Consider the following 223,398-nt stretch of genomic DNA (forward strand, 5'->3'; position numbering starts at 1 on the left):
CGTCGTCGAGCGCCTTCAGCGCCGTGCTGATGCCGCCGATCAGTCCCCCGCCGCCGATGGGGACGATGACCGTGTCGGCGTCCGGCACCTGTTCGTTGATCTCCAGGCCGAGCGTCCCCTGTCCGGCGACGATGGCCGGGTCGTCGTACGCGTGGACGAACAGGTTCCCCGGCTCCTCGCCCATCGCCCGGGCGTGGGACATCGCCTCGCCGAAGTTCGCGCCGTGGAGTTCGACCGTCGCCCCGTAGCTCCGGGTCGCGTCCACCTTCGCCTGCGGCGCGTTCTCCGGCATCACGATGGTCGAGTCGAGCCCCACCGTCGTCGCCGCCAGCGCCACCCCCTGAGCGTGGTTCCCCGCGCTCGCCGCGACGACGTGCTTGTCGCTCCCCGACTCGGCCTCCCCCTTCAGTTTGTTGTACGCCCCCCGCGTCTTGAACGACCCCGTCCGCTGGAGGTGTTCCATCTTCAGGTGGACGTCCGCGCCCGACATCTCGGAGAGCGAGCGGTTCGTCTCGATCGGCGTCTGTCTGACGATGGCGGGGTCGTCGAACCGTTCCCGAGCGGCCTCGATGTCCGCGAGTGTGACTGTCATGCCATAGCCTGCGTCGACGGGCTGAATAAGTGCCGTGCTTGGTGCAAACGGGTGTTTAAGATGGGGTAGGAACGATCAGTCGACCAGCAACCGGCTCGGACTGCGAAGCAGGTCCATCACCCGGTTGGTGAACCGGGCGGCCACCGCGCCGTCGACGACGCGGTGATCGACGGAGAGCGAGAGCGGGAGGGTGTACCGTGGGACCACCTCGCCGTCGACGACGCGGGGGCGCTCCGCGACCCGGCCGAGCGCCAGAATCGCCACCTCGGGGTAGTTGACGATGGGCGTGGCGTACTCCCCGCCGATGACCCCGACGTTCGTGATGGTGAAGGTACCGCCCTGCATCTCCTCGCGGCCGATCGACCGGTCGCGCGCCCGTTCGACCTTCGTCGCCGTCTCGGCCGCGAGGTCGAGGAGTCCCTTCCCGTCGACGTCCTCGACGACGGGAACCATGAGGCCCGCGTCCGTCGCCGTCGCGATGCCGAGGTTGTACTCGTCGTGACAGACGATCTCCTCGGCCGCCTCGTCGAGCGAGGCGTTGACCCGCGGGAACTCGCGGAGCGCCCGCGTCACCGCGCGCATGACGAAGGGGAGGTAGGTCAGGGTGACGCCCTCGGCCTCGGCGTAGGCTTCGAGTTCGGCTTTCGTCTCTACCAGCCGCGTCACGTCCACCTCGTCGGTGTGGGTGGCGTGGGGTGCCGTATACTTCGAGCGCTCCATCTGCTCGCCGATCGAGCGCCTGATGCCGCGGTACGGGATCCGGTCGCCCGGCTCCGGACCTCCCTCGGCCGCCGTTTCGTCGTCCCCCGTCGCCTCGCCGACCCCCACGCTCGCCGTCGTCTCTGCCGTCCCTTCGGTGGCCGCCACCTCGGCTGCGTCCGCCGATTCGGCCGTGTCCGTCGCCTCCCCTACCCGCGCCGCGTACTCGCGGACCATCGCGGCCGTGACGAACGGGACGCCGTCGCGCTCCCGGTCCGTCGGCACCGTATCGAGGTCGACGCCGAGTTCGTCCGCCAGCCCACGGGTCGCCGGCGCCGCGAGGGTCCGGTCGCGGGCCGTCCGGTCCCGCTCTCGTTGCCGTTCGACCGCCTCGCTCGCCGTCTCGACCGCTCGAGCCGACTCCCGTCGGGTGCGTCCCTCGGTCTCCAGCTCGCCCGCCGCCGACAGCACGACCGTCGCGTCGGGGTCGAGCGACCGCGGTTCGGGCCGCCCGGTGGCCGTCGGCTCGCCCGCCTCGTCGTCGGCCGCCGCCCGCACGTCCGCGTCGGTGACGCGCCCGCCCGGTCCGGACCCCTCGACCCGCGCGACGTCGACACCGAGTTCGCGCGCCAGCCGACGGGTGCTCGGGGCGGCGAAGGCGCGGCGGGCACCGGTGTCGTCGGTCGCCGCGGCGGCCGCGTCGCCCTCGCTCGCCTCGTCGTCGGCCGTCTCGCCGTCGTCGACCTCGACCGAGACGATGCCCGTTCCGACCGGCACCATCTCGCCCTCCGCGACGTGCAGTTCCGTCACCGACCCCGCGTACGGCGACGGGAGGTCGACGACCGCCTTGTCCGTCTCCACCTCGGCGAGCGGCTGGTCCTCTTCGATGGTCTCGTCCGGCTCGACGAGCCACCGGAGGAGTTCGCCCTCCGCGACCCCCTCGCCGACGTCCGGGAGGCGGAACGTCTCGACGGTCATGGGAACGCGACGACCTCCCGGATCCCCTCCTCGATGCGCGTCGGCGACGGGAGGTAGTAATCCTCCAGGGCGTACAGCGGGACGGGTGCGTCGAAGCCCGCGATCCGCTCGATCGGCGCCTCCTGGTAGAGCAGCGCCTCCTCCTGGAGGATGGCCGTGAGTTCGCCGCCCAACCCCCCGGTCTTGGGCGCCTCGTGGACCACCGCCGCCCGCCCCGTCTTCTCGAAGGACTCGACGACGGTGTCACGGTCCAGCGGCGAGAGCGTCCGCAGATCGACCACCTCGCAGTCGATCCCCTCGTCGGCCAGCGTCTCGGCCGCCTCCATCGTCGGCCGGGTCATCGCCCCCCAGGTGTAGACGGACACGTCGCTTCCCTCGCGCCGGACCGCGGCCTCGCCCAGCGGGACCGTATGTTCGCCGGCCGGCACCTCCTCGCGAAACGCCCGGTAGATCAGCTTGGGTTCGAGGAAGATCACCGGGTCGGGGTCACGGATCGCCGACGCCAGCAGCCCCTTGGTGTCGGCCGGCGTCGACGGCACCACGACCTTCAGCCCGGCCTCGTGGACGAAGAAGGCCTCCTTCGACTCCGAGTGGTGTTCCGGCGCGCGGATCCCGCCGCCGTACGGCGCCCGGACGACCATCGGGCAGGTGAACCGCCCGCGACTCCGGGAGCGGATGCGGGCCGCGTGGCTGACGATCTGGTCGAACGCGGGGTAGATGAACCCCATGAACTGGATCTCTGGCACCGGTCGGAGGCCGTAGGCCGCCATCCCGATCGAGGTGCCGACGATGCCCGACTCCGCCAGCGGCGTGTCGATCACCCGATCCCCGCCGAACGTCTCGTAGAGTCCCTCGGTCGCGCGGAAGACGCCGCCGTTCCTGCCGACGTCCTCCCCGAGGACGATCACGTCCTCGTCCCGTTGCATCTCGGTTTCGAGCCCGTCCCGTACCGCCTGTACCAGGGTCAGGTTCCGTGTCTCCGTGCTCATATTCGGGCGTTGGTCCGTCGTGTCCGTGGTCGGTTCGAATCCCCGCGCCGTCCGCGCCGTCGATCCGTCCACCCACCGCCGCCGGCCGTCGCGGGGTACTCCTCCATGGCGGCCCCTCGCTCCCGCGGGTCTTATGCGTTCGCCCCGTCAGGTCGCCGCGTGTGCCTCGCGGCGCGCCTCGTCGACGCTCCGGCCGTCACGGAGGACGGCGTCGACGAACAGCTCCCCGGCGCGGTACGACGACCGCACCATCGGTCCGCTGGCACAGTAGAGGAAGCCGAGTTCCTCCTCCGCGACCCGGCGCCACGTCTCGAAGGCGTCCGGGTGGACGTACTCGTAGACGTCGAGGTGCGAGCGCGAGGGTTGGAGGTACTGGCCGAGCGTCACCACGTCCACCCCCGCCTCGCGGCAGTCCGCGAGCGTGCGGTAGACCTCGTGGTCGTACTCGCCGACCCCGAGCATCAGGCTCGTCTTCGTGTACACGTCCGCGACGTCGGCGACGTGTTCGAGCACCGACAGCGACTGCTCGTAGCCCGCCCGGCGGTCCCGGACCGGCCACTGCAGGCGCTCGACCGTCTCGACGTTGTGGGCGATCACGTCCGGCCTGGCGTCGACGATCCGGTCGACGAGGCTCCGATCGCCCCGGAAATCCGGGATCAGCACCTCGACGAGGATCCCCGGATCGCGCTCCTTGATCGCCTCGATGGTCCGCGCGAAGTGGCCGGCGCCCTGGTCCGGCAGGTCGTCACGGTCCACGCTCGTCAGGACGACGTAGTCCAGACCGATCTCGGCGACGGCGTCGGCAACCTTCGACGGCTCCTCGGGGTCCAGCGGCTCCATCCCGCCCGTCTCGACGTCACAGAAGTTACAGCCCCGCGAACACCGGTCGCCCATCAACATGAACGTGGCCGTGCCGGGGCCGTTCCGCCCGCTCCAGCACTCGCCCAGGTTCGGGCAGTTCGCCTCCTCGCATACGGTGTGGAGGTCCCGGTCCCGGAGCGTCTCCTTGATCTCCGTGAACCGCTGGCCCGACGGCGGCCGCTGCTTCAGCCAGTCGGGCTTGCGCCTGCGTGCCATGTTCGCCCTTCGGCCCGCCGGGCAAAAACGTGTGGGCTCCCCGCCCGACGGTTTCCGTGATCGATACGTCTATATCGGTCGTTCGTGAACCGGTGCCCGATGAGCGACCGGCGGGCGGCCATCGTCGAGGGCTCCGTACCCCGAACGCTCGTCTCGCTCGCCGTCCCGCTGGTCGCCCAGAACGTCGTCCGCGTCGCCCAGCAGGTGATCGACACCTTCTGGCTCGGCCGGATCGGCGAGACGGCCGTCGCCGCCGTCGGCCTCACCATCCCCGTCCTCGGCCTGCTCTTTGCCCTCCTGGTGACTCCCTTCGTCGGCACCCAGATCCTCGTCTCCCAGCGGGTCGGCGCCGAGGACGACGAGGGCGCGCTTCGGCTGGTCGTCCACGGCGTCGCCCTCGCCCTCGCGCTCGGCGCCCTCGTCGGCGGCGGCGTCGCCACCCTGTCCCGGCCGCTCGTCGCGCTGGTCGGAGCCGGCCCGGACGTGGCGCCCGCCGCCGCCCTCTACCTCGGCGTCGTCGCCCTCGGCCTCCCGCTCGCCGGCGCCAGCGACGCCCTCGAAGCCGGGTTCGTCGGCCGCGGCGACTCCCGGGCCTCGCTCTACATCAACGTCGCCACCGTCGCCGTCAACGTCGTCCTCGACCCGCTGTTCATCTTCGGCGGCGGCCCGGTCCCGGGTATGGGGATCCGCGGGGCCGCGCTGGCGACGGTCGCCGGCTACGCCGCCGGCCTCGCCCTCGCCGTCGCCCTCGCCGTCGGGCCGCGGATGGGCCTCTCTCGCCGTCACCTCTCCCCTGCCCGGGCCGACCTGCGCGCGCTCCTCTCGGTCGGCGGTCCGATCACGGGTCGGCGGGTGGTCAGCCAGAGCGTCCGCGTCGTACTGGTCGGCGTCGTCGCCGTCGCCGGCGGCGCCGCCGGCCTCGCGGCCTACACCGTCGGCGCGCGGGTGGCGAGCGTCGCCGTCCTCCCCTCGCGCGGCCTCGCGCAGGCCGCCCAGAGCATGGTGGGACAGAACGTGGGCGCGGACCGCCCCGACCGCGCCGTCCGCACGGCCCGCGTCGGCGTCGGCGTCGCCGTCGCCGCCCTCGCCCTCCTCGGGGTCGTCCAGTGGCTCGTCCCCGGCCCCGTCGCTCGCCTGTTCGTCCCCGACATCTCCGGCGACGGCCTCGCGCTGACGGTCCAGTACCTCCGGATCCTCGCCTACGGCTACCCCGCCATCGGGGCCGTCGACCTCCTGCTCTCCGGGTTCAACGGCGCGGGCCGCACCCGGACGAGTTTCGTCGCCGACCTGCTGAAATACTGGGCGGTGCGCCTGCCGGTCGCGGCGCTCGCCCTACCCGCCACCGCCTCGGCGTCCGTCTTCGGCGTCGCCGTCGCGCCCGGCCTCGACCTGGGGATGCCCGCCGTCTTCTGGGCGGTCACGGGGTCGAACGTCGCCGCGGCCGTCGGCGTCGGCGCCTACTACGTCCACGCGGTGCGAGGGGGACTGTTCGACGGCGGTGACGACGGCGGGCGCGAGGATGGCGACGACGACGCCGCGACGCCCACGGACTGACCACGAAACGCCTTTGCCCACACGGCCCCCGGACACGGACATGACCCGCCACGGCCGCCCGACCGACGCCCGACCGGGGGTGCCGACCGCGTGAAGGTTGCCGACGCCGTTCCGGAGTTCGCCGACGCCTTCGACTTCGAGGAGTTCAACCGGATGCAACGGGAGGCGTTGCCCGTCCTCGTCGATAGCGACCACAACGTGGTCGCGTCGGCGCCGACGGCCAGCGGCAAGACGGCGCTCGCGGAACTCGCCATCTGCAAGACGCTGAGCGAGGGCGGGACCGCCCTCTTTATCGCCCCGATGCGCGCGCTCACCAACGAGAAGGAGAGCGAGTGGGAGCGCTTCGAGGACCTGGGCTACTCGGTGTACGTCGTCACGGGGGAGCGCGACCTGAACCCACGCCGGGCGCGCCACGCCGACGTGCTCGTGATGACCCCGGAGAAGGTGGATTCGGCCACCCGCAAACACGGCTCCCGGCGCTACGACTTCGTCACCGACGTGGACTGCTCGATCATCGACGAGGTCCACCTCCTCGATTCGGAGCGTCGCGGGGGCGTCCTGGAGGTGACCGTCTCCCGCCTGCGACGGCTCTGTGACCCCCGCTTCGTCGCGCTCTCGGCGACGATGCCCAACGTCGGCGACGTGGCCGACTGGCTGGACGCCCCGCCCGAGGCCACCTTCGCCTTCGGCGACGACTACCGCCCGGTCGACCTCCAGACCGGCGTGAAGACCTACACGCACGGCGAGAACAGCTTCGCCGACAAGTACCGCCGGCTCTACCGCGCGCTCGACCTGGCCGAACCGCACGTCCGCGAGGACGGACAGGCGCTCGTGTTCGTCGCCTCGCGACAGGACGCCGTCAGCGCCGCGGCCAAGACCCGCGACGAACTCGCCGAGCGGGACGTCCCCGTCGGCTCTCGCGGGGATTACGACTTCCACCAGGCCGCCGAGGAACTGGGCGACGACGACCTCCGAAAGGCCGTCCTCGACGGCGTCGCCTTCCACCACGCCGGCCTCTCGAAGGCCGACCGCGACCGGGTCGAATCCTGGTTCCGGGAGGGGAAGATCGCGATCCTCTTTTCGACCTCCACCCTCGCCTGGGGCGTCAACCTCCCCGCGCGCTGTGTCATCGTCCGCGACACCAAGTACCACGATCCGCTGGAGGGCGAGGTCGACATCAGCCCGCTCGACCTCCTCCAGATGCTCGGGCGGGCCGGTCGTCCGGGGTACGACGACGTGGGCTACGGCTGGGTCGTCTGTGACCGTTCCGACGCCGATCGCTATCGGCGCCTCCTGCGCGAGGGTACCGAGATCGAATCCCACCTCGCCGCGGATCTCGACGCCCACCTCAACGCCGAGATCGCGATGGGGACCGTCGACGACCTCGACGACGTGCTCTCGTGGCTCGAAACGACGTACTACTACGTCCGGGCGTCCTCGGAGCCGGCCGCCTACGACTTCGACGGTCTCCGCGACCGGGTGCGCGGGACGCTCGAATCGCTCGTCGACCGCGGATTCGTCGCTATGGGCGAGGACCTCGCCATCGATCCGACGCCGCTCGGCCGCCTCGCCTCGAAGTACTACCTCCGGCTCTCGACCGCCGCGGCCTTCCACGATCTGGCCGAGCGCGACCGGATCGACGCCGACGCCGTCCTCGAAACCGTCGCCGCGGCCGCCGAGTTCGACTCCGTCTCGGCCCGACAGTCGGAGGCCGACGCCGTCGACGCGGTGCTCGGGAGCGAGGCGTCGAAGCCGCCTCGGGGAGGCGGCGAAGCCGCCGACACGGACCACCTGGACGACGGCGGCCGGAAGGTCCTCGCCATCCTCCGTGCGAGCACCAGCGACTCCGTGCCAGCCGACCTGCGGAGCGACGCGTGGATCATCCGCCGGAACGCGCTCCGCCTGCTCGCGGCGCTCCGGGAGTTCCTCGACCGCTTTGCCGGCCCCCGGGCGGCCAACCTCGCCCGACGGCTGGAGGCCCGGATCGAACACGGCGTCAGCCGCGACGCCGTCTCGCTCACCGCCGTGGACGGCGTCGGCGCCGGCCGGGCGAGCACGCTCGCGACCGGCGGCCACTCCCGCCCCGCCGACCTGGTCGCCGCCGGCGCGGACGAACTCACGGCCGCGGGGCTCTCCGAGGGCGTCGCCGAACGGATCGTCGACGCGGCCGCCGACCTTCCCGACGTCTCGGTGTCGTGGGCGGACCTCCCCGACGCCGTCGCCGCCGGCGACAGCGAGATGTGCGAGGTGCGGGTGCGCAACGACGGCGGCGGCGCCCGCGTCGGCGTCCGCGTCACCGTCAACGGCGTCGAGATGCACGAGAAGACGGCTTACCTCTCGGACGTGACGACCGTGCCGGTCGGGGTGTTCGGGGCGGACGCGGACGAACTCGACTTCCGGGTCGAGGTGTCGTTCCCGGAGTTGCCGATACGGCCGTTCGTGGACGGGCAGACGGTACGGGTGGTGTAGTCGCCGCGTTCGGGGCGGACGCCGACGAGCTCGACTCCCGAGTCGAGGTGTCGTTCCCGGCCGATACGGCCGTTCGTGGCTGAGCGGCGGGGGTGTCTCACTCGGCTTTCGGTAGTTCGACGACGAACGCCGCGCCGCCGGCGTCGCTGTCTTCGACGTCGACCGCTCCTCCGTAGCCCTCGACGAGCGTGTCGACCAGATACAGGCCGATGCCGGTTCCCTGGCTGTCGAGGCCCTTCTCCCCCTTGCCGAAGATCGTCTCCCGCTGGGCTTCGGGGATACCCGGCCCGTTGTCCGCGACCCGAACGACGACGGTGGCGTCGCGCTCCGTCACCGAGAGGTTCACCTTCGGCGTCTCCGCGTCGTTGTGCTGGATCGCGTTCTTCAGGAGGTTCCTGAAGACGGAGGTCAGCATGTCGTTCGCCTCGACCGTGGTCCGTGGGATGCTCGTCTCGGTGCTGACGACTGCCCGCGAGTACGTCGATCGCACCTCGTCGAGTTCGTTCCGGAGGACGGCTCGAAGATCGACGGGTCGTGACGCCTCGCCGGTCGAGAGCATCACGTCGGCCATCTCGCGGGCGACCCTCGTGAGTCCGATCGCGTGATCGGCGGTCTCCTGGACCGTCTCGAAGTGGGCGTCCGTCGCCGCGTCGTCACACTCGTCGGCGAGCATCTCCACGTAGCCCGTTATCACCTGGAGGTCGTTGCGAATGTCGTGACGAAGTACCCGGTTGAGGACGTCGAGGTTGTCGCGTTGCTCCTCCAACCGACGCTCGTACTCCTTTCGGGCGGTCACGTCCCGAACCAGCGCGTGCAGCACCGGCTGGCCCTCGTACTCGAATCGGCTGAGCTTCACTTCCGACGGGAACTCCGTCCCGTCGCTGCGCTGGTGTGTCCACTCGAAGAACGCTTCCCCCTCCTCGAAGGCCGTCTCGACGTGCTCAAGCGCCGCCGCTTTCGAGCCCCGCCCGTTCGGTTGTCGTGGGGGAGAGAGAGCCCAGGGCGTGTACTCCCGGAACTCCTCGACTGAGTCGACACCGAACAGTTCGAGGGCCCGTTCGTTACAGTCGAGGTAGCCGTCGCGGTCGAACACCATGAGCGCGTCGCGCGTGTCCTCGAAGAGGCTCCGATATTTCTGCTCCCGCTCCCTGAGCTTCCGCTCCCGATCCTTGCGCTCGGTGATGTCCCGGGCGACGGCGACGAACTTTCGGACGCCGCCGTCGTCGTCGGTGATCGGCGCGACCGTCTGATTGAGGACGATCCGCTCGTCGTCCGCCCGCTCGTCGATCATCTCCGCTTCCCACTGCTCTCCCGAGCGGATCGTCTCCCAGAACTCCTCGTAGAACTCGTCGTCGTACTCCCCCGATTTGAGGATGCGCGGCGTCGCCCCGACGGCCGCTTCCGCGCCGTATCCGGTGATCCGTTCGAAGGCCGGGTTGACGTACTCGATCCGTCCCTCGGCGTCGGTGATGTAGATGGCGTGAGCGCTCCGTTCGACGGCCGCTTTGAACTGCTGTAGCTCGCGCTCCCGACGCTTGCGTTCCGTGATGTCGACGAGATACCCGAGAAGGTGCGTGGTTTCGTTCTCGTTTTCGACCGCTCTGGTGTACTCCTTCACCCATCGAACGTCACCCGACGCCGTGATCACCCGATACGGGTTTAGGGTGATGCTGTCGACCGCCTCGGAATCGAGGTCGTTCGCCTCTCGAACGACCCGTGCCCGGTCGTCCTCGTGGACGATGTCGATGTACCTGCTATCCCTCGACCGGAGTTCCTCCGGCGTGTATCCGAGCACCTCCTCGACGTTCTCCGAGACGTACTCGATGGGCCAGCCTGCCGCGTCTTCCCATTTGAAGACGACCGCTGGGCCCTCTTTGAACATGTCCCGCTCCTCCTCGAGCGCCAGCTCGGCACGCTTCCGGTCGTCGATATCTTGGTGTATCCCCACGGCCCGTGTCGGGGTTCCGTCCGCGGCGCGTTCGACGACCGTTCCGATCGTTCGCACCCACTTCCAGTCCCCCGACTTCGTCTTTAGCCGGTGATCACACCAGTAGTACGGCGTCCGATCCGAGATGTGCGCGGCGAGCGCCTCGTCGTGTCGCTTCCTGTCCTCCGGATGCACCACCCGTTCCCAGCCACGCATTCGGTCACCCATCTCGGCTTGCGTATAACCGAGCATCTCCGTCAAAAGTTCGTCACGTGACACTTCGTCGGTCCGCATGTCCCAGTCCCAGATCCCCAGGTTCGCCCCTTCGAGTGCCAACTCCATGCGCCGTTTGGTGGTGACGAGTTCCGACTCGCGCTCCTTGCGCTCGGTGATGTCACGGCCGGTCACGAGGATGCCGTCGATCACGTCGTCGTCGATCCGGTTCTGCAGGGCCGCCTCGATCCAACGCCACGAGCCGTCGGCCCGTTGGAGTCGGCAGTCGACCCTCCGGGATGTGTCCGGCTCGGTTCGCACCGTTTCGAGCGCGTCCGTGAGGGTGTCCCGGTCGTCCGGGTGTACGTACGCCGTTCCAGCGTCGCCGATCAGGTCCGCTGGCGCGTATCCCAGCACCCGCCGTACCGCGGCGTTCACGTACGTCACGGTCGCGTCGGCGTCGACGACGGCGACGATGTCGTTCGACTCCGCGATGAGTCTTCGACACCGTTCGAAGTCCCCCGAACCCGTCATTTGCGGACGCTACACAATCCGCAACAATATAGTACGGGGATGGAACGTACGCACACTGACGCCTCCCGACCGAGCCGCATCGGCTCCGCGGCCCTACGCTAAGACGTCGAGAGCGACGAACGCCGCCCGCAACGCCTCGGCGTCGGCCGCCTCGTGGTCGGCCAGTTCCGCCGCTTCGGGATCACTGCCGTAGGCGACCGTGAGAATCCCGGCTCGCGTCGCGGCCCGGACGCCGTTGGGCGAGTCTTCGACGGCCACACAGCCGTCGGGGTCGGCGCCCACCCGATCCGCTGCGACGGTGTACACGTCCGGAGCCGGCTTCCCCGGGCCGTCGACGTCTTCGGTGCTCAGCAGCACGTCAACGTCGAGGTCGAATCGCTCGGCGACACGTTCGATCCACGCCCGCGGACTGGAGGAGACGATGGCGAGTCGGAGCCCTCGCGCCCGCAGGTCGGCGAGCAACTCCCGGAGCCCGGGCATCAGTTCGGCCCGCTGGTAGAGGTCGGCCGCCGCCGACTCGTAGAGCTCCAGAAACTCCTCGCGGCTCACGGCCATCTCGTAGTTGTCGGACAGGTAGTCGTACGTCTCGCGGTAGTTGATGCCCCTGATCTCCGCCTGATCGGGGTCGCCGTCGGCCACCGCCGCCGGCAGGATCACGTCCCGCTCGCGGGCGCGCCAGAACCCCTCGGTGTCTACGGACTGTTGTAAGTCAGTTCCGGCGGTCGCCGATTACGGGAGCGGCGACCGCCGGTACACAGTTACAACAGTCCGTATCGACGATCACCCCGTCCATATCGAAGAGGACCGCGTCCATACCTGCCGACCGCTCCCCATCGCCGAAAGGGCTTCGTCCGAGGCTTTTCACCCGATGCCGGCGCCACCGCGCCCCGTGACCGACGCCATCCGCGCCTTCGCCGGCGACTGTACCGTCGAGACCGACGACCGGATCCACCGGGGCCGCGTGCTCGTCCTCGTCAAACCCGACCGGACCGTCCTCGTCCACGACGCCGACGGCTACCAGCCGGTCGCGTGGCTCACCCGCGCCGACGCCGTCACCGTCGAGTCCGACGGCCCGGGGTTCGGCCTCACCGCCCACCTGGACGACCGGACGCTTCGGGTGACCGCCGACCGGATCCGGCGGTCGGTCTACCCCGTCACCGAGGCGGGGGTACCCGTGGGGACGAGCCCCGACTCCGGCGGACCGCTGGTCCGAACCGGGGGCGCCGTCGTCGACGTCGTCGACGACACCCGCTACCCGCTCGTCGCCGGCGCGAGCGTCGTCGACGGAACCTGCCCGGACTGTGGCCTGCCGCGCATGCGTGTCGACCGCGGCGCCACCTTCGAGGTGTGTATCGACCGCGACTGCGAACCGCTCGACGACGCGGTCCGCGAGCGGTTCGACCGGGCGTGGACCTGCCCGGACTGCGGCGACGACCTGCGGATCATCCGCCGCCGGGGACGGCTACTCGCGGGGTGTGACGCCTACCCCGACTGCGAGACGGCGTTCACGGTCCCGGCCGGCGTCGTCGTCGACGACTGCCCGTGTGGCCTGCCCGTCTTCGAGACGGCGACGGGACGCCGGTGTCTCGACGGCACCTGCGACCGGCGCTCGGAGTGAGCGGTCACCGCAGGCCCTTTACCCCCACCGCGCCCCCATCCGGGTATGCAGGGGACCTTCGAGGACGGCGTCGTCCGCGTCGGCGGCGACGCCAGACAGCGGTTCTACGACGCCCGCGGCTACGGGCGGCCGCTCTCGGGCAACCGGATCGAACTCGCGCCCGTCGAAGCCGCCCACCTCCTCTTTCGGGGCGACCTCGACGCCGTCGTCGACGGCGACGACCGCCTCGACTTCCGGTCCTTCCTCGTCGCCACCGACGCCGCCCTCGCCTTCGTCGTGTACAAGGACCTGCGCGACCGGGGGTTCTACCTCTCGCCCGCCCGCGACGGCTGGGTCGATCACCCGGATGGCGCCGACTTCGTCGTCTTCCCCCGCGGGAGCGGCCCCGAGGACGACGCCGTCGCGTACCGGCTTCGCGTCGCCGGCGAGCGCGAGTCCATCCCCGCCGCCAGCCTCGGCGACGTGACCCTCGCCGTCGTCGACGAGGAGGGAGAGCTCACGTATCTGGAGACGGCGCGGCCGGACGCGGCCGGCGAGGCGGACGGCGGCGAGCGGTACGACCCGCCGACCGGCCTCGACGCCGCCCTCCTCGCCGACCGGGCGGTGGTGTGGGAGCCGCCCGAGGCGCTCCACGACCGGGGGTTCTACGGCCAGCGACTCCTCGGACGGAACGCCGAGACGGGACCCCTCCAGCTGTCGCTCGTGGAGGCGGCGTACCTCGCTCGCCGCGGCACCCTCGACCTGGCCGAACCCCACGTCGTCGAGCGCGGCCGGGCCGTCGAGGGCGAGCGGTTCGACCGCCGGCTCCGCGCCTACGCGGCGCTCCGGGCGGCGGGGAGCGTCCCGAAGAGCGGGTTCAAGTTCGGCGCCGACTTCCGCACCTACGACGCCTTCACCACCGTCGAGGAGATGGACCACTCGGCGCGTTTGATCCGCGTCGTCGCGCCCGATCACACCTTCCTGCCCCGCGACCTCTCGCTCGACGTCCGGCTCGCCGGTGGGGTCCGGAAGCGAATGGTTTTTGCGCTGACCGACGTGAACGAGGGGATAGACTGGCTCTCCGTCGCCCGACTCACGCCCTAACATGACACGAGACAACCCGGAGAACACGGCGGACTCGACTCAGGCGACCGACGGCGGGAGCGACACCGCAAGCGGCGCGGACGACGTGGCGCTCGACCCCTGGGGCTCCTCCACCGTCTCCGACTACCGCAAGCTGTTCGAGGAGTTCGGCATCGAGGCCTTCGACGAGGTGCTCGGCGAGGTGCCCGAACCCCACTACCTGATGCGCCGGGGCGTCATCTTCGGCCATCGCGACTACCGCCCCGTGGCCCGGGCGCTCCGCGAGGGCGAGGACGCGGCCGTCCTCTCGGGCTTCATGCCCACCGGCGACCCCCACATCGGCCACAAACTCGTCTTCGACGAGATCATCTGGCACCAGGAGCGGGGTGCCGACGCCTACGGCCTGATCGCCGACCTCGAGGCCCACAGCGCCCGCGGCCTCTCGTGGGACGAGATCGACGAACACGCCCGCGACTACCTGCTCTCCCTGCTCGCGCTCGGCTTCGACCCCGAGGAGGGCGAACTCTACCGGCAGTCGACCAACCGCGAGGTGCAGGACCTCGCGTTCGAACTCGGATCGAACGCTCGCTTCGCGGAGTTCGAGGGCATCTACGGCTTCGACGGCGAGACCTCCGTCTCCCACATGCAGTCGGTGGTCACGCAGATGGCGGACATCCTCTACCCCCAGTTGGAGGAGCCGAAGCCGACGGTCATCCCCGTCGGGCCGGACCAGGACCCACACATGCGCCTCGCGCGGGACGTGGCCGCCCGGATGCGCTACTTCAAGGTGACCGAGGCGTACGCCTCCTTCGAGGCCGACGCCGGCGAGCGCGACCACCTGGCGGCGGCGTACGCCGCTCTGTCCGACGATTCGGACGCCCCCGTGCGCTGTGTGGACGCCGCCGACTGGCTCGACGCCGAGATGGCGCCCGACGCCGACCGCGACGCCGCCATCGAGAAACTCCGGGAGGCCGGCAAGGAACCGCTCCGCCCCCGCGTTCGCTTCCTCGACCGCAACGCCACCGACGCGGCCTTCGACGCCCTGATCGAGGCGGTGCCGGGCGAGAAGCGCCGCTACGACGAACACGTCGACGCCTTCGACATGGACCGCGCGGCCGCCGAGGAACTGGCCCGCGAGGTGGAGGTCGACCACGGCGGCTTCGGTTTCCTGCCGCCCTCATCCATCTACCACCGGTTCATGACCGGGCTGACCGGCGGGAAGATGTCGTCGTCGGTACCCGCCTCCCACATCTCCCTGCTCGACGACCCCGAGGACGGCTACGACAAGGTGAAGGCGGCGACGACGGGCGGCCGGGAGACGGCCGAAAAGCAGCGCGAACTCGGCGGCGAGGCCGACGAGTGTCCCGTCTACGAACTGTACGCCTACCTGCTCGCGGGCGACGACGACGAGTTCGCGACCGAGGTGTACGAGGAGTGTGTCGGCGGCGAGCGGCTTTGTGGCGGCTGCAAGGAGCAGGCCGCCGAACTCATGCGCGAGTTCCTCGAAGACCACCAGGAGAAACGCGCGGAGGTTGCGGACCTGCTCGACGACCTGGATATCGACCTCGACGCCGACCGTCGCGGCGTGCCCGGCGACGGCCACTGACCGGCGCCCCGGCTTGCAGAACGCTTTTGCCCCACGGCCCGAATCGAACGGGTATGGCGACCGAACCCGCCACGACCGACACGCTCGCCCGCGAAGCGACCGCGTCCGGGTTCGGCTTCTTTTTCGCCCTCTGAGACGGTGGCCGGCGGACTCCGCCCGCGGCGGGCGGACGAAATCGGCCCGCTCGGCGGGCAACGCTTCGGAACCCCTAACTGACCGGCTCGGATGCACGTGAACAAGAATGCGACTCCCGGACTCACAGGTCGCGGTGTTGGAAGCCGCGAGCGCGACGGAGGAACTGACGATCGAACGGTTGAGCGAGGAGACGGGGCTGAAACCGGAGACGGTGACCGGCGCCGCCTTCGACCTCGAGGATGCGGGACTGGTCGCGGTGTCGACCGCCGAAACCGTCTCCCACGAGGTGTCCGACGAGGGCGAGACGTACGCCGAGGCCGGCCTCCCCGAGGTCCGCCTCTACCGCGCCGCGCTCTCGGCCGGGGCCGACGACGCCGCCGTCTCGCTCGGCGAGGTCATCGGCGCGGCGGACCTCGACGGCCCCGAGGTGGACATCGCCCTCGCCAACTACGCCCGCAAGGGGTACGGCGACGTCGACTCGGGCGAGATCACGGCCGACCCGGACGCCGACCCTGACGCCGACCCGGAGGCGACGGCGCTCGCGTCGCTCGTCGATGGCGAGGAGCCACGCTCCTCGGGAAGCCGGCCGCAGGCCGGCGAGTCGGTCGAGGCGTCCGATGCGCTCGATCAACTCGTCCGGCGCGGACTCGTCGACCGGCGGGAGCGGGCCGTCCGCTCGGTCGTCCTCACCGACGAGGGCGTGACCGCGCTGATGGAGGGCGTCGAGGCGGCCGAGACGGTCGACCGCCTCACCCCCGAGATGCTCGCCTCCGGCGAGTGGCGCGACGCCGAGTTCGCCGACTACAACGTCGAGGCCGACGCCCCCGCGGAGCGTGGCGGCAAGGTCCACATCCTCCGACAGACCGCCGAGCGCGTGAAGGACACCCTCGTCGGGATGGGCTTCCGGGAGATGGACGGTCCCCACGCCGACGCGGAGTTCTGGATCAACGACTGTCTGTTCATGCCACAGGACCACCCGGCGCGCACCCACTGGGACCAGTTCGCGCTCGACGTGCCGCCGATGCGGGACATCCCCGAGGACCTGCTGGATCGCGTCCGCTCGGCCCACCTCGAGGGCGTCGGCGACGACGGGCAGGGGTACCACTCCCCGTGGACCGAGGAGGTCGCCCGCGAGGTCGACCTCCGGGGTCACACCACCTCGCTGTCCATGCGCTATCTCTCGGGCAACGAGATCGGCGACCTCGAACCTCCGGAGCGCTTCTTCAGCGTCGAGAAGGTGTATCGCAACGACACGCTCGATCCGACCCACCTGCTCGAGTTCTTCCAGATCGAGGGCTGGGTGATGGCCGAGGACCTCTCGGTGCGGGACCTGATGGGCACCTTCGAGGAGTTCTACCAGCAGTTCGGGATCACCGACCTGCAGTTCAAGCCACATTACAACCCCTACACCGAGCCGTCCTTCGAACTGTTCGGCACCCACCCCGAGACCGGGGAGCTCATCGAGATCGGCAACAGCGGGATGTTCCGCGAGGAGGTCCTCCGGCCTCTCGGCGTCGAGTGTGACGTGATGGCCTGGGGACTGGCGCTCGAACGACTCCTGATGCTCATGTACGGCTTCGACGACATCCGCGACGTCCACGGGACGCTCTGTGACCTCGACCTCCTGCGGAACACGGAGGTGTTGCACTGATGCCGGTCGTCGACGTCGACCCCGACGAACTCCGGCAGCTGACGGGTCACGACGAGAAGAGCGACGAGGCGCTCAAGGAGGACCTGTTCGCCCTCGGACTGGAGTTCGAGGGCGAGACGGAGGACGGAAAGCTCCAACTGGAGTTCGGCCCCGACCGCCTCGACCGCCTCTCCGTCGAGGGGGTCGCCCGCTCGCTGCGCTACCAGTACGGCGACGACCGCGGCGTCTACGTCCCGAACACGAACGACCCCGACTGGACGATCGTCGTAGACGACTCGACGCCCGACGAGCGCCCCTACGTCACGGGCGCGGTGATCCGCGGCGTCGACCTGGACGACGACGCCCTCGACTCCCTGATCCAGCTCCAGGAGAAGCTCCACGCGACGATGGGTCGCAAGCGCGCCAAGGGCGCCATCGGCATCCACGACCTGACGATGCTGAAAGGCGCGGCCCACGGCGAAGACGGCGGCAACTCCATCACCTACCGCGGGGTCGCCCCCGATGGCGACCGGTTCGTCCCCCTCGATTCCGACCGGGAGATGACCCCGGCCGACGTCCTCGAGGACCACCCCACCGGCGAGACCTACGCCTCGCTGGTCGAGGAGTACGACCGCTATCCGGCGATCTACGACGATATCGGCCTGTTCTCGTTCCCGCCGGTGATCAACGGCCGCCGGACCGAGGTGTCCACCGACTCCCGCGAGCTGTTCGTCGAGCTCACGGGGACCGACCAGTGGACCATCGACCGGATGTGCAACGTCATCTGCTACGCGCTCGACGCGCGCGGTGCGACCGTCGAGGAGGTCGAGGTCGAGTACGCCGACGGCCGGCTGGTCCGCCCGGACTTCGAGGTGGACGAAAAGACCGTCGCCCACGAGCGCATCGAGGGGATGCTCGGCGTCGACCTCTCGGTCGAGGAGACGGTCGACCTGTTCGAGCGCTCGGGGCTCGGCGCCGAGCCGTCGGACGCCGACGCGGGCGTCACCTACGAGGTGTCGATCCCGCCGTACCGCACGGACGTCCTCCACCCGCTCGACCTGATCGACGACGTGGGGCGGGCCTACGGGTTCAACGACCTCGATCCCACCTATCCCGACGTCGCGACCGTCGGCGGTCGACACGAGCGCTCGGTCCACGAGGCTGCGGTCCGCACCTCGCTCGTCGGCCTGGGCTTCGAGGACCTGCTCAACTTCCATATGATCTCCGAGGCCGAGAACTACGACCGGATGGGCGTCGACTCCGGGACCGACGTCGTCGGCGGGGGCGAGCCGGTCACCATCACCGAGCCGTACAGCGAGGACTACACGATGCTCCGGACGTGGGCGCTCCCCTCCCTACTGATGGTCCTCGAGAACAACACCCACCGGGCCTACCCGCAGGACCTCGCGGAGGTCGGGCTGGCCGCCGTCGCCGACGACGGCGAGAACACCGGCGTCGCCGAGCGTCGTACCGTCGCGGGCGTGGTGGCCCGCAACGACGCCACCTACGAGGACGCCAAGGCGCGGCTGGCGGCGCTGTGTCACGACTTCGACGCCGACCTGTCGACCCCCGCGACGACCCATCCGACGTTCATCGACGGCCGCGCGGCCGAGGTAGTGATCGACGGCGAGACCGTCGGCGTGATCGGCGAGGTACACCCGCGCGTGCTCGTCGAACACGACTTGGAGTTGCCCGTGGCGGCCTTCGAGTTCCGGCTGGACGCGCTGGCGTAGCTCAATACCGTTCGATATCGACGCCGAGGCGTTCGAGCTCCGCGACGTTTCGCGCGGGACCCGGCTCGCCGACCACGCCGACGATGACGTCGCCGTCGGTGTTCGTCGACGCCGGGGGTGTCCATCCCGTCGAGCCGGCCTAACCGAGGCGTTTAACATCGGTCACTCCGGTAGCGTCACGCGAGCAATGCCGAGCGGAGAATACGACCCGGAGACGGTCGAACGACAGTGGCAGGAGCGGTGGGTCGAGGAGGATCTCTACGCCTACGATGGCGAGGGGGCAGTAGATCCGGACACCGTCTTCTCCATCGACTCGCCGCCGCCGACGGTCTCCGGGAGCCTCCACTGGGGCCACGTCTACGGCTTCACCCTGCAGGACTTCGTCGCCCGGTACAACCGGATGCAGGGCAACGACGTGTTCTTCCCGTTCGGCTACGACGACAACGGCATCGCCTCCGAACGCCTCGCCGAGGGCGAACTCGAGGTGCAACACCAGGAGTACGACCGCGACGTCTTCCAGGAGATGTGTCGCGGCGTCTGTGCGAAATACGAGGCGGACTTCACGGAGAAGATGCAGGCGCTCGGCATCTCCATCGACTGGACCGAGACCTACCAGACCATCGAGCCGCGGGTCCAACGTATCTCCCAGCTCTCCTTCATCGACCTCTACGAGCAGGGTCGGGAGTACCGCCAGCGGGCCCCCGCCATCTGGTGTCCGGACTGCGAGACGGCCATCTCGCAGGTCGAGATGGAGGACTCCGAACAGGATTCCCACTTCCACGACATCGCGTTCGAGGTGGCGGGGCGCGACGAGACTTTCACCATCTCCACGACCCGGCCCGAACTCCTGCCGGCCTGCGTGGCGGTCTTCGTCCACCCCGACGACGACGAGAACCAGTATCTCGTCGGCGAGGAGGCCGAGATTCCACTCTTCGGGCAGACCGTTCCGATCATCGCGGACGAACGCGTCGACATGGAGACGGGATCGGGGGTCGTGATGTGCTGTACGTTCGGCGATCAGAACGACATCGAGTGGTACCAGGCCCACGACCTCGACCTGCGGATCGCCATCGACGAGTCGGGAACGATGACCGACGTGGCCGGGACGTACGAAGGTCTCTCGGCCGACGAGGCCCGCGAGGCCATCGTCGCCGACCTCGACGACGCCGGGGCGCTCCTGGACCGCTGGCCCATCTCCCACGTCGTCAACGTCCACGAGCGCTGCGGGACGGAAGTCGAATTCCTCGTCACCGAGCAGTGGTACGTCAAACTGCTCGACAAGACCGAGGAGTACCTCGAAGCCGGGCGGTCGATGGACTGGTTCCCCGAGAAGATGTTCACACGGTACAAAAACTGGATCGAGGGGCTCCAGTGGGACTGGGCCATCTCCCGCCAGCGGTCGTCGGGCATCCCGTTCCCGGTGTGGTACTGTGAGGCCTGCGACACCGAGGTGATGGCCGACCGCGAGCAGTTGCCGGTCGATCCCCTCTCGGACGACCCACCGGTCGACGACTGTCCGGAGTGTGGCTGTGAGACGTTCGTCCCCGAGGACGACGTCTTCGACACGTGGGCTACCTCCTCGCTGACGCCGCTGATCAACGCCGGCTGGGAGTGGAACGACGAGGCGGGCGAGATGGAGATCGAGCGCCCCGAACTCTATCCGATGGACGTGCGCCCGCAGGGTCACGACATCATCTCCTTCTGGCTGTTCCACACCGTCGTGAAGTGTTACGAACACACCGGCGAGGTACCCTTCGAGAGCGTCATGATCAACGGGATGGTGCTCGACGAGAACAGGGAGAAGATGTCGAAATCGAAGGGCAACGTCGTCGCGCCCGACGAGGTGCTGGAGGAGTTCCCGGTCGACGCTGCCCGCTACTGGGCCGCCGGGAGCGCCGTCGGCGACGACCTGCCGTACAAGGAGAAGGGACTGCGTGCGGGCGAGCGCCTCATGCGCAAGCTCTGGAACGCGTCGAAACTCGTCGATGACCTCACCCCCGAGAAGCGACTCGGGCGGCCGGACCTCCGCGAGATCGATCGCTGGATGCTCGCGGAACTCGACGACCGGATCGAGACCGTCACCGAGCATTTCGAGCGTCGGGAGTTCTCGAAGGCCCGGGACAGCCTCCGCTCGTTCTTCTGGCACACGTTCTGTGACGACTACCTCGAGATCGCTAAACAGCGCCTGCACGACGGCGACGATCCCTCGGCGGCGTACACGCTCCAGGTCGCCCACCGGCGGTTCTGTAAGCTGTTCGCCCCGATCCTCGCACACGTCACCGAGGAGCTGTGGCGCGACATGTACAGCGAGGGCAGCGTCCACACGGCCGACTGGCCCGAACCGCTGGGCGTGGAGGCCGACCTCGCGGCCGGGGAGCGGGCGATGTCTGTCGTCGCCGCCCTGCGGAAGTACAAGACCGACCACCAGCTGTCGATGAACGCCGACGTGGACGCGGTGCGGGTCTACGGCGACGTGGCGGCCTTCGCCGAGGACATCCGACGGGTCATGCACGTCGACGAACTGGAGTCCGTCGCCGAGGACCCGCCGGTCGAGTCGGTCGTGACCGGCGTCGACCTCGATTACTCCCTGGTCGGTCCCGAGTTCGGGAACCGCGTCTCGGACATCGAGGCGGCCATCGCCGACGGCGACTACGAGGTCGTCGACGGCCACCTGCACGCCGCGGACGTCGAACTCGACCCCGAAATGTTCGAACTCGAAGCGGAACGGCGGTACACCGGCGACGGCGAGATGGTCGAGGCGGGCGAGACGGTCGTCATCGTCCGGAACTGATCACAGGTCGGCGCCGACGGCCGCCTCGACGGAGTCGAAGCCGTCCCGTTCCAACAGGTCGCACAGTCCGCGATTGATATCGTGAGCGAGGCTCGGCCCCTCGTAGACCAGTCCCGTGTACAACTGAACGACGCTCGCGCCCGCACGGATCTTCCGGTACGCGCCTTCGGCGTCGGTGATCCCGCCGACGCCGACGACCGGGACGTCGGTCCGCTCGGCGATGAACCCGACCATCCCGGTCGCGCGCTCCTCGATGGGCTTGCCCGAGAGGCCGCCCCGTTCCGCCCGGTTCGGGTTCTGCAGGCCGTCCGGACGGTCGACGGTGGTGTTGGTCGCGACCACTCCGTCCAGGTCCAGGTCGTCGACGACTGCCAGCGCCTCGTCGATGGCCGGGCCCGCCAGATCCGGGGAGAGTTTCACCAACAGCGGTGCGGCGCCGGCGTCGACGAGGCCGCCGAGGATGCGCTCCAACGACTCGCGGTGCTGGAGTTCGCGCAGGCCGGGGGTGTTCGGACTGGAGACGTTCACGACGAAGTAGTCGCCTGCGTCGGCGACCCGGTCGTAGGTGTAGCGGTAGTCGTCGGCCGCGTCGGCCAGGGGCGTCGACTTCGACTTGCCGATGTTGATCCCGACGGGGGCGTCGGGCAGGTCGGCGGTCGCGAGTCGCGCGCCGATCCGGTCGGCGCCCTCGTTGTTGAACCCCATCCGATTGATCAGTGCGCCGTCCTCGGGGAGCCGAAAGAGCCGCGGTCGGGCGTTGCCCGGTTGCCGTTCGGCCGTGACGCCGCCGACCTCGACGTGGCCGAACCCGAGCGCCGTCAGGATCGACGGCAGTTCGGCGTTCTTGTCGAAGCCGGCGGCGACCCCGACCGGGTTGTCGAAGTCGAGTCCGAACGCCTCGGTCCGCAGGCGGTCGTCGTCGACGACGTACCGTCCCCGGAGGCGGTCCTCGACGCTCGTTCCCTGGGCGGCGTGGAGCAGTCGGTGCGTGGCCCGGTGTGCCGTCTCCGCGGGCAGCGCGAACAGGAGCGGCTTACACAGGTCGTAGGCCCTCATCGCCCCGTCCTTCCGTTGCCGTCGATGTCGGTCATCGGTTCAGAAATCGTGTTCCACGTCGTCCGGATCGGCCTTCTGGATGATGATCTTCCCATCACGAACCCGAACGAACACTTCGTCGCCGATGTCCATCCCGGCCACGGCGAGTTCGTCTTCGTGTAGATTGACGTGGACGTTGTGGTACTCGCCGTTCTCGTCCTTGGCGCCGCTTGGACTGAGCTTCTTTTTCCGGACCATCGGGGGTGTCTAGCCCCCTTTCGCCACAGGACACACATAAGTGTTGTCTACCGGCCGACGGTGACAGCCGGAGCGGATTCGTGGGCAGTTCGGCCGAATAGTAGCCGCCGAAACCCGTCAGGGCACCCGATTTGCCGGTATATTTATGTTGTGTCATGTGTTCGATTCCCATAGAGGTCCAAAATCATGGTACGAGAGGACGGTAAGCGGAACTTCGTGATGCGCGAGGAGGGTGAGGAGGACAGCGTGTTCTCCGGGAACATGCCCCGGCAGGCGGCACTGAAGGCAGCACGTCGCCTCGAACCGGCGGATTCGGAGGAGAAAGCCGAGGCGGAGGCCGAGGAGATCCGACTCCGGGAGAAGGGGACCGACAAGGTCCACATCTTCGAGGCGTGGGCCTGGGAACAGGAGGCGCCGGACGACAAACCCGACTGGATGGGCGAGGAGATCACGAAGGGGAACGTCTCGAAGAAGGGTATCGAACACCTCGAGGAGTGACGCCGACCACGCCGGCGAGCGGGGGCGACGAGTGCCGACAGGGCTTTGTTCGCTCGCCGATCACGTCCCTGCGCGCGGCCGCTCCCCGGCGGGACCACCCGTACGCGCGGGGGATGACCGACCGGTCTCCAGCCGCGCGACATTCTACGTCCTCTCGACGACCACGTTCGTGACACGGTGCCGTGTAATCGACTGACGATGCGGCTCCACTTCGACGGCCTTATTTATACCACCCGCCTCCACAGTAGTACGCACGTCGTCGGCGCCGATTCGACGTTCGGACCCGATCCGAACGATCCGAAATCGGCGGCCGGCGGCGGAACGCTTCCGACGCCCTTAAGTGTATGAGGGGGTTCGGTTGTGATGCGAAGGGCGAGGGCGACGGTGCCCTCGGCCTCACTCGGACCGGTCAGACCGACCGGGCGATTCCCGGGCCCGATCAACGGGCTTATGTGGGTCGCCCTCCTCGGTTCAGGTCCGAACGAAACATGAGGATTCCACCCCTGCGGTCCGCCGTAAGCCGGAATCTGATGTGAGCCTTGGTGGTTCGGTGTCACCCGGTCGATTCGGTGACCCGAACCACGGACCTCAGTGGTCTACACGACGCGGAAACATTACGTTTCCCGCCACCCCTCACTCGCAAGAGTGAGCCCATTCCGGTTGATCCTGCCGGAGGCCATTGCTATCGGGGTCCGATTTAGCCATGCTAGTCGTACGAGTTTACACTCGTGGCGAATAGCTCCGTAACACGTGGCCAAACCACCCTACAGAGAACCATAACCTCGGGAAACTGAGGCTAATAGTTCATACCCGTCCCACGCTGGAATGCCGGGACGCGCAAACGTTCCGACGCTGTAGGACGTGGCTGCGGCCGATTAGGTTGACGGTGGGGTAACGGCCCACCGTGCCGATAATCGGTACGGGTTGTGAGAGCAAGAACCCGGAGACGGAATCTGAGACAAGATTCCGGGCCCTACGGGGCGCAGCAGGCGCGAAACCTTTACACTGCACGCGAGTGCGATAAGGGGACCCCGAGTGCGAGGGCATACAGTCCTCGCTTTTCAGTACCGTAGGGAGGTACTGGAATAAGAGCTGGGCAAGACCGGTGCCAGCCGCCGCGGTAATACCGGCAGCTCGAGTGATGGCCGATCTTATTGGGCCTAAAGCGTTCGTAGCCGGCCACGCAAGTCCATCGGGAAATCCGCCAGCCCAACTGGCGGGCGTCCGGTGGAAACTGTGTGGCTTGGGACCGGAAGACCCGAAGGGTACGTCTTGGGTAGGAGTGAAATCCCGTAATCCTGGACGGACCGCCGATGGCGAAAGCACTTCGGGAAGACGGATCCGACGGTGAGGGACGAAAGCCAGGGTCTCGAACCGGATTAGATACCCGGGTAGTCCTGGCCGTAAACGATGTCTGCTAGGTGTGACTCCCGCTACGAGCGGGTGTTGTGCCGTAGGGAAGCCGCTAAGCAGACCGCCTGGGAAGTACGTCCGCAAGGATGAAACTTAAAGGAATTGGCGGGGGAGCACTACAACCGGAGGAGCCTGCGGTTTAATTGGACTCAACGCCGGACATCTCACCAGCATCGACAACAGCAATGACGATCAGGTTGATGACCTTGTCAGAGCTGTTGAGAGGAGGTGCATGGCCGCCGTCAGCTCGTACCGTGAGGCGTCCTGTTAAGTCAGGCAACGAGCGAGACCCGCACTCCTAATTGCCAGCACCGGGTTCGCCCGGGTGGGTACATTAGGAGGACTGCCGTGGCCAACACGGAGGAAGGAACGGGCAACGGTAGGTCAGTATGCCCCGAATGTGCTGGGCTACACGCGGGCTACAATGGCCGAGACAATGGGTTCCAACCTCGAAAGAGGACGGTAATCTCCTAAACTCGGTCGTAGTTCGGATTGAGGGCTGAAACCCGCCCTCATGAAGCTGGATTCGGTAGTAATCGCGTGTCAGCAGCGCGCGGTGAATACGTCCCTGCTCCTTGCACACACCGCCCGTCAAAGCACCCGAGTGGGGTCCGGATGAGGCCGAGTTCCTCGGTCGAATCTGGGCTCCGCAAGGGGGCTTAAGTCGTAACAAGGTAGCCGTAGGGGAATCTGCGGCTGGATCACCTCCTACTGATCGGGACCATCCCTCCGGGATGGCCCACCACGTCCACTGCCGTCCACGGTTCGGCCACCGGGCCGACCGGGCGCCGTAGAACCACCAAGGCTCACACGTCTCGTCTCGCGTCTCCTCCACGGAGACCGGGCCCGTAGCTCAGCGGTAGAGCACCTCCTTTGCAAGGAGGACGCCCTGGGTTCGAATCCCAGCGGGTCCATGCCGACTCACCCGACGCCCGAATCGCACGCCTTAAGTGCACGACGGCGCTCGGTTGAGTCACGCAAGACCGATGCACCATCCCGCGAAAGCGCGGATGGGAAGGGTCGAACGCGCTCGCATCCACGAGAGCGTAATGAGACCGTATGTACGTGCGATCCAGGCGTCCACTGGACCCGACAGTCAAACCGGGTCACTAGTGTGACAAACCATCAATCTGGCTACTGTGCCAGCTGGTGAATGGCTCGGCTCGAGAGCCGACGACGGACGTGCCAAGCTGCGATAAGCCTCGGGGACCCGCATGGAGGGAAAGAACCGAGGATTTCCGAATGGGAATCCCCTCGCAATTGCTTCGCGCAATGGGGAACGCTCCGAATTGAAACATCTCAGTAGGAGCAGGAACAGAACGCAAACCGCGATCCCGTCAGTAACCGCGAGTGAACGCGGGCCAGTCCAAACCGAATCTCTTACGAGACATGTGGTGTCGGGCTGATCTTCAACATCCGACCCAACCCGAGAAGTCTCCTGAAACGGAGCGCGATACAGGGTGACAGCCCCGTATCGGGCTGCAGTACGATGGGAATCAGTCCCAGAGTAGCGGGGATTGGATATTCCTCGTGAACGTCCCAGGCATCAACTGGGAAGACTAAACACTCCTCGAGACCGATAGCGAACAAGTAGCGTGAGCGAACGCTGAAAAGTATCCCGAGAAGGGAACTGAAATAGAGCCTGAACTCAGCTGGCGATCGAGCGACGGGGCATACAAGGTCCTTCGACAAACGAACACGGGGCGACCCGTTAGTAGGACTCGAAGGAAGCCGATGTTCCGTCGTGCGTTTTGAAAAACGAACCAGGGAGTGCATTTGCTTGGCGAGCCTAACTCGACCATCGAGGAAGGCACAGGGAAACCGATACGGCCGCAGTCTTACGACCAGGGCCACCGTGTTCAAGCGCGGGGAGTCAAGCGGATGCGACCCGAAACCGGGTGATCTACGCGTGGGCAGGGTGAAGCGTACCGAAAGGCACGTGGAGGCCCGTTAGGGGTGGTGTCCTACAATACCCTCCCGTGACCTATGCGTAGGGGTGAAAGGCCCATCGAACCCGGCAACAGCTGGTTCCAGCCGAAACATGTCGAAGCATGACCTCACCTGAGGTAGTCCGCGAGGTAGAGCGACCGATTGGATGACCCGCCTCCGAGAGGAGTCGGCCATCCTGTCGAACTCCGAACTTGCGGACGCCACAGACGGTGGGAGTCCGGTGTGCGGGGTAAGCCTGTGCACCGTAAGGGAGACAACCCAGCGGTAGGTTAAGGTCCCCAAGTGTGGATTAAGTGCGATCGAAGGTGGTCCCGAGCCCTAGACAGCCGGGAGGTGAGCTTAGAAGCAGCTACCCTCTAAGAAAAGCGTAACAGCTTACCGGCCGAGGTTCGGGGCGCCCAAAATGATCGGGGCTCAAATCCACCACCGAGACCTACCCGTGTCCGTCACAGGACAATCGCGTAGGCTGGCACTCCGCTCGGGCGGAAGCACGGGAGAGATTTCGTGTGGACCGAGTGGTGACGATAATCCTGGTCACAGTAGCAGCGATAGTCGGGTGTGACACCCGACGGCCTTACGAGCAAGGGTTCCTCGGCACTGCTAATCAGCCGAGGGTTAGTCGATCCTAAGTCTCGCCGTAACTCGACCGAGACAACAGGGAAGCTGGTTAATATTCCAGCACCGCCACACATTGAAAGTCGACGCTTTGGGGACAACCGAGCCGGGCTTTCGCCCGGTCGAATCGAGTACATCCGTGGAAGCCGTAATGGCAGGAAGCGGACGACCCTCGAGACAGCGCAAGTCGGTCGTACCTAGAGCCCGTGAAAAGACGAGTGTGGTGATCGTACCGAGATCCGACACAGGTGCTCTGCCGGCAAAAGGCAAGGCCCGTCGGGAGCAACCGGCGTTAGGGAATTCGGCAAGTTAGTCCCGTACGTTCGCAATAAGGGATGCCTGCTCTGGAGAAGAGCAGGTCGCAGTGACTCGGGCGCTCCGACTGTCTAGTAACAACATAGGTGACCGCAAATCCGCAAGGACTCGTACGGTCACTGAATCCTGCCCAGTGCGGGTATCTGAACACCGAGTACAATCGGACGAAGGACCCGTCAACGGCGGGGGTAACTATGACCCTCTTAAGGTAGCGTAGTACCTTGCCGCTTCAGTAGCGGCTTGCATGAATGGATCAACGAGAGCGCCACTGTCCCAACGCTGGGCCCGGTGAACTGTACGTTCCAGTGCGGAGTCTGGAGACCCCCAAGGGGAAGCGAAGACCCTATAGAGCTTTACTGCAGGCTGTCGCTGAGACGTGGTCGCTACTGTGCAGCATAGGTAGGAGGCATTACACAGGTACCCGCGCTAGCGGGCCACCGAGCCAGCATTGAAATACTACCCGGTAGTGACTGCGACTCTCACTCCTGGCGGAGGACACCGGTAGCCGGGCAGTTTGACTGGGGCGGTACGCGCTCGAAAAGATATCGAGCGCGCCCGATGGTCTCCTCATCCGGGTCGGAAACCCGGAAGAGAGCGCAAGAGCACAAGGAGGCCTGACAGTGATCTTCCCAACGAGGATCGCTGACGCGAAAGCGTGGTCTAGCGAACCCACGAGGTTCATTTATGGGACCCGTGGATGACAGAAAAGCTACCTTAGGGATAACAGAGTCGTCACTCGCAAGAGCACATATCGACCGAGTGGCTTGCTACCTCGATGTCGGTTCCCTCCATCCTGCCCGTGCAGAAGCGGGCAAGGGTGAGGTTGTTCGCCTATTAAAGGAGGTCGTGAGCTGGGTTTAGACCGTCGTGAGACAGGTCGGCTGCTATCTATTGGGGGTGTTGAAGGTACCTGACGGGAACAGGCGTATAGTACGAGAGGAACTCCGCCTGGGTGCCACTGGTGTACCGGTTGTCTGAAAAGGCAGTTGCCGGGCAGCCACGCACCACGGGGTAAGAGCTGAACGCATCTAAGCTCGAAACCCACCTGGAAAAGAGGTACCACCGAGGACACTCGTAGAAGACGAGTTAGATAGACTCGGGGTGTACGCGTCAAGGCAACGAGACGTTCAGCCCGCGAGCACTAACAGTCCGAGCCACATTCATTGGATTTCGCACTGTGACCCGATTCGATTTGACTGTCGGGTCCAGGCGCTAACTGGATCGCACGTACGTACGGTTGGACCCTACCGGCATTGGCATCGCGACGGTTCGATTCCGTCGGTCGGCATGAAGGCGGCCAGAGCGGCGGGGAAACACCCGTACCCATCCCGAACACGGACGTTAAGCCCGCCTGCGTATCGGGCAGTACTGGAGTGGGCGACCCTCTGGGAGTGCCGATTCGCCGCCTCACCACTCATACTCACGTTGGCGAGCGACGGCACTGTCGCTCGCCGTCTTTCATACGTCGACCAGCGACCGCCACGCACGGCCGGTCGCTCCGTTCCGGACACATCACGCGACCGGCGACCGCTAGGCTTAAGCGCCGGACACCGATACTACCGACTGCGCCAAGGTGGCAGAGTCCGGCCTAACGCAGCGGCCTGCAGAGCCGCCCATCGCCGGTTCAAATCCGGCCCTTGGCTCTCACACGATCCCCTAAAGCCCAAGACGACTACGTCTTGGCGACTCCTCTTATTCCGAGGCGTTATGTACGATTATCGAGAGGAGTTTTCCAGGACGGGATCGACTACTCCGAATCGTCGTCGGACTCGTCGCTCGCTTCGAGGATCTCCGCCGCTACATCCGTTACGTGCTGCTGGTGGGCAACCGACGTCTGGACGCTTTGGGCTGCATCGAGCTGGTCGTTGACGACTGCGTTCTGCTGTGGTCCCCACGTCTCAGGGGGGTTCGGACTCGATGTATTCGGCTCAGCGCTTGACACCTTCGATGCGCTGCTCACGGTTGCGTTCGTGCTTCGCATCGAGGCGCTCATGCGCGTTTGAGTCCGATACCCCGGATTCGATGCCTACGAGGGGATAACGCGATGGCTACCAGCCCGACGCAGCCGAACAAAAACTGTTAACCATCCGATTGACTATCTTGGACCGATGCAGACGGAATCCGACCTCGTCGCTGCGGTCAGAGCCGATTTCTTCCGGCTGCTAACTGCTTGGCGTGAGCTTCTGTTCTCGATGCACTCGGCCAACCACCCGGTTCGAAATCAGTGGCGGCCCCGCACGACACAGGGTCGCCTCGCGTTCTGGATCTGGAGTGTACTGGGATCCGTGCTGATCGTCGGCGTGTATCCCTTCGCAGTCGTTGGGTTTTGGATTCGATACGTGACTCGACGGCTCAATCGCGTCGCGACAGGGCTGGGATTGCTCGCTATCGTCGCTGTCGCGGCCGTCGCCTGGAGTGCGCTGACGGCGCTGGCGTGGGGGAGTTTTCCGGCCGCCGGATTCAAGGCTGTGCTCACGGCAAGCGCGGTCGCAACGGTCTCGGCCGGGCTCGCGTGGGGAACCGCCCGCGCCGGTAGTCGGCGGGTGACGCTTCTCGCGGCGTATCCGTTCGCCGTCGCAGCGATCTTTCTCCCGCCCGTGACGGCTGCACTCTTTTCGCCCACGCTGGGTGCGATCATCTTGCCGAGCAGTACGTCGTTGGCCGAGTGGATCCTCGACAATATCCTAGTGGTCGGTGATCTCAGTGCCGTCATTCGACAGCAGTTCGACTTATCGGGCATCGCGTTCGTGGGGATGTGGTCCGGGCTTGCCGTCCCGATCGGGTGGGGACTGGGCCTTCTCGTCACGTTCGCGAACGCAGTCCGACCCCGCGACGATGGGGGGTGACGGTGGTCGGCCGTCGACGGGCCGGGCGATCAGGTCGACTCTTCGGGTGCCCGAAGTTCGTCAGTATCGCGGTCGTATTCGACCGCCTGTTGCTGTATCGCGTCGATCCTGGGCACCTCGGTGACGTTTGCGAGTAACACGACGGCCGCGACGGTCGACGAGTCGGGTCGTGGGTCGTCGCCGGCGAGTACCTCGACCGTGTCCGTCTCCTCCTCGAGCCACTGGCGGGCGCTTTCGAAGCCTCGTCGGGAGAGTTCGTCCGGGGGACCGGACAGCACGACGAGCACCCGCTCGGCGCTCGACACCTCACACGGCAGCGTCAGCTGTGAGTTGAGCGATTGCCGGACGAGGCTCTGGGTCTTTCCCGCGTCGGTCCGCTCGTCCGTCGTCTCGTTCTCTCGGCTCCCGACGAGGATCGACCGGAGCCACGACAGAAACCCGCCGCCGTCCTCGAGTTCGGTTGCGGCATAGCCGATCGATGCGACTCCCCCCGGCGAGAGCGTACGGATGATGTCGCTGGAGTCCAAGGTGTTCGCCCCGATCGACGAGGGATCGGCGTCGTCCCTGGCGAACAGCTTCAGGACTCGGGACGCCAGTTCGCGGTTCGCAGGCTCGTACGGATCTTCGGCGGCCTCGGCCTCGGTGCCGACCCATCGGTCGTTGTCGAATAGGAGGGTGCTGTCGGCCGCCGGTACGATCGACCGGAGCGAGCGAGCGGCGTTCAACGCCGCCTCGCCGCCGTCGTTCGCCCCCGGCAGGACGCCGAGGACGTACACCGGTTTGTCGTACATCTCCTGTAGCCGCTCGACGAGTACGGCGCCGGCGCCGCTTCCGGTGCCCCCGCCGAGGCTCGTCACGACCAGCATCCCGTCCAGTTTGCGCATGGTGATCGAGTCGAGGGCACGGTGTATCTCGGGAAAGTCGGTACGGGCAATCTCGACTGCCAGGTCCTGGTCGCCGTCGACGCCGTCCTCGACCTCGCGGTGTGTGTCGCCGATCGTCACGTGTTGTTCCTGCGGGATGTGATCGAACTCGTCGCCGACCGTTCGCGAGATATCGACGGTCATCAGGTTCCCGTAACACAGTTGTCGGTCGCCCTCGGCCTCGATACTGCGGATGGTATCGACGAGACGGCTCCCGGTACCGCCGATGCCGACCAGCGCGAGTTTCATCGCTGCCCTCGTTGCGGGGCCGGAGCGGGTGCGGTTCGAGACACGGTTCAGACGACGGGGTCGAGGTCGTCGTTCTCGTCGGTGATCAGGTCGTTGATCTTTTCCTCGCGGGCCGCCTGCTGTTCGGCGATCTGTTCCTGCGCGTCGACGGCCTGGTTCTGAAGCGTCTCGATCCGGGAGGCACCCGAGACGTTCGAGAGGAGTACGGCTGCCGCGAGCTGTGATGACTTCTCCCGTGGATCGTCGCCGACGAGTACTTCGACCGTTTCGGCTTCCTGTTCGAGCCACTGGCGGGCACTCTCGATCCCCTTTCGGGAGAATTCCTCTGGCGGTCCGGAAAGGACGACGAGCACCCGCTCGGCGCTCGACACCTCACACGGTAGCGTCAGCCGCGAGTTGGTCGCCCGGCGGACGAGGGACTTGATCTTCGTCGCCTGGCTGGCGTCGTCGAGGGGGTCGTCGTCGGCACCGCCGCCGCCCCACCTGTCGAGCAGGCCTTCGGGCTGTGCGTCGACCGCCGTGGCGGCGTAGCCGATCGAGGACACCCCGTCGGTGGCGAGCGTTCGGATGATGTCACTCGAGTCCATCGCGTTCTCCGCGACGTCCGTGTCGTCGGTCTCACCGGCTGCCAGCAGCGTCACGATCCGGGCTGCCAGCTCGCGGTTCATCTCCTCGTATCCCTCTTCGATCGTCTGGTCGCGGGCGCGCCAGGCGTCGTTGTCGAAGCCGATGAAGTTGTCCACCTTGTTGACGAACGACTGGAGGGAGCGGGCGGCGTTCAGCGCCGGGCGTCCACCCTCGTACTCGCCGGGGAGGATACCGAGGGCGTACACCGGTTCGTCGTACATATCTTGGAGGGCGTCGATGACGACCGGACCGCCGCCGCTCCCCGTACCACCACCGAGGCCTGCGGCGACGAGGATCGCATCGACGTTGTGGATCTCGATGTCGTCGAAGGCACGACGTATCTCGTCGATATCCGCCGACATGACTTCGGCACCGATCTCCACGTCTCCACCTACTCCGTGGCCCTTCGATTTCTGGTTCGTATCGCCGACCAGGACGCGCTGCTCTTCGGGGATGTATTCGGGCTTCGCGAGGTCCGTTCGGGCGGTGTTGATGGCATGGACGTGGCGACAGAGGTTCCGGTTGGTCTCGGATTCGAACTCGACCATCCGATCCACGACCTTGCTTCCGGCGTTGCCGACACCGATTGTAGCGAGTTTCATAACCGTCGGTCGTGTTGACTGTACGGAGGGGTATAGTTAATTTGGTTCGACAGCCGCTGCGCTCGGCGTTTCCGTTCGATCCACCGCACCGTCCGTGGGGAGACGGCTCCGGACGCGGTACGGACTCCGGTTTCAGGCCCGGTTCTCGGTGAGGGCGCGTTCGATACCCCGTTCGATCGCTGCGTCCTCGTCGGTACCGTCCTCGACGGCGGCCTCGTAGCCCGCGGTGAAGGAGTCCATCACGTCTTTCGCCAGTTCGCGGACGTCGGTTTCGGAGGGCTGGACGTTGTCGACGGCGGTCGAGTCGTCCCGTTCCTCGTCGACGATCCACACCTCGAAGGTGCCGTTCCGGTCCGGCGTGGGCTGGAACTTTACCTCGACTTCGACGGTCCGGTTCTCGTACTCCCGTCGGCCGGTCTTCAGCCAGCCTTCGGGTACTGCTCGGCTCATGGTCGCTACTGGGACCGTAACCGGGATAAGCGTATCCGTGCCACAGGGATCGATCGTCTCGATCTACCGGTGGCCGTAGGCGACCGACGACGTCAGTCGTCGGCGGGTGTCCGGGCGTCGGCCTGTGCGTGCCAGAGGGCGGCGTAGTCCCCCTCGTCCGCCAGGAGGTCCGCGTGGCTCCCCGACTCGACGATCTCGCCGTCCTCGAGGACGACGATCCGATCGGCGTCGCGGATCGTCGAGAGGCGGTGGGCGATGACGAAGGCGGTGCGGTCCTCGACGAGGCGGTCGAGGCTCTCCTGGATGCGCTCCTCGGTTTCGGTGTCGACGTCGCTGGTCGCCTCGTCGAAGACGATGATGGCGGGGTCGTTGACCAGGGCCCGCGCGATGGCGAGGCGCTGGCGCTGCCCGCCGGAGAGTTTGACGCCGCGTTCCCCGACGAGCGTGTCGTAGCCCGCGGGGAGGTCGGTGACGAAGTCGTGGGCTTCGGCGGCTTTCGCGGCCTCGATCACCCGATCCCGGGCGGCGTCGTCGGCGTCCCGTTCGGCGGCCAGCGCCGCACGGTCCCCGTAGGCGATGTTCTCGGCGACGGTGCCCGAGAAGAGGTAGGGGTTCTGTTCGACGAGCGCGATCTCGTCCCGCAGGGCGTCGAGGTCGTACTCGCGGACGTCGACGCCGTCGATCCGGACGGCACCCGAGTCGACGTCGTGGAACCGCGGCAGGAGCTTCACCAGCGTCGACTTGCCCGCGCCGGTGGTGCCCGCCAGCCCGACGGTCGCGCCCGCGGGGACGGAAAGCGAGACGTCCCGGAGCACCGGCGCCCGGTCGCCGTAGCCGAAGGTCACGTCCTCGAAGGTCACGTCGCCGTCCACGTCGTCGGGGCGGTACGGATCGGGGGGCGAGGTGACCGTCGGCTCCCGCCCGAGGAGGCCGAACACCCGTTCGGCGCTCGATTTCGCGAGCTGGTACTTGTTCGCGGACTTCCCGACGCGACGCATCGGCGAGTAGAGCCGCCGGAGGTAGAGAAAGAAGAGGGCGAAGCTCCCGGCGGTGAGCGCCCCCTCGGCCCCGTTGATGTTGTCGAGGCCGCCGACGTAGAGCACGAGGACGAACACGACGCCGGTGAGCAGGCGGAGGCCGGCGAAGAAGGCCCGCCTGATCCGCAGGGCGCCGACCTTCTCGTCGTGGTAGTCCTGGCTCCGCTCGGCGACCCGGTCGCGCTCGAACCCGTAGCGGTTGAAGCTCTTGATCACCGCGGCGCCGCCGAGGTTGTTCTCCAGGCGGGTGTTGAGGCGGGCGACCGACTCCCGGATGGACTTGTAGCGTGGCTCGATCCAGGTGAGGAAGCGACCGCTCGCGAGGCCGATGATGGGGACGGGCGCGAGCGCGATGGCGGCGAGTTTCGGCGAGTAGTGCCAGAGGACGACCGCGATGCCGCCGACGGTGGCCACGACGCGGATCACCTGCCGGAACTCGGTGTTGAGGAACTTCTCCAGTCGGTTGACGTCGCTGTTGAGCACCGACATCATCGCGCCGGTCTGGTGGTCGACGAAGAAGTCCATCGAGAGGCGCTGGAGGTGGTCGTAGGTGTCGTTGCGGAGGTCGCGTTGGATCTTCTGGGCCGAGGACTGGAGGAGGTACCGGGAGGCAAAGCGGGTGACCGACCGGAGAAGGTAGGCGAGCGCCGCGATGAGCACCAGCCGTTCGAGGAGCGCGACCCGGGCCGCACGCCCCACGATGGGCTCGGCCGGAAGCAGGCCGACCGTGGCCAGCAGCCCGGGGTCCGCAGGGCCGTTGATGACCCGATCGATGGCGGTGGCGACGAGGATCGGCGGGACCAGACGGGCGAAACGGGTACAGAAGGCGGCGAGGACGCCGAGGGTCAGACGCGGCCAGTAGGCTCGGGCGTAGGCCAGCAGGTTCACCATCGGGTGTCCGTCGAGCGTCTCGCTGACGTCCTCGAACCCCCCGTGTTCGTCGGCCATCGACGCGCGATACTCGACGGACGGTCAAGTACTGTGGGATTCCGGGTCGGCTCGCCGCAGTTCGACACGGAAGACGGCCCCCTCGGGGTCGTTGTCCTCGATCCGGACCGACCCGCCGTACGTGTCGACGAGGTTGTCGACGAGATAGAGGCCGAGGCCGCTTCCCGGGCTCTCCAGTCCCTTCTCGCCGCGGCCGAAGACCTCCCGCTTGCGCTCGTCGGGCACCCCGGGGCCGTTGTCGGCGATGCGGACGACGGCCGTCTCCGCGGTCACCTCGGCGCCGACCTCGATCTCGATCGTCGCCTTGTCGTTGTGGAAGACGGCGTTGTCGAGGAGGTTGCCGAAGACCGACGCGAGGATCGGGGTGGCCCACACGTCCACCGTGGGCAGGTCGTCGTCGCCGCGGATCGTGACCGACTGCGACCGGTAGTCGAAGTTCGAGCGCACGCGGTCGACCTCCGTCCGGAGCACCGGCGCCAGGGGGATGGCTTCGAGCTCCGGGTCGGCCGTCCCCAGGATGTCGACGAGGTCCCCCACTGCCTCGGTGAGTTCCTTGGTGTGGGTGGCGGCGGTCATGATCCGCTCGAAGGCGTCCTCGTCCGCCGGGTCGATCCGCTTGGCGAGTTCACCGCCCCACCCCAGCGCGACCGACATGTCGTTTCGGATGTCGTGGCGGACGATCTGGTTGAGGAGCGCGAGTCGGTCGCGCTCGGTTTCGAGGTCCCGCTCGGCCCGCTTGCGGTCGGTCACGTCCTGCTGGAAGCCGACGTAGTGTGCGAGTTCGCCCGCGTGGTCGTACAGGGGTGCGATGGTGACCTGGTTCCAGAACTCCTCGTCGTTCCGACGGTAGTTGCGCACTTCGACGGTGACGGGGTCCTGGTCCTCGACCGCCTGTCGCATCCGTGCGACCGTCTCCGGATCGGTGTCTGGGCCCTGGAGGAACCGACAGTTTCGCCCGAGGACCTCCTCGACGGGGTAGCCCGTGATCCGTTCGAAGGCGGCGTTGGCGTAGATGACCGGGTTGTCGGGGTCTTCGGGATCGGAGATGGTGATGCCGACGGGGGCCTCGTCCATCGCCCGCTCCTTGAGCTGGGAACTGATCCGCTCGCCCGTTCCCCCCTCCGTCCCCTCCCGTTCCCGGTCCGCGTGGTGCAGGACGACGAACCGGTCGCCGTCGTGAGTCACCGGCGCGAGGGTGATCCGGAGCGCGTCGCCGTCGGCGTCCGCCCGGTACGCGAGTTCGGTCCCGGCGTGGTCGTCGTCGTCGAGGAGCGACCGGACCCGCGTCGCGACCGTCGAGGCCTGATCGTTCCCCGAACGGGCGAGCGTTTCGAGGTACGTCCGTCCCTCGTCCCCGTCGCGGGGGACCAGCGGGTGGTCGCGCTCCGCGGCGAACGCGCGCCACGCGGCGTTGGTCTCGACGATCCGTCCCGTCCCGTCCAGCACCGCGATCCGAGCGGGGAGCGCGTCGAGCACCTCGCGGGTCAATCCCGAATCCATGCTATCGACGTCACGTTCCCCCCCTCTGAGGCCACCGTATTAGAACTGTTCGCTCCGACCGCCGGTTGCGGGCCGCCTTGCCCCGAACGTGCGGGTTTTCCCGCGCCGTCCCGTCCTGACGGACATGACAGAGACGATGCGAGCGGCCGTCGTCCCCGAGGCCGGTGCCGACTTCGAAGTGGTCGACCGAGCGGTGCCGGAACCGGCGCCGACGGAGGTCCGTATCGCCGTCGACGCCTGTGGGATCTGCCACAGCGACGCCTTCGTCGTCGAGGGGACGTTCCCCGGCGTGAGCTACCCGCGGGTCCCGGGCCACGAGGTGGTCGGCCACGTCGACGCCGTCGGCGAGGAGGTTACCGCCTGGAGCGAGGGCGACCGCGTCGGCGCCGGGTGGCACGGCGGCCACTGTTTCACCTGCGATCCCTGCCGTCGCGGCGACTTCCTCCAGTGTGAGAACGCCGAGATCACGGGTCTGACCTTCGACGGCGGCTACGCGGAGTACGCGACCGTCCCGGGGGAGGCGCTGGCGGCCGTCCCCGAGGACCTGTCGGCCGTCGACGCCGCGCCGCTCCTGTGTGCGGGCGTCACCACGTACAACGCGCTCCGGAACAGCGACGCCCGCCCCGGCGACGTCGTCGCCGTCGTCGGCGTCGGCGGCCTCGGTCACCTCGGCGTCCAGTACGCCCACGCCGCCGGCTTCGAGACGGTCGCGATCTCCCGTAGTCCCGAGAAACGCGACCTGGCGCTCGACCTCGGCGCGGACCACTTCGTGAACGCGGCCGACCGCGACCCCGCCGAGGCGCTCCAGGAACTCGGCGGCGCCCGGGTCGTCCTCTCGACGGCCCCCTCCGCGGACGCCATCGAGTCGGTGCTCGGCGGCATCGGCACCGACGGCGAGGTCGTGGTCGTCGGCATCCCCGGCGAACCCGTCCCGACCGACGTCCAGCATCTGGTCGCGACCCGCGGTGCCGTCTCCGGGTGGGGCTCCGGACACGCCCGCGACTCCCAGGACACCCTCGAGTTCAGTTCCCTCCGGGAGATCACGCCCGTCGTCGAGACGTTCGCCCTCGAGGACGTGACCGACGCCTACGACCGGATGATGGAGAACGACGCCCGGTTCCGCGCGGTGCTCGACCTCTAACCGGCGCCGGCCGGGGGCACGCCAGTATCATTCTGGATAATCGATCCCCCAATTATATGCGACCGAACGTCCCTCTGGACGCTAGCGACGGCGAGACCCATGAGCACACCCAAACAATCGGAGCGACACGTGGCTGAGTTCCCCCTGTCGTTCGACGCGATAATCGGCCGGATCGGCGCACCTATCTTCATTCTCGACGCCGATCACGAGGTCGTTCTCTGGAATCGGGGGATGGTGGAGTTGACGGGGAGTACCGAGGCCGACGCGCGGGCGGCGGACTCGGTCGGCGAGGCGTGGTACCAGGACGGCCGTCGGGCCAAGACCCTCGCGGACAAGGTACTGGATGCCCCCCGCGACGCCCACCGGGAGTTCGACGTCGAGCGGATCGACGACGGCGACCACCCCGAATATCAGGACCGGAGCACGTTCACCGACACGCGCGGCGACACCCGACACATCACGTTCAGCGCGTCGCCGCTGTACGACGATGGCGAACTCGTGGGCGTGGTCGAACTCGTCAAGGACCGCACCGAGGAGGTACGCCGCCGGCAGCGAATCGAGGACCTCGTCGAAGAGGTCACCTCGGCCATGCACGCGATCCAGGACGGCGACCTGAGCGCCCGCGCCGAGTTCACCGCCGACGAGTACATCGACGAGGAACTGTTGACGGTCGTCGACTCGCTGAACGAGATGGGTGCGACCCTCGACGGCCTCGTGGCGGACGTGGACGACCAGACGCGGGAACTGCGGGAGATCACCCAGGAGGTCGCCGACAGCGCCACCCGGATGGAAGGGATCGCCGAGGAACAGGCCGACCGCACCGAGGAGGTCGCCGACGAGGTGTCGAACCTCAGCGCCACCGTCGAGGAGGTGGCCTCGACGGCCGACTCCGTCGCCGACACCAGTCGACAGGCCCGGGACCACGCCGAGTCGGGCCGGGAAGTCAGCCGGGAGGTCCGCGACGTGATGTCGTCGGTCCGGTCGTCGAGTCGGGAGGTTCGCACCGACGTCGACGAACTCAGCGGCACCGTCGACGAGATCGACGAGGTGATCGAAGTGATCAACGACATCGCGGATCAGACGAACCTGTTGGCACTCAACGCCAACATCGAGGCGGCCCGCGCCGACCACGACAGCGACGGGTTCGCGGTCGTCGCCAACGAGATCAAGTCGCTCGCCCAGGAGGCCCAGGACCAGGCGGGGGAGATCGAGTCGATGATCGTCGAGGTCCAGCGACGGACCGAGGGGACCGTCGACAGCCTCGAAGCGACCGAGTCGGAGATCGACGACGGGGTCGCGGAGGTCGAGTCGAGCATGGCGAAACTCGACGAGATCGTCGAGGCGGTCGGCGAGGCCGTCGCCGGTATCCAGGAGGTGTCGACGGCAACGGACGAGCAGGCCGCCAGCGCCGAGGAGATCGCCGCCATGGTGGACGAGGCCCGCGACCGCGCCGATCAGGTCGCCGAGGAGGTCGCCGAGGTGGCTCGCGCCGCCGAGCGCCAGACCGAGAAGGTCGCCGAAATCGAACGCAGCGTCGGCCAGTTGCGCGGCGACGACCACTAGCCTGCGGCCGATCTCCGACAAAATCCGCCGTCACCGAAACGCCGTAGTGACCACCGTTCCTACCGGCGCGGCGACTATGGACCGACGTGCAACACTCGGTATGTCGTTCGCCGAACTGGTCATGGCACGGGTCGGGCAGGGAGTCGGCGCGCTGTGTTTCCTCTTTCTCCTGCCGATCCTACCGTTCCTCGCCGTCGCGGCTCTCGCCTCGTCGCTGGTCCGGTCCGACCCCGACCACCCCGAGCCCTCCTACCGCCCCGACTGGGCGGAGTGAGGCCGGAGCGTCGACACCCGCGCGTTCTCCTTCAGGTAGAGGCCGCCGTCGCTCACCGAGAGCGGCATCCGCGGGAGCGACGTGACGACCCGCGTCGGGTGGGAAGCGCCGCGTTCGAGCACCGCCTCGCGGGTCTGGAGTAGTGCGGGACCCGCCGTCAGGGACTCGTTGTATTCGATCAGGTACTGGCCGCCGTCGAGGTGCCACCAGCCGTAGTCGTCGTCCGGGCGACGCGTGCGGGTCTCGTGGGGGCGGGTTCGCGCCGGTTCGAGTTCGCCGCCGCCGAAGTCGATCCGGCCCGCGTCGTCGACCACGTACACCGCGCCGGCGGTGAGGTCGATACCGTCCTCGTGGATCTGCGTCTCCTCGTGGAGGAGGCCGTCGACGGCCGTTCGGAGGTCGGGCGCCGTCATGTCCGAGTCGTGGGCCGCGGTCGACAAAAGTTCCGGGCCGGGTCGTCAGTGGTCGTGGTCCGCGTGGCCGCCGTCGCCGGCGACGAGCGTGTCGGCGTCCCCGTCGATCATGTCCATGTTCTTGAGGTTGTCCCGCTCCTCGAAGTCCTCGACCGCGTCGAGGATGTCCTCCTGGGTGAGGGTCGTGCGCTCCTCGGTGAGCGCCTCCAGCACCGCCTCCCGGAGGACCATCCGGAGGTCGCTCCCGGTGAGTCCCTCGGTGCGCTCGGCGACCGAGTCCGGGTCGAACTCGGCGATGTCCATCCGTCGTGTGATCACGTCGAGGATGTCGGCCCGCATCCCGCGGTCGGGCTTGGGGAAGTTGACGATCTCGTCGAACCGGCGCCAGGCCGCGGCGTCGAGCTGATCCGGGTGGTTGGTCGCGCCGATCAGGAGCACCTCGTCGCGGATGAGGCTGATGTCGTCGATGCTCTTGAGCAGGGTGTTGACGGCTCGCTTGAGCGCGGCGTGTTCGTCCGAGCGTCGGGTCTTGGCGACCGAGTCGAACTCGTCGATGAAGAGGATACACGGCGAGAGCCGCTTGGCGACCTCGAAGGTCTTCTCGACGTTCTTGGCCGTCTCGCCGAGGTACTGGCTGGTGATCATCGACAGCTTCACCTCGACGAAGGGCAGGCCGAGTTCGTGTGCGAGCGCCCGCGAGGCGGTCGTCTTCCCCGTCCCCGGCGGGCCGACGAAGAGGAGCTTGCCGATCTCGCGGAGGCCGATCTCGGCCAGGTACTCCCGGTGTTCGATCGCCTTGACGAGCTTCTGGATCTCGCCTTCCTGATCCTCCGTGAGCACGAGGTCGTCGAGGGTCATCTCGATCTCCTCGGGGGCGCGGACCTGCACGAGATCCAGCATCTCGCCGTCCTCGTCCTCGTCGAAGTAGGCCTCGAGCAGGCTGTCGATCCACACCCGGTCGGCGTGGATCGGCCGGGTCTGCTCGCGCGCCTCGGCGAGTGTCACGTCGACGTCGTCGCGGTCGGCGACCACCGACGCGAGCGTCGGGTTGGTCGCGACGCGCTCGCGGTCGGCGCGTTCGACAAGCCAGTCGATCGCCATGTCCTCCTGGGTGAGCGAGATGCGCCCCGAGAAGTTCTCCTGCTCGGTGAACAGGAGGTCCGAGACGGCGTCCCAGGGGTGTTCGACCCCCGTCGCCTGTCGCGCGGTCGTCTCGGTGACGACCAGCGGCCGCTCGATCCCGCCGTTCGGCGTCGGGTCGTCGTCGTCCGCGTCGTCCTCGGCGTCCTCGTCCGCCCAGAACACGCGTCGGTACCGCGGCGGCAGGTCGTTCTCGTCCAGGCTCCGGTCGTTGGTGTAGACGTGGGCCGTCAGGAGAAACTCTACGACTTCGAGAGCCGGGTCGGTCATCCCTATCCTGTTCTCGTGGGAGCCGTTTAAGGCCGTCGGATCGGGCGACGGCAGTACTACGGCGTGTGAGGCGCTCCCGTGGGCTTACTGCCCGTCGGGGTGGACGACGGAGAGCGCCTCGGAGACGGCGTCGTCGTCGCCGATCAGGGTGATCTGGTCGCCGTGTTCGAGCCGACAGTCGCCGTCGGGGACGATGCTCTTCCCGTCGCGGGTGATCAGCGCGATCAGACACCGGGCGGGGAGCTTCGGTCCGATCTCCGAGATGGTCTTGCCGACGATGTCCTCGGAGGTGACGTCGATCTCCTGGACTTCGCCCTCGTGACCGATCTCGCTCGTCCAGTTGACGAGCGACGGGCGCTCGATGTAGTCGTCGAAGGCCATCGCCGTCGCGTCGACGGAGGAGATGGCCCGCACCCCCAGATCCTCGAACGCGTCGACGTTGTCGGGGTTGTTCACGCGCGCCAGGATGGTGCCGGGCGAGAACTTCGAGTCGGCCAACTGGGCGACCAGCAGGTTCACGTCGTCGTCGCCGGTGGTCGTGGCGACGATCTTGGCGTTCTCGGCGCCGGCCGACCGCAACACCTCGGTGTCGGTGCCGTCGCCGTGGTGAACGGTCAGCCCCTCGTTGCGCGCCCGTTCGACGCTGTTCACGTCCTGGTCGACCAGGACGACGTTCTCTCCGCGGTCTTCGAGGCGCAGGGCGAGGGTTCGACCCACGCTCCCGGCGCCGATGATGATCACACGCATTGGTATCACGTCGAGGAATTCGGCGATCTGTCTGGCGAGTCCGGCCTCCAGTGCGACCGTGAGGAAGATGACGAGAAAGACGGTGCCGACGAGGACGTTCGCTTCGGCCCCCATCCCTTCGGCGCGGAACTCGACGGCAAAGAGCGTCGCGACCGACGCGGGGATGATCCCGCGGGGGCCGACGAAGCTCATGAAGAGGCGCTCCCCGCGGGTGAAGCGGTCGCCGGCGGTGCTGATGAACACCAGCAACGGCCGAACCACGACCGCGACGACAGCGGCGACGAGCAGGCCACCCACCCCCAGCGCGAGCAGATACTCGAACCGAAGCAACGCCGCGAGCGTGATGAAGACGAAAGAGAGCACGATCAGCGTCACGTCGCCTTTGAACGCCGTGATCTCCTTCTCGTAGGGAACGTCCGCGTTCCCGAGAACGATGCCCGCGGTGGCGACGGCGGCGATGCCGGCTTCGGTGGCCACCGCTTCCGCGGCCCCGTACGCGACCAGTGCCCCACCGAGTACCAGGAGCCGGGCGTTCTGTGGCGCGTTCCCGGGCGAGAGGTCGATATATCGGAGCGCGTAGAAGACGACGGCCGCGACGGTGAGGCCGACGACGATACCGCTCCCGAGTCGCTGCGTGAACAGTACGAACAGTTCGCTCGGTGCCCGGACGTCCTGGATGATCGCCTCGAAGATGACGACCGCCAGGATCGCCGCCGTCACGTCGTTCACGATCCCCTCGGTCTCGAGGGCGGTCCCGACTCGGTTCCGCACCGGCACCACCTCCAAGATGGGAGCGATGACGGTCGGCCCGGTGGCGACGAGCAACGCGCCGATCAGCGCGGCGACCATCCAGCTCGTCCCGAGGGCGTAGTGGACGACGACGGTGGTCCCGACGAGCGCGATGGCCGCCCCGAGGGTCACCAGTTTGAACGCCGCGGCCGGGGCCTCGCGCAGGCGGCCGACCCGCAGGTGGAAGGCCCCCTCGAAGACGATGATCGCCACCGAGAGGCCGACGATGGCCGAGAGCGCGTTGCCGAAGGATTCGGGCCCGACGACGCCGAGCACTTCGGGGCCGAGGATGACGCCCGACGCCAGCAGGAAGACGACGCTCGGGATGCGGAAGCGATCCGAGAGGATCTGTGCGACGACCCCGACCCCGATCAGCGCCGCGACCAGCGTGATGAGGTTCCCCCCGCCGGCCATTCAGTACACCTCCATGTGTCCCTCCGGTGGGGGGGCGACACCGATAAAACCCGCCGTTTCCCCCGGACGAACCGGCAAAAACCGGGGCGATCCGGCCCCGCGACGCGCGCCGAACGGTCAGTCCCCGTCGGCGTCGAGGTAGCCGAGGGCACCGCGCGCGTTGAGCCGGTATTCGGCCCGCGTCTTGCGTGCCCCCCACGGCTCCACCGGGGTGGCCGTCTCGGCGAAGTGCTCGATCACGGCCTCGTCCGTATCGAGGTCGGCCCGCACCTCGCGCACCCGATCGATCCACGCCGAGAGGATCTCGGCGTACTCGTCCATCAGGTCCGGGGTGAAGGCGGCGTCGCCGAAGTGGCCGAAACAGATCCGCTCGGGGTTCCGTTCGGCGATGGTCGCCGCGTCGTCGAGGCAGGTCTCCAGGTCGAAGTTGACGGGTGGCGAGGTGGGGAAGAGTTCGTCGGCGCCGGGCGGGCGGATCCCGCCCGCGTCGCCGGAGAAGAGGACGTCGTCGCCCCGGTCGTGGAAGACGACCTGGTGGGGGGCGTGGCCGGGGGCGTGGACCACGTCGAGGACCCGGTCGCCCAGGTCGACCGTGTCGCCGTCAGCGAGCGACTCGATGCGGTCCTCGGGCACCGGTTTCGGGTCGACGTAATACTGCCACTGGTCGCCCACGGCGGCTTTCGTCCCCGCGACCAGCCGCGAGGGGTCCATCAGGTGTGGCACGCCGATCTCGTGGGTCAACACGGTCGCTTCGGGGTGGGCGTCGAGCAGGTGCCCGGCCCCGCCCGCGTGATCCAGGTGGACGTGTGTCGTCAGCACGTATTCGAGGTCGTCGATCCCGCGGTCGTCGAGGGCGTCGATCACCAGGTCGACGTTCGTCCCGAGTCCGGGGTCGACGACCGCCGGGTGCTCGGCGTCGACGAGGTAGACGGAGCCGTAGCCGGGGACGTCGAAGGCGCCGACGTCGACGTAGTGGATGTCGGTACCGGGAACGGACGCGAGATCGCCGATGGCCATGGACGAACCCCGGCGGCGGCGGTGAAAAGCGTTCTGTCGCCCGTCACGTCCCGACACGGTTTTGTCTCGGCCCCGAGAAGTGCGCCCAAATGCTCAGCAGGCAGTATCTCCGGGAGAACCCGGACGTGGTGCGTCGAACCCTCGAGGACCGAGGGATGGCCGACGACGTGGACCTCGATCGGCTCCTGGAGATCGACGAGGAGTGGCGGTCGCTCAAAAGCGAGGGCGACGACCTGCGACACGAGCGCAACGAGGTCAGCGACCGGATCGGTCGGCTGAAAGCCGAGGGGAAAGAGGAGGAAGCCCAGGCGGCCATCGAGCGCTCCCAGGAACTCAAGGATCGGCTGGAGGAGGTCGAGTCCCGCGCCGACGAGCTCGAAGCCGACCTGGAGGCGGGACTGATGGAGCTCCCGAACGTCCCCCACGAGGACGTGCCCGTCGGCGAGGACGAGAGCGACAACGTCGAGGAGCGTCGCCACGGCTTCGACGACCTGCGGGACCTGCCCGAGACGGTCACCCCCCACTACGACCTGGGTGAGGACCTCGACGTCATCGACGAGGCCCGCGGGGCCAAGACCACCGGCGCCGGCTTCTACTTCCTGAAGGGCGACGGCGCCCGCCTCGAACACGCCCTGATCCAGTTCATGCTCGACGTCCACCGCGAGCAGGGGTACGTCGACCTGTTCCCGCCCGTCCCCGTCAAATCGACGTCGATGGAGGGGACCGGCCAGCTGCCGAAGTTCGCGGAGGACGCCTACCGCGTCGGCGGTGCCGAGACCGACGACTACGACGACGACGACCTCTGGCTCTGCCCCACCGCGGAGGTTCCCGTCACCAACATGTACGCCGACGACATCCTCCTCAGCGACGACCTCCCGCTGAAACACCAGGCGTACACGCCAAACTTCCGGCGCGAGGCGGGCGAACACGGCACCGAGACCCGTGGCATCGTCCGCGTCCACCAGTTCAACAAGGTGGAACTGGTCAACTTCGTCGACCCCGCCGAGAGCTACGACCGGCTGGAGGGACTCGTCGACGAGGCCGAGGAAGTCCTCCGGCGCCTCGGCCTCCCCTACCGGATCCTCACGCTCTGTACCGGCGACCTGACCTTCGCCTCGGCGAAGACCTACGACATCGAGGTGTGGGCGCCCGGCACCGACGCCGACGACGGCCCGGACCGCGGCGGCCGCTGGCTCGAAGTCTCCAGCGCCTCGAACTTCGAGGACTTCCAGGCTCGCCGGGCCGGTCTGCGCTACCGGCCGGAGCGCCACGAGTCGGCGGAGTACCTCCACACGCTCAACGCCTCGGGAACGGCCGTGGGCCGCGTGATGGTCGCCATCCTCGAGTACTACCAGAACGACGACGGCACGGTCACCGTCCCCGAGGCGCTCCGCCCCTACATGGGCGGCCAGGAGATGATCGAGGGGCACGAGAAGGTCGGCGAGAGCGCCGTCGGCGCGGGCGAGCGGGAGTGAGGCGCGGGCGAGCGGGAGTGAAGCGCGCCGGGCGCGAATTTAAATCCTCTCCCGACGTATGTCAACCATGGCGAACGTTCCCGACGACGACGCGACCGGCAGCACCGAACTCGGCGACTACTTCGAGGAGGAGTACGACGTGACCGCGGCCGTGGCCGGCGAGTTCCTCGTCGACCTGGGCGAACAGCTTCAGTCGGGCGAGGGTGGCGTGACACTCTCCGGTGGCGATTGGGAACTCGACTTCGCGTACAGCGACGCCGTCGAACTCGAAGTCGAGTACGTCGACGGTCCCGACGGCGAACTGGAGATCGAGGTCGAGCTGTCGCCCGCGGGCGACGACGAGTCGCCCCCATCGCTCGGCTAGTCGGTGTACGTCGACAGCGACGCGATCCGGTCGCCGTCGATCCGGTGGACGTCGACGAACCCGAACAGGTCGCCGTCGCCCTCGGCCCGCAGGCGGCCACGGGCGAACGTCTCCCCGTGCCCGACACACACCGAGTCGAGGACGTGTTCGGTGTCGGTTCGTGGCCGTTCCTCCCGCATGAACCGGACGAACCGCTCCCGTCCGTCGAGGGTCCGGTCCGGGCGGTGGTGGACGAACTCGGGGGCGAGCAACCCCCGGAGGCGGTCGTACTCGCCGGCGTCGATGGCGGCGTAGAACGCCCGAACCGTCGCCTCGGCCCCACCGCCGTCGCTCCCGTCCATACCGTCCGGTGCACCGCGACGGGCAAAACCGTTGTCGTCGCCCCCGCCCGAGCCGTTTTTGTCCGTCGGCCGTCTGCGTCCGCCGTGGACCTGCACGTCCGCTACGAGGGCGACGACGACCCCGAGAAGTGTACGGCCCGGAAACTCGCGCGGTTCGACCTGGTCGACCTGCACCGCTCGGACCGGGCGACGCCGTACGGCGTGGTGCTCAACCCCCACGCCGAGCGGGCGCTCTCGCCCGCCGACGCGACGGGGACGCTGGTCGCCCTCGACTGTTCGTGGGAGTCGGCCGGGCAGGCGCGCTTCTCGATTCCGGGCGAGCACCGCGCGCTCCCCTACCTCGTCGCCGCCAACCCCGTCAACTTCGGCAAGCCGTTCCGGCTGACCACGGTCGAGGCCCTCGCCGCGGGGCTGGTCATCCTCGGCGACCGACCCCACGCCGAGCGACTCCTGGCGAAGTTCACGTGGGGCGAGACGTTCCTCGAACTCAACGACGAACCCCTGCGGCGGTACGCCGACTGCGCGGACTCGGCCGAGGTGGTGGCCGTCCAGGGGGAGTATCTGGACCGACAAGCTTGATGTCCGTTCGCCCCCGAGTCGACGGTATGCGGTCACGACGACTGGTCCCCGTCGCCGTCGCGGCCGCCGGCTTCGCGGCGGTCGTGATCGGCATCCACCAGGGGCTCGTTCACGTCGCACCGGGCTACGAAGGCACAGTCACGACCGGCTGGGACGGCGGCCTCAACCACGAGGAGCGGCTGCTCGCTCGGCTCGCCCTCATCGGTGTCGTCGGGGCGGCCGCCGCCCACCGGTGGCGACGCCTCGCCGTCGTCCCCGTCGCGGCGGGCGGCGTCGTCCTGTTCTACGCCGCCCGGGCCGTCCTGCACTACGCCCTCGATCCCGGTCTCTACGTGACGGTGTCGACGTACGGCGGGGGGTCGACCCGGTTCGTCCTCGGCGCCGAGCCGTTCCTGCTCGCGGCGGGCGGACTGCTCCTCGTCGCCGCCGGCGTCGAGGGCTGGCGCGCACGTCCCCGCCGACCGGACGACGACCAGTCCGCCGTCGCGCCGTCGGCCCGGTGAGACGGCGAGGCGGCCCCGAACGGACGACCTTTTATCCGCCCGTGTCGAAACGTCGACAATGATTTTCGAAGGCCTGCCGACCACGCCCCGGTCGGAGGAGCTCATCGACAAGGCGTTCTCGCGGGCGGCCCGCTCCGGGCGTGCGAAGTCGGGCCTGGAGGCCCAGCAGTCGATGCTGCAGACGGCGGGAAACATCCTCTCGGACAACTTGGAGAACGTGGTGACCGAGTGGCCCGACTTCGGCGTCGTCGATCCGTTCTACCGGGAGCTCGCGGACGCGGTGTTGCGACGGGAGTTGGACGCCAGAACCGGCGAGGATGGCGCCGAACAGGTCGGGCTGGACGCCCTCCGGGCCAGCCTCTCGGAGGTGACGTGGGCGAGCCGTCAGGTCGAGACGATCCAGCGGGAGTACAACACGAAGCTCCGGAAGACCGACCCCGAGACGGCACGCAAACACCGCAAACAGGCGTTCGCGCGGATGGCCGACGTGGTCGAGGAGGTCGAGGCGGACCTCCTGCGGGTCGGCGAGGCGCGCAACGCGCTCCGTGACCTGCCCGACATCCGCCCCGACGAGCCGACCATCGTCGTCGCCGGCTACCCCAACGTCGGCAAGTCGTCGTTCGTGAACGGCGTCACGCGCGCCGACAACGAGATCGCGAGCTACCCCTTCACCACCCGGGGGATCCAGATCGGTCACTTCGAGCGGAACCACATCCGCTATCAGATCATCGACACCCCGGGGTTGCTCGACCGTCCCGCCGACGAGCGCAACGACATCGAGAACCAGGCCGTGAGCGCGCTGACCCACCTCGCCGACGCCGTCGTGTTCGTCGTCGACGCCAGCGGATCGTGTGGCTACCCCCTCGACGCCCAGATCGCCCTCCGGGACGCCGCTGTCGACCGCTTCGACGCGCCCGTCCTCACCGTCTGTAACAAGAGCGACCGCTCGCGCGACGTCGAGGCCGACGCCTACATGAGCGTCACCGAGGACGAGAACGTCGACGCCGTCCTCGATCTGGCCGTCGAGACGGTCGACTGGGAGCCCGACCTGCCCTCCCGCTCGGGGTAGTACGCGTCCGCCCGCGGCGGCTCTTCTCCGTCGCGACGAGTCGCGCCCTACGCGGCCCCGTACGTCACGTCGACGCTCGCGGTCACCGCCACGCGGTCGCTCGGTTCGCGCCGGGCGACGCGCGCTCGGCAGCGGCGCGGGGCGGGTCGTCGGAGAGACGCGCCGTCGCGTCGGTCCCCTCTGCCGCGGTCGACCGTTCGACGACGACGTATCGCACCTCGACGGCGACGGGTCGGTCGGTCCGGAAGGGCGTGTCGGTGACCGCGTCGATCTGTCCGGCGAAGCGGCCCGCCAGCGTCGGCGGGTCGACCCCGGGTGGGTGGCCGACGACGACGGTCACCTGCTCGGGTCGGGTGAACGGAAACGTCTCCTCGTAGGTGACGCTGAGCGAGACGCGTTCGAGGGACGCGTGCTCGCCGAGGACGTCGTCGACGACGACACGAGTCTCCTCCTCGAAGGTGGCGGTGCGGTAGGTGCTGTACGTGATGCCCGCGAGCAGCGTCGAGAGGACGAGTAGCACGGCGCCGAGCGCGGCGATGCGTTTCAGCGTCGCGACCCGCGCCTCCTCGTGGCGGAGCCACCCCTTCGGGCGGTAGCCCGTCGCCCACAGCACCGCGAGCGCCGCGAAGTTGATCGACAGGAAGTTGACGAGCACGAGGACGAGCGCCCCGGTGACGGTGCGGGGCGACCCCCACGCGAGGCCGATGCCGACGACGGCGGTTGGCGGGACGAGCGCCGCGGCGATCATGACGCCGACGAGGGCTGTCGAGACGCCGGTCGAGAGGCTCAGCGCGCCCGCCACGCCGGCCCCCAGCGCGATGACCAGCGAGAGGACGTCCGGGACGAGCCGTTCCCGCACCTCGTTGATGGCGAACACGTCCGCCGCCTCCAGCGGGACGACGTGGGTTGCTCGCAACACGACCGCGAACGCCGCGGCCGCGAGGACGGCCAGGACGCCGCCGGCGACCTGCTGTTTCACGCCTCGGAGGAGGAGTTCGCGGTCGTCGACGACCGAGCCCGTACTCGTCGCCATCGCCGGGCCGATCAGCGGCGCGATGACCATCGACCCGACGACGACCGCCGCGGAGTCGAGCAACAGGCCGGCGGTGGCGACCACCGAACTCACGACGGTCATGACGACGAACGTGCGCCAGTTGGGCGCCAGCGACCGCGCCCGTGCCGCGAGCTCCTCGCGGGCGATCCGGTCGCCGTTCTCGTCGCCCTCCTCGTAGCGATCGACGAGGTCGTCGAACCGCCGAGAGATGACCGTCTCGGCGTTCAAAACGACGGTGTAGGCCTCGCGATCAAGCCCCGCCTCGTGGAGGCGTTCGAGGACGGGTTCGACCGCCGCCTGGGGGAGCGGGAACGTGACGGACGCGGTGTACTCCCGGTGGCTGGTCTCGTCGGCGACGACGTAGTCGATACCCTCGTCGTCGAGGGTTCGCAGGACCGCGTCGCGTTTCCCCGGCGGAACCATGACCTGGACGAGTCGCACGGACCCACGTCCGTCCGCCGCCGGCATATAGCCTGTCGTCGCCCCGGTTCAGTCGGCCGTCGCGGCGTCGACGTTCGCCGCCGCGTCCTCGCGCCAGGTGAAGTAACTCGCCAGCGCCGGGCCGGTGACGTTGTGCCAGACGCTGAACAGGGCGGGGATCAGGGCCGCCGCCGGCGAGAACAACGACGTGGCGAGCGCCACCGCCAGTCCGCTGTTCTGGAGGCCCACCTCGAACGTGCAGGTGCGCACGCGGTCCTCGGACATACCCGCGGCGCGGCCGACACCGAAGCCGGCACCGAGGCCGATCCCGTTGTGTGCGACCACGGCGAGGACGACCAACGCCCCGGCCGTGCGGATGTTCTCGACGTTGGCCCCGACGACGCCCGCGACGATGGCGACGATGGCGGCCACGCTGATCACCGGGAACACGTCGACGCCAACCTCGGCGGCCCGGGGCGCCTTCCGGTCGAGGACGTAGCGGATCGCGAACCCGAGGACGACCGGGATGATGACGATCTGGACGATGCTCGTGAACATCTCCATGAAGGTCACGTCGACGCTCTCGCCGAGGATGAACAGCGTCCACGCGGGCATGACGACCGGCGCGGCGAGCGTCGTCAGCGTCGTGATCGCGACCGACAGGGCCACGTCGCCGCGGCCGAGGTAGGTCATCACGTTCGAGGCGGTGCCGCCCGGCGCCGCGCCGACGAGGACGAGGCCGAGCCCGACGGCGTCGGGCAGATCGAGGACGAGATACAGCGCGTAGGCCGCGAGCGGCATCACCAGCCACTGTGTCACGGCACCCACGCCCACGTCCACCGGACGGGCGATCAACCGCTCGAAGTCCGCCGGTTGGAGAGTCAGCCCCATCCCCAGCATGATCAGGCCGAGCAGCGGGGTGACGTAGTCCAGCACGGGGACGAACGGCGCCGGGTTCGCGAGCGCCGCGCCCGAGGCCAGCACGACCCAGACGACGAAGTACTTGCTTGCCAGTCGGCTGATACGAGAGAGTCGGTCGGTGAAGCTCACGTCGGAAGTGTCGGTGTAGTGGCCCGGATAGCTCTGACTATTTCCGCCTCCGACGGCCACACACTCCCGACATACAGCTGTCAGGTCCCCGCCTCACTCCGGCCGCAGTCGCTCCAGCAGCGGCATCTCCGCGACCCGTTCGGACGGGAGCGCGTCCCAGTCGACCCCGGTCGGCTTCGCACCAGTGTCCGTTCGGACCGTCCGCGACGGCGTGACCACGAGGTCCATCGGTACGTCGTGGGCCGCGGTCGGGAGGTCGCCCTCGATCACCTGGCGGTCGTGGACCGTCGTGACCGTCGTCGTCCCGTCGTCGACCAGGTCGAACGCCCGGAGGACGGCGAACTCCAGGTCGCTGTACCCCTCGCCCTTGCCGATCCGTACACCGGCCCCGTTCACGGCGACGCTCCCGCTGACGATCAGGTCGACCGACGACATCCCCGCGGGCCCGACCGGCGTTCCGTACTCCTCGATGCCGCCGACGGTGGTCGCGTCGTCGTAGTCGTCGATAGCGGGGTCCAGCCGGCGGAACGCCCGCTCGTCGCGCAGCCGGGGCACGGCCACGTAGCAGGTCTTCCCGTCACGGAGCGCCGCCCGCCGCACCGGCAACTGGGGCGCGTCGGGGTTCGCCTTGACGACGTCCGCCGCCGCCCACTCGTCGGTCGCCCGCAGTCGCGCCGCCGCGTCGTCGGCGCCCGCGAAGTTGGGGATGCGGCCGTGGGGCGGGAACGGGAACCGTGCCTCGCCGCTCTCCTCCAGGTCGTCCCAGACGCGCTCCCTGATCCGGTCCTTGTCCATGGTCGGTCACGGCGGCGAGCGCCCATACGTCTACCCGTGCGCCCCGATACGCCGAGTTTAACCGCGCGACCCACCAATCGGGGGTATGTTCGAGGACCGCCCGGACCGCGACGAGGTCGTCCTCGTCGGCCGGTCGAACGTCGGCAAGTCGACGCTGATGCGCGAGTTGACCGGGCACGACGTCCCCACGGGCCGCAAGCCGGGGGTGACACGCCAGCCCAACCACTTCGACTGGGCGTCCGAGGGGTTCATGTTCACCGACCTCCCGGGCTTCGGCTTCATGTCCGGCGTCCCGGAGGAGCAACGCGAGCAGATAAAGACCGATGTCGTGCGGTACGTCGAGGACAACGCCGACGACATCCTGGCCGGCGTCCTCGTCGTCGACGGCAAGAGCGTCGTCGACATCATCGACCGCCACAGCGGCGAGGGCGAGGTGCCCCACGACGTGGAACTGTTCCACTTCCTCCGGGACGTGGAGGTGCCGACCGTCGTCGCCGTCAACAAGATGGACAAGGTCGACGACCGGGACGAGCGACTCGACGACCTCTGTGACCGCCTCGGCATCCTCCCGCCGTGGCAACAGTGGCGCGACACGGTCGCCCCCATCTGTGCGAAACGCGGCGACATCGACGCCCTGACCGACGCCCTCGAAACCCACTTCCACGAGGCGAAACGCGACGACCTGCTGAAGTTCCTGTAGCCCTCACCCGCCGAGGCCGAGACGGTCGTCGCCCATCCGCTTGCCGCGTTCGACGAGGCGGCTCCCCGCGTCGGTCCGCTCCCGGTCCCACGCCGCGAGCGCGGCGTCGAGCGCGTCGTGGTCGTCGAGCGCCGCCGCCAGTTCGACCGCGTCGTCGGCCGCCTTCGCGGTGCCGGCGGCGGTATGCGGGCGGGCGACGAACGCCGCGTCCCCGAGCAGACACGCCCGGTCGACGACCATCGAGGGGACCGCCAGATCGTAGATGGCCTGCACGAACGGCTCGTCGGTCGCCGCCACCGTCGCCGCGAACGTCGGCGGGAGGGTCGTCGACGCCCGGTCGCGCCGCCGGCGCTCGACCGGGTCGCGCAGTCCGCCCGGTGGGACGCCGAACCGTCGTTCGGCCCCGCTCGCGTCCGTGAAGATCCGCCCGCGGTCCCGCTCTCCGAGCGTGTCGTACCAGACCCAGTTGAGGCGGCGGTCGCCGGGCTCGACCCCGCCGTCGGCGCCGGGGATGAAATACGACAGGAAGAGCAGTCCGTCACCCTGATAGAAGGTGAACCGGTCGGCGGCGGCGTCGACGACGGCCGCGGGGAGGTCGCTCTCGGGGACGACGCCCCGCCAGGCGACGTAGTCGGCGAACGCGGGGGAGACGTCGGGATACAACCCCGCACGGGTCGACGACCGGCCGCCCTCGGCGGCGACGACCAGGTCGGCCGCTCGCTCGATTCCGTCGGCGAAGGTCACGGTTCCCGTCGCCGGCGCCACGTCGTCGACACGCCTCCCGGTGTGGTAACGGCCGTCGGGGAAGGCGTCGCGCAGTCGGCGGTAGACGGCGTCCCACGAGGTGAACGCCATCGAATCGGGCGTCGCCGTCCGCACGTCGCCGTCGGCGGTCAGAAAGCGACGCTCGCTCGTCGTCGTCGTCAGCCCGGACGGGTCGGCGACGTCGTGGTCGGCGAGAAAGCGGCGGACGGATCGCTGGGCGACGATGCCGCCGCCGCGGCTCCGGAGTTCGCCGGTCGACTGCTCGAAGACGACCACGTCGTGGCCCGCCCGGTCGAGCGCGATACCGGTGAACAGCCCGCCCATCGACCCGCCCGACACCGTGACCGTGAGGTCGTCCGTCGACCGAGCCGTATCGTCGGGGGACACGCCTTTGACTCGGTGCCCGCGGACCGAAAGGGCGTCGCCTCCGGAACCCCGGCCGCGCCGCGGGGCTACACGACCCGGTTGGTGAGCGACTCGCCCGCCGAGAGCCGGCGTAGGTTCTCGCGGACGATGGTCGCCACCCGCTCGTAGTACTCGTCGTTGATCCCCGCGGCGTGGGGCGTGACGATCACCTCCTCGCGGTCCCAGAGCGGCGAGTCCGCCGGGAGGGGTTCGGCCTCGAAGACGTCGAGGCCGGCGCCGGCGATGGCTCCCGATTCGAGGGCGTCGACGAGGGCGGCCTGGTCGACGACCGGGCCGCGGGCGACGTTGATCAGGTACGCGTCCTCGCGCATGGCCGCCAGCTCCGCCGCCGAGATCATGCCCTCGGTGTCGTCGTTCAGGGGGACCGCGAGTGCGACGAACCCGGCGTCGGCGACGGCCTCGTGCAGGTCGGCAGGCGGGTGGACCCGGTCGACGCCGTCCACGGGCGTCGGCGTCCGCTTGACGCCGGTCACGTCCATGCCGAGCGCCGACGCGCGGGTGGCGATCCCCCGGCCGAGCGTGCCGAGGCCGACCACGCAGGCGGACTCCCGGCGCAGGGGGAAGGCGTCGTCCCACGCGGGCTTGCGCCACTCGCCGCGCTCCTGGTTCGACCGGTGGACGTGCAGGCGGCGGGCGAACGCGAGCATCATCCCCACCGTCGTCTCGCCGACCACGTCGCCGTGGATGCCGGTACTGTTGGTAAGCGCGATTTCCCGATCGGACAGTTCGTCGAACGGGAAGCGGTCCACGCCCGCCTGAATCGAGTGGATCCAGTCGAGACCGGCATCGAGGAACCGCTCCTCGTAGGCGAAGGTCACGAGGGCGTCACACGGGGTCAGGTCGTCCCCGTCGCTCACGACCCGGACCGACGGACCGGCGTCAGCGAGGGCGTCGCGGAACACCGCCGTGGGAAACACTTCGCCGACCGACCCGTGTACGCCGAGCGTCGAGACGGACATGCGGGCCGCTACCGAGGCCGGGAGCAAAAGCCTGACTGCGAACCGACGGTGGCTCAGGGGATGGGTATCATCACACGGGGCTGAGTGGGGGTAACCGTCATCATCGCCACCGGCCGACCGTTGGGTCGGCGGCGTAAAGAACCCACGGCCTCGGGCCGATGGCCGGTGTGGACCGTGCCGCGCGTGCGCCGACCGACACCCCCGGCCTCCGGCTACCGCCCACGCGACCCGCGTTCACTACACTTTATCGGGATTAAATCCGGCTTAATGTGGGTTCAAAACGCCGAAAATCCGGGTTCAGTGCGTCGGGGGTTCAATACCCCCTGGACACAGTGTCCGAGCGCAACGATGACCCGAACGAAACTCGTCGCCGTCGCGTTCGCGGCGCTCGTGGTGACCGTCGGTACGGTCGCCGCGGCGCCCGGGAACGCGCCCGTCGACGTCGGCGCGGACGACCAGCACGGTGACCAGGCTGCGGCCGGCGAGGACGCCGATGCGGACAACGAATCCGCGGACGGCGGCCCGCCCGCCGACGTGCCGCCGAGCGACGCCGAGGACACCGAGTCGGCCGACCGCGGCCCGCCCGCGGACCTGCCCGCACAGGTGCCCGATCACGTCTCGGAGATCCACGACCTGATCGGGTCGTTCCTGGGCGGTGACCTCGACGGGTCGCTCGGCGACGCCGTGAGCGACGCGACGCCCGACGACTCGACTTCCGACGACTCGGCGAACGACTCGGCCGCCGACGACTCGGCCTGACGGATGCCCCCGCTCACTGCCCCCGTGATCGAGGATCGCCTGCTCACGTTCCTCGTGAGCGCGCTGATCGGCGGCGTGGCCATCCACGCCGGCGCCCGGATCGTCTCCGAGGGCCGGGGGTACGCCCACGCCGTCCTGACGGCGCTGCTCGGGGCGGTCGTCTGGGCGCTGCTCGAACCGGTGCCGGTGCTCGGCGGCCTGCTGGCTCTGCTCGCGTGGGTCGGCGTCGTCCGGTGGCGGTATCCGGGCGGCTGGCTCCGCGCGGCCGGCATCGGCGTCGCCGCGTGGGCGGCCGCCGTCGTCGTCCTCGCGGCCCTCGACCTGCTCGGCGTCGGCGCCGTGTCGGCGCTCGGCGTCCCCGGCGCCTGACCGCTCCTCGCTTCGGCCCTCACCCTTCGTCCCACGCGGCGTTCGCCCGGTGTTCGGCCGCGACCGCCCGGACGTCGTCGCCGTCGAGGACACCCCGCTCCGTGACCACGCCGGTCACCAGGTCCGCGGGCGTCCGATCGAAGACAGGGTTCGCGACCGACACCGGCGCCGGCCCGTCGTAGAGGTCGACGGCCTCGCCCGCCTCGGCGTGGACGCGTTCGTCCGGGCGCACCTTGGCCGCGGCGGCGACGACGTACACCGGCACGTTCTCGCGGGCCGCCGCGAGCGCCAGTCCCCGGGTGCCGACCTTGTTGACGACGCTTCCGTCCGCCAGCACCGCGTCCGCGCCGACGAGGACGGCGTCGGGGTCCCGGGCCCCGAGTTCGGCCGGGAGCGCGGCGTCGGTCGTGAGCGTCACGTCCAGTCCGGCGTCGGCCAGCGCCGCAGCCACGTCGGCCCCCTCCCGGGCGGGTCGTGACTCGCCGATCAGGACCGCGGGCCGCGCCCGTTCCAGCGCCGCCCGGACCGTCCCGGACCGCGAGAGGGTCGCCACCGACGCGCCACACCGCTCGGCGGCGCGCGTGGCGGCCTCGCGGCCGGCGTCGAGCGCCGCGTCGGCGACCCGTTCGGCCCGTGTCCGGACCGCCGCCGGCGTCCGGTCGGCCGCGCTCATCGCCCGGTTCACGCGGTTCGCGACGGCGGCCATGCTCGGCCTGGCGTCCCGGAGGTCGCGGGCCACGCTCGCGACGGCGGCGTGGTCATCGGCGACGGCCGCCCGGTCCCGGAGGACCTCGAGTGCGCGGAGCGAGAGCCACGCGGACCCGTGGACGGTGTCGGTGGCCACCGTCGTCACCGTCGGCGCCACGGCCTCGTAGGCCGCCCACAGTCCCGGCACCGTCTCGCGCTCGCGGATCGCCGGCGGCGACACCCACTCGTAGGTCGCTATCTCCTCGTTGGGCGTCACCGTCCGCGAGTCCACTTCGAACAGGAAGGGGTGGACGGTCCAGGTCCGATCCCCGTCCTCGACGTCGACGGAGTCGCCGGCGCGGACGAGCGTCGCGTCCCCCCATCCCGTCTCCTCGCGGACCTCGCGTCGGGCGTCGCGTTCGGCGTCGCCGGGATCGCCCTCGACGTAGCCCGAGACGCCGGCCCACCGGCCGATGTAGGTGCCGACGGCGTCGCTGCGACGGCCGAGCAGGACGTCGGTCCCGTGGCGCAGGAAGCAGGTGACGACGTGGGTCATGGACGGCCTTGGGCCGCCCGCGATACGGATCTTGCGGCGTCGGTGGGACAACGATTTGACGTTCCGCCGTCAACCCGTACCCATGCGACTCGCGATCATCGGCGACACGCACATCCCCGACCGCGCGACGGGGATCCCCGACTGGGTCCGCGAACGCGTCGAGGCCGCGGATCACGTCGTCCACGTCGGCGACTTCGAGGGTCCGGCGGTCGTCGAGGGAGTCCGCTCGCTCGCCGACGGGAACCTCACCGCGGTCCGGGGGAACGTCGACCCGCCGAGCGTCGAACTCCCTTCGGTGGCGACCGTCGAACTCGGCGGCGTCGCGTTCGTCGTCACCCACGGGACGGGTAACCGGATCGGCTACGAGGACCGCGTCGCCGCGGCGGTCCGGGACCACGGGGGCGACGTGGGCGTCGCCGGTCACACTCACCAGCACCTCGACACCGAACACGACGGCGTCCGCCTCCTGAACCCCGGGTCGGCGACCGGGGCCGATCCGGCCACCGAGACGACGATGCTCTCGGCGACCGTCGCCGGCGGCGACCTGGACGTGACCCTGCACCGCGGCGGCGAGTGAGGCGGGCGCGCGGGGACCGCGGGAACACCCCCGCCGGTACCGGCCGCCCTCGCCACTGGCGCGGCGCTTTTTACGGCGCCCGGCCCAGACCCCCCATGGACGTCTTTCCCGTCCCCGACCTCCCGGAGATCCGTCCGGGCGACTCGCTCGCGGCGCTGATCGACGAGCGGGTCGACCTCCGCCCCGACGACGTGGTCTGTGTCGCCAGCACCGTCGTCTCGAAGGCCGAGGACCGGATCGCCGACCTCGATGCCTTCCCCGCCGGTCCGCGGGCGCACGACCTCGCCGCGGGCCTCGAACGCGCCACCGGCGAGGAGAAGGACCCCCGGTTCGCGCAGGCGGTGTTGGCGGAGAGCGCCGACCTCCTGATGGAGGCACCCTTCCTCCTGACCGAGACGAACTTCGGCCACGTGACCGTCAACGCGGGCATCGACCGCTCGAACGTGCGCGGCGGGGATCTCCTGCTCCTGCCCGAGGCGCCGACGGAGAGCGCCGCCCGGATCGAAACGGGGCTCGATGTCGATCGGGTGGTCGTCACCGACACCTGCGGTCGCCCCTTCCGGCACGGCCAGCGGGGCGTCGCCATCGGCTGGGCGGGGATCCCGGCCGCCCGCGACTGGCGCGGCGAGCGCGACCGGGAGGGACGCGAACTCGGCGTGACCGTCCAGGCGGTCGTCGACGAACTCGCCGCCGCCGCCAACCTCGTCGCCGGCGAGGGCGCGGGCGGAACGCCGGCCGTCGTCGTCCGAGGGTTCGAGTTCGGCGACCACGCCGGCAGCGACGCGCTCTTTCGCGACGTCGAGGGCGACTTCGTCCGCCAGGCGCTCCACGAGTGGTCCTTCGAGGCCGAGTAGCGCGTCTTCGACACCGGCAGGTCCCGCGACCGACGAACGGTTTTTCCGCCTCCGCACCAATCGGCGGACGGATGCTCTCGACGCGTTCGCCACCGACGACTGCGAGGTGCCGATATCGCTGATGCTCGGGATCGAACTCACCCCCGAACATCCGATCGACCGACTGGTCGAACTCGGCACCGTGGCCGAACGCGCCGGCTACGACACCGTCTTCGTCTCCAGTCACTACAACAACCGGTCGCCCTTCGCCGCCCTCTCGCGGCTCGCGGCCGCGACCGACGAGGTCCGAATCGGCCCCGGCGTCGTCAACCCGCTCGAACGCCACCCGGTCACCCTCGCGGGCGAGGTGGCGACCGTCGCGGAGGCGAGCGACGGCCGCGCCGTCTTCGGGGTCGGCCCCGGAGATCCCTCGACGCTCGCCAACCTCGGCCTCGCCGACGACCGCGGCCTCCGCCCAGTCCTGGAGGCGTTCAAAGTCGCCCAACGCCTCTGGGACGGCGAGCGCGTCACCCACGACGGTACCTTCGAGGCCGAGGACGCGGGGCTCAATTTCGACGTGCCGACCCCCATCCCCACCTACGTCGGCGGCGAGGGACCCCACATGTGCAAGATGGCCGCCAAACACGCCGACGGTCTCCTCTTCAACGGCTCCCATCCCGCGGACCTGCGCTGGGCGCGCGAACAGGTCGACGACGGCCTCGACGACCGCCTCGACGGCCTCGGCGCGTTCGACCTCGCGGCCTACGCCAGCGTCAGCGTCGCCGACGACGCCGCGGCCGCCCGGGAAGCCGCCCGTCCCCCCGTCGCCTTCATCGCCGCCGGCGCCGCCCCGCCCGTCCTCGACCGCCACAGCCTCGACCACGGCCGCGCCGACGACATCGGGGCCGCGCTGAGCGCCGGCGACTTCGAGGCCGCCTTCGACCGCGTCTCCCCCGCCATGATCGACGCCTTCTGCATCGCGGGCACGGTCGACACCGTCGCCGACCGGATGGCCGCCGTGCTGGACCACGCCGACAGCCTCGTCGTCGGATCGCCGCTCGGCCCGGACCTGGACACCGCCATCGACCTCGCGGCGACGGCCCACGACCGCGCGACGTAATGGCTAAACCCGTGGCGGCCGACTTCGCTCGCGTGTCCGACCGCTCGCTCGACGAGTTCGCGCGCGCCGGAAACGACGGGGACGGCGACGCCGCCACCGCCGAGAGCGATCCAGCCGTGCCGACGATGCGGTGGTCGCCCGAGGGCGACGCCTGCGCCGACTGCGGCGCGACCGCTCCGCGCCTGTGGCACGCGGGCGACGACGATGTCTTCGTCTGTGCCGACTGCAAGGAGTGGTAGCCGATCCGTCATCCCCGTCGCGGGTGTCGCTCGAACCCGCGGGCGAGGTGGGCCTCGTCGACGGCGAGGACGGTCGGCCGCCCGTGTGGGCAGGCGAAGGGCTGCTCGCAGGCGCCGAGGCGGTCGACCAGCCCCGCCGCCTCCGCGTCGGTGAGGTCGTCCCCAGCCTTCAGCGACGGGTGACAGGCCAGGTCCGCGAGGAGGGCGTCCCGGCCGTCCGGATCCTCGCCCGCCCGCAGCGCCGCGAGGGCGTCCCGGAGCGATTCGGGGTCGGCGACCCGCCCCACCGGCGCCGGCACGGCCCGCACTCTGACGGTCCCCCCGCCGAAGGGGTCGGCGTCGAAGCCGAGCGTGGCGAGTTCGTCGGCGTACCGCTCGACGGCCGCCGCCGCCTCGGGCGCGAGCGACAGCGTCGCCGGCGGGTCGAGGGACGCCGAGGGGACGTCCGCCGACGCCACCGCCTCGCGCAACCGCTCGTAGTTGATCCGCTCGTGGGCGGCGTGCTGGTCGATCACGAGCAGGTCGTCGCCGGCCGCACAGAGCACGTAACAGCCGCTGAACTGACCGATCACGTCGGCCTCGCCGAGCGCCGATGGCGCCGACTCGACCGGATCGAGCGCCGCCTCCAGGTCCATCGCCACGTCCGCCGACCGCCGCAGGTCGGCCGTCGAGAGCGCGTCGGCGACGGCGTCCTCGACGGCGCCCTCGACGGCGTCGGCCGCCCTGATCGCCACCCGCTCTTTCGTCGGGTGGACGTTCGGATCCACTGCCCGCGCCGGTAGCGACACCGACAGCGCGGCGACCGGGTGGCGGTCGCCCGGCAGGAGCGAGCCGTAGCCCCGTGCTATCGCTCGGCGGAGCCCCGGCATCGCGACCGGCCGCCCGTTGACCGCGACGCGGACGTGATCGGCCGACGCGCGGGTGATCGACGGGTAGGCGAGCAGGCCCCGGATCCCGACCGACGCCTCCCCGTCGCCCATCGGAACGCTCGCCCCGGCGTCGAGGGTCGTACTCTCGCGGGCCACCTCCCGGTCGTAGACCGCCAGCGCGGCGTCCGCGAACGACCCCGACCCCGGGGTGGCGAAGGTCCGCCTGCCGTCGTGCGTGAGGGTGACGGCTACCTCGGGGCGGAGGAGCGCGTACGCGGCGACGCGGTCGCTGATCCGCTCGAACTCCGTCGCCGGCGCGGCCATCGATGCCCGTCGCGCCGGCCGGTTGTGGAACAGGTCGGTCACCTCGACGGTCGTCCCCTGCCCCCGTCCCGTGGCCTCGACGGTCACGTCGCCGTCGGCGGCGCGGACCCGCGTCGCTCGCGGCCCGCCGTCGTTCGTCGTCAGCGTCAGCGTCGCCACGTCGGCGATGCTGGCGAGCGCCTCGCCGCGGAACCCGAGCGTCTCGACCGCCCGTAGGTCGCCGTCCGGGAGTTTGGTCGTCGTGTGACGCTCCACGGCGCGTTCGGCGTCCGCCCGGCGCATCCCCCGGCCGTCGTCGACGACGCGGATCCGCTCGGTGCCGCCCGCCGTCACCTCGACTTCGATCCGCTCGGCGCCGGCGTCGAGGGCGTTCTCCACGAGTTCGACGACGACGCGTGCCGGCCGCGTCACCACCTCGCCGGCGGCGATGCGGTCGACCGTCTCCCGATCCAGTCGCCTCATGGCTCCTCGACCCGGTCTTTCAGGTCCGCCAGCAGGTTCAGCGCCTCGATGGGCGTCGTCGTCGCGAGGTCGGCCTCGCGGAGGGCGGTGACGACGTCGGGGTCGACCGTCGCCGTCCCCGTCCCCGTCCCCGGTTCACTCCCGTCACCGTCCGTGCCGCCGGCGGCGCCCTCGGCCTCGCGGGCCGCCGTTCCGTTCGTGGCGTCCCCCGCCCCGACCGCTCCGGTCAGCGTCATCTGGGTCCCCGTCCCCTCGTCGTCGACGAGCGTCCGCGCCCGCTCGACCACCGGATCGGGAACGCCCGCCATCCGCGCCACCTCGACGCCGTACGACGACGAGGCCGGCCCCTCGGCGACACGGTGGAGGAAGGTCACGTCGCCGCCGGATCGGGGGTCGTCCGGCGCGTCCTCGCGCTCCGCGGCGAAGTGGAGGTTCCGGACGCGTTCGCGCTCGTCGGCCAGCCCCGTCAAGTCGTGGTAGTGAGTGGCAAAGAGCGTCGTCGCCCCCACCTCGTCGTGGACGAACTCGACGGTGGCCCGGGCGATGGCGCGGCCGTCGGCGGTGCTCGTGCCGCGACCCACCTCGTCGAGCAGGATCAGGGACTCGCCCGTCGCCTCGTGGAGGATCTCGGTGAGTTCGGTCATCTCGCGCATGAACGTCGACTGCCCGCCCGCGATGTCGTCGCTCGCGCCGACGCGGGTGAACACGCGGTCGACGGTCGGGAGGCGGGCGTCGTCGGCCGGGACGAAACTCCCCGCCTGTGCCAGCACGACGATCAGCGCCACCTGGCGCATGTACGTCGACTTGCCGCTCATGTTGGGGCCGGTGACGAGCGTCACGCTCCCCGGCGGCAGGGCTGCGTCGTTCGGGACGAAGCGCTCCTGTGCCGCCTCGACGACCGGGTGGCGACCGGCCTGAATCTCGATTTCGCCCCCCGCCTCGCGGACGCTCGGACGGACGTAGTCCCGGTCGACGGCGACCGTCGCCAGCGCCACGAGCGCGTCCAGTTCCGCGAGCGCGTCCGCGAGCGCCTGGATCCGGTCGGTCTCCGCGGCGACCGACGACCGCACCTCGCGGAAGCGCTCGTACTCCAGTGCGTCGGCGCGCTCGGCGGCGCCGATGATCTCCTCCTCCCGCTCTTTCAGCTCCGGCGTGTAGAACCGCTCGGCGTTCTTCAGCGTCTGCCGGCGCCGGTAGTCGTCCGGCACCCGGTCCAGGTTGGGGTCGGTCACCTCGATGTAGTACCCGTGGACCTGGTTGTGCCCGACCGACAGGGAGTCGATGCCCGTCCGCTCTCGCTCCCGGGCTTCGAGGTCGGCCACCCACTCCCGGCCCTCGCGCTCGGTCGCCCGCAACGCGTCGAGTTCGTCGTCGAACCCCTCGCGAACGACGCCACCCTCGGTCACCTCGACGGGCGGGTCGGAGCGGATCGATCGCTCGATCAGGTCCCGGACGTCGGGCAGCGGGTCGATCCGCTCCCCGAGGGTTCGCAGGCGTGACGCCTCGCACCCGTCGAGCGCGTCGACGACGGTCGGCACGGCGCCGAGCGTCGTCGCGAGCGACCGGAGGTCGCGGGCGTCCGCCCGCTCCCGGGAGATCCGGCCGGCCAGGCGTTCGAGGTCGTACACCTCGCGGAGCGCCTCGCGGACCGTCTCCCGGGTCAGCGCGTCGGCGGCGAGTTCGCCGACCGCGTCGTGGCGCGCCTCGATCCGGTCGCGGTCGATCAGCGGCCGCCGGAGCCAGCCGTCGAGTTTCCGCCGGCCGAGCGCACAGGTCGTCTCGTCGAGGACCGAAAACAGCGTCGCGCCGGCGCCGGCGCCGGCGCCGCGGTTCTCGAACAGTTCGAGGCTCCGGATGGCCGTCGCGTCGAGCGCGAGGGCGTCCCGTGGATCGTACCGCCGAATGCGGGTGACGTACTCCAAAGGCCCGTCGTCGCCCTGCGTCCACTCCGCGTAGGCGAGGGCCGCGCCGCAGGCCCGGCGCTCGGCGGCGGACTCGACCACCGCGGTCGGGGACGCGACGTAGGCTTCGAGGCGCTCGGTCGCCGCGTCGTCGTCGAGTCGGGCCGCCTCGTGGTCGGTCACCATGGGGTCGACCGACAGCGCCTCGCGGTCGACCGTCGCGTCCGGCCCGACGAGCAACTCGGCGGGGGCGAGGCGGTCGAGTTCCGCGATCAGTCCGGGATCGTCCGAGGGGCTGGTGACCCGACACTCGCCGGTCGAGGCGTCGACGGCGGCGACGGCCCGTGTCGCCCCCTCCCGGGTCACCGCGGCGACGTAGTTGGTCGTGCCAGTCCCCAGGAGTTCGTCGTCGAGGACCGTCCCCGGGGTCACCACCTGCGTCACCGCGCGGTCGACGAGCCCCGTCGCCTCCGCGGGCGACTCCACCTGCTCCGCGATGGCGACCCGATACCCCGCGTCGAGCAGTCGCTCGACGTACGCCGCGGCGTCGTCGACGGGGATGCCCGCCATCGGGTAGGTGCCCGTGCTGTCCTCGCGTTGCGTGAGCGTGAGCTCGCAGATCCGCGCCGTCTCCTCGGCGGCCTCGCAGTAGGTCTGATAGAAGTCGCCGTTCTGGAAGAGCAGGAGGGCGTCCTCGTAGTCGGCACAGCACTCGAAGTACTGCCGCAACATCGGCGTCAGGTCCGCCTCGGCGTCGACCATGCCGTCGGGGGGACCGGTCACGGCGTCCGCGTCCATATCCCCAGTCCGGCGGTCGAGGGATAAAAACCGTCAGGGTCGCCGGCGGCTCGGACGGAGTATCGTAACCGTGTACCGGTGGGTCGTCAGGACAGCCCGGCGACCTACCGGTACTGACTTCGGATAAACGGTCTCACAGCTCCGTCACCCACGCCCGGTAGTCGTCGTCGAGGTCGTAGGTGACCTGGAGGGCGCGGTCGAGGAACTGCCCGAGGCGGCTGGCGTCCGAGCGGGCGGTGACCCGGACGTTCGCCCCCTCGGCCTCCTCGGGGCGGTCGATCCGCTCGATGCGGAACTCGGGGAACTCGTCGAGCAGGCGCTTCAGGCGGTCGAGCTCCGCGTCAGTGCAGTCGAGGTTGAACGTCTTCTCGGCGAACTGGATCCAGGGGACCGGCGTCCCTTCGCCGTCGTCGTCCTCGCCGCCGGGGTCCACCCCCGGCACGTCGGCCGGGTCGACCTCGACGGTGAGGAACGGACTGCCGCGGTTCCGGTGGGCGAGGACCGCCTCCGCGAACAGTTTTCGTCGGTCGGCGGCGTCGGCGGCGTCGAACCGTGTCATGCGTCCCCCTTGGCTCCCCCCGACAAAAAGCGGGGCGTTCCCGCCCCCGTATCCGAACGCCTTTTGCCGTCGCGGCCCTCCCTCGGATCGATGAACACGCTGCTGTGGGTGCTCGTCGGCGTTCTCGTCTACTCCCTCGTCGCGAAGGCGCTCCAGATCCGGGGGTATCTCCCCGATTCGGTCCGGCTGCAGGGCCCCATCGCGACGATCCACACCCGCCGCGGTCGTGCCCTCCTCACCCGCCTCGCCCGACCCAAACGCTTCTGGCGGGCCTACAGCAACGTCGGCGTCGGCGTCGCCCTCGTGATCATGGCCGGGATGTTCGTCCTCCTGCTCTTCCAGGCGGTGACCATCCTCCGGAACCCGCCGGCGCCGTCGGCGGTCAACCAGCCACAGAACTTCCTGGTCGTCCCCGGCGTCAACGACTTCCTCCCGCTCGCGGTGGCGCCCGAAATCGTCTTCGGCCTCCTGGTCGGCCTCGTCGTCCACGAGGGGGGGCACGGCCTCCTCTGTCGGGTCGAGGATATCGACATCGACTCGATGGGGCTCGTCCTCCTGGCGATCATCCCGCTCGGGGCGTTCGTCGAACCCGACGAGGAGAGCCAGCGGACGGCCGACCGCGGCGGCCGCACCCGGATGTTCGCGGCCGGCGTGACCAACAACTTCGTGCTGACGGCCGTCGCGTTCGCCCTCCTCTTCGGACCCGTCATCGGCGCCGTCGGCGTCGCCCCGGGCGTCGCCGTCGACGGCGCCTACGAGGGCTCGCCCGCCGCGACGGCGGGCGTCGCGAACGGCGACCGCATCACCGCCGTCGGCGACACCGCCGTCGGGAGCGAGAGCGACCTCGACGCCGCCCTCCTCGCGGCCGAGAACCGCACTGTCGAGGTCGAGGTCGACGGCGACCGCACCGTCCGCGTCGAACGCTCGCTCGTGATCGTCGGGAGCGTCGCGGGCAACCCCGCGAACCTCTCCGTCGAGAGCGGCGAGGACCCCATCCGGGTGACGGCCGTCAACGGCACGCCCGTCGACACCCGCGGGGAGTTCCGCGATGCGACGGCCGACCGGGAGGTCGCCCGTATCGAGACGACCGCCGGCGACGCCGTCGTCCCCGTCGGCGCCTACGTCACCCGCGCCGCGCCGGACGGGCCGCTGGCGAACGCCAGCGCCCCCACCAACGCCAGCATGATCGTCACCGAAATCGACGGAAAGCGGGTCACCTCCTCCGGCGACCTGGCACGCGTCCTCGACGAGTACGAGGCGGGCGACCGGGTGCCCGTCCGCGCCCACGTCGACGGCGAGTTCGAGACCTACGACGTGCGCCTCGGCGAGAACCCGCGCGACGGGCGGGGCTTCCTCGGCGTCGACATCTTCCCCGGGACGAGCGGGCTGCTCGTCACCGACTTCGGCGTCCGGGACTACCCCGCCGGCACCTACCTCGAACTCCTCGGGGGCGACGGCGGCTCGGGCTCGGCCACACCCTTCCCCGGGCTGACCGACTCGCCCCTGAGCCTCGTCTACGTCGCCCTGATCCTTCCCCTCGCCTCCTTCGTCCTCGGGATTCCGAACTTCCCGGGCTTTACCCCCGCCGTGACGAACTTCTACGTCGTCGAGGGGCCGCTCGCCCCGCTCGGTGACGGGGTGTTCATCCTCGCGAACGTCCTCTTCTGGGCCGCGTGGGTCAACCTCCAGCTCGGCCTGTTCAACTGCATTCCCGGCTACCCGCTCGACGGCGGCCGCATCCTGCGGATGGGCACCGAAGCGGTGGTGTCGCGGCTCCCCGTCGGCGACCCCGAACGCTTCGTCCGCACCGTCACCACCGGCATCGGGTTGACGATGCTCGCGTCGCTCCTCCTGATGATCTTCGGGCCGCAGTTGCTGTCCTAGCCCCCGACACTTCGACCTTTCACTGCGCTCGGAGCCTGCGGCTCCTCGCTCACAAAAGCTCGATCAAAAACCTCGGGCCTCCCTTCGGTCAGCTCTCGGCCCGTGAGCGAGCGCCGCTCGCGGTGGGTGAGTCCCTCAGCCTCAGCAACCGTCCCGTCACCGCAGCGCCCCGCCTCCGCCACCACATCACTCCGCAACCGCACCGCGCGGCGCGGACACGCAACTCCCATACCTCCCCGGTCCCAACGGACGCCCATGCGCGAACCACCCCAGACTGACGAAGGCTGGTACGCACTCCACGACTTCCGTCGGATCGACTGGGCGGCGTGGCGCGACGCCCCGCAGCGAGAACAGGACCGGGCCATCGAGGAGGGAATCGACTACTTCGAGCGCCACGAGGCGGTTGCCGACGCCGACGACGGCGTCTCGGCCGTCTTCTCCGCCCTCGGCCACAAGGCCGATCTGATGATCGTCCACCTGCGGCCGACGCTCGATGCCCTCTCGACGGCCGAACGGCGGTTCGATCGGACGGCCCTCGGCGCCTTCACCGAGCAGTCAACCTCCTACGTCTCAGTCACCGAGGTGAGCGGCTACGTCTCCGACGACTACTTCGCCGAGGACGAGGAGGAGGTCGACGCCGGCCTCCGTCGGTACATCGAAGGGAAACTCGAACCCGACGTGCCGGACGACACGTACGCGAGTTTCTATCCCATGAGCCGCAAGCGCGGCGAGCAGGACAACTGGTACGACCTGCCCTTCGAGCGCCGCCGCGAGATGATGGAGGAACACGGCGAACACGGCCGTGAGTTCGGCGGTCGGGTGAAACAGATCGTCGCCTCGTCGGTCGGCCTCGACGACTGGGAGTGGGGGGTCACTCTCTTCGCCGACGATCCGACCGACCTGAAGGATATCGTCTACGAGATGCGCTACGACGAGGCCAGCGCCCGCTACAGCGAGTTCGGCCCGTTCTACGTCGGCCGTCGGTTCCCACCCGAGGACCTGCCCGCGTTCCTCGCGGGCGAGGCGGTACCCACCGACGACGCCGGGGAGGGTCACGACGAACACGCTCATGGCGACGCCGATGGGCACGCTCACGGCGACGACGAACACGCACACGACGGCCACGCTCACGGCGACGACGAACACGCCCACGACGGCCACGCTCACGGCGACGACGAACACGCACACGACGGCGACGCGGACGAGGACGACATCCGCGGCGAACTCGCCGATCTGGACATCTACGCCGGCAAGCCCCACGGCGAGGACGTGTACGCGACGGTGCTCTACTCCGAGGCCGACGCCGACGAGCTGTTCGAGGAGGTCGACGGCCTCCGGTCGAACTTCGACCACTACGACACGCACGTCAAGACGGCGGTGTACGACGCCCTCGAACGCGACCGGCGGGCGGTCGTGAGCATCTGGGACACCGCGAGCGCGGCCGACACGGCCGCTGGCTTCCTGTCGGAACTGCCGGACGTCGTCAGCCGCGCCGGCGAGGAGTCCGGCTTCGGCACCATGGGAATGTTCTACACGGTCAAGCCGGAACACCGGACGGACTTCGTCGAGAAGTTCGAGACGGTCGGCGACCTGCTGAACGAGATGGCTGGACACGGCGAGACGGATCTGATGATCAACCGCGAGGACGAGAACGACATGTTCATCGCCAGCCAGTGGCGCTCGAAGGACGACGCCATGGACTTCTTCCGCTCCGACGAGTTCGCCGACACCGTCTCCTGGGGGCGTGACGTGCTCGCCGACCGGCCGCGACACGTCTTCCTGGCCTGATCCCGTCGGCTGTCGTCCGCCCGTCGCCCGCCGGTTCCCGCCCGGCGTGCACACCCGAACCCCTTTGGGTACCCCCGACTTATCGGGCCTGCAATGACGAAGCGACACGTCTCGCTGCCCGTGGAGGCCGACGCCGGGGTCGCGGAGTTCATCGACCACGTGGACGAGCGACTCGCCTCCGACGAGGACACGTGCAACGTCGTACAGGACGTGTTGATCGACCTCTTCGGGGACCGCGAGGCGTACGAGCGGTGGAACGATGGCGGCGACGTCTCGCCCGCCGAGCGCGTCCGCCTGCAGGGGTACGATCCCTGTAACGCCACGCTCGAAAGCGAGTACTACGCCGAGAAAGACGAGGATCGGTTCCAGGAGTCGAAGTACCTCCAGTGGCTCTGGCGGCAGTTCGACGCCACGCCGATGGCCGACAACGTGGAGTTTGCCCTCCGCTTTCGGGCGATGCTGGCCGATCACCTCTTCGAGGAGTGTGGCGACGACTGCCGCTTTTTCAAGGGTATCTCCTTCACCTACGGGCACAACATCTCCGTCGGCGACAACGTGGTCGTCCACGACGACGTCCACCTCGACGACCGGGGGCAGTTGACGGTCGGCGACCGCGTCTCCATCTCGGACGGCGTCCACGTCTACAGCCACGACCACGATATCGTCGACCAGACCGAGGTCCGGAACTACCACACGATCATCGAGGACGACGCCCGCGTCACCTACGACGCCATGGTCAGCGCCGGCTCCCGCGTCGGCGAGAACGCCGTCGTCGGCGCCCGCGCGGTGGTCCAGGGCGACGTGCCCGACCACCACATCGCGGTCGGTATGCCGGCAAAGAGCGTCCGCATCAAGCCCGGCTGGGAGGACAGTGCGGACCCGCTCGAAGCCGGCGGCGAGAACCGACAGGAGTCCCGTCGCATCGAGTACGACCTCCCCGACGACCTCGACGTCTTCGACGAGTTCCAGCGGAACCTCGACCCCTCGACGTAGGCTTTTACGGATCGAGCCCTCAGAGCCGGTATGCACCGACGACGCTACCTGGCGGCCCTCGGGGCCGCGGCAGCGGTCGGCGGGTGTGCCGGCCGCCCGCGGTCGGACGGGACGGCCGCGGACACCGCGTCCCCCGACCCCGACCCCGACGGCGGCGGGACCGTCGACGGCGGTGACGACCCCGACGTCGCCGTCGAGACGCTCGCGACGGACCTCGAAGTCCCGTGGGGCGCCGCCTACCGCGACGGCGACCTCTATCTCACCGAGCGCCCCGGTCGGATCGTCCGCCTCGCCGACGGCGTGGAGCCGGTCGTCGCGGACGTCCCGGTGAAGGCCGTCGGCGAGGGCGGCCTACTCGGCCTCGCCTTCCACCCCGACGAGCCGTACGCCTACACCCACCAGACCTACGAACCCACGGGGGGCGGGACGGCCAACCGACTGGTGCGACACGACCTGACCGACGGCTGGGCGTCCGAGCCACTGCTCACGGGGATCCCCGGCGCGCACATCCACGACGGCGGCCGGCTCCTCGTCCACGACGACGCGCTGTACGTGACCTGTGGCGACGCCGCGAGCGAGGATCGGGGCCAGGACCCCGACGTCCTCGCGGGCTCGGTCCTCCGGGTCACGCTCGACGGCGACCCCCACCCCGACAACCCCTCCGGCTCCCCGGTGTTCAGTTACGGCCACCGTAACCCCCAGGGGCTCGTCGTCCGCGACGGCGCGGTGTACAGCACCGAACACGGCCCGCAGGTCGGCGACGAGATCAACGTCCTGACTGCGGGCGAGAACTACGGCTGGCCCGAGGTGACGGGGCCGAGCGACGACGACCGCTTTACCGATCCGGTCACGAGTTACACGCCGACCATCGCGCCGGCCAGCGCGGCGGTCTACGACGGCCCCATCGAGGCCTGGCGGGGCGATTTCTTCTTCGGGACGCTCGTGGCCGAACACCTCCACCGCGTCCGGTTCGACGGGGGCGGCACCGACCCCGGCGTCGCCGCCGAGGAGCGCCTTTTCGAGGGCGAGTTCGGGCGTATCCGGACGGTGTTCACCGGCCCCGAGGGCCACCTCCACGCCGTGACGAGCAACCGCGACGGACGGGGGTCGCCCGCCGCGACCGACGACCGGGTCCTCCGTTTCGTCCCCGCCTGAATGCCCCGGGCCGTCGCCATCAACGTCGGCGCCAACACCACGCTCCCGGGGTTCCGGGGGCCGATCCGCCCCGACCGCCGGTTCGCGTACGTCCCCATCCCGGAGCGGGAGCCGACGGCCGACCCCGTGCCGACGTACGGCGACCTCGCGTTCCCCCTCGACGTGGACGTCTCGGCCGTCGCCGATCGCCGGGTCCACCTCGATCCGGAGTTCGCGGGCCTGTACGGGTCGACCGCGTACACCTACGGCGACGAACACGGCGTGAAGGCCGGTCCGCTCTCCGCGCTCGAACCCGGCGATTCGCTGCTGTTCTACGCGACGCTCTCCCTGCGCGGCGACCCGGACGCGGCGCCGGACCTGCCCCCGGAGTGGGGCGCCTACCTGATCGGCGAGTTTCGCGTCGCCCGCGCGGTGACCGGCGAGACGTATCGGACCCTCGATCCCGCCGAGCGCGAGCGGTTCGCCAGCAACGCCCACTGCAAGCGCGCCGACTTCGACGCGAAGGTGCTCGTCGCCGGCGGCGAGGGCTCCCGCCTGTTCGACCGCGCGGTGCCGCTGAGCGCGTCCGAGGGCGGCGCGACGGCCGGCCCCCTCGTCACCGACCTCTCGGCGGATTCGGGGAAGGGTCCGTGGTGGCGGCGCGTCCTCCGGTACGACGCCGACGCGACCGAGCGCCTGCGGGCCGCCGTCGACGACGCGCAGCCGTATCGTAGCGTTTGAAACTGTTTGCATATCCGATCGCCGGACTGCGTACGATCGGGTGTGCGATGATTTTCAAACTATAGCTACCGCCCGCGCAGGCGGTCGATCCGGTCGCCGAGGGCGACGGTGGCCGACAGCGGGTTGGGGACGCGACGCCGCGTCGGCTCCATCCCGTGGACCGCGGCGTAACGGTCGAGCGCGTCGGCGACGGCGTCGGCCCCGACCCGCGCCGCGGCGTGGTCGTCGGCCGCCCGCACGGCCCGGCGGCAGGCCCAGAACCCGGCGACGAGGGCGAGGACCGCGACGCCGAGGAGGGCCCACCGCGGCCCCCACCCGGCCACCGACGCCACGAGGGGAGCCCCGGCGGCGACGACGCTCGCCACCCGGAGGGGCTGGACCCGGGTCCCTATCTGCCCCGCCTGCACCGCCAGCAGCGCCGCGGCCGTCCCGTCGTCGAACCGATCCAGGAACGTGCTCGTGACGAACAGCCGCCGGTAGCCCGGCGGCCCCCGGACGTGAACCGTCGCCGTCTCCTCGTCGTCGGTGTCGAGCACCAGCGTGTCCCGGACGTCGAGGGCCGCCCGCTCGCGGAGGGTTTCGAGACGGTCGCGGGTCGCCCCCGTCGGCGGCGTGGTCGAACGGACCGCGGCGACGATCCAGGGTGCCCCGCCGAACAGCCCCGCGACGAGGAGGGCGAGCACGCCCGTCAGTCCGAGCGGCGACGCGGTGCCCGTGAGGTGAAGCGGCGCGAGAGCGATGGCGACGACGACGCTCACGCCGCCGACGTAGCGGGCCATCCGGACGAGCGCCCGCCCGGTCGACAGGTCGATGTCCCGGACCGCCCGGACACCCCGGATCGTCGGCGCGTACGCCGCCAGGCCGACGACGCCGGCCCCGAGGAGTCCCGCGAGGTCGGCGAGAACGGCCGCCGCGACGCCCCCGGTGTCGCCGAGGACCGTCGTCGCCACGGCGTCCCCCAGACTCAGCAGCGACAGGAGGCCGTACGCGAGCAGCGCGAACGGGAGCAGGACGCCGACGTAGAGGAGTCGGTACTTGCCGACCGGGTTCGAGAGGCGCCGGGCGACGGCGCTACCGACGGCGCCGACGACGATTCCGAGGACGATCAGGACGGCGAGGATAGCCAGTGGCGGCGCGAGCGAGGGCGTGGACTGGAGGGCGACGGCGAACACGGACGGTGGTGGGTAATGACGACACAAAAATCGTGGCGCCGGGGTTCCGGGGCCGCGACGGGTCGGCGTCGTTCGTGGGTACCGTTCGAGCGGAAAAGTGTCCGGAACGAGGCTTGCGGGCTTTCGGGTAGGCGTCGAACCGGAGCGATGATCTTGGTGATGATTCGACAAGCGGTGGCACGAGGGCCGAGAGCCGACCGGGGGAAGGCTCGACGGCTTTCGTCGCCAGAATCCACCGGATTCTGGCTGGACGGCAGAAACCCCCGATCTCTGGCGGTGGTCGAGCTTTTAGAAGCGAGCGAAGCGAGCCAGTACAGGGTCGTAGTGCGCCGTCCGGGAGTGCCGTGAGCGGAGCGAACGGCACGTCGGACGGCAAGCGACCGCGAGGGAGTGCGCCGTCCGGGAATTGAACCCGGGCTAGTGGCTTGGGAAGCCACTGTCCTACCACTGGACCAACGGCGCTTGCCTTCGACAACTCTCGGCGCGCTATCACGCCGCGCCTCGCGGGTTGTCCTAAGACCTGACGCTGACTTAAACCCCACGCAACCGTCACCCTCGCGGTCGGGGACCGCTCGGATTGCCGGCTGATCGGCGGCCGTGCCCGTCGCTACGGTGAGGCGGAAGTCACGGCTCCGCACGTCTCACTCCGTGCCGCGATGTCGGGGGCCTCCCCGACGGGGTGAGCGGAGGCCGAGCGTGATCGTTGCTCGCCGTTCTCCCGTCCCGTTCCCCAGTACGATTTCGGCGGCGCAAATCCGTCATCGAGGTCCTGCTTCGTCCCGCTTCCGAGATATTCCCCACCCGTGCCGAGCCAGCCCGTGCCGGGATGTGCGTTCCCGTTCACCCGCCCCGCGGTGTTGTGCAACAACTCGTGGGTCGTCACCGCGACACGGAAGGTCACGGAACCGTTGTACGACGGGTTCCGCGTCGAATCGACGACGGAAACGAACCCCGGCGTGTCTCCGTACCCCGCGACCGACTCGCTGGTGACCGTTCCGACCGCAACGAGGTGATATCGGCAGTGGCCTCCTCCCATCCCCTCGTGGGTGTAGTATTCCTCTCTCACGGACCGGATGTTTCGGTCGGCCGTGATCGGGTTCTCGACGCGTCCTTGGTTCGGCCATCGGTCGACGAAGTGCAGTTCGATCCCCGTCTCGCCGCTGGGGTTCGTGACGGGCATCTCGTCCCACACGCGCCGTAGTTGCGCCTTCTCCTCGTCGGTGAACCGTTCGGCGCCCGGTTCGTAGATCGGTTGGATATAGAGATCCTTGCGGTCGGGATCGGCATCGGGGAGCGGTGTCCCATCCGGTGTCGACCCCCGCCGTTCCCAGGCATCCGGGAGGCGGTCGCCGTCGTTGTCGGTGCCGGACGGCCGCGAACACTGTCCGTCCACGCTCCGCATGCTCGCCGGCCCGAGCGTATCTCCTTCCACGGCGGCGTCGAGCGACGAGGACATCCCGGCTTCCTGTAAGTCGCTTGCGGTCCCCGCAGCCCCCGAATCGCTCTCCCACATCGACGTGGTCCCCCCGAGAACGGCCAACGACGTCCCGAACGCGACCGCCAGCATGCACACGCCCGCGACGACGCCCACGATCAGCAGTGACGACGACCCGCTTTTCGAGTTCAGTCGGCTCCCCCATTTGAGTGATAGATAGCCGAGTTTCGCAACGAGCCACAGACCGCCGAGGAGCCCCAGGACGACGAACAGGACGACGAAGACGGGTCGGCTCCCCCGTGGGAGGCCTTCGAACGCCGTGACGACCCCGTTCCGTAGCTCCGGGACTGGACCGACCAGACCGAACCGTCGAGCGACGACGTAGCCACCGCTCACGAGAACCAGTAGCAACGAGCCCCCCGACGAATCATATCTCGATTTGGATATGTTCGCCACATAACTGTTGTGTGGCCGCTATCAATGCTGACTCTCGGACCGGTTCGGACGCACAACCACTGGGTTTTCGAACGCGCTACATTTTGACAACGTCACACACGTTTGATATGGGGCCGCCGCCGCGTCGGGTTTCGCCGAACGAACCCTTTTGCCACCGCGTGCCGTAGGTTAGGGTCGCCATGACGGGGTCACAGTCCTACGAGGTGTTCCTGACAGCGGCGGCGAGCGAGGACTTCGGCGACGCGTCGGTCCGGGCGGAGTCGGTCCAGTTCTACGACTCGGGCGTCTGGGTCGACCACGCCGGCGGCCGGGATTTCTTCCCGTACCGCCGGGTCCTCCGGGTCAGCGAGCGGGACGCGTCCACGACGGGCGAGCGCCGGGACGCCGCGGGCGGATCCGCCGGCGCCGTCGACGACACCGAACTCGACGTGGAGTGAGTCGAACTGCCGATCCAGTCGATTCGACCGCGCTGACGCGGACGAACGTCCACTACCTCCACGGCATGGGAGAGTATTTCAAACCGGAAGCCGTACGGAGACGTGATGAGCGAGGAATCCGTCATTCTGGAACCGTCGGCGCCGCTCGACCTCCGCCTCTCCGAGTCGGAACTGGCGGCGACCCGGGAACACGTCGTGTCGTTCGTCCAGCGGACGGTCGACCGCGCCGGCGCGGACGGCGCGGTGCTCGGCCTCTCCGGCGGGATCGACAGCACGCTCACCGCCCATCTGGCGGTCGAGGCGCTGGGTCCCGACGCCGTCCACGGGCTCGTGATGCCGAGCGAGGTGAACACCGCGGACAACATGAGCGACGCCGAACGCGTCGCCCGTGACCTCGACATCGAGTACGACGTGATCGACATCGGGCCCATCTTCGACGCCTTCGTGGCGGCGTTCCCCGGCGACACGAGCGACGACCGACTCGAAACCGACCCGCTCCGGACCGCCGCCGGCAACGTCCGGGTCCGCATCCGCGCCGTTCTCGATTACTTCGTCGCCAACGCGGAGAACCGGATCGTCCTCGGCACCGGCAACCGGAGCGAGGCGCTCACCGGCTACTTCACGAAGTACGGCGACGGCGCCGTCGACTGTCACCCGATCGGCAACCTCTACAAACAGCAGGTGCGCCAACTCGCCACCCACGTCGGCGTCGACGACGACCTCGTGACCAAGACGCCCTCCGCGGAGATGTGGCTGGGACAGACCGACGAGGAGGAGATGGGACTGGGGTACGACACCCTCGACGCCATCCTCGCCCTCCACGTCGACGGCCCCCTCTCGCGGGACGCGACGGTCCGTGCCCTCGACGTGACCGCCGAGCAGGTCGACCACGTGGTCGACCTCTACGAGACCAGCGCACACAAGCGTGCGATGCCACCCTCTCCCGACCCGCTCCACCTGTAGTGCCCGTCACCAGCCCCTCCGGACGAGGGGTCCACACCGTCCCCGCCCGCCCGTGGCCGGGCGTTTCCAAAGGTCTTTGACTTTCGCCCCGCAACCGCATAGCAATGGACGACGCCGTACGGGCCCGGCGTGCCGCCCGCGACGCGCTCGCCGACATCGAGCCCGAACGGCTCGGCGAGGCGATCCGCGACCGCCTCTCGGACGCCTCGATGGCTCCTAGCGTCCTGACGCTGGTGAGCGCTCGTGCCCTCGACGCCGCCGTCGACCCCGACACCGTCGCGGAGCGTGCCGCCGGCGTCCAACTCATCTACGAGGGGCTTCGCCTCACCCGGACCCTCACCCACACCGAACCCTGGCTCGGCGACGACGAGGCCGCCCGCCGGGCCGACCTCGACATCCTCGCCGCCGACGTACTCGTCTCCCGGGGGTTCTACCTGCTCGCACGGACCGAAACCGCCGAACGCGCCGTCGAGGTGGTCCGGGCGTTCGGCCGGGATCAGACCCGCCGGCGCGACCCCGAGGCCGACGCCCGGGCGCTGGACCGGAACCTCGAAGCCGACGTCTTCGCCCTCGCCGTCGCCGCGGGAACCACCGCCGCCGGCGTCACTCCCGGCGCCGAACTCCTCGAGTACGCCGCGGGGCTCGCCAGCGAACTCGACGGCGACCTCCCCCCGCCCGATACGGCGCTCCCCGACGCTGTCGCCGACCGGGTTCTCGCACTCGCAGACGGCGACGCCGCCCCGCCTGCGGACCCATAAATCGAAACGCCTAAAAACGACTCCGGATAAGCGATGTACGCGTGCCTGGGTAGCTTAGCGGTAAAGCGCGTCCTTGGTAAGGACGAGACCCCGGATTCAAATTCCGGCCTAGGCTCTTTCTGCCGTACACTCCTTGTGCGCACACTTTTATGGCTACACTCATCTGAATAAAACCCGTTCGGGAGTCGTATCTCTCGCCAAACAGGCCATCCCTCGCCGTAATGCGATTCGGTGATGTATCAGGACACACGGATCGATTCACAGACGGCGGCGGGAGAGCCCCCAAATCGACCGGGGACGCGTCCCTCAAAGTACTCCACAGATATCGCCAATCAACGCTCACAGAGGGGTGACGGAAACTCGACCAGGATCGTGATAGGATACTCTTGATGCGGTTATCCGCGACGAGTACGCGGCGAGTGGGGTTCCGGCGAAACGGCTGTTGGTAAGACCAGCGTATTACGTCTATATGTCTGAAGCAACTACAAACGACGACGAAGACGACATCGCCACGGTCAACTTCAAACTCACCGAGTCGTTCCTCGAACAGATAGATGACACGTGGCAGGGGCGCGGGTTCAACAGTCGGAGCGAGTTCATCCGGTACACGCTTCGGGACGCCGTCGAGTTCCCGACGTTCGACCGCGACGAACTCGTCGCCCTGCTCGAAGCCGAGGAGGACATCCGCGAGGGACGAACGACGAGCGCCGAGGAAGCCCGCGAGCGGTTCGGCACGAGCGATGAGTGACGACGGGTGGACGTGGGAACTCTCCTCGACGGCTGAAGACGACCTCGGCGGACTGTCCCCCTGCCGCCCAAGACCGGATACTCGACAAGCTCGATGAAATCGTCTCCTCGCCGTGGCGCGACCCACCCGACTACGGTGAACCGCTCCAGAACAGTCCGTACAAGAAGGTACGCATCGGGGAGTTCCGGCTCTCCGTGAGCTTCCGGCAGGACGACGGGCAGCTCGTCGTCGCACGTATCAAGCGTCGAGGCGGCGCGTACACTGCTGACGACGACTAAGTGACGAAAGGCCCTCGATGCGGCGAGATACGGGTGAAGAATTCGGTGGATTTGGCCCCGCTCGTCGTCGAGTGACGTTTTCATCTCGACCGGCGCGTAGTACCCTCGGTGTTCTCGCCATCCATCGAGCCAGTCGTCAGCCGTTCCGCTACGTCCCGCGTTCGACATCCAGTACGAACAGTCCGACCGAACACCGACCGGATCCACGGAACCCGATGCCCGGCCCCGTGAGCGTGTTACGGACTCCGCTCCGGGCGCGGCCGAAGACGGCGCCGTGGGGGAACGGCGCCGAGCACCGAGGTGCCAGTGGGGTGTGCCGGGCGCGCGGGTGGGGAGGATGGGAACTGAAGCCGGTAGTGCGCGCCCGGTCCAACAGTTGCCATCCCCCGACTTAAATATACGTCAGACGTTGATGGCGTCGTCGTGCGATGAACGGGAGGAAGGCTTTTGCTCGCCGCGACGGAGGGTTCGGCGTGACCTGGGACGACCTCTTCGCCCGTGCCGAACGGTACGACCGGACCGAGGCGGACGTACTCGACGCGCTCCGCCGGACGCGGGACGATGCCGACGATTGACCCCGAACCGACGCGGGTCGTCGCCGACGCGGGCGTCCTCGCGGCCGACCTGTTCGTCGGCGACCCCGCGCGGGCGGCGCTGGACCGTGTCCGTGAGCACTCGTGGATGACCCTCGTCGCCAGCGACCCGCTCCTCGACGACGCCGCGGCCGTCGTCGCGGCCCTCGGGAACGACTCGCTGGCCAGCGACTGGCGCGCCCGCGCCGAGCGGGCCTGCGAACGCGTCGACCACCCCGCGGAGGACAACCCGGCGCTCGCGTCGGCCTACCGGGGGGGTGCGATGCACCTGCTGACCCTCGACGAGTCGCTCCTGTCGGCCGCCGCCGGGGCGGCCGTCCGCGGCCGAGTCGAGACGAGCGTCAGGCACCCGCGGGCCTTCGCGACGCTGTTCGACGCCGAGAGCCTCTATCGCGAGGCCGTCGGCGGCGACTATCCGGGGCCGGATCGTGATCCGCGGGCCTAGCGGCTCGGATACCACTCGGCGAACTTCTCCAGGGCCCGTCCGCGGTGGGAGACGGCGTTTTTTTTCTCGGGGCCCATCTCCGCGAAGGTGGTCCCCTCGTGTTCGAACACGGGGTCGTAGCCGAACCCCTCGTCGCCGCGGGGGTCGACGAGGCGGCCGCGCACGGCGCCCTCGAAGAGTTTGACGGGAAGGTCGTCCTCGGCGCCGGCGTCCGCGTCCTCCCCCGCGGCCGCGGCGGCGGCCCGGTCCCCACGGTCGACGGGGTCGGGGCTGGCCTCGAAGTCGTCGCCGTCGCAGTAGGCGAGGACACAGCGGAAGGCGGCGCGTGCCGGCCCCTCCGCGGCCTCGCGGGCGAGGCGGCTCACCCGCTCGATGCCGAGTTTCTCCTCGGCGTACGCGGTGTAGGGGCCGGGGAAGCCGTCGAGGGCGTCGACGAACAGGCCGGCGTCGTCGACGAGGATCGGTTCGCCGGCGTGGCGGTACGCCTCGCGGGCGCCGCGAACGGCGATGGGTTCGAGGGTCGGCGCCTGAATCTCGGCGTAGTCGAAATCGAGCTGCGTGACCGCACCGTCGTCGAGATATTCGCGGACCTCGCGGACCTTGCCCGCGTTGGTCGTGACGTAGTTGAGCACGGCGACCCTGGGAGCGGTCGGGGCAAAGAGGCGTCGGTCCCGGTTTCGGCCGCGTCCCGGGCGCGCGGTTCAGCCCCTGCAGCCCCCAGATCGTGTCCCGACGAACGCCGTCGTGACGGCGGGAGCGGCACGCGACCGCTCTCGCCCGGAGAACAGCAACTTTATCACCGCCAGGGAGCGAAATTCCTCCAAGATTACTCTCAATGGCGACGGAAACACACCAGCAACCGGAGGTGAACATCGGTCTCGTAGGCCACGTCGATCACGGGAAGACGACGTTGGTTCAGGCCCTCAGCGGGTCCTGGACGGACCAACACTCCGAGGAGATGAAACGCGGCATCTCCATCAGACTCGGGTACGCGGACGCGACGTTCCGCAAGTGTCCCGGGGTCGACGAACCGGAGGCGTTCACCGTCGAGGAGACCTGTCCCGACGGCTCGGAGAGCGACGTGTTGCGGACGGTCTCCTTCGTCGACGCGCCCGGTCACGAGACGCTCATGGCGACGATGCTCTCGGGGGCCGCACTCATGGACGGCGCGGTGCTGGTCGTGAGCGCGACCGAGGAGGTGCCCCAGGCCCAGACCGAGGAGCACCTGATGGCACTCGACATCATCGGCGTCGAGAACATCGTCATCGCACAGAACAAGATCGATCTCGTCGACCGGGAGCAGGCGGTCCGGAACCACGAACAGATCCAGGAGTTCGTCGCGGGCACCGTCGCCGAGGACGCCCCCATCGTTCCCGTCAGCGCCCAGCAGGAGGTCAACATGGACCTCCTCATCGACGCCATCGAGCGGGAGGTCCCCACCCCCGACCGCGAGGCGAGCGACGCCGCGCGGATGTTCGTCGCCCGGAGCTTCGACATCAACCGCCCGGGAACGACCTGGGAAGACCTCAAGGGCGGCGTCGTCGGCGGCAGCCTGGTCGACGGCACCCTGGAAGCGGACGAGGAGATCGAACTCCGCCCCGGTCGCGAGGTCGAGGAGGGCGGCCAGACCGAGTGGCGACCCATCACGACCGAGGTTCGCTCGCTGCAGGCGGGGAGCCAGTCGGTCGATGTCGCCACGCCCGGCGGCCTCCTCGGGGTCGGCACGGGACTCGACCCGTCGCTGACGAAGGGTGACGCGCTGGCCGGGCAGGTCGCGGGCGAACCCGGGACGCTTCCGCCGACCCACGAGGCCTTCGAGATGGACGTGGAGTTGCTCGATCGGGTCGTCGGCGAGGACGGCGACGAGATCGAGGAGATCTCGACGGGCGAACCGCTGATGCTCACCGTCGGCACCGCGACGACCGTCGGTGCGGTGACGAGCGCGCGCTCCGGCGAGTGCGAGGTATCGCTGAAACGCCCCGTCTGTGCGGAGCCGGGGTCGAAGATCGCCATCAACCGTCGCGTCGGCGCGCGCTGGCGGCTCATCGGTATCGGCACGCTCAAGTGACAGGGTCCCGCGTCGCCATGGACACCAGCGCGCTCATGATGCCGGTCGAATGCGACGTGCGGGTGTTCGACGAGCTCGACCGCCTCCTCGGCGACGTCGAGTTCGTGACGCCGGCCGCGGTGATCGCGGAACTGGACCGGCTGTCGTCGGGCGCCGGCGAGGAGGCCACTGCCGCGAGCGTCGGCCGGGACCTGGCGGACCGCTGTCGCGTGGTGGAGACGGACGAATCGCACGCAGACGACGCCCTCGTCGAACTCGCCGCCCGTGGCGAGTGCGAGTACGTCGTGACGAACGACGGCCCCCTGCAGGACCGCCTGCTCGAACGCGCGGTTCGGGTAATCGGTTTAAGGGGTCGGAACACACTGAACATAACACAACCTTAGCATGTACAAACGGGTACGACTCAAGGACACGGTCGAGGTGCCCCCGCGGCACCTCGCCGACGTGACGCCCGAGCGGGTCAAGCGCCTGCTCCAAGACAAACTCGAAGGCCGGATGGACGAGGAGGTGGGAAGCGTCGTGAGCGTCGTCGAGGTCCACGATATCGGCGACGGCGCGGTGCTGCCCAATCGCCCCGGCGTCTACTACGAAGCCGACTTCGACGCCATCACCTTCGATCCACAGATGCAGGAGGTCGTCGACGGCACCGTCGTCGAAGTCGTGGAGTTCGGCGCCTTCGTCGGGATCGGTCCCGTCGACGGCCTGCTCCACGTCTCACAGATCTCCGACGAATATCTCGCCTACGACGGCGAGAACCAGCAGCTCGCCTCGACGGAGACGAACCGCACCCTCGGCGTCGGCGACGAGGTCCGGGTCCGGATCGTCACCAAGAGCGTCGACGAGCGCAACCCGCGGGACAGCAAGATCGGGTTGACGGCCAAACAGCCGGGACTTGGCAAGCACGGCTGGCTCGAAGAGGAACGACAGCAACGCGAGGCACAGATGGAGGGTAACTGATGGCCGAGGACCGCCTCGCCTGCCGTGAGTGTCATTTCATCAACGACCCCGACACGCAGACCTGCGCGAGCTGTGGGTCGTCGAGCCTCACGGAGGACTGGGCGGGCTACGTCATCATCACCCACCCCGAGCGCTCCGAGGTCGCCGAGGAGATGAACGTCTCCGAACCCGGCGGCTACGCGCTGAAGGTCCGCTGACCGTGCTCGAACTCCCCGACGACCTCCGGGGAGCGTTCAAGGAGCCGCTGGGCCCGGTGTTCACCGACCCCGCGACCCTGCTCGCCGCCGACGGCGCCGGCCGCCCCCTCGTCGCCGTCGGCGACGTCGTCACCGCGCACCTCCTCGACGCCGGCCGCCGGCCGGACGTGGCGGTGATCGACGGCCACACCGAGCGCGAACCCGTCGCCGCCGACGTTGCCGCGACCCTCCCCGAGCCGGACGTGACGGTGGCGAACCCGCCGGCGACGCTCTCCCGGGAGCTACTGGACGCGCTCGTGACCGCGCTGGCGGACGCCCCGGCCGTCGTCGGCGTCGACGGCGAGGAGGATCTGGCGACGTTACCGGCCGTCCTCGCGACCCCACTCGGCGGCGCCGTCGTCTACGGCCAACCCGGCGAGGGGATGGTGCTCGTACCCGTCACCGACGCGTCGCGGGCGACCGCCCGCGACCTCCTCTCGCGGATGGACGGCGACGTCGACGCCGCGCTCGACGTCGTCGAGTAGCGTCGCTCGACGCGCTTCGGCCGCTTCGTAATCCTTTTGTCCGGTTCGAGACCACGTATAGGTAACTGAACGATGGATATCGATATCATCGAGGAAGACGAGAACCCCATGTTGCACCGCACGGACGTGCGTTTCCGGATCACCCACGAGGACGCCACCCCCTCCCGACTCTCCGTTCGAGACAGTCTCGCGGCCAAACTCAACAAGGACTCCGCCGAAGTCGTCGTCCACGAACTCGACACGAAGTTCGGGATGCGCAAGACCATCGGCTACGCCAAGGTGTACGAGAGTCCGGACCACGCCCGCGACGTGGAGCAAGAGCACATGCTCGACCGGAACAAGATCAGCGCCGACGCCGAGGACGCCGAGGACGGAGACGCCGAAGCCGAAGAGGCGTAACGCCCCGAACCGATGCGGATTCTCGGCATCGAGGGGACGGCGTGGGCCGCCAGCGCGGCGGTCTACCGGTTCGATCCGGCCGCCCCCGATGCCGACGCGGACCCTTTCATCGAGACCGACGCCTACCAGCCCGAGAGCGGCGGCATTCACCCGCGCGAGGCCGCCGAACACATGGGCGAGGCCATCCCCGCCGTGATCGAGGCGGCACTGGACGCCGCCGACGGTCCGATCGACGCCGTCGCCTTCTCGCGGGGCCCGGGGCTCGGCCCCTGCCTGCGGATCGTCGGCACCGCCGCCCGCGCGCTCGCCGGGACCCTCGACGTGCCGTTGATCGGCGTCAACCACATGGTCGCCCATCTCGAAATCGGTCGGCACGGGTCGGGATTCGACTCGCCGGTCTGTCTGAACGCCAGCGGCGCCAACGCCCACCTGCTGGGCTACCACGACGGCCGGTATCGCGTCCTCGGGGAGACGATGGACACCGGCGTGGGCAACGCCCTGGATAAGTTCACTCGGCACGTCGGCTGGTCACACCCCGGCGGTCCCAAGGTCGAGGCCGCCGCCGCGGACGGCGAGTACGTCGACCTCCCCTACGTCGTCAAGGGGATGGACTTCTCCTTCTCGGGGCTCATGAGCGCCGCGAAGGACGCCTACGACGAGGGTACGCCCGTCGAGGACGTCTGTTTCTCCCTGCAGGAGACGATATTCGCCATGCTGACCGAGGTGGCCGAGCGCGCCCTGTCGCTGACCGGGGCGGACGAGCTCGTCCTCGGCGGCGGCGTCGGGCAGAACGCGCGCCTACGGGAGATGCTGTCGACGATGTGCGCGGACCGCGACGCCGAGTTCTACGCGCCCGAGCCCCGCTTCCTCCGGGACAACGCCGGCATGATCGCGGTCCTCGGCGCGAAGATGTACGCGGCCGGCGCGACGGTCGACATCGAGGACTCGGCGGTCGACCCCAACTTCCGCCCCGACGAGGTGGCGGTGACCTGGCGGGACGGCGAGTCGGTCGCCATCGACCCCGTGGAGCGGCCGGAACGGCAGGGCGCCGAGGCCGTCGTCACGGTCGGCGACGAACGCGTGACCAAGCGCCGCCTGCCGAAGGCCTATCGCCATCCGGCCCTCGACGAACGACTCCGCCGGGAGCGGACGGTCGCGGAGGCCCGCCTGACGAGCGAGGCGCGACGCCGGGGTGTCCCGACGCCCGTCGTCCGCGACGTGGACGTGCCCGCGGCGACGCTCACGTTCGACCGGGTGGGCGACCGGGACCTGGCCGCCGCCCTCACGCCCGCGCGAGCCCGGGTGGTCGGCGACCACCTCGCGACGCTCCACGATGCCGGCATCGTCCACGGCGATCCGACGGTACGGAACGTCCGCCTCGACGGCGACCGGGTCTTTCTCATCGACTTCGGCCTCGGCTACCACAGCGGCCACGTCGAGGATCACGCCATGGACTGTCACGTCTTCGAGGGGAGCGTCCGGGGGACGGCCACCGAGTCCGCCGCCGACGCGGCGCTCGCGGCCTTCGAGGAGGGGTACGCGGGACGCGGTGCCGACGCTGTGCTCTCGCGGCTCCGGGACGTGGAGGGACGTGGGCGGTATCGCTAGTCGGCGTGGATCGGCTGGTGACCCGTGACGCGTCGCTCGTCGACGATCGACCGACACTCCGGGCAGCGAACGCGTCGGTGGCCGGCGACGGTTCGAACGACCCAGTCGCCGTCGATCGGACTCGTGTGTCCACAGTCGGGGCAGAAAAGCGTCGCCTTGCGGTCGTCGCCCTCGTCGGTGGACGGCCGCGAGGGCGTGAAGGCGGGGGTGTGTTCCATCGAGTCATTCTTGGTGCCCGAGCCGGATAATCCTGGCGGCTCAGCGTCTGATACGGACGATAATGAACGATTCGGGCGTGTCTGATCGGCGTCAGACCTTTGTCGGCCGCTCCCGTCGCCGGTACCTGTGACGGAGATGGACATCGGCCAGGCGGCCGCGGTCTGTAGCGACATCGTCGACCGGGTCGGCGAGGCCGTCGTCGCCGACCGGCGGTTCCTCGAGACGGTGCTGACCGGCCTGCTCGCCCGCGGCCACGTCCTCGTCGAGGACGTTCCGGGGACCGGGAAGACGCTCACGGCCATCGCGTTCGCGGACGCCCTCGGCCTCGAGTTCACGCGCATCCAGTTCACGCCCGACCTCCTCCCGGGCGACATCACGGGGACGAACGTCTACGACGAACACGAGGGCACGTTTCGGTTCCAGCGTGGCCCCGTGTTCGCGAACGTCGTCCTCGCGGACGAGATCAACCGCGCGCCGCCCAAGACCCAGTCCGCGCTGCTGGAGGCGATGGACGAGGGGCAGGTGTCGGTCGACGGCGACACGTACGCCCTCCCGTCGCCCTTCTTCGTCGTCGCTACCCAGAACCCCGTCGAACAGGAGGGCACCTTCTCGCTGCCCGAGGCACAGCGCGACCGCTTCCTCGTCAAGGCGTCGATGGGTTACCCCGACCGCGCGGGCGAACTCGAACTCCTCGACCGCCGGAGCAACCGGCGGACGACGAAACCGAGCGTCGGCGCCGCCGTCGACGCCGACCGGGTGCCCACGCTACGACAGGTGCCCGAGACCGTCCGCGTCGACGACGAACTCCGGGGGTATCTCGTTGACCTGGCCCGGGCGACCCGGGAGGACGACCGGGTGGCCGTCGGCGTCTCGCCCCGCGGCGTCCAGCGGTTCTTCGAAGCCGCGCGCGCCCGGGCCGTGATCGCCGGCCGTACGTACGTCGCCCCGGACGACGTGAAGGCCGTCGCCCCGGCCGTGCTGGCTCACCGACTGGTGTTGACCTCCGAGGCGGCCATCCGCGACGTCGACCCGCGGACGGTCGCCGCCGACGTCCTCGATGCCGTCGAGGTGCCGGCGGCGACGCCCGACTAACCGCGGAGGACGCCGAGCAGGACGACCGCTGCCGCGACGGCGGTCACCGCGCCGAGCAGGGCGCCCTCGGGGAGCGCGACGGCGTCGACCACCCTCGATACCCCCCACGCGGCCCCGACGCCGACGGCGGCGACGCCGACGCTCCCGACGGTGTGGACGGCCTCGACCCCCGCGTCCGACCGGGGGCCGAGCGCCGCCCGCGCCCCCACGCCGCGGTCGCTCACGTCCCACGCGACGGCCGCGAGGCCGACGAGCGCGAAGACGACGGGCGCCGACGCGCCCCCGGCGCCGAGCAACACGGCGACGCTCCCGAGCCCCACCCCCGCGAGCACGCCCCCGCTTCCCCGTGCCGGCAGGAGGCCGACCCCGCCGGCGACGACGAGGGCGGTCGACAGCCCCGTCACCGCGACCAGCGCGACCAGTGCGACCCCGAGGACGAGTCCCGTCGGCGACAGCGCCGTCGCCAGGGCCGACGCCGGCGCCCGGCCGCCCGTGGGGAGGGCGGCGATCAGCGAGCGGACGGTCCCGCCGTCCACCACGGTCGCCGCGAGGACGGCGCCGACCCCGCCCGCGACCGCCGGCAGGAGGCGCCCGAGCGCCGCCGCCGTCTCGCCCGCGGCCGCTCGAAGGAGGGCGCCGCCGAGGGCGACCCCGCCGGCGACGACGGCGGCCCAGAGGAGCGCGCCCCGGAGCGCGGGCGACGCGACGAGCCCCGCGAGGGCGGCGACCGGGAGCGTCTCGCGGACCGGGGGCAGGACCGTCGCCACGCTCCCGGCCGCCGCCAGCGCGCCGTACGTGGCCGCTTCGAGCAGGGCGGCGTCGGCCCGCTCGACCGCCGCCCGCACCGCCTCCCGGCGCCGGCGGTGTGCCAGTTCCACGACCGGGAGCGTCGACAGCGCCGCCCGCCCGGTGAACGCCGCGGCGGCGACGAGCGCCGCGAACGACACTAGACCGACCGTCGGATCGGCCGGCGCCAGCACGGGGTCGATCCCGCCGACGCCGACGCCCGGCGCCGGGAGCGAGTCGAGGACGCCGCGCCGGTCGGCGAGGGTCGCCCCGAACGCGAGCGTCACCACGGTCGACGACGCCGTCGCGGCGCGCCAGACGCCCGAGACGGCGCCCTCCCCGATTCCGTCGCCCAGCGTTCCGACGGCGCCGAGGGCCGCGAGGACCGCCCCGAGCGCGAGGCCGACCGCCGGGAGGAGCGCGAGCGGATCGGACGGCGCGAGCGCCCCCCGGGCGGCGGCGAGGTGGGCGACCCCGGCGAGACCGGTCACCCCGACGAGCGGCGCCGACAGCGACGCCACGGCGGTCCACACCGGCCGCTCGCGGGCCCGACACAGGACGGCGCCGCCCAGCGAGCCGCCGGCGACCGCCGCCAGGCCGACGCCGACCGCGGTGGCGTCCCCCGTCCCCGCCGTCAGCGCCAGTCCCCCGACGACGGCCGCGGCGACGACGGCGCTCGCGGGGCGGGCGGTGCCGGCGCCCGACGACTCCGCGGCGCTCATCGCCGGCCCCCCGTTCCCGCCCGCAGCGTCCGGGCCAGGGCGGTCGGCAACTCCTCCTCGCGGTCCCAGTCGACGACGGCCGCCCCGAGGCGTCGCAGCCGGTCGAGACGCAGGCTGCGTTCGAGCGCGACGACCCGCCCGCCGACCGACGTCCCCGTCACGTCCGGGGCGAGGACGGTCACCTCGTGGCCGCCGGTCCGGGCCGACTCGACGACGTCGGGCACCGCGTCGTCGACGGCCGGGGTACAGAGGATCACCTGCGCCGACGGGTCGAGGCCGCCGAGGAGTCGGTCGACGTCGCCACCCCCCCGGCCGTCGGCGAGGGCTTCCGTCGCCGGCACCGCGTCGTCCGGGCCGGTGGCGGCCGCGTTGCAGACGGCCGCGGCGTGGGCCGGGAACCCATCGGCGTCGGAGGGTACCCAGGCGGGGCGGCGTCCGGTGATCGGGTCCCGCGTCCCCAGTGCGCCGACGCCGACGTGGTGCCCGTCGTCGCGCAGGACCCCGACCGCGAGCGTGGCCGCGTAGGCCGACAGCGTCGCCCCCGTGGGGAGCGCCTCCCCCGCTGCGACGTGTGCCGGGTCGCGCGCGTCGATCACTACCGCCACTCTCGCGGCCCGCTGCTCGCGGTACTCGACCGTCGAGAGCGCCCCCGTCTTCGCGTAGCGACGCCAGTCGATGCGGCCCGCCGGGTCGCCCGGCCGGTAGTCGCGGGTCGCGTGGAACTCGACGCCGGCGCCCCCGGTGTCGGTCGCCCGCGACCCCGCGAACGCCGTGGCCCGTCGCCGGAGCGGGACGTCGTCGACCTCGACCCGGCAGTCGAACCCCTCGGCGCCCTCGGCCTCGACCGACCCCTCGGCCACGACGGTCCCGCCGACCGACTCCGCTCGGAGGTCGACCGGCCCGAACGCGTAGCTCCCGCGGTCCGCGGTCAGCGTGTACTCGACGGTCAGCGTCTCGCCACGCCGCAGCGCCGCCCCGCCCCGGGCGTCGCCGTCGCGCACCGCGAGTTCCTCCGGCACCCCGTCGACCACCCGGAGGTCGGGGATCGCCGACTCGCCGACGTTTTCGACCCGCAGTCGCACCGCGACCGGCTGTCCCGGGAGCGGTCCCTCCGGCCGCACCTCGCGTTCCGCCCGCACCCGTCCATCGAGGGGGTCGAGCGACGACAGCGCTCCCTGCACCACGAACGCGAGGGGGACGACCCCCGCGAGCATCAGCGTCCGCGTCCCCGTGGCGACGCCCGCGGCCACCAGCCCGACCGCCGCCGCCACGAGCCCCCGGTATCGGCGGACGCGACGGGTCACGACGACCCCTCCAGCGCCGCCCGGAGCCGCCGCCACGGCCCCTCGGAGTCCCGCGCCGGCGGCTCGTAGCCGGCCACCCGCTCGCCACACGACCGCTCCACGGCACGGAGCGTTCGCCGCACCCGCCGCTCGTAGGCCCGTTCGGGGTAGAGCCAGGCGTAGAGCCGGTGGTACCACGGGTAGTCGACCGCGGCGGTCGTCGTGAGGAAGGCGGCCGCGTACCGGTCGTCGGTCCACGTCCCCTCGTCGACGACGGTCGTCGTCCCCTCACCCCCCCGCTCGTCGTGGTGGGCCGCGACGACGACGCGTCGGAGGCGGTCGCGAAGCGGGTCGCCGCCCGCCCGCCCGTCGCCCGCCACCCGTCGGTCGTGGTGGGTCGTCAGGTCCGAGCCGGTCACCGACGCCCGCCGGTCGGCCGCTTCCCTCGTCCGGTCCGGCACCGGGGACGTGTCGTCGCGGTCACCGGCGGCGACCCACGCGTAGAGCAGGCCGAGCACCCCCGTGGCCGCGCCGACGACGAGGAGGGTCAGGCCGGGGTCGAGTCGGGCGGCGAGCGCCGCCACCGTCCGTCGGAGCGTCGCGGGCACGACCCCGGGCGCGTAGCCGTAGCTCGCCGCGAAGCCGACGGCGACGAGGCCCGTCCCGACCGCGATCCGTCGGCGGCGCGACGTCACCGCTCGCCCCCCGATCCGGCCGCCTCGCGGAGCCGTCGGACTGCCTCTCGGACCCGCGCCAGTCGCCGCTCGTCCGGCGGGTCGCGGCCGTACTCGGCGTCCCGGTACGCCTCGGTCAGCGTCCGGACCGACTCGGCGGGTAGCCCCCGGTCGACGGCGTAGCGCGCGATTTCGCCGGGCGTTCGGGTGGTCGCCCGCGGCGGCGCGACGAGCGCGACGAACGACCGCCAGCACTCCCGGAGCGTCGGCCGCGTTCCGTCCCCGTCCGCCGGCGCCGTCCCCCCGCCCGCCCCGGCGGTCGTCCGGCGCTCGTCGTCCCCGGTCGCCGCCGACCGCCCGCGCGCGAGCAGGCCCGTGAGCCACCGCCACAGTCGCCGGGCGGGGCCGCGGAGCCGGCGCGGATCGAGGGCCGCGAGCGCGGCCAGCCCCTCGGCCGCCACCCGTGTGGGGACGCCGGCGAGCCACCGCAGGCCCCGGGCCAGCGCGCGCTCGGCGGCGACGAGCAGTTCGGCGGCGCGGAGACACGCCGCCACCGCCCACGCCGCGAGCGTCGACAGCGCCGTCCGGATCCGCCCCGCGCCCCCGCGGACCGTGACGCCGCGCCGCCGGAGCCACCACCCGAGGGCGCCGAGGACGACGAGGCCGAGCGCGCCGACGACCGCGGCGTTGTGGTACAGCCCGTTCACGGTCGTCCGTGCCGTCCCGCCCGCCGGTCCCCGGGCGCGGACGACGGCCGACCCGGCGACCGGCAGCGTCGCGCCGAGCGTCCCGTTCGCGTCGGTCCGGCCGGCGCGCTCCCCGCCGACGGTCACCGTCGCGTTCGCCACGGGCGTCCCGTTCCGCGTCGTCGTCGCCGTCGCCGGCCCGCCCGGGAGCGGCAGTCCGAGGGGTGAGTCGACGGCGACGGCGAGCGGTTCGGGGTCGGAGTCGGTCGCCGACGGCGTCCCGTTCGCTCCCGGCGCCCGGACGCGGAGCGTGGCCGTCGCGTTCGCGTCGCCACGTCGAACCCCGAGGGTGTGGTTCCCGGGGGCCACGCCGGACAGCGAGACCCCGGCGGTCCCGTTCGCGTCGGTCCGCCCGACGCGCTCCCCGTCGACGGTCACCGCCGCGTCCCGGAGCGGGACGTCCCTGATCGACGCGGCGACGGTGACGCCGCCGCCGGCGACGGCCCGCCCCCGCACCGACAGCGTGACGTTCGTGTCGCTCCGGTAGCGTCGCGAGGTGCCGTTCCCGGCCGTCCGCTGGAAGAGCGGGTCCGGCGGGCTGGCGGCGGCGAGGCGTCGCCGCGCCTCGGCGGTGCCGGCGGGGGGGACGCTCCCCGCCGTCCGTCGTGCCGCGTCGCTCCCCGCCTCGCGCTCGTCGTACTTCGTCGCCGACCCGGGCGCCCGTGCCGTCACCGTGAACTCCGCGGCGTATGGGAGGGTCGTCTCCACCCGCCCGTTCGCGTCAGTCCAGCCGACGCGCTCCCCGTCGACGAACACCGGCGCACCGACCACCGGCGTGTCGTTCTTCTCGACGCCGACCGCGACGTGCGCGCCGGCGACCGCCGAACGGTTCAGCGAGACGTCGTACGGTGGCTGTGGGGTCCGGACCGGGAGTCGCCCCGAGCCGGTCGGGTCGAAGCGGACCCACCCCACCTCGGGGAAGTAGGCCTCCACCCAGGCGTGCCCCCGGTCGGCGGTGACGAGATAGCGGTCCTCGCCGACCGCCTCGCCGGGGGCGTAGCCGACGACGTACCGCGCCGGAATCCCCTGTGTCCGCAGCATGACGACCATCGACGTGGCGTAGTACTGGCAGTAGCCCGACTCCATCTCGAAGATGAACTGGTCGGCGATGGGCTCGCCAGCCTCGTGGCTCGCGTTCAGCGAGTAGGGCTTTCGCCGGAGCCAGTCGCGCACCCGCACCGCGGTGTCGTACGGCGTCTCGGCGTCGGCGGTCAGGTCGTCGGTGAGGGCACCGACCCGTTCGGGCGTCGCCGCGGGCACCTGCGTGTAGCGCCGCTCGAGCGCGGGCGGGTAGTCGGTGCCCGCGGCGCGCAACCGCTCGGGCGACCGGGGCGGCGCCGAACTCCGCACCCGGTAGGTCGTCCCCGCGGCCAGCGCCTCGGTCGTGCGGACGCCCCCGAGCGTCGACGCCTCGACGCCGACGCTCCGGTTCGGCACCGTGACCCGCTCCGGGCGCCACGCGGTCGGCAGCGACGACGAGCGCCGGAGCAGGGTGACGCGGGCGGTCAGCTCCGAGCCGTCCGCGACCGCTCCCGCGGTGGGCACGTCCCCCTCGGTGGCCCGCCACTCCGGCGAGCGCTCCCACGCCGACCCCGTATACCGGCCGTACGCCGCCTGCCGCCAGTAGGCGTTCCGCGGCGCCTCGACGACGAACTGCGGGGTCCGCGCCAGCGGCCCGCCCGACGGCCGCGTCGAGCCGATCCGCGCCCGCTCGGGTGGGGTCGAGAGGTCGACGCCGCTCGGCGATCCGCCGGCGAACGCGCCCGGCGACGGTCCCGGCGAGTCGCCGCCCGGTTCGCTCCCCGGCGTTCGCTTCGCGTCGGCGGTCCCCGTACCGGTCGTCGTTGCGGTCCGCGACCCGTCGCCCGGCGTTCCCGTGCTCGGACCGGCGTCGCCGTCGCCGCCCGCCCCGCCCAACCCGGCCGCGGGGAGGAGGGCGGCGGCGACGACGAGCGCCAGCACGGCCGCCAGCGTGACTGCGAGCTCCCCGTACTCGATCCCGCCGTGACCGCTCGACGGTGGGTCGTCCGCCTCGTCGCGCCCGGGGTCGCTCATGCTCGATTCGTCCGAACCGTCGGCGGCGACGAGCAAAACCCTGTTCCCGAGCCGAAACGATTTATCCCGGGGAGCCGTACCGCTCCCCATGGCCGACAAACCGCAGTCCGGTTCGATCCTCGGCATCCCGTACAACTTCGAACGCCCGAGCCTCGGGCGCCTGCTCTCCGCCCACTGGAAGCCCGGCGAGGGGATGATCGTCGAGAAGCCCTTCGGCATCGGCTACACGCTGAACCTGGCGAACTGGCGGTCCTGGCTGGTCGTCCTCGTCGCCGGCGTCCTGCTCTGGCAGGAGAACGACGGCGGCCTGCGCTCCGACGCCGACGCCGCCGACGAGGACGGGGACGACCCCGTCGAAGTCGTCGTCGACGACTGACGACCGTCAGCGTGGACTCGGAGTACGCCTTCGAACTGGCGTTGTGTTCACACCTCGAAGAGCGGCGCGACTGGGTGCTCGGCCGCCAACTCGGCGCCTCGGTCGCCGACCCCGGCGCCCGCGTCGTCGACGTCTGTGCGGTGGAGCCCGGCCCCCAGTTCGACCGACGCGCCGCGATCACGAGCGAGACGATCCCACCCCGAGCCGTCGAGAGCGACGTGGGGCCCGGCCGCGCGGTCGATCCGGTCGACGCCTTCGACTGCTCGCCCGACGTCGCCCGCTGCGCCGCCGACCGTGCCGCCGAGGTGGGATTTTTCGAGTCCGAGCGCCGCGGGAGCCGACGACACGTCCGGGCGACGACCCGGTACCCGGACTGGATCGGCCGTCTGATCGGGGTCGAGAACAAACCCGACCTCGGCCGCCCCGGCGACCTGGAGCGACAACTGCGCCGCGACGTCGCCCTCGGTCTCTTCGACGCCGTCGTCCTCGCCACCGAGAGCTACGTCACCGGCGCACACCTGAACCGCATCCCCGACTCGGTCGGCGTCTGGCGCTTTTCCGGGGACGAACTGACGGTGATCCGGGAGCCGACGCCGCCCGCCCCCGGCGCACCGGGGATCGAACCGCTCGCCGACCGGCCGCTCCGGACGGACGTGGCCGTCGTGTCGGCGGCGGCGAAAGCGCGGAAGCGACGCGCCGTCGCCGAGCGCGCCTACGGCAAGGGCTGGCGGCCGGACGCCTACCCCGGCTGTGCGTCGATGTGTCCCACCGACGAGGGACTGCCATACTGCGCGGCGTTCGACCGGGTCGTCCACCCCGGACGCGACTGCGGCGAGTCGTGTTCGGCCTTCGAGGCCGCGGATCCGCCCGCGGTGGACCGCGCGGCGCTGCGGGACGGGCGGACGCCGTGGGTCGCCGACCCGGAGGGCGTCGCCCGGCGACAGACGGGGCTCGACCGGTTCTCCTGACCCCGCCGTCAGCGGAGCCGCGCGAGGGCGGTGACGAGGGCGACGGCGAGCGCGAGGCCGACGCCGACGGCGGCCCCCGACCCGGCCGCAGCCCGTGGATCGGGCGTCCCGAGAAAGAGGACCGAGACGGCGACCCAGACGAGCGCGCCGGCCAGCCCGCTCGCGGCACCGCGGCCGAGCGTCGAGACGACGGTCATACCGGGGACTGCGTCCCGCCGCCGGTTAAGTTCACAGGTCGTAGGTCTCCCCGTCGACGGCCAGCGGCTCCGCGAACGCCTCGTCGGCGGGGTAGAAGTGCGCGAGGTGGACGAGTCGCGTCCGGTCGGCGTCGAGTTCGGCCGCCAGGTCGAGCGCCCCCTCGCGGGTCATGTGTTTCGACCCGAAGGTTCGGGGGACGCCCGACTCGTCGTGGTGTTTCCCGCCCAGCGGGTGGTGTTCGCACGACGACGCGGGGACGATGGCGTCGGCGAGGAGGAGGTCGGGGTCGGCGAGCGCCGCCCGGGTCTCCGCGGGCATCCCGAAGCTCGTGTCGCCGGTGAGCGAGCATTTCGCGCCCGTCTCGGGGTCCTCGACCACGACGCCGTAACACAGGAGCGGCGGGTGGTCGACGGGGACGAAACGCACGTCGAGGCCACAGACACGGATGCGCTCGTGGGGGTCGTGGCCGTGGACGTGCACCCGGTCGAGGTAGTCGTACTTCCGGCGGATGGTGTCGGCGACGCTCTCCTCGGTGACCGGGTCGACGACGTCCGTCGCGTGGACGGGCAGGTCGTCGAACAGGCGGTAGGCGTTGCCGAGGCCGTCGAGGTGATCGAAGTGGATGTGCGTCACGAGGGCGGCGTCCGGGAGCGGGACGTCCTGCGTGAGAAACTGGTGGCGGAAGTCGGGGCTGAAATCGATCAACAGCGCCTCGCCGGTCCGGTCGTTCTCGACGTGGACCGAGAACCGCGAGCGCTCGACGCCGCGCTCCCGCGCCCGCTCGCAGGTGGCACAGTCACAGCCGACCGTCGGGGTCCCCGTCGTGTCGCCGGTTCCGAGTAGCGTCACCCGCATTCGGCGAGAGGTTGCCGGCCGGGTGCCTTATACTGTCGGCTGTGGGTTCGAGACAGTCGTCACCGCTCACGGTTCGGGTTCGTCCGGTAGTCGTGGCTGACGACGAACGCCGCGGCGTTGCCGAGGATCAGGAGGCCGATCCAGGAGAGGGGCGCACCGAGGGCGAGGAGGACGACGGCGACGAACGGAAGGACGACGGCGCTCCAGAAGGCCGCGGCGCGGACGGCCGACCCGGTGCGCGCGGCGGCGGACCGAGCGTGGCTGGTGACGATGGAGGGGACCATATCCAGGTTATCGATCCCCACGTCAAAAGGTGGTTCGATCGCGCAAACGCGTGTTTGAGTCACGGCCGCCGTCGACCTCAGTCTGCCGGCGACGGCACGAGGTCGGGATCCGAGTCTGGATTCGCCATCCCCTCACCGTCGTTTCCCTCCCCGTCCACTCCCAGTCCTCGCGCCGAGTTCCCCACCACCAACAGGCTACTCACCGCCATCGCGACGGCGGCGACCAGGGGGTTGAGGACGCCCAACGCGGCCGCCGGAACGGCGAGGGCGTTGTAGAGGAACGCCCACGCGAGGTTTCCCCGGAGGCGGCGCTTCGTCGCTGCGGTCAGGGCGAACACCCGTGGCACGGTCGTCAGATCGTCCGTCGTGACGACGGCGTCGGCGGCGTCCGCGGCGAGACGGGTGCCGCTCTCGAGCGAGATACCCAAGTCCGCGGCCGCGAGCGCCGGCGCGTCGTTGCTCCCGTCGCCGACCATCACCGTCGTCCCCTCCGTCCGGAGGCGCTCGATCACCTCGGCCTTCGCTTCGGGGGGCACGCCCGCGAACACGTCGTCTACGTCGGGATGCTCGCGGAAGCGGGCGGCCGCCGACTCGCCGTCGCCGGTAATGACGACCACGCGCGCCACGTCCTCCGCGACGGCCGAGACGACCGACTCCCACTCGGGTCGGGGTTCGTCGCCGGCGACGAGGACGCCCCGGACGCGGTCGTCCCCCCCGACGTAGGCGGCGACGCGCCCGCCGTCGACGGCGCGGTCGTAGCGCTCGCGGTAGCGGTCCGGGATCGTACAGCCCTCGAACAGGTCGGCGCGGCCGACGGTCACGCGGTCGCCCTGCACGACGCCACTGACCCCCCGTCCCGGATGACGCTCGAAGTCGTCGACGGCGAGGTCGGGAACGTCGACTGCGTCGGTCACCGCCCGCCCCATCGGGTGGTCGGCGAACGTCTCGACGGCGGCGGCGCGGACGATGGCGTCGTCGTCACCGACCGCATCGTACAGTCGCATCTCGCCCGTCGTCAGCGTCCCCGTCTTGTCGAAGGCGACGATGTCCGCTTCGGTCGCGCGCTCGAACACGTCGCCGTCGGTGACGACGACCCCCGAATCGAGCGCCTCTCGGACGCCCGCGGCGACGGCGAGCGGCGTCGCCAGTCCCAGCGCACAGGGACAGGAGACGACGAGGACGGTCAGCCCGGTCAGGAAGGCGGCGGTCGGCCCCGCGCCGAGGGCGAGGTGGACGACGAACGCCGCGAGCGCCAGCAGGACGACGACAGGGACGAACACCGCCGCGATGCGGTCGGCGAGGCGCTGGACGCCCGAGCGCGAACTCCGGACGCGCCAGAGATGAGAGACGAGGCGGTCGAGCGTGCTCGTCGCCGCCTCGTCGGCCTCGATCACGACGCCGCCCTCGGTGACGAGGCCCCCGCCGATCACCTCGTCGTCGACCGCCCGACGGACGGGCACGGACTCACCGGTGACGAGCGACTCGTCGACGGCGGCAGTACCCTCCACCACGGTGCCGTCGACGGGGATGCGCTCCCCCGTGCCGACGACGAGTTCGTCCCCCGCCGTCACGTCCTCGACGGCGACCGTCTCCTCGCCCCCGCTCGTCCGCCGGCGAGCCTCGGACACCCGGCTCTCGGTGAGTTCGGTCAGCCGTCCCGCCGCGCGCTCCTTCAGGCGCGTCTCGTAGTACCCACCGAGGGTCACGACGACGACGACCACGGTCGTGATGTCGAAGTACACCTCGGTGCCACCGAGGAGGAGCGTCGTCGTCGAGTAGACGTAGGCGGTGCCGGCCGCGAGCGCGACCAACAGGTCCATGTTCGGCCGGCCGGCCCGCAGGCTGACGTATGCCCCGCGGAGGATGGGGTAGCCGGTGTAGCCGAGGACGACGCTCGTCATCAACCAGACGTTCCAGAGGAGATACTGGCCCGCGAGCCCTTCCACGTCGAGCAGGCTCACGTCGAGGCCGAGATAGGTGGGGTAGAGAAAGAGGACGTACCACGCCATCGTCATCATGGCGAAGAAGCCGCCGATGATGAGGCGCCCGATCGTCTCGGTGGTGTCGTCCTCGCCCTCGGCGTCGACCGGGCGGGCGCGGTAGCCGGCGCCGTCCAGAATCGCGGGCAGATCGTCCTCGCCGAGGTGGTCCGGGTCGTAGACGAGGCGGACCAGATTGGACGGATACGACGCCTCGGCGTCGACGACTCCGGCGGTGTCCGTCGCCCGCGTCTCCAGAAACGCTTCGCAGGTCGCACAGTGCATCCCGTCGACGGCGACGAAGGCGGAGTCGGTGTTGTCGGGGTCGACATCCGCGTCGGCGTCGTCATCCCCGAGCGCCGCTCGCACGCCCTCGGCGCCGTCCACGTCGGCGGCCGACGTATCCTCCATTCCCGACAGCGTCCGCGACACCTCCAGACAGCCCCGGCAGCAGAAGGTGCCGTCCACGTCCTCGTCGCGTACCGGCGGATCGGGCGTCGGCAGATCACAGAGCGTACAGGAGCTCATCCGAGCGGTTGGTAGACGGGAATCATCGGGTGGGGGATGTGGATACCGACGAGCATCAGGCCGTGGGCCAGCGGCAGGTAGCCGAGGGCGACGAAGGCGACGCCGAGGACCCGATGGAGTCCCACTCGCGTTCTCGTATCGAGCGACTGGAAGACGGTACCGTACGCGAGCAGCGTCGGCACGGTGCCGAGACCGAGGACGGCGAGGGACAGCGCCCCGCGAGTCGGTGACCCGACGGCGAAGGCGTAGAGGAAGGCGGGATAGAGCAGCGGACAGGGAAGGAAGCCGTGGAGCGCACCGAGGGCGGCGATCCGCGGGCCGCCGACCCACTGGTCGACGCGGGCCGTGACGGCGCCGTAAATCCGCGTGAAGGCGTCACCGACGACGGGCAGCGAGCCACCGTGGCCGACCGATCCACGGACGACGTAGCCAGCCCCGGTGAAGATGATGAACCCACCGACCAGAATCCCGGTGGCGGCACGCACGTCCGTCGCGATGGTGGCGATGGCGGCGGCGTCGAAGAAGACGGCGCCGAGGGCGCCCATCAGGGCCCCGATCAGGGTGTAGCTAGCCGTTCGACCGGCGTTGAAGAGGAGATGCTGGCGGACGTCGATGGGTCGCACGCGGTCGGCCTCGGCGCCCATACGGTTGGCGTACAGCGTCACCAGCGGCCCACACATCCCGAGGCAGTGGGCGCCGCCGAGGACTCCGATGGCGAGGAAGACGAGGAGTCCCGGGTCGCTCGCCACGGCGGAGACCTCAGTGCCGGCACTCGTTCCGCTGGCGGCGATGCCGACGCTGGCGAGGTGGGCCAAGGGGAGCATCGTCTACCTAGACGCCGATATAGCGGCCTTGGATGCCGATTCGCTCGGGAAGAACATCACGTACACGCTCGCGGCGATGAGGACGACGTTGACGAGCGACACCGCCGCGATGGACTCGATCGACAGCGTGTACACTGCGACCGGGAGCAACGCAAGCAGCCCGACCAACGGAACGGTACGGATGGAAACCATACTCCTACTCTCGGTCTTTCGAACTAATAATTGCCGCCGCTATTCCCGCGAGTCGAAAACGGGCTCCCGATTTATGTAATAGAAGGTCCGTGTGGTCTCTATGGTCGCATTCGACGGCAGCGAGCGGTTCGTCGGCCGCGGGGGTGGACGCGCCCGGCGGGGGCGATGCGGACATCGGCGACCGTCGTCCGGCCGGCCGCGTTCGACGGACATGGCGCTCGACGACCACGGGAGGAACGGCATATGACCGACTCGACGGATCGCTCCGTGCTGACGCGACGGACGGCGCTTCGGACCGCCGCCGGGGCGGTGGCGGCCGGCCTCGGCGCCCGTACCGTCACCGCACAGGACGGCGTCGACTACGGCGGCTGGTTCGGCTCCGGGACCGGCGGCGAGACGGGGAACTTCGACGGCACCGTCGACCGCACCGGGCAGGATTCGGTGACGATCGAGGTCGGCTCCGAGGGCAACGGCGGGCCCTACGCCTTCGGCCCCGCCGCCGTCCGGATCGATCCCGGGACTGCGGTGACCTTCGAGTGGGTGTCCGACACCCACAACATCCTGATCGAGGAACAGCCGTCCGATGCCGACTGGGGCGGCGTCGAAGCCATCGAGAACAGCGGCTACACCCACGAACACACCTTCGAGACCGAGGGCGTCTACAAGTACTACTGTCAGCCACACCTCGCGCTCGGGATGAAAGGTGCCGTCGTCGTCGGCGGTAGTGGCGGCGGTGGCGGTGACGGCGGCGGTGGCGGCGGTGGCGGCGACGGCGGCGGTGGCGAGTCGGGTACCGGCGGCGGCGGTGGCGGCGGTGGCGGTGGCGGCACCTCGCCCACGCTCTCCCTGGCCTTCCGCCTCGTCGGTGCCGGTGTGGCGGCGGCGCTCGCCGTCGTCCTCGGCATCACCGGCTGGGTGTTCCTCAACTACGACGAGTTCACGACGACCGCCGATACGGGGACGGAACCCTCGCAGGCCGAGCGGACGTCCACGGAGTCGACCTTCGAGGCGGGGGTCGTCCGCGAACTCGACCACGACGAGTACGACCCCTACGGGACGGCGACACTGATCGTCGTCTACCTCGGGATCATCAGCCTGCTGTGGGTGTTCATGTACTTCGTCGAGTTCCTCGGCGGCGGACCGACGGTGATCGGCTAACTGGAGGATTCACACATGGAAATTCATCGATACGAGAAACTCTGGACCGTGGCCGCGCTCCTGTTGATCGTCGGGCTCATCGCGACGGTGACCTACGGAGCGGTCGGCCCTGGTGTAACGATGGTCAGCGACTCCGGTGGAACGGTCGACGCCGACTCGCTCGGCGACACCGAGTTCGGCGACCCCGGCGTGACGCAGGTCGGCGAGAACGAGTACGAGGTTCACGTCGTGGCCCGACAGTTCCTCTTCCAGCCCGGAACCGCCGAGCCGATCCGGGTGCCGGCCAACTCGGAGGTGACGTTCTACATCACCGCCGCCGACGTGGTTCACGGCTTCGAAGTCGCGGGCACCAACGTCAACGTCATGGCGATTCCGGGGCAGGTCGCCGAGGTGACCGTCCGGTTCGACGACCCCGCGGAGTACGGGATCGTCTGTCACGAGTACTGTGGCTCCGGCCACCATACGATGGCGGGGCAACTCGTCGTCGTGCCCGAAGACGAGTACGACACGGAGGGTAGCTAAATGGCATACGTCGACGACTTTCCGACCGACGCACGCATCGTCCGCTGGAACATGGCCGTCGCCTTCCTGGCGCTCGGCGTCGGCGGCCTGTTCGGCATGGTTCAGGCGCTCCACCGCACGGGTGTCTTCCGTGGCTTCGTGAGTTCCGCGGACTACTACACGGTGCTCACGGGTCACGGCGTCCTACTCGCACTCGTGTTCACCATCTTCGCGCTGTGTGGGCTCTTCACTTGGGGCGTCACGCGAAGTCTCGACCGTTCGTTACCGAGCCCGAAGTTGACGTACACCTGGTTCGGCATGATGTTCGTGGGTGCCGCCGTGGCCGCCATCACGATTCTCGGTGGGCTGGTTCCCTCCATCCCGTTCAACGCGGACGTACTCTACACGTTCTACGCACCGATGAAGGCGCATCCAGCCTTCTACGCAGGTCTCGCGCTCTTCATCGTCGGGACGTGGCTCGCCGGTTTCGACTGGTTCCGCACCTACTGGCACTGGCGCGGTGACAACCCGGACCAGCGCATCCCACTGCAGACGTTCATGGTGTTGACGACCATGCTGATGTGGTACATCTCCTCGGCCGGCGTCGCGGTGGAGGTGCTCTTCTTCCTCCTCCCGTGGTCCCTCGGGCTGATCGCCGAGGTCGACCCGCTGCTCACCCGGACGCTCTTCTGGTACTTCGGCCACCCGGTCGTCTACTTCTGGCTCATGCCGGCGTACTTCATCTGGTACACCGTGTTGCCGAAGCTGTCCGGCGGGCGCCTGTTCAGCGACCCGCTCGCCCGCGTGGTGTTCGTCCTCTTCCTCCTGCTCTCGACGCCGGTCGGGTTCCACCACCAGTACGTCGATCCCGGCATCCCCGAGGGGTTCAAGTTCATCGCGATGACCAACACCATGTTCCTCCTCCTGCCCAGCCTGCTCACCGCGTTCACCGTCGTCGCCAGCATGGAACACGGCGCCCGACAGCGTGGCGGTGAGGGTCGTCTCTCCTGGCTGCGGAAACTCCCGTGGGACGAACCCGCCTTCGCCGGCTGTGCCCTCGCCGGCCTGATGTTCGCCGCCGGCGGCTTCTCCGGCATAATCAACGCCGGGATGAACATCAACTACCTCGTCCACAACACCCTGTGGGTGCCCGGCCACTTCCACCTCACCGTCGGGACGGCCTCCGCGCTCACGTTCATGGCCGCGGGCTACTGGCTGTTCCCACAGATCACCGGCAACCGACTGCGATTCCGGTCGCTCGCGACGGTCCAGCCGTACCTCTGGTTCGTGGGCATGACGCTCATGTCGAACGCGATGCATCGGGCGGGGCTCGCGGGCATCCCTCGCCGCACCGCCGAACCCCAGTACGGGAGCGTCACGTTCGAGGGCGTCGTCGGCGGCGTGAGCGAGATGCGCATCCAGATCGCCATCGGCGGGACGCTGCTGTTCGTCGCCCTTCTCCTCTTCCTGATCGTCGTCTTCGGCACCTGGCTGGGCGGCGACGGCACCGACACCATCCGGGTCAACGGCTCGATCCCGGCGCCGCTCTCCGGCCCGGAACACAGCCCGAAGATCCTCGACAACCTGAAGCTCTGGACGGCAGTCGCCATCGTCCTGATCGTGCTCGCCTACGGCCTCCCGCTGTCGGCACTGGTCGCCGACGGCCTGTTCGCCCCGGGAAGCCCGCCGATCCCGGTGTAACCACCCACTCGTGAGCGACGATTCCACCACGCCGGACGACGGGACCGACGGAACGGAAAGCGGCCCCGCCGACCCGCCGGACGGGACGCCCGGTGGTCTCTCGAAGCGGACCCTGATCCGCTTGCTCGTCGGCTTCGGCATCGGCATCCCGCTGCTCGTCGAGGGGCTCACGTTCCTGGGCCTCCTCCGCGATCAGTTCGGCGGAAGCGGCGGTGACGACGCGGACGGGAGCGGGTCGACCCCGACCGCCGCCGACGACGGCGACGCCGTCGGTGTCGGCGACGACATGCTCCCGGAGACCGACCGCTCCGAGACGCTCTCCGGCGCCGTCCTCCGGGAGTCCGGTGGGGATCGCTGGCCGCTCTCCCTGACCGTCGACGTGACGAACACCGGATCGACCGACTACGAGTTCCAGTTGCTCGACGTCCACCTCGAGGACGGACGGAGCGTCGACGGGCGGACGAGCACCGACCGCCTGGCGCCCGAGGAGAACCGGACCGTCACGGCCGAGCGATCGATCCCCGCGGGGTCGACGCCCGCCGCGGTGTCCGTCGTCGCGCTGATCTACCGCGAGGAGGCGGTCGAGACGGTCGAACGACGCGTCGATCTGGCGAAGATTCCCGTCCGCGGCGGCTGATCACGCTCCGCGTTCCGCGTCCCCGAAGGCCGTCGGCTTCCAACGCAGCGTCCCACGAACCGCCTCCCACTCGTCGCACTCCCGGAGCCGATACCGGGCGAACGCGGCGTTCCTGATCAGTTCGAGTTCGGCCAGCCGGAGCCGTACCGCCCACCGGAGTCGTCCCCACTCGCGCCGTTCGCGACCCTCCTCGGTCGTTCCGTCTTCCGGCTCGAAGTCGATATACTCGTCGCCCGCCTCGAACCCCGAGACGATGCCGTCCTGGGAGCGATGCCACCGTTCGTAGGTCCCGACGGGCAGCGTCTCGGTCGGCTCGGGCTCCCGCGAGAGCAGGGACTTGAATCGAACGTCCGGCCCGTCGCCGCCCCATCGGTAGCCCCTGGCGGTCAGCTTGATCGTCCCTGCCCCGTCGACGGCGCAGTTGAACTGGAGTCGGGCGTATCCCGACGACTCCGCCCCCGGCATCGTCGACGGCGTCAGGAAGGCGCCGTCGGCGTACTGGATCGGATACCGGGTCGCGTGTGCCCGCTCGACGACGGGCGCGGCCGGCGACGCCGACGGTTCGGGAGCGTCCGCGGCCGCGTCACCCCACGCTCCGGTGGCCGTCTCCTTCGGATCGACCCAGACCTTCATGATCGATCATACGATACTCCGGCAAAAAACGGTTCCGGCGACGGCCGAGCGGCGTTCAGTACCGCGACGGCATGTACGCCATGCCGAGCAGCAGGATGGCCGTCGCGAAACTCACGATGGAGACGCCCCAGAGGCCGTTGACGTGGTCGTGATACGTGTCGATTTCGGTGGTCTGCCGTTGGTACACGCCGTAGTCACTCTCCAGGACGAGCGTACTGTTGTCCGGGAAGTACGCGAAGTACTGCTGGCCGTTCAGCGTGACGTTGGCCTCGTTGCCGACGTCGACCCTGTTGGTCCGGGGAGCTGTCCAGGCGAGCGTCGCGCCGTCGCTGGATACGCTGGCGACCGTCGTCGTGTTCCCTTGGAACTGGAGGGTGTCACCCTCGCCGTACTGGGTCGAGGCGGGTTCCGGGAAGTACTCGTTCGCCGGCGTCAGCGATCGGTTGTCGCCGCTCTCGCGGACGACGTGTTCGGTGCCGTTGACCGTGACGAGTTCGTTCCGCACGGTCGGATCGTCCTGAAGGATCGCGCTCCGGTTGATCCGCTCCTGCAGTCTGAACGCGGCCGGGTCGTCGGCGTCCTCGACGAGGACCTGGTACTCCTCGCCGTCGTATGTGACGTTGGCTTCGTGTTCCCACGTCTGGGTGTGGCGTGCCGAATCGTTGGTCCAGGAGACCTGTCCGGACCGCGTGACTTCGGCGCCGCCACCGTGGCCGCCGCCACCGCCCGACATCTCGGCCGAAATCGTCGTGACGGTGTACGTTCGGTCGTCGACCGAGAACTCGTCACCCTGGGAGAGTCTGTGATCGGGATTGTCGAACTCGACCGTCGGCGCGGTGGCCGTGGCAATCACCGAGTACGACGCCGCGCCGAGGATGATAAAGAACGCGACGTAGATGGCCGCAGCGCGTCGTTGCATACGTGGGGCCTAGTCCACCCCGCGTATAACGATTACTATAGTAGCCTTTGTAAGTCATTGCACACCTGATCGCAGGACAGCGGGCGATCAGGTGTACAACCAGTTCCAAACGCTACTATAACTGACGACGACGGTCACCGAGTGGGTGTCTCGTCGGCCTCGACCAACTGTAGCGCCTGCCGGAGGTGGAACCGCGTCTCGTGGCAGTCGGCGGCTTCGAGTGCCGCCCGTAGCTGTCGCTCGACGGTCGTTCCCGTCGTGGCTTCGGCCGCGCCCATTCCCCCGCTTTCGGCCGTGGATCGGGAGTTCATACGCGTCCCTTCGTCCCGATCCGGTTTAGGTATCCGGACCTTACCGGGGTTCTAATGCCTGATGAAGCCCGGCTTCGATCAGCGAAAAACCCGATCGAATCGGGGTTTCAACCGGTTCAAACCGGGGAATCCTGTCTTCGGTGGCGCCGACCGGGTCGGCCGGACCGGTTCGACGTCACGATTTAAACGCTCGGGTCGGCAGTCAGCGTCGTGCAACGACCGACAGGTTTTGTATCGACCTGTCCCTAGGCGGGGTGTATGACTACCGGGATCGTGTTGCTCAACTTCGGTGAGCCATCGGAGGGGCACAGAGAGGACGTACTCGACTACCTGGAACGGATCTTCCTGGCGAACATGTCGATCGAAGGGGAGACGACCGAGGCGGCGGCCCGGGAGCGGGCGGCGGAGCTGGCCAAGCGCCGGGCACCCGGCCTCATGGAGGAGTACGACGAGATCGGCGGCTCCCCACTGATCGACCACGCCACCACACAGGCGGAGATGCTCGACGAGGAGCTCTCGCGGCGGGGGTACGACGTCGAGACCTATCACGGGATGCAGTACACGGCACCCTTTATCACCGACGCGGTGGAGGCGGCCCGCGAGGACGGGGTCGACCATCTGATCGGGCTCCCGATCTACCCGCTCTGTGGTCCCTCGACGACAGTCCAATCCCTCGACGAACTCGACGAGGCGCTCGACGAGGTGGGGTGGGACGTCCCCGTCGACGCCCTCACGGGCTGGCACAAACATCCGGCGTACACCCGGGCCCGTATCGACAACATCCGGCGCTATCTGGACGACCACGACCTCTCGCTCGGGGACGGCACCCGTCTCGTGTTCTCGGCCCACGGCACCCCCCAGTACTACCTCGACGAGGGGAGCCGGTACGAGGAGTACACCGAGGAGTTCTGTTCGGTGGTGGCGACGGCGCTCGACGCACCGGACTACGAACTCGGCTACCAGAACCACGAGAACCGCGACGTCGACTGGACCGAACCCGACGTCGAGGCGGTCGTCGAGACGGTCGACGCAGACCGCGTCGTCGTCGAGCCGGTGAGCTTCATGCACGAACAGAGCGAGACGCTCTCGGAACTCGACATCGAACTCCGTGAAGAGGCCGAGGAGCGGGGCCTCGACTTCCACCGGGTCCCCATTCCCTACGACGACGACCGGTTCGTCGGTGCGCTCGCCGACCTCGTCGAGCCGTTCGTCGCGGGGTACGATCCGGAGTACGCCGGCCTCCGACAGTGCGAGTGCCGGGACGAACCGGGAACGATGTGCCTGAACGCGCCCCACGAGGCATGACGGTCGGTATCGTCGGCGCCGGCATCACGGGGCTCGCGCTCTCGGAGTTCTGCCGCGAGCGCGGCGTCGACACCGTCGCCTTCGAGGCGTCGTCGGAGCCCGGCGGGGTGATCCGATCGACCCGCGTCGACGGACGTGTCCTCGAACACGGCCCTCAGCGCACCCGGTTGACCGACGGGCTGGAGACACTGATCGACGCCTGTGGCCTCCGCTCCGACCTGCGGGTCGCCGACGCCGACCTCCCCCTCTACGTCTATGCCGACGGTCGACTCCGGCAGGTTCCACTCTCGATGGGGGCGTTCATGCGGACCGACCTGCTCTCGGCGACGGGGAAACTCCGGATGCTCGCCGAGCCGTTGACCGAGGGTGCCCGCGACGACGAGACGGCGGCCGACTACTTCACCCGGAAGTTCGGCGACGAGGCCTACCACAACATGATCGCGCCGCTGTTCGGCGGCATCTACGGCTCCGACCCCGCGGAGATGCCCGGCGAGTACGCCCTGCGGACGGTACGCCGGATGGAACGCTCCGGCAGCCTCGTCCGCGCCGCGCTCCGCCGGCGACTCCAGGGGAAAGAGCGGGAGGCGCCCATCTCCTTCGCCGACGGCATGGCACAGCTTCCCCGAGCGCTCTACGAGCGCAACGCCGACCGGGTGCACCTGGAGACGCCGGTGGAGGGTATCGCGACCCAGGGGGCGGGCTACCGCCTCGACACCGCTGCCGGGGACCGCGTCGTCGACGAGGTGGTCGTTACCGCGCGCGCGGACGTGACCGCCGGCCTCCTCGATACCGTCGATCCGGAGAGCGCCCGCGCGCTCCGCCGGCTCTACTACAACCCGCTCGCGTACGTCCACCTCGCCTCGGAGGCCGACCCCGCGGGGTTCGGCTACCAGGTCCGCCACGACGAGTCGCTCCGGACCCTCGGCGTGACCTGGAACGCCAGCCTGTTCGACCGTGACGGCGTCTACACTTGCTTCCTCGGGGGGATGAAACGGCCGGGGCTGGTCGACCGCCCGGACGACGAGCTCGGGCGGGTCGCCCGCGAGGAGTTCGAGACGGTGATGGGGGCGTCCGCCGAGGTACTGAACGTCACCCGCCATCCCCGCGGGATGCCCGCCTACGACGGCTCGTGGACGGCCATGGAGTCGGTCGACCCGCCGGAGGGCATCACGCTGGCCACCAACTACACCGGACGGATGGGCGTCCCGGCGCGGGTCCGGGAGGCCGAACGGCTCGCCGGCCGGTTCGCGGAGTCGGAGACGGCGACGGCCGCCGTCGCCGGGGCGTAGCGCCTACCGGCTGATCGACTTCGCCGTCTCGACGAACGCCCGCACGGACTCGACGGGCGTGTCGCGGTCGACGCCGTGGCCGAGGTTGAGGATGTGCCCGCGCGGCCCCGCGGCGTCGATCACCGCCCGCGTCCGCTCGCGGACGAAGTCGGTCGGGCCGAAGAGATGCTGGGGGTCGAGGTTGCCCTGGACCGGCCGGTCGCCGAGCGTCTCCCGGGCCTCGGCCATGTCGACGGTCCAGTCGAGACCGACCACGTCGGCGCCGGTCGCATCGAGGCTGTCGAGGCGGCCGGCCATGTTGCGTACGAAGACGATGGAGGGCACCGAGAGGTCCGACAGGATCTCGCGGTGGAGCGGCAGGACGAACTCGCGGTAGTCAGCGGGCGAGAGCACGCCCGCGTAGGTGTCGAACAGCTGTACCACGTCGGCGCCGTGGTCGGCCTGATACTCCAGATACTCCCGGACCACGTCCGCGAACGCCGAGAGGAGGGAGCGGAACGCCTCGGGGTGACGCGCCCGGAAGCGCCGAACCGGGCCGTGGTTCCGTGAAGCGCCGCCGGCGACGGCGTAGGAGGCGAGGGTGAACGGGCCGCCGGCGAAGCCGATGATGGCCGTCTCCGAGCCTACCCGCTCGACGAGGTTGTCGAGCAGCGACCCGACGAAGTCGAGGTCCTCGGCCACCGATCCGCGGGGGCGCTCGGCGTCCGCGGGCCCCTCGACGGGGTTCTCGACGACGGGGCCGACGCCGCTCTCGAGGTGGTAGTCGAAGCCCAGCGGCTCCAGTACGGTCAGGATGTCGGAGAACATCACCACCCCATCGGGTTCGTACAGTTCCCACGGCAGGAGGGTGATCCGCGTGGCCACCTCCGGCGTCTCGATGGCCTCGCGGAACTCGTAGTCGGCGCGGATTTCGCGGTACTCGGGGATGTGCCGGCCGGCCTGTCGCATCAACCAGACGGGCGGCCGTTCGGTCCGTTCGCCCCGTGCCGCGCGGACGAGGAGGTGCGTCATGGCGGGTGGTCGAGCCGAGGGCGGCTAAGTATGTCGCCTCGTCCTCGACCGGGAGTATTTGTATCGCGGTCCCCTAACGCGCGCATGGACTCGGGAATAATTAATCGTGATCGACCCTCCGCGCTGGACGTCTCCCTGCTCGGCCTCATCGCCACCATCGTCGGCGGGTACGGTCGATCCATCTCCGTGCCGGCCGACACTGCTCCCAACCTCATCCGGTTTTTCTCGGTGTCCCCGGATCGGACCTATCCGGCGGTGATGCCCCAGGACAAGGCGTTGCTCCTCCTGAACGACCCGGCGACGGGCGAGGCCACCCGGCAGGCCGCCGACGCGGGCGGATCGCTCCACGGCGTCTGGACGCTCGTGGCCTTCCTCGGGTTGCTCCTCCTGTTCGCAGGGCCGGCCATCGTGTGGCTGAACCGCGGGGACGATTGATACTGTTTATTGTAAATCGTTACCGGTGGTTCGCCGGACCGCTCTGGCGAACCACCGGTAAACAGTTACAATAATCCGTATGAGACGGTCGGGCGTTCAGGCCTCCAGTTCCTCCTCGGCGACCCACTCCCGCGCCCAGTCCCCGATGGCGTCGAACACCGGACAGAGCGACTCCCCCTTCTCGGTCAGCGAGTAGTACGTCGCCACCGGGGCGTCCTCCTCCAGTCGCCGGTCGACGAAGCCCATCTCCTGTAGGTCGTCGACGACCCGGGAGAGCGTTCGCGAACTCGCACCGGTGGAGCGTTTGAGTTCGTTGAACCGCTTCTCGCCCTCCTGCAGGTCGTGTAGGACCGCCAGTCGCCACTGCGAGCCGATCTGTTCGAGCGAGTCGATGACGTAACACGTCTCCGTGTCGCTGCCCGTTCCGATAGCCATACCGGGGACACGCGCTCCCGCCGGTTAGCAGTTCCGGAACGAATCAGGTGTCGAAATGTTACCGTGATAGCGCCACCCCCGGTGACATCCGCGCCACCCGGTGACACCAATGTCAGATAACGTATATTTCCGTGGGGGGCGTGGGTACGGGTACGATGATTCACTCATCCACCGCCGACGCACCGTTTCGCACGACCACTCCCGCCGGGGTGGTCGCCTGATGGCCTTCGACACCGCCGGTGCGGGCGTGGCCTTCCTGCTCGCCCGCGTCCTCTTCGGCGTCGTCCTGGCGTTCACCGGGTTGAACCACTTCCTGAACGCCGAGGGGATGATCGGCTACGCGCAGGCCAAGGGCATCCCCGCGGCGTCCCTCGGCGTCCCCGTCTCCGGTGGCCTGCTGATCGCCGGCGGTCTGGGCATCGTCCTCGGCGTCTACCCGACGCTCGCGGCCGGCGCCATCGCCGTCTTCCTCGCCGCCGCGACGCCGACGATGCACGACTTCTGGAACGCCCCCGAGGAGGAGTACCAGAACGAGTTCAACAACTTCCTGAAGAACGTCGCCCTCCTCGGTGGCGCGCTCGCCTTCCTCGTGTTCGCCAGCGAGACGTGGCCGCTCGCGGCCAACGTCGGCATCTGAGTCGCGTCCGAACGTCGTCCCACGGCCGCGCTCCGTCGGGCCATCGGGTGCACGACCCGTTTCGAACGCGACGATAGCGCGGGTACTGCACCGAGCCGAGTGTTTATCAGCGACGGTAGCCTCGGTTGGCGCATGAACAGCGACTGGAACCGCCGCGTCGTGCCGGGACTACTCGTGGCACTGCTCGTCGCCACGCGTCCCGTCAGGGCACACGTCGACTACGTCACGGAGGGGGACGACGACGGGCCCACGGTCGTCGAGTTCCTCACTACCGTCCTCTCGGACCCGCTTCACCTCGCGCTCCTCGGCGGCGGCGGCGTCGGCGTCGTCGTCGCGACGGCGGGGTGGCTCCGGTACGGCGACCACCTGCGGGACGTGACGGTGATCCGGCGGACGCTCCGCTCGTACCAGCCGTACCTCGGCTGGCTGTTGCGTCTCGCCACCGGCCTCCCGCTCATGGGCGCCGGCTTCGGCGGCTATTTCTTCTCGCCCGTCGTCACCGTCGAGGTGCGACTCGTCCAGATCACCCTCGCGTTCCTCCTCCTGTTCGGGTTCGCGACGCGGCTGGCGGCCGCCGCCGGCCTCGTCACCTACCTCGTCGGCCTAGCGACGCATTTCCCCACGCTCCTGCTCGCCTCCGAGTACGTCGCCGGCTTCCTCGGCATCCTCGTCGTCGGTCCCGGCCAGCCGAGCGCGGACCTCCTCCTGCGCCGGCTGGTTCTCACCGACGGCACGATAATGAGCCGGTTTCGCGACACACCGACCGTTCCGGACCTCCTCTCCAGGGCCGGTGTCGAGAAGTCCGTCGCGCCCCTGTTCATCCGGATCTTCCTCGGGTTCAACTTCGCGTACCTCGGCGTGACCGAGAAGTGGCTCGACCCGGGCCGGGCGCTCCAGGTCGTCGAGAAGTACGACCTCACGGCGGTCCTCCCGGTCGCTCCCGAGATGTGGGTGTTCGGCGCCGGCCTCGGCGAACTCGTCGTCGGCCTCTGTATCCTCACCGGCACCTTCACCCGGAGCGCCGCCGGCGCCGGCTTCCTCATCCTCACGACCACGCTCTTCGGCCTCCCGGACGACCCGGTGCTCGCCCACGTCACCCTCTTCGGCCTCACCTCGGCGCTCCTGATCACCGGGAGCGGGCCCGTCGCACTCGACCGCTCGGTGATCCCCGTGCTCCGGACGCGGTTCGGCCGTTCCCCCCCGGACGACCCCGAAGTGACGACGCCGGCCGACTGACCGGGGACGCCCTCCGCCGCCGCGGTGGCCCGATACGTCCACCGATTATCAGATGTTGTACTTGGAGGGGTGCGGTTATTATAATCTATTCTCAACGACGTAGCAGGCATGGGCATTCCCCTTCTGAATCGCATACGAGAGCGGTACGGGCTCAAGCTGGTAGCCGCCCTCGTCGCGGCGCTGCTGTTGACGGTCGCGGTCGGCGGTGTGGTGAGCGCCGATGCGTCGGCACAGTTACGCGACGACGTCCAGCAACACATGACGGAGCGGACGGAACAGCGGTCGGCACAGCTCGACGCGTGGCTCACCGGGCTGACGACACAGGCGCGGGTGGCCTCGGACCACCCGGCGCTCCGGAGCGACGACCGGGCGGCCGTCGAGTCGCGGCTCGACGAACTGGCCAGCGAGGATCGGGCGCCGCCGGGGGTCGTGGCGGTCCACTACGTCGACGCCACCTCCGGCACCATCGTGACCAGTTCCGACGACGACCTCGTCGGTGTCGACGCCCGCGCCCAGGGCGCGCCCTTCGCGCAGGAGGACGTCGCCTTCGAGGGCGCCGACGACGTGCTGGTCACCGACCCCTTCCGCCCCGATGTCGTCGACTTCACGACCGTCGCCGTCGCGACGCCCGTCGACGGACGGTCGGACCGACTGCTGGTCTACATGGTCAACTTCGAACGGCAGGTGGGGGGGTTCGCCACCGCTGACGACGGAACCGAGACGGTCGTCGTCGGCGAGGACGGCACGATCATCGCCCACCCGGACACGGCGCTGATCGGTTCGGACGTCGGCGAGACGTCGACGTTCGTCCCCGACGGGGCCTTCGCGGGCGCGACCTTCGCGGAGACCGACGGGCAGGCCGTCGCCGCCGCGCCGATGGAGACCACCGACTGGTCGGTCGTCGTCTCCCAGCCCGCCGACGCGGCCTTCGCCGTCCAGCGGGGCGTCGTCTCGGGGATCCTCGGCCTCATCCTCGTGGCCGTCATCTCCCTGTCCCTGATCGGTGTCACCGTCGGGAGTCGGACCTCGCTGTCCCTGCGGCGGCTGGCGGACAAGGCCGAGGCGATGGCGACCGGCGACCTCGACGTCGACCTGACGACCGGCCGGACCGACGAGATCGGCCAGCTCTACTGGTCGTTCGACCAGATGCGTGACTCCCTCCGGGAGCGCATCGCCGAGGTCGAGGAGGCCCTCGACGAGGCGGAGGCGGCCCGCGCCGAGGCCGAAGCGGCCCGCGCCGAGGCGACTCGCACCAGCGAGCGCCTCGAACGCACCGCCGAGACCTACGGTGAGGTGATGCAGGACGTGGCCGACGGCGACCTCACCCGCCGGATCGACGTGAACGACTCCAACGAGGCGATGGCCACCATCGGCGTCGCGTTCAACGATATGGTCTCCTCGATCGAGTCGACGATCCACGAGGTCAAGACCTTCGGCACGGAGGTCGCCAACGCCGCCGAGGCGGTCGACAGCAACGCCGCCAAAGTCAAGGCCGCGAGCGAGGAGGTCAACGAGTCGGTCGCGGAGATCGCCGACGGGGCGCGCACCCAGACCGAGAGCCTCCAGGACATGACCGGCGAGGTGAACGACCTGTCGGCCAGCGCCGAGGAGATCGCCGCCACCGTCGACACGGTCGCGGATACCTCCGAGCACGCGGCCGAGGCGGGCGCGGACGGCCGCGCCGCCGCCGAGGCCGCCGTCGAGGAACTCGACGGGATCGAGGAGACGACCGAGGCGACCCAGACGGAGGTCGAGGCGCTCAACGAGGAGATGGCCGAGATCGGCGAGATCGTCGACGTCATCTCCGACATCGCCGAGCAGACGAACCTGCTCGCCCTCAACGCCTCCATCGAGGCCGCCCACGCCAACGGCGAGGCGGGCGACGCCGACGGCTTCGCCGTCGTCGCCGACGAGGTGAAGAACCTCGCCGAGGAGACCAAGGAGTCCGCAAGCGAGATCGAAGCCCGGATCGAGTCGGTCCGCGAGCGGACCGAAGACGTCGTCTCCGGCACCCAGGAGACCGGACAGCGCGTCGCCGAGGGCGTCGAGACCGTCGAGGGCGCCATCGACGCGCTCGAACAGATCGCCGACTACGTCGAGGAGATCGACACCAGCATCCAGGGCATCGCCGACGCCACCGACGGCCAGGCCGACTCCACCGAGCGGGTCGTCGAGAGCCTCGACGAGGTGGCGGCGATCAGCAAGCAGACCGCCGAGGAGGCCACCGGCGTGACCGACACCGCCAGCCGGCAGGAGCGGACCCTCGCCGAGGTCGACGACGCGGCCGACGAGCTGACCCGCCGGGCCGCGCGCCTGCGCGAACAGCTCGCCGACTTCGAGGTCGACGACGCGGGCGCGGACCCCGAGCCGTCGGCCGCCGGCGGGCGGTCGAACGCGCTCGGTGACGGCGGCTACGAGGAGGGGGGTCGCCGATGATCTCCTCCGTCTCGACTTGGGCGGCCCTCGGCGCCGTCGGCATGGTCCTCGGCACCTTGGCGCCGCTGTGGGGGCTCCGCAACGACCCCGAACGCCGCGAACATTACCTCGTGCTCGCCGGCGTCACCGGCGTCGCGGCCGTCGCGTACACCCTGATGTCGCTCGGGATCGGCGACGTCGCCGTCTCCGGACGGATCGTCTCCCTGCCCCGCTACGTCGACTGGCTGATCACGACCCCCCTTATCCTCCTCTTCCTCGCGATGCTCGGGAACACGGGGCGCGGGTCGCTCGGCCGCCTGATCGTCGCCGACATCACCCTGCTCGTCCTCGGCGCGGTGGCCGTCGCCATCCCCGGCCGGATCCGCTGGCTGGCCTTCGTCGGCGGCCTCGCCGCCTTCGGCGTGCTGGTGTACGAACTCTACGTGCGCATCCCGCGCCTGGCGTCGTTCACGAACGAGCGGGCGCGCACCCTCTTCGTCACCCTCCGGAACCTGACCATCGCGCTCTGGACGCTCTACCCGCTCGTCTGGGTACTCGCACCCTCCGGCGTCGGGCTGCTCACCCGCGACATGACGATGCTGGTGATCGCCTACCTCGATCTGATCAGCAAGGCGGCGTTCGTCGTGCTGGCGGTCGACGGCATGGACGCCCTCGCCGACGCCGCCCGCGGGGCGACCGGCGCCGACCCCGTCGCGACCGACGGCGGCGACGCGTCCGACGCCGAAACCGCCGACTGATCGATCCCTGACCGGCAGGGTTACATCACCCACTCTCACCATGACCGACATAACGACCGAGTCCCGGATTTCGGTTCTCCACGTCGACACCGATCCCTCGGTCGCCGACCGTCTGGACCGGGCCGATCCCCGGTTGTCGGTCCGGACGGCCACCGCCGCCGCCGACGCGCTCGCCACCCTCGACGACGCGCCCTCCCCGCCGGTCGACTGCCTGGTGAGCGAGTACGACCTCCCCGGGACGGACGGGCTCGGACTGCTCGACGCCGTCCGGGAGCGCCGTCCCGACCTTCCGGTGGTGCTCTACACCGACGCGGGCGACGAGGGGATCGCCAGCGACGCCATCGCCGCCGGCGTCACCGACTACGTCCCGAAGCGACGCGGCCCCGACCGACTCGCGGACCGCCTCCGTGACGCGGTCGAGGGCGCGGGGCCCGATCGAGCCGCACCCGACCGGGACGCCCAGTACCGGCGACTCTTCGAGGACGCGCCGGTGATGTACGTGGTCTTCCGGGACGTGAACGGCGAACCCGTCGTCGCGGACTGCAACGACCGCTTTCTCGACCGACTCGGCTACGACCCCGACGCAGTGTTCGGCCGATCGATCTGGGATCTCTACGCCCAGTCGTCGATGCCCGACGCCGTCGAGGGGTTCGACCGCGGGCGCGAGGGCACCTTCGGTCACCAGGAGCGGACGCTGATCGCTGCGGACGGCAATCACGTCGAGACGCTGTTTCGCGCCAGCCCGCGGGTGAACGCCGACGGCGAGGTGATCGGGACGCTCGGCCTCTACGTCGACATCACGGAGAACAAACGGCGGGAACGGACGCTGGAGCGTCTCCACGACGTGACGCGGTCGCTCGTCCGCGCCGCGGACCGGACCGAGGTGGCGGAGACCGTCGTCGACGCGGTGCGCGACGTCCTCGGCTACCCGCGGAACCTGGTCCGTCTCGTCGACGACGACGGGGCCGAACTCCCGCCGGTCGCGATCACCGACGAGGCCGCGGCGACGCTCGGCGAGCGGCCACATTACGCGGTCGGCGAGGGGACCGCCGGGCGCGCCTTCGCCGACGACGAGACGCTCGTCTACGACGACGTGCGGACCGTCGACGACGGCTACGACCGGTCCGGCGTCCGCGCGGCGATGTTCGTCCCCATCGGCGATCACGGCGTGTTGAGCGTCGGGAGCACGGAGGCCGGCGCCTTCGACGCCGCCGACGTCCACCTCGCGGAGGTGTTCGCCGCCAACGCCGGCACGGCGCTGACGCTCCTCGACCGCACCCGTGAGCTCGAACGGCAGAACGAGCGGCTGACCGACTTCGCCAGCGTCGTCTCACACGACCTCCGGACGCCACTCTCGGTCGTCGACGGCTCGCTCGAACTCGCCCGCGAGCGGTACGGCGACGACGCGGACCTCGCCCGCGCCGCCCGGTCGCTCGACCGCGGGTTCGACCTCATCGAGGAACTGCTGACGCTCGCCCGCGGCGCCGACACGCTCTCCCCCGAACCCCTCTCCCTGCGGTCGGCGGCCGCGGCGTGCTGGGAGTCCCTCGCGACCGACGACGACGAAACGCTCGTCGCCGACGACGCGACGATCCGCGCCGACGAGGCCGCGTTCCGCCGCCTGCTGGAGAACCTCCTCGGCAACTGCGTGGCACACGGCGCGACCGACGCCGGCGTGACCGTCACCGTCGGCCTCCTCGCGGACGACCGGGGGCTCTACGTCGCCGACGACGGGCCGGGAATCGACGACGACGTCGGCGATGACGTCTTCGAGGTGGGGTTCACCACCGACGACGGGGGGACGGGCCTGGGGCTGGCCATCGTCGAACGGATCGCACAGGAACACGGGTGGACCGTCGGCCTCGGCGAGGCGGACGGCGCTCGGTTCGAGATCGAGGGCGTCGACGTCGTGTCGGCCTAGGGCGCCTCGCCGGTCTCGATGGTGAAGTCGTCCTTCGGGTAGGCCACGCAGGTCAGCGTGTAGCCGTCGCCGAGTTCGTTGTCGTCGAGCATCTGCTGGTCGTCGTGAACGACGTAGTCCTCGGCGTTGCCGCCGGAGGTGATCTGTCCGGCACACGAGACACACTGTCCCTGTCGACAGGCGTAGGGCATGTCCCAGCCCGCGTCCTCGCCGGCCTCGAGGACGGTCTCGTTTTCGGCCACCTCGATGGTGTCGCCCTCCTTGGTGAACTCGATCTCGAAGGTCTCGGCCTCGTCGTCGGGCACGTCCCACGGCCCGGACTCCTCGGCCGCCTCGCCGCCTTCGAGTTCGGCCCCTTCCTCCTCGCCCGCGACCGCGCCCGCCGCGACGGCCCCGCCGCCGCCGGCGCCGATGGCCCGGTTCATGGGCTCGGGGAAGTCGGTCTCGGGCACCGACTCGGCCCGCCGTTCGAGTACCTCCTGACTGATGTCCGTCGTGGAGGTCCACCCCGTCCCCTTCGAGAGATGGAGGGCAACGGCCGTGAGCGTGAGGGCTGCGCCGATACCCAGCCCCACCAGATTTACCTCGACCATGGCTGGCGGTATGGATGCGGGGGTTAAGGGAATTGTGATCCCCGTCGCCACCCGGGAGTCACTCCTCGCGTCGCGCGACCTCGTGGCGGCCGAACCCGTAGCGCAGGCGGTTGGCCAGGCGCCGCGAGAACCGGTCCCGGCGCGAGCCGAACCGCTCGGCGAGCGCCCCGTGGATCAGCGGGACCGGCACCTCCCGCTCCAGTGCCTCCCGGACCGTCCACGTCCCCGTCGATCCGCCGGCGACGTGGTCGGCCACGTCGTCCAAGTCGGTGCCCTCCTCGCGGAACGCCTCCTCGCAGAGTTCCAGCAGCCACGAGCGGATCACCGCGCCGTTGTTCCAGGTCCGCGCGACCGCCTCCAGGTCCAGGTCGTACCGGCCCTCGTGGAGCAGTTCGAACCCCTCGCCGTAGGCCTGCATCAGCGCGTACTCGACGCCGTTGTGGACCATCTTCACGTAGTGACCCGACCCGGCCGGCCCCATCCGGTCGTGGCCGTCCGGGCCGGTGGCGACGGCGTCGAAGACCGGAACCAGTTCGTCGTAGGCCCACTCGGGGCCGCCGATCATGAGCGAGAACCCCAACTCGGCGCCGGCGGGCCCGCCGCTCGTCCCGCAGTCGAGGTAGGCGGCGTCGGTCGTCTCCGCTCGCCGGACCGAATCCTCGAAGTGGGAGTTGCCACCGTCGACGACCACGTCCGCGTCCGACAGCCGCGGTTCGAGTTCGTCGAGGGCGGCGTCCACCGGATCGCCCGCGGGTACCATCAGCCAGATCCGCTTCCCGTCGCCGAGGCGGTCCGCGAGGTCGACGATCGAGTCGGCCGGCTCCGCACCGGCCTCGGCGGCCGACGCCACCGCTTCCTCGTCGATGTCGAACGCGACGACCTCGTGGCCGGCCGCGAGCACTCGATCGACGACGATCCGTCCCATCCGTCCCAGCCCGATGACGCCCAGTTGCATATCCCCCCTTCCCGGACGCCGGGAGGTAGTGGTTGCGGTCTCCGCCCTCGCCGCCCTTTTGCTCCCCCGCGGCCATCCCTTCCCATGGACGACCGCATCCGCGCTCATGCCGAGACGCTCGTCGACTGGAGCGCCCGAGTCGACCCCGGCGACGACGTGGTCGTGCGCGTCGAGGAGGGAGCCCACGACCTCGCCGTCGCCGTCGCCGCCGCCCTCGGCGACCGGGGCGCGAACCTGCTCGCCACCTACGGCTCCGACGAGGTAACTCGCGCCTACCTCCGCGCCCACGACGGCGACTTCGCCCCCGCCGACGCCGAGCGTGCCCTCTACGAGCGCGCCGACGTCACCCTCTCGCTTCGCGGCGGCCGGAACACCGCGGCGACCGCCGACGTCCCCGGCGACGTGCGGAACGCCCACGCCCGCGCCCGGAGTGACGTCCGCGAGGCGCGTCTGGCGACCGACTGGGTGTCGACGGTCCACCCCACCCGTTCGCTCGCCCAGGCCGCCGGGATGTCCTACGAGGCCTACCGCGAGTTCGTCTACGACGCCGTCCTCCGCGACTGGGCGGCTCTCGCCGACGAGATGGGACGGGTGAAAGCACGTCTCGACGACGCCGACGAGGTCCGCATCGTCGCGGACGGCACGGACGTCACGCTCCCCGTCGCCGGCCGCACCGCCGTCAACAGCGCCGCGAGCGTCGCCTACGACTCCCACAACCTCCCCAGCGGGGAGGTGTTCACCGCGCCCGCGTCCGCCGAGGGGGAGGTGACCTTCGACGTGCCCGTCACCGTCGAGGGGGCCCGCGTCCGCGACGCCCACCTCGTCTTCGCCGACGGCGAGGTGGTCGAGTTCTCGGCGGCGACCGGCGAGGCCGCGCTCGCCGACTGCCTCGCCACCGACGCCGGCGCGAAGCGACTGGGGGAGCTCGGGATCGGCATGAACCGCGGCATCACGCGCCCCACGGACAACGTCCTCTTCGACGAGAAGATGGCGGGCACCGTCCACCTCGCCCTCGGCCGCGCCTACGACGCCTGCCTGCCCGACGGGGAGGCGGGGACGGAGAGTGCGATCCACGTCGACCTCATCACCCGGATGGGCGAGGGGTCGCGGCTCCTGGTCGACGGCGAGCCGATCCAGCGCGACGGCCGCTTCGTGTGGGAGGAGGGCACTGAGCGCACGTGACGCCGACCGTCGTCGCCCACCGCGGGTTCGCCGGCGTCAACCCGGAGAACACCGTCGGCGCCGTCCGGGCGGCCGCCGACCGGGCCGCCCTCGTCGAGGTCGACGTCGTCGCCTGCGCCGACGGCACGCCGGTCGTCTTCCACGACGACCGACTCGACGACGGCGACGGGAGTCGCGGAATCACCGACGGCGCGGGCGCGGTCCGGAACCTCCACCCGTCGACGGTGACGGCCGCGGGGGTGCTGGCGAGCGGCGAGACGGTCCCGTCCCTCGACCGCCTGCTCGCCGAGACGGACGCACCGCTCAACGTCGAACTCAAGCGGCCGCGGGCGGCGACGGTCCGTCGGGGGGCGCTCCCGTTCGCCGAGCGCGCGGCCGCCCGCGAGCGCTGGCAGCCGTTCGTCGATCGGGTGCTTTCGGCGCTCGACGACCGGCACGTCCTCCTCTCCTCGTTCTCCGAGGGAGCGCTCGCGGCCGTCCGCGAGCGGACGGCGGACGTCGAACTGGCGCCGATCTGTCGGGAGTTCGGGACCGGTCGCGAACTCGCGGCGCGCCACGACGCCGACGCGATCCACCCCTCGCTCCCGGCGCTCCGGGCGGCCGACCCCGACGCCGTCGCGGCCACCCGCGACGCCGGCCGGACGATCAACGCCTGGACGGTGCGGACGTGGGTCGAGGCGCGGGACGCAGTGCGGGCCGGCGCCGACGGGCTGGTCGCCGACTATCCGGGGCTGGAGCGGTGGCTGGAGGAATCGAGCGGCTGAGAGGAGTAAGCCCCCTTCTGTTCGTCCCGGCATTCGGCTGAGCGTCCACCTCCGCGTCCGGACTACCTTGACGAGGCGGACTTGCACCGGTGAGGATTCGCCGTTCCATCCGTTCTCGGCCGTCGCGGGACCCGACGGGTCCCGTGGGGCGTCCGGTGGAACCGTACGCCGTCGGCGAGACGCGAAGCGCCTCGAAGGCGCGCGGCGGACGCCGCTCGCAGCTCCGTGGTCCCTTCGCGATCACGCTACCCTCGGTGGGTCAACTCCCCTCGCTCGCGCTCGGGTTCGCACACCTCATCGGTCGGGCCGAGTGGTCTCGTTTCTGTTCCAGAGCCAGCCGTCTCCGACTCCGGGCTTGCGCCCGGTCACCCGTCCGGACGGTGGGGGGACTTTCCTCGTGTTCGCACACGGGGGCCGGGCTCTCTCTGCCACGTTCACCTACTCCCGCCGCTCGAATAAGCCGTTCGGTCGGACCGTGACGGCGTCCGGGGCTCTCGCGCCAGTCTCGGTAACGTCCGCCTACTCCGGACGCCGCCATCGACCCGTCGGTCAAAATTCATCACGGTCGTCCCCGGTGGAAAGGAAGGGTTCAAGTCGGTTCGGAGCGAGGTGTAGGGTATGTCAGAGGCGCAGATGGTCCGCCTTTCTTACGAGGATGGCGCCCGAGCGGTGGAACTGGCTCGCGAGGCCGTCGAAGCGTACGTACTCCAGGGCCAGCGAGAGCAGCCCGGGAGCATGCGCGACGCGTTCTACGCGCGCACCGGGGCGTTCGTCCGGATCACCTCGACTCGCGGCCGGGGACGGCTCCGAGGGTGTGCCGGCGCCTATCGCGGCAACGACCAACTCGGTCACGCCATCGTCGATGCGGCCATCACGGCCGCCTCGGACGACTCCTGTGGCTCCGAGATCGAACCCCCCGAACTCCAGACCCTCAACATCTCCATCTGTGTCGTCTGTAACCACGTCCTCACGAACGATCCGATCGCCGACCTCGAACTCGGGACACACGGCATCGCCATCGACATCGACGGCCAACACGCCTGGATGTACCCCACTCTTCCGGTCGAGAACGACTGGAACGAAGAACAGTTCCTCACCCACGCCTGCCGGAAAGCCGGCCTCTCGCCGCTCGCCTGGCAGGACGACGACGCCATGATCACGCTCTTCGAGGGCCAGGTCTTCCGCGAGCGCCCCGAGGGCGGCAGCGTCGAACAGCTCTAGGCCGTCCGGAACCCGACACGCTCCGCGTCCGCCAGCGCCCGCTCCGCCGCGGCGTCGAGGTCGAACTCCCGGACGACCTCCCCGTCCCGAAGTAGCGGTTCGAGCAACGGCTCCCCCTCCGACGGCCCCGCCCGCTCCGCGAGGGCGACGTGGTGGCCGCCCTCGGGCGTTCGGTACACCTGTTTCGTCCCCGAGAGCTTCCCCCGCTTCGCCGCCGGTTCCCCGTCGACCTCGACGATGTCGAGCGCGAAGTCCACCGGGTCGGCGTTGGAGACGTGGCCGCCGACGCCGAACCCGTCGGCGACGTCGCGGAGCTCGCGGAGCGCCGCGGGCCCCAGCCCGCCGCTCACGAACAGGTCCACGTCCGCGTGACCCCGCGTGTCGAGTTCCCAGCGCACCTCCCGGAGGATGTGCCGGAAGTCGCCCCGGCGCGACCCCGTCGTGTCGAGTCGGACGCTGTCGAGGTCCTCGCCCAGCGCCTCGACGGCACGCAACACCTCGTCCACTTCGTCGCTGTAGGTGTCACACAGCGCCACGCGCGGCACCTCGGGGCCGACCGCCTCGTCGAACGTCCGCCACCCGGATTCCTGGTTCCCTCGGCCGAAACAGATCAGCAGGGCGTGGGGCATCGTCCCCCCGGCCTCCCGACCCAGCACCTCGCCGGCGGCGACGTGGGAGATGCCGTCGAGGCCGCCGAGCAACGCGCTCCGCTCGACGACCGCCGCGATCGAGGGATGGACGTGTCGCGCGCCGAACGAGAGAACCGTCGACGCCGGCGCCGCCCGCCGGGCCTCCAGGGCCGCCGTCGCGATGCCGCTCGCGTGCGAGAGCAGGCCGAGCAGCGACGTCTCGAACCGCGCGAACGACAGGTATGGCCCCTCGATCCGGAGGACCGGCCCGCCGTCGAACAGGCGCCCCTCGCGCATCGCGTCGACGTCGACGCTCAGTCCCTCCAGCAACGCCGCCGCGTCCTTCACGCCCGCGAGCAGTTCGAACTCGCCGTCGGGGAACTGATCGGCCGTCACCTCCGCGACGACCGTCGGGTTCCGGTCGGCGTGTCGCAGCGTCGTCTCCGTCCGCAGGAAGTAGGCGTCGGTCGCCGTCCCGTCGCTGATCGCCTCGGGGCCGACGATGTCGAACGGTTCCATACCCGTCGGCTTCGGTCCCCCCGGTGAAAAACCCGTTCGTTCGGTCGACCGTATCGAAGAGGATTCCTCTTCAGTCTGCGCGGGCGTGGACGGCATCGAGCGTCCCGGCCGTCGGCGCGTTCACCACCGTGACCGTCCGCCCGTCGCGGGTTACGCGGAACGCGTCGGCGTAGGGTCCCGCCGGCACCACCAGGACGTCCTCGCCGCGACGCTCGGCGCCCCGGCGCTCCCGCAGGAGGGAGCGGTACGCGGTGGCGAACGCGGCGGCGTCGCCCGCCGTCTCCCACTCCGTCCGGAGGACGTAGCCCGTCCGCCCGTCCGCGCTCCGGTAGGGGACGAGTCGGTCGCCGACCCACCCCGCGGTCGTGGGATGGGTGTAGTTGTACGTCCGGTGGGGTCGGCTCGGTCGCTGCAGGTGGAACGTCTCGACGCCCCCGTTCGCCCACACCGTCGCGAAGAGCGACGCCTCGCCGACCGTCGTCCCCGGCGGCGAGCGGTCGAAGCGCGACCAGTTCCCGGCCGACCGCTCCGGAACCCGCACCGCTCGCGGCGACCAGTCCGGATACCGATCGGGGTGGATCACCGCCGTCGTGCTCGTCGGCGGGGCCGCGTAGGCGGCGTCTACCGCCGCCCACCCGCCGCGCTCCCGGAGCCGGTGGACCAACGCCGGCCCGTCGCTGTACGGCTGGTAGGAAGCGACGTAGACGCCGGCGTCGCCGTCGAGGCTCGCCCCCGGCCCACTCGACGGCCGCGGCACGCAGGTCCAGTTCGACGCACACCGCCGCTCGTACAGGTCCGCGACGTAACCCGCGTCGCCCTCGATCAGCCCCTGACGTGCCAGCCGCGCGTCGCGCGTGGTGCCCTCCGCCCACCCGTTGAGGCCGAAGTGTTGGTCCTGGAGCGCGTGGACGAGTTCGTGCGCCAGCGTCCGGCGATCGATCGTCGGCCGCGCCGCGTCGCTCACGACCACGATGCGGTCCTCGGACGGGCGGTACGACCCCTGGACCGACGCCCCGTAGAACGACTCGAAAACCGTCTCGACCGACCGGTCCTCCCCGACGAGGAGGAGCGCCTCCCAGGTCACCTCGTCGAACGCCGTCGCGTTCACGTCCTCCCGCCCGCGGTAGGTCTCCCGGTCGACCACCGTTACCGGCACGGACGACTCGAACTCCAGTCCCCGGAGGCGTTCGACCCGGGCCATCGTCCGCGCGACGACGGCCCGCCGCTCGCTCCGGTTCAGGCCGTTCGAGGCGTTCACCGACAGGGGCTCGTCGTACCAGCGGCCCGCCTCCCACCCCAGACGGTCCGTCTCGGGGTCGGCGTACCCGTCGTGGGGTGTCGACGCGGTGGTCGCCGTCGGCACCGCTGTCGCCGTCGGTTCGACGGTCGGCTCGGCCGTCGGCGTCGCCGGCCCGTTCGCCGCTCCGCCACAGCCGGCGAGGACGAGCAGGAACGCGGCCACGAGGGCGGCGGAGCGCATCTCGTCGGCCCTCGGCGTCGCCGCGTGAAAAGGGTGCCGTCGGTCTCGGACGGAGTATTGTAACTGTTTCCCGGTGGTTCGCCAGGACAGTCCGGCGAACCACCGGTACGGACTCACATAATCGGGGTATCAGTCCCGTCGCCGGAGGGCCACCAGCGCGGCGGCGAGCACTGCGATCAGGGCCGAGAGCGCCCCGAAGCCGGGCGCTTCGAGCCCGGTCGTGCCGCCCTCGTCGGTCGGTTCGGCGTCGCTGCCGTCCGCGCCTCCGTCGCCGCCGGCGCTCGCCGTCGTTCCGCTCGACGCGCCGCCGTCGCTCCCGCCGTCGTCGACGCTCGGGCGGATGTTCTCGACCGCCTCGGGCGTCGGCCCGTTGACTATGGTGACGCGCGTGCCCGACCGGTCGATCCGGAAGGCGTCCTCGAACTCGCCGTCCGGGACGACGTACACGCCCTCGCCGTCGACTTCGGAGATGCCCTGGGCTTCGAGGATGGCGCCGTAGGCCTCGACGAACTGCGAGGCGTCCTCGGGGGTGTCCCACTCCGTCACCCAGACGTACCCGTGCCGGGCGTCGTCACCGCTCCCCCGGTGGTACGGGAACACCCGGTCGTTCCCCCACCCCGCCGACGGCGCCGCGTCGTAGTTGTACATATCGAGGGGGTCGGTGGTCCGTGAGACCGACCGGACCGGCACCGTGTCGGCGCGGGCCGTCCGCGCCTGGTACCAGAACATCACGTACATCGACGCCTCGCCGACGGTGTCGGAGCCGTTCTCACCCTGGTTGGGGAACGTCTCCCAGCCGTTCCGGGCGCGGTCCTCGTACTCGATGGGCGTCGGCTCCTCGTCGGTCAGGTGGATGATCTGCTCGCTGGACTCCGGCGGGTCCTCGAAGGCGGCGTCGACGGCGTCCCACCCGCCCTGCTCGCGGAGCCAGTCGATGTACACCGGACCGTCGGAGTAGGGTTGGAGCAGGGTCAGGAGGATGCCGAGGTTCGGCGGCTCTCCCGGCTCCGAGTCGTCGCTCGGCGTGTCGACACACTCCCACTCGATCCCGCACCGCTCGGTGTATCGCTTCTCGACGTAGTTGGCCTCGCCCTCGACGACGCCGTCGACCGCCAGGTCGCCGTCCTGGGTCTCGGTGCTACCGATCCGCTCGCCCAGGTCGCCGCTCTGGTCCTGGAGCGCGTGGACGAGTTCGTGAACCAGCGTCGCGTTGTCGATGGTCGGGCTCCCCGGCGAGTCGGTGATGATCCGGATGCGGTCGTCGCCCGGCGCGTAGAAGCCCGCGGTCGACTGCCCCGATGCCGTCTGGAGGGCGTCGTTCGCCCCCTGGTCCTCGCCGATGATGAACAGCGCCTCCCACACCTGATCGTTCCAGGCGTCGAACGAGGCGTTGCTCGTCCGGTTCTCCGAGGAGCGTTGCTGGAACTCCTCACGCGAGATGACTTCGACGGGGACGTCGGACTCGAACTCCCGCTCGCGGATGTACTCGACGCGGGCCATCGCCCGGTTCACGTACGCGTCTATCTCCTCGTCCGAGAGCCCGTCGGACTGGTCGACGTCGATGGATTCGTTGTGCCAGTACCCGCCCTCCCAGCCGACGACGTCCTCGTCGGGGTCCGCACGCTGGGGGACCATCTCGTCACCGTCGGTCCCGGCGTCGACGGCGGCCGGCGGCCCGGCCGCCCCGACTGCCGGAACGACCGACGCCAGCACGATCAGTACCGCGAGACCGACGGATACCCGCTTTCGCATACCCCCCGTTAGGAAGCGGTACGGAAGTACCTTGCCCGCCGGTCGAGAGGTGCCACCCGCCCGAGCGCGCCGCCTCCGCGCGGAACGGGCTTACCGTTCGAGGACGTACCCGCTCCCGCCGACGGCGTACGCACCCTCGACGGTCGTCTTTACGTCGTACAGCGCGACGTCGACCGCCGTCTTCTCGTCGGTCCACGCCCCGTCCGCGGCGCCCATAGTCGGCACGACCGCCGGCGCAGCGGCCGCTGCGCTACTCCGGAGGAACGTCCGTCGGGTCGTCTCGTGCATGTCGAACACTCCACCCGGCGCTGTGGACGCTCGGATGTTAATGGGGCGCGGACGTTAACGCCACTTTACCGACGATTAACGGGAATCCAATCGGATTTACGCCGCGTCGTCGGTCGGTTCGTCGTCGACGCCGAACAGGTCGTCGACGGCGGCCCGGGCCGCGCGCGCGGCCTCGTCCGCGACCGCGTCGGGGTCCGCCTCGGCGTCCGGCGCGTTCAGATACACGTCGACCTCGAGGACGCCCTCCTCGAAGGTCACCGTCACGTCCAGATCGCGGACCGCGGACTGTCGGTAGTTGGCGAACACGACCCCCTCGGCGGCCTCGGCGGCCGTCCGCACGACCGTCTCGTCGTCCGGCTCGGACGACGACCCGTTCGAATCGGTGTCGACCACGGCGTCCTCAGGCGCCGCCGGCGCCGCCCGGACCCATCGGACCGCCGCCCGCGCCACCCTGCAGCATCTGCTGGAGCTCCTGCTGGAGCGACTCGAACTGATCGCGGACGCGTTCCTCCTGCTTGCTCAGCTGCTCGACGCGGACCTCGAGGTTCTCGACTTTCTCCTCCAGGTCGTCGCGGGCCGAGCCGTACTCCGTCTCGACGAGCAGTTCGCCGACCTCTCGGTACATGACGGTGTCCTCCTCGATGTCGTCGAGGGCGTCGAGCGCCGTCTCGGACTCGTTGAGCTGGGTCTCGGCCTGCTGTTTCTGAGCTGCGACCTGCTGGGCCGTCTCCTGGAGATCCTGCAGTTCCTCGAGTTTCTCCTGGGCTTCCGGCGGCAGATTTCCTTGCATGGGCGAATCGTCGGGATCCGGAGTGAAAAAGCCCCGTATTCCCGGCCGCGGCGACGTCGGCCCCCCAACCTACCGACGTGGGGCGGTCTCGGCCACCTGCTCCGCCACCGACAGCAGTCGCCGCCAGGTGTTCGCCCCCGCCCGGAGGGCGACGAGGTCCGCGGCGCCGATCCGCACCTCGACGGTCCGTCCCGTCCGCCCGACCCGGGCCGTCGAGCGGGCGTCGTCGATCTCGCCCACCTCGACGCGAACCGCCCGCTCGACGACCCGCGCGCGCCGCTCCGTATCGTAGTCGAACTGCAGGGAGAGACGGTGTGGCGCGTCGTCCGTGGACTCGGCCGCCACGGGGTTACTCGACGTCGACTTCCTTGATCGTCGGGGCGCGCTCCTTCAGGAGCACGCGGTGTCCGCAGTACGGACACCGGACCCCGCCGTACTCGTCGAGTTCGACGTCGCGCTTACACCGGGAACACTTGTAGCTCATTACTCCTCGTCGTCGGTCGCGAGCGCGGCGCGGATCGATCGCTTCACCGTGCGTCCGCCGGGCGTCTCCGGCCGGTACGCGCCGCCGGTGAACGTCTCGCCCGTCTCCTCGTTCTTCCAGACGCCCGTCCCGATCCGGGTGACGCTGTCGCCGTCGAGGGTCGCGTTCTGCATCTCGCCTTCGATCTCCTTGACCCGGCGGCGGGCGACGCGCCCGTAGCGCGCGCCGAACCGGCCCGCGCTCCCGGTACTGCGTGCCTTGTTTTCGGCCATAGTACCGCCCAATACCGGCACGGAAGGGATAAACCCTGCGAGTCGGCGACGGCGTCCGGAGCCGATCAATGAACCATATCCAGCAGGAAGATCGAGAGGAACCCGACGAAAAACAGCGTCGTCGACACCGGCGTCTCGGGGACCTTCTGTGCTTTCACCAGCAACTCCTCGGTGACGAGATACAGCAGCGCCGCGGAGCCGAACGCGAGGACGATCGCGATCGGCGCTCCGGTCACCCCGTCGAGGGCGAGGACGCCGACGGTCACCCCCACCATCAGCAACGCGCCGAACGCCGCCGGAACGGCGAGTTTGCGGGGGGTCGAGACGCCGGACGGCAACGCGACGACGCCGGCGACACCCAGGAAGAGGACCTCGATGGCCAGCGCGACGGCGATGAGGACCCCGGTCGCGGCCTCCGTGAGGAACGTCACCCCGATGAGCACCCCGTCGATGACCATGTCGATGCCGACGGTGATGAGCAAGCCGGCTGCGCCCGCGAACCCGCCGCCGACCTCCCGTTTCTCGATGATCTTGCTCAGTCGGTGGATGCCGAGCATCGTCACGACGCCGATGGCGAACCCGACGACCACCACCGTCGGGGCTCGATCGTGGATATCCGGCAGCAGTTCGGCGGCGACCGCGGCGATAACCACTCCGGCCGCGAAGTGTTGTACGTTGCTCTCCATCTTCGCTCCCGGCGGTCGGTAGACGGCGATCACACCACCGAGCAGTGCGGCCACGACGGCCAACATCGTATACGACAGCGCCTGAACGAGTGTTCCGGCCATTCGGCCGATCTTCGTGGCCGGATCCTGATTAAACCGGCCGTTCGGCTCGGGGCGCTAGTCCTGTAACCCGGTGGCCGCCAACTCATCGTTCAGGTCGTCGCGCACGCGCTCGCCCGTCTCGCGGTCCATCGCCGTCGTCACGATCCGGTTTTCCTGGACGCTCGATCCGTCGCGAAGGAGGAGGCGGACGTTGCCGTTGCCGTCCGCCCGCGTCACCTTCGCCCGCAGGCCGGACTGCGATCCCGTCCCGCCGGCGTCGATGGGCCCCGGAACGATCTTCTTGACGTGCGGGTGTTCGGCCACCGTCGAGATGGCCCGTCGCCCGGTCCGCCCGCCGATCAGCGTCGTGTGTCGCCCGCCGAGTTTCTCCTTCGGCGCCGTCTCCACCACCTCCAGCGCCCGCTCGCCCCGTCGCTCACGCACCGTCTCCACGGGATCCTCGCCGGCGACGCGGTAGAACTCGTAGTGGGTCTCGCCTCGCACCGCGCGGATGATCTCCCGGTCGCCCGCCGCGAACACCGTCTCCGGGCGTTTGCGCCGGATCTCGTCGGCGATCAGCCCGGCGAAGTTGCGCCGCTCGATCACCCGGTTCCGCCCCTCCTCCTCCGGACGGGTGGTGATCGCCGTCTCCCCCAGTACCGACTCGTCGTCGAGCATGGTCAGGGTGGCACGGTCCGCCTCCACCTCGAGGACGACCGCGTCGCAGTTGCCCGTATGACAGACCAGACAGTAGTCGCCGGGGCGATCCAGCGGGGACCCACACCGCCGACACTCCATGTCGGAGGCAGGCGGCGCCACCGGATAAGTCCGTCCCTCGCGCCCCGCGGTCGACACAAGATCCATGCGTCTCGCCCCCACACGGCCGGATATGGTCCCCCATCCCTCCCCCCGTCGAACCCTCCTCGCCGCCCTCCTCGTAGGACTCCTCGTCGTCCCCGCGGGTGCGGCGACCGCGAGTCCCCGGCCCGTGGCCGTCTGTGAACCCTGCGAACGCGGGTTCGAGTCCGCCGCCCAGACCAACGACGTGGACGTCCGGATCGAACGGAGCACGGCCACGATGCGCGTCCACCGGAACGGCTCCGCGACGTGGACCGTCGAGAACCGCCTGAACGACACTGCCGCCTTCGAGAACACGTCGCTCCGGCGGTCCGTCGCCGAAGAGGCCATCCTGATCCACGACGCCCGCCTGCTCTCGACGAGCGTCTCGGGCGATACGCTACGGATGCGCTATCGTACCCCCGACGCCGCGACCGAGGCCGCGGGCGGTACCCTCCGGGTCGACTACTTCCGTGACGACCCCGGCGCGATGGTCCGGAACGGCCTCGGCGCCGACCGCCTCACCCTCGTCGCGCCCGAGGGGATGGTCGTCGAGCGCGGCCTCCCAGGGGCCGACGTGTCCGGCCGTCGGATGACGGTCACGGCTTTCGAGGGGTCGGGCGACGGGCCGTTCGTGATGCTCGCGCCTGCCGACGACCCGCTCGCCCCGCTGTGGAGCCTCGTCGCCGTTTCCCTCCCGATGCTGCCCGTCGTCGGCCGCAACCTCTTCCTGTTGGTCGCGGTCCCGGCGGCCGTGTTCGCGGGCGGCCTCGCGGCCCTCGCCTGGGTCACGGACCGCGCCGACCTCGGAACCACCGCCACCCCCGACCGCCGCGCCCTCGTCGTCGCCGCGCTCGGCGTCCTCGCGCTCGCACACCCGCTCTACGCCGGGGTCGTCCTCGCCGGCGCGTCGCCGCCGCTGTTCGCCGCCGGCGTCGGTACGATCGTCCTCGGCGGGTCGCTGTCGATCCCTGCCGTCCGCGACGGCCTCTCGACCCGGCGGCTCGCCGCCCTGATCGCCTTCGCGTTCGCCGCCGCCCTCGCCGCCGGGTTCCTCCTCCGAACGCTCGCCTCTGGCGACCTCTCGATCCACGAGGGTGCGGACGTCGTCGGGATCGTCCTCCCGGCGCTCCCCGTCTACGCGGTCACGCTCGTCGGCTACGCCGCCGCGGCGGACCGCCTCCGGCACCGGCACGGCCTCGCGGCCGCCGTCGGCGCCCTCGCGCTCGTCCTCGGCGCGACGTTCCCCATCGCGTCGCGGGGCGGGACGCTCTACTTCTTGAGTGTCGTCCTCGCCGTCCTCGGCGCCGTCGCCGCCGTCGTCGTCGGCGTTCCCTTCTTCCTGCTCGGGTACGGCTTGGTCGATCCGAGCGGTCGCGGGCCGCGAGGGGCCGCCGACGGCTAGAGGTCCCGCGGATCGACCTTCAGGAACTCCCGGAGGACGGCCGTGGCGTACGACCCTCGTGGCAGCGAGAACGAGAGGGTGAGCGGGTCGCGCTCGACCGAGAGGTCGGTGCCGACGAGGACCGCCCGCCGGGTGCCCGAGGAGTCGAAGTTGCCGGGCAGGTCGAAGTCGGACGGCGACAGGTCGAGGCCGTCGAGCACCTCGCGTTCGACGTCGCCGGGTTCGCCGTCGCCCAGCTCCGTTTCGGTGCCGACCAGCGGCGCGGTGACGAAGGCCCGTCCCCGCTCGCAGTGCCGGGTCACGACGTCGACGCGCTCCTCGGTCACCCGCTGGAGGCGGTCGGTGTCGGGGACGGCGAGGTCCGCCGGCGCGTCCGCGTCCGCGAACGCCACCACGTCCCCGGCGACCGGGCGGTCGAAGGGCAGGCCGCGACGCAGGCGCTCGGAGACGATCCGGTTGAAAGCGAACGACTGGGCGGCGTTGACGAACAGGCGCTGGAGGTTCCAGGGGACGGCCTCCAGCGCGTTCCGGAAGTCCGCCGGCTCGCGGCCGCCGTTCTCGACCAGCCGGTGGAGCATCGACCGCTCGTACCCCAAGTGGCCGGGCATCGCGTCGAGCGCCGCCGCCCAGTCGGGGTCGTCGCCGGCGGCGACTTCCTCGACCGTCGCCCGTGCCGTCCGCGTCCGCTCCGGCTCCGTCTCGGCCGGGTTGCCGACGTAGGCCAGGACCGCCGCCCGCCACTCCTCCCGGACGACGTGCAGTCCGACCTCGTGGGTGACGGGGCGCCGGCTCCCGAACCGCTGGTGGCCGAAGACGTTCGGCACCGCGGGCCGCCCGCCGCCGAAGGCCGTCAGCGCGTCGACCACGTCGTCGACCGCCTCCGGGCGCTCCGGTTCGCTCACCCGGATCTCGAAGGCGTTGCCGGCGAGGTCGCCGAACTCTAGGTTTCGCCCCACCCGCCCCAGCGGCTCCAGGTCGACGCCGTCGAGGGTCGGCAGATCCGCGGCGTCGATCCCTTGGACGGAGAACAGCTGCGTGGTGACCGCGCGCTTGTCCTTGGTGCCGGCCCACGACACCCGCTCGCGGCTCACGCCCAACGCATCCGAGAGCGCGCCCGCGAAGTCGTTGGTGTCCCAGTCGACGAGCGTCGCCCGCACCAACAGGTGGGGGTAGGCTCCGGCGTCGGCGTCGGGCGGCTCGGGGTCGACGGCTTCGAGCTCCCGGACCCGGAAGTCGGCGGGGTCGGCCCGGAGTCGGCCGCCGACCCCGGGGCCGTCGCTCACGTAGTAGTCGATGCCGACCTGCCGTTCGAGCGGGTGTGCCTCGCGCATCGGGTCGGCTGGCGTTCGCGGCGCCGACGGGTCAGCGTATCGGTTCGGTCGGACTGCCGACCGTCTCGAAACGGTCGGCCGACAGTATCAGCCGACGAGACCGGCCCACTCGACCACCAGCAGGAGGCCGACGACGACGCCGAGGGCGCCCGCGAACGCCCGGAGCGCCCGCTCCATCCCGGTGTCGAGCGTCCGGCCCCACACCGCCGCGACGGCGGCCATCGTCAGCACCGACGCGAGGCCGAACGCGCCGAGGAAGGACGCGGCCGTCGGGAGGTCCGGCGTCGTCGAGACGAGCGCGATCACGAGGGCGCCGCTCCCCGCGACGCCGTGGAGCGCGCCCACGAGCGCGGAGTCGCCGTGGACGTGGACGTGTCCCCCGCCCAGCGACAGGGTGCCGACGTCGAAATGGCCGTGGAGCGGATGCGTCCCGTGGGCGTGCTCGCGGCGGCCGATCACGCCCGCGAGCATCCGCCCACCGAGGTAGCACAGGACGACGCCGACGACCGCCTCGAAGAGGCCCGTCACCGACGCCGGGAGGCGGACGCCGAACGCGAGCAGCGTGGCCCCGAGCGCGGTGATGGGGACGGTGTGACCGATCCCCCACGACGCACCGACCAGGGCGGGGGACGACGCGGGCGCGCCCAGTCCGTTTTCCGAGGAGCGTGGCTCCTCGCCGTTTTCCGAGGAGCGTGGCTCCTCGCCGTCTCCCACGGCGTCTCCCTCCCCGCCATCGACCAGCGTCGCGACGGCGGCGAGGTGGTCCGTCTCGAGGGCGTGACGGGCGCCCATCGCCCCGCCCGCCACGGCCGCAGCGACGAGTGACATACCGGCCACTCACCCACGGCACACTTAGCCGTTGCGTGCTCGGTCGACTCCGGCCGGATCGCCCGCATGCGGTCGACCATCCGGTGAACGGGGACGCGACGGAGCCGGCGCATCGAGAACCGCGATCCGGTCGGCTGATACTGTTTATTGTACGTCAGTACCGGTGGTTCGCCGGACTGTCCTGGCGAACCACCGATGAACAGTTACAATAATCCGTATGAGTCAGTACAGCGAGAGATCGCCGGTCACCCGGTCCACGTCGTCGTCTTCGCCCGGCCCCACCGCCAGCGCCGTCACGGTCCCGGGCTCCAGCTGGGTGTGACCGGCGTCCCGGACGACGGCGTTCGGCAACCCCGCCCGCTCGGCGGCGTCGGCCAACTCGAACAGTTCGGACTCGCCGCTTCCTTTCAAGACGACTTTCTTTTGCCCCTCGCCCTTCCACGCCCGGCGGGTGCGCTCGTCGGCGTCCTCGTACGCCGACAGCGCGGCGTGGGCGACCTGTGCGGCGAGTTTTCCCTGTCCCATCCCGAGGTCGGTCCGCGCGACGATGGCCTGTTTCATGCCCCGTCGTCCGGCCGGCCGGACCAAAGCGTCGTCGGTCCCCGCGCTCCCGGTCGACCGACTCCGGGGCCCAGAGGACCGGTCTCGGGGGATTGCGGTCCGCAAAGAGACGCGACGGCGACGACCGCGGCGCCGTCGGTTTCAGTAGGCGTCGGCGTCGACCAGCCGCTGTGCGATGCGCTGGGCGCCGACCGCCGCGGACTCGGCGGGGCTGTCCGGCGCCACCGCCTCGACCTCCCGCTGGAGTTCCTCGCTCAGGCGCTCCTCGAACTCCTCGACGATGCCCGGGATGCAGGCCATTCCGCCCGTCAACACGACGGGACGATCGAGCGCCAACTGGTAGACCTTGATGTTGTCGTTGGCGAGTTCGGGCAGGAAGGCGTTGGCCACCTCCTCGACGGCCTCGTCGACGTACTCGTCGACGGCGTCCATGACGCTGCGCTCGATGGTGAACTCGTGGGAGCCGCCGCCGGGCTGCTGGATCACGTCCGTGAACGGCTCGAAGTCGACGAAGTCGGCGTGCTCCTCCTTGTACTCCCGGGCGGTGGTGGTGTCGATGTTGACCCGGCCCTGGGTCTCCTCCTCGACGTAGTTGGCGATCCGTCGGTCCACCTCGTTGCCGGTGACCGCACCCGTGGTGAAGGGGACGAGTTGCTCGCCGCGGCGGTACGCCGAGGCTTCGAGGTTCGTCGACCCCAGGTTCACGGTGACGAAGATGTCCTCGACGGCCTCCAAGTCGTCGCCGAGAGCGGGTACCGACCCGCAGAGCGACTCGGGGTAGCTCCGGATCAGCGCCTCGCCGATGGTGCTCCCCTCGATGACCGACTGCAGGTTCGCCAGTCCCGCCTCGTTGTCGATGGTCGGGATGGCGTACACCACCGCGCTGTCGGTGGGGACGTCGTTCGCCTCGATGACCTCCTCGAAGAACGTCGCCGTCAACTCCGCCCGGGAGTCGTCCTCCGGGAGTCCCGAGCGGAGGGTGTACTGCACGCGGTCGGGGTACTCCGTCGCCGCCTGATCCCCGTAGAGGACGCGCTCCTCGCCCGTGATGGCGTCCTCGTACGTCGCGAGACAGGTGAGCGTCTTGATCGTCCGCAGTCCGTCGCCGTCGGGGATGGCAATGACCGTTCGAGTGCTTCCGAGTTTCACGCCGATGGGCGCGGGCCCGTCGTCCCCGGCCGTCGTCCCGTCCTCGTCGTCCTCGCTCTCGGAGTCGCTCATGCGGCCGGCGCTACACGCGGACGTGATAAATAAGCACTCCCCGTCTCGGTCACCGACCAGTCAGCGAGGTCAACCGAGCGACGTAGTGGAGGCTGACGCGATGGTCGTCGGCGTTCAAGTCGTTGTCGGCGTTCGCCCGCGAGTCGTCGATGCCCGAGAGGTAGGCGTCGAGTGCCTCGGCGGCGTCGCTACCCAGCCATCCGACCGCTTCGTAGAAGTCGACGGCGTCGTCCACCGAGTCGCGTCCCGCCTGCAACACGAGGAACTCCAGCCACTCGAAGATCAGCGCCTCGGCGACCAGCGACGCCGGGAGCGCGGGGAGGTACGGCCGCTCCAGCGCTTCGATCCGGCGATCCATCGTGGCCAAGTCGCGGGTCAGCGACGCCTCGAACGCCGTGTCGGCCGCCGAGCGGTCGCCCTCGCTCTCGTCGTCGGTCTCGTCCGGCCATTCGGCTCCCGCGTCCGTCTCCTCCACTCGGTCCAGCATCGACGCGTCGCTGGCCGCCCGGAGTTCGTCCAGGTCGTAGTTCCGCGGGTCGATGGCCATCGAACGCCGGTGAGTAGGGGCGCTCGCGAATTAAAGGCTTCCCAACCGTGTGACGCCCGTCCGACGGTCTCGCACCCGCCTCGTCATCGTCACCGGTGGTCCGCCAGGACAGTCCGGCGAACCTCCGGTAGACGGTCACGACGATCCGTCTCGGGCGTCGGTCCCCAGGGCGCGGTTGGCGACGAGCAGCGCCACGAGCGCGGTGAGGAGGGCGCCCACGAGGGCGTAGGCCGCGAACCAGCCGACGGCCTCCGCGACCGTCCCAGTCACGCCGCTGCCGAGCGAACTGACGAGCAACACGACCGTCCGAACGAGGCCGAAGCCCGTCCCGCGCTCGTCGGCCGCGAGGTGGTCCATGAACCGCGAGTTGAGTGCGCCCGGCCACGAGAGGCCGAGACCGACGAGCCCCGTTCCCGCGACCACCGCGACGGGCCCGCCGGCACCGAACAGGAAGCAGGCGTAGCCGGCGACTCCGGCGAGAAACGACGCCGCGAGCGCCGGATCGCGCCCGGTCGCGTCCGACACCCACCCCAATCCCGGGGCGGTGACCAGCGTGAGCGCGAACACCGCGCCGAAGACGAGGCTGGCGCGTCCGGTCGTGAGCCCCACGTAATCGACGAGGAAGGTCGGGAAGAAGGAGGCGAAGGACTGCCAGGTGAAAAAGCCGACCATGGCAAGCAGGGTCGTGAAGGCGATGCTCGGACGGGTGAGCAGGGCGAACAGTTGGCCGACGTCGACGACGGCCTCTCCTCGACCGTCGCCCGCCGCGGTCGCCGGGACCCGCCACGCGAACAGCGCGAGGACGACCGGCGCCACGGCGGCCGGCACGAGCACGCCCGCCCGCCAGTCGAACCGTGTCGCCGCCGCCGCGCTCGCGACGGGGGCGATCAGCCCCGCGGCCGACGCCCCGATCTCGTGGACCCCGAGCGCGCGCCCGGTGTTCTCGAAGCGAGCGGTGAGAAACGAGGTACCGGCGGTGAAGTACAGCCCCGCGGCGGCGCCGAGGGCGACGGCCGCGACGGCGAAGACGCCGAACGTGGGCGCGCTCGCGAGCGCGAGGCTCGCCACCGTGATACCGGCCATGGCGGCGAGGATCACGCGCCGCTCCCCGATCCGGTCGGCGACGATCCCGCCGGGGAACTGGAAGAGCGCGTAGGCCGCCCACATCCCCGAGAGCGCGAGGCCGACGGTCCCCGTCGTGACGCCGAAGGCGTCGATGACGTCGGGGACGAGCGGGCTCGGCGCCAGTCGAGCCACCATCGTCACGAAGAAGGCAGCCGTCGTCACGCCGAGGAGATCCCAGCCGCCGGATCGGGTCATCGTCGGGCGGTCATCCCCGATCCGCTTCGTTCTTGCGTTCGTCGGGAGGGTTTTATCGCCCCGGCGACATGGGTTCGGGTATGGATCCCGGGGACGTCGAGTACGAGCCGGTCAGCGTGAAGGTCGTCCTCGTCGAGATGAAGGATACGGCCGAACTCCTCATCGACCTCGCGTACTCGGCGGTCCTCCACGGGAGCGACGAGGTGGCCGCGGAGGTGCTGGAACTCGAAGAGCGAATGGACGTCTTACAGCTCCAGGCGCGGATGAGCCTGCTGATGGCCGCCCGGAGCACGGAGGACGCAGAGCGGCTGGCGCCCGTCCTCGGCGTCGTCGGCGCCGCCGAGAAGATCAGCGACGCCGCGGGCGACATCGCCAAGGTGGTGCTCGAGGACATCGGCGTCCCCGAGGCGATGCGGGCGGCCATCCCGGAAGCGGTCGAGACGGTCGTCCGCGGACGGGTCGCCCCCGACTCCGACTACGCCGGCACCTCGCTCGGCGGCTGCAACCTCGAAACGGACACCGGCGTCCGGGTGATCGCCATCCGCCGTGCCGGCGACTGGATCGTCAACCCCGACCGGGACACGGCGCTTTCGGCCGACGACGTGGTTCTCCTCCGGGGCACCGAGCGGGCCATCGGCCCGGTGTACGAGACGGTCACCGGCGACGCCTACGATCCCCCGGCTCCCGTCGACTCCACCATCGACGACCTCGACCGCGCCGTCGACTCCATCGTGTTGATGAAAAACATGAGCGAGTTGGCGGTCGACCTGGCCTACGGCTCCGTCCTCTTCGACAGCCAGGGCGTCGCCGCGGAGGTGGTCGAACTCGAGGCCGAGGTCGACGCGCTGAAATCCCGGTTCGAGGCGTGGGTGTTGCGCGCCGCCGGCCGCGTCGAGGATCCCATCTCGCTCCGGGGGCTGGTCCACCTGGCGAGCGCGACGGAGGTGATCAGCGACGCCGCCCTGGAGATCAGCGAGGGGGTGCTCCGCGGCCTCGACACCCACCCGGTCGTCGCCGCCGCCGTCGAGGAGTCCGACGAGGTGATCGTCCGCGTGGGCGTCGGTGCGGACGGACGACTGGCCGACGCCTCGCTGGGTGACTTGGAGGTGAAGACGGCGACGGGGATGCGCGTCATCGCCGTCCGCCGCGGCGGCGGCGACTGGGTCGTCTCGCCCGGCCCGGAGACGGTCGTCCACCCCGGCGACGTGCTGATCGCGAAGGGGACCCGTGCCGGGGCCGACCGGCTGGCCGACCTGGCCGGCGACGCCTAGAGGCGGCGCGCCAGGCGAACGGCGGTCACCGCCGTCAGCGCCGCCGTCACGAACAGCGCCGTCGCCGACGCGAGGACGAACGCGAGGCCGAGAAACCAGCCCTCGGGGCCGAGAAGCGGGTACCGCTGTGTGGCGGTGACTGGCCCGAGCAACTCGAAGACACGGACGAGATAGACCAGCGCCGCGAGGGCGAGGCCAGCGGCGGCGCCGGCGGTCGCGTTGCGTCGCACCCGCAGCGCGTCGAGCAGCCCGGACACGGGCGGTCGCTCCGGTCGGTCGTCGCTCACGGTCGGAGTCCGGACTCCACGATCAAAGCCCCATCGTTGTGCGGCGGGGCCGCGGCCGCTCGGTCCGGGACCGAATCGCTCAAAGGGACCGAGTCCGTGAGTCGAACAATGACTTCGGTGGGAAGCGCGGACGCCTCGCCCGGAACGGTCGACACCGGCCGTCTGGAGGTCGGCGAGACCCGCGACGGCAGTACGTTCGGTCTCCCCGTCGCCGTCGTCGAGGGAGCCCGCGACGGCCCGACCCTCTACGTGCAGGCGGCCAGCGACGGCGACGAACTCAACGGTGTCGGCGTGGTCCAGCGCGTCGTTCCACAACTCGACCCCGACGAACTCTCGGGGACGGTGATCGTCGTCGGCATCGTCAACTACCACGCCTTCCAGGTGGCCGAACACCGCAACCCCATCGACGACACGAAGATGAACCGGGCCTACCCCGGCGACGGGAACGGCACGTCGAGCGAGCGTATCGCCGCCGCCACCTACGATGTCGCCCGCGAGGCCGACCTCGTCCTCGACCTCCACCAGGGGTCGACCAGCCGGATGATCGACGAGGTGCGGGTCCGGTGTGGCCGCCGTCACCGCCTCCACTCGCAGTGTCTCGAACTCGCGAAGACCTTCGGCTGTGGCTACGTCCTCGACCAGAAAGGACCGGACGGGCAGTTGGCCCGTGTCGCCCCCTCCGACGGCGTGCCCGCGGTCGACCCCGAACTCGGCGGCGCCGTCGGCTGGGACGAGGGGAGCATCGCGAAGGGCGTCGAGGGCGTGTTCAACGTGCTCCGCGGCTACGACTTCCTCGACGGTGACGCCGGTATCGAACCCCAGACGCGGGCCAAGGCCTTCGACCAGTACGGCTCGCCGGTTGGCGGCCTCGTCCGCTATCAGCACGACCTCGGCGACCGCGTGACCGCCGACGAGACGCTGTTCGAGGTGACCGATCCCTTCGGCGGATTGAAAGCGCGGATCACCGCCGACAACGACGGCATCTTCTGGCGGAGTCGCCGCCTTCCGCAGGTCGCCACCGGCGAGTACGTCTGCTCGGTCGGCAAGAACGTCGACACGTACTGATGGCCGCCCGCCTCGCCTGCCCGGCCTGCGGCGAGACGTACGCCGATCGCTGGCGCTGTGTCTGTGGCACGCCCCTGGAGTTCGCGTCGGCGCCCCGGCCCGACGGCCCGGCACCCCCGTTCGCGTCGTTCGACACCCGCCGCGGCCTGTGGGCGTTCGATGCCTTCCTCCCGGTCGAGCCACGCGTCTCCCTCGGCGAGGGGTTCACGCCCCTCGTCGACGCCCCGGCCTGGGACGCGACGTTCAAACTGGAGTACGTCTCGCCGACGGGGAGTTTCAAGGACCGCGGCGCCGCGACGACCGTCTCGCGGGCGCTCGAACTCGGCGTCGACCGGGTGATCGAGGACTCCTCTGGCAACGCCGGCACGGCCATCGCGACCTACGCCGCCCGCGCCGGCCTCGATGCCGACGTCTACGTCCCCGCCTCGGTCACGGACGCCAAACGGCGGGCCATCGCGGCGACGGGGGCGCGGGTGCGGGAGATCACGGGGGATCGCGAGGCGGTCGCCGACGCCTGTCGGGAGGCGGTCACGGATGGCGACGGCTGGTACGCCAGCCACGCCTGGAACCCTGCCTTCTTCGCCGGCACCGCCACCTTCGGGATCGAACTCGCCGCCCAGCGGGACTGGTCGCCCCCCGACGCGGTCGTCGTCCCCCTCGGCCACGGGACGCTCCTCCTCGGCGCCTACCGCGGCTTCCGCACGCTCGTCGAGGCGGGGTGGGCCGACGACCTCCCCCGCCTCCTCGCGGTTCAGGCCAGCGGGTACGCGCCCGTGGCCGACGACCGGAACGGCGGGTCCGCCGGGACGAACGACCTCGCCGACGGCATCCAGGTGCGCGAACCGGTCCGACGCGCGGCCGTCGACGCCGCCCTCGACGCGACCGGCGGGGACGCCATCGCAGTGTCGACGTCGGCCGTCGAGACGGCGCTCTCCGACCTCCGGGATGCGGGGTTCGGCGTCGAACCGACCGCAGCCGTGGCCCCGGCGGGGCTTCGTGCGTACCGCGGCCGCGGGGTCGTCGATGCCGACGCCGATGTCGTCGTGCCGCTCACCGGCCGCGCGAAGTGAGGGTCCCGTCGGTCGCCGCCGTCGCGGCCGGTGAGCGGGGCGACGCACTCACCTGATCTCGTCGATCGCGACGAAGGCGTCGTCGGTCGCCGTGATCCAGGCCGTGAGCCGGCGATCCTCGGGGGCGTTCGAGGGGTACACCGTGCACTGACTGCCGTCGCTCCCGACGGCCTCGATGGTGTGGTCCAGGGTGTACGTCGGCCAGCGGTCGAGTGCGGGGCTGTCGACCGTCGCCGGCCGGTCGTCCTCGTCGACCGAACTCACGGGCCGATCACCCGACGAAGCGTGAATCGTTCACACATCACTCGCTCCCTCGGGCGCTTCCCCCTTGCCTATTGACTCCTTACCACGGGTTAACGAGTCGTTGAACCGCGGATATCCGTCGTATACCGTCAGCGCTCGGGGTGGGTCGGCGCGTCGAACCCGCCCCGGACCAGCGGTTTGGCGACGTGTCGGCGCGCGCAGGGCGGCACCTCGTACCAGCCGGGATCGAGCCGCCGGTCGACGTCGCGCCCGACCCGTCCGGGGGCCGTCGTCCCGCAGTCCCGACACCGGTAGCCCTGCTCCCGGCCGGCGCTCTCCATCGACCGCTCGCAGTCCGGACACGCCGGCACGACCCGTTCGGTCGTCACCGCCTCCCGGAGCGCGAACTTCTCGAGTTTGAGCGTCCCCTCGCCCACCTCGCCACAGACTGTCACGCGGTCGCCGGGACGGAGCCCGCGCACCCGGTCCCGGAAGCGTTTGGTCGGCTCGAAGGCCACGCAGGGGAGCCGGTCGTCGCCGTCGCGGAGCGTCAGGTGAACGTGGCCGCCCGCCCGCGTCTCGGGCGCCTCGTCGACGACGCCGTCGACTCGGTAGGCGCGGCCGTCCTGCACCGTCCCGACCCGTCCCGGCCGCAGGTGGGCGTCGGTCCCCTGATTGGTCACGAAGGTGGTCTCGCGGTCGACCGGTTCGCTCTCGATGGCGGCGGCGACGCGCCGCACCGCCTCGGGGTCGTCGCCGCGGATCCCGTAGAGGATCGGGCCGGGCGCCGCGGGCACACAGACGAGTTCGTCCTCGACGCGGTCGACGGTGTCCCAGGCGTCGGGGTAGGCCGCCTGCGCCGCCGCGAACGCCGAGTCGCGGTCGACCGTCCGCGGCGTCCCGCAGCGATCCAGCGCGCGGTACGCGATGTGTTCGTGGGTCCAGTCGTCGAAGGCGCGGGCGGCGCCGACGGCCGCGAGGGCGCCGATCCGCCCCCGACCGTCCCCCCACCCACGGTGGCGGTAGTCCGCATCCTCGATCAGCGCCAGCGCGTCCGCGAGGTCGATCCGCTCGCGCACCGCCCGGCGCGCGAACGCGGCGACCGGATCGGGGACGCCCTCGCCCGCCGCGACGACCACCCCCGGACTCGTCCGCGGGTCGTCGACCGCGGCGAACCGATCCACAAGCCGCTCGGCGAGGCGACCGGCCCGGCCCGGATCGAGGTCCGTCTCGACACAGAGCGCGGCGTTGCCCCGGGTCTTCCACTCCACGGCGGGGTTCAGGCGGATCAGCCGGCGCTCGACGATCCGTCCACCCGCCTCGGCGATGGCCTCGGCGAGGCGGGTCGCCACGTACGTCGTACACATCCCCCGTTCCCGGGAATCGGTGTCGTCGATGCCGACGAGCGTCACGGGGGCGCTACGCCGGGCGCCGTTGAAAGACGTTTCGCGTCGACGAGCGAGCCCTCACACCCCCGTCAACGCGCCAATCGCCAGACAACGGGCAGGTCTTCGACACAACTTATATATGTCGCGGGGCGCTTACCTTTCGGTATGTCACGGTCAGCACTGGTCGGAAACATCACTGCGATGCTCCAAGACGCGGGATTCGCGGTGAGCGACCGGTGTTCGATTCGTCCCAAGAGCTTCGACCTGGCGGCCCGCCGCGGCGACGACCTGCTTCTGGTCAAGATCCTCGCCAACGTCGACGGCCTCGATGCCGAGACGGGCGTCGAGATGCGTCGACTCGGGTCGTATCTCTCCGCGACGCCGCTGGTCATCGGCCTGCGCACCCGCGACGAGGAGCTGAAACCGGAGGTGGTGTACTTCCGACACGGCATTCCGGCGATCAACCCGGATACGGCCTTCGACCTGTTCGTCGAGAACGTCTCGCCGCTCATCTACGCCGCGCCGGGCGGCCTCTATGTCAACATCGACGGCGACCTGCTGGCCGACGAACGCGAGGAGCGCGGGTGGAGCCTCGGCCGGCTGGCGACCGAACTCGGCGTCTCGCGGCGCACCGTCTCGAAGTACGAGGACGGCATGAACGCCAGCATCGACGTGGCCATCCAGCTCGAGGAGCTCTTCGACCAGCCGTTCAGCGACCCCGTGGACGTGATGGACGGCGCCGAGGCGGTGCGGGAGGCCGACCCGACCCCCGAGGACCCGGCCCTCGACCCCGACGGGGATCACGTGCTCGCCGTCCTCGCCCGCGTCGGCTTCACCGTCCACCCGACGGACCGGGCCCCCTTCTCGGCCGTCAGCGAGGACGGCGACCGCGAGATCGAGAACCTGCTTACCGGCCACTCCGCGTTCACCCGCAGCGCCGAGAAGCGCGCCCGGATCATGTCCTCGCTCGGCGAGGTGACCCGGACCCGGGCCGTCTACGTCACCGAGGAACGCGAGAAACGGGACGCCGTCGAGGGGACGGCGCTGGTGAGCGAGGACGAACTCGCCGCGCTCAGGGACGCCGACGACCTCCGCGACCTCATCCTCGAACGCGCCCGGGCGCCCGCCGAGAGTTAAGACCCTCGCGGCCGGTCGGTCGACCGTGACCGACGGATTCAGCGTCGTCGACCCCGAGGAAGTGTCGACCGAGCCGTTCCGGACCTGTGAGACGGTCGTCCGGAAGCTGACCGAACCGCTGGGCTGTACCGAACTCCGGGTGAATCAGGTGCTCGTCGACCCCGGCGAGGTGACGACGCCACACACCCACGAGGGACAGGAGGAGGTGTTCGTGGCGACGACCGGCGGTCAGATCGCCATCGACGGCGAGGTCCACGAGGTGCCGGCCGGCGGGGTCGTCCGCGTCGCGCCGGAGACGGTCCGGAACCTGTGTAACCACACCGACGAGCGACACGTCTGGCTCGCCTTCGGCGCACCGCCGGTCGGGAGCGTCGAGGGGTTCGGGGCCTACGTCGTCGCCGACGAGTGACCGCCGCGGATCAGTTCTCCGCGCGGGCGCCGTAGGTCTCCTCCAGATACTCGACGATATCGTCGCTCTCGGGCATCCCCTCGACGTCGTTGTCCGGGTCGACGAGAACCGGCACGCCGGTCTGTCCGCTCACGTCCTCGACGTCGGTCCGCTCGGAGTGTGATCGGGGCACCTCGTGGGAGACGTACTCCAGGTCGAGTTCGTCGAGTTTGTCGATTACCTTCGCACAGTAGGGGCAGCCGGGCAGTTCGTAGAGTTCGAGGTTCGACATCACCCGCACTTGCGGCTCCGTCCTCTTGAGGGCGGCGGGCGTGTGTGCCGCCGTCGCCGCTACGCGAGGGTGTTCGTCCGTACGACGTAGTACAGGACGAACGCGCCGGCCAGCGCCCAGTGGCCGGGGCGGACGTCGCCCCACTCGCCGCGGGCGGCCTTCACGATCGGATAGGTGACGATGCCGGCCGCGATGCCGGTCGCGATGGAGTACGTCAGCGGCATGACGAGGATGGTCATGCCCGCGGGGATCGCATAGGAGAGGTCGTCCCACGCGATGTCGACGACGTTGCCGAGCATGACGACGCCGATGACGACGAGGGCGATGTGGGAGGCATAGAGGGGGATGGCCGCCGCCAGCGGCACGACCGCGAGCGACGCGAGAAAGAGCAGGGCGACCACCAGGGCGGTCATGCCCGTCCGGCCGCCCTCCTCGACGCCGGCGGCCGATTCGATATACGTCGTCACCGTCGACGTGCCGAGCATTCCCCCGACCGTCGTGCCGACGGCGTCGGCCATCAGCGGCCTGTCGATGTCCGGCAGGTTGCCGTCCTCGTTGAGGAAGCCGGCGATCTGTGAGACGCCGGTGAGCGTCCCCGCGGTGTCGAAGAAGTCGACGAAGAAGAAGGTGAAGACGACCAGCGCGAAGGTGAACGCCTCGATGTCGGCGAGGCCGTCGAGGAAGGCGCCCGCGAGCGGCGTGATGTCGTAGGTGGCGCTCGGACCGCCCGCCACGAGTCGGCCGGCGGCCTCGCTCCCGACGACCCCCGCGTTGGCGACCACCCAGCCGAGCACGGCGGTGGCGACGATGCCGATGACGATGGAGCCCCTGATCCCGCGGGCGTAGAGCGCGAACGTGAACAGCAGGCCGACGACGGAGACGATGGCGACGGGGTCGGAGGCGACCGCCCCCAGTTGGACGAGCGTCGCGGGGTCGTCGACGACGATGCCCATCGCCTGCAACCCGATGATGGCGAGAAAGAGGCCGATCCCGGTACCGACCGCGAACTTCACCGGTTCGGGGAAGGCCCGGATGACGTACTCGCGGGCGCCGACGGCCGTGAGGACGATGAAGACGATCCCCTCGACCACGACGGCCGCGAGCGCGGTCTGCCAGGGGATACCCAGCGCCCCGACGACGGTGAACGCGAAGAAGGCGTTCAGCCCCAGTCCCGGCGCCTGCCCGAACGGGCGGTTCGCGTAGAACGCCATGATCAGCGTCGCCGTCGCCGCCGCGATGATGGTGACGACCGCGAGCATCGACTGTACTTCCGGCAGGCTGTACCCCGGAACGGTGATCCCGGGTTTCTCGCCGGGGATGCCGGCGAGGATGCTCGGGTTCACCACGACGATGTACGACATCGTCAGGAACGTGGTGAGCCCCGCGAGCACCTCCGTGCGGAGATCCGTCCCGTGCTCCTCGAACTCGAAGTAGTTCGCCAGCGAATCACTCAGCGCCATCTATACCCCAGCGTATCCGTGATGTGGAACTTAACGGTTGGCATGCGACGCCCGCGAAATACGGACGAACGTCGATGAGGGTTCAGTCTCCGGCCAGCAGATCCTCGGCGGTCAGCAGGGCGTCGAGTTCGATGCCGTGATCCGCGAGCAGTTCGCTCGCCCCCTCGCCGCGGTCGACGACCACCAGCACGCGGTCGACGACGGCGCCCGCCTCCCGGAGCGCCTCGACGGCGTCGAGCGCGCTCGTCCCCGTCGTGGCGATGTCCTCGAGGACGACCACGCGCTCGCCCTCGTCGAGTCGCCCCTCGATGCGGTTGCCCGTCCCGTACTCCTTGGCCTGCTTGCGCGCGATGACGTAGGGGCGGCCGGTCTCGGCGCTCGTCACCGCCACCAGCGGCACCGCACCGAGGGCGACGCCCGCGAGTTTCGGCTCGTCGATCCGCTCGGCGAAGGCCGCGGCGATCAGCCGCAGACACTCGGGGTCGGTCTCGAAGAGGTACTTGTCGACGTAGTAGTCGCTCGTCCCGCCGTGGGAGAGTTCGAACTCGCCGAACTCGACGGCGTCCGCGTCCCGGAGCGCCGCGATGAGGTCCTGATCCGCCATTGGCGTGACCGGGGCCGCGAACGGACATAAACGGGACGGTCCCCGCTCACCAGGGTTCGGACTTCAGGCCGAGGAGGTACGCCCCGACGTTGGTCGTGACGTGGAGCAGGGGCGTGGCGACGAGGATCACTGCCAGACGCGCGGGCGAGAACGTCGAGAGCGTCCACGACGGCGCGAGGAGGGCCGCCAGGGCGAGCGCCCCGACCACGAAGTCGAGTTGGTCGAGGCCCGGGACGGCGGCGCCGCGTTCGCGGTCCAGGCGTCGCTTCACGAACGAGGCGCCGATGTCGCCGAGCATCGCGCCGAGCGCCAGGCCGACCGCCGCCCGGAGCGGGAACGAGGGGAGGGTGGCCCCGAGCGCCGCGGCGGCGCCCGGTCGGACGGCGTCGAGCCCCATCGCCAGCGCGACGCCCGCGACGGTGCCCGCGGCCGTGCCGCGCCAGGTCTTGCCGTCGCCGAGGAGCCGACGGCCGTCGACCGTGCGCCCGCCGTCGATGGGACGCCCGCCGCCGGCCAGGACCGCGACGTTGTTCGGGACGTACGCCGGCAGCATCGCCCAGAGCGCGCCGGCGACGAGCGAAACCACCATACCTCCCGTAGATGATCGGGGGGTGAAAAGCCCCGGCGGTTCGCGGCGGGACGTGGACACGCTGAAGACCCCAGCACTCCATCCCCCGGTAATGTCCTCGTGGAGACGCGACGTCGCCAGCGGACTGGTGGTCCTCGTCCCCATCCTGGTCACCCTGTTCGTCCTCAACTGGCTGTACGCCAGGGTCGCGGAACTACCCGTCGTCCGGACGCTCCCACCCTACTACGGCGTCCCCGTCGCGCTCGTCGTGTTCGTCATGCTGGTGTTGTCGGTCGGCTACCTGATGCGGACGACCGCCGGTCGCCTGTTCGAGCGCGTCCTCGACAGCGCGATGAACCACGTGCCCCTCATTCGGATCCTCTACAACGCCTCGAAACTCGCCGTCGAGACGGCACTCACCGGCACCGAGGACCTCCAGAAGCCGGTCCGACTGGAGACCTGGCCCGGGATCGACATGACCGCGTTCAAGACCGGGCAGACCACCGCCGACGGCAAGGTCGTCCTGTTCATGCCCACCGCCCCGAACATCACCACCGGGTTCGTCATCGAGGTGGCCCCCGACCGGATCGAGGAGACCGGCGAGAGCGTCGAGGAGGCGCTGACGCGCATCCTCAGCGCCGGATTCGCGGAGGACGAACACGCCCAGCGGATCGACACCGCCGTCGAAGAGGCCGGCGCGGAGGCCGAGCCAGGGACGGCGACCGACGACGGGACCGCCGACCCGTGACTACACGTCGACGTACGTGAACCAGTCCTCGTGGGCGTCGGTGCGGCGCTCGACCAGATCGAAGAAGGCCTTCTGGATGTCCTCGGTCACCGGGCCGCGGCTCCCCTCGCCGACGACGACGTTGTCCACCTTGCGGATCGGCGTGACCTCCGCCGCGGTGCCCGAGAAGAACAACTCGTCCGCGGTGTTGAGTTCGCCCCGGCTGATCGTCGCGTCGTCGTGGACGGTGTACCCCTGCTCGCGCGCGAGCGTGATGACGGTGTTCCGGGTGATGCCGTCGAGGATGCCCTCGGCGAGGCCGGGGGTGTAGATTTCGTCGTCGCGGACGAGAAACAGGTTCTCGCCCGGACCCTCGGCGACGTTGCCCTCGCCGTTCAGGAGGAGCGCCTCGGTGTACCCCTCCCGCTTTGCCTCCAGACTCGCCAGCACGCTGTTGACGTACGGGCCCGTCGTCTTGGCGTTGGTCGGGATCTGTGCCGAGGAGTACTTCTGCCACGACGACACCGTGACCTCGACGCCCTGCTCCAGCGCGTCCTCGCCGAGGTAGGCTCCCCAGGGCCAGACGGCGATGGCCACCTGTTCCGGACAGGTCTCGGGGCTCAACCCCAGCATGTCGTAGCCGTAGTACGCGATCGGTCGGATGTAACAGGAGGGGAGATCCTGCCGGCGGATGAGTTCCTTCGTCGCTTCGGTCAGTTCCTCGCGGTCGAAGGGGACCTCCAGGTTGTACGGCTTCCCCGACTGGTAGAAGCGATCCAGGTGTTCCTCCCACCGGAAGATGGCCGGGCCATCCTCCGTATCGTAGCAGCGGACGCCCTCGAAGACCCCCGTGCCGTAGTGGAGGCCGTGGGTGAGCACGTGGATCTGCGCGTCGTCCCAGTCGACGAACTCGCCGTCCATCCAGACGGTGTCGACGTCGCCGGCCTCGCGCATCTCTTCGAAGCCCATCTCACGCACCCTCCGTGCGCCGGCCTGGGCTTCCCGTCCGAGTCCCGTCGCGAGAAGTCGTCGTATCGAGCAGCATGAGTTGGTGTCATTTGTCCCAATCCGCTCTTAACAGTTTCCGTGCGGGTCGTCGGCGCGAATCGCCGTGGGCGACGGACCGCTCAGCGGAGCGCGTCCACGAGCGTCGCGCCCTCGACGAACGGTACGTCGTGTTCCCGGGCGTAGGCCCGCGCGTCCGCCGTCGAGAGCGCCCCGCCCGTCCCGTCGTCGAGCATCTCACAGCCGGCGACGGCGGGGGAGACGCCGGCCTCGCGGGCCAGCGCCAGTCCGAGTTCCGTGTGGCCGCGGCGCTCGGTCAGGAGGTCCGGGGCCGCCCGCAGGAGGTGGACGTGCCCGGGCGTGCGGAACTCCTCGGCGAAGGCCTCGACGCCGTAGCCCGCCTCGTCGCTCACCTCGCCCAGCCGGCGGATGGTCAGCGCTCGGTCGTCGTCGGTGACGCCCGTGAACCCGTCCCGATGGTTGACCGTCAGCGAGAACGAAGGGTGGGCGTCGTAGCCGAGGTCGGTGTGGTCGTTCGCCGGGTGGTCGAGCACCTCGTGGAGGAACGGAAGGTCGAACCGCTCGGCGACCGCGTCGGGGAGCGCGACGAAGACGAGGCCGCCGCCGTCGTTGCGGAGCCGGGCGACCGCGGCCGGCGTCACCGCGCTCGCGGGGTAGAGCAGGTCGGTCTCGCCCTCGCGGTCGTCGGCGTCGTGGACGAGCACCGGTTCGCCGGCGCGGAAGGCGGCGACGGCGCGGTCGAGTGCGTCCCCGTCGGGATCCGTCGACTCCCCGCGGCCCTGAACCGTCACGTCCCTTCGCCCCCCAGGTGGACCGTCAGGCCGTCCCCGTCCTCGAGGGCGAGTTCGTCGCGGAGCTTCACCGGGGCGATCAGTTCGAGTTGCGTCTCGTCGTGGTGGGTCCGGTCCGGAACGATGACGTGTGCGCCGTCGTACGAGCCCGCGTCGGCGTCGATCCGAGCCGCGTAACACGTCGCCGGCCCGAACGTTCGGTCGCCGTCCTCCCAGCCGTCGATGCGGGTCGTTCCGGTCTCCAGTGCGTCCATCTCCCCGCGGCTACGGACGCTCTCGGCCGTCAAATCGACGTTGAGCGTCCCGGGGAACGGCTCGTAGCCGAGCCGCTCGCGGAATTGACGCATGTAGCCGGACAGCGAGATGTAGTGGCGCCCCTCGCCCATGCCGCTCGTGACGGTGCCGTCGAGCGACAGCGTCGCGTCGTCCTCGAACAGCCGCCGGTAGTCGGCGTACTCGCGCCGCAGTGCCGACACCCCCGCGTCGGTGAGTGTCACCAGCTGGCCGTCGGCCAGCAGCTCCCGGTTCAGGAGTCCGGCTTCGTCGAGCCGCTGGAGGCGGCGGGAGGCGGTCTGTGCCGACGCGTCGAGGCGCTCGGCCAGCCCGGAACACGAGACCTTCGTCCGCCCCGAGAGCCCACCGTCGAGGCCGATACGCTTCAGGGCGGCGAGTTCGTCGTGGCTCACCGACGACGCCGCTGCGCTCTCTGCCATACTCCGGATTGTCGCTCGCCGCCTATAAGCATACCGAATACGGTATGCGTAACATATTCGTGATGATTCGCGGCCGTCCCGCTCCGATCCACGGCTCGCGCGCCCGCCGTCACACCGGGAGGACGGCCCCGGCGATCAGCGAGCCGCCGATGCTCGACACCGCGAACGCGCCGATGCCGAGTGCGAGCAACAGGAACAACAGTACCCACCAGAACGGAACCGCGTTCGACTCTGCCATATCCGCCCGTTGGTCCGGCGTCCCAAATGGTTTCCCGTTCACCCGAGGAGCCAGCGGAGGAAGCCGGTGCGCTCGTCCGCGTCGTCACTGTCGTCCGATTCGTCGGATTCGTCGAGCGTGACCGTCCCCGTCTCGCCGGTGACCTCCTCCCAGTCGGCCGATCCCTCGTCGTCGCCGGCGACGGCCTCGGCGTCGACGACGACGACGCCCTCGGGGTCGGTCGGTGACGTCGGTTCGTCGGTCGTCACGGTGATCGAGTCGTCGCCGGTTAGCGCGACGGCGAGCCGGCGGTACGCGGCGGTCGCCGGTGACGACGGGGCGGCGGTGACCAGCGGTTCCCCGTCCGCGGCCGCGGCCGCCACGGCCGGGTCGTCGGGGATCGATCCCAGCACCGCGACGCCGAGGCGGTCGCCCACCGACGCGGCGTCCGTCTCGGCGCCCGTCCGTGTCACGACGACGCCGGTCACGGGCGTCCCGAACCGAGTCGCCACCTCGTGGGTTTTCGCCGTGTCGCCGATCGCCCCCCGCTCGGCCGTCGACACCAGCACCACCTCGTCGGCGACCCGGAGCGGTTCGACGCTGTCGTGGCTCAGTCCCGCCGAGGTGTCGAGCAGGACGACGTCCGCGTCGAGGGCCTCGAGGACCGCCGGTAGCCCCTCCGGATCGGCCTTCCCGAAGTCGTCGAGGTCGTCCGAGGCGGGGAGGACCGACAGGCCGACTGGCCCCTCGCGCACGGCGGTCGCGACGTCGGCCGTCCCCGCGAGCACGTCGTTGAGGGTCGCCCCCGTGTCGACGTCGATGCCGAGAACGCCCGCCAGATTCCCCATCCCGAGGTCGACGTCCACGACGACCGTCTCGTGTCCCGCCCGGGCGAGGACGGCCCCGAGGGTGGCCACCGTGGTCGTCTTGCCGACGCCGCCTTTCCCGCTGGCGACCGCGTACACCCGGGTCATCTCGTGGTGAACCTCCGCCGACGGCCATATAACTCTACTCCCCGATCACGGCCGACGCCCCCAGTCAAAGGTTACTTAGCCGCGGGCGGGGCTAGGAACACCAATGAGTACCGACACGCAGGACGCCGACGACGACCGTCGGAAATACGAGTTCCGGAAGGTCATCGAGGACCTGAAGGAGTACGAGGGCTCCGGCACCCAACTCGTCACCATCTACATCCCGCCGGACAAGCAGATCTCTTCGGTCGTCGCCCACGTCACCCAGGAACACTCCGAGGCCAGCAACATCAAGTCCAAACAGACCCGGACGAACGTCCAGGACGCCCTGACGAGCATCAAGGACCGCCTCCGCTACTACGACACCTACCCCCCCGAGAACGGCATCGTCATCTTCAGCGGCGCCGTCGACGCCGGCGGCGGCCAGACCGACATGGTGACCAAAGTGCTGGAGAGCCCCCCGGATCCCATCCAGTCCTTTCGCTACCACTGTGACTCCGATTTCCTCACGGAGCCCCTGGAAGGGATGCTCTCCGACAAGGGGCTGTTCGGCCTCATCGTCCTCGACCGCCGCGAGGCGAACGTGGGCTGGCTGAAGGGCAAGCGCGTCGAACCCGTCAAGAGCGCCTCCTCGCTCGTCCCCGGCAAGCAGCGGAAGGGTGGCCAGTCCGCCCAGCGGTTCGCCCGCCTTCGTCTCGAAGCCATCGACAACTTCTACCAGGAGGTCGCGGAGATGGCCAACGACCTGTTCGTCCCGGAGCGACACGACCTGGACGGCATCCTCGTCGGCGGCCCCTCGCCGACGAAAGACGAATTTCTAGACGGCGACTACCTCCACCACGAACTCCAGGACCACGTCGTCGGCAAGTTCGACGTGTCCTACACCGACGAATCGGGGCTCTACGACCTGGTCGACGCCGCACAGGACGTCCTCGCCGACCAGGAGATCATGAAGGACAAGGTCCAGATGGAGGAGTTCTTCGAGAATCTCCACTCCGGCGACCTCGCCACCTACGGGTTCGAGCAGACCCGCCGGAACCTCGTCATGGGGTCCGTCGACCGCCTGCTCATCAGCGAGGATCTCCGCAAGGACGTAGTCGTCTACGATTGCGACGGCGTCGAGGAGTTCGAGGTGATCGACCGCCGCAACTCGACGCCCGACCACGAGTGCGAGGACGGGAGCGAGGCCGAGGTGCAGGAACGCGAGGACGTGATCGAACACCTGATGTCCATCGCCGAACAGCGCGGTACCGAGACGAAGTTCATCAGTACGGACTTCGAGAAGGGCGAACAGCTCTACGACGCCTTCGGCGGCGTCGCCGGCATCCTGCGGTACTCCACCGGTATCTGACCGCGTCGCTTTTGACGGTCGCCGTTCCAGCCACGACCCCATGTCCCTCCTCCGCCGACTGCTCGCCCGGCGCGACGACGCCCCCCTCTTCGTCGCCGTCTCACTCGTCGTCGGTCTCGCGCTGGCGACTTACCCCGCCGTCGACTGGTATCTCCGCGCCATCGGGGTCGCCCCCCGCTTTGGGTTCTGGGACTTCGGCGCCTACGCCAACGCCGTCGACCGCTGGGTCGCCGGCGAGTCGCTCTACGCCCGCAACGACAACGGCGGCTACCACGGCAGCTACCTCTACCCCCCGATCGCACTCCTCGCGCTCGCCCCTTTCCGTCTCGCCCTCGACTTCCGTCCCGCCGCGATCCTGTGGACCGCGTGTGCGGTCCTCCTCCTCTGGATCGCGATCCAGCGACTCGTCGGCGCCCTCGGCGTCCCGCTCCGTCCCCGGGAGCGGGTCGCGATCCTCCCGCTCGTCGCCGGCTTCCACCCGGTGCTCCTCGCGGTCAAACTCGGACAGACCGCCGCCGGACTGACAGCCCTCCTCACCCTCGCCGCGTCGGCGTCGCTCCGCGGCCGCTCGCATCTCGCCGGCGCACTCACCGCCTGCTGTGGCGTCGTCAAACTCCCGTACGCCCCCGCCGGCGCCCACCTGCTCGGCGACCGGGACCGCTTCGCCGGCGCCGTCGTCGGCGGCCTCGCCCTCCTCGCGCTGTCCGTCCTCCTCTTCGGCGTCGAGGCCCACCGGACCTTCCTCGACGTGCTCGCATGGGGGGTCGAGACGGGGAGCGTCGCCCGGTCTCCACGTATCTGGCTTCCGCCGTACTACCGACCGCTGTACGACGTACCGTACGGCCTGGCGATCCGCGTCCTCGCCAGCCTCGCCATCGTCGTCGGCGTCCTCCGGGCCTCCACCGACGCCGTCCGCGAGGTGACTGCCCTCGGCTTCGCCGCCGTCCCCCTGCTCGCACCGCTGACTTACACCTACTACTTCGCGGCCGCCCTCCCCGCCGTCGTCCTGCTCTTGGCCGCCGAACTGGACCGCCCCGACGGCCGCCCGACCGTCCCCGTCGTCGGCCTCCTCTTGCTCCACGTCCACTCCTACGGCCTCCGAACGGCCGGTCTGCTGCTCCCCGAGTGGGTGCCCGGACTCCTCATCCAGCCGGGGCTCTGGGGGAACCTCCTGCTGGTCGGCCTCGCGGCCGCCCGCGTCGCGGCCGCCGGCGGGACCGACCTCGGAGCGGCCCGCTCGCTCGCGTCCGCGGTCGGCCGGCGCGGGGATTAACGGAGGAGTTCGGCCAACTGCCGGCGGCGACGGTCGAGGTCGACGTGCGGGTCGACCGCCGCGTCGCCCGCCAGTCGGTCGAGCGCCAACAGGACGTCAGCCCCCGCCCGCTCGGCGTGGGCACAGCAGGCGTCGACCGCGTCCCGACGGAGGGCCAGCGAGTCGAGGAGGCCGAGCGCGAGCGCCAGTGCCGCGCCCGCCTCGCCGCTCGGGAACGCGGGGTGGACCGTCGAGAAATCGGGTGACTCGGTGTCGGCGTCGACCGCGTGCGTCCGGAGACAGGTCGGACAGATGGCGGCGGCGTCGCCGGCTTCGGGCGCGTGCTCGCGGAGCGCCGGCGGCACGGGAAAGGAGAGCGTGGCGGTGCCGCAGGCGGGACAGGGCATCTAGTCGTCGGCGGTGACGGGTTCGGCGGCCTCCTCCTCCTCCTCGGCTTCGGCCTTCTCCTCGGCTTCCTTCTTGGCTTTGATCTTCTTCAGGCGGAAGATCTCCTCGCGTTCCTGCTCTTCGAGTTTCTGCTCGATGTACTCCTTGTTCTCGTGGAGGTCGGGCAGGAGTTTGAACTCGAGGGCGTTGACGCGGCGCTTGGTGGTCTCGATCTCGGTCAGCATCTTCTTCATCGCCGTCTCCACCTCGGCGGCGAGGATGATGGATTCGAGGAGTTCCTCGTAGGCGTCGGCCGCCTCGTCGATGCGGGCCGAGGAGCCGAGCAGGCCGTAGCCACGCTGATCGAGGCTCTTTCGCACGCGCGAGGACTCGATCTGGGGCACGACCACGCCCATGATGTTCTTCGACTGGGTCGTGATCTCCGGGTGTTCCTTGAGCGCGGCGGCGGCGCCGCGAACGGCGACGTCGCCCTCCATCGCCCGCGCCATGTTGATCTTTCGCTGTGCCGTCTCGTAGTTCGCGTCGAGGTCCTCGCGGATGTCCTGGGCCTGGTCCAGGATGTCCATGAACTCCATGATGAGGCCGTCTCGTTTCTGTTCGAGCGTGTCGTGCCCCCGCTCGGAGAGTTCGATCCGGTCCTCGATCGCCATGAGGTTCTTGCGAGTGGGTTTGACGTCCTCGGCCATTGGTGAAGGGTTGTGGTCCGAACCCCTTATCCTTTTATTGTCCGCCGGCTCGCCACCCCAGTCCCCTGCACTCGACGCGGTCCATCCACGCCACCACGACGACGTGTGGCAGCGTCAACACGGCGATGAAGACCAGATACAGCGCCGCGAGCGTCTCGGGGGCGGTGTCAACCCCGGCGACGACGCCCACCGCGACGAGGAGGACGACCGACACGGCGGTCAGCGGGAGGGCGTCCCGCCCCGTCCGCCGGAGCGCCGAGACCGGCCCCCGGGTCGCGAGCGCCTCCCGTGCCCCCTCGTCCACCCCGACCAGCCGGACGACGTGTCGCAGCGAGTGCCACACACAGAAGTACACCCCGATGGCCACGAGCGGCGGGACGACGAGGAAGTACGCCCACAGGAGCAGCGTCTCGCCGGCGTCGCGGCGCCACTCCTGCCCGCCACCGTTCCGGTAGCCCGCCAGGAGCGTCCCGACGGTCAGGACCGCGAACCCGGCCCCGAGCCCGAGGCGCACGTCGGGGGCGACCAGCCACGCCGCGTCGAGTCCGCGGCCGAACAGCGCCACCCACGCGTCGATCACCGCGCGGTAGCGCTCGGGGAATCGGAGCAGGGGCACCAGCATCGGCAGGCCGCCGCGAACGAGCAACGTTCCCGCGCGCACGCCCGCGTCGTCCAGATGATCGCCCCCCAGCACGTCGAGCGCGTAGAGGTCGCCCTGCCCCCAGTGGAGCCACGTCAGGCCGACGAAGAGCGCGGCCGACGCGGCCGGCGCGACCACCCACAGCGCGGCGTAGACCCCGCCGAGCAGGAGGTAGCCGAGGCCGACCGCCGTCATCGACCGGACCGTCGGCACCCGCCCCGCGACCCGGGCCGGCGCCAGGTGGTCTACGGCCCCGTGTGGCAACCCGAACAGCAGGAGGCTCGCGGCTAGCGGGAGGTAGCGCACCACCGGCGGGAGCGACGGGCGGGCGCCTGCCGCCGCCGCGACGCCGACGCCGAGGGTCAGCGCCGCGACGACGGCCCACGCGGGCCGACAGCCCACGGCGTGCATGAACGCCGCCAGGTCCGGATCCGACGCCCCGTCCGCGTGCGATCCACCCATCGGTCACCCCGAATCGCCGGTCGCCGGCGCCGTGTCGTTCGCGTACCGGTCGCTCACCCACCGGTAGAGCACCAGTCCCTGGACGACGAAGCAGTTGGTCACGAGGAAGAAGAGGGCCTCCTCGACGGGGAGGCCCGCGAGTGTGACGCCGGTCGTGTACCGCTCCGAGAGGACCCAGATCCCGTACTCGATGGCGACCCGGTCGGCGACACAGAGATACGTCGTCGGTACGAGGACGCCGAGCGCGACGAGTCGCCGCCGCGCCCACAGCTGTGGCGCGCCCACGACCCACTGGAGCGCCAACACCGGCGCCGCCCACGCGAGGATCGCCCCGAGGTAGAACGTCGCCGGCGTCCCGAGCGCCGCCCAGCCGCCGACACCGACCGCGACCGCGAGCGCGAGGCCGACCAGCCGGCCGCGGATCGGTGCCCCGACCGTCGGCCACTCGCTCGGCAGCGACAGGTGCGAGAGCCACAGCGCCGTCAGCCACGGCTGGACGAGGATGAACAGGTACTCCTCGACCGGCGCGTGTCCGAGCGTCGCGAGCGTGCTCCCCGGCGCGTACGACCAGACCCCGTTCGCGATGAGGTAGTTGTCCCACGGCGTCGTGTACACGAGCGCGACGACGGTGATGACCGCGACGCCCGACCAGTATCCGCGTCCCCGGAGCGGCCGGACGGCGGCGGCCGCCCGCGGCCGACTCGCGAACGCCGTCGCGACCAGCAGGCTCATGGCCGGGAGCAGAAAGGCGAGGTGGAACTGGAGGTAGGTCGGTCCGGTCATCGGTGTTCAATCCCCGTCGCCGTCGCGCGAAACGGGTCGGTGGCGGTTGGCTCGGCCCGCGTATAGCTTCTGGGGTCACGCTATCACGAGCGGAAACGCCACCCCGTCCGCCGGCGTGGGACCGCCCGTCTCCGGGCGTGAGGCACCGTCGTGGCCCATCGGCGTAAGCGGGATACACAGTCAGTTCGGGTCCGGCGGTGCGTGTCGCCGTCGCTGGGCTGCGCCGAGCCGGTCGGAGAACGTGCGAGTGGCGGGGTTAGTCCGCCGTCGCCTCTTCCTCGACGGCCGCGTCGTCGTAGTACTTCTCGATGAGTTCCTCGTCGATCCGGTTGAGCTCCTCCTTGGGGAACGTCGAGAGGAGGTCCCAGCCGATGTCGAGGGTCTCGTCGATGTCGCGGTTCGTATCGAACCCTTGGTCGACGAAGTCGCTCTCGAAGTCGTCGGCGAAGTCGAGGTACTTATTGTCGCGGTCCGACAGCGCCTCGCGGCCGACGATGTTCACCAGGTCGCGCAGGTCCTCACCCTCCGCGTACGCGGCGTACATCTGGTCCGAGACGTCGGCGTGGTCCTCGCGGGTGAGGCCCTCGCCGATCCCGTCGTCCATCAGGCGCGAGAGCGAGGGGAGCACGTTGACCGGGGGCTGAACGCCCTGGCTGTTGAGGTCGCGGTCGACGTAGATCTGCCCCTCGGTGATGTAGCCCGTCAGGTCGGGGATCGGGTGGGTGTCGTCGTCGCCGGGCATCGTGAGGATCGGGATCTGCGTGACCGACCCGTCACGGCCCTGGATCCGGCCCGCCCGCTCGTAGAGCTGGGCCAGGTCGGTGTACATATACCCGGGGTAGCCACGGCGTCCCGGGACCTCCTCGCGGGCGGCACCGATCTCGCGGAGCGCCTCGCAGTAGTTGGTCATGTCCGTCAGGATCACCAGCACGTGGTAATCCTTGTCGAAGGCGAGGTACTCGGCGGTCGTCAGGGCCATCCGCGGCGTGACCGTCCGCTCGACGGCGGGGTCGTCCGCGAGGTTCATGAAGACCACGGAGCGTTCGAGCGCGCCGGTGCGCTCGAAGTCGTCCATGAACTCGTTTGCCTCCTCGGCGGTGATCCCCATCGCGCCGAAGATGACGGCGAACTCGGAGCCTTCACCGCCCTCCTCTTCCTCGGGGACGCTCGCCTGTCGCGCGATCTGGAGCGCGAGTTCGTTGTGCGGCAGCCCCGATCCGGAGAAGATGGGGAGCTTCTGGCCGCGCACGAGGGTGTTCATGCCGTCGATGGCGGAGACGCCGGTCTGGATGAACTCCTCGGGATACTCGCGGGCGTAGGGGTTGATCGCCGCGCCGACGATGTCGCGGCGCTCGTCGGGCTCGATCGGCGGCCCGCCGTCGATCGGTTCGCCCGACCCGGAGAGCACGCGACCGAGGAGGTTCTCGGTCAGCTTCATCTTCAGCGTCTCGCCCTGGAACCGGACGAACGCGTTCTTGTCGATGCCGGACGTGCCCTCGAACACCTGGATGGCGACGAGTCCGTCCTCGGATTCGAGCACCTGGCCGCGCCGGATCTCGCCGTCGGCGGTCTCGATTTCGACCATCTCGTCGTAGCCGATGGGCTTGTCGACCTCGGCGAACACCAGCGGGCCGCTGATCTCGGTGATCGTCTTGTACTCTTTCATATTAGTACAGCTCCCGGATCTGCGCCGCGATGTCGTCTTTCAGTTCGTCCATGTACGCCTCGTACTCCTCCTGGACGCCGATGCGGTTGATGCGCGGCAGGGCGTCGATGTCCGTGATCTCCTCGACGGGGACGCCGGCTTCGAGGGCGTCGAACGCCTCGTCGTTGAACGTCTTGATCGTCGTGAGGATCAGGTAGGTCTTGTCGGGCTCGCAGTACGTGTCCACGTCGTGGAACGCGTTCTGCTGGAGCCACGCCTCGCGGAGGTACCGTGCCACTTCGAGGGTGAGCTGCTGGTCCTCCGGCAGGGCGTCCTTCCCGACGAGCTGGACGATTTCTTGGAGTTCGCCCTCCTCGTCGAGGGTGTCGACCGCCCACTGGCGGACCTCTGCCCAGTCGTCGGCGACGTTCTCCTCGAACCACGGGTCGAGCTGCTCCCGGTAGAGGGAATACGACTCGTTCCAGTTGATCGAGGGGAAGTGCCGGCGCTCGGCTAGGTCGGCGTCGAGCGCCCAGAAGCACTTCACGATCCGCAGGGTGTTCTGGGTCACCGGCTCGGAGAAGTCCCCGCCCGGGGGACTGACCGCGCCGACGACCGAAATCGACCCTTCGGTGCCGTTGATGTTGTCGAAGTAGCCGGCGCGCTCGTAGAACTGGGAGAGCCGTGCGGCGAGGTAGGCGGGGTAGCCCTCCTCGCCGGGCATCTCCTCCAGCCGCGAACTGATCTCGCGCATGGCCTCCGCCCACCGCGAGGTGGAGTCGGCCATCAGCGCCACGTCGTAGCCCATGTCGCGGTAGTACTCCGCGATGGTGATACCCGTGTAGACACAGGACTCCCGGGCCGCGACCGGCATGTTCGACGTGTTGGCGATGAGCGTCGTCCGGGCCATCAGCGGGTTCCCGGTCTGCGGGTCGGGCAGTTCCGGGAAGTCCTCGATGACCTCGGTCATCTCGTTGCCGCGCTCGCCACAGCCGATGTAGACGACGATGTCCGCGTCGGACCACTTGGCGAGTTGCTGCTGGGTAACCGTCTTGCCGGAGCCGAAAGGCCCCGGAATCGCCGCCGTGCCGCCCTTGGCGATGGGGAACAGGCCGTCCTGCACCCGCTGACCGGTCAGCAGCGGCTCGGTCGGCGTCTTCTTGTCGCCGGCAGGCCGGGCCTCGCGGACCGGCCACTCCTGGCGCATCCGGATCTCCTCTCCGGTGTCGAGTTCGGCGACCGTCTCCTCGACGGTGAACTCGCCGTCCTCGATGGCGACGACCTCGCCGCCCTCGGAGTCCGGCGGGACGAGCACCTTGTGTTCGATGGTCACCGTCTCCGGCACCGTGCCGATCACGTCGCCGGGTTCGACCTCGTCGCCCTCCTCGACCTCGGGGGTGAACTCCCACTCCTTCTCGAGGTCGATCCCGGGCGCGTCGACCCCGCGGTCGAGGAACGCGCTGTTCATCTTCTCCTGGAGCACGTCGAGGGGGCGCTGGACGCCGTCGTAGATGGTGTCCAGTACCCCCGGTCCGAGGTCGACGGTCAGCGGGTCGCCCGTGTTCTCCACGGGTTCACCCGGAGCGACGCCGGAGGTCTCTTCGTACACCTGGATGGTCGTAACCTCGCCTTCGATCTCGATGACTTCGCCCATCAGCCCTTCGTCGCCCACGTAGACGACGTCGTTCATTCGGGCGTCGAGATCGACCGCGGTCACGACCGGGCCACTCACGCTGTCGATGATCCCGTCCTCTCGGACGGTCGTGTCTGCCTGACTCATGTTAGTCTTCCTCCATCAGGTCGATACCGATGGCTCGCTTGATCTGCTCGCGCAGGCCGCCGCTGCCGGCGCCGCCACCCAAGGTGACGAGCACCGGTTCGATACTGCCCTCGACTGCCTCCCGGGCCTCCCGGGAGAGATGCGCCATGTCGTCGTCGTGCATCACGACGATGCCGACGTCGTCGTCGTCGAGCGTCCGCATGACGGCCTCGTCGAGCGCGTCGTCTTTCTCCTCGTCCGGTACGTTCTCGAACTTCCGTACGCCCGCGAGTCGGAAGCCAGTGGTGAAATCGGGGCTCCCGATGACGGCGATCTCCTGGCTCATAGGATCACCAGTTCCTCTTCGATCTCCTCTTCGGACAGTCCGGCCTCGCGGCCGCGGGCGATGGCGCGGATGTTGTCCACCTCGCGCTCCTTGGCGAGGATGTAGGAGATAACCGGCGCCACCGACAGCGGGTGGATGAAGCCGAGCCGATCCGAGTATTCGAGCAACGCGACGTCGAGCGCCCGCTCGAAGGAGATCAGGCTGTCCGCCTCCTCGAACTCGTCGAGCGCGCTGTCGAGGTCGTCGCCGTACGTGCTGTCACGGATCGTCGCGACGAGCTCCTCGACGTTGCCGCCGATGGCGCTCAACTGACTCGCGCCGAACAGCTGTCCGCCCGCGATGTAATACTCCGAAGGGTCGACGTCGGCCCCACTTCGGGCCAAGCGAAGCGCGTTCCGCGCGTTGCGGAAGTCGATCTCCGCTTCGAGGAACTCCCGGTAGGTCTGATTGGCCTCGCCGCCGGGCAGGTCCGACAGGAGCTGTTCGTAGAAGACGCGGTCGACCGCGTTCTCCAGCGGGACGAGGACGCCCGACTCCTCGTACTCCTCCAGCGCCCCGCGGAGCGGGTCCGCGAATATCGTCCGGTCGAGCAGGTCGATGACCTCCTCGATGGACCCCGCGTCCAGCAGGCGGTCGAGCAGGCGCTCGTCCATCTCGCCGGCCCGGATGAGGTCCGTCTCGACCTCCTCGCGGTCGGCGTCGGAGTAGATCCCGCGAAGCACCGTCTTGACGTTCCACGCGTCGAACTTCCGCAGGTACCGGGCGATCAGGTCGTACAGCCGACCGTCGGCCCAGTCCAGCAGGTCGTTGAAGTGCTTCGCGAGGTTCCGGTTGAGTGCGTACTCGATGAGGTCGACCCCCGAGTGTCGCGCCCCGAGCGCGTTGATCTCGCGCTCGTACTCCGACTCCTCCATGAAGCGGGCGATCTCCGACGGCCCCATCCGAATCAGTTTCCGGTAGTCCTCGTCGCTGAACAGCACCGAGCGTCGCGACCGGACGCGGGTGGTGACGTACTCCGGATTCGAACTGCCGGGGCTCGTGCTCATCGCTCGAACAGTCGGTTGCTCAGTTCCTTCAAGTTGTCCTCCCAGACCGTCTCGAGGAGCGAGTCGAAGGTGTTGTTCACGCGGACCCGCGACTCCTCGCTCTCGACGACGACGCCGCCGAGACAGTCGTAGGTCCCGGCGACGCTGAAGCCGTCGTACCCCTCGAGCAGGTCTTCGAGCAACGCCTCGTCGTCGGCGCGACCGTACACCGACACCGACTCGCCCTCGTCGAACTCCTCGGCGGCCGCGTCCAGCAGCGACGCGGTGAGCGACCGACGGCGCTCGCCCTCGATTCCGGCCAGGGTCTCCTCGACCGCCGACCGCACCTCTTCGAGCGCGTCGCGTCGGGCCTCCAGCCGGGCCTGCTTGGCCTCGAGCTTCGCGCTGGAGACGGCCTGTTCGCGCTTCTGGGCGATCTCCCGCTCGACCGCCGCCTCGCGTTCCTCGCGGATCTCTTCGGCGTCGGCCTCGGCATCCTCGACGATCTCGCTCGCCCGCGTTTCGCCCTCCTCGCGGATTTCCTCCGCACGCGCGCGGGCCTCGTCCCGGATGTCCTCGGCGACTGTGTCCAAACTCATAGTGAAGAGAACTGGGTGGAGTTAGCTACCCGCGCTGAACATCGCCTCGAAGAATTCGGCGGTGTCCCACGGAATCCCCGTCGTGAGGAACAGGGTAACCAGCGCCAGGATCACGAGTGTCTCCGGCAGGACCGTGAGGATCAGCCCACGGACGAACATGTCGTCGTCCTCGGCGACGGCGCCGACGGCGGCCGCACCGATACCTCGCTCCGCGTAGCCCGCGCCGAGCGCCGCCAGCCCGACCGCCAGCGCGGCGGCAGCCTGTGCGGGGATCAGCGGGAACGACGTGGCGTTGTTCTGCAGTACGACCGTCGCGAGTTGTGAAGTAGCTTCGAGCATTGGGTTCACTTCGGGTTTCCGAACAGGCACACGTCCGTTCAGACTGGGCATAAAACTTCCCAAAAGAGACGGGCACTCTGGCCGTTGGAACCGCTGATTTCGGCCGATTCCATGGGATTCGTTCACAGCGCTCTCGGTGTCCCGTCGGCGCGCCGTGGCCGCCGCTGGGGCGTGGGTGCACGGAGAACGGAAACGGCGGACGGATCGCGGCCGTCATACTGTTTATCGTAAGTCACTACCGGTGGTTCGCCGAACCACCGGTAAACAGTACAATAAACCGTATCAGTCGTCGGTCGTGTACTGCCGGTCGTAGCCGAACGGCTCGTACTCGCGGCCGCCGCCCTCGTAGAACTTCCCGAAGAACTCGACGTACTCGAGACGCACGGCCTGTAGGCCGGCGCTCGTGACGCCGAGGGCGAGCACGAGCAGGTGCCCGACCACGAGGACGACGATGCCGAGGACCAGCATCCCCGGCCCCATGTTCATCAGCCCCTCGAACATCACGGTGCCGTGGGGCTCGCCCGAGTACATGAAGTGGTACTCACCCTCGGCGGCGTAGGCGCCGAAGAAGAGGAGGTTGACCGTGAAGGCCATCCCCGCCTTCGCGAGCAACACCGCGGCGATCCGGGTGTACGACAGCGCGTTGACGAACACGTTGAGGAACTCGATGGCCTCGACGGGTTCGCCGACGATCAGCAACACGAGGCCGACGGCGAAGAGCACGCCGGCGACCATGCCGACCGTCGGCCCGATGCCGAGGCCGGCCTCCAGGCCGACGATCTCCCACACGTCGTACAGCAGGGCGGGCTTGGCGTTCGCGGCGTGCTCCGAGAACACCCACACCCACAGGCCGTTGAGCATCAGCAGCCACGACCCGCTCTCCAGGACCGCGTGCTTGACGTCGTGGAACTGGTAGTTCTCGACGAAGTCGAACAGCCACCCGATGTTGAGGTGGAGGACGCCGACGAGGACGCTGATGACCAGCCACGCCTGCGCCCAGAGCAGGTAATGCGGCTGGAGGCCCTTGTGCAGGGGTGCGTGGCCGCCCCAGAGCAGTTTCGACACCTGGTGGGTTCCGAAGAGTTCGCCGTAGAGGATACCGAACAGTATCGTGAAGATCCCGGCGAAGACGGTCACGCCGCCCATGCTCCGGAAGGCGTCGCTGTCGAAGTTGGTGAGGAGGTAGTAGCCGATGAGGGTGTAGACCACCCCGTAGCCGACGTCGCCGATCATGAACCCGAAGAACGCCGGGAAGGTCAGAAAGAGGACGACCGTCGGGTCGAACTCCGCGTACTTCGGGCGGCTCACCGCCTGGGTGAGCACCTCGAAGGGCTTGACCACCCCGGGGTTGTCCTGGACGACCGGCGGGTCGTCGTCGTTCATCACGACGCCGCCGCCGTCGGCCCGCACCTCGTCGCCGCCGTCGACGGCCGTCGCCCCCTCGACGCCGCCGGCGACGTCCTCGCGGACCGCCTCCTCGCCGTGGGCGTCGAAGGTCGCCCGCTGGAGTTCCTCGACCTCCGCGTGGTCGCCGACCGCCTCGGTGATCGCCGCGGCGAAGTCGGTGTACTCCTCGCTCGGGATCCAGCCCTCGGCGACGAAGGCGTTGTCCGTCGTCGCGAAGGAGAGCGGCGCCTCACGCTTCTGGACGTCGATGGTGAGTTTCTCCTCGGCGGCCAGCAGGAAGCCCGCGGCGTCGAGTCTCACCTCTTCGAGTTCGTTCTCGACGGTCCGGAGCTTCGATTCGAGCTGCTGTTTTCGGTGGTCGAGCTCCGAGACGTACTCCTCGGGGGAGCCCTCGGCGTCCGGGACTTCGAGTGCGGTGAAGTCGACGCCGACCAGGGCGTCCGTGATCACGTCGTCGTCGGCGCCCTCGACCGGTCGGGCGAAGATGGCGATCACGCCGTCCTCGGCGAACAGCTCGACGTCCTCGATGCCGTCCGCGTCGACCATCGCGCGTTCGACCTCGTCGGCGTTCCCCTCGCCGACCACCACGTCGAGCGTGTCGTAGCCGGCGAGCAGGTCCAGATCGATCCCGAGCGTCGCGAAGGGCTCGACCGCCGAGAGCCGGTCCTCGACCTCGCCGAGTTCGCTCCGGATCTCGTCGCGCCGGTCTTCGAGGTCGTTGACGCGCTCGCGGATCTCCCCGAGTTCCTCCTCGAGGGCGTCGTCGGTGACGATCCGCGTCGGGCCGGCGTCGGCGTCGTCCACGTCGAGAATGCTCTCGATGGAGCGGACGGTCACCAGCTTCTCGGAGGCCTCCTCGGCGCCGTCGATCGGGTTCCCCGGTTCGAACCCCTCCCAGGTCCCGTCGTACTCGGTGACGTGAAGCAGGTTACGGTCGTGGACCGCCTCGACGACGTCGTCCATGACCGCCTTCGAGCCCGTCACCGACACTTTGCTCATCCGCTCAGGTCTGAGCATGCACCGCCTCCTCGAACTGTGCGATGGCGAATTCGATCGCCTCGTCCATCTGCGCCTCCGCCTGAGCGATGAGTTCCTCCCGAGTCTCCTCCCCGTCCTGCCGGATCTCCTCGGCCTCCGCCTCGATTTCGGCGGTGGCTTCCTCGAGGCGGCGCTCGGCCGCCTCCTCGGCCTCGCGTTCGGCCTCGGCGCGGATCTCGTCGGCCCGCTCCCGCGCCTCGGCGATCCGTTCCTCGCGGTCGGCCTCGGCCTCCTCGACGATCCCTTCGGCGTCGTCCTCGGCCGCCTTGATCCGTTCGAGAACCTCTGGTCTCGGCATACTACTGATCGTTGGAACCTTGCGGTATCGGATATAAGGTGTTTGCGGAACGCTACCGCCGACGACTGCCCTCACTCCGTCAGCGGGAGGACGACGCCGAAGACGAGCGGCGACAGCAAGAAGAGACACACGCCGAGCACCTCGGCGTCGAACAGCAGCGTCGCCTCCCACGCCGGGAGTCCGATCCCCAGCGCGTGGGCCGCGAGTTCGCCGAGCGCGCCGACCGCGAACAGCGCGAGTCCGAGCAGCGTCCCCCGCTTCGTCCACGCTCCGTAGTCCAGATCGCCGTATCGTCCGGCCATACGCCACGCTCGACCGCTTCGGGGTAAGAAGGTTGCGCTCGTCGACCGAAAGATACAGCATCGGACGCCGTCTGCCGGCACGTATGAACGCGACCCTGCTCGAACTGGTGCCCGCCCTCCTCGAACTCGCCGCGTTCGGCCTCGGGAGCGTCGGCCTGTCGGTTGCCGGGCTCTACGTCGAACGCGTCGCCCTCGCCACCGCCGAGAGCGGGCAGGTCAAACTCGGGGCCTGGATGGGGTTCATGGGCGCGATGGCGTTCTACTTCGCCTACCTCATGGCGACGGACAAGTTCCGGCCGAAACTGGCGACGGTTCGACGGCGGCTGGCCGAGTGACGACTCGCTCGCAAAAGCTGGAGCAAAACCCTACGCCAGCGGCGTCCGCTCCACGACCGTCCCAGTCCCACCTTTTCCTCGCTCGCTACGCTCGCTCGCAAAAGCTGGAGCAAAACCCTACGCCAGCGGCGTCCGCTCCACGACCGTCCCAGTCCCACCTTTTCCTCGCTCGCTACGCTCGCTCGCAAAAGCTGGAGCAAAACCCTACGCCAGCGGCGTCCGCTCCACGACCGTCCCAGTCCCACCTTTTCCTCGCTCGCTACGCTCGCTCGCAAAAGCTGGAGCAAAACCCTACGCCAGCGGCGTCCGCTCCACGACCGTCCCGTCCACGGTCGGGTACTGCTCGACGATTTCGCCCTGGCCGACGTCGCCCTCGTCGACCATCTCCTCCAGCAGCCACCACGCCAGTTCGACGTGGTCGGATTTGACGGTGTAGAACTCCTCGGGGATGCCCAGTTCCGCTAGGCGCTCCTCGGTCACCCAGGTCTTGCCGTAGACGAGGGTCCCGTCGTCGGTCACCTCGTCGAACTCCCGACGGATGCTCCGGGCCATCCGCTTCAGCCGGCGGCGGTGCTGGGCGGCGTCCTTGAACACCGAGGTACAGAAGTAGACTCGGTCGTGGTCGCCCATCACGTCCAGAATCTCCTCTTTGGGCGACTCGACCGCGCTCATGTGCCCCTCGCGGAGGTCGTAGCCCGCCTCCTGCATCCGCCGGTAGTTGCCGTCGGACATCTCGAACTCGTTGATGTTACAGAACTCGGCGGCCCCCTCGTCGAGGAACTCGAGGAACTCGGGTTCGGCGCGGATTCCCGGAATCTCGAACGCCGGGGTGAGGCCCTCCTCGCGGGCGATATGCAGGATCTCCTCCCACTCGGTGCCGTGGAGGTCGCCCCAGAGATCCAGCGGCGGGTGGAAGCGAATCTCGTCGAGGCCGGCCTCCGAGAGCCGACGCATGTTCTCCCGGCCGCCCGTGATACCGGTGTAGAGGTGCGTGTGGTGGTCCTCGCCGAACTCGTCTTTCAGCAGGGAGAGGTAGTGGCAGGTGCGGTCCAGCGACTCCTGTGGTTCCCCGCCGGTGATCGACGTGCCGAGGGCGTCCATCCGGCGTGCCTCGGTGAGGACGTCCTCGTCGGATTCGACCTCCCGCTCGTTGGCGTAGACCGTATCGACGTTCTTCCGGTTCTCCCCGAGCGGACAGTAAAAGCAGTCGCGCTGGTCGCAGTAGCCGTAGACGAACAGCACCATCTTCCCGCCCTTAGCGCACTGTTCACAGCCCTTCGAGATCATTCGTTGTTCACGACTGGTCCCCGAGGTTGGAAAACCCGTCGGTACGGAGTCCGTGGCTGTCGGGGCGTCAGTCGCCCCGGCGGGCCAGCAGCCCGACCGCCAGCAACGCGGCCACCGCGCCGATACCCCCGAATCCGGGGCCGATCCCGGTCGTCGCCGTCCGTCCGCCGGCGTCCGTCGTCGACGTGGACGCCGTCGGGGGCGGCGTGCGTGTCACGACCGGCGTCCCCGTAGGTGTCGCGGTCGGCGTCGGCGTCGGCGTCGCGGTCGGGGCCGCCGTCGGTCGGTCGAGCACGACGACGCCGAACACGGAGAACCCTGGTGTCTCGGCCGTCAGGACGACCACCCGGTCGTCGGCCCGCGCGACGGTCGTCTCCAAGACCCGAAGCCCGTCACCGTCGTAACGGACGATCCGGAGACGCTCCGGCGTCCCGCCCATCGCGTCGACCGTCGACCGGGCTACGGTGATCCTGAGCGACCCGCCGTCGGACGCTACGTCGCCCGGTGGCCTGATATCGACGGCGCCGAGGACCCGTCCGTCCGGTTCCGGCGCCACGCTCGGGAACGACCCGACCGGGTCGACGGTGACCGACCCCGTCGTCGCCGACCCGAACGTCACTCCGACCTCCTTGACTGGACCGGCGTGGACGGTCTGAGACACCGAATCCTCCCCGACGAGAACCGATCGGCCGACGTCGTCGCGGGTGCTTCGCTCGACGACCCCGGTGAGGGTGACGGTGATCGTGCCCTGGTCAGTGCCACCGTTTCCGTCGTCGACGGTGTAGGTGAAACTGTCCGTGGCCGTCTGACCGGCGCCGAGGCTCCCGAACTGGCCGTTGGGATCGTAGACCCAACTGCCGTCGCTGTCGACGGTGACCGTCGCCCCGCTGTCGAGGGTGACCATGCTTCCCGAGGCGAAGCTCTCCCCGTCGACCGCGCCGAGCGAGAGCGAGTCTCCCTCGACGTCGGTGGACAATTCCAGCAGATCGGCACCGTCCCCGTCGTCGACCGTGAGTAGGCTGTTCTCGTCGGTGGTGGCGGTGTCGTCGTTGGCCGTGGGCGCGTCGTTGACCGGAGCGACGGTGACGTTCAGGGTCGCCGTGTCGGTGCCGCCGTTGCCGTCGCTCACTTCGTAGGTGATACTGACATTGGCGGTCGCGTCGTCGCCGGGGTCGAACTGGATCTTGTCGTTGTTCGGACCCGTGATCCGGGCCGTGCCGTGACTCGGACCGTTCGTGATGGCGCTCACGTCGAGGGCGTCGCCGTCGACGTCACTGTCGTTGGTGACGACATCGACAGTGACACTCGCGTCCTCGTCGGTCGTCGCGGAATCGTCGCTCGCGGTGGGTGCGTCGTTGACCGGATCGACGGTGACGTTCAGGGTCGCCGTGTCGGCGCCCCCGTTACCGTCGCTCACTTCGTAGGTGATACTGATATTAGCGGTCGCGTCGTCACCGGGGTCGAACTGGATCTTGTCGTTGCTCTCGCCCGTGATCTGGGCCGTGCCGTGGCTTGGACCGTTCGTGATGTTACTCACGTCGAGGGCGTCGCCGTCCGGGTCGGTGTCGTTGGCGACGACGTCGACGGTGACACTCGTGTCCTCGTCGGTGGTGGCGGTGTCGTCGTTCGCAGTCGGGGCACCGGCGATCACGTTACTCCCCTGTGTGGTCGCCGCGCCGCCGAAGAAGTTGAACGAACCGGCATCGTTCTTGGTCACGTTGATCGTGACCTTCTGGAGCGTCTTGCTCGAGTTCGTCTTTACGGCGTAGCCCCAGATTCCGGCTTCGTTGGCGTTTTTGTAACTAGTACTGTAGTATCGATCCATCCCGTCCCGAACCGCGTAGCCGGGGTCGCTCGGTCCCGAGGTATTGAACCAGTCGGGGACGGTGAAATTCTGTGATGTCTCGGTCGATCCGTCGGTGTAGTTGAGTTTGATCTTGAACTTCGCCGGCGTGCTCGGCCCGGCACCCCCGGCCGACGCGACGACGTGGGTGGTGTTGTACTGGCCCTTGGTGACCGACGCCGTCACGCTCCCCGTCCCGGTGGTCTGCCACGCGTTGCTGTCGTTGGAGTCGAAGTCGGCGAGGTCGAACTTCGGGTGGACACCCGCCGTTGCGGCGAACACGCCGTCGTCCGGAACGCCTTGGTCGGCGGGATTACCGTTGTTCTGTGCCACCGACGACGAGACGAGCGAGTAGTCGCCGTTGTCGAAATCGCCGGCCGTATCGTCGTTCGCCCCGCGCACGACGTCGGCGTTGTAGATACCCGAGAACTCGAGTTGGGACGTCGTCTCGGCCGTAGCCGTCCCCGAGAACGCGACAACGCCGGCGAACGCCGACGTGACCAGCAGCACCGACAGGGTAACTGCGCGCAGTTTCGACGCCCTCGACATCACGACTGTCCCGAGACGTGTTCGTGCACACTCGTCCAGTCGGGCGACTGGGGCTCTATCTGCCCGTCTGTGCGCCCGACTGCTTGCTGATCACGCGACGATTCCAGTGATGGACCTGTCGTGGCCACGGCTTCATCAGACTCGTGATTCATGCACAGTAATGGAATAGATGTAACAAAACCGTTCGGATCGCGCTGTATCGGGATGTGAGCCCGTATGGAGGGAACTGCGCGAGGAGGTGATCGACGACCGTCGGAGACGACCGAAGACCGACGATCAGCGACATCCCGACGCGTGCCGAACGTGTTTTTAGGGTTCCGGCACTCTTATCGACGACCATGCCGTACGATCCCGACACAACGGCAGTCGTCGTCGTCGACATGCAGAACGGCTTCTGTCACCCCGACGGGAGCCTCTATGCCCCCCCGAGCGAGGCGGCGGTCGGCGAGGTGGCGTCGCTGGTCGATCGGGCCCACGAAGCGGGCGCACGCGTCGTCTACACGCGCGACGTCCACCCGCCCGAGCAGTTCGACGGGACCCACTACTACGACGAGTTCGACCGCTGGGGCGAACACGTCCTCGAAGGCTCGTGGGAGGCCCGCCTCGTCGACGAACTCGACGTCCGCCCCGCCGACCACGTCGTCGAGAAACACACCTACGACGCGTTCCACGACACCGAACTCGACGGCTGGCTCTCGGCCAGAGGGATCGACGACCTGCTCATCTGTGGCACCCTCGCCAACGTCTGTGTCCTCCACACCGCCGGGAGCGCGGGGCTGCGGGACTACCGACCCGTCCTCGTCACCGACGCCATCGGCTACATCGAGGAGACCGACCACGAGTACGCCGTCGACCACGCCGACTGGCTGTTCGGCGAGACGACGACCGTCGACGCCGTCGACTTTCTCCCCACCTGCTGACCCGATAGCAATAGTTATTATCTGAGCGCCGATGTGTTAATACATGACGGTGGTCAGCGTCTCGATGCCCGAGGAACTGGTAGAGCGGATCGACGCCTTCGCGGACGAACACGGCTACACCGGCCGGAGCGAGGTCGTCCGCGACGCCTCCCGATCCCTCCTCGGCGAGTTCGAGGACAAGCGACTGGAGAACCGCGACCTCATGGCGGTCGTGACGGTCATCTTCGACTACGAGACCACGAGCGTCGAGGAGCGAATGATGGGGCTCCGTCACGACTACGAGGGGTTGGTCGCCGCCAACTTCCACAGCCACGTCGGCTCCCACTACTGCATGGAGCTGTTCGTCCTCGAAGGGCGGCTGGAACCCATCTCCACGTTCGTCGGCAAGATCCGGGCGACCCAGGACACCCTCAGCGTCGACTACTCGGTGATGCCGGTCGACGAGTTCGGGCCCGCGGTGCCGTCCGAGTGAATCAGCCGGACTCCGCCTCCGACTCGACGACGATGGCACCCCTCGCGCCGAGCGAGTGGTGCGGCGCGCAGGCGTAGCGGTAGGTCCCCGGCTCCTCGAACGTGTGTTCGAACCGGACACCCGGCTCGGTGTACACCTCCGTCCCGATGTCGGCGTCCTCGAAGCGGATCTGGTGGGGTCCCCCCGTCCACACCCAGCGGACGGTCGTCCCGGGCGACACCCGGGCCGCCGGGGGCGAGAACGTGAAGTCGCTCTCCCCCTCCGCCGAACCGACGGTGACGAGTGGCGACGAGTAGTCCCGCCAGTCGACGACCGTCCCGTCGTAGATGTTCACCCCGGCCAGCCAGTCGTCGACGGCCGGATAGTCGCTCGACGGGGGGTCGGCCACGACGACGACGCCGATCATGCCGGCGTCGCGGCTCGGCTCCGAGACGTAGCGATAGACCCCACGCTCCTCGAACCGGTGGGCGAACGTCGTCCCGTGGGATCCGACGGGGGCACCGCTATCGAACGCCCCGTCGGCGGCGACGACGTTCGCGGGGTCGCCGCGACCGCTCCACTCCCACGTGACGGTCGTGCCGGGGACGACGCGGACGGCGGCGGGCCCGAACGCGTCGTGGCCGTGGCCCGCCCCGCGGCCGTCGCCGACGGTCACCGTCGGGTCGGCGTCGGGGGCGTACCGCTCGACTGCCCCCTCGTAACCGTTCGCGTCGGCCAACCAGTCGTCGAGACAGCCGCAGTCGTCGTGATCGTGACCGGCGCCGGACGTCGCGCCGGTCGATTGCCCTCGTGCCGTGCAGCCGGCCAACGCGCCGGTGCCGAGGAGGGAGACGGTCACGAACTCGCGCCGGGACCAATCGGACGGATCGTGCATAGCTTTCACACCTCCCGTCGGGCTCCCCGCGGGCGAATAAAGTACTCCGGGGCGCGTTCCCGGATTCTCGGAACGCTCCCGTCCGGCGACTCCCGGCCGTCTCCGCCCCATCCGTTTTGTCCCTGGGGGACCGATCGATCCCCCGTGACCGACCTCCGCTATCTGCCCGCCGCCGACGGCGTCACCGAGTTCGAGGCGACCGTGACCGAAACGACCGACGACTACGTCGTCCTCGACGGGACGTACTTCTACCCGGGTGGCGGCGGCCAGCCCCCGGACCGGGGCGAACTGTCGTGGGACCGCGGCCGGGCGACCGTCGTCGACGCCGAGAAGAACCACGGCGACGTGCGCCATCACGTCGCCGACGTCGAGGGGTCGCTCCCCGAACCGGGTGCGACGGTCACCGGTCGGATCGACGCCGGCCGGCGCGACCGACTCCGCCGGACCCACACCGCCCAACACGTCGTCTCGCGGGTCGTCCTCGACGAGTACGGGGCGGCGACGGTGGGCAACAGCGTCTCGGTCGACGGTGCCCGGATCGATTTCGAACCCGCCGACTTCGACGACGAGGACCTGGCGACAGTCGAGCGCCTGACCAACCGGATTCTCGACCGGAACCTCCCCGTCGAGAAGGTCGAGCGCCCCCGTGCGGCCGTCGAGGACGCGGTGCCGGAGGGGCGGACCCAACTCGACTCCATCCCCGAGAGCGTCGATCCACTCCGGGTCGTCGCCATCGGCGACTTCGACCTGTGTCCCTGCGGGGGGACCCACGTCGACCGGCTGGGCGAGGTGGGGGCCGTCCGGCTCACGAACCGCGTCTCGAAGGGGGCTGACGTCGAGCGGATCGAGTACGTCCTCGAACCCTGATACGGAGTACTGTAACTGTTCACCGGTGGTTCGACAGAAGTCCGGCGAACCACCGGTAATGACTTACGCCAAACAGTATGACGCCGGGGCCACGTATTTCGGAGCGGAGGCCGTACCGCCGGTATGCTCAGAGCGGCGCTACACGCGTTCGGTTACGCGGTTGCCCACGTCCTCTTTCTCGGTGCCGACACCCCGACGACCGTCGCCCGTCGCCTCCGCTTGGCCTACCGCCTCGTCGGCGTCGACGTCGTCGAGACCCCGCGGGTCGACGACGTCGAGCGGACGGTCTTCCTGTGTCCCTACCGGAACCTCGGCGCGGCGTGGTTCGGCGAGAAGTGGCTCTGTCACGACGTCCTCGACCGCGTCGACGACGGCTACGTGACCTACCTCCGACGACACAGGGATATCGACTACCAGCGACCCCGCGGCTGTGCCGACCTGGCGTACTGCGACGAGTCGGCGTACTGTTATTCGGAGGTGTCCGAGCGCCGGTAGATGGCCCGAGACCTCCGGGAGCGGATCGCCGACCAGTTCTCCTACCGCGGCGAGCGCGCCGACGTCTGGCGGGGGTTCGACCACCTGCTCGACACCGAGGCCTTCCTCAACCTCGGCTACTCGCCGTGGTATCTCCCCCACGCCGTCGGGTCGAGCCAGGCGCGGCTCGCCGACCGCCTCGGCGACCGACTCGCGGCCGCGCTCCCCGCGACCGACGGCGTCCGCCTCCTCGACCTCGGCTGTGGACGGGGCGGCCCCGCCGTCCGCCTCGCCGAACGCTTCGGCTTCGACGTGATCGGGGTCGACCTCGTCCCCTACAACGTCCGCCGGGCCGCCGAGACGGCCCGGTCGGCCGGCGTCGATCCGGCGTTCGTCGTCGGCGACGCGACCCGTCTCCCGGTCGTCGCCGAGGCGGTCCCCGCCTGCGTCGCGGCCGACTCGATCGTCTACGTCCCCGACACCGCGGCCGTCTTCGCCGAACTACGGCGCGTCCTCGAACCCGGCGGCGTCGTCGTCTGTTCGGACCTCGTGGCGGCCCCGGACGTCGACGACGCCGCCCGCCGCGCGGTCGACGCCTTCGCCGACGCGTGGGACATGCCGCCGCTTCTCGCGGCCGACGCCTACGAGCGCGTCGTCGCGGACCACCTCACCGTCCGTTCCGTCGAGGACGTCACCGCCCACAGCGTCGGCCGGTTCCGGACCTGGACCGCGCTGTACCTGCGGCTGGCGGACGCGCTGGGCGGGCGGCCCCTCGCCGCCGTCCTCCGGCGTCTGGACCTCGATCCCGCGGCCGTCACCGAACGGATCCGCCGGGCCCACGATGCCCTCCCGCATCTCCGGCACGTGGTCGTCGTCGCGGAGCGGTAGGCTCGGATCGACGGACCCAAACGGGACCCCCGTCTACGGCCCGCCGATGGACATCCGGTTTCTCGGCGGGGCTCGCGAGGTCGGTCGGAGCGCCGTCCTCGTGAACGACCGCCTCCTGCTGGATTTCGGGATGCTGACCGGGAACCCGCCCCAGTTCCCGGTGGAGACCCCGTCCCCCGGGGCGGTCGTCGTCAGCCACGGCCACCTCGACCACGTCGGGACGGTCCCGTCGCTGCTCTCCGGTGACGACCGACCGCCCGTCCACTGGACGCCGCCGACGTACGAACTCGCGCTCACCCTCGCTCGTGACACGCTCAAGCTCCACGGCGGGTCGTACCGGTGTCCGTTCACGGAGAACGACCTCAAACGCGTCACCGAGGTCTCGGAGCCACACGGGTACCGTGAGACGTTCGCGGCGGCCGGCCACGAGGTGACGCTCTACGACGCCGGGCACATCCCCGGCAGCGCGCACGTCCTCGTGGACGACGGCGACACCCGGCTCCTCTATACGGGCGATTTCCACACCGACGACCAGCGGCTCGTCTCGGGGACGACCGCGCGGCCCGACGCGGACGTGGTGCTCTGCGAGAGCACGTACGCCGACGTCGAACACGAGGCCCGGGAAGACGTCGAGCAGCGGTTCGCGCGGAGCGTCGAGCGGACGCTGTGGGAGGGCGGTACGGTCGTCGTTCCGGCGTTCGCGATCGGACGCACCCAGGAGATGATGCTCGTCTGCGAGGCGTACGACATCCCCTGTTACGTCGACGGGATGGGGAAAGGCGTCACCGAGATGCTTCGGGGGTATCCCGAGTTCGTCCGCGACGCCGACGCGCTCCGGCGGGCGGCGTCCCACGCCCGGTTCGTCACCGGGCGCGACGGACAGCGCAAGCGCATCACCGACCAGAAGGCGGCGATCATCACCACCAGCGGGATGCTCTCCGGCGGCCCCGCCATGACCTACATCCCCGAGATCCGGGCCAACCCGACCAACAAGGTCACGATGACCGGCTATCAGGTCGAGGGGACCCCCGGGCGGGACCTCGTGGAGACGGGGAGCGCCAAAATCGACGGCCGCGTGATGCCCGTCAGCGCGCAGGTCGAACAGTACGATTTCTCCGCCCACGCCGACCGGACCGGCCTCCGCGAGTTCCTCGAGTCGTACCGGGACACGCGCGTGTTGGTGAACCACGGCGACCGCTGTGTGGCGTTCGCGGCGGAACTCGCCGCCGACGGCTTCGAGGCGACGGCGCCCGCGGTCGGCGACGAGTTCACCGTCTGATCACTCCGCCGTGTCAACGACCCGGTAGTTGATGTTGCCGTCCCGGAGGCGATCCAGGTGCGTCGAGAGTTCGTCCGCGACGGCGAGCAACAGAATGTCGAGCCCCCGGGCGGCGGCCTCCCCGACGGCCTCCGGCGTCCCGAAGCGCACGTCGGGATCGAGGTCGGCCGCCTGCGCCGCCGCGTACGCCTCGGTGCCCGCCGTCGCGACCAGGTCCGCGTCGGCCGCGTGGCCGGCGAACGTCGCCGTCTCCACCGCCGCGCTCCCGCCGTCCTGCACCCGGGGGATCGAGACGGCGGTCACCCGCCCGAGGTCGTAGTCGAGGACGCCCTCGAAGTCGGTGACGCCCACGTCACGCCCCGGATCGGCGCTCGTGACGGCAACCGCGGTTGTGCTTCCCGTCGCGCCGGGCGTCGCCCGGAGGACGCCGCCGCGCATCGACAGCGAGACCGCTTCGCCTTCCATGATCGGCGCGGTGGCGAGTGCGGTTTCGATCTCGACCTGGCCGATCACGTCCTCGGCGACGTGGCCGACGAACTCCCGGAGTTCGTCCGTCCGCCCGATGAGCCAGTCGACGCCTTCCTTGGTCACCTCGTACCGCCCGCGCCCGGGGCTCCGGACGTATCCCTCCTCGATGAGCCCTTGGAGGTAGTCGCTTACCGCCTGTGCGGTGATACCAATGTCGTCCGCGATCTCCCGCTGGCTGACGGCCGGCTGTCGCTCCGCGATGCCGACTAGGATCTGATACCGGGTCGCGGCACGCTTGCTCTGCAGGACGCCAGCCTCGCGGTCGGCGCTCTCTTCCATCGCCGTCACTCCGCCCGCGCTCCTCAAGTATTTTTTCCCTAGTCCGGGCGCGGTTGTGATTCTCGTGCCAGCACGGAAATCAGACTTTCGCCTGGAAAAGTAAACTTGTACGTCGATCAACCACGCCTGTCGTTCCCCTCGTACCGATTGATCCGGAACTCGGCGTAGCCGCCGTACGCGACGTCGAGCGCGCCGACCCACCAGTTCCACCGCTCGGCGAGCGACGCGCCGTCGGGGGCGTCCGCGAGTTCCGCGACGACCGTCTCGGCGTCCGGCGCCGTCCCCCGGTCGGTCGTCAGGCGACCGGCGTCCGTCAGATCCCGGGCCGCTCGGACCACTGCCCGACGCTCCCCCGCGCCGGCGTCGAAGGCGTCCGCGAGCGCGGCGTCGAGGCGCTCTTCGTCCACGCTACCGCCACCATTCGCTTCGTCGCTCGCGGTAGCTCGCGTCCCGGAACGGCGGGGGTTTCTCCCCGTCGGCCTCGGCGCCGAAGACGTGTGCCAGCCAGTAGCCGACGTGCCACCCCACCGCGTCGGTGTCGAGGTCGACCAGCCGGATTTCGACCCGCTTGTACGTCTCGATGGCGCCGTCGCCGTCCGGATCGGTGCCGTACGTGTTGACACACGAGCCACTCGAGGCCCCGCAGGTCCGCGTCGCGCCGAACCGGACGCGGACCGTCGCGTTCGGCGCCTCGGTCCGCTCGAAAGAGAGGTTGTCCGGCATCCCCGGCGCGCCCGACTCGTAGTAGGACAGCGCGTGCCCGACCTGCCGGTCGACGCCGTCCGGGTCCGAGGCGTTCTCCCGGTCGACCCGGACGGTGAAGTCGCCGTCGGCCCAAGGGAACGCCCGCTCCGTCGCGTTCGGCTGCGGTTCGGTGTAGATGACCGACCGCGCCTGCATCACCGACTGCGGCTCGTCGTCGTGCCCCAGTCCGAGCGTGTGTCCGAGTTCGTGTTCGGTGACGAGCGTCGTCGAGTCGTTCGACAGCCCCGTCTTCACCCACACCGTCTCCGGGCGGTCGATCATCCGGGAGTCGGTGATCCGTGGGGCACACCCGACCGCGTCCGCAACGCCCCCACAGTCCGGCAGCGTGTCGGTGAACGCGATCACGAGGTCCGGATCCGCGGCGTCGGGCCGCACCTCGTACTGCACCGGGAAGCCGAGGTACTGCTCGCCGTTCGCCTCCCAGAACGCCGCCGCCTCGCGCACCCGCGGCGCGAACGCCCGGTCGCGCTCGCCCTCGTTGCGGACGGCGATCACGACGGGGTCGACCCCCCACGGGTTCCCGTCCGGATTCGCCGTCGCCGCCGACCCCGTCGGCGTGGCCGACTCCGCCGGCCGCGTCGTCGATCCGTCGGCCGCCACGGGGGTCGGCGTCGGCGTCGCCGTCGTCGCCTCCGGATCGAGCGGCGTCGTACACCCCGCGAGGACGAGCAGCCCGACGACCACGAGCGTCCGCGCCGTCATACGCACCCTCCGTGGCGGGCGTTCAAAAACCGTTTCCCCTCGACGTCGGGCGTGGACCCCGTCGATGTGCGGTGCGGACGAGCTCAGTCCGACCGCGTCGCCGCGGCTACAGCCGACAGGGCGACGAGCGCGACGAACCAGCCGAACCCATCGCCACTCCCTCCGGTCGATTCGGGACTCGGCGTCGCGGTACCGCTCGGCGTCGTGGTCCGCGTCGACGTCGCGGTACCGCTCGGCGTCGCCGTGTCCATCTCGCTCGGCGACCGATCCGACGTCGCCGTCCGCGTCGGCGTCCGTACCGCCGTCCCCGGGCTCGTCGGCGCGACGACCGCGAACGTCGAGAACCCGGGCGTCTCGGCCGCGAGTACGACCGTCCCGTCGCCACGATCGATCACCTCGGTGTCGAGTCGCCGGAGGTCGTCGCTCCCCCGTTCGAACTCGACGACCCGGAGCGCCGCGGGATCGACTCCCGTACCCTCGACCGCCGATCGCGGCACGGCGATCTCGACGGTCGCGGATCGGCTCGCCGCATCGTCGGGGACGGTTACGTCGACGGCCGCGACGGTCCGTCCGTCGGGGTCCGGGGCTGCGTCGGGGAGGCTGCCGACCGACTCGACGGCGACGGCACCCGTCGTCTCTCGGTCGAACTCGACGGTCACCCGACGTGCAGTCCCCTCGTACAGCGCCTGAGTCACGGAGCGCTCGCCGGCGAGGATCGACTCCCCGATGCCGGCGCTCCCCCCGCCACCGGACGCACCGCCGGCGGTCTCGGCGGTCGGATCGCCGACCATGAAGACGGAGAACCCGGGCGTCTCGAACGACAACCGCACGCTACTTCCGGTCACGCTCTGGACCTGCGTCGCGAGGGGCTGGTAGCCGTTCCCGCCGCCCACGTACCGCCACACCTGCGTGTCGTTCGGCTCGCCGATCCGACTTCGGTCGACGACGATTTCGACCGTCGCGTTCGCGCCACTCGCCGGCTCCGGCGCCGTGATCTCGACGTACGACGCCACGCGGTTCACGTCGACGCCGCCGCTCGTCGTCGCGTTCGGCACGCTCGACGGCTTCGACGACAGGTCGCTGACCGTCGCCGTACCGCTCTGCCCCGCCGTGTAGTCGATGCTCGCGTCGACGACCTCCGTGCCGTTCACGTCCAGCGTCCCGGTCGAGGTGCCGTCGACGACGGTTCCGCCCTCGCCGCTCTCGGGGTCGCCGAGGACGACGACCGGTCCGAAGCTGGTGAGGTTGGCCGTGACGATGTTGGCCGCCGAATCGGGGGTGCTCGCGGCCGGCGCGTACGACCCGGACGCGGAGTCGTATCGGGCGAGTACGAGGCTCGATTCCTGCAGTCCGAGCGTGTCGTTGGTGGTGTAGTCGACGGTCACGTCGGCGAACGCGCCGGCGTCCAACCTGCTCAGTTTCCCGACAGTCCTGGCCCGCTTCCGCTCGTCACCCGGGGACGGGGACGTAGCCGACCCCTCGAACGAGACGTTTTTCGCTTCGATGGCATCGAACGTCGTCGCTCCCACGGTGACGTTCGAGGCGTCGAGCGGTGCCGGTGACACCTCGAAGGTGTCGGTGGTCGGCTGCACGTTCAGCTCCGGCCCGCCGTTCGCGGTCAGCGTCGTGTCGACGATCCGTGACCCGGTCTGCGGGCTGATGTCGATTCCGGCGTTCCCGTTGTCCCGTACCGTCGCGTTGGCGATCAGGAGTCCTCTGGCGCTTCGGTCCTCGAGGTACACGCCGTCGTCCGAGTTGTTCGCGACCGTGGCGTTCCGCAGGGTCGCGTCGAACCCGTCGTTGACGATCCTGATCCCGTCGGCGTTGTTCCGGGCGACGACGTCGGTCAGGGTGGCGTTTCGATCCTTGACCCTGAATCCGATCTGACTGTTGTTCCGGGCGACGACGTCGGTGAGAGTCGCGTTCGGCTCTCTGACGTTGAATCCCTCGGGACTCCCCGTCGCCGTCACGTTCCGGAGCGTGATGTTCCGTTCGTCCACCCTGACGCCGGACTCGGAGCCGTCGCCGTTGTTCGACGCACGGCTGTCCGTCAGGATCGTTCCCTTCGAGACGCGGATGCCCCAGTCACCGTTGTCGACGGCGGTGACGTTCGAGAAGGCGTTGTCCCCATTCTGGTCGTTCAGGCCGTAGTGGAGGTTGTTCCGGACGCTCACGTCGTCGACGGTCACGTTGCTGGCGTCGACCGCCAAACCGGTACCGCTACTCCCCTTCTGGGTGAGATTCCGGACGACGACGTTCGCCGCCTCGACGTCGAGACCGTTGCCCCAAACCGTCACGTTCCGGACGGTGGCGTTCTTTCCTTTCACGAAGATTCCCGAACCGCCGAAGGTGTTCTTCGCGTTGTCCAAGACGACGCTGTCGACCAGCGTCCCCCCTTCGCCGAGTCTGATCCCGGTGCGACCGTGCCGGGTGATCGTCACGTCGTCGAACGTGTTGTTCACGTACCCCGTCGCGCTCACTCCGTAGTCGCGGTTGTTCGTGACGACCGCGTCCCGAACGGTCGTGTTGGCCGCGCTGATCTCTAGCCCGTCGCCGTTCCGCTTCGCGGTGACGTCGACGATAGTCGCGCCGTCGCTGCCGAACGTGGTCTTGAGCCCGTCCCAGTCGTTGCCAGTCGCGGTGAGATGGCGGACCGTTCCCGAGATTTCGAGCCGGACGCCGTGTTCGCCGTTGTCGACAGCGGTGACGTTCGACAGCAGGACGCCGTCGCCCTCGTCGGCGATGATCCCGTTCGCCGCATTGTCCTCCACGGTCACGTTCCGGAGCGTCGCGTTCGTGCTGGACACCTCAGACTCCCCGACCTCGAACCCCTCGGTGCTGCTGTTCGTGACCGTGACGTTCTCGTAGGTGTTGTTCCGGCCGGCTTCCAGGATTCCCTCGCCGCTGGTGGTGTTGTTCACCGTCACGTCCCGCACCGTGTGGTTCGCGCTGTTGATCTCGAGGCCGGTGTACTGGGCTTGCCGGATCGTCACGTCGGCGATGGTCGAGCCGTTCGATGTCCCTTGCGAGAGGCCGACGCTTCCGCCGCGGATCGTCACGTTCCGGACCGTGCCGTTGGCGAAGGCGATGCCGTTGTTCGCGCTGTCGAGCGACTCGACGTTCCGGAGCGTCACGTCGTCGGCGTTCAGGCTGTCGATTCCGGTACCCGGGGAGTCGACGACGATGAGGTTCTGCACCGTCGCCCCGTTGCTCGTCACGTCGACGGTGTCCCCTCTGCCGGCGTCCCCGTCGAGGCGGCTGTACCCGCCGTCGAGCGTGAGACCTGTCCTCGCCCCGACGTCGACGCTCCCGTTGAACGTCCCGCCACCGAGGACGACGGTGTCGTTCTCGGCGGTCGCGTTGTCCAGCGCGAACTGGATGGCCGTCGCACTGTCGGTGTACGAGACGTTGACGTCCGCCTTCGCCCCGGCGTAGGAGGCGTTGATCGTCCCCGTCGTCTCGTCGACCCGATACGTCGCGTTGACGGTGCCGTCGCCGTCGGTCAGCGAGACGGCGAGTTGTCCGGGATCGGCGGTTGGCGGCGGGTTGCCGCCGGAACTGGCGGCGGCGGTCCCGCCGAACGCCCCGAGGCCGCTCGTGACGAGCAGGAGCGCTATCGCTACCGCCGTGAGGCGTATCCGTGTTCCCCCGGTCATCGAGATGCGATTTCGATCGGCGATACTGTTAGAAAGATGTCACCATCGGTCGACCCGCTGTCACTCGATCGTGTCCCCCACATATCCACCGACGACCAGGTCGAGTCGGAAAAAAGTGGTGTCGAAACTGACGGACGGTGCGCCGATCCCCCGCCTCGCGCGGCTCACTCCTCCGGTTCGACGTTCGCCAGCCGCATCGCGTTCCCGGTGACCGCGAGGCTCATGCCCATGTCGCCGATCACGACGGCGTGGATGACGCTCACCAGGCCGAGCGGGGCGCCCGCCGCGAGGATCATCTTCACGCCGAGCGACGACCAGATGTTCGTCTTGATGACGTGGTTCGCCCGCTGGGCGAGCGCGACGAGGTAGGGCAGGCGCGTCAGGTCGTCGCCCATCAGCGCCACGTCGGCCGTCTCGATGGCGGTGTCGGTGCCCGCGGCGCCCATCGCCACGCCGACCGTCGCGGCCGCGAGCGCCGGCGCGTCGTTGACGCCGTCGCCCACCATCGCCACGCCGCCGTTCGTCCGGTTCCAGGGCAGGCGGGCGTCGTCGGCCGCGGCCGCCTCGGAGTCGGCCGCGAACTCGCGGATCGCCGCCACCTTCTCGTCGGGGAGGAGGTCGGCCCGCACCTCGTCGATCCCCACCTGCGACGCGATGGCGCGGGCGGTCCGCTCGTTGTCGCCGGTCAGCATGACCACCCGCTCGATCCCGAGGTCGTGCAGGCGGTCGACGGCCGCGGCGGCCGCCGGGCGGACCGTATCGGCCACGGCGATCACGCCCTCCAGTTCCTCGGCCGTGCCCACGAGGACGACGGTCTTGCCCTCGGCCTGCAGGCGCGGGACCACGTCGTTCACGAGGTCGAGGTACGCCCCCTGGCCGTGGTCGCAGGCCTCGGGTTCGAGGTCGGCGCCGACGGCGAGGCCCCCGTCGGTCGCGATGTGGGCGTGTTCGAGGTCGAATCCGAGCGACTCGAACAGCGCTGGTTTGCCCGCGTAGTGGGTGACGCCGTCCAGGTCGGCGCGGACGCCCTCGCCCGTGATCGACTCGAAGTCGGCCACCTCGCGGTCCGGCACCCCGGTCTCCGTCGCGCGGTCGACGATGGCCGTCGCGATGGGGTGTTCGCTCCGCCGCTCCAGGGCGGCCGCACACCCCAGGACGTCGTCCTCGCTCGCCCCGTTCAGCCCCACCACGTCCGTCACGCCGAGTTCGCCGGCCGTGATCGTCCCCGTCTTGTCGAGGGCGACGGTGTCCACCTCGCCCATCGCCTCCAGGCGGTCCCCGCCCTTGATGAGGACGCCGTTGCGTGCCGCGCTCGTGATTCCCGAGACGACGCTGACCGGCGTGCTGATGACGAACGCACAGGGACAGGCGACGACCAGGAGCGTCAGGCCGCGGACGAACCACGTCTCGAACGCCGCGCCCACGAGCAGCGGCGGTCCGAGCGCCGTCGCCACCGCCAGCGCCACCACGACCGGCGTGTAGTACGACGCGAAGCGGTCGACGAACCGCTCGCGCTCGGATTTGTCGCGCTCCGCGTCCTCCACCAGGTCGATCACCTTCGACAGCGTCGACTCCGCCGCTGGCGCCGTCGCCTCCACCTCCAGATACCCCTCGGCGACGATGCTGCCGGCGTACACCTCGTCCCCCGGCGCGACGTCGACCGGGACGCTCTCGCCCGTGATCGGCGACTCGTCGACCGCGCTCCGGCCCTCGTGGACGACGCCGTCGACGGGCACGCGGTCGCCCGGCCGCACCACCACCAGGTCCCCGACGGTCACCTCGTCGACCGGCACCGTCTCCTCCTGGCCGTCCTTCCCCGCCGCCCCGCGTCGCACCGTCGCCGTATCGGGCGAGAGATCCATCAGCTCCGACATCGACGACCGGGCGCGGTCCATCGAGTAGCGCTCCAGGAGTTCGGAGACCGAAAAGAGGACCGCGAGCGTCGCCGCCTCGAAGGGCAGGTCGACGGCGATGGCGCCCACCACGCCGGCGCTCATCAGGAAGTCGATGTCGAGGCTGCGGGTCCGCGCCGAATACCACCCGTTCCGCAGGATGGCCTGCCCGGCCACCGCCGCCGCGAGGACGTACAGCGCCCAGTCGACGGTGATCGTCCGCCCGAACCCGGTCGCGAGCGTCGCGTTCGCGCCCGTGAGGGCGTACTCGAAGACGACCCCGAGGAGCAGGGCGACGGCGCCGACCCCGGTCTTCAGCGCACGCCGACTCCGCCAGATCGACGACTCCGTCCGGTCGCCCTCGACCACCTCGTAGCCCGCGTTCTCGACTGCCGCCACCACGTCGCCGCGGGTCGCCCGCCCGGGGTCGTAACTCACCTCGACCCGACCCGACGCCGGTCGGGTGTCGTAGTCGACGACGCCGTCGAGACCGGACAGCGCCGACTCGACCTTGCCGGCACACGACGAGCAGTCCATCGACGGCACCGCGAGCGTCTCCGTCTCGACGTCAGCGACGGCGTAGCCCGCCGCGTCGACACGCCCCCGGACGGCCTCGGCCGTCGTCTCGTCGGGGTCGTAGTCGACGATCAGGGTCCCCGACGCCGGCCGCGTCTCGACCGTCCCCACCCCCGCGAGCGTCCGGACGCTCCGCTCGACCTTGCCGGCACACGACGGGCAGTCCATGGCCGGGACGGACGCCCGGAGGCGCTCGCCCCGGGCCGTCCCGTCCGGGCGGCGGTCGGCGCCCGCCGCCCCGTCGTCACAGTCGCACTCGTCGCTCATTAGCTCGCCCTAGCCGTCACGTCTATATTAATCCTCTTGCCAATATACGGGATCTAGAGTGGAATGTTTGCCAAAATAAGCTGAATCAATTAATAATTCGTCCCCGGATGTTCGGCGTCGCCCGCGCGCCGGGCGCGTCGGCCGCGACGCTCGGTTTCGACGTGCTTTTTATCGGCGGCCGTCTGAATCCGGGCATGGCAGACTTCAAGGTCGTCGTTTCGGACCCGGATACGGGTCGAACGGAGCAGTTCGAGGTCGACGGACAGGACGCGAACCGGTTTCTCGGGCGCGAACTCGGCGCCGAGGTCGACGGCGGCGCCGTCGGCCTCGACGGCACGACGCTCGAACTGACCGGCGGGTCAGACGACGCCGGCCGTCCCCTCCGCGCGGACGTCGCCGGGCCGTCGCTCAAGGAGGTCCTCCTCGAGGGTGGCGTCGGCTTCGATCCGTCCCGCGACGGCGAGCGAAAGCGCGTGACCGTCCGCGGGCGCGAGATCAGCGAGGCCGTGGCACAGATCAACGCGAAGGTCGTCGACGGCGACGCCGGCTTCGGCGCGGACGAGGCCGACGACGAGGCCGACGCGGACGACGAGTAGTCGTGCCCGACCGCGTCGCCAGCGACGGGGATGCGGTGACGACGTACCGTGCCGAACTCGCCCGGAGCGGCGGCACCCGCCGGCCCTGTCTCCGCTTGCCCGACGACGTCGCCGTCGACCCCGGCGAGTTCGTCCGTCTGGTCCTCGACGGCGACGAGTACCACGCCCGCGTCGACGCCGACGCGTCGGGCCCCCTGCTCCGTGGGGCCTACGACAACCGTCGCCTGGCGCGGAGCGACCGCGAGGGGACGAACCGCCTCGTCGAGTGGGTTCGCGGCACCGACCTCGACGTCGGCCGGAGCGTCGACGTCGACGAGGTGACGCCGGGCCACCGCTACGGCGTCCGCGTGCCCGGCCGCCGGACGGTGTACTCGGTCACCCGCCGCCCGGACGACTCGCTTACCGCCATCGCCGAGGACCTACGCGACGAGTAGCCGGAACGCCGCCCCGACGAGCAACAGCGTCCCCGCCAGCGCGAGCAGCGCAACCACCCACGTCGGCCGTTCGCCGACGGCGAGTCGTCCGTCGAGGGGTGCCGCGTCCGATCCGGTGAGAGTCACGACGCCGGCGACCAGGATGCCGACCCCGAACAGCGCGGTCAGCGCGGGGAGGACGGCGAACGATCCACGCAGGTCGACCGCGCCGTCGACCACCAGTCCGGTGCCGAACAGCGCGTAGGCCGCGCCCGAGAGCTGTGTTCGGTTCATACCCGATCGACGACGACGACGCCCAAAAACCCCCGTCGTCCCGTCGACCCACCGGCCGGAAACGACCCTTCTTTACGCCTCGGCGACCTGCCGACGGTATGAGCGACCCCGACCTCGACGCCTTCCTCGCCGGCGACCGACTCGACCACGTCGCGCTCTACCTCACCGACGACTACCTCGACGACGAGGGCACCCTCGCCGATCACGGCACTCCCGTCGACGGCGGCGTCGTCCTCGTCGTCCCGGGCGAACAGGGCCGCCGGCTGTTCTCGGCCGGGACCGGCATGGACGCCATGGCCTTCGCCAAGGAGGCGATGGGTACCGAAGGCGACATCGACCCCGGCCTGACCGGGGGTACCTGCCCCGACTGCGGCGAGGGCGCGGCGTTCGTCCTCGCCTTCGCGGAGGCACAAAACGAGGAGGTCGGCGGCATCTACACAGAGGGTGACGTGATCCACGCCTACGCCGCCTGTCCCGACGGCACCGCCTTCTCCGATCGCTGGGTCGTCGGCGAGGTGTAGTTACTCGCTCGCGGCTTCGAGCAGTCCGGTCATGTACCCGACGGCGAACAGTCGCCCCAGCGTGTGGTACCCCGGGTTCGAGTTGTCCTCGCCGGCCATCGTCGGCACGTGGTCGGGACGCATCGGCCCGTCGAACCCCACCTCCTCGTACGCGCGCATGGCGGCGAGCATGTCTGTCGGCCCGTCGTCGTGCCACGTCTCGACGAACCCGTCGGCGTCGCCCTCGACGTCGCGGAAGTGGACGAAGTTGATCCGGTCGCCGAACCGGCGGATGGCCGCGGGGATGTCCGCACCCATGGCCGCGAAGTTCCCCTGACAGAACGTGATCCCGTTGTACTCGCTGTCGTAGATGTCGAGGACGCGGTCGTACGCGTCGACGCTGGTGACGATCCGTGGCGTCCCGCGAACCGACTCGCGGGGGGGATCGTCGGGGTGGAGGCCGAGTTTCACCCCCGCCTCCTCCGCGACCGGAACGACCGCCTCGAGGAAGTGTTCGAGCGCCTCCCACAGCTGCTCGTGGGTGATCCCCTCGCCGTCGCCGCCTCCCCGCAGTTTCGCGTCGTCGTAGCCGGTCACGTAGGAGCCGCCGCGGGACTCGACGTGTGCCCCGGTGCGCGCCCAGCGAATCCCGGCCATCCAGTCGTAGCAGACGACCGGAATCCCGACCCGACCGCAGTTACGGAGGAATGTTTTGAACGTCTCGATGTCCTCGTCCCGCCCCTCGCGGCCGAGGCGGATCCGGTCGGAGATGGGGACCGATCCTTCGAGGACCGCGAACTCCAACCCCGCATCCTCGAGCCAGTTTCGTAGCCCGAGCAGGTCGTCGAACGACCACTGGGTCCGCCCGTCGCCGATCTCCAGCGGGTGGATGACGGCCTGCGTGACACCCATCTGTTTGGCGAGTTGCCATCGTTCGTCCGGTTCGGGCGGAAGGATGAGGGCGGGTTCTACCATATGTCGGGATGTCGTCCTGCGTAAATATACCATCGGGATGCTCCGTCCGGAGATATTCCTGAGCCCGACGACGGGAGGTCGTGCCATCTCGTCGACTTTCGTCCCGGTCAGGTTGCGCCCCTCCTCCCGTGGCGTTGCGTTCACTCCCGCCGTCCCGACGGCCCGCTACTCGTCGGCCGTCCCGTCGTCCTCGATCAACCGTTCGAACGCCGCGAGGATCACCCGCTTGGTCGCCTGCCCCTCGGTCGTCCAGTGGTGGGCGTAGTCGAGCATGTCGTCGTAGACGTCCGGCTTGCAGCCCGCGGCGCGGGGGTGGCCGCCGCCGTTCACCTGTGCCGCCACCTCGTGGGCGCGCTCGAAGCCCTCGCTCCCGCGGATGCTGGCGCTGCCGGCGGGTTTGACGATCACCGCGGCGTCGGCCCCGTCCTCCCGCAGCGCCTCGGCCACCTCGTTTTGCGAACACCGGCCGTAGGTGACGCCGACGGTCCACGGCCCGACGTCGTGCAGTTCGGCGCGGTCGACCGCCGCCTCGATCAACCGCTCTTTCTCCACGCGCCGGTCCTCGAGGTAGTCGACGACCGGTTCCGGAAGCGCCGGGCCGTACCGCCCGACGACGGTCACGTACTCCTCGGCGCTCGCCCAGTGGGCGTAGTCAGCCAGGTCGTCGCTCCGGGGGTCCTCCTTGATCCAGAGGTCGTGATCCCGTGTGACTGCCGCGAGGTCGACGAGGTGGTCGGGGAAGTCGTCGGCCAGGGAGCGAAGCGCCACGTCGGCGGTGCACTCCTCGTCGGACTCGCCGATCACGAGGTCGACACCCGCCGCCCGGACCGCGCTCGCCACGTCGTCGTCCCACTGGTGGTGGTCGAACCAGCGGACCGTCGCCGCGCGGTCGGTCACCGCGTCGGCCGCCTCGACGACCGACTCGTCGTCCGGACAGAGGTCACAGACGTAGACGTCGACGCCGGCGTCGGCGTACTCGGCGACGCGGTCGAGCGCCTCGGACAGCGAGTGGGGACTCGCGGTCACGAGGCCGACGGGCGAGTCCTCGGTGTCCTCGTCCTCGTCGTCGTCGTCTCCGTCGTCCAGCCCCGGATCCAGCCGCGCCGCGAGCGACGCCTCGAACGGCGCCACGTCGAGCGCGGCGTCGTAGCGCTCCCGCAGGAGCGCCACACAGGCGAGGCCGTCGGCGTCGCCGTCGGCGACCACCACCGCCTCCGCGCCCTCGATGGCCTCGCGGGCGCGCCGGTCGGCGTACTCCTCGTCGAGCGAGTCGGGATAGAAAAAGCCCGCACCGGGGAGGCGCGACTTCCGCGAGAGGGAGCGTCCGTCGTCGTCGATCAGGTCGTCGTCCATACCGACCGGACGCGGGCCGCCCCGAAGTATCCCGCGATTCGGCCGGTGACGGGTCGACTAGGCGCTCGCGGCCGCGTCGCGAACCCCGTCCCCGCCGTCGTGTTCGCTCTCGTCGAGCTGTCGGACCGTGAGCACGGGCACCGGGCAGGTGCGGACGACTCGCTCTGCGACGCTGCCGATGAGAAACCGGTTCTCGCCGTGCCGGCCGCGGGTCCCCATCGCCACCATATCGGCGTCGTGTTCGGTCGCGTACTCCCTGATCTTCGTCGCGGGACGTCCCTCGCGGACGGCGGTCGTGATCGGACGGTCGGCGGCCGTTTCGATATCCTCGAGCGCCGCCCGTCCGTCGTCGTCGAGGGCGGCGCGCATCTCCTCGCGCACCTGATCGGGCGAACTCTCGACTTCCCCCTCGTCGACGACGTAGAGCGCGTGGACCGCCGCGTCGAAGCGCTCGGCCAGGTCCAGGGCGACGCTCACGGCCCGGCGGACGCTCTCGGAACCGTCCGTCGCGATGACGATGGTGTCGAACATGGACGCGAGTTCGGCCGGTCGGGACATAAACCCGGTGTCCGGCAGCACGGCGCGGGCGTCGGGGGAGCGTTTTTGCCCGTGGCCCGCGCAGGCTCGCTTATGACCGATCCGCTCTCGCCGTCGCTCGTGCTCGTCCCCGTGGACGGGAGCGAGGAGTCGCTCGCGGCCGTGGAGTACGCAGCGGCCATCGCCGACGAGTACGACGCCGCGGTCCACGCGCTCTACGTCGTCGGTGACGACGTCGCCCGCGCCATCGACACCGGGGCGGTCGACGACGAGACGCTCGCGGCCGACTCCGAGGCGTTCCTGGACGCGGTCGTCGACACCGTCGCCGACGCCGACGTCCCGCTCTCGACGTCGATGGCCCACGGGTTCTCGACCAGCCGCCTCTCCCAGCATCCGGGCAACGTCGTCCTCGACACCGCGGAGGAACTCGGCGCCGACTTCGTGGTCGTCCCCCGCGAACCCCTCTCGGGCGAGACGGACGACGTGCTGGCGAAGGCCGCCGAGTACGTCCTCCTCTACGCGAGTCAGCCCGTGCTCTCGGTCTGATCGGCCAGCCGGATCGCCATCTCGTGTTCGAAGCTCTCCGTGTCGCTGGCGCGGAACCCCACCTTCTCGTAGAGGCTGATCGCCGGTTCGTTCCAGCGCTCGACGCTCAGCCACACGCGTTCGAAGCCGTCCGCGGCGCCGGCGCCGAGGAGCGTCTTCAACAGTCGGGTGCCGATGCCCGCGTGCTGGTAGGCCTGCAGGACGAAGATGGCGAGTTCCGCGGTGCCTTCGGGTTCGTCGGGGACGAGCGTCGCGTGGCCGACGGCGTCGTCCCCGTGGGTCGCGACGACGTTCACCGTCTCCTCGCCCGTGATGGCGTCGAGCCACTCGGTGATGCGTTTCTCGGTCGTCGGCGGGATGCCCTGGGCGCGGTCCGCCGGGTCGAACGCCTCGTACATCGCCGTCAGCGCCCCGCGGTCGTCCGGGTCGTAGCGCCGGACGGTGATCGACCGCCCCTCGCGGTCCTCGAACGCCGTCGGCGGCCGGGGGAACGGTCCCGATACCTCGTCGGGGTAGGTGCTGTCGTCGGTCATCGGACCAGCGTCACCGAGATGTGGGAGTTCAACAGGACGAACTCGGCGATGCCTCCCAGCTTGATCTTCCCCATGGGGCTGGTCTCGCCGCCGCCGAGGACGATCCGATCGTACTCTTCCCCCTCCGCGAGTTCGACCAGCCGACTCCCCGGATCGCCGTCGAGGTGGCGGACCGCGGCCCGCACGCCCGCGTCGTCGAGGACGTCCTGCACTCGTCGTTCGATCCCCTCGGGGTCCGCCTCCGTTGCCGGGTTCCGGAGGATGGCGACCGTCAGATCGTCGCCCGTCTCGGCGACGCGGGCGACGGTGCGCTCCAGGGCGCGGATCGAGTCGTCGCTCCCGCCGATGCCCAGCAGTAGCTTCATGACCGACGTCTCGGTACGGCGACTGAAAAAGGTACGCGACCGGTCGTCAGACGGCCGGCAGACGGCGACGGAACGCTTTTGCGTCGGCGACCGGAACGCCGGCACATGAGCGACGACGCGCCGGCGGCCGAGGATGGGCGGGGGACCGCCGACGACCGGACCGACGCCCGCGGCGCCGACTCGGCCGCGGACGCCGACTCGGTCCCCGCCGACGTCCGCAAGTACGAGCGCTTCAAGAAGATGGACGGCGCCGAGTACGACCGCGTCAACTCCTTTCTCCGCGACCGGACGTACATCACGGCCCGCGAGTGGGCCATCGCGCGACTCTGTGTCGACTTCCGCACCGAGACCGGCGTCGAGATGACCAAGATCGGCGAGAACCTGCCACGGCTCGTCCCCTTCATGACCGACACCTACACGCCACAGGCGGTCAACCAGGCCCGGACCTCCTTCGAGGACAAGGTCCAGAAGGCCGGCGCGACCTTCCTCTACGGCGCCATGTCCGGGTTTTTCACCGCCGAGGAACTCGACGAACTGATGTACGAGGTGACCGAAGTCGCGAAGTTCCTGCTGGAGGTGGAGGGCGTCGACCTCTCGGTCGCCGAGGAACTCGACGCCGAGGACCGCGTCTCCGAGGCCATGCGCGAGGTCCGCGAGTCCAGCGCGGAACTCCGGGACGACCTCGACTAACCGACGTTCTCGCCGGCGGCCGTCCCGAAGGTGTCCATCGCGGCGTCGTACACCCGGTCCCCGCGGACCGTCGTCCACTCGGGGAAGACGCCCTCGAACCCCTCGAAGGGCGTCCACCCACACTTCGAGTGGAGCCGTCCCCCGTCGACCGGCCGCGGTCGTTCTAGGTCGTACAGCGCCAGATCGGCGTCCATGCCGGCTTCGATCCGCCCCTTGCGCTCCAGCCCGAAGGTGGCGGCCGGCGCCGCGGCGGTCAGATCGCGGACCCGCTCGACGGTCAACGGGCCGTCGCGCGTCTCCGCCAGCAACAGCGGCACCAATGTCTCGACGCCGGGGACGCCGCTCGGTGCCGCGAGCAGCGACGCCTCCTTCTCCTCGCGGGTGTGGGGCGCGTGGTCCGTGGCCAGCAGATCGACCCGGCCGTCGACCACCCGCTCGTCGAGGGCCGCCCGCCGCTCCTCGCTCCGGAGCGGCGGGTTCATCCGTCCGTAGGTGCCCAGGTCGTCGAGGTCCGCCCGCGAGAGCAGGCAGTGGTGTGGCGTCACCTCGCAGGTCACCCGGTCGGGGGCGTCGGCGACGAGGTCGACCGCCTCGGGCGTGCTGGTGTGGGCGACGTGGAGGCGGGCGCCGGCGTCGACGCCCACCTCGACGGCCCGCTCCACGGCCGCGATTTCGGCCTCGGCGGTGCGGTACGCGCTCCACGCGTCGGCGTCGGCGTCGACGCCGACCCCGTCGCCGGCGGCGTCGCGGGCGGCGTCGTCGAACCGGGTCGCGTCCTCGGCGTGGACGGTCACGGGGACGCCGGCCTCGACGGCTCGGTGGACGGCGTCCTCGAACAGGTCGCCGTCGATGCCCATCTCGCCCGTCGAATCGGCGAGGAACACCTCGCCCAGCGCGACGAGCGGGCGGTCGAACAGGGTCTCGGGGTCCCACGACTCGGTCACGCCGCCGTTGACGCCGTAGTCGACGAGCGAGTGCCGGGCGCACAGCTCCTTCTGGTCGAACGCGGCACCGGTCGTCGTCGGCGGATCGGTGTTGGGCTGGTCGATCACCGTGGTGACCCCGCCCGCCGCGGCGCTTCGCGACCCCGTCCGCCACGTCTCCTTGTGCGGCGCTCCGGGTTCCCTGAAGTGGACGTGGGCGTCGACGGCGCCGGGGAGCAACAGTCGCTCCCGGGCGTCGATGACTTCTCCTGCGGCGTCGAGGCCGGCTCCCACGGCCTCGATCCGCTCTCCCTCGACCCGGACGTCCCGAACACGGCCGTCGGCCAGCCGTGCGTTCCTGACGAGCATACCCCCACCTGTCACCCGGTCGCCGTAAGTCCCTCGCTCACACCGCCCGCCGGCGGACGGTCGCGTCGCCGTCGATCAGCTCCCGCTCGACCGCCGTCCGGACCTGCTCCGGATCGGACGGGCCGCCGGCGGCCGCCACGCTCCCCACGCTCCCCGGGTCGAACGGCTGGCCGAGCGCGTCGTACACCGGCGCGAGGACCGACGCCAACTCCTCGCGGTCCGCGACCACGACACACCCCGCCACCAGCGCCGCGTCCGTCCGCACCCGCTGGGCGATTCCGACCACCTTCCCGCCCGCCCGCAGCGAGTGGCTGCCGGGACAGAAGGACGCTGGCGGCTCCCCGGCCGCCGTCTCGACGCCGACGGCCGAGAGCGCCCGCCGCACCCGGTCGGCCGTCGCCTCGTAGCGATCCGCCAGACCGGCGCGGGCGTCCGCCACCGGCACCGCGCGGGCGAAGGCGAGCGTCGACCCCGTGTGGGCGACGGCCCGGCCGCCGACGCGGCGCTCGATCGGTTCGAAGCCCCGCTCCCGGGCGACCGCACGGGCGCGGTCGTACCCCGGTTCGGCGGCGTCGCGCCGACCGAAGGCCACCTGTCGGTGTGGCGTCCAGACGCGCACGGCCGGTTCGCCCGTCGCTCCCGTCCGCGCGAGCATCGCGCCGGTTCGTCCCCGGTCGGCCTCGACCGTCGCCGCCCGACCGCGCAGGACGCGCATGGGTGTTCGTGGATGTGGACGCACATAACTGGCGAGGCCTCGGCGCGGCGAGCGGTCGAACGCGACCCGACCGTATAACTCCGCTCGCGCCAACCCCCCGGTATGGTCACGGTCACGGCGTCGGCGCTGTCTCACTTCCGGCGGTTCTCGCTGTTCAACTCCCCCTACGCCGCCCACGACCGCGGGTGTGCTATCGACCTCTATCCGGCGACCGACCGCGCTCCCTCGCCGGTCGCGGGCGTCGTGACCGACGTCCGGAGCGTGCGTGCGCCGCCCCGTCCCTACGCCGTCGCCGAGGATCACCTCCTCCTGATCGACACCGGCGACCGCGTCGCCCGAATCCTGCACGTCGACCCAGCGGTCGATCCCGGGACCCGGGTCGCGGTCGGCGACACCCTCGGCGAGACGATCCGCTCGGGCTTTTTCGCCCCCTGGGTCGACGACCACGTCCACCTCGGCTTTCGCGACCCGGACGCGAACCCGTATCGCGCCGCCGGCTCGCTGCCGGTCACCGTCGACGTGCCCGTGCGGGCGCTCGACTGGAACGGGACCGGCGTCGTCCGCGAGGCCGGCGAGACGTTCGTCGTCCTCGACGGACCCCGTCACCCCGACCCGGGGTCGTGGGCCGGGCTCGCCGGCGCCCCGGGGACCGTCCTCGACGGCGGGTGTCCCCACTACGACGGCGGCGGCGTCCTCCCGGACGCCGAGGGCCGGACGCCCGTCTCGGTGGCCGGCGACCGCGTCGGCGTCGCCGAGGGGCGGGCGGTGACCTGGGACGGCGTCACCCTCCGGGCGAACGGCCGCCCGATCACCGGCCTGTCGCTGTTCGTCGCCCGGGACGCCGCGTTCGGCGCGAAGCTGGTCGCCCCGGACCACGACTTCGCCCGCGGTGACCGGGTTCGGGTGTCGGCGACGTCGGCGTGATCGCTCGGCGACGGCGCACGCGCACGGGGGACTTTTGAGTCTCCTCGCCGAACGAACGGTACGATGAGCGACGACCCCGATGTGCCCGGGCGCCCGGCCGACCGGGAGTCGCCGGTCGGCGAACCGGTCGTGCGCGCCGATCCGTCCGTGACGGGCGAACGGGCGGACGAGGCCGTCGGGTTCGACCCCGACGACCCCGAGAGCGTGCAACTCGCCGCGGACGTGGTTCGTTCCTTCGCCGAGAACACCGTCGGCTCCGAGGACCACGTCTACATGCTCCGGGGGGCGGCGGCGTGTGCCGCGCTGGTTCGGGGCGTCGGCTCGTACAAGGCGGCCGCCGAACGCGCCGGGGGTGACGTGTCGGTCGCCTTCATCCGGAAGTGGGCGCGGGTCCACGACCTCCCGCAGGCGATCCGGCGCCACGTCGCCCGGGGGACCATCGCCCCGACGGCGGCGAAACACATCGCCCGCGTCGGCGGCGACGACCGCTACGCCCTGGCGTGGGCCACGCTCGAACACGACCTCACCGTCCGCGAAATCCGGCAACTGGCCAGCGAGGTGGGCGACGGCCGCTCCGTCGAAGCGACCCTCGACGACCGCAGTCTCACCTTCGGCCGCATGGACCTGACGCTCCCCCCCGCGCAGTATATCGAACTCCGGCGGCTGGCGTCGGTCGAGAACCGCGACCCCGACGACCTGGTGGCCGAGGCGCTGTCGGCGTACCTGGATTCGTAAGCAACGGCCGTCTGCGACGATATCCGTTCTTACTCACGGAGATATACGAGTCATCGGGCGGGATATCATTCCCGGATGTGTGAACCGACCCATCCGAAGACGCGAGGCCAGCGTAGCGAAGCGGCAGTCGTTCACGAGTTCGTCCGGCGGGGAATCACCGTACTCCAGCCCTTCGGAGACAACGAGCGGTACGACTTGGTCGTCGATATCAGCGGTACCTTCTACCGTATTCAGGTGAAGACGGGACGCACCGTGAACGGCCGTGTTCAGTTCGAAACGCGGAGCACGGCTACCGTCCCGAATCGCGTAGAAAAGAACGGGTACGAGGGACAGATAGACGTCTTCGTCGTCTACTCTCCGGAAAGGATGGAGACGTACGTAGTCCCGGTTTCGGAGGCCCCACGTACCAGTATGGGCCTTCGTATCGACGACCCCGATAAACAGTCTCCGAACGTCAACTGGGCGGACGAGTACCGACTTGACACTTGGCTCACTGCGCTCGACTAACCGGGGTATCGTAAACGTTTATACTCCCCACCACGACCCATCGAACAGGGCCGGTAGCTCAGTCAGGCAGAGCGTCTGGCTTTTAACGTGGCAGTTCCCCACATCAGGGGAAGGTCGCGGAAGTCACCAGACGGTCGGGGGTTCAACTCCCTCCCGGCCCGTGCACTGAACCGCCGAGCGACAGCGAGGCGGTGAGGGAACCGGCAGGAAGGAGTTGAACCACGCGAGACGAGCGACGACGAGTCTCGCAATCGGGTTCAACTCCCTCCCGGCCCGCTTCTGCGCGGAACGAACGTGACGAGCGAGGCGGCTACGGCGAAGGGAACTGCACCACTGCCGCGTCGGCGAAGGGGTCGCCGTCGGCGTCGGCGATGGGTCCCGTCTCCGACCCGCCGGGACCGTGCCACAGCGTCGCCGTCAGCACCGTCTCGCCCGTCGGCGGAAACCCGCTCGCGGTAAACGGTGTCGGGGCGATCGGGGCGACGAGTTCCTCGTATCGGCCGACCGGGAGCGGCGCGACACCGACCAGCGAGTCGCGCCGAGTCGGAATCCCGCTGCCCACGCCCGGCGTGTGCAGGCCGACGATGTAGTACGGGTCGTTCCCGTCGGGAGCGGGCACGGTTCCGTTCAGGTCGGCGACGAGGCCCGCCGCATTCTGGATGGGCCCGGGTTCGGCGCCGAGCGTGTCGGTCGGGCCGGTGTATTTCACGTCCGAGAGTGTGAATCGGGCGTACGTCTCGGCGCCGCCGGGGAGCGGGATCGGATCGCCGGCGCGCTGATCGGTCACGTCGACGCCGCCGACCGTGTCGACGGGCACGTCGTTGCCGAACGATCGCTCTACCTGCCCGGTGCCGTCGTTGTGCCGGCACTGTTCGGTGTAGAAGCCGAGATCGAACCGTACGGCGTCGGACTGCACTTGGTTAGCGTGGTCGACGGGGAGCCACCAGACGACGAACACGTCGTGGGGGGTAGCGGCGTCGGTGTCGTCGCCGCCGGCGAAACAGCTCCGCCCGGTTCCGCCGCCGGTCTCGGCGTCGATATCGCCGACGAGCGGATACCCCGGCGCGTTCTCGATCAGCGCGAGGAAGGTCCGGAGTGAGACCTGTGCGCTCTGCTGCTCCCGGGCGTTGAACAGATCCCGGAAGACGGCGACCTGGATTGCGTCGAGGAGTTCGACGACCCCGTCGACTTCGTCCGGGTCGTCGGCCTCCGGTTCGGTCGTGCCCCCCTCGCTCGCCGAGCGCAGGCCACCCTGCAGCCAGACGTAGCCCGGATTGTCACAGAGTTCGAACCGGAAGCCGACGATGCCGAAATCGCCCGGTTTCACGTCCGCGAGGTCGACGAGAACCGTGTCCTCCGGCGCGTTCCGGCCGGTTCCACAGAGGTTCTGACTTCCGTAGACGCCACCGTTGACCGTGTTCTCGTTCAGGTCGTTCAGGAGAGCCTGTCCCTCGCCGTCGTCGACGACGAATTCGATGTCCTTGGCGTCGGGCGCGTCGGGCGGCGCCGGCAGCGTGAAGTCAGCCGACTCGCCGGGCGCCGGCATCCCGGCGTGCTCCGCCTCGTCGCTCGACCAGTCCGAATACCAGTTCGTCGCTGCGACCGTCATATCGAGCGTCCCAGCGGTCAACCGGTTGTTTTCGAACGTCTCTTGATCGCTGAAGTACGCGCTCGTGCCGAGGCCGGCACCAGCCGAGGCGATACCGATGCTTCCGAGTGCCGCGAGCGCCTTGCGGCGCGAGAGGTCGAAGTTCTCGGTCATTTCTTCCGCCTCCCCGTGCGGGAGTAACCGACCCTCGTTCCCGGAGCGTTCTAATTAATCGCCGATTGAAATCGATCGCCTGTCCGCGAGGAATACACAAACTCCGCATTGTTTTGTGCGTGCAGTCGTGACCGGAGCCGGTCGCGACCGAGCTGGTCGCTCACCCCCTCACGACCAGCCGCGCCTCCGTCTCGCGCACTCCGTCGACGACCACGTCGACGGCGTGGTTCCCGCCGGACGGGTTCCGGCTCACGGCGTACTCGACGAACAGCGCGCCCTCGGTCCGTGGCTCCGCGAGCGTCACGTGGAACCGGCCGTCGGCCGCGACGCGCACCTCGTCCACGGTGACGGCGTCGTCGTCGCTGCGGACGCGGACGCCACGCTCCGGCATCACCGCCGTATCGAGGCCCCCGTAATCGACGGCGACGGACCGTGCCGGGACGTCGACTTCGAGGACGAGCGTGTGCGCGACCGGGGTTTCGGCCGCACCGGGGAGCGACGTGTCCGCGAGAAGTGTCGTCCGCAGGTCCGGCGTGGCGGCCGCGTCGTCGGTCGGGCCGGCGACTGGCGTCCAGCAAGCAACGTCGACGGACTCCGACCGTGGCGACGGGCCGGCGGGAGCGTCTTCGTGTTCGGCGGCGTCGAACGCGCAGTTCCGGACCCGCGGCGGTGATACGAGCCGTTCGAGCGTCGCCCGGGCTGATTGCCGCCGGCTTCCGGGTGGCACGGCCGATGCATCCTACTCCATCATTCTAAGTAATCGGGGCATTGGCACCGCTAATCGCCGATTAGCCGTCCACCCGCTCGCCCTGATAGCTCCCGTCGTAGGTGCCGTCGTGGTTCGCCTCGGCGAACACCAGTTGGGCGATCCGGGCATCGGGTTCGATTTCGACGGGGCGGTGGACGGCGAGGAGTCCTTCGCCGCGGCCCTCGTAACCCGCGTCCCAGACTGCCGTGTGGAGCATGCAGGCGTTCCGCATGAGCGACGAGCGCGGGTAGACGAAGCCGACGTGGCCCTCGGGGATCCGGATGGTCTCGCCGTAGCGGGCGACGTAGCCGCCGGGGGAGAGGACGTACGCGTCGGCGTCGGGGTCCGGATTGAGGGGTTCGCGCTCGGCGACGTGCTTGCCGTCACGACCGATCCGGCCGCGCTCGGTCGGTTCGAGGACCGCCTCGACGGTCAGGTCGACGCCGTTGGGCTGGACCTGTTCGGGCGTGACGGGCGTGACGTGGTCGGCGACGAACGGGCCGGCACGGAACATACCGGGGGGTCGCCGAGCGGCGACAAAACCGTGGCGGTCGTTCGGCGCCTGTCGAATCGGGGTACGTTCGTAGTGAAAACCGACTCGGTAGGAGTTAACGCGCTTCAACGCGGGATTTATGTCCGTCGGCGGTCGATGGCCGGACGTTATGGGACAGACGCTCACAGAGAAGATCCTCGACGACCATCTCGTCGAGGGGGATCTCGAACCCGGCGAGGAGATCGGGATCGAGATCGATCAGGTGCTCACACAGGACACGACCGGCACGATGGTCTGGCTCCAGTTCGAGGCGCTCGAACTCGACGAAGTCCAGACGGAACTCGCCGCGCAGTACTGTGACCACCAGACCTACCAGTTCGACTTCAAGAACACCGACGACCACCGCTTCCTCCGGTCGGCCGCCGGCACCTACGGCGCGTACTTCTCCCGCCCGGGCAACGGCATCTGCCACAACGTCCACAAGGAGAACTTCGCCGCGCCGGGCAAGACGATGCTCGGGTCGGACTCCCACACGCCGACGCCGGGCGGCCTCGGCGAACTCGCCATCGGCGCCGGCGGCCTCGACGTCGCCGTCGCGATGGGTGGCGGCCCCTACTTCGTCGAGATGCCCGAAGTCGTGAACGTCCGCCTGGAGGGCGAACTGCCCGAGTGGGCGACCGCGAAGGACCTCATCCTCGAGATGCTGCGCCGGCTGTCGGTCAAGGGCGGCGTCGGCAAGGTGTTCGAGTACACCGGTCCCGGCGTCGAGAGCCTCTCGGTCCCCGAGCGCACCACGATCACGAACATGGGGACGGAGCTGGGCGCGACCACCTCCATCTTCCCGACCGACGAGCGCACGAAGGACTACCTCGAACGGCAGGGCCGCGGCGAGGAGTACGTCGAGCTCTCGCCCGACGAGGACGCGACGTACGCCGACGAAATCGTCGTCGACCTCTCGGAGCTCGAACCCCTGATCTCCGCGCCGTCGATGCCGGACAACGTCGTGCCCGTCCGCGAGGTGGCCGGCGAGGACGTCGAACAGGTCATCGTCGGCTCCTGTACCAACGGTGGCTACGCGGACATCCTGCCCGCGGCGAAGATGGTCTCGGGCCGCGAGATCCAGAAGGACCTCGAGATGATCGTCGCACCGGGCTCGAAGCAGGCCGGCGAACTCCTCGCCCGCGAGGGCTGGACCGCCGAGATGATGGCCGCCGGGGTCAACGTCTCGGAGTCCACCTGTGGCCCCTGTATCGGCATCGGTCACGTGCCCGCCTCCGACTCCGTCTCCCTGCGGACGTTCAACCGCAACTTCGAGGGCCGCTCGGGGATCGAGGACGACTCGGTCTACCTCTGCTCGCCGCAGGTGGCGGCCGCGGCCGCGCTCAAGGGCGAGATCGTCGACCCCCGAGATCTGGCCGAGGAACTCGGCGACCTGGAGTCGCCGGGCGTCGAACTCCCCGACCGGTACGACGGGTCGAAAGCCGACATCATCGAGCCGAACGAGGCCGTCGACGACGACCTCATCAAGGGGCCGAACATCGGCGACGTCCCGCTCAAGGACCCCCTGGGCGCCGACATCGCCGGCGAGACGCTCCTGAAGATGCCCGACAACATCACGACCGACCACATCATCCCGGCCACGTCGGACATCCTGAAGTTCCGCTCGAACATCGACAAGCTCTCGGAGTTCACGCTCTCCCGCGTCGACGACACGTTCGCGGAGCGCGCCCGCGAGTCCGACGGCGGCGTCCTCGTCGCCGGCGAGAACTACGGCCAGGGCTCCTCGCGTGAACACGCCGCGATGTGTCCGATGTATCTCGGCATCGAGGCCGTCCTCGCGCAGTCGTTCGCCCGCATCCACAAGGCGAACCTGTACAACTTCGGGCTCCTGCCGCTGACGATCGACGAGGAGACCTACGAGCGGATCGATCAGGGCGACCACGTCGAGATCGTCGACGACGTCGCCGAGGCCGTCGCGTCCGGCGCCGAGGAGTTCACGATCCGCGTCAACGACGACTGGGAGGCGACCGCCGAGTTCGACGCCTCCGAGCGCGAACGCGAGATCCTCGCGGCCGGCGGCAAGCTCACGCTGACGAAACAGCAGTACGAGGAGGACTCCGGCGGCGCGACGCCCGCCGACGACTGAGGCGACACCGTTTTCGACCCCCTCGCCCGAGGGCTTTTGCTCCCCTCGTCCGTACCGATCGGTGTGGCCGTCCCGACACAGCCCGCCGACGTGACGGTTCGCGGCGCCGAGCAGTCGGATCTGGGGGCGGTCGTCCGGATCGAACGGGAGTCGTTCGGCCAGCCGTGGCCCTACACCGCCTTCGAGCGGTTCCTCGACGAACCCGGGTTCCTGGTCGCCACCCGCGACGGCGGGGTCGTCGGCTACGTCGTCGGCGACGTGACGCCCAACTTCGGGCGCGATATCGGACACGTGAAGGACTTGGCGGTCGCCGAGACCGCCAGACGGCGGGGCATCGGTCGGTCGCTCCTCGTCCGTTCGCTCGTGGCCCTCGCCGTCGAGGGGGCGAAGCTGGTGAAGTTGGAGGTCCGCGAGAGCAACGACCCGGCACAGACGCTCTACCGCGACGTCGGCTTCGAGACGGCACGGCGGGTCCCCCGGTACTACCGCGACGGCGAGGACGCCCTCGTGATGGTCCTCGACGTCCCCGAGTGGCAGGAACGGCGCTAGAGGTTTCACCCGGGAGTCCCAACGGCACCCATGGGATTCGCCTGTCCGGTGTGCGAGACGCCCCAGCGCGACGCCGAACATCTCGCCAACCACCTGGCGTTCACCGCCATGCTCCACGGCGACGCCCACGAGCGGTGGCTCGACGAGACGGTGCCGGGATGGGAATCGGACGGCGCCGCGGAACTGGCGCCCGTCGTCGCCGACCACGCCGAGGAGACCCCCTACGACGAGGTGTTCGAGGAGTCGATGCCCGCGGACCGACACGACGGGCACGACCACGCCCCCCCAACCGGCGGCGCCACGGCCTTCGAGGCGGCCGACCTGGACCCCGAGGCCCAGCGGACCCTCGCGGCGGCCAAGGAGATGACGCGGGCGATGCTCGGCGAAGGGGACGGCGACGCGGACGACGACGGAAAGGCGTAAATCCCGGTACCGGGAGGCACACGTATGGACACCGAGGGGGTCTTCGATCCGGAGACGCTCGACGCGGCGCGCGAGGCCTACGAGTCGGTCGGCCCGGCGGCCCAAACCGCCGTTCGCGAGACGGCGACGGCGATGGACTTCGACCGCGAGGAGTACGCGGACCGCGTGACGAGCCAGGTGGTCGAGACGGCCCGCGACGCCATCTTCGCCTCGCTGCTCGTCGTCCACGTCGCCGACCGCGACGCGTTCGAATCGTGGCGCGCATCGACCGACGCGGACTTGACGATGCTCGGGAGCGAGGACGTGGACAACGTGGTCTGGCACGCCGCGCCGTTCGCCGACGCGGCGGTCGCCGCCACGTTTCAGGACGAACGCGACGCCGCGGTCGCCACCCTCCGCCGGCAGGCGTTCGGCCGGCTGTATCGGGACCGTCTGTGAACGGCGACCGGCCGTGCGCTCGCAATCACTGAGAATCGGAGGGGGTTTTTTCCATAGCAGGTTGTCGATAGCCGAGCATGCCCAGTTCGGACGGTTCGGGGGTCGACCGACAGCGGCTGCAGCCTCTCTTCGACATCTCGCCCGACGCGATCATCCTTCACGACATCGAGGGCACCATCATCGACGTCAACGACCGAACGGTCGACAGTCTGGGACTCGAACGCGCCGAGCTCCGCACGATGAACGTCGCCGACGTCGAGCGAGCGCACAGTCACGCGGAGCTACGGTCGCTCTGGCGGGGGATGGCTCCCGACGAGCGGGAGACGGTGGAGGGGACCCACCGTCGCGCGGACGGCTCGACGTTCCCGGTCGAGGTGTCCATCCGTCGGATCGAACTCGACGGCGACGACTACTTTCTCACGCTGAGCCGGGATATCTCCGAACGCAAGGAGCGCCAACGCACGCTCGAGCGACAGGCGGCGTTCCTCGAACACTCGGCGTCCATCGTCGCCGTCCTCGACGAGCGGGGGACCATCGAGTACCAGAGCCCGTCCGTCGAGCGCGTCCTCGGCCACGACCCCGACGAGTTGGTGGGGGAGACGGCGTTCGAGTACATCCATCCCGAGGACCGAGAGCGGGTCCTCAGGCAGTTCCGAAACGGACTGGAGAACCCGGGCCTGGAACGGGTCGTCGAGTATCGGTTCCGGAACGCAGACGGCGAGTGGCGCTGGCTCCGGTCGCTCGGAACCAACTGTCTCGACGACCCGTCCCTCGAGTGTATCATCGTCAACAGCGTCGACGTCACGGCGCGAAAGGAGCGCGAGCGGGAACTCGAACGCTACGAACGGCTCGTCGAGAACCTTCCGGTCGGGGTCTACCGGTGTACGGCCGGCCCGAACGGCGAGTTCCGGCTGCTGAACCGTTCGATGGTCGAGATGTTCGACGCCGACTCGAAAGCCCACCTCCGTGAGCACTCGGTCAGCGACCTCTACCGCGATTCCGCCGAGCGCGAGGCGTTCAGCGAGCGACTCGCGGACGAGACGGTCGTGAGAGAGCGGGAGATCGAACTCGAAACGCTCGACGGCGAGGCGCTGTGGGGTGCCGTCACCGCAATCGCGAGGGACGTCGGTGAGGAGACGGTGTTCGACGGGGCGATCCAGGACGTCACCGACCGCAAGGCGTTCGAACGGCAACTGTCGGCGCTCCACGGGGCGACTCGGGAGTTCGTCGAGGCGGCGTCGAAAACGGAGGTCGCCGAGATCGCCGTCGAGACTGCGACCGACCTGCTCGGGTTCTCGTTGCCCTCGGTCTGGTTCCCCACCGACGACCGGACCGAACTCGCCCTCGTCGCGAACTCGCCGGAGCATCAGGCACTCCTCGAGGAGGCCGGGACGCCGGCGCCGACCCACCCGCGGGGTAACTGGCTCTGGGACGTGTTCGAGGCGGGCGAGACCGTGATTCGCGATTCGCTCCCCCGAGACGCGCCCGCCGCGGACGTCCCCCTGCGGTCGTCGATCGTCCTCCCGCTTGGCGAACACGGCGTCCTCACGTGTGCGGCCACGGGGACGACCGAGTTCACCGACCGGGAGATCCAGCTCACGGAACTGCTGGCGCGGAACGTCCGGGTCGCGCTCGATCAGATCGAGCAACAGACAGCTCTCAAACGGCAGAAACGGCTCATCGACGACCTGCTGGACGGGATCGACGATATCGTCTACGTCTTGGATTCGACGGGCCACCTCCGCCGGTGGAACGAGGCGTTCGAAACGGTGACCGGATACGACGGGGAGGCCCTCGAAACCATGCACATCGCGGACTTCTTCGGCCCGGACGACGCCGACGCCGCGGTCGAGGCCGTCGAAGAGGCCTTCGAGACGGGCGACACCCGGATGGAACTGGCCCTGCTGACCGACGACGGGGAGTCGATCCCGTACGAGTTCATCGCGAACACCTTCGAGGATCCCTGTGGCGAGCCCGCGCTGGCCGGAATCGGGCGTGACCGGACCGTCCACGTCGAGTACGAACAGCGGCTGCGGGAACAGCGCGACAACCTCGAACTGCTGAATCAGGTCGTTCGCCACGACATCCGCAACGACCTCCAGCTGGTGTCGTCGTACGCGGAACTGCTCGACGAACGCGTCGACGACGAGCGTGGATACGTCGAGACCATCGTCGAGAGCGCCGACCAAGCGGTCGAGCTGACGAAGACCGCCCGGGAGTTGGCCGACGTCATGTTGGCCACCGAGCAGGGGCGAGCCGCCGTCCCCCTGCGGCCCGCGCTCGAAGACGAACTCGACGCCATCCGAACGGCGTACCCCGAGGCGACGTTCTCGGTCGAGGGATCGATCCCGGACGTGGACGTCGTCGCCGACGAGATGCTCGACTCGGTGTTCCGCAACCTGCTGAAAAACGCCGTCCAACACAACGACCAAGCGGCGCCGACGGTCACCGTTTCGGCTCGAACGCGCGACGACGAGGTCGTCGTCTACGTCGCGGACGACGGGCCGGGTGTCCCCGACGATCAGAAGGAGGTGATCTTCGGGCAGGGTGAGAAAGGGCTGGAGAGCGGGGGGACGGGACTCGGGCTCTATCTCGTCCAAACGCTGCTCGACGCCTACGGCGGGGCGGTGTGGGTCGAGGACAACGACCCCGAGGGCGCGGTGTTCGTCGTGACACTGCCGACGGCGGGGCAGGACGTGGGCGCCGACCGGTCGGTCTCGGGGACGTGACGCGACGGGCGCGCGGCGGTGTGGCGAAACGAGTTTATTCCAACCGCCCCAACGGCGACCGTGCGACCGATCACCCGCCGCGCGGTCGTCGGCTTCGTGTTCGTCGTCCTCGCCCTCCTCGCCCTCGGCGCCCTCCCCTCGCTTTTGGCCTCCGGCGAGCCATACTACCTGACGGCGACGCCGACCGACGCCGACGGCCCCGCCGTCGACGCCACGAACCTCTCCGACCGTCGGTACCCCTACCTCACCGAGGCCATCGACACCGGGCGGTCGGCCCCCTACCGCCGCGGACCTATCGGGCTGAAGGAGGCGTTCTCGCACTCGCCGTTCGACGAGCGACAGGGACTGATCGCCCGGAACCCCGACGCCCGTCGGGACGGCGGCGTCCTCGTCGTCGACGGCGAGGATCGCTACCTAGTGGAGGTGACGCGGTCGTGAACGACGGCGAGGACCACGACTGGCCGGTGCTCGAGTCGGTCACCGAGTACGAGACCGGCTGGTACACCGGCGGCTACGACCTGGTGGAACAGCCCGACGGCTCGACCAAACGCTACTACTGGGCGGAACTCCCACCCGCCGCCGTCGTCGTCGCCGTCGCCGAGGGGTCCCTCCTCTTCGTCGAACAGTACCGGCCGACGATCCGCGAGACCCACCTCGAACTCCCCGCGGGCATCGTCGAGTCCGGCGAATCCTTCACGACGGCCGCGGCGCGCGAACTCCGCGAGGAGACGGGCTTCGTTCCGGACTCGACCGCGCTCCTCCAGGAGTTCTGGACCTGTACCGGCGTCCTCCGACACCGCCGCGGCATCGTCTTCGCCGAGGGGCTGACCCCCGCCGACCGCGACCTCGACGGCAACGAGTTCCTCACCCCCCGTCCCGTCCCCGTCGAGGAGGCCCTCGACGTGGCCCGCCGTCAGCCGACCAACGACGCCACGGTCGAGGGTGTCCTGCTGGCCCGGGAGGAAGGACTGCTGTGAGCCTTCGCGATGGCGGGCAGACGCGTGCGGCGGCGCACACGGGAGGTGATGGCTTCGGAGCCCGCCGCTCGCTCCCGACGCTCCGGATCGCGGCCCCGCCGCCGACCCGCCGGGATCGGCGGACGATCCGGAGTGACGCGCCGCGGGCCGTAACGAAAATCCAGATTCCACCTATCCGACGACATAAGTTCCGCCCCGACGGAGAGGGTGGTAATGGTCCCTCGTCTCGGACGCCCCGACCTCTTCGTCGACCGATCGTCCCTCGCCACGTGGTGTCACCATGCCTGACCGCTCCTCCCTCACCGTCCTCGCCCTGATCGTCGCCTTGACGGCGAGTACTCTCACGCTCGGGGCCGGCGTCGCTGCGGCGGACAGCCAGGTGGCGATCCAGTCCGCGACTGTCGATTCGGAGACGCCACGCGTCGGCGAGGACGTGACGGTCAGGACGACGATCCGCAACTTCGAGAGTGCCACCACCGCCGCCCGGATCAACCAGGTGTCGCTCCGGCAGGGCACCCGCACCCTCACCACGTCGAAGGACCCGGGCACGATCGGCACCGGCGGCTCGATCGAGTTGCCCCTGACGACGACCTTCGACTCGCCCGGACGCAAGCAACTCACGGTCCACGTCTACGGCGTGAGCGCCGACGGCAACGTGTTCAACCTCGAGTATCCGGTGTCGATGACGGTCAACGACCACGGCGGCGACGTGCAACTGTCGCTGGAGACGCCGACCGACCCCTCGACCGAGAGTCGGGTGAACGTCACCGTCGCCAACGGCGCGGCCACCAACGTCTCCAACCTCCGCCTGACGCTCTCGGGGCCGAACGCCACCGTCGAGGATGCCAGCCGGGTGAACGCGTCGCTCCTCGGCGGTCGCGAGCGCGTCGTCGGGTACGACGTGACCTTCGACGGCGCCGGCCGGCACCCGCTCACCGCGACGCTCGGCTATCGCGACCCGAACGGGAACCGGGACACCGTCACCGAGACGCGGACGTTCGTCGTCGACCCAGCGCGCGTCGACGCCGAACTCGACGCGGAGGTGGTCCGCGAGAACGACACGGCCCGCATCGACACCTCGCTCACCAACTTCGGGAACGTCCCGCTGGAGGGGGTCCGTCTGCGCGCCGAGTCGGACGGCGAGACGGTCGCCCGCAAACTCGTCGGGGACGTGGGGATCGAGTCCACCCGTGACGTCTCCATCGGCGAGTCCAGCCTGCCGGCCGGCGAGGTGACCCTCCACGCGGTCTACGAGGCCGCCGGCGACACGCACGAGACGGCGACGGTCGTCGACTTCGCGCCGACGACCGACGGGCGGATCACGCTGACCGGCATCGAGGTCCTCCCGGCCGGCGGCTCGATCAGACTCGCCGGTAGCGCCTCGAACACCGGCGAGACGACCGTGACCGGCGCCGTCGTGAGCGTCGTCGGGACCGACCGCGTGACGCCGGTTTCGCCGGCGAAGGACTACTTCGTCGGCAACGTCCCCGCCGGCGAGTTCACGTCCTTCGAGTTGACCGCGCGCCTGGCCGGGAACCGGACCGACGCGGTGCCCGTCCGCATCAGCTACATCGCGGACGGTCGGGAGTACTCCCGGGTCGTCGAAGTCGACCTCGCCGATGCCGGCGGTGGCGCCCCCGCCGGTCCGCAGGCTGGCAGGGGGGAGCCCGACGGCCCGCCCGGCGGTGGCGGCTTCCTCGGCGTCGGCCGGATCGACGTGGTCGGCCTCCTGCTTCGCCTCGCCGCCGTCCTCGCCGTCGGGGCCGGCGTGATCTACTGGTGGCGGCGCCGCAGCGACGACGAGCAATGACCGAGCGAACCCGCGACGCCCCCGAGGCCGACTCGCCCCCCGAGCGACCGGCCGGACCGGTCGCCGAACTCGACGGCGTGACCAGGGAGTACCGGAGCGGCGGCGAGACCATCGCCGCGCTCGCGGACGTGGACTTCGCGGTCGACCCCGGCGAGATGGTCGCCGTCATCGGTCCCAGCGGGTCCGGCAAGAGCACGCTCCTCAACGTGCTCGGCCTCCTCGATGTCCCCACCGCGGGGACGGTCCGACTCGACGGCGGCGACGTGACCGACTACGACGACGAGGCGCGCACGATGGCCCGCCGGCGCACCATCGGCTTCGTCTTTCAGTCCTTTCACCTCGTCCCGATGCTGACCGCCGTCGAGAACGTCCTCGTGCCGACGATGTTCGTCGAGGGCGACCAGCGCCCGCGGGCGCGGAGCCTCCTCGAACGGGTGGGGCTGGGCGACCGACTCGACCACCGCCCCGACCAGCTCTCGGGCGGCCAGCGCCAGCGCGTCGCTATCGCCCGCGCGCTGGTGAACGAGCCCAGACTCCTCCTGGCCGACGAGCCGACGGGCAACCTCGACCGCGACACCGGGCGCAACATCTTGGAGGAGTTCGAGCGCATCAGCGCCGAGGAGGAGGTCGGCGTGGTGTCGGTCACCCACGACGAACTGGTCACGGAGTTCACCGACCGGACGGTCGAACTGATCGACGGAGTGATCCAGTGATCGACCCTCTCGATTTCCCGGCGCTCCGGATGGCGTGGCTCAACCTCCGCCGGAACACGCTCCGCACCGGGCTGGCGACCCTCGGCATCGTCATCGGCGTCGTCGCCATCGCGGGCATCGGCATCACGGGTACGGCGCTCCAGTACGGCGCCACACAGGAGTTGGGCGGCCTCTCGAACACGGTGACGGTCTTCCCCGGCGAGGAGAACGCCGCCGACGTCATCACCGACCAACAGGTCGACTCCATCGAGCGGGTGGCGACGGGCGCGGTGGTCGCCCCCCAGCGCTCGGAGCGGATGGAGGTGGCCTCGCGCTCGGAGCGACGGCAGGTGAGCGTCGAGGCCGTCTCCCGGCCGGCCGCCCTCTACGACGCGGCCGAGGGGACCATCCCGACGCCGATGCGGAGCGGCGCCCTGCTCAACGCCGAACTCGCCGACGAACTCGGCGTGGAACTCGGCCAGACGGTCTCCATCGGCGGACGATCCTATCGGATCATCGCCATCCTCGACGAGCCGGGCGGCTTCGGGCAGGGCGTCTCGGTGGTCGTCCCGCTCGACGACGTCGACCGGGACGGTTACGATCAGGTGACCGTCGTCACCGAGGACGGCGAGGCGGCCCAGCGACTCGCCGCGGAGATTCCCCAGGAGTTGAACCAGCGCGAGGAGGTGGTCGACACGTTCACCCCCGCCGACATCCAGGAGAGCGTCAGCGGCTTCTTCGCGACGCTGAACGCCGCGCTCCTCGGCGTCGGCTCCATCTCGCTGGTGGTCGCCGGCGTCAGCATCCTGAACGTGATGCTGATGAGCGTCGTCGAGCGACAGGCCGAGATCGGCGTGTTCCGGGCCGTGGGCATCCGCCGGCGCGAGGTGATGCGGATGATCGTCGCCGAAGCGACGCTGCTGGGCGTGGTCGGCGGTCTCGTCGGCGTCGTCCTCTCCCTGCTGATCGGCTACGCGGTCAACGGCCTGCTCAACGGCCAGCCCGCCCTCGTCTTGCAGCCCCGCAACCTCGAGTTCCTCGCGCTCGGGTTCGGCTTCGCGGTGCTCGCGAGCACGCTCAGCGGTCTCTACCCCGCCTGGAAGGCGTCGACGGCCAACCCCGTCGAAGTGCTCCGCGGGTAGCCCGCGCTACCCTCCCTCGGTCGGAGGAAACGGTTATGTGACACAGCCCGCAAGGCCACCTACTATGGGACGTACGCTCACGGAGAAGATCCTCGCCGATCACCTCGTCGACGGCGACATCGAGACCGGCGAGGAGATCGGTATCGAGGTAGACCAGACCATCGCCCACGACCTGACGGGGACGATGGCGTGGCTCCAGTTCGAGGCGCTCGGCCTCGACGAGGTGAAAGTCGAGGTGGCCGGCCAGCACTGTGACCACCAGACCTACCAGCCGGACTTCAAGGTCTCCGACGACCACCGCTTCCTCCGGTCGGCGGCGGGCACCTACGGCGCGTACTTCGCACGCCCGGGGACCGGCATCCTGCACCAGGTCCACAAGGAGAACTTCACCGCCCCGGGGAAGACCCTGCTCGGCGCCGACTCCCACACCCCGACCGCGGGGGGCGTGGGATCGCTCGGCATCGGCACCGGCGGTCTCGACGTGGCCACCGCGATGGGCGGTGCGCCCTTCTATCTCGACGTGCCGGAGGTGGTGAACGTCCGCCTGGAGGGTGAACTGCCCGAGTGGACGACCGCCAAGGACGTGATCCTCGAACTGCTGCGCCGCTACTCCGTCAAGTTCGGCGTCGACAAGGTGTTCGAGTACACCGGCCCGGGCGTCGAGACTCTCTCGGCCCACGAGCGGACCGTCATCACCAACATGGGGACGGAGCTGGGTGCGACCACCTCGATCTTCCCGAGCGACGAGCGCACGAAGGAGTTCTTCGACCGACTGGGCCGGCCCGAGGACTTCGTCGAACTCGCGCCCGACCCCGACGCCGAGTACGACGACGAGATCGTCGTCGACCTCTCGGAGCTGGAGCCGCTGATCGCCTGTCCGTCGATGCCGGACAACGTCGTGCCCGTCCGCGAGGTGTCGGGGATCGAGGTCGATCAGGTGCTCGTCGGCTCCTGTACCAACGGCGCCTACGAGGACATCCTCCCGGTGGCGAAGATGTTCGACGGCCGTGAGGTGGCCAAACGGACCGAAACCATCGTCGCCCCGGCGTCGAAACAGGCCTCGGAGATGCTCGCACGCGACGGCTTCACCGCGGAACTGATGGCCGCCGGCGTCAGCGTCTCGGAGGCGACGTGTGGCGCCTGCATCGGCGCCGGTCACGTCCCCGCCAGCGACTCCGTGAGCGTCCGCACGTTCAACCGCAACTTCGAGGGCCGTTCGGGGATGGAGGCGGACGCGGTCTACCTCTGCTCCCCGGAGGTGGCCGCGGCGACGGCGCTGGCGGGGGAGATCACCGATCCCCGGGATCTCGCGGCCGACGTCGAGGAACCGGGGTTCGAGTACCCCGAACGCTACATCGGCGCCAGCGAATCGGACCTCATCATGCCCGACGAGGCGGTCGACGACGGCCTCGTCAAGGGACCGAACATCGACGAGGTGCCGCTGAAAGACCCGCTGGGGCGCGATCTGTCGGGCCCGGCGCTGTTGAAGATGCCCGACAACATCACGACCGACCACATCATCCCGGCCACCCAGGAGGTGTCGGTCTACCGCTCGAACGTCCCGAAGCTCTCCGAGTTCACGCTCAAGCGGGTCGACGAGACGTTCGCCGCCCGCGCCGCCGCGGCCGACGGCGGCGTCCTCGTCGCCGGCGAGAACTACGGTCAGGGCTCCTCGCGTGAACACGCCGCCCTCTGTCCGATGTATCTGGGGGTCGGGGCCGTCCTCGCGCAGTCCTTCGCCCGCATCCACAAGTCCAACCTGATCAACTTCGGGCTTCTCCCGCTGACGATCGACGAGGAAACGTACGAGCGGATCGACCAGGGCGACGAGATCGATATCGTCGACGACGCCGCCGCGGCCGTCGAGAGCGGGCAGGAGACGCTGACGATCCGCGTCGACGACGACTGGGAGGCGACGGTCGGCCTCGACGCCAACGAGCGCGAACGGGAACTGCTCGCGGCCGGCGGGAAACTCCCGCACACCCGCCAGCGGTTCGCCGACGAGGCGGGGGAGGCCTGAGCCTACGTCAGGAGTTCCTCGTCACACTCCGGGCAGACCTGCATGTCGTTGACGGAGCGGGCCGCCGGGTTCTCCCCACAGAGTTCACACGCCGGGACCGTGCGCTCGGGGGGCACTGCACGCGCGTCGCCGTCGGGGCCCTCCCCCTCGCCCTCCGCCATCGCCTCGTGCGGGAGCGAGGGACCCCGGATCCGCGTGAAGTAAAGCACGACCCCGAGGATCGCGAGCGACCCGACGAGGAAGCCGAGTTCGAAGGCCATCGGCGACCGTACGGGCTCGACGGCCGTTAGCCTTTCCCACGGTCAGGCGTCGATCAGCCCCCACGAGATCCGGTCCCACACCCGTTCGTACCCGTAGTAGGTCCCCGTCTTCACGAGGTTGGCCACGAGGCCGACGCTGACGGCGTCGCCGACGTCGCCGACGACCACCCACGCGACGATGACGGTGACAGCCACCATCGACAGCCGATAACAGACCGTCTTCACGAGCGCTCGACGCCGCGCTTGCCGCGGCGTTCGCGCGGTGACGCCCCCGGACATGTCCCGTCCTACGGCCGGTCGCGGCATAAGTGTAACCACGAACAGTAACTTCTAGAGGCGAACGTAACCTTATGTGGTTATATCCCGGCCGAAACAGCGGCGGCTACTCGAGGTCGGGCCGCGAGAGCTCGGTGTACTTGTCGGTGAGGAACTCGAGCAGGACCGGCGTGCCCTCCTTGGTCTTCTCGACGCCGCGTTCGATGGCGTCGGCGACGTTCGCGGGGTCCTCGACGCGTTCGCCGTAGCCGCCCATGGACTCGGCGAAGTCGGCGTAGTGGCCCGAGAACGGCGTGTCGTAACTCGCCATCTCGAAGTTGTTGAGGACGATTTCGAGGACCGGGATGTCCTCGCGGACGGCCGTCTCGAAGTCCATGCCGGTCATGCCGATGGCGCCGTCGCCCATGACGTGGACACAGACCTTCTCGGGGTGGACGAGCTTCGCGCCCATCATCAGGCCGAGGCCGTAGCCGAGCTGCGTGGTCTTGCCCCAGCCGAGGTAGGAGAGCGGTTCGGTCACCTCGAAGAAGGGGGCCATGAAGTCGCGGGCGTTGCCGGCGTCGGCGGTGGCGACGACCTCCTCCTTGTCGACCGTCTCGTTCAGTTCGTGGACGACCCGGTAGGGGTTGATCGGCGTCTCGTCGGATTCGAGCACGTCGGCCCAGTCGTCGCGCCACTCGGATTCGATCGCCGCGATCTCCGCGGTCACGTCGTCGTACCGGCCGAAGTCGGTATCGTCGATCCGGCTGTGGATCTCGTCGACGATGGCCTCGAGGACGAGTTTCGCGTCGCCGATGACCGCGAGGTCGGACTTGTAGTCCTTGTCCACGTCGCCGGGGTCGTTCGTCGAGTGGATGAGGGTGTTGTCCTCCGTGGGCGGCGTGATGCCGTACGCGGTCTTGGTGAAGCTACACCCGATGCCGAAGAGGACGTCGGCCTCGTGGACGAAGTGGTTGAGCTGACGGGGTTCGCTCTTCGACCCCGCGCCGAGCGAGAGCGGGTGATCCTCGGGGAAGGCGCTCTTGCCGTTGAGCGTGGTCGCCACGGGCGCCTCCAGCAGTTCCGCGAGTTCCTTCAGGGGCTCCCAGGCCTTCGCGTAGTGGACGCCCTGTCCGGCGTTGATGACCGGCAGGTCGGCGGAAAGCAGCGCGTCCGCGGCGTCGGAGACGGCCTCGGGGTCCGGCCCAGAGCGTGTCGACGACGTGGGTTCGTAGTCGATGTCGTCGACCTCCTCGTAGAAGACGTCCTTCGGAATTTCGACCAGACCCGGCCGCTGGCGCCCGTTTCGCGCCGCCTGGAACGCCCGCCGGATCGTCTCCCCGGTCGCCTCGGGATCGGTCAACTGCTCCGTCGTCTTCGTGACCGCCTGGTAGTTGATGAGCGAACTGAACTTGGGGTCCGTGTTCGTCTTCGCCCGCGAGTAGCCCGCCGGGAGCGCGACGATGGGCGCCGACTCGGCGTAGGCCTGGGCGATCCCGCCCACCGAGTTCTCCGTCCCCGGCCCGTGCTGGCAGGCGAACGCCTCGACCTGGTCCCCGGAGGTGATCCGGGCGATGCCGTCGAGGATGTGGGCGCCGGTTCGCTCCTGCCGGACGACGATGGGGCGGATGCCCGCCTCCTCGGCGGCGTCGTCGTCGAACAGGGGGTTGCTCGGGAATCCGATCAGGTGATCGACACCTTCCTCGGCCAGTATCTCCGCGACTGCGTCTGTTACGTTCATCCTACCGTTCACCCATTACCTCCGGGGTTGTAAAGTTAATTTTTATTAAAGATAGGGACAGATACCTAACTCGCAGTCGTCGATTGTCGAAGATTTGGGGGACGGACGTCCAACCGACAGTCGTCATCTGTCGAAACGTTGAATAGCGAGAGTCCGGATTTCGGACACATGCCCGAGAGACCGCAGCTCGAACGACTCTGTGTCCACGAGTCTGTATCGACAAAGATCCCGGTCGAGGGGTTCGCCGAGGCCTTCGCCGACCTCGACGTGCCCGTCGAGGTCGTCGGCGACGACGAGACCTTCGACCGGACGGACGCGGTCGCGTCGTTCCGTCCCCGCGATGCCTTCCTCGACGCCGGCTGGGTCCACTGCATCCGCGCCGGCTACGACGAGTTCGACACCGACGCCTACGAAGCCGAGGGCGTCCCCCTCACCAACAGCACGGGCATCCACGACACGACCGTCGGCGAGATCGCCGTCGGCTACATGGTGTCGCTGGCCCGGATGCTCCACGTCTACCGCGACCACCAGAACGAGAACCACTGGTTCGAACCCGACTACGAACGGCCCTTTACCGTGGAAAACGAGCGGCTCTGTGTCGTCGGCCTCGGCACCCTGGGCCGCGGCATCGCCGAGCGCGCCGACGCCCTCGGGATGGACGTCGTCGGCGTCCGGCGCTCCCAGGAGTCGGTCCCCGGGGTCTCGGAGATCTACCACCCCGACGACCTCCACGAGGCCATCGACGGCGCGCGCTTCGTCGCCATCGCCGTCCCCCATACCCCGGAGACCGAGGGGATGTTTTCGACCCCCGAGTTCGAGGTCATGCGCGACGACGCCTACCTGATCAACGTCGCCCGCGGCCCCATCGTCGACGAAGACGGCCTGATCGAGGCCCTCGACGCCGGGACCATCGCCGGCGCCGGCCTCGACGTCTTCGAGACCGAACCCCTCCCCGAGGACAACCCGCTCTGGGACTTCGAGGAGGTCATCATCTCCCCGCACCGCGGCTCCGCTACCAACCGCTATCACCTCGACATCGCCGACCTGGTGATGGAGATCTTCGAACAGCACCGGGCCGGCGAGGAACTCCGCAACCGGGTCGCCTAGGGACCGATCGGGTCGTCGAGTTCCGCCGCGCCGACCGGTCCACCACAGGCTCCACACTGCCCGACGTGGTCGGGACCGGTGCCGCCTTGTGGACGTGGCCGCAGTCGTGACACACTTGGCGCGCTGCGTCGAGCATGCGCGCGGCGGTTTCGTCGGCTCGACGACGTGTCTCGGGGCCGCCGTCGCAACCTACTAACCGTCCCCACCACTACGACGGCCGATGGGTGCGCGACCGTTCGACGCGCTCGCCCGGGCCCTCGACCGCGCCGGGATCATCGACCCGCCGCGTCTCCGCGAGACGTTCGACCTCTCGTGGCCCCGGATCGTCACCGGACTGGCCATCCTGTCCAAATCCACCGTGGATCTGGCGATGGTCGGCTGGGACGTGGGGACGGCGGCCGTCGCCGGTCTCGCCTTCGCCAACGTCTACTGGCAAGTGGGCAAGTACCTCGGCATCGGCCTCGCGGGCGGGACGGTCACCCTCGTCTCGCAGGCCTACGGCGCCGGGGACTCGTCGCGGGCCAGCGCGACCGTCGCCGTCTCCCTCGCCGTCACGCTCCTGATCGCGACGCCGATAGCGACCCTCTATGCCGCGTTCGCGCCCGAACTCGTGGCTGTCCTCGGCTCCGACCCCGAACCGCTGGGGCACGCGGCCACCTACCTCGCCCTCGTCGCGCCGGCGCTCCTGTTCGAGTTCCCGAACCTGATCGCCAGCCGAACCTACGCGGGCGTCGGCGACACCGTGACGCCCATGCTGATCCGCGCGGGCGGTGCCCTGCTGAACATCGCCTTCTCGGCGACGCTGATCTTCGGGTACGGCCTCGGCGTCGCCGGCGCCGCCCTCGGCACCTCGCTCGCCACGGGCGTCGTCGCCCTCGTCTTCGCGTGGGGACTCGCCGGCCGGTCGTACGCCGGCCGCGGCGCGTGCCCCGTCGCCGTCACGCGCTCGACGCTCGGGTTCGACGGCTTCGCGGCCCTGACCCGCCGGCTGCTCTCGGTCTCCGCGCCACTGATGGCCCGCCGCACCGCCGAGATGCTCGTCGCCTTCCCGCTGGTCGCCATCGCGGCCACCTTCGGTCCCGCCGTCGTCGCCGCCTACGAGGTGGCCCGGCGGGTCCGAACCCTCCTCGACAGCTTCTCGTGGGGCTTCTCCATCGCCGCGAGCACGCTCGTCGGCCAGCGCCTCGGCGCCGGCGACGCGGCCGACGCCGAAGCCTACGCCCGTGCCATCGTCCGCCTCTCGGCGACGGTGTATCTCGTCGCCGGCACGCTCGTCTTCGCGCTCTCGGGGCACGTCGCCGGCCTGTTCGTCGACGACCCCGCCGTGATCGGCGTCGCCGGCCCCTTCGTCGCCGCCGCGGCCGTCAGCGTCGTCTTCCTCGGCGTCGACGGCTCCGCCACCGGAACCCTCCGGGGTGCGGGCGACACCCGCTACCCCTTCCTCGTCTCGCTGTTCGGCCGGTACGCCTGTGCGCTCCCGCTCGCGGCGCTCGGCCTCGTGACGCCCCTCGGCGCCGCCGCCCTACTCGGGGCGATGGTCGTCGAATCGGCGGTGCCCGCCGCCCTGAACGTCTCCCGCGTGCGGTCGAACCGCTGGAAGGCCGTCGGCCGGGCACACGTCGCCGCCGGCGCGAGCGACTAACCCCGATCCGCGGCCCGTCGGCGACCCGGTCGACCAAGCCGTGCCGTTTTGTCGCTCCGCCCGTACTGTGGGTATGACCGACATCGGCATCGTGGGCGCGGGCGCGGCCGCCGCGGCCGCCACCTACGTCATCGACGGCGCGCTCCCCGACGCATCGATCACCGTCTTCGAGAAGTCGGGCGGGCTCTGTGGCCGCGCGGCGACGCGCCGCCGCGGCGACGTGACCTACGACTACGGCGCCAACTACCTCAAGGACGACGACGACCGGGTGGTCGACCTCGTCTCCACCTTCGACGACGGTCTCGTGGAGGTCGCGGGCGATATCCACGTCTTCGACCGCTCGGGGACGGTGAGCGAGGGGCGCGACGCCGACGAGCGGAAGTGGACCTACCGGACCGGCCTGACCCGCCTGGCGAAACACCTCTTCGGCGCCACCGACGCGACGGTCCACCGGCGGACCCGGGTCGAACGGATCGCCCGATCCGACGGCGCGTGGACCCTCACTGACGACGACGGCGGGACACGTGGCCCTTTCGACGTCCTCCTGTTGAACCCGCCCGCACCGCAGACGGCGACGCTCCTGGAGACGGCCGACTGGGACGCCGCGGCCCGGGACGACCTCCTCGCGGCGACCCGCGACGTTGACTACCGCACGGTGTGGACGGCCGTCCTCGGCTACCCCTTCGAACTCGACCGTCCGTACTACGCCCTCGTGAACACCGACAAGGAACACGACGTCGGGTGGGTCGCCCGCGAGGAGTGCAAACCCGGTCACGTCCCCGACGGCGAGTCGGTGCTGGTGGTGCAGGCGAACCACGAGTGGTCCGTCGAGCGCTACGACGCGGATCCGGCGCGGAACGTCGCCGACCTGGCCGACCACGCGGCCGCCCTCCTCGACGACGAGCGCCTGGCCGACCCCGCGTGGACCGACCACCAAGGCTGGCGGTACGCCCTCCCCGAGTCGGGGCTCCGCCGTGGCGCCCGCACCCCCGCCGAGGACGCCGGCTGCTACGTCCTCGGCGACTGGGTCGCCGGCGAAGCCCGCCTCCACGCCGCCGTCCGGAACGGCCTCGACACCGGGGAACGGATCGTCCACGCGCGCTGATCGCCCGCTCGCGCCGAACCGGCTGTCAATCAAATTACAAATAGATGTGTTTATATTGTCGATGAGCCTACCGATCCCCGATGGAACCCCCCGCAATCGCGACGGTCCTCGTGACGGCGTTCGTGGTGCTGTCGACGGTGGGCGTCGGCGTCGCCGTCGAGGGCACGGAGACGGCGGCGAACGTCCCGGACGCGGCGGCACAGATCAGCCAGACCGGCGGTGCGAGCGCGCTCGCCCCGCGCGGACGCTGGAACCCGGCGACGAGCCGCGGCGAGATCATCCTCGACGGCGGCAGCTACTACCGGGTCTACCAGGGCGAACGCGACGTGGATCGGTGGCGCCGCGCCAGCGACGACGCCGACGTGACGGGGGCGTCGTTGATCGGCGAGGGCGGGGCCGCCGAGGGGCAGGTTCTCGACCTCTCGGCGTCGATCCCCCGCAGCCAGCCGGTCGGCCGGTATTCGGACTCGGGGCTGTCGGCGCTGGTCGTCCAGCCGCGGGTCACGTCCCTCCGCGTACTCAATCGCCGGGGCGTCGAACTCGGTGCCGACGCGACCGTCCCGCGCGATAGCCGCCTCCTCCTCCGGGCCGACTGGAACTTCGCCGAGGCCGAGGACCTGCAGATCGATCTGGTCCGCGACGGCGTCCGCTACGAACGCGAGGCCCTGTCGACCGACGCGTCGAGCGAGCAACTGGCCGCCCTGCCCGACGGGTTCGCGCGGGCGAATCTGGCCCGCGAGGTCCAGGGGTCGGGGACCACCGGTCGCCCGACCGCGGCGTGGCTATTCGACTGCTCCGACCTCGATTCCGGCACCTACACCCTGCGGGTCGAGGGCGTCGACGACCTCACCGAGGGGGCGGCCGCCCGGACGATGCGGGTTCGGATCGGCTCCGACGCGTCGCCGACCATCGGCGTCGACGGTCGGACCGTCACGCGCGGGGAGTGGTCGCGGTACACGGTCTCGGGGGCCGAGCCGGGCGACTACCACGCCGTCTCCGTCGATCGGAGCCGGCTCCGGAGTTCGTCGACCGACCCCGCCGGGCTGTTCCGCTCCGTCGGCGACGTGGTGGCGACCGGGAGCACGAGTCGGGCGGTCTACGCGGTCCTCGAAATCCCCGAGAGCGGGCGGGCGGTGGGCGCCGTCGACACGGGACTGCTCGACACCGGGCGGACGTCCCTGCGGTTGCACCCGGCCCGGTCGAGTCGCGCCGACGCCGTCGCGAGCGTGGACAGCCAGCCGGACGGGGTCCGCGGGGTTACCGTCGACGTCGAACGGGGCGGCCTCTCGACGAACGTCGGGGACCTCACCTACACCGTCGGCTCCGAAATCGACGTGCGCGGCACCGGCGAGGACGCGGACCGCGTAGCCCTGTACGTCCGCGACGGCGGCGACTGGTACCTCCTGACGCTCGACGGCCGTGCGACGACGCGGGTCGACTCCGACGGCGTCTGGGAGGCGCGGCGGGTCGTCCTCTCGCGGGAGGGCGACGGCGGTCGGCTGTTGAGCATCCCCGGCACCTACCGGCTGGCCGTCGTCGACGCCGACGCACTCGGGAGCGACCCGCCGCGACGGGTCTCCCGCTCCGAGTTCGACCGCCTCCGGAGCGTCCAGCGGAACATCCGCACCGTCGCGCCCGGCCTCGCCGCCCGGCCGATCACGCACGGCGGCGAAGTCGCCGACGTCGACGACGTGACCGTCCGCGGAACCGCCGCCGGCGCCACCGAGGTCGCGGTCGTCCTCGTCGACGAGCGCGGCGGGATCCGCACCGAGCGGGTTCGCGTCGACCGCGATACGACCTTCGAGGTGACGTTCGCGCCCGACGACCTGGAGCGTGGCCGCGTCACGGCGCTGATCGCGACCCCCGGCCGTGACGGCCGGTTCGGGAGCGGGAGCGTGCGCACGCCCGACGGGACGTCGATCACCCTCGACTCCGTGGGCGACTTCCTGCGCTACGTCGAGTCACAGCGCGACCGGAGCCTGACCGGCCAGCAGGTCCTCGCCCGGATCGACGGCCAGGTGCTGACCGTCGCCGGCGGCGACGACCTCGCAGTCCGGGAAACGTTCCGGCTGGCCGGTCCCCGGACGACGGTGACCGACGTGGTGCCGGCGTCCACCCCCGACGCGACCGGCGTCCTGGCCGTCCCACCCGGCGAGACGATGCTCGTCCGCGGGGCGACCAACCGGAACCCCGACGACGCCACCGTCGTCGTCGAGGTGACCGAGGGGCCGTCGGCGGCGTCGTTCCCGTTGGTGACTGCGCCGTCGTGGTCGGCCGACGGCGTCTGGACGGCGCGGCTGGCGGTGCCGAGCGACGCCACACCCGGCACGTACACCCTCGAGGTCGACGACGGCGAGAACACGTTCACTCGATCGGTGGTGGTGGGCCGGACGCGGACGCCGACCCCGACGACGACCCCGACGGAACGCCCGACCGCCACCGCCACGGCGACGCCGACGGCGACCCCGACGGAACGCCCGACCGCCACTGCCACGGCGACGCCGACGGCGGCGCCGACGAGCGGCGACGGCTCCGGCTTCGGTCCGCTCGCGTTCGTGACCGCGCTCCTCGCGCTGGCCGCCGCCGCGGTAGCTCGCCGGCGCTGAGCCGCCCCCGGCTCAGACGGATTACTGTAACTGTTCCACTGGCGGTTCGCCGGACCGTGGCGGCGAACTACCGGTGATGACTCACACGAAACCGTATCAGGCCCCGCGGACCCCGGCCTCGACGTCGAACCGGCGGAACGCCGGCAGCGTCGCGGCCGCGAGTGCGATTTCGAGGCCGCCGACGACCAGGAACGCCGCCCGGTAGCCGTAGGCGTCGGCGACGAGGCCGCCCGCGACGATGCCGACGAGGAAGCCCACGCTCCCGGCGATGTTGAATCCGGCCATGGCGACGCCACGGTCCGCGGGGGCCGCGAGGTCCGTCACCAGCGCCAGCGTCGCCGGCACCATGAGCGCCCCGAGGACCCCCACGAGCACCATCCCCGCCTGGGCGGCCCGCAGGCTCGATACGGCGCCGACGAGGATCACTGCCCCGCCGTACAGCGTCGATCCCCCGACGATGGGCAGGGTCCGGCCGATCCGGTCCGAGACGACGCCGAAGGGGTACTGGAGCAGCGCGAAGGGGGCGAAAAACAGCGCGAGCGTCAGCCCCGTCGCGCCCGGACTCAGATCGAAGACGGACCGGAAATAGAGGGTGCCGACCAGCGAGAAGAAGCCGGCGGTGAGCCGGTCCGCGAAGCCGAAACAGTAGGGGAGCGCGAGCCGCGGCGTCCGGCGGAGGCCGGCGAACGGCGACTCCCGCTCCCCGGACGCGGGCGCCCGATCCACCACGAACGGCACACAGAGCGCGACCAAGAGGAAGACGCCGCTCGCGGCGTACAGGGGGACGAACGGCCCCAGTCCGTAGAGCGCGCCGCCGACGGGAGCGCCGGTGGCCGTCCCGAGGCCGATGGCGATGCCCGCCGCACCCATGTTGCGGCCGTGAGAGCCCTCCAGGTCCATCAGCATCGTCATCGACAGGGAGAAGGCGCCGACGACGGCCGCGCCCTGGAACGCCCGGAGTGCCAGTACGGCAGCGAACGAGAGGCCGAGGGCGCCCGGCAGGACCGCGAGCAGGGCGTAGCCGACGGCGCCGAGGGCCGCCCCCGCGGCCACGAAGGGGACCCGTCGACCCGCGGCGTCGCTCGCCATCCCCCAGGGGACCGCGAAGAGGACGAACGCCGCGAACTCGACGGCCAGAAACCACATGCTCGCGTCGAGGTCCGTCGTGGCGCCGAGCGCGCCGACGAGCGTGTCGATCCCCGGATAGAGGAGCACCTGGGCGAACAGGGTCGCGAACACGACGCCGGCGAGCGCGGCGCGACTGCGGATCCGGGACACGACTCTCCGTCGTCGGAACGCGGGCGTCCACCGTCTACTGTCTTTCGGGACGCCGACTTGCGACGAACTCTAGACGGAGTTCGGCCGGACCTTGAAAAACCCATTACCGGGTGGCTCCCCTCGATCCGGATATGCTCCGACTCGCACGGACCGGTCCGCCAGGACTCGCGCCGACCGACCGCCCGGAGGTGTGCCGGTGATCCCCGCCGCGTGGCGCACCCGCCTCCCCGCCGCCGCCGTCGCGCTGGCGAGCGGCGTCGCCGCCCTCGCCGGTTCGTACGCCGTCGTCGGCGGCGCGTCCACCTTCGTCGCGGCACCGGTCGCGAACCTGACCAACACGCTCGCCCCCGCGGCCCTCGTCACGTTCGCCATCACCGTCCTCGGCGACCTGGGGAGCGACTTGGCCTACGCGTCGGGACTGGCGGCGACGGCCGCCCTCCTCGGCGTCGTCGTCGCCGTCGGCCGGGCCGCCGCGACGTGGGCCGAACGCCCCCTGTTCGCGCCCGCCGCCGTCGGCGTCGCCGTCGGGGTCGTCGCCGCGGCGCTGACCGGAGCGGCCGACTCGGCGGTCGGCGCGGCCGTCGGCGCGGCGGTGGTGGCCACCGTCGCCGACTTCGGAGCCGGAACCGGGACCGGAGCCGCCGCGTCCCCCCCCGACGGCTCCCGACGCGCGCTCCTCTCGGGGGTCGCCGCCCTCGCCGTCGCCGCCGTCGGCGTCGGCGGCCGGCGGGCGTTCGCTCCCGCCGAGCCGGTTCCGACGAGGCCCGTCCCGGAGGACGTGGCCGCCCGCCTCGACGACGCCGCGGCGAAGTCCCTCGACGTCGAGGGGCTGGAACCGCTGGTCAGCGACAACTTCTACCAGGTCGACATCGCCAACGTCGACCCCGAGCCGTCCCGCGAGGACTGGTCGCTCCGGATCCACGGCGCCGTCGACGCGGAGACGACCTACGACTTCTCGGACGTCGAGGCGATGAACCACGACCACCGGTTCGTCTCGCTTCGCTGCGTGGGCGAGTCGCTCAACGGCCGGAAACTCGACACCGCGCTCTGGACGGGCGTGCCCCTGATGGACTTACTCGACCCCGTCGACCTCCAGGGGGAGTACGTGATGCTCCGGGCGGCCGACGGCTTCTACGAGGAGTTCCCCGTCGCGGCGCTCGAGGACGGCTTCCTCGCCGTCGGGATGAACGGCCAGCCGCTCCCCCGCGGCCACGGGGCGCCGGCGCGGGCGCTGATCCCCGGCCACTGGGGCGAGATCAACGTCAAGTGGCTCACCGAGATCGAGATCCTGGACGAACCGGCGACGGGCTACTGGGAGGAGCGCGGGTGGCACGGCACCGGCCCGGTCAACACCGTCGCGAAGCTCTGGGCGACCAACCGGCTCGCGGACGGCCGGATCGAGGTTGCCGGCCCCGCGTACGCCGGCACCCGCGGGATCCGGACCGTCGAGGTATCGACCGACGGCGGCGACACCTGGACCGAGGCCGATCTCTCCGACCCGCTCCCGGGCGAGGACGTGTGGCGACAGTGGGTCCACCGCTACGAGGCCACCGACCCCCACGAGGTGGTCGTCCGCGCTGTCGACGACACCGGCACCCTCCAGCCCGAAGACGAGGCCGACGCCTTCCCCAGCGGGCCGAGCGGGTGGGTGTCCGAATCGATCGACCCCGACTCGCTGTGAGCCGGGCCAACGGTTATCCCCCGCGGACCCAACCACCCTACGGCCGCCGATGGAGAAGGCACTCTGGTATCTGCTCGCCGGGACGCGCGGCGGAAAGAACCGCGCGCGGATCATCCGCCTCCTCGACGAGCGGCCGCGCAACGCCAACCAGCTACACGAGGAACTCGGCCTCGATTACAACTCCGTCCGCCACCACCTCGACATGCTCGAAGACCACGACGTGATCGAGAGCGGCGATCAGAAGTACGGTCGGCTCTACTTCCTCACCGACCGGTTCGACCGACACCGAGACCGGTTCGAGGAGATCACGGACCACGTCTAACATGGCACCCATGACCCCCACCCTGTCGATAGCGAGCGCCCTCTCGGGGCTGAACATCGCGCTACTGGCCGCCCTGCTCGTCGTCTGGTGGCGCAACTACCGACAGTTCGGGACGCCGCTCACGCTCGGACTCGTCGCCTTCGCCGTCGTCCTCGCCGTCGAGAACGTCGTCGCTATCGGCTTTTTCTTCAGCTCCGGGATGCTGTACGCCGCCGATCCCACCGCCCAGATGGCCGTCCTCACCATGCGCGCCCTGCAGTTCGTCGCGCTCGCCTTCCTCACCTACGTGACGCTGCGGTAGGACGGTCGCGCTCGGTCGACCGACTCGAGCGCCTCGTGGTCCTCGACGTCGATGTCGCGGGTCGTCATCCCGGCGTCCAGCGCCTCCTGGATGTAGTTGCGCACGTCGCCGTCCTCGTCGAGGAACTCGGCGAAGTACCCGCGGTAGGAGTCGACGTTCCGTTCCGCGGGAGGTTCTCGTCGAGTTTCTCGGCGACGAGCGCACAGATCTCCCCGTCCTGTTTCGTGTAGTCGGCGGCGCGCCACGCCGAGGCGTCCGAGTCGCTGGTCTGGTAGCCCGTCGTCATCACGTGTCCCGGCGGCAGGTCGGCGTACCAGTCGCACTCGGTGCACTCACAGCCGCCGGCCCACCCCGTGACGCGTGATCAGGCCGTCGGACTTGCTGGCGTTGAACACGTGGAACCGCTTTTCGTCCTCCAGGTTCGCCATCTTCTCGGCGATCAGGTCGATGGCTTCATCCCAGGAGACACGCTCGAACTCGTCCTCGCCGCGGCCCTCGGGGCTCGGGTCCTCGGGGTCCCAGCCCTTCCGGACCATCGGATACTTGATCCGCGAGGGCTCGAACGTGCGCCGGTGGAGCGTCAGCCCCCTCACCTCCCGTCGGTCCGTCATGGTCGAACCGCATACGTCAACGGACAACACGGGAACCGGAAAACACGATACGCGTGATTTCAGCGGCTTGGGACCCTCACGAACCGCTTCGCGAGGGGTTTATGTATTGGAGGAGGGCGGACGGGGCTGTGGCTCGCCGGTCACTGCGTCGGTTCGACCGTCAGGTCGCTCGCGATCCAGCCGTCGGTGTTGTCGGTCTCCAGGAAGACGGTGCGGCCGGGACAGCTCTCACAGACCGACACCGTCGGTCGTTCGGGAAACTCCGGCTCGGGCGCCGACTCCGACTCGTCGTCCGTCCCCGACTGCGTACCAGTGGGCATTGGGAGTGTTTAGGGGGACCTAAAATAAAAAGGATGCGGTTCCGGCGGCCACCCCGTCGCGACCGCGACGCATTTGTACCCGTGGATGGATGCACCCGACATGTACCGGGACGTGCTCGGCTGGGTCGCCACGCTCCTCGCGGTCACGGTCTTCGCACCGATCTTCCTGTATCTGGTCACCGGCGCCGCCGTCGGCTTTCTGGTTTCCTGTTCCGGCGGGCCGGCGGGGACGATGGTGGTCGGCGCCTCCGGCACCGAGAGCCTCGAACTCTCCTGTTCGGCGGTCCGGACGCTGGTGAAGACCGCCGTCGCGGTGGGGGGCGGTGCCGCGGCGACGGTCGGCGTCGCCATCGTCGCCGTCGGCGACCTCGTTCGAAGCACTCCCCGGTGACCGGCGGGACGTTTTTGTGTCGGGACGCCGTCACGTGCGCGTGGGGTGATGGCAGATGTCCCTCGTCCCACACGTGCCAGCCGACGAACCGAGGCGCGACCGAACACCACCCGACCTCGACGAAATCGTCGAACGGATCGTCCACGGCGAGTCACGACCGGCGCGCGGCTGACGCTACCGATCGTTCTGGCAGCGTGACGGGTCGGGCGGACCGGCGGGCCACCCCGAGTCGGTGTGGCCGCCGGTCACGGGGCCCGCCCGC

The 223,398-nt window shown here is 69.9% G+C and carries 219 protein-coding genes, 5 tRNA genes, 3 rRNA genes, 1 other RNA gene and 2 pseudogenes (1 of these 230 cut by a window edge); 111 read left to right on the plus strand and 119 right to left on the minus strand.

Features of this window, described 5'->3' with window-relative positions; translation table 11 throughout:
* From ilvA to lipA, 4 genes are all read right to left on the minus strand, one after another.
* Positions 1 to 592 carry the 5' portion of a threonine ammonia-lyase gene (gene ilvA / locus NO364_RS16110; protein ID WP_157689908.1) on the minus strand. 626 nt of this gene lie to the left of the window's left edge, so 592 of the gene's 1,218 nt are visible here — the first part of the coding sequence; its start codon is at positions 590 to 592; the stop codon falls past the left edge of the window.
* Between the two features lie 75 nt (positions 593 to 667).
* On the minus strand, positions 668 to 2,269 hold the full coding sequence (locus NO364_RS16115) for a dihydrolipoamide acetyltransferase family protein (protein ID WP_257628031.1): 1,602 nt from the start codon (positions 2,267 to 2,269) through the stop codon (positions 668 to 670).
* A complete protein-coding gene (locus NO364_RS16120; RefSeq protein ID WP_257628032.1) occupies positions 2,266 to 3,258 on the minus strand; it encodes an alpha-ketoacid dehydrogenase subunit beta in 993 nt (330 codons plus the stop codon). Before NO364_RS16120 ends, NO364_RS16115 begins: the two co-directional genes overlap by 4 nt.
* 147 nt (positions 3,259 to 3,405) lie before the next feature.
* Positions 3,406 to 4,335 carry a lipoyl synthase gene (lipA, locus tag NO364_RS16125; protein ID WP_157689905.1) on the minus strand — a complete coding sequence of 310 codons (930 nt, stop codon included), beginning with the start codon at positions 4,333 to 4,335 and terminating at the stop codon, positions 3,406 to 3,408.
* A gap of 99 nt (positions 4,336 to 4,434) precedes the next feature.
* On the opposite strand from lipA, the gene NO364_RS16130 reads away from it, so the two are divergent.
* Both NO364_RS16130 and NO364_RS16135 read left to right on the plus strand, forming a co-directional pair.
* Positions 4,435 to 5,889 (plus strand): MATE family efflux transporter, encoded by a 1,455-nt coding sequence (locus NO364_RS16130; RefSeq protein WP_257628033.1) that lies wholly within the window; start codon positions 4,435 to 4,437, stop codon positions 5,887 to 5,889.
* Positions 5,890 to 5,979: 90 nt separating this feature from the next.
* Positions 5,980 to 8,358: a DEAD/DEAH box helicase gene (locus tag NO364_RS16135; RefSeq protein ID WP_157689903.1), complete on the plus strand. Its 2,379-nt coding sequence runs from the start codon at positions 5,980 to 5,982 to the stop codon at positions 8,356 to 8,358.
* A gap of 97 nt (positions 8,359 to 8,455) precedes the next feature.
* Here the strand turns inward: NO364_RS16135 and NO364_RS16140 are convergent, their stop codons facing one another.
* Positions 8,456 to 11,032, minus strand: a complete 2,577-nt coding sequence (locus NO364_RS16140; RefSeq protein ID WP_257628034.1) for a PAS domain S-box protein — start codon at positions 11,030 to 11,032, stop codon at positions 8,456 to 8,458.
* Positions 11,033 to 11,125: 93 nt separating this feature from the next.
* On the minus strand, positions 11,126 to 11,689 hold the full coding sequence (locus NO364_RS16145) for an HAD family hydrolase (protein WP_257628035.1): 564 nt from the start codon (positions 11,687 to 11,689) through the stop codon (positions 11,126 to 11,128).
* Positions 11,690 to 11,921: 232 nt separating this feature from the next.
* On the opposite strand from NO364_RS16145, the gene NO364_RS16150 reads away from it, so the two are divergent.
* The 6 genes from NO364_RS16150 (at position 11,922) to NO364_RS16175 (ending at position 21,607) form a co-directional block, all read left to right on the plus strand.
* The gene (locus NO364_RS16150) at positions 11,922 to 12,650 is read left to right on the plus strand and encodes a topoisomerase DNA-binding C4 zinc finger domain-containing protein (protein WP_233255227.1); all 729 of its coding nucleotides are present in this window, start codon (positions 11,922 to 11,924) and stop codon (positions 12,648 to 12,650) included.
* A 45-nt stretch (positions 12,651 to 12,695) separates the two neighbouring features.
* Positions 12,696 to 13,733: a tRNA-intron lyase gene (endA, locus tag NO364_RS16155; RefSeq protein WP_157689900.1), complete on the plus strand. Its 1,038-nt coding sequence runs from the start codon at positions 12,696 to 12,698 to the stop codon at positions 13,731 to 13,733.
* A 1-nt stretch (position 13,734) separates the two neighbouring features.
* Entirely contained in the window at positions 13,735 to 15,318 is a 1,584-nt protein-coding gene (locus NO364_RS16160; protein WP_157689899.1) for a tryptophan--tRNA ligase, read from the plus strand.
* Positions 15,319 to 15,559: 241 nt separating this feature from the next.
* Positions 15,560 to 17,104 (plus strand): phenylalanine--tRNA ligase subunit alpha, encoded by a 1,545-nt coding sequence (gene pheS, locus NO364_RS16165; RefSeq protein WP_257628036.1) that lies wholly within the window; start codon positions 15,560 to 15,562, stop codon positions 17,102 to 17,104.
* Positions 17,104 to 18,816 (plus strand): phenylalanine--tRNA ligase subunit beta, encoded by a 1,713-nt coding sequence (gene pheT, locus NO364_RS16170; RefSeq protein ID WP_257628037.1) that lies wholly within the window; start codon positions 17,104 to 17,106, stop codon positions 18,814 to 18,816. Before pheS ends, pheT begins: the two co-directional genes overlap by 1 nt.
* Positions 18,817 to 19,003: 187 nt before the next feature.
* Positions 19,004 to 21,607: a valine--tRNA ligase gene (locus NO364_RS16175; RefSeq protein WP_257628038.1), complete on the plus strand. Its 2,604-nt coding sequence runs from the start codon at positions 19,004 to 19,006 to the stop codon at positions 21,605 to 21,607.
* On the opposite strand, the gene NO364_RS16180 is transcribed toward NO364_RS16175, so the two are convergent.
* Both NO364_RS16180 and NO364_RS16185 read right to left on the minus strand, forming a co-directional pair.
* A complete protein-coding gene (locus tag NO364_RS16180; RefSeq protein WP_157689895.1) occupies positions 21,608 to 22,663 on the minus strand; it encodes a quinone-dependent dihydroorotate dehydrogenase in 1,056 nt (351 codons plus the stop codon).
* A gap of 39 nt (positions 22,664 to 22,702) precedes the next feature.
* Positions 22,703 to 22,900 carry a hypothetical protein gene (locus NO364_RS16185; RefSeq protein WP_049937926.1) on the minus strand — a complete coding sequence of 66 codons (198 nt, stop codon included), beginning with the start codon at positions 22,898 to 22,900 and terminating at the stop codon, positions 22,703 to 22,705.
* A 186-nt stretch (positions 22,901 to 23,086) separates the two neighbouring features.
* Between NO364_RS16185 and NO364_RS16190 the strand changes: the two genes are divergently transcribed.
* The 6 genes from NO364_RS16190 (at position 23,087) to NO364_RS16215 (ending at position 29,334) form a co-directional block, all read left to right on the plus strand.
* Positions 23,087 to 23,398 carry a non-histone chromosomal MC1 family protein gene (locus tag NO364_RS16190; protein WP_157689894.1) on the plus strand — a complete coding sequence of 104 codons (312 nt, stop codon included), beginning with the start codon at positions 23,087 to 23,089 and terminating at the stop codon, positions 23,396 to 23,398.
* Positions 23,399 to 24,051: 653 nt separating this feature from the next.
* Positions 24,052 to 25,521: ribosomal RNA gene (locus NO364_RS16195) — 16S ribosomal RNA — on the plus strand.
* A gap of 132 nt (positions 25,522 to 25,653) precedes the next feature.
* Positions 25,654 to 25,725, plus strand: a tRNA-Ala gene (locus NO364_RS16200).
* Between the two features lie 211 nt (positions 25,726 to 25,936).
* A 23S ribosomal RNA gene (locus NO364_RS16205) occupies positions 25,937 to 28,854 on the plus strand.
* 126 nt (positions 28,855 to 28,980) lie between these two features.
* Positions 28,981 to 29,102 (plus strand): 5S ribosomal RNA (rrf, locus tag NO364_RS16210).
* The 16S, 23S and 5S rRNA genes sit together here with 2 tRNA genes alongside, the layout of an rRNA operon.
* A gap of 156 nt (positions 29,103 to 29,258) precedes the next feature.
* A tRNA-Cys gene (locus tag NO364_RS16215) sits at positions 29,259 to 29,334 on the plus strand.
* A gap of 104 nt (positions 29,335 to 29,438) precedes the next feature.
* On the opposite strand, the pseudogene NO364_RS16220 reads toward NO364_RS16215, so the two are convergent.
* A pseudogene (locus NO364_RS16220) lies at positions 29,439 to 29,715 on the minus strand (DUF8150 family protein).
* 261 nt (positions 29,716 to 29,976) lie between these two features.
* On the opposite strand from NO364_RS16220, the gene NO364_RS16225 reads away from it, so the two are divergent.
* On the plus strand, positions 29,977 to 30,537 hold the full coding sequence (locus NO364_RS16225; protein WP_233255224.1) for a hypothetical protein: 561 nt from the start codon (positions 29,977 to 29,979) through the stop codon (positions 30,535 to 30,537).
* 29 nt (positions 30,538 to 30,566) lie between these two features.
* Here the strand turns inward: NO364_RS16225 and NO364_RS16230 are convergent, their stop codons facing one another.
* The 5 genes from NO364_RS16230 to NO364_RS16250 all read right to left on the minus strand — a co-directional run bounded on the left by NO364_RS16230 (position 30,567) and on the right by NO364_RS16250 (position 36,873).
* Complete coding sequence (locus NO364_RS16230; RefSeq protein ID WP_157689892.1) at positions 30,567 to 31,709, minus strand: tubulin/FtsZ family protein; 1,143 nt, start codon at positions 31,707 to 31,709, stop codon at positions 30,567 to 30,569.
* A gap of 47 nt (positions 31,710 to 31,756) precedes the next feature.
* Complete coding sequence (locus NO364_RS16235; protein ID WP_157689891.1) at positions 31,757 to 32,938, minus strand: tubulin/FtsZ family protein; 1,182 nt, start codon at positions 32,936 to 32,938, stop codon at positions 31,757 to 31,759.
* Positions 32,939 to 33,070: 132 nt separating this feature from the next.
* Positions 33,071 to 33,388, minus strand: coding sequence for a hypothetical protein (locus NO364_RS16240; protein ID WP_257628039.1), 318 nt, complete (start codon positions 33,386 to 33,388; stop codon positions 33,071 to 33,073).
* Positions 33,389 to 33,480: 92 nt separating this feature from the next.
* Positions 33,481 to 35,373 carry an ABC transporter ATP-binding protein gene (locus NO364_RS16245; RefSeq protein WP_257628040.1) on the minus strand — a complete coding sequence of 631 codons (1,893 nt, stop codon included), beginning with the start codon at positions 35,371 to 35,373 and terminating at the stop codon, positions 33,481 to 33,483.
* Between the two features lie 24 nt (positions 35,374 to 35,397).
* Positions 35,398 to 36,873, minus strand: coding sequence for a PAS domain-containing protein (locus NO364_RS16250; RefSeq protein ID WP_257628041.1), 1,476 nt, complete (start codon positions 36,871 to 36,873; stop codon positions 35,398 to 35,400).
* Positions 36,874 to 37,009: 136 nt separating this feature from the next.
* Here NO364_RS16250 and NO364_RS16255 point away from each other — a divergent pair, with 136 nt between their 5' ends.
* The 3 genes from NO364_RS16255 (at position 37,010) to NO364_RS16265 (ending at position 39,851) form a co-directional block, all read left to right on the plus strand.
* The gene (locus NO364_RS16255; RefSeq protein WP_157691173.1) at positions 37,010 to 38,014 is read left to right on the plus strand and encodes an alcohol dehydrogenase; all 1,005 of its coding nucleotides are present in this window, start codon (positions 37,010 to 37,012) and stop codon (positions 38,012 to 38,014) included.
* A 99-nt stretch (positions 38,015 to 38,113) separates the two neighbouring features.
* Positions 38,114 to 39,577, plus strand: a complete 1,464-nt coding sequence (locus NO364_RS16260; RefSeq protein ID WP_257628042.1) for a methyl-accepting chemotaxis protein — start codon at positions 38,114 to 38,116, stop codon at positions 39,575 to 39,577.
* Positions 39,578 to 39,677: 100 nt separating this feature from the next.
* A complete protein-coding gene (locus tag NO364_RS16265) occupies positions 39,678 to 39,851 on the plus strand; it encodes a hypothetical protein (protein ID WP_157689886.1) in 174 nt (57 codons plus the stop codon).
* On the opposite strand, the gene NO364_RS16270 is transcribed toward NO364_RS16265, so the two are convergent.
* From NO364_RS16270 to NO364_RS16285, 4 genes are all read right to left on the minus strand, one after another.
* On the minus strand, positions 39,827 to 40,264 hold the full coding sequence (locus NO364_RS16270) for a dCTP deaminase/dUTPase family protein (protein WP_157689885.1): 438 nt from the start codon (positions 40,262 to 40,264) through the stop codon (positions 39,827 to 39,829). The genes NO364_RS16265 and NO364_RS16270 overlap by 25 nt on opposite strands.
* Positions 40,265 to 40,309: 45 nt before the next feature.
* Positions 40,310 to 41,674: an ATP-binding protein gene (locus NO364_RS16275; RefSeq protein WP_157689884.1), complete on the minus strand. Its 1,365-nt coding sequence runs from the start codon at positions 41,672 to 41,674 to the stop codon at positions 40,310 to 40,312.
* Positions 41,675 to 41,758: 84 nt separating this feature from the next.
* Positions 41,759 to 43,624: a cation:proton antiporter domain-containing protein gene (locus tag NO364_RS16280; RefSeq protein ID WP_157689883.1), complete on the minus strand. Its 1,866-nt coding sequence runs from the start codon at positions 43,622 to 43,624 to the stop codon at positions 41,759 to 41,761.
* A 117-nt stretch (positions 43,625 to 43,741) separates the two neighbouring features.
* Positions 43,742 to 44,641, minus strand: coding sequence for an MBL fold metallo-hydrolase (locus tag NO364_RS16285; RefSeq protein WP_157689882.1), 900 nt, complete (start codon positions 44,639 to 44,641; stop codon positions 43,742 to 43,744).
* 89 nt (positions 44,642 to 44,730) lie between these two features.
* On the opposite strand from NO364_RS16285, the gene serS reads away from it, so the two are divergent.
* Positions 44,731 to 46,116 (plus strand): serine--tRNA ligase, encoded by a 1,386-nt coding sequence (serS, locus tag NO364_RS16290; RefSeq protein WP_257628043.1) that lies wholly within the window; start codon positions 44,731 to 44,733, stop codon positions 46,114 to 46,116.
* Between the two features lie 67 nt (positions 46,117 to 46,183).
* Positions 46,184 to 46,480, plus strand: a complete 297-nt coding sequence (locus NO364_RS16295) for an amphi-Trp domain-containing protein (RefSeq protein ID WP_157689880.1) — start codon at positions 46,184 to 46,186, stop codon at positions 46,478 to 46,480.
* On the opposite strand, the gene NO364_RS16300 is transcribed toward NO364_RS16295, so the two are convergent.
* Positions 46,477 to 46,821 (minus strand): nuclear transport factor 2 family protein, encoded by a 345-nt coding sequence (locus NO364_RS16300; RefSeq protein WP_257628044.1) that lies wholly within the window; start codon positions 46,819 to 46,821, stop codon positions 46,477 to 46,479. The two genes, NO364_RS16295 and NO364_RS16300, sit on opposite strands and share 4 nt — an antisense overlap.
* 84 nt (positions 46,822 to 46,905) lie before the next feature.
* Between NO364_RS16300 and NO364_RS16305 the strand changes: the two genes are divergently transcribed.
* Genes NO364_RS16305 through NO364_RS16315 form a run of 3 tightly spaced genes read left to right on the plus strand, consistent with a single transcriptional unit; the run spans position 46,906 to position 48,972 of the window.
* Positions 46,906 to 47,400, plus strand: coding sequence for a DUF367 family protein (locus NO364_RS16305; protein WP_157689878.1), 495 nt, complete (start codon positions 46,906 to 46,908; stop codon positions 47,398 to 47,400).
* A 26-nt stretch (positions 47,401 to 47,426) separates the two neighbouring features.
* Positions 47,427 to 47,903 (plus strand): hypothetical protein, encoded by a 477-nt coding sequence (locus NO364_RS16310; protein WP_157689877.1) that lies wholly within the window; start codon positions 47,427 to 47,429, stop codon positions 47,901 to 47,903.
* 58 nt (positions 47,904 to 47,961) lie between these two features.
* Positions 47,962 to 48,972, plus strand: a complete 1,011-nt coding sequence (locus tag NO364_RS16315) for an NOG1 family protein (RefSeq protein ID WP_257628045.1) — start codon at positions 47,962 to 47,964, stop codon at positions 48,970 to 48,972.
* Positions 48,973 to 49,054: 82 nt separating this feature from the next.
* Here NO364_RS16315 and NO364_RS16320 read toward each other — a convergent pair whose 3' ends face one another.
* From NO364_RS16320 to NO364_RS16330, 3 genes are all read right to left on the minus strand, one after another.
* Positions 49,055 to 50,467, minus strand: a complete 1,413-nt coding sequence (locus tag NO364_RS16320; protein ID WP_257628046.1) for a TIGR00341 family protein — start codon at positions 50,465 to 50,467, stop codon at positions 49,055 to 49,057.
* Positions 50,468 to 50,515: 48 nt separating this feature from the next.
* Positions 50,516 to 51,496 carry a bile acid:sodium symporter family protein gene (locus tag NO364_RS16325; RefSeq protein WP_257628047.1) on the minus strand — a complete coding sequence of 327 codons (981 nt, stop codon included), beginning with the start codon at positions 51,494 to 51,496 and terminating at the stop codon, positions 50,516 to 50,518.
* 93 nt (positions 51,497 to 51,589) lie between these two features.
* On the minus strand, positions 51,590 to 52,291 hold the full coding sequence (locus tag NO364_RS16330) for a 5-formyltetrahydrofolate cyclo-ligase (protein ID WP_157689875.1): 702 nt from the start codon (positions 52,289 to 52,291) through the stop codon (positions 51,590 to 51,592).
* A gap of 85 nt (positions 52,292 to 52,376) precedes the next feature.
* Between NO364_RS16330 and engB the strand changes: the two genes are divergently transcribed.
* Positions 52,377 to 52,991 carry a GTP-binding protein EngB gene (engB, locus tag NO364_RS16335; RefSeq protein ID WP_157689874.1) on the plus strand — a complete coding sequence of 205 codons (615 nt, stop codon included), beginning with the start codon at positions 52,377 to 52,379 and terminating at the stop codon, positions 52,989 to 52,991.
* Positions 52,992 to 52,994: 3 nt separating this feature from the next.
* On the opposite strand, the gene NO364_RS16340 is transcribed toward engB, so the two are convergent.
* Positions 52,995 to 54,143: an FAD binding domain-containing protein gene (locus NO364_RS16340; protein WP_257628048.1), complete on the minus strand. Its 1,149-nt coding sequence runs from the start codon at positions 54,141 to 54,143 to the stop codon at positions 52,995 to 52,997.
* Between the two features lie 65 nt (positions 54,144 to 54,208).
* Positions 54,209 to 55,141 carry a D-2-hydroxyacid dehydrogenase gene (gene ddh, locus NO364_RS16345; RefSeq protein ID WP_257628049.1) on the minus strand — a complete coding sequence of 311 codons (933 nt, stop codon included), beginning with the start codon at positions 55,139 to 55,141 and terminating at the stop codon, positions 54,209 to 54,211.
* Positions 55,142 to 55,489: 348 nt separating this feature from the next.
* Between ddh (NO364_RS16345) and NO364_RS16350 the strand changes: the two genes are divergently transcribed.
* Complete coding sequence (locus NO364_RS16350) at positions 55,490 to 55,900, plus strand: hypothetical protein (protein ID WP_257628050.1); 411 nt, start codon at positions 55,490 to 55,492, stop codon at positions 55,898 to 55,900.
* Positions 55,901 to 55,903: 3 nt separating this feature from the next.
* Positions 55,904 to 56,269, plus strand: coding sequence for a hypothetical protein (locus NO364_RS16355; protein ID WP_157689870.1), 366 nt, complete (start codon positions 55,904 to 55,906; stop codon positions 56,267 to 56,269).
* A 19-nt stretch (positions 56,270 to 56,288) separates the two neighbouring features.
* Here NO364_RS16355 and NO364_RS16360 read toward each other — a convergent pair whose 3' ends face one another.
* Positions 56,289 to 57,512 (minus strand): eIF2B alpha/beta/delta subunit family protein, encoded by a 1,224-nt coding sequence (locus NO364_RS16360; protein WP_257628051.1) that lies wholly within the window; start codon positions 57,510 to 57,512, stop codon positions 56,289 to 56,291.
* Positions 57,513 to 57,594: 82 nt separating this feature from the next.
* Here NO364_RS16360 and NO364_RS16365 point away from each other — a divergent pair, with 82 nt between their 5' ends.
* The 4 genes from NO364_RS16365 (at position 57,595) to NO364_RS16380 (ending at position 60,281) form a co-directional block, all read left to right on the plus strand.
* Positions 57,595 to 58,089: a metallophosphoesterase family protein gene (locus NO364_RS16365; protein WP_157689868.1), complete on the plus strand. Its 495-nt coding sequence runs from the start codon at positions 57,595 to 57,597 to the stop codon at positions 58,087 to 58,089.
* Positions 58,090 to 58,184: 95 nt separating this feature from the next.
* Positions 58,185 to 58,943 (plus strand): coenzyme F420-0:L-glutamate ligase, encoded by a 759-nt coding sequence (locus NO364_RS16370; RefSeq protein ID WP_257628052.1) that lies wholly within the window; start codon positions 58,185 to 58,187, stop codon positions 58,941 to 58,943.
* A 121-nt stretch (positions 58,944 to 59,064) separates the two neighbouring features.
* Entirely contained in the window at positions 59,065 to 60,042 is a 978-nt protein-coding gene (locus NO364_RS16375; protein WP_257628053.1) for a 5,10-methylenetetrahydromethanopterin reductase, read from the plus strand.
* Positions 60,042 to 60,281, plus strand: coding sequence for a DUF7573 domain-containing protein (locus NO364_RS16380; protein ID WP_157689866.1), 240 nt, complete (start codon positions 60,042 to 60,044; stop codon positions 60,279 to 60,281). The genes NO364_RS16375 and NO364_RS16380 overlap by 1 nt, the downstream gene beginning before the upstream one ends.
* An 8-nt stretch (positions 60,282 to 60,289) precedes the next feature.
* On the opposite strand, the gene mutL is transcribed toward NO364_RS16380, so the two are convergent.
* The 3 genes from mutL to NO364_RS16395 all read right to left on the minus strand — a co-directional run bounded on the left by mutL (position 60,290) and on the right by NO364_RS16395 (position 65,194).
* On the minus strand, positions 60,290 to 61,936 hold the full coding sequence (gene mutL / locus NO364_RS16385) for a DNA mismatch repair endonuclease MutL (RefSeq protein ID WP_257628054.1): 1,647 nt from the start codon (positions 61,934 to 61,936) through the stop codon (positions 60,290 to 60,292).
* Positions 61,933 to 64,635 carry a DNA mismatch repair protein MutS gene (mutS, locus tag NO364_RS16390; protein WP_257628055.1) on the minus strand — a complete coding sequence of 901 codons (2,703 nt, stop codon included), beginning with the start codon at positions 64,633 to 64,635 and terminating at the stop codon, positions 61,933 to 61,935. Before mutS ends, mutL begins: the two co-directional genes overlap by 4 nt.
* 133 nt (positions 64,636 to 64,768) lie before the next feature.
* Positions 64,769 to 65,194 carry a DUF7975 family protein gene (locus NO364_RS16395; protein WP_257628056.1) on the minus strand — a complete coding sequence of 142 codons (426 nt, stop codon included), beginning with the start codon at positions 65,192 to 65,194 and terminating at the stop codon, positions 64,769 to 64,771.
* A 90-nt stretch (positions 65,195 to 65,284) separates the two neighbouring features.
* Here NO364_RS16395 and NO364_RS16400 point away from each other — a divergent pair, with 90 nt between their 5' ends.
* The 5 genes from NO364_RS16400 (at position 65,285) to NO364_RS16420 (ending at position 71,734) form a co-directional block, all read left to right on the plus strand.
* The gene (locus NO364_RS16400) at positions 65,285 to 67,078 is read left to right on the plus strand and encodes a site-2 protease family protein (protein ID WP_257628057.1); all 1,794 of its coding nucleotides are present in this window, start codon (positions 65,285 to 65,287) and stop codon (positions 67,076 to 67,078) included.
* Positions 67,079 to 67,333: 255 nt separating this feature from the next.
* On the plus strand, positions 67,334 to 68,866 hold the full coding sequence (locus NO364_RS16405; RefSeq protein WP_257628058.1) for a heme-binding protein: 1,533 nt from the start codon (positions 67,334 to 67,336) through the stop codon (positions 68,864 to 68,866).
* A gap of 93 nt (positions 68,867 to 68,959) precedes the next feature.
* A complete protein-coding gene (locus tag NO364_RS16410) occupies positions 68,960 to 69,859 on the plus strand; it encodes an acyltransferase (RefSeq protein WP_257628059.1) in 900 nt (299 codons plus the stop codon).
* 30 nt (positions 69,860 to 69,889) lie between these two features.
* The gene (locus NO364_RS16415) at positions 69,890 to 71,014 is read left to right on the plus strand and encodes a PQQ-dependent sugar dehydrogenase (protein ID WP_157689859.1); all 1,125 of its coding nucleotides are present in this window, start codon (positions 69,890 to 69,892) and stop codon (positions 71,012 to 71,014) included.
* Complete coding sequence (locus NO364_RS16420; RefSeq protein ID WP_157689858.1) at positions 71,015 to 71,734, plus strand: Nmad3 family putative nucleotide modification protein; 720 nt, start codon at positions 71,015 to 71,017, stop codon at positions 71,732 to 71,734.
* Between the two features lie 65 nt (positions 71,735 to 71,799).
* Here the strand turns inward: NO364_RS16420 and NO364_RS16425 are convergent, their stop codons facing one another.
* The 3 genes from NO364_RS16425 to NO364_RS16435 form a co-directional block, all read right to left on the minus strand.
* Positions 71,800 to 72,906, minus strand: a complete 1,107-nt coding sequence (locus tag NO364_RS16425; RefSeq protein ID WP_257628060.1) for a peptidase — start codon at positions 72,904 to 72,906, stop codon at positions 71,800 to 71,802.
* A gap of 391 nt (positions 72,907 to 73,297) precedes the next feature.
* Positions 73,298 to 73,368, minus strand: a tRNA-Gly gene (locus tag NO364_RS16430).
* Between the two features lie 145 nt (positions 73,369 to 73,513).
* Positions 73,514 to 74,752 (minus strand): hypothetical protein, encoded by a 1,239-nt coding sequence (locus tag NO364_RS16435; protein WP_257628061.1) that lies wholly within the window; start codon positions 74,750 to 74,752, stop codon positions 73,514 to 73,516.
* A 224-nt stretch (positions 74,753 to 74,976) separates the two neighbouring features.
* Between NO364_RS16435 and NO364_RS16440 the strand changes: the two genes are divergently transcribed.
* The 7 genes and pseudogenes from NO364_RS16440 (at position 74,977) to NO364_RS16470 (ending at position 79,019) form a co-directional block, all read left to right on the plus strand.
* Entirely contained in the window at positions 74,977 to 75,234 is a 258-nt protein-coding gene (locus NO364_RS16440) for a hypothetical protein (RefSeq protein WP_157689856.1), read from the plus strand.
* Positions 75,235 to 75,339: 105 nt separating this feature from the next.
* Positions 75,340 to 76,197: an NAD+ synthase gene (locus tag NO364_RS16445; RefSeq protein WP_157689855.1), complete on the plus strand. Its 858-nt coding sequence runs from the start codon at positions 75,340 to 75,342 to the stop codon at positions 76,195 to 76,197.
* Positions 76,198 to 76,301: 104 nt separating this feature from the next.
* Positions 76,302 to 76,955: a DUF7114 family protein gene (locus tag NO364_RS16450; protein WP_157689854.1), complete on the plus strand. Its 654-nt coding sequence runs from the start codon at positions 76,302 to 76,304 to the stop codon at positions 76,953 to 76,955.
* A gap of 43 nt (positions 76,956 to 76,998) precedes the next feature.
* Positions 76,999 to 77,070 (plus strand) — tRNA-Thr (locus NO364_RS16455).
* 354 nt (positions 77,071 to 77,424) lie between these two features.
* Positions 77,425 to 77,703, plus strand: coding sequence for a ribbon-helix-helix domain-containing protein (locus tag NO364_RS16460; protein WP_157689853.1), 279 nt, complete (start codon positions 77,425 to 77,427; stop codon positions 77,701 to 77,703).
* A pseudogene (locus tag NO364_RS16465) lies at positions 77,696 to 77,981 on the plus strand (type II toxin-antitoxin system RelE family toxin). Before NO364_RS16460 ends, NO364_RS16465 begins: the two are co-directional and overlap by 8 nt.
* Before the next feature lie 561 nt (positions 77,982 to 78,542).
* On the plus strand, positions 78,543 to 79,019 hold the full coding sequence (locus tag NO364_RS16470) for a DUF7384 family protein (protein WP_157689852.1): 477 nt from the start codon (positions 78,543 to 78,545) through the stop codon (positions 79,017 to 79,019).
* On the opposite strand, the gene NO364_RS16475 is transcribed toward NO364_RS16470, so the two are convergent.
* On the minus strand, positions 79,016 to 79,651 hold the full coding sequence (locus NO364_RS16475) for a non-canonical purine NTP pyrophosphatase (RefSeq protein WP_257628062.1): 636 nt from the start codon (positions 79,649 to 79,651) through the stop codon (positions 79,016 to 79,018). The two genes, NO364_RS16470 and NO364_RS16475, sit on opposite strands and share 4 nt — an antisense overlap.
* A gap of 203 nt (positions 79,652 to 79,854) precedes the next feature.
* On the opposite strand from NO364_RS16475, the gene NO364_RS16480 reads away from it, so the two are divergent.
* The 7 genes from NO364_RS16480 to NO364_RS16510 all read left to right on the plus strand — a co-directional run bounded on the left by NO364_RS16480 (position 79,855) and on the right by NO364_RS16510 (position 84,772).
* Positions 79,855 to 81,087 (plus strand): translation initiation factor IF-2 subunit gamma, encoded by a 1,233-nt coding sequence (locus NO364_RS16480; protein ID WP_157689850.1) that lies wholly within the window; start codon positions 79,855 to 79,857, stop codon positions 81,085 to 81,087.
* A gap of 17 nt (positions 81,088 to 81,104) precedes the next feature.
* On the plus strand, positions 81,105 to 81,470 hold the full coding sequence (locus NO364_RS16485) for a PIN domain-containing protein (protein WP_157689849.1): 366 nt from the start codon (positions 81,105 to 81,107) through the stop codon (positions 81,468 to 81,470).
* Between the two features lies 1 nt (position 81,471).
* Positions 81,472 to 82,044: a DNA-directed RNA polymerase gene (locus NO364_RS16490; RefSeq protein WP_157689848.1), complete on the plus strand. Its 573-nt coding sequence runs from the start codon at positions 81,472 to 81,474 to the stop codon at positions 82,042 to 82,044.
* Positions 82,044 to 82,241: a transcription elongation factor subunit Spt4 gene (gene spt4, locus NO364_RS16495; RefSeq protein ID WP_157689847.1), complete on the plus strand. Its 198-nt coding sequence runs from the start codon at positions 82,044 to 82,046 to the stop codon at positions 82,239 to 82,241. Before NO364_RS16490 ends, spt4 begins: the two co-directional genes overlap by 1 nt.
* Positions 82,242 to 82,243: 2 nt before the next feature.
* On the plus strand, positions 82,244 to 82,765 hold the full coding sequence (locus NO364_RS16500; protein WP_257628063.1) for a GTP-dependent dephospho-CoA kinase family protein: 522 nt from the start codon (positions 82,244 to 82,246) through the stop codon (positions 82,763 to 82,765).
* Between the two features lie 72 nt (positions 82,766 to 82,837).
* The gene (locus NO364_RS16505) at positions 82,838 to 83,164 is read left to right on the plus strand and encodes a 30S ribosomal protein S24e (RefSeq protein ID WP_157689845.1); all 327 of its coding nucleotides are present in this window, start codon (positions 82,838 to 82,840) and stop codon (positions 83,162 to 83,164) included.
* A gap of 12 nt (positions 83,165 to 83,176) precedes the next feature.
* On the plus strand, positions 83,177 to 84,772 hold the full coding sequence (locus tag NO364_RS16510) for a bifunctional N(6)-L-threonylcarbamoyladenine synthase/serine/threonine protein kinase (RefSeq protein WP_157689844.1): 1,596 nt from the start codon (positions 83,177 to 83,179) through the stop codon (positions 84,770 to 84,772).
* Here the strand turns inward: NO364_RS16510 and NO364_RS16515 are convergent.
* Positions 84,769 to 84,990, minus strand: coding sequence for a DUF8106 domain-containing protein (locus NO364_RS16515; protein ID WP_157689843.1), 222 nt, complete (start codon positions 84,988 to 84,990; stop codon positions 84,769 to 84,771). The genes NO364_RS16510 and NO364_RS16515 overlap by 4 nt on opposite strands.
* A 136-nt stretch (positions 84,991 to 85,126) precedes the next feature.
* Here NO364_RS16515 and NO364_RS16520 point away from each other — a divergent pair, with 136 nt between their 5' ends.
* Positions 85,127 to 86,083: an AAA family ATPase gene (locus tag NO364_RS16520; protein WP_157691163.1), complete on the plus strand. Its 957-nt coding sequence runs from the start codon at positions 85,127 to 85,129 to the stop codon at positions 86,081 to 86,083.
* Here NO364_RS16520 and NO364_RS16525 read toward each other — a convergent pair.
* From NO364_RS16525 to NO364_RS16540, 4 genes are read right to left on the minus strand one after another with little or no spacing between them, the layout of a single operon-like run.
* Positions 86,080 to 87,591 (minus strand): hypothetical protein, encoded by a 1,512-nt coding sequence (locus NO364_RS16525; RefSeq protein WP_257628064.1) that lies wholly within the window; start codon positions 87,589 to 87,591, stop codon positions 86,080 to 86,082. The genes NO364_RS16520 and NO364_RS16525 overlap by 4 nt on opposite strands.
* Positions 87,588 to 88,895: a DUF58 domain-containing protein gene (locus tag NO364_RS16530; protein WP_257628065.1), complete on the minus strand. Its 1,308-nt coding sequence runs from the start codon at positions 88,893 to 88,895 to the stop codon at positions 87,588 to 87,590. Before NO364_RS16530 ends, NO364_RS16525 begins: the two co-directional genes overlap by 4 nt.
* Positions 88,892 to 89,569, minus strand: coding sequence for a phage holin family protein (locus NO364_RS16535; protein ID WP_257628066.1), 678 nt, complete (start codon positions 89,567 to 89,569; stop codon positions 88,892 to 88,894). The genes NO364_RS16530 and NO364_RS16535 overlap by 4 nt, the downstream gene beginning before the upstream one ends.
* Positions 89,566 to 92,349, minus strand: a complete 2,784-nt coding sequence (locus NO364_RS16540) for a transglutaminase TgpA family protein (protein ID WP_257628067.1) — start codon at positions 92,347 to 92,349, stop codon at positions 89,566 to 89,568. Before NO364_RS16540 ends, NO364_RS16535 begins: the two co-directional genes overlap by 4 nt.
* 88 nt (positions 92,350 to 92,437) lie before the next feature.
* Between NO364_RS16540 and NO364_RS16545 the strand changes: the two genes are divergently transcribed.
* Entirely contained in the window at positions 92,438 to 92,725 is a 288-nt protein-coding gene (locus NO364_RS16545; protein ID WP_157689838.1) for a DUF5808 domain-containing protein, read from the plus strand.
* An 11-nt stretch (positions 92,726 to 92,736) separates the two neighbouring features.
* Positions 92,737 to 93,693, plus strand: a complete 957-nt coding sequence (locus NO364_RS16550; RefSeq protein ID WP_343217994.1) for a DUF5787 family protein — start codon at positions 92,737 to 92,739, stop codon at positions 93,691 to 93,693.
* 8 nt (positions 93,694 to 93,701) lie between these two features.
* Here NO364_RS16550 and NO364_RS16555 read toward each other — a convergent pair whose 3' ends face one another.
* The 6 genes from NO364_RS16555 to NO364_RS16580 all read right to left on the minus strand — a co-directional run bounded on the left by NO364_RS16555 (position 93,702) and on the right by NO364_RS16580 (position 98,553).
* Positions 93,702 to 93,890 carry a hypothetical protein gene (locus tag NO364_RS16555; protein ID WP_257628068.1) on the minus strand — a complete coding sequence of 63 codons (189 nt, stop codon included), beginning with the start codon at positions 93,888 to 93,890 and terminating at the stop codon, positions 93,702 to 93,704.
* Between the two features lie 31 nt (positions 93,891 to 93,921).
* Complete coding sequence (locus NO364_RS16560; protein WP_257628069.1) at positions 93,922 to 94,746, minus strand: MBL fold metallo-hydrolase; 825 nt, start codon at positions 94,744 to 94,746, stop codon at positions 93,922 to 93,924.
* Positions 94,747 to 94,805: 59 nt separating this feature from the next.
* Positions 94,806 to 95,030, minus strand: a complete 225-nt coding sequence (locus tag NO364_RS16565) for a DUF8028 family protein (RefSeq protein ID WP_257628070.1) — start codon at positions 95,028 to 95,030, stop codon at positions 94,806 to 94,808.
* A gap of 77 nt (positions 95,031 to 95,107) precedes the next feature.
* The gene (locus NO364_RS16570; RefSeq protein WP_157689834.1) at positions 95,108 to 97,537 is read right to left on the minus strand and encodes a heavy metal translocating P-type ATPase; all 2,430 of its coding nucleotides are present in this window, start codon (positions 97,535 to 97,537) and stop codon (positions 95,108 to 95,110) included.
* The gene (locus NO364_RS16575) at positions 97,534 to 98,361 is read right to left on the minus strand and encodes a sulfite exporter TauE/SafE family protein (protein WP_157689833.1); all 828 of its coding nucleotides are present in this window, start codon (positions 98,359 to 98,361) and stop codon (positions 97,534 to 97,536) included. Before NO364_RS16575 ends, NO364_RS16570 begins: the two co-directional genes overlap by 4 nt.
* A 3-nt stretch (positions 98,362 to 98,364) precedes the next feature.
* The gene (locus NO364_RS16580; RefSeq protein ID WP_157689832.1) at positions 98,365 to 98,553 is read right to left on the minus strand and encodes a DUF8131 family protein; all 189 of its coding nucleotides are present in this window, start codon (positions 98,551 to 98,553) and stop codon (positions 98,365 to 98,367) included.
* Between the two features lie 243 nt (positions 98,554 to 98,796).
* Here NO364_RS16580 and NO364_RS16585 point away from each other — a divergent pair, with 243 nt between their 5' ends.
* Genes NO364_RS16585 through NO364_RS16600 form a run of 4 tightly spaced genes read left to right on the plus strand, consistent with a single transcriptional unit; the run spans position 98,797 to position 102,550 of the window.
* Positions 98,797 to 99,711, plus strand: coding sequence for a halocyanin domain-containing protein (locus NO364_RS16585; RefSeq protein ID WP_257628071.1), 915 nt, complete (start codon positions 98,797 to 98,799; stop codon positions 99,709 to 99,711).
* A 15-nt stretch (positions 99,712 to 99,726) separates the two neighbouring features.
* Positions 99,727 to 100,233 carry a cytochrome c oxidase subunit II gene (locus NO364_RS16590; RefSeq protein WP_257628072.1) on the plus strand — a complete coding sequence of 169 codons (507 nt, stop codon included), beginning with the start codon at positions 99,727 to 99,729 and terminating at the stop codon, positions 100,231 to 100,233.
* Positions 100,234 to 101,913 (plus strand): b(o/a)3-type cytochrome-c oxidase subunit 1, encoded by a 1,680-nt coding sequence (locus tag NO364_RS16595; protein WP_199243601.1) that lies wholly within the window; start codon positions 100,234 to 100,236, stop codon positions 101,911 to 101,913. It abuts the gene before it with no gap.
* 10 nt (positions 101,914 to 101,923) lie between these two features.
* A complete protein-coding gene (locus NO364_RS16600; RefSeq protein WP_257628073.1) occupies positions 101,924 to 102,550 on the plus strand; it encodes a hypothetical protein in 627 nt (208 codons plus the stop codon).
* Here NO364_RS16600 and NO364_RS16605 read toward each other — a convergent pair whose 3' ends face one another.
* From NO364_RS16605 to NO364_RS16615, 3 genes are all read right to left on the minus strand, one after another.
* Complete coding sequence (locus tag NO364_RS16605) at positions 102,551 to 103,183, minus strand: hypothetical protein (RefSeq protein WP_257628074.1); 633 nt, start codon at positions 103,181 to 103,183, stop codon at positions 102,551 to 102,553.
* A 55-nt stretch (positions 103,184 to 103,238) separates the two neighbouring features.
* Complete coding sequence (locus NO364_RS16610) at positions 103,239 to 104,102, minus strand: hypothetical protein (protein ID WP_157689828.1); 864 nt, start codon at positions 104,100 to 104,102, stop codon at positions 103,239 to 103,241.
* Between the two features lie 134 nt (positions 104,103 to 104,236).
* A complete protein-coding gene (locus tag NO364_RS16615) occupies positions 104,237 to 104,413 on the minus strand; it encodes a hypothetical protein (protein WP_157689827.1) in 177 nt (58 codons plus the stop codon).
* 258 nt (positions 104,414 to 104,671) lie between these two features.
* Between NO364_RS16615 and hemH the strand changes: the two genes are divergently transcribed.
* A complete protein-coding gene (gene hemH / locus NO364_RS16620) occupies positions 104,672 to 105,718 on the plus strand; it encodes a ferrochelatase (RefSeq protein WP_257628075.1) in 1,047 nt (348 codons plus the stop codon).
* Positions 105,691 to 107,007 carry a protoporphyrinogen oxidase gene (hemG, locus tag NO364_RS16625; protein ID WP_257628076.1) on the plus strand — a complete coding sequence of 439 codons (1,317 nt, stop codon included), beginning with the start codon at positions 105,691 to 105,693 and terminating at the stop codon, positions 107,005 to 107,007. Before hemH ends, hemG begins: the two co-directional genes overlap by 28 nt.
* Positions 107,008 to 107,010: 3 nt before the next feature.
* Here the strand turns inward: hemG and hemE are convergent, their stop codons facing one another.
* Positions 107,011 to 108,018, minus strand: a complete 1,008-nt coding sequence (gene hemE / locus NO364_RS16630; RefSeq protein WP_157689824.1) for a uroporphyrinogen decarboxylase — start codon at positions 108,016 to 108,018, stop codon at positions 107,011 to 107,013.
* A gap of 84 nt (positions 108,019 to 108,102) precedes the next feature.
* Here hemE and NO364_RS16635 point away from each other — a divergent pair, with 84 nt between their 5' ends.
* Positions 108,103 to 108,453 (plus strand): hypothetical protein, encoded by a 351-nt coding sequence (locus tag NO364_RS16635; protein ID WP_257628077.1) that lies wholly within the window; start codon positions 108,103 to 108,105, stop codon positions 108,451 to 108,453.
* A gap of 96 nt (positions 108,454 to 108,549) precedes the next feature.
* Here NO364_RS16635 and NO364_RS16640 read toward each other — a convergent pair whose 3' ends face one another.
* Complete coding sequence (locus tag NO364_RS16640) at positions 108,550 to 108,888, minus strand: winged helix-turn-helix transcriptional regulator (protein ID WP_157689822.1); 339 nt, start codon at positions 108,886 to 108,888, stop codon at positions 108,550 to 108,552.
* A 220-nt stretch (positions 108,889 to 109,108) separates the two neighbouring features.
* On the opposite strand from NO364_RS16640, the gene NO364_RS16645 reads away from it, so the two are divergent.
* The 5 genes from NO364_RS16645 to NO364_RS16665 all read left to right on the plus strand — a co-directional run bounded on the left by NO364_RS16645 (position 109,109) and on the right by NO364_RS16665 (position 115,855).
* Positions 109,109 to 109,525, plus strand: a complete 417-nt coding sequence (locus NO364_RS16645) for a DoxX family protein (protein WP_157689821.1) — start codon at positions 109,109 to 109,111, stop codon at positions 109,523 to 109,525.
* A gap of 132 nt (positions 109,526 to 109,657) precedes the next feature.
* Positions 109,658 to 110,761, plus strand: coding sequence for a DoxX family protein (locus NO364_RS16650; protein WP_257628078.1), 1,104 nt, complete (start codon positions 109,658 to 109,660; stop codon positions 110,759 to 110,761).
* Positions 110,762 to 110,869: 108 nt separating this feature from the next.
* On the plus strand, positions 110,870 to 113,197 hold the full coding sequence (locus tag NO364_RS16655) for a methyl-accepting chemotaxis protein (protein WP_257628079.1): 2,328 nt from the start codon (positions 110,870 to 110,872) through the stop codon (positions 113,195 to 113,197).
* A complete protein-coding gene (locus NO364_RS16660; RefSeq protein WP_257628080.1) occupies positions 113,194 to 113,934 on the plus strand; it encodes a bacteriorhodopsin in 741 nt (246 codons plus the stop codon). The genes NO364_RS16655 and NO364_RS16660 overlap by 4 nt, the downstream gene beginning before the upstream one ends.
* Positions 113,935 to 113,974: 40 nt before the next feature.
* Complete coding sequence (locus tag NO364_RS16665; RefSeq protein ID WP_257628081.1) at positions 113,975 to 115,855, plus strand: receiver/sensor box histidine kinase; 1,881 nt, start codon at positions 113,975 to 113,977, stop codon at positions 115,853 to 115,855.
* On the opposite strand, the gene NO364_RS18150 is transcribed toward NO364_RS16665, so the two are convergent.
* Together NO364_RS18150 and gnd are read right to left on the minus strand one after the other, a co-directional pair.
* Entirely contained in the window at positions 115,852 to 116,448 is a 597-nt protein-coding gene (locus NO364_RS18150; RefSeq protein ID WP_157689816.1) for a 2Fe-2S iron-sulfur cluster-binding protein, read from the minus strand. The genes NO364_RS16665 and NO364_RS18150 overlap by 4 nt on opposite strands.
* Before the next feature lie 58 nt (positions 116,449 to 116,506).
* The gene (gene gnd, locus NO364_RS16675) at positions 116,507 to 117,403 is read right to left on the minus strand and encodes a phosphogluconate dehydrogenase (NAD(+)-dependent, decarboxylating) (RefSeq protein WP_157689815.1); all 897 of its coding nucleotides are present in this window, start codon (positions 117,401 to 117,403) and stop codon (positions 116,507 to 116,509) included.
* Positions 117,404 to 117,487: 84 nt separating this feature from the next.
* On the opposite strand from gnd, the gene NO364_RS16680 reads away from it, so the two are divergent.
* Positions 117,488 to 118,585, plus strand: coding sequence for an aminopeptidase (locus NO364_RS16680; protein ID WP_157689814.1), 1,098 nt, complete (start codon positions 117,488 to 117,490; stop codon positions 118,583 to 118,585).
* Positions 118,582 to 119,349: a glycerophosphodiester phosphodiesterase gene (locus tag NO364_RS16685; protein WP_257628082.1), complete on the plus strand. Its 768-nt coding sequence runs from the start codon at positions 118,582 to 118,584 to the stop codon at positions 119,347 to 119,349. The genes NO364_RS16680 and NO364_RS16685 overlap by 4 nt, the downstream gene beginning before the upstream one ends.
* Here NO364_RS16685 and rnpB read toward each other — a convergent pair.
* Positions 119,344 to 119,779: RNase P RNA component (gene rnpB, locus NO364_RS16690), an RNA gene on the minus strand. The two genes, NO364_RS16685 and rnpB, sit on opposite strands and share 6 nt — an antisense overlap.
* A gap of 188 nt (positions 119,780 to 119,967) precedes the next feature.
* Here rnpB and NO364_RS16695 point away from each other — a divergent pair.
* Entirely contained in the window at positions 119,968 to 120,570 is a 603-nt protein-coding gene (locus NO364_RS16695; protein ID WP_157689812.1) for a TIGR00296 family protein, read from the plus strand.
* On the opposite strand, the gene NO364_RS16700 is transcribed toward NO364_RS16695, so the two are convergent.
* The 11 genes from NO364_RS16700 to NO364_RS16750 form a co-directional block, all read right to left on the minus strand.
* A complete protein-coding gene (locus tag NO364_RS16700; protein WP_257628083.1) occupies positions 120,567 to 121,718 on the minus strand; it encodes a nicotinate phosphoribosyltransferase in 1,152 nt (383 codons plus the stop codon). The genes NO364_RS16695 and NO364_RS16700 overlap by 4 nt on opposite strands.
* Positions 121,719 to 121,788: 70 nt before the next feature.
* Complete coding sequence (locus NO364_RS16705) at positions 121,789 to 123,198, minus strand: Hvo_1808 family surface protein (RefSeq protein ID WP_257628084.1); 1,410 nt, start codon at positions 123,196 to 123,198, stop codon at positions 121,789 to 121,791.
* Between the two features lie 129 nt (positions 123,199 to 123,327).
* Positions 123,328 to 124,950 carry an Hvo_1808 family surface protein gene (locus NO364_RS16710; RefSeq protein ID WP_257628085.1) on the minus strand — a complete coding sequence of 541 codons (1,623 nt, stop codon included), beginning with the start codon at positions 124,948 to 124,950 and terminating at the stop codon, positions 123,328 to 123,330.
* Positions 124,951 to 125,040: 90 nt separating this feature from the next.
* Positions 125,041 to 125,238 (minus strand): twin-arginine translocation signal domain-containing protein, encoded by a 198-nt coding sequence (locus NO364_RS16715; protein WP_257628086.1) that lies wholly within the window; start codon positions 125,236 to 125,238, stop codon positions 125,041 to 125,043.
* 96 nt (positions 125,239 to 125,334) lie between these two features.
* The gene (locus NO364_RS16720; protein ID WP_157689807.1) at positions 125,335 to 125,631 is read right to left on the minus strand and encodes a DUF3194 domain-containing protein; all 297 of its coding nucleotides are present in this window, start codon (positions 125,629 to 125,631) and stop codon (positions 125,335 to 125,337) included.
* A 7-nt stretch (positions 125,632 to 125,638) separates the two neighbouring features.
* Positions 125,639 to 126,028, minus strand: coding sequence for a prefoldin subunit beta (locus NO364_RS16725; RefSeq protein WP_157689806.1), 390 nt, complete (start codon positions 126,026 to 126,028; stop codon positions 125,639 to 125,641).
* Between the two features lie 69 nt (positions 126,029 to 126,097).
* Positions 126,098 to 126,373, minus strand: coding sequence for a KEOPS complex subunit Pcc1 (locus NO364_RS16730; protein ID WP_157689805.1), 276 nt, complete (start codon positions 126,371 to 126,373; stop codon positions 126,098 to 126,100).
* Positions 126,374 to 126,377: 4 nt separating this feature from the next.
* The gene (locus NO364_RS16735; RefSeq protein WP_114448489.1) at positions 126,378 to 126,512 is read right to left on the minus strand and encodes a DNA-directed RNA polymerase subunit P; all 135 of its coding nucleotides are present in this window, start codon (positions 126,510 to 126,512) and stop codon (positions 126,378 to 126,380) included.
* Entirely contained in the window at positions 126,512 to 126,784 is a 273-nt protein-coding gene (locus NO364_RS16740; RefSeq protein WP_157689804.1) for an eL43 family ribosomal protein, read from the minus strand. Before NO364_RS16740 ends, NO364_RS16735 begins: the two co-directional genes overlap by 1 nt.
* A 65-nt stretch (positions 126,785 to 126,849) precedes the next feature.
* Complete coding sequence (locus tag NO364_RS16745) at positions 126,850 to 127,572, minus strand: ZIP family metal transporter (RefSeq protein WP_199243600.1); 723 nt, start codon at positions 127,570 to 127,572, stop codon at positions 126,850 to 126,852.
* A gap of 54 nt (positions 127,573 to 127,626) precedes the next feature.
* On the minus strand, positions 127,627 to 128,349 hold the full coding sequence (locus NO364_RS16750; RefSeq protein WP_257628087.1) for a DUF2103 domain-containing protein: 723 nt from the start codon (positions 128,347 to 128,349) through the stop codon (positions 127,627 to 127,629).
* A 91-nt stretch (positions 128,350 to 128,440) separates the two neighbouring features.
* Between NO364_RS16750 and NO364_RS16755 the strand changes: the two genes are divergently transcribed.
* Positions 128,441 to 129,793, plus strand: a complete 1,353-nt coding sequence (locus tag NO364_RS16755) for a hypothetical protein (RefSeq protein ID WP_157689803.1) — start codon at positions 128,441 to 128,443, stop codon at positions 129,791 to 129,793.
* Here NO364_RS16755 and truD read toward each other — a convergent pair.
* The 6 genes from truD to NO364_RS16785 all read right to left on the minus strand — a co-directional run bounded on the left by truD (position 129,790) and on the right by NO364_RS16785 (position 135,601).
* The gene (truD, locus tag NO364_RS16760; protein WP_257628088.1) at positions 129,790 to 131,124 is read right to left on the minus strand and encodes a tRNA pseudouridine(13) synthase TruD; all 1,335 of its coding nucleotides are present in this window, start codon (positions 131,122 to 131,124) and stop codon (positions 129,790 to 129,792) included. The two genes, NO364_RS16755 and truD, sit on opposite strands and share 4 nt — an antisense overlap.
* A gap of 87 nt (positions 131,125 to 131,211) precedes the next feature.
* Entirely contained in the window at positions 131,212 to 131,952 is a 741-nt protein-coding gene (locus NO364_RS16765) for a high-affinity nickel-transporter protein (RefSeq protein ID WP_257628089.1), read from the minus strand.
* A 222-nt stretch (positions 131,953 to 132,174) separates the two neighbouring features.
* Positions 132,175 to 132,513, minus strand: coding sequence for a peptidyl-tRNA hydrolase Pth2 (pth2, locus tag NO364_RS16770; RefSeq protein WP_157689800.1), 339 nt, complete (start codon positions 132,511 to 132,513; stop codon positions 132,175 to 132,177).
* A 141-nt stretch (positions 132,514 to 132,654) separates the two neighbouring features.
* On the minus strand, positions 132,655 to 133,734 hold the full coding sequence (locus NO364_RS16775; RefSeq protein ID WP_157689799.1) for an actin-like salactin: 1,080 nt from the start codon (positions 133,732 to 133,734) through the stop codon (positions 132,655 to 132,657).
* Positions 133,735 to 133,783: 49 nt separating this feature from the next.
* Positions 133,784 to 134,281, minus strand: a complete 498-nt coding sequence (locus NO364_RS16780; protein ID WP_257628090.1) for a FlaD/FlaE family flagellar protein — start codon at positions 134,279 to 134,281, stop codon at positions 133,784 to 133,786.
* Between the two features lie 135 nt (positions 134,282 to 134,416).
* Positions 134,417 to 135,601, minus strand: a complete 1,185-nt coding sequence (locus tag NO364_RS16785; protein ID WP_157689797.1) for an MFS transporter — start codon at positions 135,599 to 135,601, stop codon at positions 134,417 to 134,419.
* A gap of 80 nt (positions 135,602 to 135,681) precedes the next feature.
* Here NO364_RS16785 and NO364_RS16790 point away from each other — a divergent pair, with 80 nt between their 5' ends.
* The gene (locus NO364_RS16790; RefSeq protein WP_157689796.1) at positions 135,682 to 136,872 is read left to right on the plus strand and encodes a potassium channel family protein; all 1,191 of its coding nucleotides are present in this window, start codon (positions 135,682 to 135,684) and stop codon (positions 136,870 to 136,872) included.
* On the opposite strand, the gene NO364_RS16795 is transcribed toward NO364_RS16790, so the two are convergent.
* Entirely contained in the window at positions 136,869 to 137,159 is a 291-nt protein-coding gene (locus tag NO364_RS16795) for a DUF7536 family protein (RefSeq protein ID WP_157689795.1), read from the minus strand. The genes NO364_RS16790 and NO364_RS16795 overlap by 4 nt on opposite strands.
* Before the next feature lie 108 nt (positions 137,160 to 137,267).
* On the opposite strand from NO364_RS16795, the gene NO364_RS16800 reads away from it, so the two are divergent.
* Positions 137,268 to 138,224: a succinylglutamate desuccinylase/aspartoacylase family protein gene (locus NO364_RS16800; RefSeq protein WP_157689794.1), complete on the plus strand. Its 957-nt coding sequence runs from the start codon at positions 137,268 to 137,270 to the stop codon at positions 138,222 to 138,224.
* Positions 138,224 to 139,294: a pyridoxal-phosphate dependent enzyme gene (locus NO364_RS16805; protein ID WP_257628091.1), complete on the plus strand. Its 1,071-nt coding sequence runs from the start codon at positions 138,224 to 138,226 to the stop codon at positions 139,292 to 139,294. Before NO364_RS16800 ends, NO364_RS16805 begins: the two co-directional genes overlap by 1 nt.
* A 48-nt stretch (positions 139,295 to 139,342) precedes the next feature.
* Here NO364_RS16805 and NO364_RS16810 read toward each other — a convergent pair whose 3' ends face one another.
* Positions 139,343 to 139,558: a DUF7511 domain-containing protein gene (locus tag NO364_RS16810; RefSeq protein ID WP_157689792.1), complete on the minus strand. Its 216-nt coding sequence runs from the start codon at positions 139,556 to 139,558 to the stop codon at positions 139,343 to 139,345.
* 128 nt (positions 139,559 to 139,686) lie between these two features.
* Positions 139,687 to 140,949 carry a tRNA(Ile)(2)-agmatinylcytidine synthase gene (locus tag NO364_RS16815; protein WP_257628092.1) on the minus strand — a complete coding sequence of 421 codons (1,263 nt, stop codon included), beginning with the start codon at positions 140,947 to 140,949 and terminating at the stop codon, positions 139,687 to 139,689.
* Between the two features lie 141 nt (positions 140,950 to 141,090).
* Here NO364_RS16815 and NO364_RS16820 point away from each other — a divergent pair, with 141 nt between their 5' ends.
* Together NO364_RS16820 and NO364_RS16825 are read left to right on the plus strand one after the other, a co-directional pair.
* On the plus strand, positions 141,091 to 142,062 hold the full coding sequence (locus tag NO364_RS16820) for a transcriptional regulator (protein WP_157689790.1): 972 nt from the start codon (positions 141,091 to 141,093) through the stop codon (positions 142,060 to 142,062).
* Between the two features lie 25 nt (positions 142,063 to 142,087).
* Positions 142,088 to 142,471, plus strand: coding sequence for a cupin domain-containing protein (locus NO364_RS16825; protein ID WP_157689789.1), 384 nt, complete (start codon positions 142,088 to 142,090; stop codon positions 142,469 to 142,471).
* Positions 142,472 to 142,481: 10 nt separating this feature from the next.
* Here NO364_RS16825 and NO364_RS16830 read toward each other — a convergent pair whose 3' ends face one another.
* The 4 genes from NO364_RS16830 to NO364_RS16845 all read right to left on the minus strand — a co-directional run bounded on the left by NO364_RS16830 (position 142,482) and on the right by NO364_RS16845 (position 145,395).
* Positions 142,482 to 142,742, minus strand: coding sequence for a glutathione S-transferase N-terminal domain-containing protein (locus NO364_RS16830; RefSeq protein ID WP_257628093.1), 261 nt, complete (start codon positions 142,740 to 142,742; stop codon positions 142,482 to 142,484).
* A 59-nt stretch (positions 142,743 to 142,801) separates the two neighbouring features.
* The gene (locus NO364_RS16835; RefSeq protein ID WP_257628094.1) at positions 142,802 to 144,202 is read right to left on the minus strand and encodes an NCS2 family permease; all 1,401 of its coding nucleotides are present in this window, start codon (positions 144,200 to 144,202) and stop codon (positions 142,802 to 142,804) included.
* 82 nt (positions 144,203 to 144,284) lie between these two features.
* Positions 144,285 to 144,806: an orotate phosphoribosyltransferase gene (pyrE, locus tag NO364_RS16840; protein ID WP_157689786.1), complete on the minus strand. Its 522-nt coding sequence runs from the start codon at positions 144,804 to 144,806 to the stop codon at positions 144,285 to 144,287.
* Positions 144,807 to 144,852: 46 nt separating this feature from the next.
* Entirely contained in the window at positions 144,853 to 145,395 is a 543-nt protein-coding gene (locus NO364_RS16845; protein ID WP_157689785.1) for a CDP-2,3-bis-(O-geranylgeranyl)-sn-glycerol synthase, read from the minus strand.
* A 91-nt stretch (positions 145,396 to 145,486) separates the two neighbouring features.
* On the opposite strand from NO364_RS16845, the gene NO364_RS16850 reads away from it, so the two are divergent.
* Entirely contained in the window at positions 145,487 to 146,122 is a 636-nt protein-coding gene (locus tag NO364_RS16850) for a DUF502 domain-containing protein (protein WP_157689784.1), read from the plus strand.
* Here the strand turns inward: NO364_RS16850 and NO364_RS16855 are convergent, their stop codons facing one another.
* From NO364_RS16855 to NO364_RS16875, 5 genes are all read right to left on the minus strand, one after another.
* Positions 146,123 to 147,070, minus strand: coding sequence for a branched-chain amino acid transaminase (locus tag NO364_RS16855; RefSeq protein ID WP_157689783.1), 948 nt, complete (start codon positions 147,068 to 147,070; stop codon positions 146,123 to 146,125).
* Positions 147,071 to 147,228: 158 nt separating this feature from the next.
* Entirely contained in the window at positions 147,229 to 147,918 is a 690-nt protein-coding gene (gene ribB, locus NO364_RS16860; protein ID WP_257628095.1) for a 3,4-dihydroxy-2-butanone-4-phosphate synthase, read from the minus strand.
* Positions 147,915 to 148,631, minus strand: a complete 717-nt coding sequence (locus tag NO364_RS16865; protein WP_257628096.1) for a CTP-dependent riboflavin kinase — start codon at positions 148,629 to 148,631, stop codon at positions 147,915 to 147,917. Before NO364_RS16865 ends, ribB begins: the two co-directional genes overlap by 4 nt.
* A 109-nt stretch (positions 148,632 to 148,740) precedes the next feature.
* Positions 148,741 to 148,869, minus strand: a complete 129-nt coding sequence (locus tag NO364_RS16870) for a hypothetical protein (RefSeq protein WP_257628097.1) — start codon at positions 148,867 to 148,869, stop codon at positions 148,741 to 148,743.
* A gap of 38 nt (positions 148,870 to 148,907) precedes the next feature.
* Positions 148,908 to 149,822: a nucleotide-binding protein gene (locus NO364_RS16875; protein ID WP_257628098.1), complete on the minus strand. Its 915-nt coding sequence runs from the start codon at positions 149,820 to 149,822 to the stop codon at positions 148,908 to 148,910.
* Positions 149,823 to 149,925: 103 nt separating this feature from the next.
* Here NO364_RS16875 and prf1 point away from each other — a divergent pair, with 103 nt between their 5' ends.
* Both prf1 and NO364_RS16885 read left to right on the plus strand, forming a co-directional pair.
* Positions 149,926 to 151,170 (plus strand): peptide chain release factor aRF-1, encoded by a 1,245-nt coding sequence (gene prf1, locus NO364_RS16880; RefSeq protein WP_157689779.1) that lies wholly within the window; start codon positions 149,926 to 149,928, stop codon positions 151,168 to 151,170.
* A gap of 40 nt (positions 151,171 to 151,210) precedes the next feature.
* On the plus strand, positions 151,211 to 152,443 hold the full coding sequence (locus NO364_RS16885; protein ID WP_257628099.1) for a glycosyltransferase family 87 protein: 1,233 nt from the start codon (positions 151,211 to 151,213) through the stop codon (positions 152,441 to 152,443).
* Here NO364_RS16885 and NO364_RS16890 read toward each other — a convergent pair.
* The 13 genes from NO364_RS16890 to NO364_RS16950 all read right to left on the minus strand — a co-directional run bounded on the left by NO364_RS16890 (position 152,440) and on the right by NO364_RS16950 (position 164,159).
* Positions 152,440 to 152,829 (minus strand): DUF6276 family protein, encoded by a 390-nt coding sequence (locus NO364_RS16890; RefSeq protein ID WP_257628100.1) that lies wholly within the window; start codon positions 152,827 to 152,829, stop codon positions 152,440 to 152,442. The genes NO364_RS16885 and NO364_RS16890 overlap by 4 nt on opposite strands.
* Positions 152,830 to 153,516, minus strand: a complete 687-nt coding sequence (locus NO364_RS16895; RefSeq protein WP_257628101.1) for a V-type ATP synthase subunit D — start codon at positions 153,514 to 153,516, stop codon at positions 152,830 to 152,832.
* 34 nt (positions 153,517 to 153,550) lie between these two features.
* Complete coding sequence (locus NO364_RS16900; protein WP_257628102.1) at positions 153,551 to 154,618, minus strand: Brp/Blh family beta-carotene 15,15'-dioxygenase; 1,068 nt, start codon at positions 154,616 to 154,618, stop codon at positions 153,551 to 153,553.
* A 3-nt stretch (positions 154,619 to 154,621) separates the two neighbouring features.
* Complete coding sequence (locus NO364_RS16905) at positions 154,622 to 155,401, minus strand: lycopene cyclase domain-containing protein (RefSeq protein WP_157689774.1); 780 nt, start codon at positions 155,399 to 155,401, stop codon at positions 154,622 to 154,624.
* Positions 155,402 to 155,657: 256 nt separating this feature from the next.
* Positions 155,658 to 157,067, minus strand: coding sequence for an ATP synthase subunit B (locus tag NO364_RS16910; protein WP_257628103.1), 1,410 nt, complete (start codon positions 157,065 to 157,067; stop codon positions 155,658 to 155,660).
* A gap of 1 nt (position 157,068) precedes the next feature.
* Positions 157,069 to 158,826, minus strand: a complete 1,758-nt coding sequence (locus tag NO364_RS16915; protein WP_157689772.1) for an ATP synthase subunit A — start codon at positions 158,824 to 158,826, stop codon at positions 157,069 to 157,071.
* A 1-nt stretch (position 158,827) separates the two neighbouring features.
* Positions 158,828 to 159,151: a V-type ATP synthase subunit F gene (locus NO364_RS16920; RefSeq protein ID WP_157689771.1), complete on the minus strand. Its 324-nt coding sequence runs from the start codon at positions 159,149 to 159,151 to the stop codon at positions 158,828 to 158,830.
* Positions 159,148 to 160,197 carry a V-type ATP synthase subunit C gene (locus tag NO364_RS16925; RefSeq protein ID WP_257628104.1) on the minus strand — a complete coding sequence of 350 codons (1,050 nt, stop codon included), beginning with the start codon at positions 160,195 to 160,197 and terminating at the stop codon, positions 159,148 to 159,150. The genes NO364_RS16920 and NO364_RS16925 overlap by 4 nt, the downstream gene beginning before the upstream one ends.
* Positions 160,194 to 160,775 (minus strand): V-type ATP synthase subunit E, encoded by a 582-nt coding sequence (locus tag NO364_RS16930; RefSeq protein WP_257628105.1) that lies wholly within the window; start codon positions 160,773 to 160,775, stop codon positions 160,194 to 160,196. Before NO364_RS16930 ends, NO364_RS16925 begins: the two co-directional genes overlap by 4 nt.
* Before the next feature lie 21 nt (positions 160,776 to 160,796).
* Positions 160,797 to 161,114, minus strand: a complete 318-nt coding sequence (locus tag NO364_RS16935; RefSeq protein WP_157689768.1) for a F0F1 ATP synthase subunit C — start codon at positions 161,112 to 161,114, stop codon at positions 160,797 to 160,799.
* A 282-nt stretch (positions 161,115 to 161,396) separates the two neighbouring features.
* Positions 161,397 to 163,538, minus strand: a complete 2,142-nt coding sequence (locus tag NO364_RS16940; protein ID WP_257628106.1) for a V-type ATP synthase subunit I — start codon at positions 163,536 to 163,538, stop codon at positions 161,397 to 161,399.
* Positions 163,525 to 163,857 (minus strand): ATP synthase archaeal subunit H, encoded by a 333-nt coding sequence (ahaH, locus tag NO364_RS16945; protein ID WP_257628107.1) that lies wholly within the window; start codon positions 163,855 to 163,857, stop codon positions 163,525 to 163,527. Before ahaH ends, NO364_RS16940 begins: the two co-directional genes overlap by 14 nt.
* Positions 163,858 to 163,928: 71 nt before the next feature.
* A complete protein-coding gene (locus NO364_RS16950; protein ID WP_157689765.1) occupies positions 163,929 to 164,159 on the minus strand; it encodes a DUF7860 family protein in 231 nt (76 codons plus the stop codon).
* 83 nt (positions 164,160 to 164,242) lie between these two features.
* Between NO364_RS16950 and NO364_RS16955 the strand changes: the two genes are divergently transcribed.
* The gene (locus NO364_RS16955; RefSeq protein ID WP_157689764.1) at positions 164,243 to 164,494 is read left to right on the plus strand and encodes a DUF8151 family protein; all 252 of its coding nucleotides are present in this window, start codon (positions 164,243 to 164,245) and stop codon (positions 164,492 to 164,494) included.
* Between the two features lie 291 nt (positions 164,495 to 164,785).
* On the opposite strand, the gene NO364_RS16960 is transcribed toward NO364_RS16955, so the two are convergent.
* Positions 164,786 to 165,781 (minus strand): radical SAM protein, encoded by a 996-nt coding sequence (locus tag NO364_RS16960; RefSeq protein ID WP_157689763.1) that lies wholly within the window; start codon positions 165,779 to 165,781, stop codon positions 164,786 to 164,788.
* Positions 165,782 to 165,848: 67 nt separating this feature from the next.
* Positions 165,849 to 168,173 carry an Ig-like domain-containing protein gene (locus tag NO364_RS16965; RefSeq protein WP_257628108.1) on the minus strand — a complete coding sequence of 775 codons (2,325 nt, stop codon included), beginning with the start codon at positions 168,171 to 168,173 and terminating at the stop codon, positions 165,849 to 165,851.
* A gap of 338 nt (positions 168,174 to 168,511) precedes the next feature.
* Here NO364_RS16965 and NO364_RS16970 point away from each other — a divergent pair, with 338 nt between their 5' ends.
* Positions 168,512 to 169,093, plus strand: a complete 582-nt coding sequence (locus NO364_RS16970; RefSeq protein ID WP_157689761.1) for a cysteine hydrolase family protein — start codon at positions 168,512 to 168,514, stop codon at positions 169,091 to 169,093.
* Positions 169,094 to 169,136: 43 nt separating this feature from the next.
* Positions 169,137 to 169,565 carry a CopG family ribbon-helix-helix protein gene (locus tag NO364_RS16975; protein ID WP_157689760.1) on the plus strand — a complete coding sequence of 143 codons (429 nt, stop codon included), beginning with the start codon at positions 169,137 to 169,139 and terminating at the stop codon, positions 169,563 to 169,565.
* Position 169,566: 1 nt separating this feature from the next.
* Here NO364_RS16975 and NO364_RS16980 read toward each other — a convergent pair whose 3' ends face one another.
* Positions 169,567 to 170,439: a halocyanin domain-containing protein gene (locus tag NO364_RS16980; RefSeq protein WP_157689759.1), complete on the minus strand. Its 873-nt coding sequence runs from the start codon at positions 170,437 to 170,439 to the stop codon at positions 169,567 to 169,569.
* A gap of 144 nt (positions 170,440 to 170,583) precedes the next feature.
* Between NO364_RS16980 and NO364_RS16985 the strand changes: the two genes are divergently transcribed.
* The 4 genes from NO364_RS16985 (at position 170,584) to NO364_RS17000 (ending at position 173,947) form a co-directional block, all read left to right on the plus strand.
* On the plus strand, positions 170,584 to 171,306 hold the full coding sequence (locus tag NO364_RS16985; protein WP_257628109.1) for an alanyl-tRNA editing protein: 723 nt from the start codon (positions 170,584 to 170,586) through the stop codon (positions 171,304 to 171,306).
* A 123-nt stretch (positions 171,307 to 171,429) separates the two neighbouring features.
* Positions 171,430 to 171,801, plus strand: coding sequence for a hypothetical protein (locus NO364_RS16990; protein WP_157689757.1), 372 nt, complete (start codon positions 171,430 to 171,432; stop codon positions 171,799 to 171,801).
* The gene (locus tag NO364_RS16995) at positions 171,802 to 172,668 is read left to right on the plus strand and encodes a class I SAM-dependent methyltransferase (RefSeq protein WP_257628110.1); all 867 of its coding nucleotides are present in this window, start codon (positions 171,802 to 171,804) and stop codon (positions 172,666 to 172,668) included. It abuts the gene before it with no gap.
* A 46-nt stretch (positions 172,669 to 172,714) separates the two neighbouring features.
* Entirely contained in the window at positions 172,715 to 173,947 is a 1,233-nt protein-coding gene (locus tag NO364_RS17000) for an MBL fold metallo-hydrolase (RefSeq protein ID WP_257629128.1), read from the plus strand.
* Here NO364_RS17000 and NO364_RS17005 read toward each other — a convergent pair whose 3' ends face one another.
* The 5 genes from NO364_RS17005 to NO364_RS17025 all read right to left on the minus strand — a co-directional run bounded on the left by NO364_RS17005 (position 173,948) and on the right by NO364_RS17025 (position 182,612).
* On the minus strand, positions 173,948 to 174,754 hold the full coding sequence (locus tag NO364_RS17005; RefSeq protein ID WP_157689755.1) for a DUF7839 domain-containing protein: 807 nt from the start codon (positions 174,752 to 174,754) through the stop codon (positions 173,948 to 173,950).
* A 116-nt stretch (positions 174,755 to 174,870) separates the two neighbouring features.
* On the minus strand, positions 174,871 to 175,161 hold the full coding sequence (locus NO364_RS17010) for a WNWW family protein (protein ID WP_257628111.1): 291 nt from the start codon (positions 175,159 to 175,161) through the stop codon (positions 174,871 to 174,873).
* A gap of 1 nt (position 175,162) precedes the next feature.
* Positions 175,163 to 176,221: a matrixin family metalloprotease gene (locus tag NO364_RS17015; RefSeq protein WP_257628112.1), complete on the minus strand. Its 1,059-nt coding sequence runs from the start codon at positions 176,219 to 176,221 to the stop codon at positions 175,163 to 175,165.
* An 83-nt stretch (positions 176,222 to 176,304) separates the two neighbouring features.
* Positions 176,305 to 179,877 (minus strand): right-handed parallel beta-helix repeat-containing protein, encoded by a 3,573-nt coding sequence (locus NO364_RS17020; protein WP_257628113.1) that lies wholly within the window; start codon positions 179,875 to 179,877, stop codon positions 176,305 to 176,307.
* 164 nt (positions 179,878 to 180,041) lie between these two features.
* The gene (locus NO364_RS17025; protein WP_257628114.1) at positions 180,042 to 182,612 is read right to left on the minus strand and encodes a heavy metal translocating P-type ATPase; all 2,571 of its coding nucleotides are present in this window, start codon (positions 182,610 to 182,612) and stop codon (positions 180,042 to 180,044) included.
* Positions 182,613 to 182,806: 194 nt separating this feature from the next.
* Between NO364_RS17025 and NO364_RS17030 the strand changes: the two genes are divergently transcribed.
* Together NO364_RS17030 and NO364_RS17035 are read left to right on the plus strand one after the other, a co-directional pair.
* Entirely contained in the window at positions 182,807 to 183,208 is a 402-nt protein-coding gene (locus tag NO364_RS17030) for a 30S ribosomal protein S6e (protein WP_157689750.1), read from the plus strand.
* Between the two features lie 2 nt (positions 183,209 to 183,210).
* Complete coding sequence (locus NO364_RS17035; protein ID WP_157689749.1) at positions 183,211 to 183,642, plus strand: DUF7112 family protein; 432 nt, start codon at positions 183,211 to 183,213, stop codon at positions 183,640 to 183,642.
* Here NO364_RS17035 and NO364_RS17040 read toward each other — a convergent pair.
* Positions 183,628 to 183,915: a hypothetical protein gene (locus tag NO364_RS17040; RefSeq protein WP_157689748.1), complete on the minus strand. Its 288-nt coding sequence runs from the start codon at positions 183,913 to 183,915 to the stop codon at positions 183,628 to 183,630. The genes NO364_RS17035 and NO364_RS17040 overlap by 15 nt on opposite strands.
* A 98-nt stretch (positions 183,916 to 184,013) precedes the next feature.
* Here NO364_RS17040 and NO364_RS17045 point away from each other — a divergent pair, with 98 nt between their 5' ends.
* Positions 184,014 to 184,436 carry a DUF5807 family protein gene (locus NO364_RS17045; protein WP_157689747.1) on the plus strand — a complete coding sequence of 141 codons (423 nt, stop codon included), beginning with the start codon at positions 184,014 to 184,016 and terminating at the stop codon, positions 184,434 to 184,436.
* Here the strand turns inward: NO364_RS17045 and NO364_RS17050 are convergent, their stop codons facing one another.
* The 3 genes from NO364_RS17050 to NO364_RS17060 form a co-directional block, all read right to left on the minus strand.
* Positions 184,437 to 185,390 carry a mannonate dehydratase gene (locus NO364_RS17050; RefSeq protein ID WP_157689746.1) on the minus strand — a complete coding sequence of 318 codons (954 nt, stop codon included), beginning with the start codon at positions 185,388 to 185,390 and terminating at the stop codon, positions 184,437 to 184,439.
* Positions 185,391 to 185,555: 165 nt separating this feature from the next.
* Positions 185,556 to 186,743: a DHH family phosphoesterase gene (locus NO364_RS17055; RefSeq protein ID WP_257628115.1), complete on the minus strand. Its 1,188-nt coding sequence runs from the start codon at positions 186,741 to 186,743 to the stop codon at positions 185,556 to 185,558.
* Positions 186,744 to 186,800: 57 nt separating this feature from the next.
* Entirely contained in the window at positions 186,801 to 187,274 is a 474-nt protein-coding gene (locus NO364_RS17060; RefSeq protein ID WP_157689744.1) for a universal stress protein, read from the minus strand.
* A 99-nt stretch (positions 187,275 to 187,373) separates the two neighbouring features.
* Between NO364_RS17060 and NO364_RS17065 the strand changes: the two genes are divergently transcribed.
* The gene (locus NO364_RS17065; RefSeq protein ID WP_157689743.1) at positions 187,374 to 187,826 is read left to right on the plus strand and encodes a universal stress protein; all 453 of its coding nucleotides are present in this window, start codon (positions 187,374 to 187,376) and stop codon (positions 187,824 to 187,826) included.
* Here NO364_RS17065 and NO364_RS17070 read toward each other — a convergent pair.
* Entirely contained in the window at positions 187,805 to 188,359 is a 555-nt protein-coding gene (locus tag NO364_RS17070) for a GNAT family N-acetyltransferase (protein ID WP_157689742.1), read from the minus strand. The two genes, NO364_RS17065 and NO364_RS17070, sit on opposite strands and share 22 nt — an antisense overlap.
* The gene (locus NO364_RS17075) at positions 188,356 to 188,724 is read right to left on the minus strand and encodes a universal stress protein (protein ID WP_157689741.1); all 369 of its coding nucleotides are present in this window, start codon (positions 188,722 to 188,724) and stop codon (positions 188,356 to 188,358) included. The genes NO364_RS17070 and NO364_RS17075 overlap by 4 nt, the downstream gene beginning before the upstream one ends.
* Before the next feature lie 78 nt (positions 188,725 to 188,802).
* On the opposite strand from NO364_RS17075, the gene NO364_RS17080 reads away from it, so the two are divergent.
* A complete protein-coding gene (locus NO364_RS17080; protein ID WP_394352049.1) occupies positions 188,803 to 189,414 on the plus strand; it encodes a DUF5806 family protein in 612 nt (203 codons plus the stop codon).
* On the opposite strand, the gene NO364_RS17085 is transcribed toward NO364_RS17080, so the two are convergent.
* Together NO364_RS17085 and NO364_RS17090 are read right to left on the minus strand one after the other, a co-directional pair.
* Positions 189,411 to 190,706 carry a dihydroorotase gene (locus tag NO364_RS17085; RefSeq protein ID WP_257628116.1) on the minus strand — a complete coding sequence of 432 codons (1,296 nt, stop codon included), beginning with the start codon at positions 190,704 to 190,706 and terminating at the stop codon, positions 189,411 to 189,413. The genes NO364_RS17080 and NO364_RS17085 overlap by 4 nt on opposite strands.
* A gap of 37 nt (positions 190,707 to 190,743) precedes the next feature.
* Positions 190,744 to 191,421 carry a lipoate--protein ligase family protein gene (locus NO364_RS17090; RefSeq protein ID WP_257628117.1) on the minus strand — a complete coding sequence of 226 codons (678 nt, stop codon included), beginning with the start codon at positions 191,419 to 191,421 and terminating at the stop codon, positions 190,744 to 190,746.
* A gap of 102 nt (positions 191,422 to 191,523) precedes the next feature.
* On the opposite strand from NO364_RS17090, the gene NO364_RS17095 reads away from it, so the two are divergent.
* The 4 genes from NO364_RS17095 to NO364_RS17110 all read left to right on the plus strand — a co-directional run bounded on the left by NO364_RS17095 (position 191,524) and on the right by NO364_RS17110 (position 193,748).
* The gene (locus tag NO364_RS17095; protein ID WP_157689738.1) at positions 191,524 to 192,345 is read left to right on the plus strand and encodes a DUF8155 domain-containing protein; all 822 of its coding nucleotides are present in this window, start codon (positions 191,524 to 191,526) and stop codon (positions 192,343 to 192,345) included.
* Positions 192,346 to 192,408: 63 nt separating this feature from the next.
* Positions 192,409 to 193,080: a DUF7119 family protein gene (locus NO364_RS17100; RefSeq protein WP_157689737.1), complete on the plus strand. Its 672-nt coding sequence runs from the start codon at positions 192,409 to 192,411 to the stop codon at positions 193,078 to 193,080.
* 75 nt (positions 193,081 to 193,155) lie between these two features.
* Complete coding sequence (locus tag NO364_RS17105) at positions 193,156 to 193,587, plus strand: group I intron-associated PD-(D/E)XK endonuclease (protein WP_257628118.1); 432 nt, start codon at positions 193,156 to 193,158, stop codon at positions 193,585 to 193,587.
* 47 nt (positions 193,588 to 193,634) lie between these two features.
* Positions 193,635 to 193,748: transfer RNA gene (locus tag NO364_RS17110), tRNA-Lys, on the plus strand.
* 149 nt (positions 193,749 to 193,897) lie between these two features.
* Here the strand turns inward: NO364_RS17110 and NO364_RS17115 are convergent.
* The 3 genes from NO364_RS17115 to NO364_RS17125 all read right to left on the minus strand — a co-directional run bounded on the left by NO364_RS17115 (position 193,898) and on the right by NO364_RS17125 (position 196,611).
* Entirely contained in the window at positions 193,898 to 195,349 is a 1,452-nt protein-coding gene (locus tag NO364_RS17115) for a CalY family protein (protein ID WP_257628119.1), read from the minus strand.
* A 160-nt stretch (positions 195,350 to 195,509) separates the two neighbouring features.
* Complete coding sequence (locus NO364_RS17120) at positions 195,510 to 196,076, minus strand: hypothetical protein (protein WP_257628120.1); 567 nt, start codon at positions 196,074 to 196,076, stop codon at positions 195,510 to 195,512.
* A gap of 61 nt (positions 196,077 to 196,137) precedes the next feature.
* Complete coding sequence (locus tag NO364_RS17125; protein WP_257628121.1) at positions 196,138 to 196,611, minus strand: deoxyuridine 5'-triphosphate nucleotidohydrolase; 474 nt, start codon at positions 196,609 to 196,611, stop codon at positions 196,138 to 196,140.
* A gap of 148 nt (positions 196,612 to 196,759) precedes the next feature.
* On the opposite strand from NO364_RS17125, the gene NO364_RS17130 reads away from it, so the two are divergent.
* From NO364_RS17130 to NO364_RS17180, 11 genes are all read left to right on the plus strand, one after another.
* Positions 196,760 to 198,736, plus strand: coding sequence for an aconitate hydratase (locus NO364_RS17130; RefSeq protein WP_257628122.1), 1,977 nt, complete (start codon positions 196,760 to 196,762; stop codon positions 198,734 to 198,736).
* 63 nt (positions 198,737 to 198,799) lie between these two features.
* Complete coding sequence (gene rimI / locus NO364_RS17135) at positions 198,800 to 199,285, plus strand: ribosomal protein S18-alanine N-acetyltransferase (protein WP_233255221.1); 486 nt, start codon at positions 198,800 to 198,802, stop codon at positions 199,283 to 199,285.
* Positions 199,286 to 199,315: 30 nt separating this feature from the next.
* The gene (locus tag NO364_RS17140) at positions 199,316 to 199,708 is read left to right on the plus strand and encodes a DUF5810 domain-containing protein (protein WP_157689733.1); all 393 of its coding nucleotides are present in this window, start codon (positions 199,316 to 199,318) and stop codon (positions 199,706 to 199,708) included.
* A 24-nt stretch (positions 199,709 to 199,732) separates the two neighbouring features.
* Positions 199,733 to 200,146, plus strand: coding sequence for a DUF5809 family protein (locus tag NO364_RS17145; RefSeq protein ID WP_157689732.1), 414 nt, complete (start codon positions 199,733 to 199,735; stop codon positions 200,144 to 200,146).
* 77 nt (positions 200,147 to 200,223) lie between these two features.
* Positions 200,224 to 202,875, plus strand: a complete 2,652-nt coding sequence (locus tag NO364_RS17150; RefSeq protein WP_257628123.1) for a PAS domain S-box protein — start codon at positions 200,224 to 200,226, stop codon at positions 202,873 to 202,875.
* Positions 202,876 to 202,935: 60 nt separating this feature from the next.
* Positions 202,936 to 203,313 (plus strand): hypothetical protein, encoded by a 378-nt coding sequence (locus NO364_RS17155; protein WP_157689730.1) that lies wholly within the window; start codon positions 202,936 to 202,938, stop codon positions 203,311 to 203,313.
* Complete coding sequence (locus tag NO364_RS17160) at positions 203,310 to 203,852, plus strand: NUDIX hydrolase (RefSeq protein WP_157689729.1); 543 nt, start codon at positions 203,310 to 203,312, stop codon at positions 203,850 to 203,852. The genes NO364_RS17155 and NO364_RS17160 overlap by 4 nt, the downstream gene beginning before the upstream one ends.
* A 280-nt stretch (positions 203,853 to 204,132) precedes the next feature.
* A complete protein-coding gene (locus NO364_RS17165; RefSeq protein WP_257628124.1) occupies positions 204,133 to 205,662 on the plus strand; it encodes a COG1361 family protein in 1,530 nt (509 codons plus the stop codon).
* Positions 205,659 to 206,375: an ABC transporter ATP-binding protein gene (locus NO364_RS17170; RefSeq protein WP_157689727.1), complete on the plus strand. Its 717-nt coding sequence runs from the start codon at positions 205,659 to 205,661 to the stop codon at positions 206,373 to 206,375. The genes NO364_RS17165 and NO364_RS17170 overlap by 4 nt, the downstream gene beginning before the upstream one ends.
* A complete protein-coding gene (locus tag NO364_RS17175) occupies positions 206,372 to 207,496 on the plus strand; it encodes an ABC transporter permease (protein ID WP_233255220.1) in 1,125 nt (374 codons plus the stop codon). Before NO364_RS17170 ends, NO364_RS17175 begins: the two co-directional genes overlap by 4 nt.
* Before the next feature lie 64 nt (positions 207,497 to 207,560).
* Positions 207,561 to 209,516, plus strand: coding sequence for an aconitate hydratase (locus NO364_RS17180; protein WP_257628125.1), 1,956 nt, complete (start codon positions 207,561 to 207,563; stop codon positions 209,514 to 209,516).
* Positions 209,517 to 209,518: 2 nt separating this feature from the next.
* Here NO364_RS17180 and NO364_RS17185 read toward each other — a convergent pair whose 3' ends face one another.
* The 3 genes from NO364_RS17185 to NO364_RS17195 all read right to left on the minus strand — a co-directional run bounded on the left by NO364_RS17185 (position 209,519) and on the right by NO364_RS17195 (position 211,772).
* Positions 209,519 to 209,776 (minus strand): hypothetical protein, encoded by a 258-nt coding sequence (locus NO364_RS17185; protein WP_157689725.1) that lies wholly within the window; start codon positions 209,774 to 209,776, stop codon positions 209,519 to 209,521.
* A 42-nt stretch (positions 209,777 to 209,818) separates the two neighbouring features.
* On the minus strand, positions 209,819 to 210,055 hold the full coding sequence (locus NO364_RS17190) for a DUF2061 domain-containing protein (RefSeq protein ID WP_157689724.1): 237 nt from the start codon (positions 210,053 to 210,055) through the stop codon (positions 209,819 to 209,821).
* 103 nt (positions 210,056 to 210,158) lie between these two features.
* Positions 210,159 to 211,772 carry a thiamine pyrophosphate-requiring protein gene (locus tag NO364_RS17195; protein WP_257628126.1) on the minus strand — a complete coding sequence of 538 codons (1,614 nt, stop codon included), beginning with the start codon at positions 211,770 to 211,772 and terminating at the stop codon, positions 210,159 to 210,161.
* Positions 211,773 to 211,940: 168 nt separating this feature from the next.
* Here NO364_RS17195 and ddh (NO364_RS17200) point away from each other — a divergent pair, with 168 nt between their 5' ends.
* The 4 genes from ddh (NO364_RS17200) to csg all read left to right on the plus strand — a co-directional run bounded on the left by ddh (NO364_RS17200) (position 211,941) and on the right by csg (position 218,232).
* The gene (ddh, locus tag NO364_RS17200; RefSeq protein ID WP_157689722.1) at positions 211,941 to 212,879 is read left to right on the plus strand and encodes a D-2-hydroxyacid dehydrogenase; all 939 of its coding nucleotides are present in this window, start codon (positions 211,941 to 211,943) and stop codon (positions 212,877 to 212,879) included.
* Positions 212,880 to 213,099: 220 nt separating this feature from the next.
* Positions 213,100 to 214,521 (plus strand): MATE family efflux transporter, encoded by a 1,422-nt coding sequence (locus NO364_RS17205; protein ID WP_157689721.1) that lies wholly within the window; start codon positions 213,100 to 213,102, stop codon positions 214,519 to 214,521.
* A 73-nt stretch (positions 214,522 to 214,594) separates the two neighbouring features.
* Positions 214,595 to 215,626 carry an NAD(P)/FAD-dependent oxidoreductase gene (locus NO364_RS17210; RefSeq protein WP_157689720.1) on the plus strand — a complete coding sequence of 344 codons (1,032 nt, stop codon included), beginning with the start codon at positions 214,595 to 214,597 and terminating at the stop codon, positions 215,624 to 215,626.
* 80 nt (positions 215,627 to 215,706) lie between these two features.
* The gene (gene csg, locus NO364_RS17215) at positions 215,707 to 218,232 is read left to right on the plus strand and encodes an HVO_2072 family ArtA-dependent S-layer glycoprotein (RefSeq protein WP_257628127.1); all 2,526 of its coding nucleotides are present in this window, start codon (positions 215,707 to 215,709) and stop codon (positions 218,230 to 218,232) included.
* Positions 218,233 to 218,328: 96 nt separating this feature from the next.
* Here csg and NO364_RS17220 read toward each other — a convergent pair whose 3' ends face one another.
* Entirely contained in the window at positions 218,329 to 219,510 is a 1,182-nt protein-coding gene (locus NO364_RS17220; protein ID WP_257628128.1) for an MFS transporter, read from the minus strand.
* A gap of 190 nt (positions 219,511 to 219,700) precedes the next feature.
* On the opposite strand from NO364_RS17220, the gene NO364_RS17225 reads away from it, so the two are divergent.
* Genes NO364_RS17225 through NO364_RS17235 form a run of 3 tightly spaced genes read left to right on the plus strand, consistent with a single transcriptional unit; the run spans position 219,701 to position 221,814 of the window.
* The gene (locus NO364_RS17225; protein ID WP_257628129.1) at positions 219,701 to 221,191 is read left to right on the plus strand and encodes a molybdopterin-dependent oxidoreductase; all 1,491 of its coding nucleotides are present in this window, start codon (positions 219,701 to 219,703) and stop codon (positions 221,189 to 221,191) included.
* A 49-nt stretch (positions 221,192 to 221,240) separates the two neighbouring features.
* Positions 221,241 to 221,513 carry an ArsR/SmtB family transcription factor gene (locus NO364_RS17230; RefSeq protein ID WP_257628130.1) on the plus strand — a complete coding sequence of 91 codons (273 nt, stop codon included), beginning with the start codon at positions 221,241 to 221,243 and terminating at the stop codon, positions 221,511 to 221,513.
* A gap of 1 nt (position 221,514) precedes the next feature.
* On the plus strand, positions 221,515 to 221,814 hold the full coding sequence (locus tag NO364_RS17235) for a DUF8036 family membrane protein (RefSeq protein WP_199243599.1): 300 nt from the start codon (positions 221,515 to 221,517) through the stop codon (positions 221,812 to 221,814).
* Here the strand turns inward: NO364_RS17235 and NO364_RS17240 are convergent.
* The 3 genes from NO364_RS17240 to NO364_RS17250 form a co-directional block, all read right to left on the minus strand.
* Positions 221,796 to 222,059, minus strand: a complete 264-nt coding sequence (locus NO364_RS17240; RefSeq protein WP_257628131.1) for a hypothetical protein — start codon at positions 222,057 to 222,059, stop codon at positions 221,796 to 221,798. The genes NO364_RS17235 and NO364_RS17240 overlap by 19 nt on opposite strands.
* Positions 222,060 to 222,146: 87 nt before the next feature.
* A complete protein-coding gene (locus NO364_RS17245; RefSeq protein ID WP_257628132.1) occupies positions 222,147 to 222,425 on the minus strand; it encodes a molybdopterin-dependent oxidoreductase in 279 nt (92 codons plus the stop codon).
* A gap of 140 nt (positions 222,426 to 222,565) precedes the next feature.
* A complete protein-coding gene (locus NO364_RS17250; RefSeq protein WP_157689715.1) occupies positions 222,566 to 222,745 on the minus strand; it encodes a hypothetical protein in 180 nt (59 codons plus the stop codon).
* A 100-nt stretch (positions 222,746 to 222,845) separates the two neighbouring features.
* On the opposite strand from NO364_RS17250, the gene NO364_RS17255 reads away from it, so the two are divergent.
* Positions 222,846 to 223,136, plus strand: a complete 291-nt coding sequence (locus NO364_RS17255; RefSeq protein WP_157689714.1) for a hypothetical protein — start codon at positions 222,846 to 222,848, stop codon at positions 223,134 to 223,136.
* Positions 223,137 to 223,398: the final 262 nt, after the last annotated feature.

The organism is Haloplanus salinarum (genome assembly GCF_024498175.1).
GTDB classification, from domain to species: domain Archaea; phylum Halobacteriota; class Halobacteria; order Halobacteriales; family Haloferacaceae; genus Haloplanus; species Haloplanus salinarum.

Excerpts from the sequence above, each read along its gene's own strand:
- NO364_RS16115 (WP_257628031.1), bottom strand. The coding sequence starts at position 2,269 with ATGACCGTCGAGACGTTCCGCCTCCCGGACGTCGGCGAGGGGGTCGCG.
- NO364_RS16120 (WP_257628032.1), bottom strand. The coding sequence starts at position 3,258 with ATGAGCACGGAGACACGGAACCTGACCCTGGTACAGGCGGTACGGGAC.
- lipA (WP_157689905.1), bottom strand. The coding sequence starts at position 4,335 with ATGGCACGCAGGCGCAAGCCCGACTGGCTGAAGCAGCGGCCGCCGTCG.
- NO364_RS16130 (WP_257628033.1), top strand. The coding sequence starts at position 4,435 with ATGAGCGACCGGCGGGCGGCCATCGTCGAGGGCTCCGTACCCCGAACG.
- NO364_RS16140 (WP_257628034.1), bottom strand. The coding sequence starts at position 11,032 with ATGACGGGTTCGGGGGACTTCGAACGGTGTCGAAGACTCATCGCGGAG.
- endA (WP_157689900.1), top strand. The coding sequence starts at position 12,696 with ATGCAGGGGACCTTCGAGGACGGCGTCGTCCGCGTCGGCGGCGACGCC.
- NO364_RS16160 (WP_157689899.1), top strand. The coding sequence starts at position 13,735 with ATGACACGAGACAACCCGGAGAACACGGCGGACTCGACTCAGGCGACC.
- pheS (WP_257628036.1), top strand. The coding sequence starts at position 15,560 with ATGCGACTCCCGGACTCACAGGTCGCGGTGTTGGAAGCCGCGAGCGCG.
- pheT (WP_257628037.1), top strand. The coding sequence starts at position 17,104 with ATGCCGGTCGTCGACGTCGACCCCGACGAACTCCGGCAGCTGACGGGT.
- NO364_RS16175 (WP_257628038.1), top strand. The coding sequence starts at position 19,004 with ATGCCGAGCGGAGAATACGACCCGGAGACGGTCGAACGACAGTGGCAG.
- NO364_RS16180 (WP_157689895.1), bottom strand. The coding sequence starts at position 22,663 with ATGAGGGCCTACGACCTGTGTAAGCCGCTCCTGTTCGCGCTGCCCGCG.
- NO364_RS16185 (WP_049937926.1), bottom strand. The coding sequence starts at position 22,900 with ATGGTCCGGAAAAAGAAGCTCAGTCCAAGCGGCGCCAAGGACGAGAAC.
- NO364_RS16190 (WP_157689894.1), top strand. The coding sequence starts at position 23,087 with ATGGTACGAGAGGACGGTAAGCGGAACTTCGTGATGCGCGAGGAGGGT.
- NO364_RS16230 (WP_157689892.1), bottom strand. The coding sequence starts at position 31,709 with ATGAAACTCGCGCTGGTCGGCATCGGCGGTACCGGGAGCCGTCTCGTC.
- NO364_RS16235 (WP_157689891.1), bottom strand. The coding sequence starts at position 32,938 with ATGAAACTCGCTACAATCGGTGTCGGCAACGCCGGAAGCAAGGTCGTG.
- NO364_RS16240 (WP_257628039.1), bottom strand. The coding sequence starts at position 33,388 with ATGAGCCGAGCAGTACCCGAAGGCTGGCTGAAGACCGGCCGACGGGAG.
- NO364_RS16245 (WP_257628040.1), bottom strand. The coding sequence starts at position 35,373 with ATGGCCGACGAACACGGGGGGTTCGAGGACGTCAGCGAGACGCTCGAC.
- NO364_RS16250 (WP_257628041.1), bottom strand. The coding sequence starts at position 36,873 with ATGGATTCGGGATTGACCCGCGAGGTGCTCGACGCGCTCCCCGCTCGG.
- NO364_RS16255 (WP_157691173.1), top strand. The coding sequence starts at position 37,010 with ATGCGAGCGGCCGTCGTCCCCGAGGCCGGTGCCGACTTCGAAGTGGTC.
- NO364_RS16260 (WP_257628042.1), top strand. The coding sequence starts at position 38,114 with ATGAGCACACCCAAACAATCGGAGCGACACGTGGCTGAGTTCCCCCTG.
- NO364_RS16265 (WP_157689886.1), top strand. The coding sequence starts at position 39,678 with ATGTCGTTCGCCGAACTGGTCATGGCACGGGTCGGGCAGGGAGTCGGC.
- NO364_RS16270 (WP_157689885.1), bottom strand. The coding sequence starts at position 40,264 with ATGACGGCGCCCGACCTCCGAACGGCCGTCGACGGCCTCCTCCACGAG.
- NO364_RS16275 (WP_157689884.1), bottom strand. The coding sequence starts at position 41,674 with ATGACCGACCCGGCTCTCGAAGTCGTAGAGTTTCTCCTGACGGCCCAC.
- NO364_RS16280 (WP_157689883.1), bottom strand. The coding sequence starts at position 43,624 with ATGGCCGGCGGGGGGAACCTCATCACGCTGGTCGCGGCGCTGATCGGG.
- NO364_RS16285 (WP_157689882.1), bottom strand. The coding sequence starts at position 44,641 with ATGGCCATCGGCGATCTCGCGTCCGTTCCCGGTACCGACATCCACTAC.
- serS (WP_257628043.1), top strand. The coding sequence starts at position 44,731 with ATGCTCAGCAGGCAGTATCTCCGGGAGAACCCGGACGTGGTGCGTCGA.
- NO364_RS16295 (WP_157689880.1), top strand. The coding sequence starts at position 46,184 with ATGGCGAACGTTCCCGACGACGACGCGACCGGCAGCACCGAACTCGGC.
- NO364_RS16300 (WP_257628044.1), bottom strand. The coding sequence starts at position 46,821 with ATGGACGGGAGCGACGGCGGTGGGGCCGAGGCGACGGTTCGGGCGTTC.
- NO364_RS16310 (WP_157689877.1), top strand. The coding sequence starts at position 47,427 with ATGCGGTCACGACGACTGGTCCCCGTCGCCGTCGCGGCCGCCGGCTTC.
- NO364_RS16315 (WP_257628045.1), top strand. The coding sequence starts at position 47,962 with ATGATTTTCGAAGGCCTGCCGACCACGCCCCGGTCGGAGGAGCTCATC.
- NO364_RS16330 (WP_157689875.1), bottom strand. The coding sequence starts at position 52,291 with ATGGACAAGGACCGGATCAGGGAGCGCGTCTGGGACGACCTGGAGGAG.
- engB (WP_157689874.1), top strand. The coding sequence starts at position 52,377 with ATGTTCGAGGACCGCCCGGACCGCGACGAGGTCGTCCTCGTCGGCCGG.
- ddh (WP_257628049.1), bottom strand. The coding sequence starts at position 55,141 with ATGTCCGTCTCGACGCTCGGCGTACACGGGTCGGTCGGCGAAGTGTTT.
- NO364_RS16350 (WP_257628050.1), top strand. The coding sequence starts at position 55,490 with ATGACCCGAACGAAACTCGTCGCCGTCGCGTTCGCGGCGCTCGTGGTG.
- NO364_RS16355 (WP_157689870.1), top strand. The coding sequence starts at position 55,904 with ATGCCCCCGCTCACTGCCCCCGTGATCGAGGATCGCCTGCTCACGTTC.
- NO364_RS16360 (WP_257628051.1), bottom strand. The coding sequence starts at position 57,512 with ATGACCCACGTCGTCACCTGCTTCCTGCGCCACGGGACCGACGTCCTG.
- NO364_RS16365 (WP_157689868.1), top strand. The coding sequence starts at position 57,595 with ATGCGACTCGCGATCATCGGCGACACGCACATCCCCGACCGCGCGACG.
- NO364_RS16370 (WP_257628052.1), top strand. The coding sequence starts at position 58,185 with ATGGACGTCTTTCCCGTCCCCGACCTCCCGGAGATCCGTCCGGGCGAC.
- NO364_RS16375 (WP_257628053.1), top strand. The coding sequence starts at position 59,065 with ATGCTCGGGATCGAACTCACCCCCGAACATCCGATCGACCGACTGGTC.
- NO364_RS16380 (WP_157689866.1), top strand. The coding sequence starts at position 60,042 with ATGGCTAAACCCGTGGCGGCCGACTTCGCTCGCGTGTCCGACCGCTCG.
- mutL (WP_257628054.1), bottom strand. The coding sequence starts at position 61,936 with ATGAGGCGACTGGATCGGGAGACGGTCGACCGCATCGCCGCCGGCGAG.
- mutS (WP_257628055.1), bottom strand. The coding sequence starts at position 64,635 with ATGGACGCGGACGCCGTGACCGGTCCCCCCGACGGCATGGTCGACGCC.
- NO364_RS16395 (WP_257628056.1), bottom strand. The coding sequence starts at position 65,194 with ATGACACGGTTCGACGCCGCCGACGCCGCCGACCGACGAAAACTGTTC.
- NO364_RS16400 (WP_257628057.1), top strand. The coding sequence starts at position 65,285 with ATGAACACGCTGCTGTGGGTGCTCGTCGGCGTTCTCGTCTACTCCCTC.
- NO364_RS16405 (WP_257628058.1), top strand. The coding sequence starts at position 67,334 with ATGCGCGAACCACCCCAGACTGACGAAGGCTGGTACGCACTCCACGAC.
- NO364_RS16410 (WP_257628059.1), top strand. The coding sequence starts at position 68,960 with ATGACGAAGCGACACGTCTCGCTGCCCGTGGAGGCCGACGCCGGGGTC.
- NO364_RS16415 (WP_157689859.1), top strand. The coding sequence starts at position 69,890 with ATGCACCGACGACGCTACCTGGCGGCCCTCGGGGCCGCGGCAGCGGTC.
- NO364_RS16420 (WP_157689858.1), top strand. The coding sequence starts at position 71,015 with ATGCCCCGGGCCGTCGCCATCAACGTCGGCGCCAACACCACGCTCCCG.
- NO364_RS16440 (WP_157689856.1), top strand. The coding sequence starts at position 74,977 with ATGACGGGGTCACAGTCCTACGAGGTGTTCCTGACAGCGGCGGCGAGC.
- NO364_RS16445 (WP_157689855.1), top strand. The coding sequence starts at position 75,340 with ATGAGCGAGGAATCCGTCATTCTGGAACCGTCGGCGCCGCTCGACCTC.
- NO364_RS16450 (WP_157689854.1), top strand. The coding sequence starts at position 76,302 with ATGGACGACGCCGTACGGGCCCGGCGTGCCGCCCGCGACGCGCTCGCC.
- NO364_RS16460 (WP_157689853.1), top strand. The coding sequence starts at position 77,425 with ATGTCTGAAGCAACTACAAACGACGACGAAGACGACATCGCCACGGTC.
- NO364_RS16470 (WP_157689852.1), top strand. The coding sequence starts at position 78,543 with ATGCCGACGATTGACCCCGAACCGACGCGGGTCGTCGCCGACGCGGGC.
- NO364_RS16480 (WP_157689850.1), top strand. The coding sequence starts at position 79,855 with ATGGCGACGGAAACACACCAGCAACCGGAGGTGAACATCGGTCTCGTA.
- NO364_RS16485 (WP_157689849.1), top strand. The coding sequence starts at position 81,105 with ATGGACACCAGCGCGCTCATGATGCCGGTCGAATGCGACGTGCGGGTG.
- NO364_RS16490 (WP_157689848.1), top strand. The coding sequence starts at position 81,472 with ATGTACAAACGGGTACGACTCAAGGACACGGTCGAGGTGCCCCCGCGG.
- spt4 (WP_157689847.1), top strand. The coding sequence starts at position 82,044 with ATGGCCGAGGACCGCCTCGCCTGCCGTGAGTGTCATTTCATCAACGAC.
- NO364_RS16505 (WP_157689845.1), top strand. The coding sequence starts at position 82,838 with ATGGATATCGATATCATCGAGGAAGACGAGAACCCCATGTTGCACCGC.
- NO364_RS16510 (WP_157689844.1), top strand. The coding sequence starts at position 83,177 with ATGCGGATTCTCGGCATCGAGGGGACGGCGTGGGCCGCCAGCGCGGCG.
- NO364_RS16515 (WP_157689843.1), bottom strand. The coding sequence starts at position 84,990 with ATGGAACACACCCCCGCCTTCACGCCCTCGCGGCCGTCCACCGACGAG.
- NO364_RS16520 (WP_157691163.1), top strand. The coding sequence starts at position 85,127 with ATGGACATCGGCCAGGCGGCCGCGGTCTGTAGCGACATCGTCGACCGG.
- NO364_RS16525 (WP_257628064.1), bottom strand. The coding sequence starts at position 87,591 with ATGAGCGCCGCGGAGTCGTCGGGCGCCGGCACCGCCCGCCCCGCGAGC.
- NO364_RS16540 (WP_257628067.1), bottom strand. The coding sequence starts at position 92,349 with ATGAGCGACCCCGGGCGCGACGAGGCGGACGACCCACCGTCGAGCGGT.
- NO364_RS16545 (WP_157689838.1), top strand. The coding sequence starts at position 92,438 with ATGGCCGACAAACCGCAGTCCGGTTCGATCCTCGGCATCCCGTACAAC.
- NO364_RS16555 (WP_257628068.1), bottom strand. The coding sequence starts at position 93,890 with ATGACCGTCGTCTCGACGCTCGGCCGCGGTGCCGCGAGCGGGCTGGCC.
- NO364_RS16560 (WP_257628069.1), bottom strand. The coding sequence starts at position 94,746 with ATGCGGGTGACGCTACTCGGAACCGGCGACACGACGGGGACCCCGACG.
- NO364_RS16565 (WP_257628070.1), bottom strand. The coding sequence starts at position 95,030 with ATGGTCCCCTCCATCGTCACCAGCCACGCTCGGTCCGCCGCCGCGCGC.
- NO364_RS16570 (WP_157689834.1), bottom strand. The coding sequence starts at position 97,537 with ATGAGCTCCTGTACGCTCTGTGATCTGCCGACGCCCGATCCGCCGGTA.
- NO364_RS16575 (WP_157689833.1), bottom strand. The coding sequence starts at position 98,361 with ATGCTCCCCTTGGCCCACCTCGCCAGCGTCGGCATCGCCGCCAGCGGA.
- NO364_RS16580 (WP_157689832.1), bottom strand. The coding sequence starts at position 98,553 with ATGGTTTCCATCCGTACCGTTCCGTTGGTCGGGCTGCTTGCGTTGCTC.
- NO364_RS16585 (WP_257628071.1), top strand. The coding sequence starts at position 98,797 with ATGACCGACTCGACGGATCGCTCCGTGCTGACGCGACGGACGGCGCTT.
- NO364_RS16590 (WP_257628072.1), top strand. The coding sequence starts at position 99,727 with ATGGAAATTCATCGATACGAGAAACTCTGGACCGTGGCCGCGCTCCTG.
- NO364_RS16595 (WP_199243601.1), top strand. The coding sequence starts at position 100,234 with ATGGCATACGTCGACGACTTTCCGACCGACGCACGCATCGTCCGCTGG.
- NO364_RS16605 (WP_257628074.1), bottom strand. The coding sequence starts at position 103,183 with ATGAAGGTCTGGGTCGATCCGAAGGAGACGGCCACCGGAGCGTGGGGT.
- NO364_RS16610 (WP_157689828.1), bottom strand. The coding sequence starts at position 104,102 with ATGCAACGACGCGCTGCGGCCATCTACGTCGCGTTCTTTATCATCCTC.
- NO364_RS16615 (WP_157689827.1), bottom strand. The coding sequence starts at position 104,413 with ATGAACTCCCGATCCACGGCCGAAAGCGGGGGAATGGGCGCGGCCGAA.
- hemH (WP_257628075.1), top strand. The coding sequence starts at position 104,672 with ATGACTACCGGGATCGTGTTGCTCAACTTCGGTGAGCCATCGGAGGGG.
- hemE (WP_157689824.1), bottom strand. The coding sequence starts at position 108,018 with ATGACGCACCTCCTCGTCCGCGCGGCACGGGGCGAACGGACCGAACGG.
- NO364_RS16635 (WP_257628077.1), top strand. The coding sequence starts at position 108,103 with ATGGACTCGGGAATAATTAATCGTGATCGACCCTCCGCGCTGGACGTC.
- NO364_RS16640 (WP_157689822.1), bottom strand. The coding sequence starts at position 108,888 with ATGGCTATCGGAACGGGCAGCGACACGGAGACGTGTTACGTCATCGAC.
- NO364_RS16645 (WP_157689821.1), top strand. The coding sequence starts at position 109,109 with ATGGCCTTCGACACCGCCGGTGCGGGCGTGGCCTTCCTGCTCGCCCGC.
- NO364_RS16650 (WP_257628078.1), top strand. The coding sequence starts at position 109,658 with ATGAACAGCGACTGGAACCGCCGCGTCGTGCCGGGACTACTCGTGGCA.
- NO364_RS16655 (WP_257628079.1), top strand. The coding sequence starts at position 110,870 with ATGGGCATTCCCCTTCTGAATCGCATACGAGAGCGGTACGGGCTCAAG.
- NO364_RS16660 (WP_257628080.1), top strand. The coding sequence starts at position 113,194 with ATGATCTCCTCCGTCTCGACTTGGGCGGCCCTCGGCGCCGTCGGCATG.
- NO364_RS16665 (WP_257628081.1), top strand. The coding sequence starts at position 113,975 with ATGACCGACATAACGACCGAGTCCCGGATTTCGGTTCTCCACGTCGAC.
- NO364_RS18150 (WP_157689816.1), bottom strand. The coding sequence starts at position 116,448 with ATGGTCGAGGTAAATCTGGTGGGGCTGGGTATCGGCGCAGCCCTCACG.
- gnd (WP_157689815.1), bottom strand. The coding sequence starts at position 117,403 with ATGCAACTGGGCGTCATCGGGCTGGGACGGATGGGACGGATCGTCGTC.
- NO364_RS16680 (WP_157689814.1), top strand. The coding sequence starts at position 117,488 with ATGGACGACCGCATCCGCGCTCATGCCGAGACGCTCGTCGACTGGAGC.
- NO364_RS16695 (WP_157689812.1), top strand. The coding sequence starts at position 119,968 with ATGTCAGAGGCGCAGATGGTCCGCCTTTCTTACGAGGATGGCGCCCGA.
- NO364_RS16700 (WP_257628083.1), bottom strand. The coding sequence starts at position 121,718 with ATGGAACCGTTCGACATCGTCGGCCCCGAGGCGATCAGCGACGGGACG.
- NO364_RS16705 (WP_257628084.1), bottom strand. The coding sequence starts at position 123,198 with ATGCGCTCCGCCGCCCTCGTGGCCGCGTTCCTGCTCGTCCTCGCCGGC.
- NO364_RS16710 (WP_257628085.1), bottom strand. The coding sequence starts at position 124,950 with ATGCGAAAGCGGGTATCCGTCGGTCTCGCGGTACTGATCGTGCTGGCG.
- NO364_RS16715 (WP_257628086.1), bottom strand. The coding sequence starts at position 125,238 with ATGCACGAGACGACCCGACGGACGTTCCTCCGGAGTAGCGCAGCGGCC.
- NO364_RS16725 (WP_157689806.1), bottom strand. The coding sequence starts at position 126,028 with ATGCAAGGAAATCTGCCGCCGGAAGCCCAGGAGAAACTCGAGGAACTG.
- NO364_RS16735 (WP_114448489.1), bottom strand. The coding sequence starts at position 126,512 with ATGAGCTACAAGTGTTCCCGGTGTAAGCGCGACGTCGAACTCGACGAG.
- NO364_RS16740 (WP_157689804.1), bottom strand. The coding sequence starts at position 126,784 with ATGGCCGAAAACAAGGCACGCAGTACCGGGAGCGCGGGCCGGTTCGGC.
- NO364_RS16745 (WP_199243600.1), bottom strand. The coding sequence starts at position 127,572 with ATGGCCGGAACACTCGTTCAGGCGCTGTCGTATACGATGTTGGCCGTC.
- NO364_RS16750 (WP_257628087.1), bottom strand. The coding sequence starts at position 128,349 with ATGGAGTGTCGGCGGTGTGGGTCCCCGCTGGATCGCCCCGGCGACTAC.
- NO364_RS16755 (WP_157689803.1), top strand. The coding sequence starts at position 128,441 with ATGGTCCCCCATCCCTCCCCCCGTCGAACCCTCCTCGCCGCCCTCCTC.
- truD (WP_257628088.1), bottom strand. The coding sequence starts at position 131,124 with ATGCGCGAGGCACACCCGCTCGAACGGCAGGTCGGCATCGACTACTAC.
- NO364_RS16765 (WP_257628089.1), bottom strand. The coding sequence starts at position 131,952 with ATGTCACTCGTCGCTGCGGCCGTGGCGGGCGGGGCGATGGGCGCCCGT.
- pth2 (WP_157689800.1), bottom strand. The coding sequence starts at position 132,513 with ATGAAACAGGCCATCGTCGCGCGGACCGACCTCGGGATGGGACAGGGA.
- NO364_RS16775 (WP_157689799.1), bottom strand. The coding sequence starts at position 133,734 with ATGAGCGACTCCGAGAGCGAGGACGACGAGGACGGGACGACGGCCGGG.
- NO364_RS16780 (WP_257628090.1), bottom strand. The coding sequence starts at position 134,281 with ATGGCCATCGACCCGCGGAACTACGACCTGGACGAACTCCGGGCGGCC.
- NO364_RS16785 (WP_157689797.1), bottom strand. The coding sequence starts at position 135,601 with ATGACCCGATCCGGCGGCTGGGATCTCCTCGGCGTGACGACGGCTGCC.
- NO364_RS16790 (WP_157689796.1), top strand. The coding sequence starts at position 135,682 with ATGGATCCCGGGGACGTCGAGTACGAGCCGGTCAGCGTGAAGGTCGTC.
- NO364_RS16800 (WP_157689794.1), top strand. The coding sequence starts at position 137,268 with ATGACTTCGGTGGGAAGCGCGGACGCCTCGCCCGGAACGGTCGACACC.
- NO364_RS16805 (WP_257628091.1), top strand. The coding sequence starts at position 138,224 with ATGGCCGCCCGCCTCGCCTGCCCGGCCTGCGGCGAGACGTACGCCGAT.
- NO364_RS16820 (WP_157689790.1), top strand. The coding sequence starts at position 141,091 with ATGTCACGGTCAGCACTGGTCGGAAACATCACTGCGATGCTCCAAGAC.
- NO364_RS16830 (WP_257628093.1), bottom strand. The coding sequence starts at position 142,742 with ATGTCGAACCTCGAACTCTACGAACTGCCCGGCTGCCCCTACTGTGCG.
- NO364_RS16835 (WP_257628094.1), bottom strand. The coding sequence starts at position 144,202 with ATGGCGCTGAGTGATTCGCTGGCGAACTACTTCGAGTTCGAGGAGCAC.
- pyrE (WP_157689786.1), bottom strand. The coding sequence starts at position 144,806 with ATGGCGGATCAGGACCTCATCGCGGCGCTCCGGGACGCGGACGCCGTC.
- NO364_RS16845 (WP_157689785.1), bottom strand. The coding sequence starts at position 145,395 with ATGGTGGTTTCGCTCGTCGCCGGCGCGCTCTGGGCGATGCTGCCGGCG.
- NO364_RS16850 (WP_157689784.1), top strand. The coding sequence starts at position 145,487 with ATGTCCTCGTGGAGACGCGACGTCGCCAGCGGACTGGTGGTCCTCGTC.
- NO364_RS16855 (WP_157689783.1), bottom strand. The coding sequence starts at position 147,070 with ATGGGCTTCGAAGAGATGCGCGAGGCCGGCGACGTCGACACCGTCTGG.
- NO364_RS16865 (WP_257628096.1), bottom strand. The coding sequence starts at position 148,631 with ATGGCAGAGAGCGCAGCGGCGTCGTCGGTGAGCCACGACGAACTCGCC.
- NO364_RS16870 (WP_257628097.1), bottom strand. The coding sequence starts at position 148,869 with ATGGCAGAGTCGAACGCGGTTCCGTTCTGGTGGGTACTGTTGTTCCTG.
- NO364_RS16875 (WP_257628098.1), bottom strand. The coding sequence starts at position 149,822 with ATGACCCGGGTGTACGCGGTCGCCAGCGGGAAAGGCGGCGTCGGCAAG.
- prf1 (WP_157689779.1), top strand. The coding sequence starts at position 149,926 with ATGAGTACCGACACGCAGGACGCCGACGACGACCGTCGGAAATACGAG.
- NO364_RS16885 (WP_257628099.1), top strand. The coding sequence starts at position 151,211 with ATGTCCCTCCTCCGCCGACTGCTCGCCCGGCGCGACGACGCCCCCCTC.
- NO364_RS16890 (WP_257628100.1), bottom strand. The coding sequence starts at position 152,829 with ATGCCCTGTCCCGCCTGCGGCACCGCCACGCTCTCCTTTCCCGTGCCG.
- NO364_RS16895 (WP_257628101.1), bottom strand. The coding sequence starts at position 153,516 with ATGGCCGAGGACGTCAAACCCACTCGCAAGAACCTCATGGCGATCGAG.
- NO364_RS16900 (WP_257628102.1), bottom strand. The coding sequence starts at position 154,618 with ATGGGTGGATCGCACGCGGACGGGGCGTCGGATCCGGACCTGGCGGCG.
- NO364_RS16905 (WP_157689774.1), bottom strand. The coding sequence starts at position 155,401 with ATGACCGGACCGACCTACCTCCAGTTCCACCTCGCCTTTCTGCTCCCG.
- NO364_RS16910 (WP_257628103.1), bottom strand. The coding sequence starts at position 157,067 with ATGAAAGAGTACAAGACGATCACCGAGATCAGCGGCCCGCTGGTGTTC.
- NO364_RS16915 (WP_157689772.1), bottom strand. The coding sequence starts at position 158,826 with ATGAGTCAGGCAGACACGACCGTCCGAGAGGACGGGATCATCGACAGC.
- NO364_RS16920 (WP_157689771.1), bottom strand. The coding sequence starts at position 159,151 with ATGAGCCAGGAGATCGCCGTCATCGGGAGCCCCGATTTCACCACTGGC.
- NO364_RS16925 (WP_257628104.1), bottom strand. The coding sequence starts at position 160,197 with ATGAGCACGAGCCCCGGCAGTTCGAATCCGGAGTACGTCACCACCCGC.
- NO364_RS16930 (WP_257628105.1), bottom strand. The coding sequence starts at position 160,775 with ATGAGTTTGGACACAGTCGCCGAGGACATCCGGGACGAGGCCCGCGCG.
- NO364_RS16935 (WP_157689768.1), bottom strand. The coding sequence starts at position 161,114 with ATGCTCGAAGCTACTTCACAACTCGCGACGGTCGTACTGCAGAACAAC.
- NO364_RS16940 (WP_257628106.1), bottom strand. The coding sequence starts at position 163,538 with ATGCTCAGACCTGAGCGGATGAGCAAAGTGTCGGTGACGGGCTCGAAG.
- ahaH (WP_257628107.1), bottom strand. The coding sequence starts at position 163,857 with ATGCCGAGACCAGAGGTTCTCGAACGGATCAAGGCGGCCGAGGACGAC.
- NO364_RS16950 (WP_157689765.1), bottom strand. The coding sequence starts at position 164,159 with ATGGCCGGACGATACGGCGATCTGGACTACGGAGCGTGGACGAAGCGG.
- NO364_RS16955 (WP_157689764.1), top strand. The coding sequence starts at position 164,243 with ATGAACGCGACCCTGCTCGAACTGGTGCCCGCCCTCCTCGAACTCGCC.
- NO364_RS16960 (WP_157689763.1), bottom strand. The coding sequence starts at position 165,781 with ATGATCTCGAAGGGCTGTGAACAGTGCGCTAAGGGCGGGAAGATGGTG.
- NO364_RS16965 (WP_257628108.1), bottom strand. The coding sequence starts at position 168,173 with ATGTCGAGGGCGTCGAAACTGCGCGCAGTTACCCTGTCGGTGCTGCTG.
- NO364_RS16970 (WP_157689761.1), top strand. The coding sequence starts at position 168,512 with ATGCCGTACGATCCCGACACAACGGCAGTCGTCGTCGTCGACATGCAG.
- NO364_RS16975 (WP_157689760.1), top strand. The coding sequence starts at position 169,137 with ATGACGGTGGTCAGCGTCTCGATGCCCGAGGAACTGGTAGAGCGGATC.
- NO364_RS16980 (WP_157689759.1), bottom strand. The coding sequence starts at position 170,439 with ATGCACGATCCGTCCGATTGGTCCCGGCGCGAGTTCGTGACCGTCTCC.
- NO364_RS16990 (WP_157689757.1), top strand. The coding sequence starts at position 171,430 with ATGCTCAGAGCGGCGCTACACGCGTTCGGTTACGCGGTTGCCCACGTC.
- NO364_RS16995 (WP_257628110.1), top strand. The coding sequence starts at position 171,802 with ATGGCCCGAGACCTCCGGGAGCGGATCGCCGACCAGTTCTCCTACCGC.
- NO364_RS17000 (WP_257629128.1), top strand. The coding sequence starts at position 172,715 with ATGGACATCCGGTTTCTCGGCGGGGCTCGCGAGGTCGGTCGGAGCGCC.
- NO364_RS17005 (WP_157689755.1), bottom strand. The coding sequence starts at position 174,754 with ATGGAAGAGAGCGCCGACCGCGAGGCTGGCGTCCTGCAGAGCAAGCGT.
- NO364_RS17015 (WP_257628112.1), bottom strand. The coding sequence starts at position 176,221 with ATGACGGCGCGGACGCTCGTGGTCGTCGGGCTGCTCGTCCTCGCGGGG.
- NO364_RS17020 (WP_257628113.1), bottom strand. The coding sequence starts at position 179,877 with ATGACCGGGGGAACACGGATACGCCTCACGGCGGTAGCGATAGCGCTC.
- NO364_RS17025 (WP_257628114.1), bottom strand. The coding sequence starts at position 182,612 with ATGAGCGACGAGTGCGACTGTGACGACGGGGCGGCGGGCGCCGACCGC.
- NO364_RS17030 (WP_157689750.1), top strand. The coding sequence starts at position 182,807 with ATGGCAGACTTCAAGGTCGTCGTTTCGGACCCGGATACGGGTCGAACG.
- NO364_RS17040 (WP_157689748.1), bottom strand. The coding sequence starts at position 183,915 with ATGAACCGAACACAGCTCTCGGGCGCGGCCTACGCGCTGTTCGGCACC.
- NO364_RS17045 (WP_157689747.1), top strand. The coding sequence starts at position 184,014 with ATGAGCGACCCCGACCTCGACGCCTTCCTCGCCGGCGACCGACTCGAC.
- NO364_RS17050 (WP_157689746.1), bottom strand. The coding sequence starts at position 185,390 with ATGGTAGAACCCGCCCTCATCCTTCCGCCCGAACCGGACGAACGATGG.
- NO364_RS17055 (WP_257628115.1), bottom strand. The coding sequence starts at position 186,743 with ATGGACGACGACCTGATCGACGACGACGGACGCTCCCTCTCGCGGAAG.
- NO364_RS17060 (WP_157689744.1), bottom strand. The coding sequence starts at position 187,274 with ATGTTCGACACCATCGTCATCGCGACGGACGGTTCCGAGAGCGTCCGC.
- NO364_RS17065 (WP_157689743.1), top strand. The coding sequence starts at position 187,374 with ATGACCGATCCGCTCTCGCCGTCGCTCGTGCTCGTCCCCGTGGACGGG.
- NO364_RS17070 (WP_157689742.1), bottom strand. The coding sequence starts at position 188,359 with ATGACCGACGACAGCACCTACCCCGACGAGGTATCGGGACCGTTCCCC.
- NO364_RS17075 (WP_157689741.1), bottom strand. The coding sequence starts at position 188,724 with ATGAAGCTACTGCTGGGCATCGGCGGGAGCGACGACTCGATCCGCGCC.
- NO364_RS17085 (WP_257628116.1), bottom strand. The coding sequence starts at position 190,706 with ATGCTCGTCAGGAACGCACGGCTGGCCGACGGCCGTGTTCGGGACGTC.
- NO364_RS17090 (WP_257628117.1), bottom strand. The coding sequence starts at position 191,421 with ATGCGCGTCCTGCGCGGTCGGGCGGCGACGGTCGAGGCCGACCGGGGA.
- NO364_RS17095 (WP_157689738.1), top strand. The coding sequence starts at position 191,524 with ATGGTCACGGTCACGGCGTCGGCGCTGTCTCACTTCCGGCGGTTCTCG.
- NO364_RS17100 (WP_157689737.1), top strand. The coding sequence starts at position 192,409 with ATGAGCGACGACCCCGATGTGCCCGGGCGCCCGGCCGACCGGGAGTCG.
- NO364_RS17105 (WP_257628118.1), top strand. The coding sequence starts at position 193,156 with ATGTGTGAACCGACCCATCCGAAGACGCGAGGCCAGCGTAGCGAAGCG.
- NO364_RS17115 (WP_257628119.1), bottom strand. The coding sequence starts at position 195,349 with ATGACCGAGAACTTCGACCTCTCGCGCCGCAAGGCGCTCGCGGCACTC.
- NO364_RS17125 (WP_257628121.1), bottom strand. The coding sequence starts at position 196,611 with ATGTTCCGTGCCGGCCCGTTCGTCGCCGACCACGTCACGCCCGTCACG.
- NO364_RS17130 (WP_257628122.1), top strand. The coding sequence starts at position 196,760 with ATGGGACAGACGCTCACAGAGAAGATCCTCGACGACCATCTCGTCGAG.
- NO364_RS17140 (WP_157689733.1), top strand. The coding sequence starts at position 199,316 with ATGGGATTCGCCTGTCCGGTGTGCGAGACGCCCCAGCGCGACGCCGAA.
- NO364_RS17145 (WP_157689732.1), top strand. The coding sequence starts at position 199,733 with ATGGACACCGAGGGGGTCTTCGATCCGGAGACGCTCGACGCGGCGCGC.
- NO364_RS17150 (WP_257628123.1), top strand. The coding sequence starts at position 200,224 with ATGCCCAGTTCGGACGGTTCGGGGGTCGACCGACAGCGGCTGCAGCCT.
- NO364_RS17165 (WP_257628124.1), top strand. The coding sequence starts at position 204,133 with ATGCCTGACCGCTCCTCCCTCACCGTCCTCGCCCTGATCGTCGCCTTG.
- NO364_RS17170 (WP_157689727.1), top strand. The coding sequence starts at position 205,659 with ATGACCGAGCGAACCCGCGACGCCCCCGAGGCCGACTCGCCCCCCGAG.
- NO364_RS17180 (WP_257628125.1), top strand. The coding sequence starts at position 207,561 with ATGGGACGTACGCTCACGGAGAAGATCCTCGCCGATCACCTCGTCGAC.
- NO364_RS17185 (WP_157689725.1), bottom strand. The coding sequence starts at position 209,776 with ATGGCCTTCGAACTCGGCTTCCTCGTCGGGTCGCTCGCGATCCTCGGG.
- NO364_RS17190 (WP_157689724.1), bottom strand. The coding sequence starts at position 210,055 with ATGTCCGGGGGCGTCACCGCGCGAACGCCGCGGCAAGCGCGGCGTCGA.
- NO364_RS17195 (WP_257628126.1), bottom strand. The coding sequence starts at position 211,772 with ATGAACGTAACAGACGCAGTCGCGGAGATACTGGCCGAGGAAGGTGTC.
- ddh (WP_157689722.1), top strand. The coding sequence starts at position 211,941 with ATGCCCGAGAGACCGCAGCTCGAACGACTCTGTGTCCACGAGTCTGTA.
- NO364_RS17205 (WP_157689721.1), top strand. The coding sequence starts at position 213,100 with ATGGGTGCGCGACCGTTCGACGCGCTCGCCCGGGCCCTCGACCGCGCC.
- NO364_RS17210 (WP_157689720.1), top strand. The coding sequence starts at position 214,595 with ATGACCGACATCGGCATCGTGGGCGCGGGCGCGGCCGCCGCGGCCGCC.
- csg (WP_257628127.1), top strand. The coding sequence starts at position 215,707 with ATGGAACCCCCCGCAATCGCGACGGTCCTCGTGACGGCGTTCGTGGTG.
- NO364_RS17230 (WP_257628130.1), top strand. The coding sequence starts at position 221,241 with ATGGAGAAGGCACTCTGGTATCTGCTCGCCGGGACGCGCGGCGGAAAG.
- NO364_RS17235 (WP_199243599.1), top strand. The coding sequence starts at position 221,515 with ATGGCACCCATGACCCCCACCCTGTCGATAGCGAGCGCCCTCTCGGGG.
- NO364_RS17245 (WP_257628132.1), bottom strand. The coding sequence starts at position 222,425 with ATGACGGACCGACGGGAGGTGAGGGGGCTGACGCTCCACCGGCGCACG.
- NO364_RS17250 (WP_157689715.1), bottom strand. The coding sequence starts at position 222,745 with ATGCCCACTGGTACGCAGTCGGGGACGGACGACGAGTCGGAGTCGGCG.
- NO364_RS17255 (WP_157689714.1), top strand. The coding sequence starts at position 222,846 with ATGTACCGGGACGTGCTCGGCTGGGTCGCCACGCTCCTCGCGGTCACG.